Raw genomic sequence first — 193,797 nt, 5'->3', positions numbered from 1 at the left:
CTGGATATTGTCATTCGCGTGGCGGACAACGGGCCCGGAATTTCGGCTGACAATCTCGCGAAGATCCGCGAGCCGCTCTACACCACCAAGAGTTTTGGCACGGGCCTTGGCCTGCCTGCGGTGGAGAAAAAATCCTGGAACAGCACGGTGGCCACCTCGAAGTTTCCTCGGTCGCCGGCAAGGGATCGCAGTTCGACATTCATCTGCCTGTTGAAGGCGGGATGCAAAGCATGACGGAGGCCGCGTGATGACAGCCCTCAGCATCCTTGTTGTTGACGACGATATCGACAATGCCCACTCGCTGGGCGAGTTGTTCGAAATCGAAGGCCATAACGTGCGCGTGGTCCATTCAGGTGAGGATGCCATCTCGGCCTATTGCCGCGAGACATTCGACGTCGCCTTCATGGACGTGATGATGCCGGGCAAGAACGGCGTGGAAAGTTTTCTGGAAATCCGCCGACTCAAGCCCTCGGCGCGGGTGTTCATGATGACGGGCTACAGTGTGGAGGAACTGCTGCTGCAGGCGATCCGCGGTGGCGCGCTGGGCGTTCTTGATAAGCCGTTTGATGTGAACGAGATCCTCAGCATCACGGAGCAGGTGGGGCCGGGGGGCGTGGTGCTTGCACCGCCGCTGGCGCCTGGACAACTTGTGGGCGATTCCATTCATGCGGCCCTCAGCACGTCCGGCCGCAATTGCCAGATGGTGCGCCGCGCCGGCACGCGGCCGTGGCCCGTGAATGACGACATACTGGTGATCGACACGGGCCTGCCACTGATCGACGAGGTGTCCGTTCTGTCCGGATTCAAGGGCCTCGGGCACACCGGTCCCGCCTTCCTCATTCCGCCGCCGCAGATGATCCACAGCGATGATCTTCCCCTGCTGCGCGACATCGGCGTCACCGGTGTCCTGAACAAGCCGTTCGATCCGCTCGAACTGCTCAACCGACTTCCCCATCTTGCCGCGTGAAAGGACCCCCATGAGCCGCCAGTTGAATATCCTCGTTGTCGATGATGATGCCGCCAATGCGGAGTCGCTTGCCGAACTCTTCGCCATGGACAACCATCGCGTGATCGTGGCCTATGACGGTGAGCAGGCCATCGAAGCTTTCAGCCTGAACAAGGTGGATGTGGGCTTCTTCGACGGTGATGCCGAAGAGGAATGGCGTGGACAGCTTCATGCAGATCAAGCGTCTCAACCCGGATGCGCGCGTCTACTTCATGACCGGCTACAGCGCCGACGACCTCATCGATCAGGCGGTGAAGGGTGGTGCGCTCGGTGTCTTCAGCAAGCCCGTGGATGTGGGCCGCATCCTGGAGACCGTGGAACGCGAAGCGGCCTGACCGGACGCGGCGGAAGCCTGAACCTGGGAGAAAACCATGGTCAACGACAATACGCCGCCCAAGCGGCTTGAAGACCCGCAGGTGCTGCTCAGCATCCTCGACAATCTTCCGACGTCGATCTTCGTCAAGGATGAAGACCTGAACTTCGTCTATTCCAACGCGCTGCACTGCAAGCTCATCGAGCGCAGCGAAGCTGAACTGCTGGGAAAATCGGACAGGGAGTTCTGGCCTGCGGAGACAGTGAAGGGTTTCGAGGAACACGACCGCAGCGTGATCGACAGCGGGCAGGTGAACATCTCGGAGGAAACGGTACCGGGCGAGAATGGCGGAAGGCAACCGCTGCTGACGCGCAAGGCCCGGCTGGCAGGGCCGGATGGAAAGACCTATCTCATCGGCACGAACACGGATCTGGGGAGATCAAGACACGCGAGGACCAATATAAGGCACTGACGGAGACGGTACCCGTAGGCGTGCTGCAGCTTGATGAGGATGGCACGGTTGCCTTCGCCAATCCGCTGCTCAATGCCTATTGCGGCGGGGATGGTGCGGCGGAGTCAAAATCCGAACTGATCGAGCGCATCAAGGCGGAGCATCCGGAGTTTCCCGGTGCTTCCTGCAAATTTGAAATGGAGATCTCGGCGCTGGGCGTGCCGCGCCGCAGCGTGATCGTCATCAGTTCGGGATGGTTGTGGATCGGCGGCACGCAGCGCTCTGCCATCATCAGCATTGTCGACGTGAGCGAGATGACGGAATTGCGCCGCATCAACGACGAGGTCTTGCGCCTCAACCGTGAACTGGCCAGCAACATGAAGCGGCTGAAAGAAGCGCAAGACGAGTTGGTGAAGAAGGGGCCGCATGGAGCAGTTGGGGCAGCTGACCGCGACCGTGGCGCACGAACTGCGCAATCCGCTGGGCGCGGTGCGCACATCCGCCTTCCTCATGGAGCGCAAGCTCAAGGGCAAGGGCACGGACGTGGAGCCGCAGATCGAGCGCATCAACAAGGGCATCATCCGCTGCGACAATATCATCACGCAGCTTCTGGATTTCTCCCGCACCAAGCAGCTCAATTGCCAGTCCGGCGACCTCGACCAGTGGCTTGCACAGGTGCTGGACGAGGAGGCAAAGAAGTTGCCGGCGGCCGTCACCATCACGTGCAACCTGGGGCTGGAGGGGCGCAGCGTGCCGTTCGATCCCGCGCGCCTGCAGCGCGCTGTCGTCAACCTCATGGCGAATGCCTGCGAGGCGCTTGTGGGGCAGGGCGATGATCCGGCGAAATTCGCGCGGCCTGATCCCGCGATTATCGTGACAACATCACTCCGTGAAGGCGGCGCCGTGATTGCGGTGAGCGACAACGGCCCGGGCATCACGCCGGAGGTTCTTGAACGCATTCGCGAACCGCTGTTCACCACCAAGAGCTTCGGCACGGGGCTTGGCGTTCCGGCGATCGAGCAGATCACCATCCAGCATGGCGGACGCCTGGAGGTTTCATCGACGCCGGGCGAGGGCGCGCTGTTCTCCATGTGGCTGCCGCTCACGGTGCCTCAGCCCGAGGCCACGGACGCGGCGTAAGGCACGCAAGGCGGAGAAATTCTGAACGGAGTTTCGCCGCTAGTGCTTCAATTCCACCACGACATCGCCTGACACAGGATCGGTGAGGCCGAGGCCGTTGCCCTGGTCTTCCAGCATGTCGCGAATCTTGTCGAGCATGCCGATCATCTGCGGCCGGGCGGAGACAATGCTGTCGAACGAGTCCCACTTGGCCACGAGGCAATAGGCGCGGTCCCCCGTCTTCACCAGTGCACCTTCGCGCAGTCCCGCAATAGCCTGCGCTGTGCGATGGAATTCCACGAAGTCCTTTTCGCGGGCCGGCTTCACCTTGAAACGAACGATGTTGTAGGCGGTCATGACGTCCTCCATGGAGGTTGAACGCACCCGGGTGCCGGGGACGTTACTCCATGGCGCGCCGCATTTCCATGACCGTCCTGAAACGCGAATGGCCGGGCGCGGCCCGGCCATCAGGGTGTTTCACCTTGGCAACGGGATCAGCCGATCGCCTTCTCGAGGTTCTTGTCCACGGCCTGAATGAAGCCTTCCGTGGTGAGCCACTGCTGTTCCGGGCCGACAAGGACCGCAAGGTCCTTCGTCATCTTGCCTTCCTCGATGGTTGCAACCGTTACCTTCTCCAGCGTCTCGGCGAAGCGGAGGAGCTTGGCATTGTCATCGAGCTTGGCGCGGTGCTTCAGGCCGCCCGTCCAGGCGAAGATGGACGCGGTGGAGTTCGTCGAGGTGGCCTTGCCCTGCTGGTGCAGGCGGTAGTGGCGCGTCACCGTGCCGTGGGCGGCTTCCGATTCCACCGTCTTGCCATCGGGCGTGATGAGCACGGAGGTCATGAGGCCGAGCGAGCCGTAGCCCTGCGCCACGAGGTCGGATTGCACGTCGCCGTCGTAATTCTTGCAGGCCCAGATGTAGCCGCCGGTCCACTTCATGGCGGAGGCCACCATGTCGTCGATCAGGCGATGCTCGTAGGTGATGCCCAGCTTCTCGTAGTCGGCCTTGTATTCGGCTTCGTAGATGGCCTGGAAGATGTCCTTGAAGCGGCCGTCATAGGCCTTGAGGATTGTGTTCTTGGAGGAGAAATAGACCGGCAGCTTGCGCTGCTTGCCGTAGGTGAGCGAGGCGCGGGCGAACTCCTTGATGGAGTCATCGAGGTTGTACATGGCCATGGCGACGCCGCCGCCGGGGGCCTTGAACACTTCCTTCTCGATCACCGTGCCATCATCGCCCTTGAAGGTGATGGTGAGCGTGCCCTTGCCCGGATAGACGAAATCGGTGGCGCGGTACTGGTCGCCGAAGGCATGGCGGCCGATGATGATGGGCTGAGTCCAGCCGGGCACGAGGCGCGGCACGTTCTTGCAGATGATGGGTTCGCGGAAGATGACGCCACCCAGGATGTTGCGGATGGTGCCGTTGGGCGACTTCCACATCTGCTTCAGGTTGAATTCCTTCACGCGCGCTTCGTCCGGCGTGATGGTGGCGCACTTCACGCCCACGCCATATTTCTTGATGGCGTTGGCGGAGTCGACCGTCACCTTGTCCTCGGTCTTGTCGCGGTTTTCGACCGAGAGGTCATAATAGTGGAGGTCGACGTCGAGGTAGGGAAGGATGAGTTCCTTCTTGATCTGGTCCCAGATGATGCGGGTCATCTCGTCGCCATCGAGTTCGACGACCGGGTTGGCGACTTTGATCTTGTCCATTTTGACCTCGTTGTGCAGTGCGGAAAATCTGCAGCGCCTATAGCAGCGGCAAGGCCATCCCGCAAATGCGACGGAGGGATAAATTCAGGATCAAACCCGCTTGAGATACCGTCCCCGCAGCCGAAGCCGGGGCAGGGTTTCAATGGCCGTCAGAATCGGCGGTTCACGCCCAGGCGCACGAGGCTGAAATCGACATCGCCGGATTTCACGTCCACCGGATTGGTGAAGTCGGACCGGCCGAGATTGACGTAAAGGTATTCAGCCTTGGCTGTCCAGTTCTCGCCGAGTGCGGTTTCAAGGCCGGCTCCCAGCGTCCAGCCCAGCTTGACGTCATCAAACTTGCATTCCGTGCCGCGCGGATCACAGGCACCAATGTCGGCACTGCCGCTGATGTTGCCGATGGCAAGACCGCCGCTGACGAACGGCAGGATCTGGTCCATCGCATAGCCCAGCCGGACGCGGCCCGTGCCGAACCAGTCCACGTCCTCGGTACAGCCTTCGGCGATGCAGGGCCGTGTGGCGCTCAGGGTTTCGCCGGAAATGCCGGAATAGGAGATGTCGCCTTCAAGACCGAGCACGATGTTGCCGAACTGCCTGTTGGCACCGAGCGTGGCTCCGCCGACAAGGCCGCTGACGTCGACATTTTCCTGTGGCGGTCCCACACCGCCGACATAGGTGAAGGTGTTGTCACCCCAGCCATATCCGGCCTGGGCTCCGAGATAGAAGCCTGTCCAATCATAGGTGAGAGGTGTCACATCTGCGGCACTTGCGCAGGCACTGGCGGCAACAGCAAGTCCGGCTGCAAGGCCGAGGGCAAGGTTCAACGTCTTCATCATCATCCTCAAGTCACGAGCCCCCTCGCAGTTCTGACTGTATCAACAGCGCCACGAACCGACCTTTGTTTGAGTCAAGTTGCAACCGGGTTCAAGTGCTACGTCTGGTCGCATGGGTAATGTTCCCGGCCTGGCCTGATGGATGCCGCGTGTTCGAAAGCCGCACAACTCTTTGACACGCCGGGGGCCCCCATGGCACCACCTCGGCAATGACCGACACGGCCACGCCGCCCTCCACCAACGCCCTGCGTTACCCTGCTTACGTCAAGTATATCGTGGCGCTGCTGTGCCATTCCTTTGCGGCGCAGATCATGACCGTCGCCATTGGCTGGCAGGTCTACGACATCACCCGCGACCCCTGGATGCTGGGGCTCATTGGCTTGTCGCAGTTCATGCCGGCACTGGTGCTGGTGCTGGTGACGGGGCTGGTGGCGGACCGCTTCAACAGGCGCATGATCATGGGGCTTTGCCTTTCGCTGGAAATGCTGTGCGGCCTGGCATTCCTGTTCTTCACGCTGGCGCATCCCGGTGCGGTTTGGCCCATGTTCGTGATCCTTGCGGTGCTGGGGCTGGCGCGCGCCTTCCTTGCGCCCGCAGCGGATGCGCTCTCACCCAACCTCCTGTCGCGCGAGGCCATTCCGCATGGCATCTCGCTCAACTCGATGAGCTGGCAATTGGCGAACATCACCGGGCCTGTGGCGGGTGGCCTGCTTTATGGCATCGCCGGCGAGGCGGCCTATGGCACGGCGGCGTGCCTGTCAGCGCTGGCTGTGGCGCTTGTCATCGCCATGGGGCGGACGACGCAGGTCAACCGGGTGGAGGAAACCACGATCCACACGTTGCTGGCAGGCTTCCGCTTCATCAAGTCCGAGCCCGTGGTGCTGGGGGCGATTTCGCTTGATCTGTTCGCGGTGCTGCTCGGCGGTGCGACGGCGCTGATGCCGGTCTATGCGCGCGACATCCTGCAGGTGAATGAGTTGGGTCTTGGCCTGCTGCGCTCGGCGCCTGGGGTCGGCGCTGTTGCCATGGCGCTGTGGCTCGCCAAGTACGGCATCAAGGACCACGCAGGGCGCATCCTGTTTGCGTGCGTGGCGGCGTTCGGGGTGTTCACTGTTGTCTTCGGCGTGTCGGTGTGGCTGCCGTTGTCGATCTTCGCCCTCATGATGATGGGCGCCTTCGACATGGTTTCGGTTTATGTGCGCGAAACGCTGATGCAGCTGTGGACTCCGGACGACGTGCGCGGCCGCGTGAACGCCGTGAACCGCGTGTTCATCGGGGCCTCGAATGAACTGGGCGAGTTCCGGGCCGGCAGCGTTGCGGCACTTTTGTCCGCCAAGACGGCGGTGGTAATGGGCGGCGTCGGCACCATGGCGGTCGCAGTCCTGTGGAGCCGCATGTTCCCGGGCCTGCGCGAAGCGCGGAAGCTGGAAGCGCGTCCCTCGGCACGCGAGACCGCCACGGCCTGACACTTTGTCGTGCGACAGTGCGTGCAGCGCAAAATCCCCGGATCGCGATCCCGGATTGATTTAGATCAAAGGCTTATCCTTTTCTCTTCTTAGACTAATTCTAATCAGGGATGCCGAATTGCCAGTCCGACTCACCTGATCCTGCTGCGGAGCGGGGCAAGCTCAGGAACGCCGCTCCACTTTCGGAATGGTACAACCATGAAACTCAAGACATTCGCAATCGCCCTCATCGCGGGGGTGGCCATCTCTTCGGCTGCGCTGGCGGCCGACGATCTCCGGGCCAAGGCCACGGAAGCCTTCAAGCCGCTTCCCTCCACCATCCCCAGCGTGAAGGACAACCCGATCACGCCGGAAAAGATCGCGCTCGGCAAGGCTCTGTTCTTTGATACCCGCATGTCGAAATCGGGCGTGTTCTCGTGCAACTCCTGTCACAACCTCGCAACAGGTGGCGACGACAACCTCGAAACGTCCATCGGCCACGGCTGGCAGAAGGGCCCGCGCAACGCGCCGACGGCGCTCAACGCCGTGCTCAATGAAGCACAGTTCTGGGATGGCCGCGCCGAAGACCTGAAGGCCCAGGCCAAGGGTCCGGTGCAGGCCGGTGTTGAAATGGCCAACACCGCCGACCAGGTGGTCGCGACACTCAAGTCCATGCCCGCCTATGGCGAAGGCTTCAAGGCCGCTTTCCCCGGCGAAGCGGACCCTGTGAGCTTCGACAATTTCGCCAAGGCAATCGAGGCGTTCGAAGCGACGCTGATCACACCCGCGCCGTTCGACGCCTATCTGAACGGCGACGACGCCGCACTCTCGGACGAGCAGAAGGCCGGCATGGCCTTGTTCATCGACAAGGGGTGCTCGTCTTGCCACAACGGCGTGAACGTGGGTGGCCATGGCTACTATCCGTTCGGTGTCGTCGAGAAGCCCGGTGGTGATGTGCTGCCGGCCAAGGACAAGGGCCGTTTCCAGGTGACCAAGACGGCGGACGACTCCTACGTCTTCCGCGCCGCACCGCTGCGCAACATTGCGCTCACCGCGCCTTACTTCCACTCCGGCAAGGTGTGGGATCTGAAGCAGGCCGTGGGCATCATGGGTTCCTCGCAGCTTGGTGCTGAACTGAGCGACGACGAAGAAACCAAGATCGTGGCCTTCCTCGGCGCGCTTACCGGCAAGCTGCCGGACGTCACGCTGCCAGTGCTGCCGGCAGAAACGGCCGACACGCCGCGGCCCACCGGTGAAGTGAAGTAGTTCCACCACTGGCTTTCAGTACGGACGCCACCCCGCAAGATGCGGGGTGGCGTTTTTCGTTGTGCAGGCAGGCCGTTTCATGCGGCGTTCATGTTGTGATACGTATGTGCGGGGGCAGATTCTTCGGCGGAGATTATCCTGATGTTGCGACTGACCTTGGCAAGTGCGCTGGTGGCCCTTTCGTTTGCCATTCCGGCGTGGGCCGACAATGCGGAATTCGATGCGACGCTGGCAAAGGATGCGGCCAAATCCGCCGACAGTGCGCTGGTGGGGCGCTATGAGGGTGCCTTCATCGTCGGACAGACGAAAAAGGCCTTCGACGAACTGACCCTGCCGAACGGTCCGGCGCAGGGCGAAGAATATGCCGATGACAAGAAGTTCACATCAACGATGACCGTGCAGGGCCGCGTGACGCGCACCCTTTATGTGGCGCCCCAGGGCCGCTCGTCGCTGGAGGTCTTCGCCAACTATGTGGAGGACCTCAAGGCGAAGGGCTTCACGATCGCCTATGAATGCGCCAAGGAGGCCTGCGGGCCGAGCTTCAAGCTGCTCAGTTACAACTGGAACAACAAGGCTTCGCTCGTGGTCTCGGAAGAGGCTGATACGCTGCGCGGGATGGCCTCGCAGGCGATGTTCGATTCCGTGATCGACCCGCGCTATGCGCTGCTGAAATCGGGCGAGGCGGGCAACGAAACCTATGTCTCCGTCCTGGCGGCGCAGAACCAGGGGGGCAGTTTCGGTGACATGTCGCAGGCCCTGCAGGACCGCGTGGGCGTGCTGTTGCAGATCGTCGAGCCGAAAGCGCGCGAGCAGAAGATCGTGACACTGTCGGCCGATGAAATCGGTGCGGACCTCGCCAACGCCGGCCGCGTGGTGCTCTATGGCATCTTCTTCGATTTCGACAAGGCGGTCATCAAAGCCGAGAGCCAAGAGCAGATCGACCAGATGGTCGCCTATCTCGACGGCAATCCGGATGTAAAGGTCTACGTCACGGGCCACACCGACAACCAGGGTGGTCTCGACTACAATCTCAAGCTCTCCGGGGCGCGCGCCATTGCGCTCACCAAGGCGCTGGCGAAAGCGGGGGTGGATGCCAAGCGCATGACGCCCAAGGCCGTGGGGCCGTTGGCGCCGCTCGCCTCCAATGACGAGGAAGAGGGACGCGCCAAGAACCGCCGCGTGGAACTCGTGAAGCAGTAGGCTCGCCGGCGTTCTTCACTGGCATCGGCGGCTAATCCGGCGCAGGGTATGGGCGGCCGGCGGACACTGTTTCAAGCATTCATCCCAAAAGAGGGCGGGCCGATGACACAGACTCCTGCGATGCAATTCAATGATGGTGCGGCCTACGAACGGCTGATGGGCCGTTGGAGCCGCAAAGTGGGCGCGGATTTCCTCTCATGGATCGCCGTGCCGCCCGGCCAGTCGTGGCTCGATGTTGGCTGTGGCAACGGCGCTTTCACGGAGGAGATCGTGGCGCGCGCGGTGCCGTCCGCGGTGACGGGCGTTGATCCGTCGCCGGGGCAGATCGCCTATGCCAAGACCCGGGCCTGCGCCGCGCTGGCGCAATTCGACATCGGTGATGCCCAACAGCTTCCGTTCAAGGACGCCCTGTTTGATGCGGGCGTGATGGCGCTGGTCATTGCCTTCCTTGCCGATCCGCTGAAGGGGGCGAAGGAATTGAAACGCGTGGTGAAGCCGGGTGGGATCGCCGCCACCTACATGTGGGATTTGCCGGGAGGCGGGGTGCCCACCTCTCCATTCTACAAGACGCTGAAGGGCATGGGCCTGGACGTGCCGCATCCGCAAAGTGCCGAAATCTCCCGGCAGCAGGCACTTGAGCATTTGTGGAGAGACGCTGGTTTTCACGAGGTCGAGACAACGCCGCTCACCATCACCGTGCGTTTCACCGATTTTGACGACTTCTGGGAGTCCAACAACCAGCCCGTCGGCCCGCAAGCCGAGCGGTTGCGCAATCTCTCCGACGCGCAAAGGCAGGAATTGCAGAAGCGGCTGAAGGAAAGCCTTCTCCCTGGCCCGGATGGCAGCATCGCATATCAAGCCGTGGCGAACGCGGTGAAGGGGAAGGTGTGAGGCGTGGAGGAGCGTGAGGCGGGCGTGCTTTCGCCCGAATTTGCTTTTTCGGGGGGGAAACTGCCGCTATTCCACCGCCATGGCAGGCACAGACTCGACGCGCAAGATCGACTTCGGCCCGGCGCCTTCGGTGGTGCTGGTCAATCCGCAGTTGGGCGAGAACATCGGCATGGCAGCGAGGGCCATGGCGAATTTTGGGTTGTTCGACCTGAAGCTTGTGGACCCGCGCGAGGGCTGGGACCGGGAGAGGGCCGTCGCCGCCGCTTCCGGTGCCCATGAGACGGTCGAGAAATCGTCCATTTTCAATACCCTGGAAGAAGCGCTTCACGAAACACATTATGTTTATGCAACCACGGCCCGGCCGCGCGGCATGACCAAGGAGGTCATGACGCCGGAGCAGGCGGGGCTGGACATGCGCGCCCGCGTTGCCCGGGGCGAGAAGATTGCGCTGATGTTCGGGCGGGAACGCTACGGCCTCAATAACGAAGAAGTTTCGCTGGCGGATGTGATTGTGACGGCACCGGTGAACCCCGCTTACGCCTCCCTCAACATTGCGCAGGCCGTGCTGCTGATGGGCTATGAGTGGTTCAAGCATGAGGCAACCTCGCTGGGACAGGCGACACCGGAGCTTCCGGCGCTGGAAGGCCCCGGCCTGCAAATGCCGGACACGCGGCCCGCCACCAAGGAGGAACTCTACGGCTTCTACGATCATCTCGAGCGCGAACTGTGGACGGCGGGATTCTTCAAGACGGATGAGAAGCGCCCCGGCATGATGCGCAACATCCGGAATATCTTCGCGCGCACCGCAGTTTCGGCACAAGAGGTGAGCACATTGCGCGGCATCATCTCGTCGCTTACACGCGTGCACGAGCTGCGGAAGATGAAGAAGAACGAATAGCAGGTTCCCCATGCCGACCGCGAAGCCCCGCATCCTCCTCTTCGACTCCGGCATGGGCGGCTTGACCGTGGCGCGGGCCGTGGCGCGGCAGATGCCCGATGCCCATCTCGTCTATGCCGCCGACAACGCCGCCTTTCCCTATGGTGCGTGGAAGGAGAAGGAGCTTGCCCGCCGCATCGTGATGGTGATCGGCAAGCTCATCGACGAGGTTCATCCGGATGTGGTGGTGATTGCCTGCAACACGGCCTCCACCATCGCGCTCGCGGATTTGCGGGCGGCCTACAAGGTGCCTTTCGTCGGCACGGTGCCCGCCATCAAGCCCGCTGCGGCGCAGACGAAATCGGGTGTGATCGGCGTCCTCGCCACACCGGGCACGGTGAGCCGCGAATACACCCATTCGCTGATCCACACCTTCGCCTTTCACTGCAAGGTGATCCTCCATGGCGCGCCGCGCCTTGCTGAAATCGCCGAGCGCAAGCTCAAGGGCCATGGCATCGACCTTGAGGAACTGAAAGCGGAGATCGCGCCCGTCTTCCGCAAGCGCGACGGCAAGCAGACGGACGTGGTGGTATTGGGCTGTACGCATTATCCGCTGCTGACCGAAGACATGGAGAAGGTGGCGCCGTGGCCCGTGACCTACATTGATCCCGCACCGGCCATCGCACGCCGCACCGCGGACATCGTGGAGGAAACGCCGCTCAAGGGAGATGATGCCCATGCGCCCGCCCACGGCACCGTCATCCTCACCTCCGCGCGCGGCAGTGCCTCGGAAACACTCACCGCCTACGCCTCGATGGGTTTTCCGAAGCACATGGTGATTGACTTGCCGGCCTAGGGCAGACGGATTTTCGCCTACCGGTAGATCCCCAGCGTCAGCCCTCGCACCAGATGTTTCTGCACGATCAGGACGAAGATGAAGGCCGGGACGAGGGCCGTGGTGGTGAGGGCGGAGATGAGGCCCCACATGTTCATGATGAGGACGCCGGCCTGCACCGGCATCAACCGCATGTTCTGGGTGAGGAACAGCGACAGCAGGAACTCCGTCCAGGAGAAGATGAAGCACAGGATCGCCGTGGTGGCGAGGCCGCCCTTCATCAGCGGCAGCACCACATGGAAAAAGGTTTCGCCCCGCGAAGCGCCATCCAGCCGCGCGGCTTCCGACACTTCATGCGGCACGTCATCGAAGAAGGATTTCAGCAGCAGCACGGCAAAGGGCAGGTTGAGTGCGGCATGGGCCAGTGCCACGCCGAGGCGCGTATCGAGCAGGCCCCAGCCGTGATAGAGACCGACGAGCGGGAATACGATGGCGATGGGTGGCAGGAAGCGTTGCAGGATCACCGTGCGGCGGAGCGTGGTGCTGCCGCGGAAGGTCATCTGCGAGAGCGCGTAGGCCATGGGCGTAGCCGCCAGCAGCACGATGGCGCTGGAGAGCAGGGCGACAGAGGTGGAGTCGATCAGGCTCTGGCGGGAGTCGAAAATGGTGCCTTCCACGCCCAGTATGACAAGCGCGAAATTGGAAAACGTGGGTGTGAAGTCCAGCCGCAGCATGCGGCCGATCTCCAGCAGTGCATCGGCAGGCGTGAAAGCAGAAAGCCCCCACCACAGCAGGGGCATCACGTAAAGACTCACAAGGACGACGGCGGACACATCGCGGGCCCGGGATTTCAACTGGCGCATCGCGGCGCAAACTAGCGGGGCGGGGCGGCCCCGTCCACGCATGGCCCGTTCATGCTGCCATGCGCCGCAGAGCGGTCAGCGCTGGCGGCGGCCGGAAATGAAATCCCCCCGCACCCAGGCGCGGCGGCCCCAGTTGCGCAGGCGCATGCGGTAGGCCACGAAGCCAGCTGATGCTGGTGCCAGGATGAGAGACGCGAAAATCACGGCGGGGATCGTGCGCATCAGATCCGTGTGCAGGCCCGGAAGGGTCAGCACCGTGAGGAGAAGGGCGCCGAAGAACACGGAACTCAGCACCATGGCGCAGATGAGCCAGATCATCGCATCGGGCGAGAGGGCAAAGCGTTCGTCGTGCTCAAGGTCGTCATCATGGTCGGGCATGGCCTGTCTCCACGGTTGTCTTGACCGGAAAACGACGGGACCTTGCAGAATGTTCCAAAGGATCAGGTGCTTGTGACGGTTCTGGAGGGTAAGGAGACCGGGCAGTCCGGAACTGCCCAGGGATGGCGGTGCCATTCCTCCAGTGTATCGCCTGATTTGACAGCGTCCCCCAAATCCCCTAGTACCCCCACCAACGCCGGGTTTGCCCGGTGTTTTGCTTGCCCGTGGCGCCTCTTGCAGGTGCCTGTCGGCCGGGAGACCGGTGTCTGAGGAGGGTGGGCTCCAACCCAACTGGTTGGGGCCGTAAAGGAGGCCGGGTTCACCCCCGTTAGCCATTTTTACGTCTCTGCCGCATTTGAGAGAAGTGACATGACGAAGCGTTCAAACGCCAAGTACAAGATCGACCGCCGCATGGGCGAAAACATCTGGGGCCGTCCGAAGTCCCCGGTGAACAAGCGTGAATACGGCCCGGGCCAGCACGGCCAGCGCCGCAAGGGCAAGATGAGCGACTTCGGCACGCAGTTGCGCGCCAAGCAGAAGCTCAAGGGCTACTACGGCAACCTGTCGGAGCGCCAGTTCCACGGCCTCTACGTGGAAGCCATCCGCATGACGGGTGACTCGTCGGAAAACCTCATCGGTCTCCTCGAGCGCCGCCTCGCCACGGCCGTGTACCGTGCCAAGTGGGTGCCGACCGTGTTCGCCGCCCGCCAGTTCGTCAGCCACGGCCACGTGAAGGTGAACGGCAAGCGCGTCACCATCGCGTCGATCCGCCTCAAGGCCGGCGACGTGGTTGAACTCTCGGACAAGGCCAAGGAAATGGCTTCGGTGATGGATGCGCAGGCCTCGGCCGAGCGCGACACGCCGGACTATCTCGAAGTGACCGGCGCCCAGTTCCGCATGACGCGCATTCCCTCGCTCAGCGAAGTGCCGTATCCGGTGCAGATGGAACCGAACCTCGTCGTGGAATACTATTCGCGCTAAGCGAAACCGGACGATTGCAGATTGGAAAAGGGCGGGATTTTACCCGCCCTTTTTGTTTGGGGAAATCGTCAGTGCTTGTGGGTCATGCGCCTACGTCTGATGGGAAGCATACACCGTGGTGCTGCCATCGCGGCGGATGAGCAGGGTGTCGTAGGGCGGACCGCTGCCGTCCGGTCCCATGCCAGGTGATCCCTGGGGCATGCCGGGCACCGTGAGGCCGATCACATCGGCGGGGTTCTCGCTGATAAGCCGGATCACGTCGGCGGCGGGCACATGGCCTTCGATGGCGGCATTGCCGAACACTGCCGTGTGGCAGCTTGCGTTGTCATCGCTGATGCCGAGCGTGGCGCGGCGTGTGGCGCGCTCGGGATCGTCAACGATATCGGCGGTGAAACCTGCATCGCGCATGTGCTCCACCCAGCCTTCGCAGCAGCCACAGCCGGGATCACGGTAGACCGTGAGATGGGGCAGGGCGGCGGCATTGCTGGCGGGCGATTGCAAGGCCATTGAAGGCAGGGCGAGGAGGAAGAGGCGGCGCTTCATCGGTATTCTCCTTCAAGCAGCTTGAACAACCTATCACCCGCGCGGGCGCACGAGCATGGGGCCATAGAGCGCAACGAACAGCACGAAGCCTGCAACCCACAACGCCCCCGAGACATTGAGCAGCATCACCATGGCGTCCGGCAGCAAGGCAGCGGCGATGCGGAGAAGCGCTGCAAGGGCGATGGCGATGTAGAGGGTGACCGTTCCCGGCGGTGCGGTGAGGGGATAGCCCGTGTGGCCGCGGGTGGCGCGGGTCATGACAGCGAGTGTCATCAGGCCGATGGCGCCTGCCGTCCAGGCGTGCACGGCGGCCTGATGGGCACCCACATTGTCCCACATCACGGCATGACCGGCGAGGAGGAAGCCCAGTGGTATGAAGGCGTAGCCAAGGTGCAGCACCCACACCAGCGCTTCCGCGCCGGTGCGCTGCGGTGCCCAGCGAATCAACCGCCAACCCTGCATGAGTCCGGACAGCGCCAGAACGCCGCTCACGGCATCGGCCAGAACGGCGGGAAGTGCCGGCAGTGCGCCCCACAGCACGAGCGCAATGGCCGAGATGGCGAGTGTGGCGCCGTCATAGCGCGAGAACTGCTTGGGCATCACGCCTGCAGGCTGGCGCATCAGCCAGTTTGTCGTGAAACTCGGAATTATGCGTCCGCCGACAACGGAGATGAGAAGGATCACGGCGGCAATGCCGAAGCGTGGCGCGAAGACCGTCTGGCCCGTGATGGCGGCTTCCACATGGAATGCGATCTGCGCCACCGCCAGCAGCGACACGAGTACGACAATGCGGAGGTTGCGGTGGTTCTTGCCAGCAACAATCTCGCGCGCCGCCGTTGCGGCCAGTGCGACGAGGAAGGAAAGACTGGCCGCAGCGACGAGCCAGGAAGGCAGCAGCGCGGAGGAGGCCATGGCAAGGCGGCCCAGCATCCACAGCGAGAACAGCGCGATCAGGCGCCAGCCCACCACGGGCAGGCGTCCTGTCCAGTTCGGCACGGCGGTGAGGAGAAAGCCCGCGACCACTGCCGGCACATAACCAAACAGCAGTTCATGGATGTGCCAATCCAGCGGCGCAAAAGCGGAGGGCAAGCTGATATGCCCGAGATACCACGGCACCCACACTGCGATGGTGATGAGCGCCCACAGGCCAGCCGCGAGGAAGAAGGGCCGGAAGCCGTAGCTCCACAGCGCCGGGCCACGCCACGCCCGCACCTGTTCCATCGTTGTTGCCATGCCTTGCTCCTCATACTCTGTCACACGAGGCCTAGGGAAGGCGCTCCGTGGTAGCCTTGATGACGGTCAAGACGGCCGCGTTGAAACGCGCCTCCCGCTTCAACCTGCAGTGCGCCTTCAGACGATGGCGAGGACGCGCGCCGGGCCTCCGGTGCCGCCCCGGTGCGAGGGCGCGCCCACGAAAATGGTGGCACCCGTTGCCGGAAGTTGATCGAGGTTGGCAAGGCACTCCACGCCATAGCGGCCACTGCCCAGCCAGGCGAGATGCACGGCGAAGTCTTTCGTGTTGCCGGGGTCGAGCGACAGCGTATCGACCGCGATGGCTGCGGCACCGAGTGACATCAGCAGGTCCGCCGCGTCACGATTGAAACCGGGGAAGGCCAGCTTTCCATTGGGCGTGTTGCGGAAGGAGGGATCGTTCACTTTTGCCGCCCAGCCGGAGTCCAGCGCCACGCAGGCACCGTGGGGAATGCGCCCGTGCTGCATCATCCAGTTTTCCACATCGTCGGCGGAGAGCGTGGCATTCACATCATGGCGCGCCTTGTCGGCAATGGAGATCACACAGAGCGGGCAGACCAGTTGCTGCGGATCGAGTCCGCTCAGCGAAGCGCCGTTGCTGCTGAAGTGCAGCGGCGCATCCACGTGGGTGCCGGTATGTTCGTCGATCGTGAGGCGGAAGACGTTGGAGCCGTCGCGCTCGAAGGACGAGAGGCGCTGCATGGTGATGCCCGGTTCGCCATCAAAGGTGGGGAAGTGTTCGTCGTAGTCATGGGTGAGGTTGACGATGCGGCCCTTGGCGCGCGACAGGTTTTCACGGGCGGCGTTCGCTGCCGCACCGCGCGACGCATCTGCCGCGGCTGCCGAGTGCTCAAAGGCCGTGGGGTGGGCGCGCACACTGGCGCGAATGGCGTCCATGAGGCAGGCATTGCACATGCGTCACCCTCCCGGCCTTCTTCACTTGTAGGTGGCGAGCACCCGTTGCACGGCGGGCCGTTCGGCCACGCGGGCGCGGTGGTCCAGGACGCGCGGCAACTGCGAGACATCAGCGCCATCGCCTTCCAGCCAATTGGCGATGGTGAAGAGATAGGCGTCGGCAACGGAGAAGTATTCGCCCATCACCCACGGGCCCTGCAGGTAGTCCTGCTCGATCAGCAGGACATAGTCGGTCATGTTGCGCGGCACCTTGATCTTCAAGGCCTCGATCACGGCCGGGTCATCCGACCAGCGCGCGCCGCGCAGCTTGTGGGCATGGGCGGGGTGCACGGTGGAACAGAGGAAGCTGTTGAAGGCCTGCATCTGCGCGAGCGCCACGGGATCGCGTGGCGCGAGATTGGCGCGCGGGTGCGTCTGCGCGATGAAATAGAGGATCGCCGGATTCTCGGTGATGACGCCCTTGCCGGTATCGAGTGCGGGCACGCGAGCCTTGGGGTTGACCTTGAGGTACTCCGCCGTCTTCTGCTCGCCCTTGGCGAGGTCGAGGCGCGTGACCTTGTAGTCCGCGCCCGCCTCTTCCAGCGCGATGTGCGAGGCGAGCGAGCAGGTGGAGACGGATCCGGCGAAGAGGTTCAGCATCAGGCGGCGACGCCCTTGTCGGCGAGAAGCTGCTTCAGTTCGCCCGACTGGAACATCTCGTACATGATGTCGGCGCCGCCCACGAATTCGCCCTTCACGTAAAGCTGCGGTACGGTGGGCCAGTTGGTGTAGTCCTTGATGCCCTGGCGCAGCTCATCCGAAGCCAGCACGTTCACATCCTTGAACGGCACGCCGAGGTGCTGGAGGATCTGCACGGAACGGCCCGAGAAACCGCACATGGGCATCTCCGCATTGCCCTTCATGAAGAGCACAACGTCATTGGTCTTCACTTCATTGTCGATGGTGTCGTGGATGGTGGTCATTTGCATCAGTCCTGTGGTGTTGAAGTGGTGAGTGCCAGTGCGTGCAGCACGCCGCCCATGTTGCCCTTGAGTGCGGCATAGACCATCTGGTGCTGCTGCACGCGGGATTTGCCTTTGAACGCCGCGGAGATGACGGTGGCGGCGTAGTGGTTGCCGTCGCCGGCCAGATCCTTGATCTCCACCTGCGCGTCCGGCAGGCCGTCCTTGATGAATTTCTCGATGTCGTGGGCGGACATGGCCATGGCGAGGGAGCGTTCCTTGTTTCGGGCCGTAGATAGACCCTGCGGACAGTCTTTTCCAGTGGGGCGCTGCCATCATATTGAACAGATTCACGGGCAGCGATAAACCAGTGCAACTTCTCAGACCGGGTACCCTTTGTCATGCAGCTTTCCCGCCGCCGTCTCCTCGCCGCCAGTGCCGGCCTGTTCCTGCCGGCGGTTGCCCGCGCGCAGGAGCCCTATGCCGTCAACATGGACGAGTGGAAGAAGCTCGCCTTCAAGTATCAGCGCAAGCAGATGGCCTATGAGACGGACCTGCCGGAAGGTTCAGTGGTGGTCGATCCCGGCAAGTGCTTCCTCTACCTCGTCCTCGGCGGCGGGCAGGCGCTCCGTTATGGCGTTGCCGTGGGCAAGGGCGCCCATGCCTGGGAAGGCGAAGTCACCATCGCCAAGATGAAGGAATGGCCCAACTGGATTCCCGCTCCCTATCACCTGCAGAAGAAGCCGGACCTGGCGAAATGGCTGCCGGATGGCATGCCGGGCGGCATCGATAATCCGCTGGGCGCGCGCGCCATGTATCTGTTCAAGGGCGACGTCGACACCATCAACCGCATCCACGGCTCGGCCAAGCTCGGTGACATCGGCAAGAAGGCAACGGCCGGCTGCATCGGCATGCTCAACGGCGACGTGATCGACCTCTACAGCCGCGTGCAGGTGGGCACCCGCGTGGTGATGAAGAAGAGCGGATTTTTCGGATAATCCGTCCCTCACTTCGCAGTTGCGCGAGGCTTGTGGGAGCCGTCACCCGGCCATCAAGCCCGGGAACCAGCCTTCGTGGGCGGTGCGCAGGGCCTGCATTGGCACCGCTGTTGATCCCATGGTGAATGTCGCGGCGTCCGTCACGGTGCCGATGCGGATCACGTCGATGCCCTTGACGTGGGCTTGCGTGATGATCTTGGCGGCTTCCTTGGCGGGACAGGTGAGCACGTAGCGCGCCTGGTCTTCGGCATAGAGCTGGATGTGGTCCATGGCATCGAGCGTGGCGCCCGTGTTGCCCGCCAGCGCCATTTCGATCACGGCGGAAACGAGGCCGCCGTCGGAGATGTCGTGCACCGCCGTTACCGCTCCGCTCTTGATCAGTGAACGGACGAATTCGCCGTGGGCGCGTTCCTTCGCCAGGTCGACGGGCGGTGGCGCGCCGTCTTCCCGGCCATGCACTTCGCGCATGTAGATCGATTGTCCCATGTGGCCGCCATGACCGCCCAGGAGCAGGATGGCCTCTCCGTTGCTCTTGAACTTCACGGTCGCCATCCTGGTCCAGTCGCGGATCAGGCCGACGCCACCGATGGTCGGCGTGGGCAGGATCGCCTGGCCGTTGGTCTCGTTGTAGAGTGACACGTTGCCGGAGACGATGGGGAAGTCGAGTGCGCGGCAGGCCTCGCCGATGCCTTTGAGGGCAAAGACGAACTGGCCCATGATGTCCGGGCGTTCGGGATTGCCGAAATTCAGGTTGTCGGTGGCGGCGATGGGTTCGGCACCCACGGCACACAGGTTGCGCCAGCATTCGGCCACGGCCTGCTTGCCGCCTTCGAAGGGATCGGCTTCCACGTAGCGCGGCGTCACGTCGGAGGAGACGGCAATCGCCTTCTTCTCGGCGATGCGCACCACGCCGGCGTCGCCTCCCGGAATCTGCGCGGTGTTGGAGCCGATCAGCGAGTCGTATTGTTCCCACACCCAGCGGCGGGACGCCATGTCGGGCGAGCCCACGATCTTCACGATCACCGCGGCGAGATCGTTGGGCGCCGGCACATCGGCGGGCTTGAGCACCGCAGGCTTCTTCGGTTCCACCCAGGGGCGGTCGTATTCCGGGGCTTCGTCACCCATGGCCTTGATGGGCAGGTCGGCCTTCACCACGCCTTCATGCTTGATGACGAAGCGCAGCGTGTCAGTGGTCTTGCCGACGATGGCAAAATCGAGATCCCACTTGCGGAAAATCGCTTCCGCTTCCTTTTCCTTCTCGGGGCGCAGCACCATGAGCATGCGCTCCTGCGATTCCGAGAGCATCATCTCGTATGCCGTCATGTGGCTTTCGCGGCACGGCACCTTGTCGAGATCGAGTTCAATGCCGAGGTCACCCTTTGCGCCCATCTCGACAGCCGAACAGGTGAGGCCCGCGGCACCCATGTCCTGGATGGCGATGACGGCACCCGAGGCCATGAGTTCGAGGCAGGCTTCCAGCAGGCACTTCTCGGTGAAGGGGTCGCCCACCTGCACGGTGGGGCGCTTCTCCGCAGCCTTGTCGTCGAATTCGGCAGACGCCATGGTGGCGCCGTGAATGCCGTCGCGGCCCGTCTTGGCGCCGAGGTAGACCACGGGGAGGCCCACGCCTTCCGCCTTGGAATAGAATATCTTGCCGGCATCGGCGATCCCCACCGCCATGGCGTTCACAAGGATGTTGCCGTTGTAGCGGGCGTGGAAGTTCACTTCGCCTGCGACGGTCGGCACGCCGAAGGAATTGCCATAGCCGCCCACGCCCGCCACCACGCCACCGACGAGATGGCGCGTGCGGGGATGATCGGGCGCGCCGAAGCGCAGCGCATTCACCGCCGCGATGGGCCGTGCCCCCATGGTGAAGACATCGCGAAGGATGCCGCCCACGCCTGTCGTGGCACCCTGGTAGGGCTCGATGAAAGAGGGATGGTTGTGTGATTCCATCTTGAAGATGATGGCCTGGCCATCATCCACGTCGACCACGCCGGCATTTTCGCCCGGGCCCTGGATGACGCGCGGACCTGTGGTCGGCAGCTGTCGCAGCCATTTCTTGGAAGACTTGTAGGAGCAGTGCTCGTTCCACATGGCCGAACAGATGCCCAATTCGGTGAAGGTAGGTTCGCGGCCCAGCAGCTTGACGAAGTGCTCGTATTCATCCGGCTTGAGGCCGTGGGACTTCACGAGTTCGGGGGTGATCTTGGGTTCGGCTTTGGGGGCGGCAACGGTCATGCCGCGCCTTTAAAGCCGCAGCCCGCGAATCTCAAACGCAATGTTGGACGTGTGCACATGACGCAGGGACGGGGGGCCAGATCACGGTGGCCGGGTCAGGTCCGGCGATGGCGACAAGACGAAAAACGGGCGACGTTTCCGTCGCCCGATCAGGAACGTAGATTGAGGTATTCCGTCAGTTACTCGGCGGCGACGGCGGTGCGGTCGACGTTGCGGCTGACGAGGTTGGTGAAGGCCTGGAAGAAGCCTTTGAAGAACTCCCTGGAAGCCTCCACGATCTCGCCCTTGTCATCGACGGCGTTCTGGGCCGAGGCGATGTAGGCTTCAGGCTGGCCGAGCGTCGGCATGTTCAGGAAGGCGAGGGTCTGGCGGAGGTGATGGTTGGCGCCGAAGCCCGCAATGTTGCCCATGGAGGTGGAAATGATGGCGGCCGGCTTGCCGCCCCACTTGCTCTGGCCCCAGGGACGAGAACCCCAGTCGAGCGCGTTTTTCAGAGCTGACGGTACGGAGCGGTTGTGCTCCGGCGTGGCGAACAGGACGGCATCGGCGGCGCCGATCTTGTCACGGAACGTCTTCACGGCGGCGTCGCCGGCTTCGGTGTCCTGGTTGAACAGCGGCAGGTTGCCGATTTCGACCGTTTCAAACTTGAGGTTGGCGGGGGCCAGCTTTATGGCGGCATTCACCACCTTGCGGGTGAAGCTGTCCTTGCGCAGGCTGCCAACGATGATCGCGACTTTGTAGGGCATAATCGACTCCATTGAGTGTTTTTGTAATGGTGTCGGTTACGTATTGCGGCGTGCGCCGGATTTCAAGTGACAGGTTGGCGCGGGGTGCGTTTTTCACCAGGGGTTGCGGGAGTCGTCGCATCCTGCAACCGGTTCATGCTGGTCCAGGCCTGTTTCCAGGCCAGTGCGGAACTGGCGGGACCATCGTCCCGCCCGTCGCCTGAAGGTTCGATACACGCCCAGAGTGTGAGCATTTTCATGGTGTGACTCCGTCCTGTAGGCAGTTCGGGGGCTGTCCCGGCCTTGGCACGATACCGTCCGGGACGGCGACCACGCCAGCATCTGCGCCAAGGCCGTAACCCGGCACGGGCTAGGTGAACCCGCGCCGGATGTTGCAGCCAGTGATTTCAGCGGTAGTAGCTCGGGGTCCCGTCGAGCGTGGCGAAGCGGATGCTCCGCAGGGTTTCCTGCGTGGCCATGTCGCTCAGCATGTTTTCCATGCGGCCCATCAGGCGCACATTCGAGAGTTCGAGCGTTTCGTCGATCTCGGGTTCGTGGCGATTCTTCTTGAACAGGTTCTGCAACATTATCCTCTCCCAAACTTGCTGCGCCGTCCCACACCGGGTTTCGATGTGTGATTGCATTGGGCCGTATTTCGTTGCGTTAATCTACTGTTAACGCCGATTGCGGTTCAGAACCTGTTAACCGCGGCCCTTGAGTTTTCGGAAAGATTGGATCGAAACGAAGTGTTAACCAGCCTTGGCGGCAGCCCCGTCGAGATGCAGCACACGGTCCATGCGGGCCACCATGGCGGCCTGGCACGCGGCGGCCGCCTCGTTTGCAGCGGTATTTTCTTTTTTCTTCAGCAGCTTCGCAAGAAACTTGGTCATGGTGTTCGCTCCAGTATTGAACACGCACAAGTTGCCGCGATTTTCGCCGTAATTGGCTAAAATTCGCGATGAATCCGACGTTAAGAGATATCAGAGTTTCCGAAGTGTTGAGGTGACCTTGTCCCCGGCATCGGCGTCCTGCCGTCAGGGCGCAGGCCAGACCTTGCGGGCAATGGATTTGAACTGACTGATCCCCATGGAGCCCCGTTCATTGCGCGATTTTGAACCGGGCACGGTGAGGCGTGACCTGATGGCGCCGTAATCCGCCTCCCAGATTTCGATGGTATCGAGGTTGGAGCGGTCGAGCAGCACCAACACTGCAAAATCGAAAGCGGGTTCCAGTTTGATTTTCGGTACGCGGCCCACGTATTTCGATTTCGCATCGACGGCGCGGCCCTTGATCTGGATGAGCTCGGTCTTGCCGCCGTTCAACCGCCCGGCATCGGCGGAGGCGGCGCGTGCCGGAAAAAGGCTGAGGCCGAGGAGGCGGGCGGCCTCCTGTTCAGCTATTTCGCCGGAGATGCCCAGTGGCTTTCCCGTCAACTGATAATAGCGGCAGGCAATTTCCTTGGCCCGCGAAATGAGGGTCGCAACTTCGGCGTCGGAATGTTCCGTCACGACTCAGGCCGCCAGCAGGCCTTCGAACAGGGGGCGGCAGTCCTGCCGGCCATGGATGGGGTCGATCATGTTTTCCGGATGCGGCATCATGCCGATGACGTTGCCGGCCTCATTCGTGATTCCCGCGATGTCGTTCATGGCGCCGTTGGGGTTGGTGCCCTCGGCGTAGCGGAAGACGACGCGGTTTTCGCCTTCGAGGCGGGCCAGCGTTTCGGGGTCGCAGATGTAGTTTCCTTCGCCGTGGGCGATGGGGCAGGTGACGACCTGGCCCTTGGCCATGCGGTTGGTGAACCAGGTCGCGTTGTTCTCGATTGTCAGCTTCACCTCGCGGCAGACGAAATGGAGACTGGCGTTGCGCACCAGAGCACCCGGCAGCAGGCCTGCCTCGGTGATGATCTGGAAGCCGTTGCAGACACCCAGAACCTTCAAGCCTTTCAGCGCCTTGGCCTTCACATCTGCCATGATGGGTGAACGTGCCGCAATAGCCCCGCAACGGAGATAGTCGCCGTAGGAGAAGCCGCCGGGCACGACCACCAGGTCAACTTTCGGCAAGGCGGTTTCCGCATGCCACACCGCCACGGGTTTCACACCCGTCGTGGCTTCGAGTGCGTGCATCATGTCGCGCTCGCGGTTGATGCCGGGGAAGACGATGACAGCGGATTTCATGGGGCAGGGAGTCCGTTTGCAGCGTGAGAAAGATGCTGGTGGCCTTAGCGCAATGCGGGTAGATTCACAAACAGGCTTGTTCATAAACGCGACGAATCTCCGGGGGCAGGGCAGGAGATCATGCATGGCCGACCCATCCCGCGTCCGGCGCTCGCTCCTTGCGCGACTGTGGTCGTTGCGCGGCCAGCCGTTCACGCGTGCGCAGCGGATGGCGCTCGGACTCATGACGCTCGGGATTCTGTTTGCGGTGGCGCTGCCGCTCCTCCTGGTGATGCGGCAATGGCAGGTTGAACGCTTCCTGCAGGTGGATGCCACGGTGACGGCGCTGGAGCTTCCACCGCCCGTTCAGTCAGAAGGCTGGGAAGTCAGCCGTGCGGGCCGCGTGACGCTCACCTATGTCGCCAGCGGCTTGCCGCAAACCGTGACGCTGGAGGCCAACCGCTTTGATCCCGAGCGGCTGGTGCTGGGCAACACCGTGCCGCTGCACGTCGATCCCAATCATCTCGGGCAGGTGGAGACGGAAACGACGTGGCACACGTTCCTGGTCACGGTGATGCTTACCGTCGCGGCGGCGGGTGTGGCGGTGCTGGCGTGGCTGCTGTTCCGCTGGCTCACGCCCGAGGTGCAGGCGGACGAAGACGATGACGATGAGGCCGAGGATGACGACATCTTCGAGCCGATGCCCGAACGCCCCCGTTTCCGGCGCTGAGGATCAGCCCAGTTCGATCGCGTAGTTTTCGATCACCGTGTTGGCGATGAGCTTTTCGCACATGGCCTGCACCTGCGCTTCGGCCTTGGCGCGATCGGTTTCGGTGAGCTCGATCTCGAAATACTTGCCCTGCCGCACCTGGCCCACGCCAGCAAAACCAAGGTGGCCAAGGGCCCCTTCGATGGCCTTGCCCTGCGGGTCCAGCACGCCGTTCTTCAGGGTGACTTTGATCTTGGCTTTCATGGTCAGTCGTTCTTCACAAGTTTCAGGCTGCGCTCGACAACTTCACCCGGCTGGATGATGCCGAGGCGCTTGGCCACTTCCTGGTAGGCCTCGACGAGGCCGCCCATGTCGCGGCGGAAGCGGTCCTTGTCCAGCTTTTCGTTGGTCTTCATGTCCCAGAGGCGGCAGTTGTCGGGGCTGATCTCATCGGCCAGCACCACGCGCATCATGTCGTTCTCGTAGTAACGGCCGAATTCCAGCTTGAAGTCGACGAGGCGGATGCCGATGCCGAGGAAGAGGCCGGAGAGGAAATCATTGATGCGCACCGACATGTGCACGATGTCGTCCATCTCCTGCGGCGTGGCCCAGCCGAAGGCGGTGACGTGTTCTTCCGTCACCATGGGATCGCCCAGCTTGTCGTTCTTGTAGTAGAGCTCGATGATGGAGCGGGGCAGGGGCTTGCCTTCATCGATGCCAAGGCGCTTCGAGATGGAGCCCGCGGCCACATTGCGCACCACCACCTCAAGCGGAATGATCTCGACCTCGCGGACAAGCTGTTCGCGCATGTTGAGCGAGCGGATGAAATGGGTGGGCAGGCCCATCTCGTTGATCTTGGTGAAAAGGTATTCGGAGATCCGCTGGTTGAGCACGCCCTTGCCTTCGATCACGGCCTTTTTCTCGGCGTTGAAGGCGGTGGCGTCATCCTTGAAATGCACCACCACGGTGCCAGGCTCGGGACCCTCGTACAGGATCTTGGCCTTGCCCTCGTAGATGCGGGTGCGCTTGTTGTTCATTCTGTATATCCTCAAAGACGCCTCTCGTCGGCCCGGTTTAACATGACGGCGGGACCATTACACACGCTTATAGGTGGGGTTGGAAAACTGGCGTCCCTATAGGACAAGTTGCTGCGGCGCACAATTCTTTTGAATCCGTTGATTTGCGTCCGCCGCATAGCTATTTGGAAGCGCATATCCCGGGAGATTCATGATGACGACATTCGACAAGCGCGAAGAAAGCTTCGAAAAGAAGTTTGCCCATGACGAGGAGCTGCGCTTCAGGGCCACCGCCCGCCGCAACAAGCTGCTCGGCCTGTGGGCCGCTGAAAAGCTTGGACTTTCGGGAGCAGCCGCGGAAACCTACGCCAAGGAGGTTGTGGCCGCCGATTTCGAGGAAGCGGGCGACGACGACGTGGTTCGCAAGGTTCTCGCCGATTTCCAGGCCAGGAACGTCAGCCAGTCGGACCATCAGGTCCGCCGCACCATGGATGAACTGATGGCCGAGGCCATCGCCCAGATCAAGGCGGGCTGATCCGGTGTCGGGCGCCTCATTCGCACTCCGCAAGCGGCTCGCCAGTGGCGGGCCGCTCGTGTTTCCATGGGTCGGAACGCCCGGCGCGCAGCTTGCGGGCCAGGTGGCGCGGCTCGATTTCGATGCCGTGGCGCTGGACTTGCAGCACTCGACGATCGACATGGGCGAGGCGGCCCAGATGGTCGCCGCCATCAATGCCGTGGGCAAGCCCGCCATCCTGCGGGTGCGCTGGAATGATCCGGGCATCGTCAATTCGGCGCTCGACATGGGGGCGGCCTGCGTCATCGCGCCCATGACCAACTCGGTCGAGCAGGTGAAGGCGCTGGTGAAGGCGGCAAAATATCCGCCGGTGGGTCAGCGCTCCTGGGGCGGCTACACCATGCTGCAGTCGGCGGGTGTGGGGGCGGGCGACTACCTCAAGCAGGCCAACACCGAAACGCTGGTCATGGCCATGATCGAAACGCAGGAAGCGCTGGACAGCGTGGAGGCCATCGCGGCCGTTCCCGGCCTTGACGGCTTGTTCGTGGGGCCGAGCGACCTTTCGATTGCGCTCAGCAACGGCGCCAAGATCGACCGCCTCGGACAGGGCACGCTGGACGCGATGAAGAAGATCGCCGCCGCTGCCCATAAGAACAACCTCGTCGCTGCCGCCTTCGCCGGGACGGTCGACGGCGTCAAAGCCTACAGCAACATCGGCTACACCTTCCTCGCCGGCCCAACCGACACGGAACTGATGCGCTCAGGCGCGGAGAGCTTCTGGGGGAAGATGAAATAGGTGAAGCGCCGTCACCTGTATGGAATCGAAGACTGCCAGGTCGATACTTGAGACAGGGACTTCTTCAGCGCCTCTGCAATTGTCTCTCTGCTTCCCACCGTCGTTGATGGGCCGAATCCAATTGAGACTAGTGCTGATTCGCGCACGTCCTTTGTTGGCAACTCAAGATATGATGTTTCGCCGTATTTTCCGTTGCGATTTTTGATTGGAATCGATTTGAGTTCGTGACCTTTTGCGGTGTGCCCTATAGAATCTTGGTATTCATTGTCGCGCAGGCCCCTCAATACGATCCTAGAAACACGAATCTCTTTCTCAGCCCTAAACGCATGGTGTTTGAACGCAAACAGGTCGGCCGCTACAAACTGCGACAAAAGCCGAATTTCATCCAGTTTGTGCTGACCAAGACCATGAATGGGAACAAGAAATTCATTCTGCAACATAGCTAGACTGATCTCAGCAAACTGCTTGACTGCTGCTGCGCCGTAGCAAACTCGCCTCATTGCCACGCCACAATTTTGTTCAATGAAACCCGCATCAAATCCTAAAACGCAACCACTCCCACCGTCCCCATATGTAATCCATTGATTGAGATCGTCACTCTCAGTCGTAAAACTCCCGATCATCATTTTTGTGTGTCTGTTGATCGAACGTAGTGCATTCAGAACTAGAATTTTTGCCGCGAAAATATTACTGCCGGTGATCGAGCCAATGCAGTCAACAAAGGCGTCTCTTGCATACTTAAATTCAGTTGAGTCGTTAGTCTTCTCAAAATCAGACAACCAAATTTCTCCGCTTTCAATTATTGATTTTGCTGCGGAGACAGATGTGTAGTGATAGATTATCTCCTTTGGCTTTGGCGCAAAGATGTGAGGTAACATTAGTATTTGTCTCGTCGTCTTGCGAAAACTTTGCTCAGCTGGTTAGTCTGAAGTCCAATTCCAATTCCGGTGACAGTAGTCAGGTTGGTCGCTGTGATACTGCATTCAATTTATAACCCCTCACACCGCCTCCAGCGTCGGAATGCCTGAGACATCGATCTTCTGTTCCGCTTCCCACAAGTCGTGGGCGGTTTGCATGTTCAGCCAGAGGCGGGGGCCGTTGCCGCAGAGTTTGCCGAGTTTGACTGCGGTAGCGGGGGTCACCGGTTGCCGCCCCGCCAGAATGTCGTGCAGGGACTGACGCGAAAGGCCGAGCAGACGCGCGATTTCGGACTTGGGCCTGCCAAGCGCGGGCAGCACCTCAAGGGCCAGCAGCGTGCCGGGGTGGGCAGGGCGGCGGCGCGGATTGCGCCTGGCGGTCACCTCAATCATGTCTCACTCCCTGTCTCAATGGTTGCGTGTGTCAATGGTACTGTTCCAGATCAACCTTGATGGCGTCGCCATCGGCGAATTCGAATGTCAGGCACCAAGGCCCATTCACATGGACGGTGTAGCGCACTGGTTTTGGCCCGCGCAGCGCGTGGAAATCAAAGCCCGGCACGTTCATGTCGGCCGCCTCGGCTGCCGCTTCCAGCGCGTCGAGACGGAGCAGAATGCGGTCTTGCAGCTTGCGGTCAACCCTGGCGCTTGAGCCCTTCTCCCAAAGCTCTGCCAGACCCTTGTGCCGGAATGACCTGATCATGTGTGATGTGTAAGGTATTACCTTACGAATGTCAAGTCGTGGCTTACAGGTCAATGCCATCAAGCATGGCAATGTTGCGAGGCCAATCATCTTCCCCCGTCTCCTTGATGGGGAACAAGAGCGAATGAAATTGACTTTATTCCTGTTCTATGATTTATAGCGTGTGATGGGTTTGGCAAGGAGGGATCAGTGTCGCGAGCTTATCTGCACTGCCTCACCCATGAGCAGCGCCCGCGCTCTGTCAGCAAAGCACTGACAGCTCCCGGGAGCCGGAGGTCCGCCCCTTGGACACTAAGGTCCAAGCGCGGTTTACCGCAGTTCACCCACACCCCGTGTGTCTCTCCGGAGGCGCACGCAACGGGGCCGGGCTCAGTCCGTAAGTGCCCTGGTTGTGTGGATTGGCGAGTGCGGGCCTTGCGGGCCAAAACCGCTGCGTTTCTGGATGCCACTGCACGCTGTTCCGCTTTGCCTCACGGCAAAGCAGGCGTGAGTGGTCGGGCTTATCGCCGAATCCAATACCTTCCTTTGACCACCGCATGCAGGCGACAGGCCCGTACGGGAACAGTCCCTCCATTTTTCCCTCGACACCCCATGCCTCCGTGAAATGACTCGCCACCCGTCACGCGATGCCTCGAAGCATGTGCCCCGTGGCACGCTTCCAGCCCGATTCCGTGTCGCTGCCCCTACCGGCCTCGCGGCAGGCTCACCTCGCTTTCGTGAGGTTCGGGGCTTTGCACGGCATGACGGGTTGAATGACGTCACGGGAAGCAACATCCTTCTCCTTCCAGCATTTGACGGCCTGCCTCATTCGGGCCAAAACCCTTTCATGGACAAGCCTGAAACCTCGCTCGCGCCGGCGCATGCCGCGATTCTCGACAAGCTGATTGCCCTCGTACATGCGGCGGGGCCGCTGTCGGCGCAGACGGACAAGTATTTCACCAACACGGCGCGCATCGTCGGCGCCCACGGCGATACGGAAGTCACATTCGCGGTGTTCATGCGCCGCCGCGTGGTGGCCGCGCTTGAGCCCGCCATTCGCATGGCCCGCGCGCTGGTGCCGGATGTGAAGATCCGCCGGCTCGTGCAGGAAGGCGAAGTGGTGCCGTCCGAACGCAAGCTCATGGAAATCACCGGCTCCATGAAGAAGCTGTCGGAAGTGGAAACCGTGCTGCTGCAGAAGATCGGCTTTCCCTGCGTGTGCGCCAACAACGCCTACGAGATGTGCCTCGCCATGCCCGGCTCCGGCTTCATGGACATGCACGCACGCCATGCCTCCGGCGCGGAGATGAACATCCTCGCCGCCTATGGCGCCATGGTGGGCTCGAACGCGGCGAAGCGGCACAATGCCGAGGCCAGGGGCTTCATCGGCTCGTCGCAGGATCTGACCGCGCCCTTCTTCGGCACGGGCGGCGGCATGGGCACGATGCCCCATGCGCTTGTGGGTTACACGGGTGGCGACGTGCTGGCGGCGATGAAGTTGTTCCACGACACGCTGCCCGAGGCAAAGTCGCTCACGGCACTCACCGACTACACGGGCCATGAGGTCACGGATGCGTTGCGCTGCGCCCGCTGGTTCTACAAGGAGCAGAAGCTCGACCAGGCGGGCAAGAGTTTCGGTGTGCGTCTCGACACCCATGGCGGGCGCTTTGCCGAGGGGCTTGACTACGAGAAATCAGTGGACGTCGTGGGTCACTGGCTGAAGGTTTCGGGCGAATACAACATCGTGGAACAGGTTCTGGGGGGCAGGGCGTTCCAACTGGACCCGAGCAACATCCTCGTCGACAAGGTGCGCCGCATCCTGTTCGGCAAGGGCGTATCGGTGGCCTGCGCGATCCACACGCGGCTGGCGCTGGACAACGCGGGATTCACCTCGGCCCAGATCGTCGGCTCGTCCGGGTTCAATCCGGAGAAATGCCAGATCATGGGCGCGGCGCGGGCACCGCTCGACATGGTGGGCACGGGATCGTTCCTGCCGGCCACGCTCAGCGAAACCTATGCGACGGCGGACATCATATCCTACGGCGGGGAGCGTCGGGTGAAGGTGGGCCGGGAGTTCTTGTTTGATTAATCACGCGGAGGTGCGGCAACTGGTCAATTGTTAGAAATTCAGATACACATGGCGATTCTGTGGGGGTTACAATTGAGGGAACACGCATGAGCAAGCTCTTCAACATTTTTGTCAGCCTCGTCGCTGCGGTCGTCCTGACCTTCAGCGCCGCCGACGCCTCGACCCCCAAGCGGCTCAAGGCCCGCCAGCCGGCCGCGGTGCAGGTGCACATCGACATCGGCTCGCAGACCATGTCGGTGAGGGTGAACGGATTCCCCTACGCCTATTGGCGCGTTTCCACGGCGCGGCCGGGCTACTACACGCCGCGCGGTTCGTTCGGCGTCACGCGCACGGCGAAGGTCTACTACTCGAAGAAATACGACAACGCGCCCATGCCGAATTCCGTGTTCTTCCACGGTGGCTATGCCATCCACGGCACGGGCTATATCAAGAACCTCGGCCGCCCGGCGTCGCACGGCTGCGTGCGCCTGCATCCGTCCAACGCGGCGAAGCTCTATTCGCTGGTGCACAAGTACGGCCCGCGCCGCGTGCGTATCACTCTCAGCAACTGATTATCTGCCCTGCGCAGTTGAAAGGCTCTGGCGCTTGACGTGCCGGAGCCTTTTTCGCATCGTCACAAAAAAAGGGGCAGGGATGGCATGACACGCGTTGCATTGATCACCGGAGGCGCACAGGGCATTGGTGCGGCAGTTGCGCGGCAATTTCTTCGCGATGGCTTGAAGGTGGTCCTGCTCGACCGCAATGCGGAAAAGCTGGCGAGCCTGCAAAAGGAGTGTGGGGCGGACAAGGTGGAAACACTGGCCGCCGACCTCACGGATCTCGCCACCCCCAAAAAGGCTGTCGATCTCGCCGTCCAGCGCTTCGGCCGTCTCGACGTGCTGGTGAATGCCGCGGGCAATACCGAGCGCTGGTCGATCGATGATGTCACACCTGAGGCCTACCAGCGCATGTTCGATGTGAACGTGCGGGCACCCATCTTCCTGATGCATGAGGCAGGGAAAGTGATGGGGAAGGCAGACACGGGCGTCGTCATCAACATCACCTCCATGCTGGCCCATGGCGGCCCGCCCAACATCGGCATCTATGCCGCTTCGAAGGCAGCACTGGTGGGCATGACGAAGAACGCGGCCAACGCCTGGAAACGGAAAAACATCCGCGCCTACGCAATCAATCTCGGCTGGGTCAATTCCGATGGCGAGCACGCCCTGCAGACCAGGTTCCACAAGATGCCGGAGGACTGGGCGCAGCGCATCGGAAGCCGTGTGCCCTTCGGCCGCCTGCTGGTGCCTGAAGATGTGGCAGGCCTGTGCGCTTTCCTGCTCACACCGCCGGCGCTGATGATGACCGGCAATGTGATCGACTACGAACAGATGCCGATGGGCACCTACGACGAATATCCACCGCTGGCGCGCGAATAGGACTGGCGTTCAGCGCGGCGGACACGCCTTGCCGCCGCGCCGCGCCAGGGCGAAGGGCATCAGGTCGGCATTCATGCGCAGGAGGGCGGTCACGCCACTGCAATCGGGCCCGGCCAGCAGCAGGCCTTGCTGCGGCATCACCTTCATGCCGCCGCCGCCCGTCGCCAGGACAAAGATGTTGCCATCGCAATAGGCCGCGCAGGCATAGCCCGCGCCGGTGTCATTGCATTCGAAGGGTGTTGTGAGCCACGCATCGCCGGTTTCGCGGAAACGCGCCATCACGCGGCCAAATGTCTGTGGTCTGTTCGCGGGTGCCGGGCCGAGATTCGCCTCGATCCGCAGGGCGGTGACCTGTTGCAGCGGAAGTTTCTTGAGTTCGGCCTTGTTCCAGGATTTCTCGAAGCAGCCCTTGGGTGCCGTTCCCGCATTGGCCGTTGACACCGCCACCAGCAGTGCAAGCAAAAGTCCCCCGACACGCATTCCCAATTCCCCCGAAGCTGAATGCTATGCGCGCATGAAAGCACCAGCAGCGTGGATGGTCAATCAGAGGTTGATGGGAGATCGGAAAGCGACGAGGTCAGGCGGCGCTTTCTTCGGCGCCGCTGGAGGCTACCCGGTTTTCCGTGAGTTTCGCCTCTGCGAGGCACCACTCCCGGAAGGCCTCCACCAAGGGGGCATCGGCGGTGTCGGGCCGGCTGATGACATAATAGGCAAAGGTCTTGGGCGCGCGCAGCGACAACTCGAAGGGCTTGACCAGACGGCCCGCGGCAAGGTCGTCTGCGACCAGGTTGGAATCGCCCAAGGCCACGCCCATGCCGTCGATTGCCGCCTGCACGGCATAGGAGGTCTGGCCGAAATGCAGTCCGGCGCGATCATCGAAGTCGGTGATGCCGGCGGCGCGCATCCACATCTTCCAGTTCGGCCAGGGATTGCCCTGCGCCTCCCAATCAAGGTGGATGAGGGTGTAACGCAACAGGTCGCGCGGGGTCTTCAGAGGGCGTTCCTTGGTGATGATCTTGGGACTGCACACGGGGAAAACCTTGTCCTGGAAAAGGATGTCCGCACGCAGGCCCGGGTACTTGCCTTCGCCAAAGCGAATCGCCACGTCCACGTCCTCGCGGTCGAAATCCACGACGGAATGGGAGACGTCGACGCGCACATCTGCGCCGGGGTGAAGGGTAAGGAATCGATCAAGGCGGGGCACCAGCCATTTCGCGGCCAGGGAGGGCGAGGCCGAGACCCGGATCTGCTGGCGGTTTTCCAGTCGCTTGATCCGGAGCAGGGCGCGGCTCAGCACTTCCAGGCTCTCGTGAGCAGCCGTCTGGAGGATTTCGCCCTGCCGGGTGAGGCGCATGGAACGGCTGGTTCTGGTGAAGAGGGGAACTCCCATCAGACCCTCCAACTCCTTGATCTGATGGCTGATTGCGGCAGGCGTCACCCCCAGTGCATCAGCCGCGCGGGTGAAGCTCAGATGCTCTGCGGCGGCATCAAAAGCCCGCAAGGAGCGCAGACCGGGGAACAGCTCAATCATGGCGAAATCCTGGCGATCTTCAAATGAAATTTGACGATGAGAAAAGAATTAGTCGTTTCTCCTTTGAATCGCAACGCCCTATATTCCGATCATCAACAGAGATTAAAGAAAGTTAAGGCCATGAACAAGTTCCTCACCCGCGCCGCCCAGGTTCTCCGCACTGCCTTCACCGCCGATGCGGATGCCAAGCGCATGCTCGAAAAGACCTACGTTGAAGTGGCGCTGAATTCGCGTTTCGGCGGCAACTGAGCCCCGACGCCTTCTCCCGAATCAGGCGGTTCCACTCCCCGCCAACCTGAATGGCCGCAGTCCTCACGGACGCGGCCATTTTTTGTTGCGGTCCCGTGAGGGTTCAGCGGCCCTTCCAGACCGGCTTCCGCTTCTCGGCAAAGGCCTTCGCACCCTCAAGCTGGTCTTCCGAGGAATAGAGCACGTCCACGCTCTTGAGCTTACGCTTCGTTACCATGTGAAATGCCTCGTGGATCGGCAGGTGCGTGGTCTCGCGGGCGATCTCCTTGATGCAAGCATAGACCAGCGGCGGGCCATCAGCGAGTTGCGCCGCCACCTCACGGGCACGCACCATCAGGCGGTTGGCGGGCACGACTTCGTTGACGATGCCCCATTGCTTGGCTTCTGCCGTATCAATGCGGCGGCCGGTGAAGAGCATCTCCATGGCGACGTGATAGGGGATGAAGCGGGGCAGCTTGATCGTTGCGGCATCAGCGACGGTGCCCGAGTTGATCTCCGGCAGCGCGAAGGTCGCGTGATCAGCTGCAATGATAATATCGCAGGAGATCATGATCTCGAATCCACCGCCGAAGGCGAGGCCGTTCACGGCGCAGATCACCGGCTTGTTGAGGCCCTTGAGTTCCTGCAGTCCGCCGAAGCCACCCACGCCGTAATCCACATCGGGCGCTTCGCCTGCGGCCGCCGCCTTCAGGTCCCAGCCGGGGCAGAAGAACTTTTCGCCTGCCGCCGTCAGGATCGCCACGCGCAATTCCGGATCATCGCGGAAGCCCGCAAAGATGTCGCCCATGATGCGACTGGTGGCGGCATCGATGGCATTGGCCTTGGGGCGGTCGATCGTGACTTCGAGGACGGCGCCGCGGCGCTCGGTGCGGATGGGTGATGTCATGCGAGTGGCCTCATGCGGATCAAAGCGTCGACGGCACAAGCGCCGTCCGGCAGGACGAGGAGGGGGTTGACGTCCAGCTCCTCCAGCGAGCCAGCATAGCTGCCCGCGAAATTGGCAACAGTCTCGATCGCGTCCACGACGGCGCGGGCATCACCCGACTTGCCGCGGAAGCCTTCCACCAGCGTCCAGACGCGGAGACGTTTCACGGCGCGTTCAATCTCGGCCCGCGAGGTTGGCAGCAGCAGTGCCACCGAATCCCTGAGCAGTTCTGTGAGAACACCCCCTGCGCCAATCACCAAAGCGAGGCCGAACTGGGGATCGCGCTTCACCCCGATGATGAGTTCCGCAACGGCACCGCGCACCATGCGCTCCACCAGCACGGTGCTGGAGAGGTGGGCCACGGACTTTGCCGCAGCCGCAACCTCGTCTGCAGACAGCAGGTTGAGTTTCACGCCGCCTGCTTCCGTCTTGTGGGCGATGGCAGCGGACGAGACTTTGAGCGTCACCGGAAAGCCGATGCGCGCCGCCACGGCGGGCGCTTCGGCAATGCTGCATTCCTGTCCATCGGGCACGGGCAGTCCGCGCCGCTTGAGCAGCGCCTTGGCTTCCACTTCAGTGAGCGTTGCCGGTTCACCCGTTGAAAGGGTGGCTGTCACGGCTTCCGGGATTTGTTCGGCCCTGGCCCAGTTTTCCCCGATGCGGGCCGCGGCCTCGAAGGCGGTCAGGGCATCGTCGAGCCCGAACATCGGTGCGATGCCGGAGAGCGCCATGTCCTCTGCCAGTTTCAGCGGCAGGCATTCGGGAAGGGTCGCCACCACGGCGGCACGCGCCGTGTTCAACACCGCCGCCATGCGGAAGGCGCGCGCTGTCTTCAGCCACGCGGCAGGGTCCATGTGGTCCTGTGTCGGCGTGTCGAGAATGAGCATGCCCACATCAAAGCCACCCGACAGCACGGCGGTAAATGTGGCGGTGAGCTTCTCTTCCTGGTTCCAGATGAAGGTGTGGTAGTCGAGCGGATTGTCGATGGCGACAAACTCATTCAGCGTCGCCGCCACCTTGTCGCGGGTCTGCGGATTGAACGGCGGGAAGGACACGCCGCGTCCGACCGACATATCGGCGGCCAGCGCCGCCTCGCCGCCCGAGCAGGAGAGCGACACGAGGCGTCCACCCTGCAAGGCACCAAAGTGCAGGAACTTCAGCGTTTCGACAAAGGCCGTGATCGACGTCATGCGCGCCACGCCGAGGCGTTCGAACAGCGCATCATATAGCGTGTCTGCGCCAGCGAGCGACGATGTGTGGCTCAGTGCGACCTTGGCGCCCTGTTCGGACCGACCCGTCTTCAACACGACCACGGGCTTGCGCCGTTGGCGCGCCTTCAGACAGGCGCGGGCAAAGGCAGCGACATCCTTCAAGCCCTCGATGTGAAGACCGATGGCAGAGACGCGGGGGTCATCGGCCAGTTCCTCCACCATGTCTGCCATGTCGACATCGACCTGGTTGCCGATGGTGAACACGGCGGCCAAGGGCAGGGCGCGCTTGGTGAAAGTGAGGTTGCAGGCAATGTTGCCGGATTGCGTGATGATGGCCACGCCGCGCTGCACCACCTTGATGCCATGTTCATCCGGCCACAGAGCCGCGCGGGCAAGGCCGTTCACGTATCCATAACAGTTCGGCCCCATCAGGCGCATGCCGTCTGCGGCCTTGAGGAGTTCGTCCTGCAGGGCGGTGTCGCCGGCTTCAGCGAAACCTGCGGCGTAGATCACGGCGCCACCACAGCCCAGCGCGCGAAGCTGCCTGACAACATCAACCGTCGGCTCGCGCTTGACGGCGACGAAGGCGGCATCCACAGGTTCGCCGATCTCTTCCACGGAGCGCTTGGCGGGGACGCCACCGAGATGCTCACGCTTGGGATGGACGGCGTGGATCTTGCCCGAGAATCCAAGTTCACTGGTGCGGCGGATGGCGATGTCACACTCGTTGCCGCCGACGAAGGCAATTGAGCGCGGGAAGATCAGGCGTTTCAGGTCAGTCATGGAAGCTGATTACCCACCCAGCGGGCGCAACAGGGCGCGGCTGATGATGTGACGCTGAATTTCGCTCGTGCCTTCCCAGATGCGTTCGACGCGGGCATCGCGCCAGATGCGTTCCAGCGGCAGGTCGCTCATCAGGCCCATGCCTCCGTGAATCTGGATGGCCTCGTCAGCAACGAAGGCGAGCATCTCCGTGGCCTTCAGCTTTGCCATGGCCATGTCCATGTCGGTCACGGTCTTCTGGTCGAATTTCCAGGCGGCTTCCAGCGTGAGGAGTTCCGCCGCCTTCAGTTCCAGCGCCATGTCGGCGAGCTTGAAGGACACGCCCTGGAACTTGCCGATCTGCTGGCCGAACTGCACGCGGTCCACGGCATATTGCTTTGCCTGTTCGAGAGCGCGCTCGGCGCGGCCGATGGAGGTGGCGGCGACTTGCAGGCGTGTCGCGCCCAACCAGTCATTCGCCACTTCGAAACCCTTGTGAACCTCGCCCAGCACTTGCGACTTGTGAATGCGGCAATCGGTGAACTCGAGAATGCAATTGTTGTAGCCGCGGTGGCTTACATTCTTGTAGCCCATGCGCACCGTGAAACCAGGCGTGCCCTTGTCCACGAGGAAGGCGGTGATGAGTTTTTTCTTGCCGCGGGGTGTGTCTTCCTCGCCGGTGGCAGCGAAGAGGATGCAGAAGGTTGCTTCATCGGCGTGGCTGATGAAATGCTTGGTGCCGTTGATGACGAACCAGTCGCCGTCCTGCCGGGCGAAGGTTTTCATGCCACGAAGGTCGGAGCCGATGCCGGGTTCGGTGAGGGCGAGGCAGTCTCCGGCTTCGCCACGGATGGACGGAAACAGATAACGTTCGCGCTGTTCGGCGTTGCAGGCCATGAGGATGTTGGAGGGCCTCGCCACGCAGGTCCAATGCAGCGCGTAATTGGCGCGGCCCAGTTCCTTTTCGTAGAGCACCCAGGTCAGCGTATCGAGCCCCGCGCCGCCCACGTCGGCCGGCATGTTGGCGGCATAGAGACCGGCTGCGATGGCCTTCTTCTTCAGTTCGTCACGCAGACCGGGGCGCAGTACGCCTGTCTCCTCGACCTCGGCCTCGTGCGGATAGAGTTCATTGGCGACGAAATCGCGCGTCGTCTTGATGATCATCTGTTGTTCGTCGGTGAGGGAAAAATCCATGTGACTTACCTGATGTGGAACGTTTCGGTGTGGCCATCGACGGCGATGGCCTGGCCGTTGATCATGCGGGCGGCAGGGGAGGCGAGGAAGACGGCGAGCCCCGCCACTTCTTCGGGTTCGACGAAGCGCTCAATCGACTGTCCGCCGACCATCTGCTTTGCCACGGTTTCGAAGGGGACGCCGCGCACGTCTGCTTCGCCTTGGATGACGCGGTTGATGCGGTCTCCGCGCACAACGCCGGGGCAGATGGCATTGGCGGTGCAGTTGTAGGGACCAAACTCGATGGCGAGCGACTTGGTGAAGCCGATCACCGCCCATTTCGCGGCGGCATAGGGCGTGCGATTGCCAAATCCGAAAAGGCCTGCGGTGGAGGCGAGATTGATCAACGCACCATGCTTCTGGTCCTTGAAGAGCGGCGCGGCGCGTCGGGCGCAGAGGAAGTAGCTGTCGATGCCGACCGAGAGGCACTCCCGCCATTCGGAGAAGTCTATGTCGTCTACAGGGGCGGTGGGGCCCTTGATGCCGGCGTTGTTCACCATCACGTCGAGTCCGCCCAGATCATCCAGCGCCTCGTCGAACCAGTTCTCGATGTCGGCTTCCGAGGTGACATCCACATGCGTGGCGCCGATCTCGGGAAACTCGGCCCTGAATTGCTCCAGCGCGGCCTCGTTCACATCGCAGATGTGCACCTGCGCGCCACTTTCGTGGAATGCCTTGGCGATGCAGCGACCTATGCCGCTGGCTGCTGCCGTGATCATGACGCGTTGGGACATGGTTTCCTCCGGGCGCGGCCTACTTCTTCTTCGCCACCTTCCGTTTTGCCTTCATCTCGCGCTCCAGCACAAGGCCTGCGCCGATCTTGTGCTTCTTGAAGAGCTTCATCATGTCGACGAGGATGGCGTTGCGCTTGGCTTCTATTTCGCGCACGGCGCGGCCCGCCGCCTGCGCTTCGCAACCTTCCACAAGCCGCTGTTCCAGCGCTGCGTTCCATTTCGGGAACTTGAGGTCGGTCCAATCCAGTTCCAGCGTGGGATCGAACTGCTTGATGAAGTCGCGCATGCCGCCGGGGCCGCCGGCCACATGGTAGGTCAGGAATGAGCCCATGAAAGCCCAGCGCATGCCGGCGGAGTAGATGATGGAGTCATCAATGTCGCCGGTGGTGCCGATGTCCTTGTCGAGAATGTGCAGGGCCTCGCGCCAAAGAGCTTCCTGCAAGCGGTCGCAGACGTAGCCCATGATTTCCTTCTTGAGGCGCAGCACCTGCATGCCGATAGCCTCGAAGTATTCACCGGCGCGGTCCATGGCCTCGGCCGACGTCTTCGCGCCCGGCACAGTCTCCACCAGCGGCAGGAGATAGACGGGGTTGAAGGGGTGGCCGATGATCACGCGCTCAGGGTGCTTGCACTGGTTCTGCAGGTTGGTCGGCAGGAAGCCTGACGACGACGAAGCGATAATCACGTCGGGCCGGGCCGCTGCATCGATGTCGCGGAACAGCCTGATCTTGAGATCTTCGCGCTCGGGGGCCGCCTCGTGGATGAAGTCGGACTTCGATGCCATCTCGGCAAGATCGGTGGTGAAGGTGAGTTTGCCCTTCTTCTTGGGCTTTCCGAGCAAGGCCTCAAGCGAGGGCCACGCGGTCTTGATCTGGGCCTTCAGTTTCTCTTCAGCGGCGGGCGACACGTCGTAGGCGATGACGTTGTAGCCGCGAAAGAGGAGGCGGGCGGCCCAGCCTGCGCCAATGAGGCCCGTGCCCGCAATGCCGACGGTTTTCACGTTCATTTCTTCAATCCCAGGATTTCGCGGCCTTCGGCAGGTGTTGCCACCTTGGTGCCGAGGAGTTCGATGATCTTCACGGCCTTCTCCACGAGTTTGCCGTTGGTGGCGAGAACGCCTTTCTCCAGCCAGATGTTATCTTCCAGGCCGACGCGCACATGGCCGCCCAGCAGCACGGCCTGCGCCACGGCCTGCATCTGGTTGCGGCCAATGCCGAAGGAGGCCCAGATGGCATTGGGCGGAAGCTGGCTCTTTTGATAGGCCATGGTTTCCGTGTTGTAGGGCGCACCCCACGGAATGCCGAGGCAGAGTTGATACAGCGGGCGGTCAGCGATCAGGCCTTCGCTCACCAACTGGTTGGCGAACCAGAGATTGCCTGAATCGAAGATCTCCATTTCAGGCTTCACGCCGTAGGATTTGATCAACTCCGCCTGCTTGCGCAGTTGCGTCGGCGTCTGCACCACGATGGATTGTCCATCGCCGAAGTTCAGGGTGCCGCAATCGAGCGTGCAAATCTCGGGGCGCAGTTCCTTGACGTGGACGAGTCGTTCGAGCGGGCCGACGCAATCCGTGCCCGGACCAAATTCCAGCGGCTTCTCGCCGTCACCGACAACGACATCGCCCCCCATGCCAGCGGTGAGGTTGATGATCACGTCCTGATTCCTGGCGCGGATCTTTTCCATCACCTCACGATAGAGGCCGGTGTCGCGCGAACCCTTGCCGGTCTTCGGGTCACGCACATGACAATGCACAACGGTGGCGCCTGCGCTTGCTGCTTCCAGCGCGGCGTTGGCGATCTGCTCGGGCGTCACGGGCACGTGGGCGCTCTTGCCGACGGTGTCTCCGGCGCCTGTCACGGCGCATGTGATGATGACTTTTGACTGCATGGTGATCCTCCGGGATGACGGGAGAGTAACTTCGCCGCAAAATCGGATTTGACATAATTCGCCAAAATTTGTGAAATAGCGCCATGGCCGCACGCGCCGTCACGTTCCTGCTTGTTCCGCGATTCTCCATGATCGCCCTTTATGGTGCGATGGAGCCTTTGCGCGTTGCCAATCGCTTTGCGGAGAATGCCTTTTCCTGGCGTTTCGTTTCCGCCGATGGAAAGCCCGTCACGGCGTCGAATGGAATACCCGTGTCGGTCAGCGGAAGTCTGCCTGACATGGGCCGGCCGGACATGGCGATGGTGTGCGCATCCTATCAGCCCGGAGCTGCGGTGAGCCGGTCTCTGCTCACGGCCATTCGCAAGCTGGCGCGGGCCAAGGTGCTGCTGGCAGGCCTCGACACGGGTCCGTTCCTGCTGGCGGAGGCGGGCGTGCTCGACGGGTACCGCGCCACTTGCCACTGGGAAAGCCTTCCAGGTTTCCGCGAGAGCTTTCCGGCCGTGCAGGTGCGCGAAGCGTTGTTCGAACTCGACCGCGACCGGATGACATGCGCTGGTGGTGCTGCGGCGATCGACATGATGCTGGCGTGGATTGCAAGCGTGATGGGCGAAGCACTTTCCGTTGCCGTTGCGGATCAACTCGTGCACTTCCGGTCACGGCCAGACGAGGCGCAGGTCCGTGTGCCGGCACAGGCCAGGTACGGCACCCGTGATCCGCGCTTGCTGAGCATCATTTCGGCGATGGAGCGGCAACTTGAAGAGCCGCTGCAGGCATCATCTCTCGCGGGAATCGGCGGTGTTTCGGTGCGGCAGATGGAGCGCCTGTTCCAGGCGGAAATGGGCGTGCGGCCCATGGGTTTCTACCGGCGGCTCCGGCTGGAACGGGCGGAGCATCTCCTGACCTATTCGAAGATGACAGTGCGGGATGTTTCACTTGCGTCGGGTTTCTCCACGCTCTCTGATTTTTCGCGCGCCTTCCGCGATGCGGCGGGGACCAGTCCGACCCAGTTCCGGCGGGGTGCGAAAGTGCCGGACGGCGGTCTTGCAAAGACCCGATAATGGCGTTTAATCTGTTGCCGGGGCAAATCACCGTTCACGAGGCGGCTCAGTGGATAAATTTGCGGCAGTTTACATGATGGCAACGGCGGCCGCGGTGCCCCATGCCGATATCACGCCTCATATTCCTCCGAGTTCGAGCAACTGGTGTACCGTCGGTTACAAGGTGATGGTGCCGGATGGCCGCGAGGGCCGCGTCACTTCTGTGTCCGGGGACATCTGCCGCGTGATTGCCGATGGCGAAGCCTACGTGACGCTCATTCCCCACTATATTGTCGAACCCGTCTATCCGCAGGACCTGGCCCGCATCGAGATGGGGCACTGAGCCTCAGCGCGCATCCTGCAGGATGAGTTCGGCGCCTTTCCAGCCCACCAACATGGCTGGTGCATTGGTGTTTCCGGCGATGAGGTTCGGGAACACCGACGCATCGCAGACACGCAGTGACTGGATGCCGTGCACCCGCAGGCGCGAGTCGACCACGGACGTCTTCGGATTGGGGCCCATGCGGCAGGTGCAGGAGGGGTGATAGACCGTACCGCTGCGCTGCTTGAAGTCATGGATGAGATCAGCGTCGCTCTGCACAGCCGGGCCGGGGCGCAGTTCCTCCACGATCAGATCCCTCAGCGGTTGCTGGTCGGCAATTCGGCGGATGAACTTCACGGCGGCGAGCATCTCCTCGATATCGTTGTCCGTGCTGAACGCATTTCCGCAAATCAGCGGATGCTGGCGCGGGTCCGCCGAACGGATGTTGATCCAGCCCCGCGATGTCGGACGGCAATTCGACAGGCCAATGGACATGCCCGAAAACGGATCAGGCGAGAGAATGGGCCGCTCCCCCACCTTCGGCTTCAACGTGGAGAAGGCCTGGAAATAGAGTTGCATGTTCGGCTGCGCGTAAGCCGGATTGGTCTTGAAGAACCCGCCGCCATGATTGATCGAGAGGCTGAGGGGGCCGGTGCGGAACAGCAGGTATTGCAGGCCGACCTTCAACTTGCCCCACCAGGGGCGCAACTCGTCATTCAGCGTCGGCACCTTCATGCGGTAGGTGTAGTTGATGCCGAGATGGTCCTCGAGATGCTGGCCGACATTGGGATTGTCCACGCGCATGGCGATGCCATGCTGGCTGAGGAGGGCAGCGGGTCCAATGCCACTGAGTTGCAACAGTTGCGGAGAATTGACGGCGCCGCCCGCGAGGATCACTTCGCGTACCGCTGTTGTTTGCCGCGTCGCGCCATCGCGCAGGTATTCGACGCCGGTGCAACGGGTGCCATCGAACAGGAGCCGAGTCACGAGGCAATTGGTTCGTACACGGACATTTTTCCGCTTCATGGCGGGGCGCAGGAAGGCGCGGGCGGCGCTCAGGCGGATGCCGCCTTTCGTGGTGGTGTGATAGACGCCGGCGCCTTCCTGGGTTTCACCGTTGAAGTCGGCGTTGTATCTAAGGCCCACTCTTTCGCAGGCCTTGATGTAGTCCCTGGTCATTGGATGGACGGCGTTGCTGGGATCGGTCACGTGCAGCGGGCCGCCGCGCCCGTGCCAGGCGTCGCTGCCTGTTTCCACATCTTCCATGGCCTTGTAGGCGGGCAGTACGTCGTCCCATCCCCATCCGGGATTTCCCGCGTCGCGCCAACCGTCATAATCCGCCTTCTGGCCACGGATATAGACCATCGCGTTGATGGAGCTAGAGCCGCCCAGGACCTTGCCGCGGGGCCAGTTGTCCTGCTGGCCGTTCAGTCCGGGGTCCGCTTCCGTTGTATAAAGCCAGTTGACCGACTTGTCATAGAATGTCTTGCCGTAGCCCAGCGGCATCTGCACGTAAAAGCGCATGTCGCTGCCGCCGGCCTCCAGAACGAGGACAGAGTGCCGTCCGCTGGCGGAAAGACGTTCTGCCAGCACGCAGCCAGCCGATCCAGCGCCGACAATGATGTAGTCAAATGTGCTCATGGCGGCAGCGTAGCCGCAACAATGGGATGCGGCAAAGGGTTGTCGCGGTGAAAAAAACTGTTGCCACGGCGATGTGGGAGGGCATTCCCGAACGGGATTGATTTTGCCAATGTGGGGAAAATCGGGAAGCACAGCATGAAGATCAAGGACCTCCAGGTATTCATCGTCGGCAATCCGCCCCCGGGGTGGGGTGGGAGATATTTCACATTTGTGAAACTCACCACGGACACGGGGATCGTGGGGTACGGTGAATGCTACTGCGCCACCTTCGGCCCCAAGGCCATGACGGCCATGATCGAGGACACCTTCCACCGTTATGTGGAGGGCATGGACCCGTTCCACATCGAAAGCCTGTGGCGCAAGGTCTATGGCTCGGGCTTCACCCACCGGCCCGACGTGAGCCTGATGGGCGTGTTGTCAGGCATCGAGATCGCGCTTTGGGACATTCTCGGCAAGGCGCTCAACAAGCCCATCTACGAGTTGATCGGCGGGCGGGTGCATGAGAAGCTGCGCTCCTACACCTACATCTATCCGGACCTGGCGAAGAAGCAGGACGACTCGATCTACTGGAATGCGGAGCAATCCGCCGAGCGGGCCGCGCACTACGTGAAGCTCGGCTTCACGGGCATCAAGTTCGATCCGGCGGCGCCATATTCGTCCTTCGACCCGCGCCAGCCGTCGCTCGAATCCATGGAGCTTTGCACCAGGTTCTGCCGCCTGATCCGTGAGGCGGTGGGCAACAAGGCGGACTTGCTGTTCGGCACTCACGGGCAGTTCACCGCATCGGGCGCCATCCGTTTTGCCAAGCAGATCGAGCCCTACAATCCGCTCTGGTTCGAAGAGCCGACACCCCCGGACCGGCCGGAGGAAATGGCGCTGGTGGCGCGCGGCACTTCCATTCCCGTTGCAACAGGCGAGCGACTGACCACGAAATATGAATTCGGGCGGGTGCTGGAACTGCGCGCCGCCTCGATCTTGCAGATGGCGCTGGGGCGCGTCGGCGGCATTTGGGAAGCCAAGAAAATCGCCGGCATGGCGGAAGTGAATTACGCGCAGATCGCACCGCACCTCTATGCGGGTCCAATCGAAGCGGCGGCCAACATCCAGTATGGCACGTCGCTGCCGAACTTCCTCATTCTCGAAAGTATCGAAACCTTCGGCGGTTTCTACGCCAAGCTGCTGAAAAAGCCGATCCGCTGGGAGCAGGGTTATGTGATCCCTCCGACGGAGCCGGGCCTTGGCGTTGAACTGAACGAGGAGGTGGCGCTGGCCCACCCCTACACGGGCGACCGCCTGCATCTTGAAATGACCAACCATCCGGTGAATGTATGAAATACGGTTATATCGGCCTCGGAAATCTCGGCGGGCATCTGGCCATGAGCCTCATCCGCAACGGCTTCGACGTCGTGGTGCATGACATCGACAAGGGCCTGGCGGAACGTCACATCGCGGCCGGTGCCATCTGGGCAGAGAGTCCACAGGCGCTGGCGGGGCAGGTGGATCATGTCTTCACCTGCCTGCCATCTCCCGCCGTTTCGGAGAAGGTACTCCGGCAAATCCTTGCCACGCTGAAGCCGGGCTCCACCTGGCTTGAAAATTCCACCAACGGGCGGGACGAGATGGTGCGGCTCTCAGGCCTCGCGGCGGAGAAGGGTGTGCGCACGCTGGAATGTCCGGTGACGGGTGGCGTGCACCTTGCGGCGCGGGGCGAGATCACCGTGCTGGTCGGCGGCGATGCGGCACTTTTTGAAGCGCACCGCAAGGCGCTGCAATCGATCGGCAAGAAGATCTTCCACATGGGGCCCATCGGCTCGGCGGCGATCATCAAGGTGATCACCAACATGCTCGCCTTCATCCATCTGGTGGCGGACGCGGAGGCCCTCATGCTGGCCAAGCGCGGTGGCCTGGATCTGGGGCAGGCCTGGCAGGCCATCACCGCCTCCAGCGGATCGAGCTTCGTGCACGAGACGGAGGGGCAGCTTATCCTCAACGGCAGCTACGACATCGCCTTCTCCATGGACCTGGCGCTCAAGGACCTGGGCTTCGCCATGGCCTTCGGCAAGGAGTTCGGGGTGCCGCTCGATCTTGCCTCCATGACCAACCAGACCTTCATGAAGGGCAAGGCCGTCTATGGCGGGGCTGCGCAATCCACCCAGATCGCCAAGCTGCTGGAAGACGCTCTCGGCACCGATCTCCGCGCCCCCGGATTTCCGGCGCGGCTGGAATAGTTCCGGTTTATGTGCGAGCATGGTTTCTATCGGGGGTAGAGCCCAGGCCCTGCGAAGCTGAACGGGAGATGAACGCCGAGTTCATGTTTTCGCCAGAGTCGCAGTGCTAATTGGGTGCATCAACTGGATAAAACAGCGAGGAGCATATCCATGAAGAAGATCCTTTCCACAGTCATGAGCGCGGCCATGGTTGCATCGCTGGCGATGCCGGTGGCGATTGGCACGGCTGGTGTGGCCGAAGCCAAGAGCAAGCATTATTGCAAGAATTACGCGACGAACTACGCCAACAAGAAGACCAACAAGAAGGTCTTGCAGAACATGATCGTCGGCGGCGTCGTCGGCGGGCTCATCGGTTCGGCTGTGGGCGGCAAGAAATCCACCGTGTTCGGTGCGGCCGGCGGTGCGGGCCTCGGCATGGTGCACTCGGGCTCCAAGTGGGACAAGTACTACTGGGCAGCCTACGACGATTGCCGCAGCTGGTAAGTCCACGCGATCAGAATGAGAAAGGCCGGGATTTTTCCCGGCCTTTTTGTTTAAGTCCGTGCCCCCCGATCAGGAGACGATTTCGTATCCGGCGGCACCCAGCACGCGGTGCAGTTCCCTGGCGCCGATCTGCGCCATCTTGAGGGGCGGGGCCTTCTTTGGATCCTGCTCGGCTTCCACCACGAACCAGCCCTGGTAACCGTAGGCGGCGAGCTTCTTCACAATGGCTTCGAAGTCCAGCGAGCCATCGCCCGGCACGGTGAAGGCGCCCTTGTAGACGGCGTCGAGGAAGCTCTCCTTGCTGCGGTCGAGGCCCTTGATCACGTCCATACGCACGTCCTTCGTGTGAACGTGGGTGATGCGGCTGTGATAGTTGTCGATGACGCGCAACACATCGCCACCCGCGAAGGCCATGTGGCCGGCATCGAACAGCAGCGGGATGCCTGCGCCCGAGTGATGCATGAAGCTGTCCAGTTCCTGCTCGGTCTCGACGACGGCGGCCATGTGGTGGTGATAGGTGAGCGGCATGCCCTGTCCGGCGCACCATTCGCCGAACTCCGTCATGCGGCGGGCGTAGGATTTCATCTCGTCGCCGGAGAGTTTGGCCTTGGTGGCCAGCGGCTTTGAGCGGTCGCCCTGGATGGAACGGCCCACTTCGCCGTAGACGATGCAGGGCGCGTTCACGGCCTTGAACAGTTCGATCATCGGCATGATGCGGTCCTGGTTCGTCGCCAGGTCTTCGATGGTGAGGGTGCCGGAATACCAGCCGCCGCAGAGCGTCACGTCGGCCTTCTTGAGTACCGGCAGCATCTCGGCTGCGGTTTCGGGGAAGCGGCGGCCCTTTTCCATGCCGGTGAAGCCGGCGCTGCGCGACTGGCGCAGGCATTCCTCCAGCGACACGTCATCGCTGAGTTCGGGCAGGTCGTCGTTCCACCAGGCGATGGGCGACATGCCGAGTTTGGCTTTCAGTTTGGCGGACATGCGGGATTCTCCTTGGGCAATTTGCACTGCCAATAGGCGAGGGCAGGGGGCGCTTCAACTGCCGGTCAGCGCCTGGGCGCAATTTGTTGCATTTCGCCTCGGAGGCCCGCTGGCGGGAAAGAACTCTGCCCGCAACCACTTGCGCTCCCGGGCAGCAGTCCAGTCCGGTTGCTGACAGTTGCTGTCAGCACCATTGACCAAGGGTGTCGCCCATGAGTTACGCGCAGAACCTGTGGATCTATTTCATTCTGGTGCTTGGCATCATCATCGTGCCGGGCATGGACATGTTTTTCGTCATGGCAAACGGCCTCGCTGGTGGCCGGGCGCGGGCATTGGCGGCGACATGCGGTGTGGTGGCGGGAGGCGCCTTCCACACGCTGTTCGGGGCCTTCGCGCTCAGCGCCATTGTGGCGGCGGCACCACAGCTTCTCACCCTGATCCTAATGACGAGCGCGGTCTACATGGCGTGGATCGGATGGACGCTGCTGCGCAGCGCCATCACGGTGGACAGCATCGACGGCTCGACAGCGCGCGACAGCAGGAAGGCTTTTCATCTCGGCTTCATGACCTGTGTGCTCAATCCCAAAGCCTATCTGTTCACCTCTGCGGTCTATCCGCAGTTCATCAGGCCTGAGTTCGGCCCGGTGTGGGCCCAGGCCGTGCCCATGGGTCTGATCACGGCGCTATGTCAGCTCGTGGTTTATGGCAGTCTCGGGCTGGCAACGTCGGAAGGCACGGCAACGCTGGGGCGCCACAAGACGCTGACGATTTGGGTCGGGCGCGGCGCAGGCCTGCTGTTCCTCGCTGTGGCAGGCCTGACCGTGGTGCGGCTGGTCTAGTCCTTCAGGAAATACGTGATCGTCGTCACGACGCGGACTTTCTTGTTCACTTGTTTTTCGGGGCGATCGTTGGGGATTTCGATGGCGGGCGTGATTTCGATGACGCCCTGGTTGGCGCTCTGGATGTCGCCCACCTTGGCGCCCGATTCAGTGGCGAACTTGTCAGCTGCTTCCTTGGCGCGCTTGGTGGCTTCCGTCAGCATCTCGCCCTTCAGGTCATTGACCTGGGTGAAAACGAAGGAGGGCCCGGCGTTATAGGCGTCAGCCGAGAACACCACGCCCGACTTGAGCAGGTCGCCGATCATCTTGGCCGAGTTCTGCAGCTTGTCCACTTCGCCCGAGCGGACGAGGAAATCTTCCGTCAGCACGAAGCGGGAATCTTCCGGCGTCCCTTGCGCGTTGTAACCGGCGAGGCGGTCTTCCACCTGGATGTTCTGCACCTGCATGTCCTGGTCGGTGAAACCGTTGCCGCCGAGGAACGTCTTCACAGCCTGCTCGGAAACTTCCAGCTTGGCGCGGGCGGCTTCCAGCGTGGGGCCGGTGGTGACGAAGCGGATGGGCCAGAAGCCGAGGTTGGCCTTCACTTCCCGCTCCGAGAGGCCCTTGACCGTGACCACGCGATAGCCGAGGCGGCTTTCCACGAGGGACTGGCCGGCGAGAAGCCCGCCCGCAGCAACGCCCAGGCCGACGAGACCGCCGGCGATCACACGAGATATCGATGACATGATGTTTCCGTCCGAAGAAGATTGCGCCCCCGCGCGTGCCCACACTCATTGCGGGTGATTGTGGTGGCATGGTGGCGGTGGAGAGCCCCCGCTGGTTGGGCCGCGTCAGTCCCGGCCATGGATGTGGATATTAACCATCCTTAACACTTTACTAACGTCCTGTGCCATTGCAGGATGCTTCGCAGATGCGGCGTTTGTAATTGGGTGACTCACATGCGTAAGGTTTTCCTTGCGGGTTTTGCCGCGCCGCTGGCGATCCTTCTGTCCACCTCCGCCATGGCGGATACCGCAATCGGCGTTGCCTGCCGCGAATATGCCGCTGCCGTGGCCGACGAATACATGTCGGACCGGCTGGTGCGCCTCAATGGCAGCGAAACGGCTGGCGAAGGCTTCATTACCGTCCATTCCTATGGCCGCAAGTACCTGATGCCGCGGCATGTGCCGGGCCAGGGCGCCATCGCGCGCAATTCCATCCTGGGGGACACGCGGGAATGGGGCGTCGTCTATACGGAAGAGCGCCGCCGCTGCCTGCGTACCCGCCTGCTGGGCGAGCTCGACGCGGGCAATTGAGGTCCTGACGGGATGGCGAGACTGGCTGGGGGCAATCCATGCCTCTGGCCCGTTTTCGATTCGACCCCCGATCTGCTATGCGGGGGTATCTTCACCTGAGGCCCAAGGAGTCTCCGCTCATGAACAAGCCCGTTTCGCCGTCCACCTTCGAACCCACGCCCAACAACCTTGAGCCGTTCTGGATGGGCTTCACGCCCAACCGCGCCTTCAAGCAAAAGCCGCGCCTCATCGCCCGCGCCAAGGACATGCACTACTTCGACCTGAAGGGCCGGGCCATCCTCGACGGAAGCGCCGGCCTGTGGTGCTCGAACGCCGGCCATTGCCGCGACCCGATCGTGAAGGCGATCCAGCAGTCGGCAGCTGAACTCGATTTCGCGCCGACCTTCCAGTACGGCCATCCCAAGGTGTTCGAACTCGCGTCGCGCATCACCACCATGGCGCCGGACGACCTGAACTACGCCTTCTTCTGCAACTCGGGTTCGGAAGCGGCTGACTCCGCGCTCAAGATCGCGCTCGCCTATCACCGTGCACGGGGCGAGGGGACGCGCACGCGCCTCATCGGCCGCGAGCGTGGCTATCATGGCGTGAACTTCGGCGGCATCTCGGTCGGCGGCATGGTCGCCAATCGCAAATGGTTCGGCGCCATGCTGGCCGGTGTCGATCACCTGCCACACACCTATAACCGCAAGGAACAGGCCTTCACGCGTGGCGAGCCCACGTGGGGCGCCCACCTCGCGGAGGACCTGGAACGCCTGGTGGCACTGCATGACGCCTCCACCATCGCCGCCGTGATCGTGGAGCCGATGGCGGGCTCGACCGGCGTGCTGCCGCCGCCCAAGGGCTATCTCAAGAAGCTGCGCGAGATCTGCACCAAGCACGGCATCCTGCTGATTTTCGATGAAGTGATCACCGGCTTCGGCCGCCTCGGCCATGCCTATGCGGCGGAACGTTTCGGCGTGACGCCGGACCTTCTGACGTTCGCCAAGGGCGTCACCTCGGGAACTGTTCCCATGGGCGGCGTGCTGGCGCGCCAGGGCATCTACGATACCTTCATGAAGGGCGACGAGCACGTCATCGAGCTCTTCCATGGCTACACCTACACCGGCCACCCGATGGCGGCCGCTGCTGGCGTTGCAACCATGGATTTGTATCGCGACGAAAAGCTCTTCGAAAACGCGAAGGCGCTTGAAGAGACCTGGGCCGATGCGGCTTTCACGTTGCAGGGCAATCCGCTGGTGGAAGACATCCGCACCATGGGCCTCGTGGCGGCGATCGACCTTAAGCCGGTGGATGGAAAGCCGGGTCTAAGGGCTTACAGGGCCATGGAAAATGCCTTCCATGACATTGGCCTTCTGATCCGTATCACGGCCGACACCATTGCGCTGTCGCCGCCTCTGATGATCACCAAGAACCAGATTGAAGAAATCTTCATGGATAAGATGCCGAAAGTATTGGCGTCAGTGGCATCGCTGTAATACTCTCGACCGCGGGGGCGACAACGCAAGACGTGGGTGAAAACCCACGTCTGTGAGTTTAGCGAGCGCGTGATTTATGGGTTACGGACGCGAACTTCCCTGGTTCCTGGTGGTGGCGCTGTGTGCAGCCCTGCCTGTCTACGTCGGCGTACAATCCTACACATCTTCATCCACACCTGTGGTTCTGGTGATCGGCGCTTTGCTGTCACTGGCCGCAGGCTTGCTGGTGTTGTCCTGGGTGGTTGTTCACAACACGCATGTGGCACGGCGCGACATGCGCCGGCTGGCGTCCGAGATTTCCGCCCTGATGCGCGAGTCGCGCGAAGAAGAACGCGCCTCCGCCGAACTTGCAGCGCAGGTGAGCGTGCTCAGGTCGGAAGTGGAATCGATCGGCAACAGCCTCAATGTCGGCGTCAATGAAATGCGCCAGGGCCATGCGGCATTGGCGGAAGACATGCGTGCGCTGGCCGAGCGGCAGTATCACTATCAGGCACAGGTGCAGCAGCATCAGCTGGCACAGCAGACGCGGCGCCCTGTCGTTGTTCACCCCTCGCAGTGGGCACCCAGCGAGGGGGTTGCCATGGAAGAAGACGAGGTGCCTGTAGCCCTGCCGCCGCGCGTGGGCTCACTCGACGACATGTCATCCTTCGCGGATTCGGTGGTGATCTCGCTGGAACCGGTCATCGACCTGTTTTCCGGCAAGACGGCGCATTACCGCCTGCACCATGCCTTCGATGGCGCGGAAAAGACCAAGGTGGATCGCAACGAGCGCCGTCCGGCGCTGGACATCTATCTCTACCGCGAAGCCCTGGTGCTGTTGCGGCGGTTGCGCAAGCGCGACAACCAGCTCGGCATCCTGGTGCCGCTCAGTTCCATGACGCTTGCCATCCCGGAAGCGCTGTCGCGGATCGCGCAGCTTCACAATTCGGAACCGGGAATCAGTGACGGCCTGATCGTGGATATTCCGCACGCTGTTCTGGCCAGCCTGTCGGAAGCGAGCCTCGAAGGCCTCGCCTACATGGCGCGCTCCGGAATCGAGATGAGCCTTTCCAATGCCGCAGTGGCGGGCCTCGACCTTGCTGCTCTCGACAAGCTGAATGTGCGCTACGTCGGCATTTCCGCAGGCAGCGTTGGCAGCGAGCCCAAACAATCCGCGGGGATCGCCAATTTCGTGCAGGCCGCGCGCGCGCTTCATGTGCAGGTGATTGTGATGGGCGTCGCGAACGCCCAGCAGGCGACGCAGTTGATGCGGGTGGCGCGCTTTGCCTCCGGTCCGGCCTTTGCCGAACCGCGCCGCGTGCGCAAGGACGTGGTGGGCCAGCAGGCACCACCATCCGACGAGATCACCGCTGCCGCGGAATAGCAGAACTCGCCTGTTTCCATCAGCATCGCGGCGGACTATCACCCGTGGCCATGCGTGATCTTTCCTCTCTCTATCCCATCTGGTTCTGTGACATCTGGGGCGTGCTCCATGATGGCCACGCGCCCTATGCCATCACGGTCGATTGCTTGCAGCGGCATCGAAAGAACGGTGGCACTGTCGTGCTGGTGAGCAATTCGCCGCGCAGCACCATCGGCGTATCAAAGCAGTTGGACGAGATCGGCGTCGCCCGCGACTGCTACGATACGGCCGTCACGTCCGGCGACGTGACGCGCGACCTGATGCAACAGACCGACGGTCGGTTGTTCCATCTGGGACCTTCGCGCGATCTTTCCATCTTCGACGGACTGTCGGTCAACCGCGTGGCGCTGGAGGCCGCGTCCACCGTCATCTGCACGGGCCTTTTCCATGATGACCGGGAGACGCCCGCTGACTATGCAGCACTTCTGGCCGATATTCACGCCCGCAAGCTGCCGATGATCTGCGCCAATCCGGACAAGGTGGTGCGCAAGGGTGGGCGATTGCAGTATTGCGCCGGCGCGCTTGCCGAAGCCTATGCGGCATTGGGTGGCGAGGTGCGGATGGCGGGCAAGCCCTTCGCGCCGATTTATGACCTGGCCCGCCGGAGGGCGGCGACGATCCGCGATCACGACGTGCCGGTGTCTTCGATCCTCGCCATTGGCGACGGTCCGGAGACGGATATCCGGGGCGCTGCGGGGCAGGGCATCGCCTGCGTGTTCATGACCGGCCTGCACGATGGCGAAGGCTCGCTGGCGGACGATGACGCCGCGATCCGGAAGGCGGTGCCGGAGGCGAACATCCTGCGCACGGTGGAGCGGCTGGACTGGTGAGACGGCAGGAGGCTGAACGGACACCCTCCGGGCCTCCGGCAACCTCCCCCGGCGGAACAGGCTGCCGGAAGGACTGAAGGGCGAGCCCTTGCAACTTTGATCGCAGTTGCGCTGCGCTGCACAGGCGCTATGTTGCAGTGCAAAGTTCAGGTGCGGAATGACGGGTTATTTCATCGAGGATTTGTCGGTGGGGATGGAGGCCGGGTTGGACAAGACGGTGTCCGCCCAGGACATCACAGCATTTGCCGAAGTGACCGGCGACCGCAATCCGGTGCACCTCTCCGAGCACTACGCCGCCAAGACCTTCTTCAAGACGCGCATTGCCCACGGCATGCTGTCGGCGGGTTTCATTTCGGCCGTGCTCGGCACCAAGCTGCCGGGGCCCGGTGCCGTGTACATGTCGCAGACGCTGCGCTTTCTCGCACCCGTGCGGATCGGCGATACGGTCTCGACCTTCGCCAAGGTTACGGCCCTTGACTTGATCAAGAAGCGCGCCCAATTGCACTGCCGGTGTGAAGTGGCGGGAAAGACCGTCGTGGAGGGCGAGGCCATGGTGTTCGTTCCTTCGCGCGCGTAACCGGTCCCGCCTTCGCGTTTGAAGGTGATGATGCAATTCCTCCGGGCCGCAGAGGCCGTTCCCGCTTCGCTGAAGGGCGCCGTCGTCGCGATCGGCAATTTCGACGGGCTTCATCGCGGCCATCAGGAATTGATGCGGGTGGCGAAGGCGGAAGCCGCGCGGCGCGGCGTGCGCTGGGGCATGCTAACCTTTGAACCGCATCCTGCATCCTATTTCAGGCCGCACGAACCCGTGTTCCGCCTCACGCCGGAGCCGCTGAAGGCGCGCCTTGCGTCGGCCCTCGGTGCGGATCTTCTGGCCGTGGCACAATTCGACGAGGCGCTCGCCTCGCGCACGCCGGAAGAGTTTGTGCTGAGCCATCTGGTGTCGTGGCTGGGCGTGTCGCACGTTGTCACTGGCTATGATTTTCATTTTGGCAAGGGGCGCAAGGGCACGCCGGAAATCCTGGCGCAGTTGGGTGCGCAGTATGGTTTTGGCGTCACCGCCGTCGATCAGGTGACGGATGATGCCGATGGCAATGCGCCGTTCTCATCCAGTTCCATCCGTTCCGCCATCCGCCGGGGCCATGTGCGCGCCGCCGCGCATGACCTTGGCTATCGCTGGATCGTGATGGGCGAAGTGGTGCATGGCGACAAGCGCGGGCGCACCATCGGCTTTCCCACCGCCAACATCATCGTTGATCCGGGGGCTGAGCCGGCGCGCGGCATCTATGCCGTGGAAGTGCGCGATGCGGCGGCTTCGGCGGGCACGCGGGCTTGGCAAGGGGCCGCCTATTTCGGCGACCGCCCGACTTTCAACACCAACCGCACGTTTCTCGAAACCTATCTGCTTGATGTGGACGTCGATCTCTATGGGCGGACGTTGCTCGTGTCGTTCCACGATCTCATCCGCGGCGACAAGACCTTTGCCTCGGTGGGAGAACTCGTTGACCAGATGAAAGGCGACTGCACCCGCGCCCGGGAAATCCTCGCCCGAGATGCTGCCGATGACGAAGTGGCGGTATTTCCACTCGGGAAACTGCAGCGCGAGGGCCGGGTTTAAGGGCCTTCAAACGCAGTGATGGCCGAAAGTCTGGATGCCTCCTGTCGTCGGCATGACGACTGACCGGGAAAACATTTCCTCACGCGTCCGGGTCGAGGAGGCGGTGGAGGTGGACGATGAAGTAGCGCATCTGGGCGTGGTCGATTGTCTCGCGGGCCTTGCCGAGCCAGGCGCGGTGAGCTTCAGCGTAGTTGGGATAGAAGCCCACGACATCGAGTTTGGCGAGGTCACGGAAGGTCACTTCCGACACGTCTTCCAGTTCTCCGCCAAATACCAGATGGAGAAGCTGTCCCTCCGGTTCCACTTTCTTCTTCGCGGCCTTCTTTGCCGGGGCCTTGGCGGCGGGTTTGGCGTTCATGCGGTCCTCACAAGGTTCAGAATGGCGGCGTGGAGTTCGGGAGTCGCCGCAGCAAGGAGGCCGGGTTGCCACGGCTGCGGGCGGTTGTAAATCATCCCTCCGCCAGAGAGGTTCGTGACAACGCCACCTGCCTCCGTCACCAGCAGATGGCCTGCCGCGATGTCCCAGTCGTTCTTTTCGCCGAAGGAGATGGCACCACCGTGATGGCCGTGGGCGATGGAGGCGAGGCGGAGAAGGAGGGGAATGGGCGAGTCGATTTCCGGCGCGAAGTTCGCCTCGGAAAGCGCCGTGCGATAGCGCCGTGCCGTGATCACGTTGGGGCGGGATGTGGCGAAGATGCGGGCTCCGTTCAGAAACGCGCCGCCCCCCTTCACCGCATGGAACAACAATCCATCGGCAGGCTGGAAAACCGCCGAGAGCTGCGCCGCGCCCTCCACCGCCAGGGCCATGCCGATGCCCCAAGGCCCCGAGCCTTGCAGGAAGCCGCGGGTGCCATCAATGGGGTCGGCAATCCACAGGCGCGCCTTGCCGAGGCGCTGTGGCGTGTCGGGCGATTCCTCCGAGAGCCAGCCATCATCCGGCCGTGCCGCGGCGATCCGTGTGCGGAGCAGGTCGTCGACGGCCTGATCCACATCGGTGACGAAGGTGCCATCCTTCTTCTTGCGGTGGTTGAAGCCGGCCTTCTGCATCTCCAGTGCCAGGGCACCGGCCTCGCGCAGGCAATCGAGCAGCAAGGAAAGATCAGCGTCCGGCAAGGGTCATCTCGCCGAGGAAGCAGGAGGGCGCAACCGTCGAGGTGCGGAAGATCAGGTCGGTGGCAGGTTCGAGCGAAGCAAACATGGTGCGCAGGTTTCCGGCGACGGTGATTTCGCTCACCGGGTAGGCCAGCTCTCCGTTCTCGATCCAGTAGCCCGATGCACCACGGCTGTAGTCGCCTGTCACCATGTTGATCGACGAGCCGATGAATTCGGTGACGAGGAAGCCCTTGCCGATGGCCTTGATCATGTCTTCGGGGCTGCGCGTGCCGCGCTCCATGTGCAGGTTGCTGGTGGTGGGGCCGCCGCGGCTGCCTTGTCCGGTGGGTTGCAGGCCGAGTTGGCGGGCGGAGCGGAGGTCGAGGATCCAGTTGGTCAGCATGCCCTTGTCGATGATGGCCCGGCGCGAAACGGGCAGGCCCTCGCCATCGACGGAGCGCGAGGCGAGGCCGCGCTTGCGCAGCGGATCGTCGATGATGCTCACCTCCGGCCGGAACAGGCTCTTGCCGAGATCGCCCTTGAGGAAGCTCGTGCCGCGGGCGATCGCCGCACCATTGATGCCGCCGACAAGATGGCCGACCAGGCTCGTGGCGATGCGGCGGTCGAAGATCACCGGCACGGTTTGCGACGGCACCTTGCGCGGATTCAGGCGGCGCACGGCGCGCTCGCCCGCTGTCCGGCCGATCTTTTCCGCGCTTTCGAGATCGCTCCAGTAGACGGCGCCATGGCCATCATAGTCGCGCTCCATGGATGTGCCTTCGCCTGCGATGACGGAGACGCTGTTGCCGAAGCTGGTGCGCCGGGAGGTCCGTTCGAACCCGTTGCTGGCCGCCATGGCCGAGCGGCCGGCATAGGCCGAAGCTCCGGCGCCGTTGCTCTTGGTGACACCCGTCACGGCCATCGCCACGCGCTCTGCCTCCAGGGCGCGGTCGCGCAACTGGTCGGCGCTCACGCGTTCGTCCGACGCTACGTCAATCTCGGGAAAGGATGTGGCGAGTTGCGAAGGTTCCGCCAATCCCGCGTAGGGATCAGGTGGTGCGAGCTTCGCCATGGCGACGGCGCGCGCGACGAGGCGTTGCAACGCGTCGGGCGTCAACACGCTGCCGGACATGCTGGCCGAGGACTGCCCGACGAAGACCCGCACGGTTGCCTCGCGCGCTTCGGATTGTTCGAGGTTCTCGATTTCTCCGTTGCGCACGGAAACGGAGGTGTCCGCCACGTCGGCGACGATGGCGTCGGCGGCGGTTGCGCCTTCGCTGCGGGCGCGCCGCAGAATGTCTTTGGCAATGTCGAGAAGGTCAGTCATCAGATGAACAGGTCCACAATCAATCCGGCGAGAACAAGAAGCCCATATGTGCGGTTGGACTTGAAGAGTTGCAAGCACCGTGCGCTGTCCGAACCGTCGAAGCGGCGGCATTGCCAGATGGCATGAAGGGCGGCGGCGGCAATGCCGGCGTAGGTGACAGGCCCGGCGGACACGCCCCAGGCGGCCAATCCGAGGAGCAGGGTGGTGAGGGCGAAGAATCCCGCCAGCCAGGTCCGCGTGTTCTCGCCAAACTTCAGGGCCGTGGACTTCACCCCGATCAGGATGTCGTCATCCTTGTCCTGGTGGGCATAGATCGTGTCGTAGGCCAGCGTCCAGGCGACGCCGCCGGCGTAGAGGGCGAGGGCCGGCCAGGCGAATCCGTTGGTGACGGCGGTCCAGCCGACGAGCGCGCCCCAGTTGAAGGCCAGTCCCAGAACAGCCTGCGGCCAGTAGGTGATGCGCTTCATGAGCGGGTAGACGACAATGATGGCGACGGAGGCGAAGCCGGTCAGAATCGTGAGGCTGTTGAACTGCAGCAGGATCGCAAGGCCGATGAGGAGCAGTGCGGCGAGGAAGGCAAGCGCCTGCTTCACGCTGACCCGGCCCGAAGGGATGGGGCGCGAACGGGTGCGGGCGACCTGCGTATCGAAGTTGCGGTCGGCGATGTCGTTGATGACGCAACCAGCACCCCGCATGACGATGGAGCCTGCGAGAAACAGGAAGCCGTACCAGAGCTGAATCATCTGCGCGCCGGTGGTCTGGGCGGCAAGGCCAAGGCCCCACCAGCAGGGCAGCAGAAGCAGCCACCAGCCGATGGGACGGTCGAGGCGCATCAATTGCGCGTAGGGGAGTGCGGCAGGCGGCAGCATCCGCTCCACCCAGTTGCCGGGAGCAGCATCCGCCACGCGCATGCCGGGGGGCATCGGGGTCATGCCGCCCATCCCTTCTGGCCTGGGCCGGGTGACAATGAAAAGCTGCGTGGCGGTGAAGACATGATTGTCCGGTTGGATTCTGCTGCGCTGGCCGTGTAACACGCTGGCCATGGCAAAGACCACACCCCGCCTGCATCTCGATTCCGAACTGGCGCCCGGCCATGACATTCTGCTGTCGCGGGAGCAGGGGCACTATCTTGCCCATGTGCTGCGCCTCGTGGGAGGCGACGTGGTGGAGGTGTTCAACGCGCGTGATGGCGCGTGGCTGGCCTATCTCACGGATGTGACCAGGAAGGGCGTGAGTATCCGCTGCGAGCGGCGCGTCACCGAAGTCATGCCGCCGCCGGACATCGACTATCTGTTCGCGCCGTTGAAGCATGCGCGGCTGGACTACATGGTGCAGAAGGCGACGGAACTGGGCGTGCGCCGCCTGCGGCCGGTCATGACGGCGCGGACAATTGCCGAGCGGGTGAACCTCGAGCGCATGCGCGCCAACGCCGTGGAAGCCGCCGAACAGTGCAATCTTGTGTTTGTGCCTGAAGTTCTGGAACCGCAGCCGCTCGCCAAGGTGATCGGCTCATGGGATGCGCCCCGGCGGCTCATCTTCTGTGACGAAACAGCGATGCAGGCCAATCCCATCGCCGCGCTGGCGGAGGTTCGCCCGCCCGCGGCCGTTCTTGTGGGACCGGAAGGCGGCTTCACCGATGACGAACGGCGGCTCCTGAAAAGCCAACCCTATGTGACGGCGATCTCGCTTGGCCCGCGCATCCTGCGCGCCGACACTGTGGCAATCGCGGCCCTTGCCGTGGTGCAGGCCGCCATAGGAGACTGGGGCAGGCCTGCGGGCATTGAAAAACTGTGATGAGTTCCATCACATTTTATGGCTTGCCCGTTTGCGGCGGGGTGCCTATTTGACGGGCTCACTCAGAGGATACGACGCGTGAGCGGACCCACACCGGAAACGGCCGAAGGCAAGGCCATCATTGAATCCAAGGCGCAGCTTGTCGGCTATTTCGACAAGGGCCTGAAGCCCAAGTCCGAATGGCGCATTGGGACCGAGCACGAGAAGTTTCCGTTTCTCACCGACACATTGCAGCCCGTTCCCTATTTCGGGCCGCGCTCCATTCAGGCACTGCTGGAAGGGCTGAAGGCCCGCTTCGGCTGGGATGGCGTTTATGAAGGCGAGCACATCATCGCGCTGGCCGATCCCAAGGGCATGGCCAATATCTCGCTGGAGCCGGGCGGGCAGTTCGAATTGTCGGGCGCGCCACTGGCGAGCGTGCATGACACTTGCGCCGAAGTGAACGAGCACCTGCAGCAGGTGCGCGAGGTGGGCGACCAGCTTGGCATCGGCTTCCTCGGGCTCGGGGCCTCACCCACATGGACGCGGGCGCAGACACCGGTCATGCCGAAGGGCCGCTATGGCATTATGGCGCCCTACATGGACAAGGTGGGCACCATGGGCCGGGACATGATGTTCCGCACCTGCACGGTGCAGGTGAACCTCGATTTCGCCAGCGAGGCCGACATGGTGCAGAAGCTCCGCGTCTCACTTGCCCTCCAACCGATCGCGACGGCACTCTTCGCCAATTCGCCATTCCTCGAAGGCAAGCCGAACGGCTTCCTCTCGTTCCGCAGTCATGTGTGGACCGACACAGACAACGCCCGCGCCGGCATGCTGCCCTTTGCCTTTGAAGATGGCATGAGCTTCGAGCGTTATGTGGATTACGCCCTCGACGTGCCCATGTATTTCGTCATGCGCGATGGCAAGTTCGTCAACACGGCGGGCGAGAGCTTCCGCAAGTTCCTCGATGGCAAGCTGCCGCAGCTTCCCGGCGAGAAGCCGGTGATGAAGGACTGGGCCGATCACCTCACCACGATTTTCCCGGAGGTGCGTCTCAAGCGTTATCTCGAAATGCGCGGCGCCGATTCCGGTCCGTGGCGGCGGCTGTGCGCGCTGCCGGCATTCTGGGTGGGCATCCTCTATCACCAGCCGTCGCTTGATGCGGCGTGGGACCTGGTCAAGGGCTGGAACGCCGCCGACCGGCAGAGCTTGCGCGATGCCGTGCCGACGAACGGGCTTCGTGCGACCGTCGCCGGGCGCAGCGCCTCGTCCGTTGCGGCTGATGTGCTGAAGCTCGCCCGCGCCGGTCTAGACGCGCGTGGCCTCACGGGCTGCAAGGGCAAGCCTGAAAGCTCCTTCCTCGACGTGCTGGACGAGACGGTCGCAAGCGGCAAGACGGCGGCGGACAACCTGCTGGACCTCTATCAGGGCGCCTGGAAGGGCGACGTGTCGCGCGTCTTCCGGGATTTCGCCTACTGAACGAACTGTTCAGCGGCCATTCACGGGCCGGTTGATATTTCCCGCTCCATTCGCAACCGGAGCGCGGGATCACTTGACGCGTCTCCCCCGATCAAGCACCGTGTCCCCCTCGGGGGCACAGGAAACTGGGAGGTTTCACGTGTCATTGTCATCAGCCGTTCGCGGCTTTGTCTTGCTCGCAGCCACTGCGCTTACGTTCGCCGCGCCCGCCCTCGCGGAAGAGACGACCTTCGCCAAGCCGAAAATCAACGGCGTGCGCCTCGATTGGTGCAAAATCTGGGGCGACAAGTGCGGCAAGCCCGCGGCTGACGCTTTCTGCAAGCTGCATGAATTCGGAGGCGCCTCGGCCTATGCGCAGGACAAGTATCCGGGCGCCAAGACGAAGGTGTTCTCCGGCGGGCAGATTTGCGACAGCGACAGCTGCACCGGCTTCAAGTCCATCACCTGCAAGTCCGACAGCGTGCAGATCGATTCTGACGGCGGTGCAGGAGATGACGAGATTGCCCAGCAGGGTGGCGATGGCATGCCCGCGCAGAATCCGGACGGGGACAACACGCCGGGACAGGATGACGGCGACGACGAGGCACCGCCGAGCACCATGACGCAGGACCTGGGCGGCGTGGTGCAGGGTGAACTCAGCGCCGTGGCATTCAAGGACAATGGAAAGCCGCGCGTTGCCGTGTTCGGCAAGGGCGGCGATGGAAAACTGTGGTGGCAGGCGGGTGACGGGAACGGCAAGTGGTTTGGCTGGGTTCAGGCCGGCAGCAAGATCATGAGCGTGTCGCCGTCCTGTGCCAGTTCCAGCCATGGCGTGACCTGCAACTACATCGGTGCCGGCGACTACGTGTGGTCCATCTCCTTCGTCAACGGCAAATGGACACAGCACGAGAAGACCGACGGCCTCTCCAAGGCATCGCCTGCGGCGGCGTCCTACCTCGATGAAGACGGCAAGACGAATGTGATCGTCTTCGTAAAGGACCAGCTGGGCCGGCTCGTCGCCAACTGGAAGAACAAGGACCCGGATACGGATTTCTGGGTGTGGCACGGCTGGACCCCGACCAACGGCAAGATCGCGGGCACGCCTGCCTGCCGCCAGGCCGGACCCAACTCCGCCACCATCTATTGCGCGGCGAAATCCAGCGACGGCTCCACCGTCGTGCACAAGCTGGAAGGTGCGACCTATCAGTCGGCCAAGAACCTCGGCGGCACAACCTCGTTCCGCCCGCAGATCGTCGCTGGCTCCCTGTCGCCGGGCGTGCGCGTGCTGGTGCGCGGTGACGATGGCATGGTCTGGTCACGCGAAAACCTGAAGGGCGTGTGGACGCCATGGAAGGGCACGAGCATCAAGACGAACAAGGGCCCCGCCTGCGCCATCCAGCCGGGTTCGGCCACGGACTGGTGCTTCACTGCGGGCCCATCGGGCAATGTGATCGCCACCGGCTTCAAGTCGGAAAACGTTTTCCAGTAAGCAACGGCGGCGGGAGCTTCAGCCTCCCGCCTGCCATGTCTTGATCGCATCCAGCGGCCACAGCAGCATCACGATGTTAAGCGCGAGGTTGTCTCGGATCATGTAGCCGGTGAAGAGTTCGAAGAAAACGGCCAGCGCCACCGTGACCCAGACCGGCAGGCGGCGCGCCAGGAAGAAGCCAGCTACCATGGCGAGAATATCGCAGACGGAATTGAGAACGCTGTCGCCATAGTAGTCGAGCGAGATCGTCGCCTCGCGGTAGCGGTTGATGACGAAGTCAGTGTTCTCGAAGATCTCCCAACTGCCTTCGACGAGCGTGGCCACCGCCAGCCGCGCCGCGAGGCTCCAGCGCGGGAAGGCGAGGCGCGTCAGGCCGTAGAAGATGAAGCCGTGAATGATGTGCGAGAAGGTGTACCAGTCGCTGATATGCTGCGAGTTGTTGGCGCTCTGCACGACGCCGTTCCACAGCATGACGTAGCCGCACTTGCAGATGGGTTCGCGGCCCATGAACAGCAGGACCGTCGCCGCCGTGATGATGAGGATGCCTGCCACCAGCAAGGCCCGCACCACGGGGCGCTGCAAGACGGGAGCCACCGCGGTTTGCGCTTCACTCATGGCGCAGTCTTCGGCTTCTCGCCGCTTTCCACCGGAAGGTCCGCCTTTTTCCAGGCGGTAAAGCCACCGCCCATGTGCATGACGGGCGCGAGGCCCATGTCCTGCGCTGTCTTGGCGGCGAGGGCCGAACGCCAGCCACTGGCGCAGTGGAAAATGAAGCTCTTGGCTTCCGCGAAATAGGGCTTGTGATAGGGGCTTTCGGGATCGATCCAGAATTCCAGCATGCCGCGGGGGCAATGGTGGGCGCCGGCTATCCGTCCCTCGCGTTCCACTTCGCGCGGATCGCGGAGGTCGATGATGAGCGCCTCGCCTTTGGCCGCCAGTGCCTGTGTCTCTTCGGGCGACACGGTGCGGACTTGCGCGTTGGCCTCATCGAGAAGCTGCTTGTAACCCTTCGTCACCGCCATGGGACTCACCTGCCTTGCCATTTTCTCGCAAGTGTTGGCGGAAGTGGCGGAAGGGTGCAAGGCCGTGTTAGGCTTCCCGCCGACGGGGCGCCTGAACCTTCTTGCCGAGGTGCTGCATGAGCAGTGAAACACTCTCCCAGTTGTTCCGCGCCGCTGCCGACCGCGCCGCGATGTTCCGCTCGCGCACCAGCACGCTGCCCCAGGCGCCGCAGAAATCCTATCGCGAGATGCTGGCCCTGTTCGAGGAGGCACTGCCACAGGAGGGCGGAGTGCCGCGCGAAATTCTGGAGACGCTGGCCGACCGCGCCGAGCAGGGCTTGCAGATGGCGACGGGTCCGCGTTTCTTTGGCTGGGTGATCGGCAGTTCCCACCCCGCGGGCGTGGCGGTGGACATGCTGGCCAGCGCCTATGGGCAGAATACGGGCAATCATCAGGCATCGCCCGCTGCGGCCGCCTGCGAAGCCGTGGCCGCGCGCTGGTTGCTGGACCTTCTCGACCTGCCGCGGACGGCCTCGGTCGGTTTCGTGACAGGGGCGACCGTCGCCAATTTTGTCTGCCTTGCGGCGGCGCGGGGCGAGGTGTTGCGCCGGGCCGGATGGGATGCCGATGCGGAAGGCCTTTTCGGTGCTCCCGAAATCACGGTGCTGATTGGCGAGGATGCCCACACGACGGTGTTCTCCGCGCTGCAATACCTGGGCTTCGGGCGGGCGCGGGTGCGCCGCATTCCTACCGATGCGCAGGGGCGGATCATTGCGGCTGCGTTCGAGACGGAATGTGCAGCGATCACCGGCCCCGCCATTGCCGTGTTGCAGGCGGGGCAGATCAATACGGGCGATTTCGATCCGTTCCCGGTACTCATTGCCGCCGCGCATGCGAAGGGCTGCTGGGTGCATGTCGATGGCGCATTCGGGCTATGGGCGCGGGCGAGTGCAAAATATGCGTCACTGGCCACAGGTGTGGAGGAGGCGGATTCATGGGCGACGGATGGTCACAAGTGGTTGCAGACGCCCTACGACTGCGGTTTTGCCATCGTGCGCGACGAACTGGCCCACCGCCGCGCCATGACCATTGCGGCGAGCTATCTGCCGTCCACTGAAGGCGATGATCGTGATCCCTCGCATTACGTGCCGGAACTGTCGCGCCGGGCGCGGGGCTTCGGCACGTGGGCGGTTATCAAGGCGCTCGGCCGTGGGGGAATCAGTGGACTGGTGGAACGCCACTGCGAGGTCGCTTCCGCCATGGCGGCGCGGCTGGCCCGCGATCCCGGAATTTCAATCGTCAATGACGTTGTTCTGAATCAGTTCATGGTGCGCTTCGGCAGCAATCTGAACGATGAGGCGGGTGATGATCTGACGCGCGCCACGATCAGCCAGATCCAGCGGGATGGCGTGTGCTTTGCCGGTGGCGCCTTGTGGCGGGGACGGCAGGTGATGCGCGTGTCGGTCATCGGATTCGATACCGACATGGCTGAGGGTGCCCGCAGTGCCGAAGCCATGATCGCCGCCTATCAGGCGGCCCGTTCCGCGAGAAGCAGTCAATAAAAGAGGCAGGGCCACGTGTGGCCCTGCCCGCAGATCACGCGGATTACGGGTTGGTCGTGCCCGTCGTGTTCTTGTCCTTGTCGTTGGCCGTCTCGAGCTTGCGCTCAAGGTTCGTGCCGCCGAGCAACTTGTTCACGTTGGTCATGCGAACGGTGCACTCTTCCATGTTGCTGGACTTCATGGCGGCGCTGGCGAGGTCCCATTCCTTTGCCCCTTCTTCCTGCGATGCCTTGCTGTCGAGCTTGCCGACGTCCACCTTCATGGCGTCGAGGTCGGCCTGGTTGCACTGCCAGTCGACAGCGAATGCAGGCGCGGTGAAGGCAAGGCTCATTGCGGCCAATGCGATGGCAATCTTGGTCATGTCTTGAACTCCTGGTTGGGGATTGGATACGCGGATGTAACCCCATCGCGTCCGATTGGTTCCTGCAATTGCCCGATCACACTTCCGTGCCAGGCAGCACCCTGATGGAACACCCGGCGATCTTCCAGGTTCCATCGGGCTGCTGCTGCAAGGTGTAGAGCGCCTCGTAGGTCTTGCCGTCGGTGCCCTTGAGGATCACGGTCTGCGTGGGCCGTCCCGTGGCATCGCTTGCGTCGGCGCCGAAGCGGTAGCCATTGTTGCGATAGACCGGACTGTAGCCGCTGCGGACCATCGCCATGAAAGAGTCGAGCGTGGGGAAGGCAAGTTGCACCACCGGCGCGGCATAGGAATAGGCTTCGGCGTCGCGGTCGGCGGCGAAGGCCTGCAACTGGCTGGTGATCAGGCCGGTGATGGCCTGCTTGTCGTCCGTTCCCAGCGAATCAGAGCGGGAGGGCGCGGCGGCAACGAGGAGGGCGATGACGAGCATCAGCGGACGGGCCCAGAGCAGCATGGGGGTTTTCCTTTCCGGTGTGATTCAGTTTGACACGGACGTTATACGAAAGAGTCCTCTCAGAGGTTTCGTGTGCGGTGCAGCACAAAAAAAGTCGCTTTCTGATGGAACGAAACCGGGGCGAGCGCTTGACGGCCCACAACTTCAATGTTGATCATCGCGCCCGGCACAACGTGTCCGGCGTTGCGGCTTGGGGCAGTCTTGAACCCGCACGGACGGACAATGGGAGGAATTCAAAATGCCAACAGTTTCCATGACAGTGAATGGAAAGGCCGTGAAAGGTGAGGTCGAGGGACGCACGCTTCTGGTCGAGTTCATTCGCGAACATCTCGGACTCACGGGCACCCATGTCGGGTGCGATACCAGTCAGTGCGGCGCTTGCGTGGTGCATGTGGACGGCAAGGCGGTGAAGAGCTGCACCACATTGGCTGCAGCCTGCGACGGCGTCGCCGTTACCACCATCGAAGGCCTGGCCAAGGACGGCAAACTGCATCCGATGCAGGAAGCCTTCCGCGAACACCACGGCCTGCAGTGCGGCTTCTGCACGCCGGGCATGGTCATGTCCGCCATCGACCTCGTGAAGCGCGAGGGCAAGAAGCTGGATGAAGATACGATCCGCCATGGCCTCGATGGCAACATCTGCCGCTGCACCGGTTATCACAACATCGTCAAGGCCGTGCAGGCCGGCGCCGAGAACATGTAAGGGAGAACGCTGTCATGACCGGAACCGGAGTTGGCGCTTCAGTGAAGCGCAAGGAAGACCAGCGGTATCTCACGGGCAAGGGCCAGTATACCGACGACATCAACATGAAGGCGCAGAGCTACGCCTATTTCGTGCGCAGCCCCCACGCCCATGCCACCATCAAGTCGATCAACACGAAGAAAGCCGCGGCCATGCCCGGCGTGCTCGGCGTGTTCACTGGCGAACACGTGAAGGAAGACAAGATCGGCGGCCTCATCTGCGGCTGGGCGATCACCTCGAAGGATGGTTCCGCCATGAAGGCGGGCCCCCATCCCATCCTCGCGGACGGCAAGGTGCGTTACGTGGGCGACCACGTGGCCGTGGTCGTTGCCGAGACGAAAGAGCAGGCCAAGGCGGCCGCGGCTCTCGTTGACGTGAAATACGCCGTGCTGCCGCACAACGTGGACGCCGGCAAGGCGATGGCCGGCAAGGCGCAGGTCCACGACGTTGCCGCTGACAACCGCGTCTACAACTGGTCGATCGGTGATGAAGGCAACACTGCCGCGGCCTTCAAGAACGCCGCGCACATCACCACGCTCGACATCGTCAACAACCGCCTCATTCCCAACGCCATGGAGCCGCGCGCCGCGATTGGTTCCTATGACACGGGATCGGAGGCCTACACACTCTACACCACGAGCCAGAACCCGCATGTGGCACGCCTCGTCATTTCGGCGTTCCACGGCCTTTGCCCGGAGCACAAGCTGCGCGTGATCGCACCGGACGTGGGCGGCGGCTTCGGCTCCAAGATCTTCATCTATGCGGAAGAAGTGGTTTGCGTCTGGGTGTCGAAGCGCGTGGGTGGCCGCCCGGTGAAGTGGACGGCTGAACGCACCGAGAGCTTCCTTGCCGACGCGCATGGCCGCGACCATGTGACCAAGGCAGAGCTTGCAATGGACTCGTCCGGCAAGATCACGGGCCTTCGCGTGCATACCATCGCGTCGATGGGTGCCTATCTCTCCACCTTCTCCAGCTGCGTGCCGACCTATCTCTACGCCACGCTGCTTTCCGGCCAATACAACATCCCGAGCATCTATGCGGAAGTCGACGCGGTCTACACCAACACCGCGCCGGTGGATGCCTATCGCGGAGCAGGGCGTCCGGAGGCGACCTATGTCGTCGAACGGCTCGTTGAAACGGCAGCGCGCGAACTGAAGATGGACCCGGCCGAATTCCGCCGGAAGAACTTCGTCACGCAGTTCCCGCACCAGACGCCGGTGATCATGTGCTACGACGCGGGCGACTATGATGCCTCGCTGCGCAAGGCACAGGAAATGGCCGACGTGAAGGGCTTCGCAGCCCGCAAGGCGGCCTCGGCCAAGAATGGCAAGCTGCGCGGCCTCGGCTATTCCGCCTACATCGAAGCCTGCGGCATCGCCCCTTCGGCGGCCATCGGTTCGCTGGGTGCCGGTGTCGGCCTTTGGGAATCGGCGGAAGTCCGCGTCAACCCGGTCGGTACGGTCGAAATCCTCACCGGATCGCACAGCCACGGCCAGGGACACGAAACGACCTTCGCGCAGCTGGTCTCCGACCGTCTGGGCGTTGACATCAACAGCGTCTCGGTCGTGCATGGCGACACCGACAAGGTGCAATTCGGCATGGGCACCTATGGCTCCCGTTCGGGTGCGGTGGGCATGCATGCGATCTCCAAGGCCCTCGACAAGATCGAGGCCAAGGCCAAGAAGGTCGCGGCTGCCGTCATGGAGGCTTCCGTCGATGACGTGGAGTTCAAGGGCGGTTCCTTCGCCGTGAAGGGCACCGACAAGAAGATGGCGTTCGGCGAGGTGGCACTTGCGGCCTATGTGGCCCACAAGTTCAACTCCGCCGAAATCGAGCCCGGCCTCAAGGAAAGTGCGTTCCACGATCCGGCGAACTTCGTGTTCCCGGCCGGCGTGCACATCTGCGAAGTCGAAATCGATCCGGACACGGGCGTCACGGCCGTTGCCAACTACACGTGCGTCGATGACTTCGGCAACCTGATCAATCCCATGATCGTGGAAGGCCAGGTGCACGGTGGCATCGCGCAGGGCATCGGCCAGGCGCTGGCGGAGGCTTGCGTCTATGACGAGTCCTCGGGCCAGCTGCTGACGGGGTCCTACATGGACTACCGCATGCCGCGCGCGGCCGACGTGCCGACGTTCAACCTCGGCTTCACCTGCACGCCTTGCCCGACCAATCCCATGGGCATGAAGGGCTGCGGCGAGGCAGGTGCCATCGGTTCGCCGCCGGCGGTGATCAACGCCGTCACGGATGCCCTTGGCATTCGCGACATCGCCATGCCCGCCACGCCACAAGCAGTGTGGAATGCGGTGCAGGGTCTCAAGAAGGCTGCGGAATAAGGACGGGAAACAGAGACATGGAAAACTTCAACTATCACCGTCCCAGCAAGGTGGCAGACGCTGTCAAGCTGATGAAGAAGGCCAAAGACGGCAAGTTTCTCTCGGGAGGGCACACGCTTCTTCCGACGATGAAGCAGGGCCTGGCCGCCCCCACTGACATCATCGATCTTTCAGGCCTGAAGAACGCAGGCGTGAAGGTGGGTGCGAAGTCCGTGGTCATCCAGGCAGGCACCACACATGCCGCCGTTGCCTCCGACAAGGCGCTGAAGAAGGCCATTCCCGGCGTTGCGGCGCTGGCGGGGGGCATCGGCGACCCCCATGTGCGCCACCGCGGCACGATCGGCGGTTCCATCGCCAACAATGACCCGGCGGCGGATTATCCCGCGGCGTGCCTGGCGCTGGGTGCCACCATCCACACCAGCGCGCGGAAGATCCCGGCGGACAAGTTCTTCACCGGCATGTTCTCCACGGCCCTGAAGGATGATGAAGTCGTCACCGCGGTTGAATTCCCGCTCGTGGCCAAGTCCGGCTATGCCAAGTTTCCGAACCCGGCCTCGCTCTATGCGATGGTCGGCGTCTATGTGGCGCAGGGCAAGGACGGCAAGGCGCGGGTCGCCGTGACAGGTGCCGGCCCCGGCGTGTTCCGCCAGGCTGACATGGAGGCGGCGCTTTCGAAGTCGTTCAAGGCTGATGCACTGGCCGGAATCGCGGTGAAGCCGCGCGGCTTGAACAGCGACATGCACGGCTCCGCCGCGTACCGGGCCCACTTGATCTCTGTCATGGCCAAGCGCGCGCTGGCCGCGGCAAAGTAATTCGACCGACAGGAGCAACACCCGCTGACTCCGGTTGGCGGGTGTTTTTTGTTATATGCAGGCGACCGGAGTCCGGCGACGGACGTATCGGTGACAGGAGTCCGTGAACCGATGACGAAGCCCGTACCCGCAACCATCGACGACACCATCGATTTGTTGAAATCGCGTGACTATGTGGCGGGGCGTGATCTTGGCACGGTCGTTTTTCTCGCGCTGAAAATGGGGCGGCCCTTGTTCCTGGAAGGGGAGGCGGGGGTTGGCAAGACGGAGATTGCCAAGGTCCTGGCGGAAGGACTGGGCCGCAAGCTCATTCGCCTGCAATGCTATGAAGGGCTGGATGTGTCGTCCGCCGTCTACGAATGGAACTACCCTGCACAGATGATCGAAATCCGGCTGGCGGAGGCCTCGGGCGGGATCGACCGGGAGCGGCTGGGGTCGGATGTCTTTGCCGAGCGCTTCCTCATCAAGCGGCCGCTGCTGCAGGCACTCGAGTCGGGGGGTGGCGGCGCTCCGGTCCTGCTCATCGACGAACTGGACCGCACCGACGAGGCCTTCGAGGCCTTCCTGCTCGAAGTGCTGTCGGACTTCCAGGTCACCATTCCGGAGCTCGGCACGGTGAAGGCGCAGGAGCCGCCCATCGTCATCATCACCTCCAACCGCACGCGCGAAGTGCATGATGCCCTGAAGCGGCGCTGCCTCTATCACTGGGTCGGGTATCCGGATGCCCGCCGCGAGGTGGCGATCCTGCGGGCCAAGCGGCCCAAGGCCTCGGCGCAACTGGCGAAGGAAGTGGTGGGTTTCGTGCAGGCGCTGCGCAAGGGTGGCGATCTCTACAAGTCGCCTGGCGTTGCCGAAACCCTGGACTGGATTTCGGCCCTGCATGAACTGGATTGCGTGGCGCTCGACCCGCAAACGGTGAACGACACATTGGGTGTGTTGCTCAAATACCAGGACGACATCGCCCGGATGGAAGGTTCCGAAGCCAAGCGCATCCTCGATCAGGTGAAGGAAGAACTGCGGCTGATGGGTTCGGTGTGAGACAGGCATGTTTGTTGCCCCCGCCAACTCGAACCGCCAGCTGACTGGCAAACTCGCGGAGAACATCATGCATTTCGCGCGGGTGCTGCGCGAAGCCGGCATTCCGGTGGGGCCGGGGAGCGTGCTGGATGCGCTTGATGCCGCCATGGCGGGTCCGCTGCAGCGGCGCGAGGACTTCTACTGGATGCTGCATGCGGTGTTCGTGAAGCGTCGCGAACAGCGGGAGGTGTTCGACCAGGCCTTCCATGTGTTCTGGAAGAAGCCGAAGATGCTGCAGCAGCTCATGCAGCTCATGTACACGCAGATCGCCCGCAAGCCGCATGAGAACCGCAAGCAGGCGGGCTTCCGACGTTTGGCCGAAGCGATGTTCGACAAGGCGGAGATCACCAACCGGCAAGCGCCCAGGAAGGAAGAGCTGGAAGTCGAGGCGACGTTCACGTCCTCCGCCAATGAAATTCTGCGCGCCAAGGATTTCGAGCAGATGACAGTTGCCGAGCAGGCGCAGGCAAAGCAGGCCTTGCGCAAGATCAGGCTGACACGGATCGAAGTGCGCACGCGGCGCTTCAAGGCCTCGCATGCGGGACGGCGCATCGATATGCGGCGCACCCTGCGCGGGGCCATTCACGCCGGAGGACAGGTGGTCGATCTGGCGCGCAAGGAGCGGAAATGGCGCGAGCCGCCGCTCGTCATCCTCTGTGACATTTCAGGCTCGTGCTCCAACTACAGCCGCATGTTCCTGCATTTCCTGCACACGCTGATCAACGACCGCGACCGGGTGCAGGTGTTCCTTTTCGGCACGCGGCTCACCAACATCACGCGTGAACTGCGCCGCAAGGACATCGACGATGCCATGCTGAAGGTATCCGCCGCGGTGAAAGACTGGTCAGGCGGCACGCGCATCGGCACCGCTCTGCATGAGTTCAATTTCAAGTGGGGCCGCCGGGTGCTGGGTCAGGGTGCCCATGTGCTGCTGATGACGGACGGCCTGGACCGCGAGGACGTGGGCATGCTGAAGGAGGAGATGCAGCGCCTGCGCCGCGCCGCCAAGCGCATCGTCTGGCTCAACCCGCTGCTGCGCTATGATGGGTTCGAGGCGCGGGCCAGCGGCATTCGCACCATCATGCCATTCGTCGATGAATTCCGCCCGGTACACAGCCTGAACAGCCTGGCGGACCTGGCAGAGACGCTTGCGGATCCCCGCCGCGCCGCCCATGATCCGAAGCGTTGGATGAACGGGAAAGACTGACATGAATGCGCTTGAAACGGCAGGGGCCTGGCTGGCGGAAGGCCGCAAGGTGGCGATTGCCACGGTCATCGAAACCTGGGGTTCGGCGCCGCAACCGGTGGGCAGCCAGCTTGTGGTCGATGGCGATGGCAATTTCGAAGGCGCGGTGTCCGGCGGTTGCGTGGAAGGCGACGTGATCACCGCCGCGCAAGACGCCATTTCCACCGGCCAGCACAAGGTACTGAGCTACGGCGTCGCCGACGAAACAGCCTGGCAGGTGGGGCTCGCCTGCGGCGGCAAGATCCGGATTCTCGTGGAAGCCGTGAAATGACGCCGGACCTTCTCAGGCAGGTTCTCGAGGCCAAAGAGGCACGGCGACCTGTGGCCGTGGTGACGGACCTTGCCACGGGCGCACAGCGCATGGTGGCGCGGTCGGATGCAGGAGGGGATCCACTGGCCGGCATTCTCGATGCGGCCTTCCGCTTCGACAAGTCAGGCGTGGAACGCACCGAGGCAGGGCGAAGTTTTCGTCACCGTGCACAATCCGCCACTTCGTCTCGTCATCACGGGTGCGGTGCTTATTGCGCAGGCGCTGATCCCCATGGCCAAGGCCGCGGGCTATGACGTCTGGGTCGTCGATCCGCGCGGTGCCTTCGCCACGGGTGCGCGCTTCCCCGACATCCAACTGCATGCGCAATGGCCGGACGAAATCATTCCGCAGATCGGCCTTGATGCGCGCACCGCGTTCATGGCGCTCACCCATGATCCGAAGATTGATGATCCGGCGCTTGCGCTGGCGCTCACATCCGAGGTGTTCTACGTGGGTGCGCTGGGTTCGCGGAAGACGCAAGCGTCGCGCGTGGAACGCCTGAAGGCGCGCGGCCTGGGCGAGGCGGCCCTGGCCCGCATCCATGGGCCCATCGGCCTCAGCATCGGAGCCATGGGTGCTGCGGAAATCGCCATCTCCATCATGGCCGAGATGACCAAGTCGCTGAGGCTCGGATGATCTTCGGCGACACGCCCCTGGATGAGGCCGTGGGCGCCATCCTGGCCCATGGCGTGCGCCATGCGGATGGCATGTTCAAGAAGGGCCGCGTGCTGTCTCAGTCGGATGTTGCTGTTCTGAAGGCAGCGGGTCATCTCTCCGTCACCGCAGCGCGCCTCGGCGCGGACGATGTGCCGGAAGACGACGCGGCCCGGCAGATCGCATTGGCGCTCTGCGGTGAGGGCGCGAAGGCGCAAGAACCTTTCACGGGCCGGGCCAATCTCCATGCCGTGGTGAGCGGGCTTGTGGTATTCGACGAGGCGCGGCTCCGCGCCATCAATCATCTGCATGAAAGCCTCACCATTGCGACGCTGCCCAATCATGCGCGCGTAACGCCGCGTCAGATGGTGGCGACGGTGAAGGTTATTCCATTTGCCGTACCACGTCCGGTGCTGGTGAAGGCGCTCGCCATATTGTCGGGAGCGCCCGTGTTGCAGGTAAAGGCCTTTCAGCCGCACTACGCCGCGCTCATCCTCACCCGTTTGCCCCAGACAAAGGACAATCTCATCGGCAAGAGTGAGAGCGTGATGCGGGACAGGCTTGCGGCGATGGGCGCGGCGCTGGCTTCCACGGTTCTGGTTGATCACCACTCCGCTGAAGTGGCGCGGGAAATCGCACGCGCCGCTGGTGAGGGCCGCTCTCCCATTCTGGTGATGGGCGCCTCGGCCATCGTGGACCGGGGCGATGTCATTCCCGCTGGCGTCACGGAGGCTGGCGGTGAGGTGCTGCATCTTGGCATGCCGGTGGACCCCGGCAACCTGCTGATGCTTGCGCGGGTGGGCGACACGCCCGTGATTGGCGTTCCATCGTGCGCGCGTTCGCCGAAGGTGAACGGCTTCGACTGGGTGCTGGAGCGCGTGGTGGCGGGCCTCGCGGTCACGCCATCGGATGTCATGGACATGGGGGCCGGCGGGTTGCTTGCCGAAATTCCCTCGCGGCCCACACCGCGCGAAGGCAAGGGCCATATTCCCGAGGCGCCGAAGGTTACTGCGCTGGTGCTGGCGGCAGGGCTCTCGTCGCGCATGGGCGCCAACAAGTTGCTCGCGGATTATCATGGTGCGCCGCTGATCGCGGCGACATTGGCGCAGGTGGGTGCGGCGCAGGCTGATGATGTGATCGTGGTGCTGGGCCGGGACGCCGACGCCATCTCGCGGCTGCTGCCGCCGGGGGTGCGCGGCGTCTTCAACCCGGACTTTGCCGAAGGCCTCTCCACTTCCATCCGCGCAGGGATCGCCGCGGCGGGCAACAGCGATGCGGTGCTGATTTGCCTGGGGGACATGCCGCGGGTGCAGGCTTCCACGATCAACAAGATGATCGCAGCCTTCAATCCCACTGAACATCGCAGCATCATCGCGCCGACCTATCAGGGCCAGTTCGGCAACCCGGTGCTGTGGGGCCGGGAGCATTTCCCGCGGCTCATGGCGCTGAAGGGCGACAAGGGTGCACGCGCTTTGATCGGCGACCTGAAACCGGAGGCGGTCGAAATCGCGGTCGATGATCCCGGCGTGCTCATGGATGCGGATACGCCCGAGGCGCTGGACGCGTTGCGCAAGGGTGGATGAGGGGCGGCGGCCTTGCCCTCAGATCAACTGCAGCGAACGGAAGCTGACGTGGTCCTTCTTGCCGATGATGAGATGGTCATGCACGAGCACGCCGAGTTTCTCGCCGGCCTGAATGATCTTTTTCGTCATGTCGATGTCAGCCAGTGAGGGCGTCGGATCACCCGAGGGGTGGTTGTGCACCAGCACGATGGCCGTCGATGCCAGTTCCAGCGCACGCTTGATGACTTCGCGCGTGTAGACGGGCGTGTGGTCCACCGTACCCTGTTGCTGAACCTCATCGGCGATCAACTGGTTCTTCTTGTCGAGGAAAAGAATGCGGAACTGTTCGCGCGTCTCGAAGGCCATGGCGGCGCGGCAATAGTCGACGATGGCTTTCCATGACGCGAGGAGCGGACGGTGCATCACCTCACCTCGCGCGAGGCGGAGGGATGCGGCCTGGATCAGCTTCAGGTCCTGCGCCACGGCGGCGCCCACGCCTTCAACCTCCATCAGCCGTTCGGGCTCGGCGCCCAGAACCTCGGCAAATGTTCCAAAGCGGGCGATCAGGCCCTTGGCGATGGGCTTGGTGTTGCCACGGGCATTGGTGCGAAACAGCACGAGTTCAAGAAGTTCATAGTCGGGCAGGGCCGCCGCACCACCTGTGCGGAAACGTTCGCGCAGGCGCTCGCGGTGGCCGAGATGATCCGGCACTTCGCCCTGCGCCTCCCCGAAACCCTTCGCCATGGCTCAGAATTTATAAGGCGGGCAATGAAGCCCCTTGGGGGAGAGCGTGAAGATTTCGCATCCCGTCTCGGTGACGCCAATCGTATGCTCGAACTGGGCCGAGAGCGAGCGGTCACGCGTCACGGCGGTCCAGCCGTCTGAGAGCACCTTCACATGCGGCTTGCCGAGGTTGATCATCGGCTCAATCGTGAAGAACATGCCCGGCTTGAGCAGCACGCCCTCGCCGGGGCGGCCATAGTGCAGTACGTTGGGGTGGTCGTGGAATACCTGTCCAAGGCCGTGGCCGCAGAAGTCGCGCACCACGGAGCAGCGCTGCCCTTCGGCGTGGGACTGGATTGCATGTCCAACGTCGCCCAGGTGCGCGCCCGGCCGCACGGCGGTGATGCCGCGCATCAGGCACTCATAGGTGATCTCCACCAGCCGTTCGGCGGCGCGGGAGACGTTGCCGATGTTCACCATGCGGCTCGTGTCGCCATACCAGCCGTCGACGATCAGGGTGACGTCGATGTTGACGATGTCGCCCTCGATCAGCGGTTTGTCATTTGGCATGCCGTGGCAGACCACATGGTTGATGGAGGTGCAAAGCGCATATTTGTAGCCACGATAGCCAATGGTGGCGGGAATGGCGTTGTTGTCATGGGCGAACTCCACGCAAATCCGGTCCAGCGCCGCCGTGGTCACACCCGGCTTTGCTGCTTCGACGAGGATGTCGAGCAGTTGCGCCGTGAGATGACCCGCCTTGCGCATTTTTTCAAAATGCTCCGGCTTGTGGAGGCGGATGCGCGGTTGTTCTTCGGTGCGTGTATTCATGATGGATCGATGACCGGAACCTGTGCCTTGAGGCTGATGGAGTCAAGGCTCACATGGCAGGTGAAGGCCAGAGCTTCAACCCCTGCCTTTCGGGCGGCGCGGAAGGCATTGAAATAGATGGGATCAAGATCGGGCGTCAGGGCGAAGCGGTCGGGATTGGCGCACTGGATCACGTAGAGCATCACGGCCCGGTGGCCGGCGCGCACCATCTGAGACATTTCGGCGAGATGCTTCGTGCCGCGGGCGGTGGCGCAATCCGGGAACTCGGCGAGGCCGGACTGGCGGATCAGTGTTACGTTCTTGGCCTCGACATAGCAGGGCGCGCGACCTTCGCCCTCCAGCAGCAGGTCAATGCGGCTGTTGCTGCCGTAGCGCACCTCGCGGCGGAGCGAGGCGTAGCCGGCAAGTTCCGGAATGGCGCCCGCGGTGATGACTTCCTCCGCAATGCGGTTGGGGAGGCTTGTATCGATGCCGACGAGTCCGATGCCGGGCTTCTCGGCCAGGTGCCAGGTGTGGGCGTATTTTCGCGTGGGGCTGCTGGAGCGGGAGAGCCACACCTGCATGCCCGGCTCGTTCAGGCCCAGCATGGTGCCGGTGTTGGGGCAGGTGGCCGTCACGTGTTCACCCGTCGCCAGCCGTACATCGGCAAGGAAGCGCTTGTAGCGGCGCAACAGCGTGGCGGGAATGAGAGGCGTATTGAGCTTCATGTTTTGACAGCAATCATGCGTGGTGAGATATGTCCAGCCTATTCACGAGGTTTCCCGATGTCTGATGCCGCCCCCACCGCCGCTGTTCTGCTGATCGGCAATGAAGTGCTCTCGGGCCGCACCAAGGACAAGAACCTGGGCTTCATCGCGGATTACCTGACGGCACTGGGGATTGATCTGCTGGAGGCACGCGTGGTGGCGGATGACGAGGTGGCCATCGTGGAGGCGGTGAATGCCTTGCGGGCGCGCTACACCTACGTGTTCACAACCGGGGGCATTGGTCCCACCCATGACGACATCACGGCGGATTGCATCGCCAAGGCCTTCGGGGTGGGCATCTCGCACCATCCGGAAGCGGTGAATATCCTGGAGACCTTTTTCAAGGAGATCGGCCGCGAGGCGAACGAGGCCCGTATGCGCATGGCGCGTGTGCCCCATGGTGCGACGCTTATCATCAATCCTGTGTCGAAGGCGCCAGGCTTCCGCATGGAGAATGTGTTCGTGATGGCCGGCGTGCCCAAGGTGATGAACGCCATGATGGACGAAATCGCGCCCGCCCTTTCACGCGGTGCGCCGGTGCTCAGCCGCACCATCCGCTTCGAGGGCGGCGAAGGCGACGTCGCCAAGCCGCTGAAGGAGGTGCAGGACGCCTATCCGATGCTGTCGCTCGGCTCCTATCCGTTCGAAGGCGCAGGCGGCTTTGCCACGAACCTCGTCATCCGCGGCCGTGACGAAGCGGCACTCATGGCCGCCACCGAAGCGGTGAAAGCCGCCGCCGAGACGCTCTTCAAGGCTGGAAAGGCGCGGGGCTGGAGCGAGGCCTAACCCTCTCCCGGATTTTTCGAACCTGTCTGGCAAGCGGACACTTGGCTCACGCCACCAGCGCTTTGCGTACCTTTTCAGTGAGGTCGTTGCGGGTGAAGGGTTTGTTCACGAGTTCGATCGAGTCCGGCAGGTCCTGCATCTGGCGGACGGAGCCGGGGGCGTAGCCGGACATGAAGAGGATTTTCAACTTGGGCCTGACCTTCATGGCCTTTACCGCCAGTTCAGGGCCATTCATGCCGCCGGCCATGATGACGTCGGAAAGCACAAGGTCGATGTCACGGCGTTCGGTAATGAGTTTCAGACCCTCGTGACCATCGGATGCGGTGATCACGTCGAAGCCCATTTCCTCGATCATGGCTGCTGCCACGTCGCGTACTGAAGGATTGTCCTCGACCACCAGCACCAATTGCTTCTTGGCGCTGGCTGTCACCATTTCAGCAGGCTTGGCCCCAAAGGAGCCGAGTTCGCGTTGCAACTGGGCCTGCAGGTCGGTGGGCAGGCTCGGGGTGATGTCCTTGGCGGAACCGCTGAGGCGCGGCAGGTAGATCTTGACCGTGGTGCCGTGGCCCACTTCCGAATACATCTTGATGTGACCGTTGGACTGCTTGACGAAGCCGTAGATCATGGAGAGGCCGAGGCCCGAACCCTTTTCCGGGCCCTTGGTGGTGAAGAACGGCTGGAAGACCTTTTCCATGATGTCCGCCGTCATGCCGGAGCCGGTGTCCGTCACGGAAATCTCGACGTAGTCGCCGGGGATCACTTCCTCATGTTCGGCGCAGTAGGTGTTGTCGAGCTTGCGGTTGGAGGTTTCGATGATGAGGCTGCCGCCCTTCGGCTGCATGGCATCGCGGGCGTTGATGGCGAGGTTGAGGATTGCCGTTTCCAGCATGGTCTTGTCGACCTTGATGGACCACAGTTCGTCGCCCGGAATGATCTTGAGACTGACGATCGCCGTGAGCGCTTGTTGCAGCATGTCCTGCATGGAGAAAAGCAGGTCGTTGAGCGTCACTTCCTTGTTTTGCAGGGTCTGCTGGCGCGAGAAGGCGAGCATGCGGCGGGTGAGTTCGGAGCCCTTTTCCGAAGCGTCGATGGCGGCGCGGATGCGCTTCAGGGCGCGCTCGTCGTTGCGGACGAGTTGTTCCACGAGCTGCAAGTTGCCCATCACCACCATGAGAAGGTTGTTGAAGTCGTGGGCAATGCCACCCGTCAACTGGCCCACGGCTTCCATCTTCTGGGCCTGGTGGAAGCGCTTCTCCAGCGCCTTGCGCTCGGAGACACACTGGCAGCAGCCGAACACGCCTTCGACGTTCCCCTTGTCGTCGCGCTCCGGTTCCATGCTGACTTCGAAGTGCGCGATCTCGCCGTCCTTGTCCTTCACGGCGATTTCGAGATTCTTGATGGCAGTGCCGATCTTGGCGAGTTCCAATGCTTCGCAGAACTTCTCGCGGTCGCCCGGCTCGATCATGCCGATGAAGGTCTTGAGGTTGGGATGGATCATGGCGTCGGCCAGGCCGATCAGCGCCGCCATCTCCTGCGAGAGGCGGGACACGCCGGATTCATTGCGCAACGCGAAACTGCCGAGGCGCGCGGCGGACTGGGTGCGCTTGAAATTGCGCTCGGAGACCTTGAGACGCTCCAGCGCCACCATCTGCTCATCGATGTTGCGGCACAGGCCGATGCACTTCATCGGGCGGCCGTCGGCCGGATTGCGGATGACGCCGGCGAGGGATTCGATCCACACGTATTTCCCGGCGGATGTCTTCACCCGGTAGCGAGTCTGGAATACGTCGGCGCCGAAGGGGGCCTTGCGCACCTTGTCGTCGATGGTCTTGTCACGGTCTTCGGGGTGGATGAGGTCGTTGAAGCTCAGGAAGTTGAGGTTGTGCTCCCCCACCTTGTGACCAAAGATCTCGAACATCTCCGGCGAATTGTAAGTCTCGCCCGTTTCGTAGTTGTAGTCCCACACGGCATAGCCGCCAGACTTGAGGGCGAGCGAGAGGCGCTTCTCGTTTTGCAGGGCCAACTGGGCGGTGCTGGCATCCAGGGCCTTCGTCGTCAGCAGATAGAACTCGGTTCCGTTCTCTTCCCATTTCTGTGCGGAGAAGACCTTGCGGATGGCCGAGCCCAAGGGATGAAGATACGAGACCTCGATGTGCTGGACATCCTCGCCTGCAGCCTGGGGCAGGTGGCGGGCCGACAGCGTGCCGGCACCGGCCTTATGCAGGCCTTTGCCCACCACGTCCGTGCGCTTGCAGTTCCATGCGCGGAGCAGGGGCAGCGTGGCTTCCATGACGACAGCTTCGGGGAGGGTCACCGCAAGCGCCTCGACGCCCGCCGTTTCCATGGCCTTCATCAAATGTTCGATCATGTGCCGCCTGCCGGAAGGAGAATGAGTGACCGGTTGTACCCGCAAAAGAGTGAAACAAACCTTTCCCCAACCGTTGCCATTGAACAGGTTCCGGCGACAATGCATAAAGCCTGCCAGCAGGTGTCGTGAGGGAGCGAGGGGTGATCATGGACGAGAAGTGGCAGAAGAGTTTTCCGGTGTCCTGGGACCAGTTCCACCGCGATGCGCGGGCGCTTGCCTGGCGCCTGTCGGCTGCGGGTCCATTTCGGGCCGTGGTTGCAGTCACCCGGGGCGGACTTGTTCCGGCTGCCGTGGTGGCGCGCGAACTGGGCATCCGGGTGGTCGAGACCGTGTGCGTCGCGTCCTATGACTATGACAAGCAAGGCGAAATCAGCGTTTTGAAGAATGTCGCCAGCGACATCAGCGGCGACGACAAGGGCAAGGGCGTGCTCATCGTCGATGACCTGGTGGATACCGGGGCCACGGCCAAGATTGTCCGCGAAATGATGCCCCAGGCCCATTTTGCCACCGTCTATGCCAAGCCGTCGGGACGTCCGCTGGTGGATACCTTTGTCACCGAAGTGAGCCAGGACACCTGGATCTACCTGCCGTGGGACATGGACTTGCAGTTTGCGCCCCCGATCCGGGAGCGGGCGACGGCCTGACGTTCAATCGACGGAAGACGTGAAATCGTCCCGGCGGTGTACCAACCTGTCGAAATAGGGGGCCAGCGTGGGGTGCTGGGCGGCCAGTTCCTCGAACAGGGCAAGGCGGGCAGCCGGCAGTTTCTTGCCCCCTGATTTCACCATCAGATCAATGAGTTCGTTGTAGGTCTTGCGAAACTGCTGAAAGTGCGGGGCGGTGGCGTGTGCCTCGTCGCCGAGGACAATGTGCACAGGTTGGGGGCGGGACTTACCCTTCATCGGCAGGCTTCCGGCGTAGAGGGTGGCGAGCGAAGATGTGCGGCCCAGCAAATCTCCGGCAATCGCAACATCATGACCGATGGACTTGCAGGTGGCCTCGGTGCGCGCAGCCGTGTTGACCGTTTCGCCCAGCACGGAATAGTCGAACCGCTCCGCCGAGCCCATGTTGCCGACGCAGGCCGGGCCGCTGGCGATTCCCACCCGCACCGCGAGTCGTGGCGCGCCGCGTTCTTCCAGCAGGGCATGCATGGCGGGATCGTCGTTGAGGGCGGCGACCGCGCGGCGGATGGCAAGGGCGGCACGAGCCGCATGGTACTGGTGGTCTTCCAGCGGAATGGGCGCATTCCAGAAGGCCATGATGGCGTCGCCGATATACTTGTCGATGGTGCCCTGCTCGGCGAGGATGGCCTTGCTGCCCACGTCCAGCAGGCGGTTCACGACCGAGACGAGGCTCACGGGATCGAGCTTCTCCGAAAGCGGGGTGAAGTTCTCGATGTCGACGAACATCACGGTCACGTCGCGCATCTCGCCGCCGAGCTTCAGGCTTTCGGGATTGTTCTCGATCTCTGCGAGGACAGCAGGCGCCACGTATTGCGCGAAGGCGCCCCGCAACTGGCGGCCCTGACGGTCCGTCACCATCAGCTTGAAGGCGATGCTGGCGAGGAAGGCCAGCGTGAGGGCGAGCAGGGGATAGGTCGCATCGAAGAGCAGGCCACCCCAGCGGAAGGCGATCAGCACGCCCGCGATGATCGATGCTGCCAATGCCGCAAAGGTGAGGAGCGATTCACGTGGCCGCAACATGACCGTGAGGGCGGAAAGCGCCAGGCCGGCGGCGAGCACTCCCAGGAGCTCCGCCCCGGCCGCCCATTCTGGCCGTGTGAGGAAGGTGCCGCTCAACACCTGTTCGATCGCTTGCGCATGAACCGATACGCCGGGCACGGTTTCGCCCAGGGCGGAGGTGCGGACATCAAGGAGCCCGACGGCGGACGTGCCGACGAGGACCACATGGCCTTCGATCAACGGGCGCAGGTCTTCGCGCTGCTTGCCGGACAGCACTTTCGCAGCGGAGACGTAGAGGTCGCGCGGATCGGGCCGGTAGTAGAGATAGAAGGCGCCCGTCTCGGACAGGGGAATATCGAGGTCGCCCACCACCAGCGATTCGATTGCGTTCTCCGTGTCGTCGGAGGCGTGCAAGAGCAGCGTGTCGGCACCTTGCGCGATGCGCAGCGTTTCGGCAGCGAGCGATGGATAGATGCGTGTGCCGTCGCTGAGCAGGAATGGAATCTGCCGCGCCACGCCTTCATCAAGTCCCAGCGAGATGTTGATGCTGCCGATGCCGGCGGCAGCGGAATCCAGAACAGGGATATTGGTGGTGATGCCTGCGAGGCGGGGTGGCGCGCCGAGTGCATCGAGTCCGGTCTGCGCAAAACCTGCCTTCAGGGGCGCGGTGTGAGAAAGCCCCGCGCCCGACGACGCAAAGGATAGCACAATGGGGCGCCCCCGCACGGCCGTTGCGAAGATCTCGTCGTTGTCCGGCAGTTTCTGCGGATCGATGGTGGCGGCGGCATCGCGGACGGCAGGCAGTTCGGCGGCGGCAGCCAGCACGCGGCGCGGCGACATGCGGTCCGGTTCCGGGAAGACCATGTCGAAGGCCACGGCGGCTGCGCCCATGTCCATCAACTCATCGGTGAGGGTGGCGAGCGTTGTGCGGGGCCAGGGCCATTGCCCTATTTCGGCGAGTGATGCCTCGTCGATGTCGACGATGCGGACAGGCTGCGGTTCCGCCAGGCTTCGGGGCCAGAGACGCTGCAGCGAGTCAAAGCCGGAACCTCGCAACGAGGAGACGGGGCCGGGATCAGTGGCGCGAAGGGCGGTGCAGGCGGCCAGCACGGCCACGCCGATCATGACGGGCCATGTGGCCCTCCATCGTCCGCGCGTCCGTGCCACGTGCCTGTGTATCCTCAGTCGTTATTGCGTTCCGGCGGAGGATCGTTCTGCGTTCCATTGTTGCCGGGGTTCATGGCCTTGGCCATGGCATTGCGGCAGCGGTTGATCGGCAGGCGGAACTGCGACCGCAACGGCGACTGGTTCACGATATAGGGGAAGTTGTTGAAGATCGCGGCGCCTGCATCGGCACCGGTCAGTTCCTTTGCTGTGCCGCCACCGGCGCGGCCCACCTCGCACTGTTCATCAAGGATTGCGCAACGGCCGCCGCTGCACAGGCTCACGCGGCCGTTCATCACGGCAACGCCTGACTGGCGCTTGTCCCAGAAGTCGAAGCCCGTGCCGCGAATGCCGATCGTGGCGCTGGATGTGCTGATCTCGTAGGCGCTCTTGGCGCTGCGGCCGGTGATGAAGCGGAAGGTGCCGCGCAGGGTCTTGATCGACACCTTCTGGGCGCTATTGCCGCCCTTCATCAGGAAGCGGTCGAGGACCAGCGTGGAGCTTGGTCCGACCACAAGCCGGGTGTTGTCGTTCAGGATGATCTGGGCATTACCGCCGCCGCCCACGCTGATCTTGTCGTCCTCGAACACCGAGGAACCAGCGCTGAGCTTGCGATCGCCGCCGGGGCCAGAGGCCGAGGGAGCGCCCGCGACTGCCACGACCTTGCCGATCTGGCCCGCTGCATGTGCTGCTGTGAAGGAAAGGGTGATTACCGCCGCTGCCACAAGGGCATTCAACGCAAGACGCATGGTCATGTCACGTCATTCTGAACTAATGGTAGGCCCCGGAGTTCACCTTTAGCCGCAACCTCCGGGGTTGGCAACAGGCGGTGATGTGCCTAGATAAGGGGAAGAATGCCCGAAAACCTTGCACAAACCGTGATCCTTCTGCTCGTCCTGTTTCAGGTGAAGCATTTCATCTGCGATGGTCCGTTGCAGACGTCCGCGATGGTGCGCGACAAGGGGCACTATGGCCGTCCGTTGGGATTGGCACACGCCAGCATCCATGGCGTCGGCACATTGGTGACATTGCTGCTGTTTGGATTGGCGGCGCCCGCTGCCTTGGGCCTCGCTCTTCTCGATGGCGCGCTGCACTACCACATCGATTTCAGCAAGGAACAGATCGTGCGCCGGCAGGGATGGACGACTGTGGTGCCGCAGTTCTGGTGGTCACTGAGCGCAGACCAGATGCTGCATCAACTCACGTACCTGCTTCTGACCTATATTGCGCTGGTGCGCTGAGCATCAGAGACGGGTCGGATCATCATCATCGAGAACGCGGCGCGTGTTGGTGCGGCGCATCTTCATGGCAAGGTCGCGGCCAAGCAACTGGTACATGATGCCGGAGATCTGTTCGTCGGAGGCGACGACGCGCGCCATCTTCATCTTCGAGAACGCGAGAACGCGGCTGGGATCGTCGATGGTGACGGTCGCGGAAGCCGGGTTGCCTGTGAGATAGGCAATCTCGCCGATGAAGGTACCCTTTTCCAGATAGGTGACGAACTTGCCACTCACTTCCACATTGGCACGGCCACGGCAGAGAAAATAAAGCGCATCGACTGGCGCATCCTGCCGGGTCAGCACATCGCCTGGCATGTAGTCCTTCCAGTCGGCGGCGCGGAGCAGTTTGGCGATCTGGAAATCACTGAGGCCCGAGAGGGATTCGCGCAGCAACGGTGCATCGGCCTCGGGCAGGCGCAGGCTGAGCCGTTCCCGGGTGAGCAGGATGAGATGGAAGAGGTTGATGGCAATGAACACCGCGCTCCAGGTGATGCCCACCATCAGGTTTCCGCCAGTGTAGGAGAAATAGATGATCTCCAGCGTCAGGCCGATCACCGCCACGAGACGCAGCCAATAGATGCTGGTCAGCCAATAGGAGAGCGCGAGGAGCAGGTACGACAGATGCCCGAATGCATTGCCGAATGACAAGACCTCCATCATGACGCTCCTTTCCCCCAAGGAGATGCAGGTTCGCAACTTCCACAAGACCTTGTCAAGAAAGGACAAGCGCGCCTAGATGCGCCCAGCGGGCGGATGTGCTTTGCGGGCGTGGCGGAATGGTAGACGCAACGGACTTAAAATCCGTTGGGAGAAATCCCGTGTGGGTTCGAGTCCCACGGCCCGCACCAGTCTTCGCCCGTCGGGCTACGCCTGGCGCAACCAGGACAAGGCCAGGGGACGAAGACTGAGGGGGGTCATGATGAACCGCGTGGATGATGCATTGGCCGAGGCCGTGGCCCGGTTTGTTTCGAAGCGGCCGAAGACGGCGGCGATGCACGAGCGGGCCAAGGCGGTGATGCCCGGCGGCAACACGCGGACCGTGCTGTTCTCGCAACCCTTTCCCATCCGCATCGAGAAGGCGGAAGGCTCGCGCCTCAGCGACATCGACGGGCATTCCTACATCGACTACGTCGGGGAATATTCCGCCGGCATCTACGGGCACTCCCATCCGAAACTGGTGGCGGCGGTGCAGGATGCGCTGGCCATGGGCCTCAATATCGGCGCGCAGCATGTGCGCGAGGTGGCCTTCGCGGAGGCCGTGGCGGATCGTTTTGCGCTGGAGCGTTTGCGTTTCACCAATTCCGGCACGGAAGCCAACATGATGGCGCTCGCGGCGGCGCGCGCCTTCACGGCGCGTCCGGCGATCATGCCCATGTTCGGCGGCTACCATGGTGGCACGCTCTATTTCACTTCGGGTCCCTCGGCGGTGAATGCGCCGTTCGAGTGCGTGATGGGTCACTACAACAAGGTGGAAGAAACCCGCGCGCTGATCGCCGCGCATAGCGAAAGACTTGCCGCCGTGATCCTTGAACCCATGCTGGGCGGCGGTGGCTGCATTCCGGCGACTGCGGAATTTCTCTCCATGTTGCGCAGCGAATGCACGGCGCGCGGCATCGTGCTCATTTTCGACGAGGTGATGACATCGAGGCTTCATCCCGGCGGGCTTGCGGCGAAGACCGGCATCAGGCCGGACCTGGTGACGCTCGGCAAATATATCGGCGGCGGCATGAGTTTCGGCTGCTTCGGTGGGCGAGCCGACATCATGGCGCTGTTCGACCCAACGAGTGCAAGGCCGTTGCCCCATGCGGGGACGTTCAACAACAACACCCTGACCATGACGGCGGGGCGCGTGGGCCTGACAGAGGTTTATACCCGCGAGGCCTGCGTCGCTCACAACTCACGGGGCGAAGCGTTGAAGGCGCGGCTCAACGACATGTTCATGCGTTACCAGGCGCCCATGCAGGTGACAGGGGTGGGATCGCTGCTCACGCTCCATCCGCTCGGCGGCGCGATCAGCAGCGCCGAGGATGCGGCGAAGGCGGACATCCGCCTCAAGCGCCTGGCCTATTTCCATTTGCTCGACCACGGCATCTACGTGGCCGAACGTGGTTTCATGGCGCTGGCCCTGACGCTGTCGGACGCGGATTTCGATGCGCTTGAAACGGCGCTGGCAGGTTTTATCGAGCGCTATCGCGGGCTGCTCAACTGACCTTGCGGAGTGCTGCGGCGAGATTTCCGCTGCGGCCCACCTTCACCTCCGGCAGACCGAGCCACTGCGCCATCAGCCGCAGTTCGGGGGCGAGCACGCGAGCGGTTTCAGTGGCGTCGGCATCCTCTTCCCGATAGGCGGCGTTGACGAGAAGGGTGCCGTTGGCGCGATCCGCCTTCATGCAGAGTCGTCCCGCCAGCCTGTCACCGTGCAGGAACGGCAGCACATAGTAGCCGAATTTCCGTTTGTGTTCAGGTGTATAGAGTTCAATTCTGTAGTGAAATCCGAACAGGCGTTCAGCCCGGTCCCGGTTCCAGCACAGGGGATCGAAGGGAGAGAGCAGCGCTGTTCCGCCTGCGGTGCGCGGCACCCTTGCGTCGCGCGACATGTAGGCCGGGGCCTTCCATCCGGCGACGCCTGTTTCAACCAGCGAGCCGTCGGCGAGGCAATCCGCGAGGGCCGTTTTCGCATCAGCCACGGGCAGGCGGAAATAGTCGCGGAGGTCGATCTCCGTACCGATGCCGAGGGCGACCCCCGCCATCGACATGAGCTGGCGGAAGGCCTCCCGTTCCGGCGGTGTTTCGCGGGCCAGCGTTTCCGCGGGGATCACCCGTTCGGGGATGTCGTAGATGCGCTCGAAGCCATCGCGGCGGGCGGCGGTCACGAGGCCGTGGTCGAAGAGGGTCTCCAGCGCCAACTTGCCCTTGCTCCAGCCCCACCAACCGCCCTCGCCCTTGCCGCCCTCGGGCACGTCGCGCACGCGGGTCGGGCCGTTTCTTTCCACGAAGCCGAGGGTCGATTTCAGGAAGTCCGGCTCCTCGCGCGCGAAGCGGTCCATGGATACGTAGATGCCATCGCCGTTGCGGGCGCGGTGCATGCGCCAGCGCATGAGGGGGTGAAGTTCGAGGGGTACGAAGCTCGCTTCGTGGGCCCAGCATTCGAACAGGGCGCGGCCGCGGGCCTGCAGCGTCCTCTTGTCGAGGACCGCCCGGTCGTAGTCGCCGAGCCTGGAGTAGAGTGGCAGATAGTGGGAGCGCACCAGCACATTCACGCTGTCGATCTGCAGCAGATGCAGGCGTGCCAGCATGCGCGCAATCGCACCGGGGCCGGGCTTCAGGCTGCGGTGCTTGCGGTCAAAGCCCTGTGCGGCAAGGGCGATGCGGCGGGCTTCCGGCAGGGAGAGGGCCCGCGGCATGGCCGTCGCGATCAGGCGGCCTTGTCGTGCCAGGCGGCTTCGGCAGGCACCGCGGCGGCCAGCGCCAGGCGCGGGTTGTGGGTGTAGAGCGTAGAGCAATAGGGGCAGATGATCTCGCTCGCCGCGCCCATGTCGAGGAACACATGCGGGTGGTCAAAGGGGGGCAGGGAGCCAATGCACATGAACTCCTTGGCACCGATCTCGATCGACGCCAGGCCCATGCTGTTTTGGAAATGAGGTGTTGCGCCAGACGCCATGTCCGAACTCCGAGGCTTGTTTCGAGAAGCGCGGATAGCATATCTTCGCGCCCATGCAAAAATTCAATTCGGCGGGCGTGGATATCGCCTTCATCGACAGCCACCCCGCCCACGGCAGCGGGGAACCGGTCCTGCTCATCCATGGCTTTGCCTCGAACCATCAGGTCAACTGGGTGGCGACGGGCTGGGCACGGACGCTGCACGAGGCCGGCTATCGCGTGATCATGCTGGACAACCGTGGCCACGGCCACAGCCAGAAGCTCTATGCACAATCGGACTATTCCTCTCCCATCATGGCCGACGATGCCAAGCGCCTCCTCGACCATCTCAAGATCGAAAAGGCGGCAGTGATGGGTTATTCCATGGGGGCGCGCATCTCGGCCTTCCTCACGTTGCATCATCCTTCACGCGTTTCGCGGGTCGTCTTTGCGGGGCTTGCCGAAGGCATGGTGACGGGGGTGCCGGGAGCGGAGGCGATCGCAGAAGGGCTGGAGGCTCCCTCGCGCGCCGATGTCACCGACCCGGGTGCGCTGACATTCCGCATCTTTGCCGAGAACACGAAAAGTGACTTGCGGGCCTTGGCGGCCTGCATCCGGTCCACGCGGGTCAAGATCAAGCCGGAGGCGCTGGGCCAGATCCGCGTTCCGGTGCTGGTGGTGGCGGGCGATGCCGACGAGGTGGCCGGGCCCATCGCACCCCTTGTTGCCCTCATGCCAACGGCCCGGGGCGTTGCCCTGCCGGGGCGGAACCACATGAACGCCGTTGGCGACAAGGGATACAAGCAGGCGGTGCTCGCGTTCCTTGCGGAAAGCCAGACCACGCCGCGTTTTTCAGCGACGTGATGCCGGTCTTTACGCGGCCTTTTCCACCAGCCGCGCCAGATAGCTGACGCCGAACGGGATCACTGCATCGTTGAAGTCATAGGCCGGATTATGCACGCCCGCGCTGTCGCCATTGCCGAGGAAGATATAGGCGCCGGGCCGGGCATTCAGCATGTAGGCGAAATCCTCGGCACCCATGAGCGGCATGGTGGCGGTATCGACATTCGTCTCGCCCACGATCTCGCGCGCCACGCTGATCGCGTAGTCCGTTTCGCGGACATGGTTGGATGTCACGGGATAGCCGAACCTGTAGTCGATCGCCGCCGTGCAGTTGAATGTCTCAGCCAGGCCGCTGACGATTTCCTTGAAGCGTTGCGCGGCGAAGTGGCGGGTTTCCTCCTTCAGAGTGCGGACCGTGCCGCGGAACAGCGCTGTCGAGGGAATGACGTTTGAAGCCTTGCCCGCTTCGATGGCCGTCACTGACACCACGACTGAATCCAGCGGGTCGGCATTGCGGGAGGCGATTGTCTGCAGGGCCGTCACGATATGGCTGATCGTCACCACGGGATCGATGCAGGCATGGGGACGCGCCGCGTGTCCGCCACGTCCCTCGATGGTGACTTCGAACACATCCGATGCCGCCATCAGGGGGCCGGGGCGGATGGCAAACTGTCCAAGCCCGATCCCCGGCATGTTGTGCAGGCCATAGACCTCCTCGATACCGAAGCGGGCGATCAGGCCGTCCTTCAGCATCACGTCGGCGCCGCCGCCCCCTTCCTCGGCGGGCTGGAAGATCACAACAGCCGTGCCGGCGAAATTGCGCGTCTCCGCCAGGTATTTCGCCGCACCGAGCAGCATCGCGGTGTGGCCGTCATGACCGCAGGCATGCATCAGGCCCGGTGTTTTCGAGGCGTAGGGCGCATTGGTTGTTTCCGTGATCGGCAATGCGTCCATGTCGGCGCGGAGGCCAATGGTCTTGCCCGCGCCCGGCTTGCGGCCCTTGATCACGCCGACGACGCCGGTGCGGCCCATTCCCGTGACCACCTCATCGCAGCCGAAGGCTTTCAGCTTGTCGGCCACCAGGGCCGCAGTGCGGTGCACCTCGAACAGCAATTCGGGGTTTTCGTGGATGTCGTGGCGCCAGGCGGTGATTTCATCGTGCAGGTCGGCAACGCGGTTGATGATGGGCATGGGAACCTGAATTCGGGTTGGGGGGTGGACTGCGAGATAAAGCCGGGGCACAGGCCGGGGTCAACAGCCAGAGGCGCCGTTCCGGTCTGCGGGACGAGGAGCATGGCAGCCCTGCGCGGTGCAACTGCGTCTTGCCCGGCAAGCAAACAGAAGGTTCCACGGCTTAACCCTCATGCCCTTGTGCCGCCCAAGCCTTCTCCCCACATCAACCAATTCATGCTAGACTGGCGCTTCCGAGGAGCCCGACCATGGTCCGTGACGTCAATACCAAGCCTGTCGAAAAGATCGATCCCGTGTGGAACCGTGTGCGCACGGAAGCGGAAGATGCCGTGGCGCAGGAACCGGCGCTGGGGGCATTCATCTATTCCTCGCTGCTGGCCCACGACAGCTTCGAATCGGCCTTGATCCATCGTCTGGCGCAGCGCCTCGGCAGCGCCGACCTGGGCTCCGACACCATCGTCAATGCTTTCCAGGATGCCGTTGAAGCCGAACCCGACATCGGGCTTTCGGCGCGGGCCGACCTCACTGCCACCTTCGACCGCGACCCGGCCTGCCACCGCTACATTGATCCGTTTCTCTACTTCAAAGGCTACCAGGCCCTGCAGACGCACCGCATGGCGCACCGCCTCTGGGAAATGGGGCGCAAGGACTTCGCCTATTTCCTGCAGAGCCGCTCCTCGCTGATCTCAAGTCTCGACATTCATCCCGCCGCGCGCATCGGCAAGGGCATCATGATCGACCACGGCCATGACATCGTCATCGGCGAAACCTGCATCATCGAGGACAATGTCTCGATCATGCAGGGCGTGACGCTCGGCGGCACCGGCAAGGAATCCGGAGACCGCCATCCCAAGATCCGCCGCGGCGTCCTCGTTGGGGCGGGCGCCAAGGTGCTGGGCAACATCGAGATCGGCAATTGCTCACGCATCGCCGCCTGCTCGGTGGTGCTGCATGATGTGCCGCCCAACCGCACCGTCGCCGGGGTGCCCGCCAAGATCGTCGGCTATGCCGGCTGCGAGGAACCGTCGCGGGCCATGGATCATCAAGTTGATGCGGTTGCAGAAGGTGCGGATCAGGTCTAAGCCCGGCCCCCGCAACCTGTGGAGCACAGATCTTGAAGCCCGATGAAATTGCCAAGCTGACGAAATTCCTGCGTGCCAAATTCGACAACGCCGGCCTTTCCGTGCGCGCCCGTCCGCAGAAGAAGGACTCAGGTGAAGTCTATATCGGTGACGAGTTCATCGGCGTCATCTTCCGCGACGAGGAAGATGGTGAACTGTCGTACAACTTCTCCATGGCCATTCTCGATTTCGATCTCGAAGAGTAGGGCTTGGCGTGAGGCCAAGCCGTCTGCCGGTTTCTCCAGTTAACGTGAAAGCGCGGGGTCGCACCGGCACCGTTCACTCCGCTTGCCTTGCGGCCCTGATCTTGCAATCCTGAATCATGTGTAAATGCGCTGTCCCGTTGTGGGACAGTTGCGCGTGAGTGTGGGATTGCGTCATGGACGTTCAGCATGCGGCGTATCTGTTTGCCATTGCCGTGGGTTTCGTTTCGGCGGGCATCATTGGTTCGGTCTGGGCCATCGCCACGGACGAAGAGCCGCGGCTCGCCGGGCTATTCGATGCCAATCCCTCGCTGCTGACGCCGCTCCGCGTGCTGGCCATCGTCTTCGCCGCGCCCACCACCATCCTGCTCGATGCCTTTGATGACCTGATCGACCGGCCGCTCGTCGGCATTCCGGTGCTCGCTGCCGCTTTGGTCTGGAGCTTCATGCAGGGCGTGTTTATCCTCACCCAGGTGTTCGGACTCACCTGAGGGGCAAGATGGCACTTCACACACTGGATGGCATTTCGCCCGCGTTGCCGGGCGAGGGCCTGTACTGGATTGCGCCGAGTGCGGATGTGATCGGCAAGGTCCGCCTGCTGCGAGATGCAAGCGTGTGGTTTCACGCGGTGCTGCGCGGCGACAATGAATGGATCGAGGTCGGCGAAGGCAGCAATGTGCAGGATGGCTGCGTGCTGCACACGGACATGGGTTCACCGCTCACCATTGGACGCAATTGCACGATCGGTCACAAGGCGATCCTGCACGGCTGCACCATCGGCGACAATTCGCTGATCGGCATGGGAGCGACAATCTTGAACAACGCGGTGATCGGGCGCAATTGCCTGATCGGCGCCAATGCCCTCATCCCCGAGGGAAAGACGATCCCCGACAATTCCCTCGTGGTGGGGGCGCCGGGCAAGGTGATCCGCGTCCTTGATGCGGAAGGGGCAGCCCAACTCACGCGGTCGGCAGAAGGATACGTCCGCAACTGGAAGCGCTACGCCGCAGGTCTTGTCTGATAGAAAGTGCCGAGCGGCGCGTCAGGACAAGCGCGGACTCACCGCCGGCCAACTGCCGGACTGATGCGGCGGCGATACGCGAACGCTGCTGTTCACCCAGTTCACGATATCGATGATGGACCAGCGCTGTTCGAGACCCGGCAAGGGCAGCGGAAAGCCATTCGCTTCCAGCGTTGGCAGCTGTGACAGCAATTCTTCCACCGAAATCTGCAGGGCTTCCGCCACTTCCGTGGCGGTGAAAACCAACTTCATTTGCACTCTCCCCAGAGGCGATTGCGTATGCATATCACAATCAAGAATTGCGTAAAAGCAAAAAATCATGTGAAAAATGTGAAATAATTCTGGCGGTGTATCAGCGGCTGCGCAGCGTGTGCAGCACCACGCCCTTGATCACAACGCTCTCTTCGTCGGCGCCGTAGGGGCGGAGCAACTCCGCGTCGGCCGTCGCCGCCACGAGATAGGGCGGCTGGAAAATGCGGAACACGGTTTCAGTGCGCTGGGCATGCCAGTCGTAGATCTGCGCGCAGACCACGTCGCCCTTGAGGGCAGGCGTACCCAGCTGCACGAACAGAATATCGCCGGGCCGATAGCCGGCGAGTTCAAGCGCACGGCTCTTCAAGGTCCAGGCATCGACAGCGGGAATGGTGGCGCGCAAGTGTGCGAGCACATCGCCGGCCATCGATGATGGGGTGACATCGAGCGGCTGTGCTTCCGGCTCCGCAAGACCGGCGTAGGATGTAGCCGAATTGCCGGCATCGCCATTGAAGGGAATACCGGTGACCTGCGCGATGCGGCGCAAGGTGGACTGGCGCAGGGATTGTCCGGCCTGGGCGGGCGAGAGGAAGCGCGAGAGCGTCGATGGATCAAGCCCGGCACGCTTGGCCAGTTCCGTCTGGTTCCAGCCTGTCCGGTCAAGGACATTGATGATGTAGCCGCGCTGGTCCTGCTTTTCCTGCATGAAGTGCCCGCGCGGATGATCCCGTTCAGTTGCCGACGCTGCTGCCCAGCGAGGCGGTGGCGGTGGTCTTGGCGTCGTCGAGCGACACCCACTGCTTGGGATCGCGCTGCGTCTGGCGCTTCAGGAAGCGGTAATTGGTCTCGCTCCAGAGCAGGATGTCATCGCGGCGGTTGTCGAGCACATAGTCGCCGCCATCGGTGCTGACGGTGAGGACGGCATGACCTTCGCCGTTTTCATCCAGCACCACGGTGATCAAAAGGTCGGAAGAGGGGAAGCCGCGAGCTTCCAGTTCACGCTTCTTGAGGAGCAGGTAGTCCTCGCAATCGCCGGCGGTGACGGGGTAGGTCCAGAACTCCACTTCGCCGTAGAGTTCCTGGTCCGAGGCGGGCTTGATCGAGGTGTTGACCTTCATGTTGACCTGGAACAGGTCAGACCAGCGTTCCGGCGTCATCTTGAGGTGCGGGGTAAGCAGGGTGCCGCGGCTCTTGCATTCCGCCGGGCTCTGGGCACAGAACTTGACGTAGCCGATGGGCGGCTTGGTGCGGCCATGTTCCGTCACGAAGAGACTGGCATTGCCAGCCAGCGCCGCCGAACCGGACAAGGTTGCCAGGAGACCCGCGAGCACCATTCCCAACCGCATCTTCATCTTTACGCCCACCCACACCATTAACTCTTCATTAAGACTCTTACATCGCGGCCTCACGCGCAACACAAGTGTTACTGATTGGTTAATGGGGTCGGGAAATCTTTAGATTTCAACGGCGGGCGGCCCCGCGATAACCTTACCGGGCAGGGACCGGCGCGGTTCTCCTGCGGTGCGGGTCGCAAGCCTGCCTGATGTTCTGGAGGCCCCCAAAAGAAAGTGGAGCCGACACCGGGTGGGACGGTGCCGGCTCCGAGAAGCCCGGCGGTTTGGGGGATGGGGGGACGCCGGCCGGGCCTATCTCTGGTGCAACGGGATCAGTGCGTGCTGCTGCTCGCGACTGTGCCCGTGGCGATGGTTTTCTCTTTCACCAGCGCCACCCACTGGCGCGGGTTGGTCTGGGACTGGCGCTTCAGGAATGAATAGTGCGTGTCTTTCCAGCGCATGATGTCGTTGCGGCGGTTGTCGAGGATGAATTCGCCCTTGTCGGTGACAACTGTGAGCACGGCATGGCCCTGGCTCTGTTCGTCGAGCACCACGGTGATCAGCAGCGCCTCCTGGGGAAAGCCCAGGCCTTGCAGATATTTCTTCTTGAGCAGCAGGTAGTCTTCGCAATCGCCGGCATCGACCGGATAGGTCCAGCGCTCGGCTTCGCCGTAAAGCTCCATGTCACTTACGGGCGTGATCTTGCCGTTCACGTAGGTGTTGACCTGATAGAGAAGGTTCCAGCGGTCGGGATCCATGGCGATGCGCTTGGCGCGGCTGTTGCGGTCCTTGCAGTCTTTCGGGTTCTCGGCGCAGAAGCGCACGAAGCCGACAGGCGGACGGGCCGCGCCGAACTCGGCTGCAAAGGCAGGAGAAGATTCGGAAGGCGTATTGAGTGCGATTGCCTGCGGCGGCATCGCTATTGCCCCGAGAAGAAGGGCAGCCCCCACTGCGCTTGACCTCACCATTTGAAACGCCCCATTCGTTGTTCGTTGGAGCCAACATAGCGCTGCCACATTGCAGCCACGTTCAGGTGCGCGTGCCAAGTTAATGTAAATGCTCAGGAATCTGACTGCGATTTGTTAACCACGCCAACTCCGGAGGTGCTCTTTGCAAGGAAAACTGCAAACTCGTGCAATGTTGCAGCGCGGGGGTTGCGCTTCTGGCAATCGCCTGTTAATCACCCGCCCGCTTCGTGAGGTTTCGCGAATGCGGTCGTGGCGGAATTGGTAGACGCACTACCTTGAGGTGGTAGCGGGGAGACCCGTGAAGGTTCGAGTCCTTTCGACCGCACCATCCTGATCCAACCGGATCGGCGATGGTGCAACCGGGTCAGCAGGTGCCAGTGGCACCTGCGCCCAGCGGTGCACGGAGCACTTTCCCGTTTTCAGCTTTTCTGTCCAAACCAGCGGCGTGTACGTTGCCGGTAGATTTTCCAGTCATTGCCGAACTTCAGCGACAGGTGCTGTTCCTCCCGCTCCACCGCCAGTTTCTTCGTGGCGAGGAGGGCGACAGGGGCGGCGAGGACGAGGGCCCAGATGCCCGAGAGCAGGCCCGCACCTGCCACCAGCAAGAAATTGCCGAGGTAAACGGGATTGCGGCTCCAGGCGAAGATGCCCGTGGTGATCAGCCGGTTGGCGCCCTTGTTGGGGAGGATGGTGGTGTGGTGTCGGCGGAAGGCCAGTACCGCCAGCACGTCAATCAGGATGGCGCCCGCGATGAGGGCCACGCCAGCGGCCCGCAGGACCAGACCCGCCGTTCCGCCGGGGAACCTCACAGGCGAGGACAGATGCAGGAGCAGCGCCAGTGCCGCCGCCCCGGCAAAGAGCAGTGGTGGCCAGGGAACGCTGTTGGGGCGGGATTCGTAATCCATGGCCTATACTTGCATTTGCGGGCCGAAGTGGCTAGAAGCCCGCCAATTCCCATTCATCCAAGGAGTCCACGCTTCATGGCGCGCGTCACCATCGAAGACTGCATTGACAAGTTGCCGAACCGCTTCGAGCTGGTTCTTCTCGCCGCCCACCGCGCCCGCCTCGTGTCGCAGGGTTCACCGCTGACGGTGGACCGTGACCGCGACAAGGATCCGGTGGTGGCGCTGCGCGAAATTGCGGCCGAGACCATCAACAAGGATGACCTCCGCGAGGAATACATCCACGCCATGCAGAAGCATGTGGAAGTGGACGAGCCGGAAGAGACCGAAGTGCCGCTCATTGCCCAGTCGGGCGACATGTCGGTTGTCGACGACCAGGGCCAGAGCCAGGATCCGGCCGAGTTCGAGCAGATGACCGAAGAAGAACTTCTGCGCGGCCTCGAAGGCCTTCCGCCCGCCGAAAGTCCGGGCAGCCAGCGCAACGGCTACTGATCACGTCGCCGCAGTGCGATAAATTGACGAGGCCGGGGCTGGACCCCGGCCTTTGTTTTTGTATGGTCACATCATCATGATGCGCCAATACGAGTTGGTCGAGCGGGTAACGCGCTACGATCCCGATGCGAACGAGGACCTGCTCAATCGCGCCTACGTCTATGCCATGAAGGCCCACGGCAACCAGAAACGCGAATCGGGCGAGGCCTATTTCAATCATCCCCTCGAAGTCGCGGCCATCCTCGCCGACATGAAACTCGACGATGCCACCATCGCGGCGGCGCTGTTGCACGATACGGTCGAGGACACGGGCGCCACGACGGAAGAAATCGGCGAAAAGTTCGGCCCCGAGATCGCAGCCCTCGTGGATGGGCTCACCAAGATCAAGCAGCTGGATCGCGTGACGCGCGAGGCGACGCAGGCCGAAAACCTGCGCAAGCTCTTGATCGCCATGTCGCGCGACGTGCGGGTGCTGCTGGTCAAGCTCGCTGACCGCCTGCACAATTTGCGTACGCTTGAGCATGTGAAGCCGGAGAAGCGCACGCGCATCGCCCAGGAAACCATGGACATCTACGCCCCGCTGGCGGGCCGCATGGGCATGCAGTTGGTGCGCGACGAGATGGAGGACATCTGCTTCCGCATCCTTAATCCGGAAGCGAACCAGACGATCTGCGACCGTCTCGACCGCCTGCATGCGGAAAGCGGCGACGTGATCCGCGAGATCGAGCGGGCGCTGATGAAGCTGTTCGAGGACCGGGGCCTGAAGGCGCAGGTGTTCGGGCGCGAAAAACGTCCGTACTCGATCTGGCGCAAGATGGAGCGCAAGAACCTCTCGCTCGACCAGTTGTCGGACATCTTCGGCTTCCGCGTGATCGTCGAGACGCTGGACGATTGCTACAAGGCGCTGGGCATGGTGCACCGTGCCTGGCGCGCCGTGCCGGGGCGCTTCAAGGACTATATCTCGACGCCAAAGCAGAACGACTACCGCTCACTGCACACCACCGTTGTCGGTCCCCATCACATGCGCGTGGAAATGCAGATCCGCACCCGCATCATGCACGAGATCGCCGAGCGCGGCGTTGCCGCCCATGCGCTCTACAAGGACACCGCCGAAGTGAAGGTGGCCGAGACGGGTGCGCGCGAAGGCGCCGCCGAATCGAACGCCTATCGCTGGCTCCGTCACCTGATGGAGGTCTTGCAGGAGGGCGACAGCCCCAAGGAGTTCCTGGAACACACGCGACTCGAACTGTTCCACGACCAGGTGTTCTGCTTCACGCCAAAGGGGCAGCTCATCGCCTTGCCGCGCGGCGCCACGCCCATCGATTTTGCCTATGCGCTGCACACCTCGATTGGCGACAGTTGCGTGGGCTGCCGCATCAACGGCCGCCATGCGCCGCTGGTGACGACGCTGGCCAATGGAGACGAGGTGGAAATCATCCGCTCGGATGCGCAGGTGCCGCCGCCCGCCTGGGAGGCCATCGCCAAGACGGGCAAGGCAAAGGCCGCCATCCGCCGCGCCACGCGGGCTGCCATCCGCAAGCAGTTTGCGGGACTTGGCCGCGAGATCGTGACGAAGCTGCTGGAGCGTCACAAGGTTACCTTCACTGACAAGCAGCTCGCCGCCGCCGTGCCGCGCCTCGGCCACAAGAACCTTGATGATGCGCTGGCTGCCGTCGGCAAGGGTGATCTCTCCGGCACCGACGTGCTGAAGGCGCTGGGCATCGCCGTCGATGACGGGGACATCAAGGAAGCGCGGCGCAGGCTGGCGCAGAAGAAAACCGAGAAGGGCGGAGCGTCGGCCATTCCGGTGCGCGGCGCCAGTGCCGGTACGGTGCTCAAGTTCCATCCGGTGACGGGGGCCGTGCCGGGCGAGCGTATCGTCGGCATCGCCACGCCGGGCGAGGGCATCACCATCTATCCGATCTTCGCGCAGGCGCTGGAACAGTTCGACAGCCAGCCCGAACGCTGGGTGGACCTTGCCTGGGGTGTGGCCGAAGAAGGCCAGCGCTTCCCGGCGCGCATCCACCTCAACCTCATCAACGAGGTGGGCGCGCTGGCGCAGGTGACGCAGGTGATCGGTGAGCAGGGCGGCAACATTGATGAACTGCAACTGCTGAAGCGCCAGGGCGTGTCGGATTTCTTCGACCTCACCATTCTTGTGGAAGTCTTCGACAACCGGCATTTGATCGACATCATGAATGGCCTAAAAGCCAAGCCGAGCGTCACCCAGGTGGTGCGTGTCACGGGGTAGCGCGATGCTTTCACACGACGATGTATTGAACGAATTCCGCGCGGCGGGTGCGCTGCTGGAGGGGCATTTCATCTTGTCCTCGGGCTTGCGCAGTCCGCGCTATCTGCAATGCGCACGCGTGCTGATGGACCCCCGGCGCGCGGCGCGGCTATGCGCGGCGCTGGCGGAAAAGGTGAAGGCGGGCGGCATCGCCGGCATCGACATCGTCGCCTCTCCGGCCATGGGCGGCGTCGTCGTGGGCTACGAGATGGCGCGGCAACTGGGCGTGCCGTCGATCTTCTACGAGCGTGTCGATGGCAAGCTGGTGCTGCGGCGCGGCTTTGAGATTCCGGCGGGCGCGCGGGTGCTGATGGTGGAAGACATCGTCACCACCGGACTGTCGTCACGCGAATGCATCGAGGGCATCGCGGCGGATGGCGGCAATACCGTTGCCGCCGCCTGCCTCATCGACCGCTCCGGCGGAAAGGCCGACGTGGGCGTGCCACTCTTCGCCCTCACCCAGCTTGACGTCCCCACCTACGCCGCCGACGCCCTGCCACCGGAGCTGGCAGCCATCCCTGCGATCAAGCCGGGGAGCCGGGGGCTGGCGAAGTGATTTCATGATCATCGGCATCGGCAATGACATCATTGATATCCGGCGGATCGAAAAGACGCTGGAGCGGCACGGGACGCGGTTCACGGATCGGGTGTTCACCGAGGTCGAGCGGCGGAAGTCTGACCGCCGGGCGGAGCGGGCGGCGTCCTATGCCAAGCGTTTTGCCGCCAAGGAGGCTTGTTCCAAGGCGCTCGGGACAGGGTTGTCCCAAGGCGTTTATTGGCGCGACATGGGGGTGGTGAACGAGCCCTCGGGGAAGCCCACCATGCAGCTCACGGAAGGGGCAGGGCGCCGGCTCGCCAAGCTCACGCCGCAGGGCATGACCGCGAGGGTGCATCTGACCATGACGGATGAATATCCCTATGCCCAGGCCTTCGTCATCATTGAGGTGGTGTAGGAGTGAAGCCCGACGGTTCGCCCTCCGCGTGTGCGCAGGGCGACGGCACGCTGCCAAGGGACAGGTTCACGAACTGTTGCATTTTAGCAACAGCATTTCGGCTTGCTCTTGCCTCGATTGCGACCCATATCGCCCCACAGCTATACTTAACATTCCGAATTTCTCTGGGAAGCCGCGCGTTCGCGGCCATGGATTTTGATGCACAAGGACGACCATACGCTTGCGGCCCAGCGATCGGCGGGGCGGAAGCAGGAGGATGGACTCTGGGAGACTGCGAAGGTCATCATCCAGGCGCTGGCCATTGCCTTCTTTGTGCGCACCTTTTTCTACCAGCCCTTCAACATCCCGTCGTCATCCATGTACCCGACCCTCAAGGTGGGGGATTATCTCTTTGTTTCAAAGCTTTCCTACGGTTATGGCAAGTATTCGTTCAACTTCGCGCTGGGCGTCGGCGACAGGAATCTGATCTCCTGCTGCCCGGTTGATTTCCCCGGCCGCAAGGTTCTGGCGGATACGCCGAAGCGCGGCGACGTGGCCGTGTTCAAGCTGCCGACGGATACGAGCATCGACTACATCAAGCGCGTCATCGGCCTGCCGGGCGACCGCATCCAGATGAAGGACGGTGTTCTCTACATCAACGACGTGGCCGTGCCGAAGGAGCGAGTCGCGGATTACGTGGATCCCGATGGCGAAGGCCATGGCATGCCCGTGCCGCAATACCGCGAGACGCTGCCGAATGGCGTCACCTACAACGTGCTGGACCTCACGGAAAACGGCAGCGCCGACAACACCAGCGTGTATGAAGTGCCGGAAGGGCATTACTTCATGATGGGCGACAACCGCGACAACTCGCAGGATTCGCGCTACCTCGACGTCGTCGGCTACGTGCCGATCGAGAATTACGTGGGCCGGGCCGACATCATCTTCTTCTCCATCTCGCCCGATGCGGTGTTGTGGCGGCCGTGGGAATGGCCGTTCCTTACGCGCTGGATGCGCTTCTTCAACTTCATCTGATGCCGGCCGTATCCGCGAGCGCAAAGGCACCCCTTGCGCGGCTCAGCGACAGGATCGGCTACGTGTTCAGCGATTCAGACCTGCTGCATCAGGCGCTGACCCACGGTTCGTCGGGGCGCAAGGCGAAGGACTATGAGCGCCTGGAATTCCTCGGCGACCGGGTGTTGTCGCTGGTGATCGCCGACACGCTGTTCCACAGCCACCGCAAGGAGCAGGAGGGCCTGCTGGCCGCGCGGCACAGTGCCATCGTGCGCGGTGATGTCTGCGCCACAGTGGGCGAGGCGATGGGTCTCCACGATTTCATCAAGGTGGGCGACACCGAAAAGAGAACCGGCGTGCACCGCATGAAGTCGGTGCTGGGCGACGTGGCCGAAGCGGTGATCGGCGCCATCTATATCGACGGCGGACTGGAGGCGGCGCGCAAGGTCATCCTGCATTTCTGGAAGGATGCGCTGAAGCATCCCGACTCGGTGCAGAAGGATGCAAAGACCTTCGTGCAGGAATGGGCGCTGGCCAAGGCGCTGCCACTGCCGCGCTATGAAATCACCGGGCGTGAAGGCCCGGAACACAGGCCGCAGTTTTCCGTGCGGCTCACCATCGACAGGCACAAGGAGGCAGACGGCGTGGGGTCCACCAAGCAGGCAGCAGAAATGGCGGCAGCCACGGCATTCATTGCACGGGAGCAATTGCGGTGACGGACATCACTCCCGCGCTCCAGCAGCGTTTTGGCTTTGTCGCCATCATCGGCGCGCCCAACGCCGGCAAGTCCACGCTGGTGAACCAGCTTGCGGGCTCCAAGATTTCCATCGTCAGTCACAAGGTGCAGACCACGCGGGCGCGCATCCGCGCCATCCTGGTGGAGGGCGATGCGCAGGTGGTGCTGGTGGATACGCCCGGCATCTTCACGCCGAAGCGCAAGCTCGATACCGCCATGGTGGACAATGCCTGGGCCGGTGCCTCGGAGGCTGATGCGGTGATCGTGCTGATCGATGCGCGGCGCGGCATGGATGAGCAGGCGGAGCGCATTATTGCCCACATGAAGGAGCAAAACCGCAAGGCGATGCTTGTGATCAACAAGACGGACCTGGTGCGCCCTGAGCAGCTTCTGCCGCTGTCGCAGAAACTGAACGAAGCCTATTCCTTCACCGAGACCTTCATGGTGTCGGCGCTCACGGGGTCCGGCGTGGCCAAGCTGAAGGCGCGGCTTGCGGCGCTCATGCCGGAAGGTCCGTGGCACTATCCGGACGACCAGGTGGCGGATGTGAACCTCCGCTTCCTCGCCGCCGAAATCACCCGCGAGAAGATCTACGAGCGGCTGCACGAAGAGCTGCCCTATTCCTCCACCGTCGAGACCGAGACGTGGGAGGAAATGAAGGACGGTTCCGTCAAGATCAAGCAGGCGATCTTCGTGGCACGCGACGGGCAGAAGGCGATTGTCGTGGGCAAGGGTGGCCAGATGGCCAAGACGCTGGGGCAACTGGCGCGGGCAGACATGGAGTTGGCCTTCGGGCGGCGCGTGCATCTGTTCCTCTTCGTCAAGGTCCGCGAGAACTGGGCCGAAGACCCGGAGCGTTTGCGCATGATGGGGCTGACGCTGTAACCTCGCCCCATGGAATGGCGCGACGAGGGAATCATCCTGGCGGTGCGGCCGCATGGCGAGACCGCGGCCATCGCGGAAATCCTCACGCAGGGCCACGGCCGCTGTCTGGGACTTGTGCGGGGCGGGCGGGGCCGCAGGCTCAGGCCCCTGTTGCAGCCGGGCAATCATGTGGACTGCGTGTGGCATGCGCGGTTGGAAGAACATCTCGGGCATTTCGTGCTGGAACCGCTGCATCTCCAGGCCGGCCTCATCATTGATGAGCCGCTGCGGCTTCTGGGTGTCTCGTCGCTCACCGCGCTCGCACAATTGCTGCCGGAGCGCGAACCGCATCCCCGCCTGTTCTCGGCCCTGCAGGTGGTGCTGGAATCGATTGACCACGATGATGTGTGGCCGGCGCTTCTGGTGCGCTGGGAAATGGGCCTGCTTGATGAACTGGGCTTCGGCCTCGACCTCTCGAAATGTGCCGCCACGGGACAGAGCGATGACCTGCGCTACGTGTCACCGAAGTCGGGCCGCGCCGTGAGCCGCGAGGCGGGATTGCCCTATCACCAGCGCCTGTTCCAGTTGCCGCCCTTCCTGCGCGGCGGTGGCACCGGTGCTGAAGGCGACGTGATCGACGGCATGCGCCTCACCGGCTATTTCCTGGAACGGCATGTCTTCGGTCCGCGGGCGGTGGACATGCCGCAGGCCCGGCAGATGCTGCAGGAAAAACTGGGCCAAAGGACGCATTGAACGCAAGGACCGGCTGCCGCAAGGAGCAGTCCATCCCGCTGAACCGGAGTTGACCATGATCGGCCGCCTGAACCATGTCGCCATTGCCGTACCGGACCTCGCCGCAGCGGCGGAGCAGTATCGCACCATGCTGGGCGCCAAAGTCTCGGCACCACAACCCGAACCGGCGCACGGCGTCACGGTTGTTTTCGTGGAGTTGCCAAACACCAAGGTGGAACTGCTGGCGCCGCTCGGCGACAACTCGCCCATCGCCGCTTTCCTCGCCAGGAACACGAGCGGCGGCATTCATCACATGTGCTTCGAGGTCGCGGACATTCTCGCAGCACGGGATTCACTCAAGGCCACGGGGGCGCGCGTGCTGGGAGACGGAAACCCGAAGACGGGCGCGCACGGCAAGCCTGTGCTGTTTCTCCATCCCAAGGATTTCAACGGCACTCTCATTGAACTGGAGCAGGCATGAGCTGGGTTTCCGCCGCCGCCATCTTTTTCATCATCTGGTGGACAGTGTTGTTTGCCGTCCTGCCCTTCGGCGTGCGCAATGCGGCGGAAGCCGGCACGCAGGTGGAGGAGGGGCATGACTCCGGCGCGCCGGTGGCTCACGGCCTGCGTTGGAAACTGCTGGTCACGACGGCAATCACGGTGGTGATCTGCGTCGCCTTCCTCATCCTGTTCCACAACGGCTTCCTCGACGTCGTCAACAGCCTGTTCCCGGACCCGGCGAAGGGCTGACAATCCATCGCGCCGTCACGGTCCACGCATGTGGACCGCGAGTCTTTACCGCGCCCGCTTGTCCTCGATGTCGGGTGCCTGCGGGTAGCGGGACTGGAGATCGCGGTCGGTGACGCTCATATGGTTGCGGGTGTATTGCTCGGAGGCCTTGCGGAGCGGCTGGAAATCCCACGGGAAGAGCGACCCCTTCTTCATGGCTTCGAACATCATCAGGCGGGCCTGCTGGCTTTGCAGCACTTCGGCATGGATGCGGGGAATATCGAACTTGGCCTCGACTTCGGCGCGCATGGTCTTCGCCAGCGGGTGCGTGGCCGCGAGATTGGTGCGCTCCTCGGGATCATCCACAAGATTGAAGAGCTGGTCTGGATCGGTGGGGCTGTGGATGAACTTCCAAGGCCCGCGGCGCAGCATGTACATGGGTGCAATCGCACCCTCGGCCAGATATTCGCCCCAGGTGGCGGCGCTCGCATCTTCCTTTGCGCCGTCCAGCAACGGCTTCAGCGAGCGGCCATCCACAGTGCGCGCGAGCTTCAGAGAATCGCCCTGGCCGATGTGTGCAAGCGTGGGCAGGATGTCGGCCAGTGACACGGGCTCCGCCACGCGCCGCGGTTTGTAGCGTTTGGGCGACCAGATCAGCATCGGCACATGGGCCGACGGTTCAAGGTAGCTCATCTTGTACCAGAGGCCGCGCTCGCCCAGGAAATCGCCATGGTCTGAGGTGAAGACCACGACGGTGTTGTCGAGCATGTCGGTTGCTTCCAGCGTGTCGAGCAACTTGCCGACGAGGGAGTCCACATAGGAGATGTTGGCGTAGTAGCCGTGGCGCGCGGCGCGCAGGTCCTTCTCCGTCACGGTGTAGTCGTCCATTGCCGACACGTCGTAGAGGCGCTGGCTGTGGGCATCGAGATCGGCGCGGGCGAGGCGCGGCGTGGACGGAAGGTCGATGTCCTCGTCGCGATACATGTCCCAGAACTGTTGGCGCGCGGCATAGGGGTCGTGGGGGTGGGTGAAGGAGACCATCAGCGCCAGCGGCTTGTCGCGGTCGAAGCGGGCGTGATCGTAGATCTTGCGGGTGGCCTGAAAGGCCACGTCGTCATCGAACTCCAGCTGGTTGGTGATCTCGGCGATGCCGGGCTGCAGTACGCTGGTCATATTGTGGTACCACCAGTCGATGCGCTCCTGCCGCAGCCGCCAATCGGGCGTCCAGCCGAAGTCTGCGGGGTAGATGTCGGTGGTGAGGCGCTCCTCAAGGCCGTGCAACTGGTCTGGCCCCACGAAGTGCATCTTGCCGGAGAGGCAGGTCCGGTAGCCTTCCATGCGGAGGTAATGGGCCCACGTTGGAATGGCGGAGGGGAACTCGGCGGCATTGTCGTAGACGCCGGTGCGGGACGGCAGGAGGCCGTTCATCACCGTGGCGCGGGCGGGCGAGCAGAGGGGGCTCGTCGAGTAGCAGTTCTCGAAGACCACGCCTTCCGCCGCCAGCCGCGAGAGGGCGGGCGTCTTCACCAGGGGGTGACCGTGGAAGGGCAGGAAACGTGCCGCCAACTGGTCGGCCATGACGAAGAGAATGTTGGGTTTTGCCTGCTGTGCCATTATGTTGCCCTGATGAAATCCGCTGTGCTGCTGCTGATCCGCCTGTATCAGCTCACCTTATCCTCCCTGCTGGGACGGCAGTGCCGCTTTCTACCGACATGTTCGGACTATGCGCGGCAGGCCATCGAAAAACACGGCGTCATGTGCGGTGGCCGGCTGGCATTGCGCCGCATCGGGCGCTGCCACCCGTGGGGCGGGCAGGGCTACGATCCGGTGCCCGAGCACCCGGACTGTGCGCCGCACAAATGAAAAAGGGCCGGATTGCTCCGGCCCTTCGCAGGTCTTTGAACTGGATCAGAAGGCCCAGATGGCGCCCAGGCGCACTTCGTGATCGTCGAAGTCTTCGATCGTGAAGTCGCAAACGCCGGCGCAGGATGCGCTATAGTAGTCGTCGCTGTTGAAGCGGGTGTAGAGGTAGTCGAGGCGCAGGCGGAGGTTATCCGTGACAGCGTGTTCCACGCCGCCGCCGACTGTCCAGCCCCAATGGTTGCCGTTCAGGTGGTTCGGGTCGGCTGCGATGATGCCGTCCACGTCACCCTTGGCATAGGCCACGCCGGCTGTTGCGAAGAGCAGGGTGTCGTCGAAGGCGATGCCCCAACGGCCACGGAAGGTTGCGATGTGATCCATCGAGAAGGCGAAGTCGCCACCGGCTTCTTCGTTGGTGGCGATGTCACCCGACATGCCCCAGTCGGCTTCGAGACCGACAACCCAGTCGCTGAACTGGTGGTTATAGCCTGCGAGGGCGCCGCCCTTGAAACCGCAGCCCGAATTTTCCCAGATCACGTCAACCGGCGGCGGGCCGGCGCTGTGCTCGGTCAGTTCGCCATCGACGCAGGTTGCGCCGACCCAGGCACCCACATAGATGCCGGTCCAATCATAGGTCGCGGGGCGCAGCTCTTCCACCGGGGGCGGAGGAGGTACGTCGAGGTCGGCGGCGCGCACAGTGGCCGACGGCAGGAGCGCCGCAGTCGAGAAGGCAAGAGCAAGAAGAAGCTTTTTCATATTGGTACCCGGTTACAGTTAACGCAGTCAGTAGGGCCAAGATGACTTGTTAAGGTTAACAGCGGGTTTCGGAAATCTTGAGAAACCCTTAATTCATGGGGCTTTTTTGCGGCTGCTTGATTTTGCGGCGCGGCCTTGGCATGGCTCTCGCCGTTCAATTGATTTGCCTACCCGGATCTGTGGCCGGGAGTGGGCAGGAAGGAAAAGACCATGATTACCGTGACATTCCCCGATGGCGCCAAGCGCGATTTTGAAGCGGGAACCACGGCGGGGCAGGTTGCCGCCGCCATTTCCAAATCCCTCGAGAAGAAAGCCGTCGCCGCTGTCATCAACGGCACGCTGTCGGACCTCTCCGATCCGCTGACGGCGGATGCAGCACTTGAGATCGTGGTGCGGGACGATCCGCGCGCACTTGAACTCATCCGCCATGACGCGGCACATGTGCTGGCCGAGGCGGTGCAGGAACTGTTCCCCGGCACGCAGGTGACGATTGGTCCCGTAATCGAGAACGGTTTCTACTACGACTTCTTCCGCAACGAGCCATTCACGCCCGCGGACTTCCCCGCCATCGAGAAAAAGATGCGGGAGATCATCCAGCGCGACAAGCCATTTACCAAGAGCACGAAGTCGCGCGAAGCCGCCAAGGATTTCTTCCGCGCCAAGGGCGAGATGTTCAAAGTGGAACTGGTCGATGCCATTCCCGGCAACGAGGACATCAAGTTCTATGACCAGGGCGGCTGGACCGACCTGTGCCGCGGGCCCCACATGAATTCGACGGGCAAGATCGGCAGCGCCTTCAAGCTGATGAAGGTGGCGGGCGCCTATTGGCGCGGCGATTCCAAGAACCCGATGCTGACCCGTATCTACGGCACGGCCTGGCACAACGAGAAGGACCTCGCGGGCTATGTGACGGCGCTGGAGGAAGCGGAGAAGCGCGACCACCGCAAGCTCGGCCGCGAGATGGACCTGTTCCATTTCCAGGAGGAAGGCCCGGGCGTGGTGTTCTGGCACCCGAAGGGCTGGAGCATGTTCCAGCAACTCATCCAGTACATGCGCCGCCGCCTCAACCGGCTGGGCTATGACGAAGTGAATGCGCCGCAGCTGCTCGACAAGTCGCTGTGGGAAACGTCCGGCCACTGGGGCTGGTACAAGGAGGCCATGTTCGCCGCCAAGCCCGCGGGCGAGGAGGCCGAGGACAACGAGCGCATCTATGCCATCAAGCCGATGAACTGCCCGGGCCATGTGCAGATTTTCAAGCACGGCCTGCGCAGCTACCGGGAACTGCCGATGCGCCTCGCCGAATTCGGCAGCGTGCACCGTTACGAACCGTCGGGCGCGCTGCACGGTCTCATGCGCGTGCGCGGCTTCACGCAGGACGATGCGCATATCTTCTGCACCGACGAGCAGATGGCCAACGAGTGCCTGATGATCAACGATCTCATCCTCTCGACCTACCGGGACTTCGGCTTCGAGCAGATCGTGGTGAAGCTCTCGACGCGGCCCGAGAAGCGCGTCGGTTCCGATGCGGCATGGGACCGGGCAGAAGCCATCATGGGCAAGGTGCTGGAGCAGATCGCGGCGCAGAGTGGCGGCAAGATCAAGACCTCCATCAATCCGGGCGAGGGAGCCTTCTATGGCCCGAAGTTCGAATATGTGCTGCGCGATGCCATCGGCCGTGACTGGCAGTGCGGAACGACGCAGGTGGACTTCAACTTGCCGGAACGCTTCGGCGCCTTCTACATCGGCGAGGACGGCAACAAGCATGTCCCCGTCATGATCCACCGCGCCATCTGCGGCTCCATGGAGCGCTTTCTCGGCATTCTCATCGAGCACTTCGCGGGGCATTTCCCGCTGTGGCTGGCGCCCAAGCAGGTGGTGGTTTGCACCATCACCTCAGACGCTGATGCCTATGCCGAAGAGGTGGGCCGGCAGTTGCGGGATGCGGGGCTGCGCGTCGATGTCGATCTTCGCAACGAAAAGATCAACTACAAGGTCCGCGAACATTCCGTGGTGAAGGTTCCGGTGATCCTTGTGGTCGGAAAGCGCGAGATGGAAGAAAAAGCGGTCAACGTTCGCCGCCTCGGAAGCCAGGAGCAGAAGGCGATGACACTCGCCGAGGCGCTCACCTCGCTCACAACGGAAGCGACACCTCCCGATCTGAGGTGAACTGTGATGGGCATGACTGCGTAAGAGCAGATCATGCCCAAACACATCATCATCGGAACATCGGGAATCGGCGGGGCTTTGGCGCGGCGTTTGGCGGGGCGGGGAGATGCACTTCATCTCATCTCGCGGGACGGCGCGGCACTTGCTGAACTGGCAACGGAACTTGGGGCCACATTCACGGCGGCCGATGTCACTGAGCCTGGCGCCCTTGAAGCGGCCATTTTGCAGGCGGGAGGCCAGATCGACGGGCTTGCCTATTGCGTCGGCTCGATCAACCTCAAGCCCATCTCACGCCTCACCGAGCAAGACGGCCTTGCGGATTTTCAATTGAATGCGCTGGGCGCATTCCGCGCCGTGAAGGCGGCGCTGCCTGCCCTCAAGGCGAGTTCGCAGAACAATGCCGCCGTGCTGCTCTTTTCAACCGTGGCGGTGCAGCAGGGCTTTGCCTCCCATGCGTCGGTTGCCATGGCGAAGGGTGCGGTCGAGGGCCTGGCGCGGGCGCTGGCGGCGGAGCTTGCGCCGAAGGTGCGGGTGAATGCCATCGCGCCGTCGCTCACGCGCACGCCGCTCGCATCCGGTTTCACCGCAAGCGAACAGACGGCAGCCGCCATCGCGGCGCTTCATCCGCTGCTGCGCCTCGGCACACCTGACGACGCAGCGGCACTTGGCGCACTCCTCCTGTCACCAGAGGCGGGCTGGATCACGGGGCAGGTGATTGGCGTCGACGGCGGCCGGTCGTCATTAAGGGTGAAAGGCTGATCTCCCACTTGAAAAGTAACAAGACAAGTTCCAGATAAATCCGGTATAAGGACTCATCATGGAACTCGGACTCTATACTTTTGCGGACGTGGCTGCGGGCCACCCGGAACTGGCGGGGCAGCGCTTGCGCAATCTCGTCGAGGAAATGGAACTTGCAGATCAGGTCGGCCTCGATGTGTTTGCCGTGGGCGAGCACCACCGGCCCGACTACGCCGTCTCATCGCCCGCGGTGGCACTGGCGGCGGGGGCGGCGCGGACGAAGCGCATCCGCCTCTCCAGCGCCGTTACCGTGCTGTCGTCGGATGATCCGGTACGCGTGTTCCAGCAATATGCGACCGTGGACGGCATCTCCAATGGCCGGGCCGAGATCATGGCGGGGCGGGGCTCGTTCATCGAGTCCTATCCGCTCTTCGGTTATGACCTTGATGACTACGACGCACTGTTTGGCGAGAAGCTGGACCTGCTGATGAAGTTGCGCGAGAGCGAGCGCATCACCTGGGCCGGGCAGTTGCGGCCATCGATCAACAATCTCGGAATTTATCCGCGCCCCGAGCAGAAGAAGATGCCGATCTGGATTGCCGTCGGCGGCACCCCGCAGTCGGTGGTGCGCGCGGCAACGCTTGATCTTCCCATGGCACTTGCAATCATCGGCGGAGATCCGCGCCGCTTCGAGCCGTTCTTCGCCCTCTATCGCGAGGCGCACGGCAAGGCGGGGCATGACGCCAGGACGATCCAACTCAGCCTCAACATGCACGGCTTCGTGAGCGATACGGATGAGAAGGCGCGGGATATTTACTCCGCCGCCCATCTCGACGTGATGAACCGCATCGGCCGTGAACGTGGATGGCCGCCGCAAGGCCGCGCGCATTTCGATCAGTCCTGCAGCCCCACGGGCAATCTCATCGTGGGATCGCCTGATCGTGTGGCGGACCGGATCATCGAACTGCATGCGCTGTTCAAGAACACGCGCATTCTCGTGCAGATGGCGATCGGTACCGTGCCGCATGCCGAGCAGATGCGCGCGATTGAACTCATGGGAACAAAAGTGGCGCCCAAGGTGCGGGCCGCCGTCGGAGGTGCCTGATGTCTCTTCCCAACATTCCCGATCCCTTGCCCGGCGATGCGGCGGCGGCCGATGCGCTCGACCTTGTCATCGTGCCGCGGGCGCGTGACATCGGCGATTTCGAAGTGCGCCGCGCCTTGCCCTCGGCCCAGCGGCAGATGGTGGGGCCGTTCATCTTCTTCGACCAGTTCGGCCCGGTGCTGATGAAGGCGGGGCAGGGCATGGATGTGCGGCCGCATCCCCACATCGGCCTTTCCACCGTCACCTGGGTTTATGACGGCGTGATCCAGCACAAGGACAGCCTGGGCTTTGACCAGGCGATCAAGCCGGGCGAATTGAACTGGATGACGGCGGGCAAGGGCATCGTGCATTCCGAGCGCACGCCGCCGCGCGAGCGTGGCGCGGGGCAGAAGATCTACGGCATCCAGAGCTGGGTGGCACTGCCGAAGTCGCACGAAGACGTGGCTCCGGATTTCGAGCATGTGCAGGATGCGGCCCTGCCGTTGCTCACCGACAAGGGGCGGAGCGTGCGCGTGATTGCGGGCGAAATTTATGGCGCGCGATCACCGGTAAAAACCCATTCCGACCTGTTCTATGCCGACGTGACGCTTGAGGCCGGCGCACGCCTGCCGTTGCCGGCGGAGCATGAGGAGCGGGGCATCTACATCTCGGAAGGTTCGCTCACCGTTTCGGGCGAGCGCCACGAGGCGGGACGGCTTCTGGTGTTCAAGCCCGGCGATGCACTCACGCTCGCCACGGAAACGGGCGCGCGTTTCATGCTGCTCGGTGGCGAACCCATGGATGGCCCGCGCTTTATCTGGTGGAACTTCGTGTCGTCCTCAAAAGAAAAGCTGGAAGCCGCGAAGGACGACTGGAAACGGGCCCGCTTCGCCATCGTCCCCGGCGACGAAAAGGAGTTCATCCCTCTGCCGGAGTGAGCCGGGCTTTCAGTTCCCCAGCATGATGTCGCGGGCTTCGCCTTCCTTGATCTGGAAGGATGCCGTGAGGCGTTCGTTGCCGATGCGGGCGATGGCGACGTAGTCGCCGGGCTGGAGGGCGATGTTGGCGTTGAGGCCGATGATGTTGCTGAGTTCCGTTTCCGTGCCGCGGCGGATTTCCCATTCCACGCGGCTGTCGGGCGCACCCACATAGGAGAGGCGGGCGAGGCCGGCGCGGTGGTCGATCTCCACCGCACTCATGATGCCGGGCGTCACCTTCACGTCCATCACGGCCACGGCGTTGCCGGTGATGAGGCGGCTCTCGACGCGATACTGTCCGGCGGTGAGGTTGATGATTTCGCCGGGTGTGGCGGTTTCGCGGACCATCTTGCCCTTGGCCTTGCCGGTGAGCGCATAGACGCGGGTGCTGCTGCCAATGTCGGGCGAAATGAGCCCGCGGATGCGCGGCAGGACGCGGAGCGCACCGGCGTTCAGCACGAAGCGCATGTCCATGCGCGTGCCTTCCAGCAGGGTGAAGCTCTCTTCCAGTTCCACGGCGCCATAATGCGCCTCGACGGCGTAGTAGCCCGGTTGCAGCGCCACGGCGGCCGTGGTGGCTGCGCCATCGAATACCGTGTCACCGGCGGCGTTGGTCACATGCCACGTCACATTCTTCAAAAGCATTGCCGACTGGTCCGTCAGTCGGGCGGAGAGGGTTGCCATTTCCTGGCCGGGTGCGGCCTTGGCGACCGCCACCTCATGTTCGGCGGACGGGGAGATGGAGCCGGTTTCTTCATTCTCCGGCGCAAGTTCGGGCTGGGCTGCGGGCAGGGCACTGCCGGCGGTGAGCAGACATGAAATCGCAACGCACGAGAAAAGCGCCGCCAGACGGAAGTTTTGAACTTTTCTCGTCTGGCGGCGTGTGTGCGAAGGACGGGTGCAGGCGTCCATCGTCATCCCCTGTAACACTCTGTTGGCGCCGTCCCTGGCGCCGTTCTCCCCAAGCCTTCTCGGCCGGCAGGTGGACTGAACACCAAGCGCGGGCGGGGCGCAACGGAATGCCTAATGAATGGTTAATAACACGCATGCAATTGCAGCCATTGCGCAGGCAGGGGTTGCTTTGCCATATGGAGGCATGACCCAATTCAATGACACATCCTCGCTTCTCGCCTTCCTGAAGACACGCAAGTCTGCTTCCGCCAAGGCCATGTCCGGCCCCGGTCCCAGCGATGCTGAGCTGCGCCAGTTGCTGGCCCTGGCCACACGCGTGCCGGATCACGGCAAGCTCACGCCATGGCGCTTCATCACCTTCACGGGCGAGGCGCGGGCGAAGATCGGGGAGCGGTTTGCGGCGCGGTGGAAGGTGCTGCATCCGGAACACGGCGACGAAATCCTGGCCTTCATGCGCGGCTTCATGATGCGCGCGCCCACCGTCGTGGCGGTGGTGTCCAAGGCGGCGGCGCATCCGAAGATTCCCGTGTGGGAGCAGCAGATGTCGGCTGCGGCCGTGTGCTTCAACCTCGAACTTGCCGCCCAGGCCCATGGTTTCGATGCCACGTGGCTCACCGATTGGGTGGCCTATGACACGGAGGCGAAGGTGGCCATGGGCATCGGTGCGGAAGAGCAGGTGGCGGGCTTCATCTTCATCGGCACGGCGTCTGCCCCGCTGGAAGACCGTCCCCGGCCCGACGTCGAAACACTCGTCACGGCGTGGAGCGCATGATGGCCATCAAGGGCGTACTCTTCGACAAGGACGGCACACTCATTGAAGTGAACGGCACCTGGGTGCCGCTGTACCGGCAGATGCTGAAGCAGGATTTCAACGTTGCCGATAGTGACATCGAGGTGATGCTGGAGCGCGGCGGCTATGATCCGGCGACGGGCACGTTCCGCCCCGGCAGCACGCTTGCCGCGGGCACCACGGGGCAGATCGTGCAGCTCTGGTGGCCGGAACTGACGGCCGAACAGCAGAAGCAGCGCGTCTCGCTCATCGACAACGAAATCGCTCCGCAGGCGAAACAATTCATCAAGCCTCTCATGGAGTTATCCAACGTCTTTGATGAATTGCGCGAAATGGGGTTGCGCCTTGGCGTGGCCACCAACGACAGCTTCCGCTCGGCCATGGCGCAGATGAACCATCTCGATGTGCATCATTATTTCGACCACATCATCGGCTGGGATTCCGTCGTGGTTCCCAAGCCCTCGGGGCACATGATCGAGTATTTCTGCGGCAAGACCGGTCTCCGGCCGGAGGAGGTTGCCATGGTCGGTGACAACGGCCACGACATGGAAGAGGCGCGGGCAGGCGGCGCTGGCCTTGCCGTTGCCGTGCTCTCCGGCAATTCCGCCCACGGCGACATCGCCCACATGGCCGACCACACCCTCGACAGCGTGGCGGCCCTGCCGGCCCTTCTGCGGAGCCTCTGATGTTCTACGATGCCATCCGCAACGATCACGGCCTCGCGGTTGATCCGTTCAAGGCGATTGTGGTGCCGCGCCCCATCGGCTGGATTTCCACGATGTCGGAGCAGGGCATCAACAATCTCGCGCCCTACAGCTTCTTCAACGCCTTTGCCGATGCGCCCAACTATGTGGCCTTCGGGTCTGGCGGGCGAAAGGACTCGCTCACCAACATCGAAGCCACGGGCGTCTTCGCCGTGAATCTCGCTACCTTCGCCCTGCGCGAAGCGGTGAATGCAACATCGGCCAAGGTGGCTCCGCATGTCGATGAATTCCAGGTCTCCGGCCTCACGCCGGTGCCGTGCCGGCTCATCAACTGCGCCCGCGTCGGCGAAAGCCCGGCGGTGCTGGAATGCCGTCATTTCAAGACCGTTGAGCTTCCCGATGACGACGGCCACATCTCGGACTTCCTGGTGATCGGCCGGGTCGTCGGCGTCTATATCGACGACCGCTACATCATCGAGGGCCGCGTGCAGGTCGCCGACATGAAGCCCATCGCGCGGCTGGGTTATTCGGAATACGCCACGGTCGACAAGGTCTGGCGCATGCGCCGCCCGGACTAGGGCAAGCGCGCGTCCACAAGTCCCGTCATCCTTCACGTATGTCGGCGGGCCGCTTTCGCACCATCACTTGCCGCAGGCACTGGGCCACCAGCGTGCCGTCCTGCCTGAAGGCGCGGTGGTCGAATTCGACGATGCCGGCGTCGGGGCGGGACTTGCTTTCACGCTTTGCCGCGATGCGCGTGGTCACGCGGATGGTGTCGCCCTGGAACAGGGGGGCGGGAAATTTCACTTCCGTCATGCCGAGGTTGGCGACGATGGTGCCCGTCGTCAGGTCATTGACGGAGATTCCCACCATCAGCCCCAGCGTGAACAGCGAGTTCATCAGCGGCTGGCCCCATTCTGTGTCCTTGCAGAACTCACGGTCGATGTGCAGCGGCTGCGGATTGTAGGTAAGGGCGGAGAAGAAGATGTTGTCCGCCTCCGTCACGGTGCGGCGGATGGGATGGTCGTGGACGCTCCCTACTGTGCAATCCTCAAACCACAATGCCGGCATGTTGCCCCCTTCATCTTTCTGGCCCAAGCAAGCGCACTGGCGGACGTCATGCAAGGTGGCGAAGTGCGCGGGTAGGAACCGTCAAAATACAACTTTAAAGAGAGTCGATGCAGGGAATGAGTCGCGGTGCGAGTCGTGAACGGAGGCCGAACGCCACAATTCCGCCATTGTGGACAAATTTGTTGAAAAGTCAGCTTTATCTTGTTTTTTCAACACTATAGTCCCTGTGGAAAAGCTGTGGAAAAGCTGTTTAACGTGTCATTAACCAAGCGCGCGCAGGACTCGCCCCACGTGCAGGCGGTCCGCCCCCGGATCTCCGCACCACCGAGGCACTGGGGCCCCGGTCGTTGCACAGAGAGAGTCGCGTCACATGGTCAGTTGTCTCTTGATCGACAGAAACGCCGGCGAGCGCCTGAAGCTCTCCGACATCATGGCCGAGTTGGGCTTTGACTGCATTGCGCTGCCTGAGACGGCGGATGGAATCCGCTACTGCCAGACGCATCGGCCCGATGTCGTGGTGATGTCGGCGGCCGCGGCCGATGACGCCCGCGACTTCCTGCGTTTTGCGCCGGGAGCCGATGGCCGTGATGGCCGCCCCGTCGTCATCTTCTATGCCGACAAGCCCGACGTCGAGACCATGGGCGAGGCGATCCGCGAAGGCGCTGCCGAATTCCTCCTCAAACCCTTCGACCGCGATCTCCTGAAGTTCAAGCTGCGCCAGTCCGGCGTCATCACGGGCATGCGCGCCAACTGACGACAATTCCTACCCAATTCCTAACGGGCATAGTGAACCGATTGTTAAGCGTTGCACCGTAGCCTTCTCCCATTAGTTTGCATGGGTCTGGGAATGCAGGTCGAGTCAGTCACGGGTTTGGATGTCACGGTTCTGGAGGCGGTCATCGATACGGGTGGCGTCATGGCCCGCGTTGCGCTGGCCCGCCAGCTATGCACGCTGATTGCAGCAGACGACACGCCACAGCACGAACGGGACTCCGTTCTCCCTGTCATGTTGAAACTGGCGCTGGATGAAGAACGCGCCGTGCGCGCCGTCCTCGCCGAAGAACTGTCCTCCATCGCCACCGTTCCCGCCGATCTCCTGTTCTGCGTCATTGCAGGAGAGGATGATATTGCGCTGCCGTTTCTCAAGATCACGCCGGCGCTTGATCCGTGGCACATGCTGGCGGTGTTGCGCGTCGGCGACGAAGCGCGCCAATGCACGGTCGCCTCGCGCCACGACATCACGGCGGAGGCCGCAGCCTACATCATCAAGTCTTCGCCCGTGCCGGTCGTGCTCGCGCTGATGGACAACGAACTGGTGAAGCTCGAACTCGCGGACATGCACGCGCTCTATGCGCGGCTGGGCCAGTCCGGCGATCTCGTCGACAGGCTTCTGGCAATGCCCAATCTGCCGCTCGACATTCGCATCACGCAGGCCAAGCGCGCTGCCACGCGCATGCGCCAGATGATGGCCGAGAAGTCCTGGCTTCCGGCCAATGATGCCTCCGAACTCGTTTCCGATGCGGAAGACAGCGCCATCCTGCAGGTTCTTGCCACGGCGCCGGTTGAAGAACTTTTGCGCGGCATTGATTTCCTCGCGGCCAAGCACATGCTGACACCCGCACTCATCATCCGCGCGGCCTGCCTCGGTGAAATGCGCGTGGTCGAAGCCTCGCTCGCCCATCTCGGTGGTTCTTCACCCCAGCGTACGGCGGGGCTGATGTATGGCCGGGGGGCCATGAAGTCGCTCGTTTCGAAGTGCGGGCTTCCCGCATCCTGCGCCGGTGTCTTGCAGGCCTATGCCGATGTGGTGATGGAAGCGCGCGCCGAAGGGCTCAACCTCGGGCGCGAAAGTTTCGGACGCCGGCTGCTCGAGGCGCTCATGACGCGCTACGAATTGCTGGCACCCCATGACCGCGCCAAGCAGATTGAATTCGTAGGCCGCTTCGCCGAGGACCGCGTCCGCAAGATCGCCCGGCAACTGAAGGCCGACATCCAGCGCGCTGCGTAAGCGGCCATCCGCCTCAATACTTGAATTGTTCGTTCAACACCCGCTCGGCCAGGCTGTGGCCGGGGTCGAAGAGCATTTTCACCGAGCGCTTCTTGTCTTCGGCGATCTTGACGGTCTGGACGTGCCGCACTTCCAGATGATCGGCCACGGCAGCGACCGGGCGCTTTTCCGATTCCAGGATTGTGAACGTCACTTCCGCGGTTTGCGGCAGGATGGCGCCGCGCCAGCGCCGGGGGCGGAAAGCGCTGATCGGCGTGAGCGCCAGGAGCGGCGATCCCACCGGGAGGATGGGCCCATGGGCCGAGAGGTTGTAGGCCGTGCTGCCCACGGGCGTTGACAGCAGGATGCCATCGCAGGCCAGTTCCTCAAGCCGCACCTGACCATCGACCGAAACCCGGATCTTGGCGGCCTGGTGGCGCTGGCGGAGGAGCGAGACTTCATTGAAGGCGATGGCCGTCTGCGTGTCGCCGCCTTCGGAGGTCGCCTCCATGCGCAGCGGGTGGATGACGGTGAGTTCGGCGGCCTGCAGGCGGTCCGCCAGGTCCTTCTCGCCATAGTCGTTCATCAGGAACCCGACCGTGCCACGGTTCATGCCGTAGATGGGCAGGCCGGTGGAAACGAAGCGGTGCATGGTCTGGAGCATGTGGCCATCGCCGCCCAGCGCCACGATGACGTCGGCGCCATCGGGATCGCGCACCCCATGCGCTTTCTGCAGCTTGGTCAGCGCCCGCTTGGCTGCGGGAGAATCGGACGCCACGAAGGCGATGCGGTTGAGTTTCATGCGGGGGGCGGGTTGACGGGAGGGGCTGGGCGTTCCATGGATTGCCCGCAACCCTAACCTGCTTCCAAGCCATTGCATAGGCCACCCTTTTTCCCATGCGCGCGATTGTCATCTGCAACACCTGCAAACACGCCGACGGGCGCAAGCTCGACGATGATGGCCGCAGTGCCGGCAGCTATCTCATTGACGCCATGACAGACCTGCTGGCGGAGAAGGGCCGCGCCGATGTGACGGTGCAGACGCAAAGCTGCCTGTGGAACTGCACGCGGCCCTGCAGCGTGGTGATCCGCGACGACCAGCGCTTCTCCTATGTGACTGGCGGCAACGCGCCGACGCGCGAGCAGGCCGAGGCCATTCTCGCATGGTTCGATCTGCATGGGGCGACCGAGACCGGCGAGGTGCCTTTCCGCCAGTGGCCTGATTTGATGCGCGGCCATTTCATTGCGCGCATGCCGCCGCTGAAGTCCAGAAGCGATGTGCCATGACAGTCACCCTCGTGCTCGGTGGTGCCCGCTCGGGCAAGTCGCGCCATGCCGAGAGCCTGTGCGCGGGCGACCGCCACTACGTCGCGACGGCGCAACCCTTCGACGACGAGATGCGCACCCGCATCGGCAAGCATCGCCTTGATCGCGGCGATCAGTGGGTGACGCATGAGGCGCCGCATAATCTCATCGACACACTGCGCGTCATTGACGCGCCGAACCGGACCATCCTCGTCGATTGCCTGACGCTCTGGCTCAGCAACATCATGCTCGCGGACGATGACTGGCGGGGATTGGCGGAGATGCTGGCGGCATTGCTGCCCGCCATGCAGGCGGATGTGGTGCTGGTCTCCAATGAAGTCGGCATGGGGATCGTTCCCGAGACAGCCCTCGGTCGCGCCTTCCGCGACGCTCAGGGCGTCCTCAACCAGCGCATCGCGCAAGCGGCGGACAAGGTGGTGTTCGTCGCCGCGGGCCTCCCCCTGGTGCTGAAAGGGTAGCGAGGCGGAGGAGAGTCACGCCAGCAGGGCGAACAGCAGTGTGAGTGCGAACAGCACCAGCATGGCGCGGTCGAAGAGTTTCAGTCCGGTCTCGATGTCCTGGCGGAGGAAGTGGTCGCGGCCCTCCCCCATATAGGGCAGTTTCACGAATTCGCCGCCGTAGGTGCGGGGGCCGCCAAACTTCATGTTGAGGGCACCGGCCATGGCGGCTTCCGGCCAGCCGGCGTTGGGTGAGCGGTGGCGGCGGGCGTCGCGCCATGTCACCCGAGCCGATTTCAGTGCCTGCGCCTTGCCGCTGAAAGCCGCCGCAACGATGAACAGCAGTGCCGTGAGGCGCGAGGCGGGAAGGTTCACCAGATCATCGATCCGTGCCGCGGCCCAGCCGAAATGCAGGTACTGGGGCGTCTTGTGGCCGATCATGGAGTCGGCGGTGTTGATTGCCTTGTACAGCGCCACCGCCGGAAGCCCGCCAATCGTGAGGCAGCCGACGCAGTACCAGAACACGGGTGCCACCACGCCATCGGCGGTATTTTCGGCGAGGCTTTCCAGCGCGGCCTTGACCACATCCGAAACATCAAGCCCCCGCGTGTCGCGCCCGACGATCTGCGCCACCGCGGCGCGGCCCGCACTCAGCGATGAACTGAGCGCGCGGTTCACATCGCGGACATGATCGCGCAGCGACTTCTGGGCAATGAGGGTTGAGCCAAGCAGGGCGCTGATGATGAAACCATAAGGTACCGCCGCGCAGAGAGCCTCGATCACCGTGGCAATGAGCCAGACGGTCGTGCAGAGCAGCAGCATGGCGAGTACGCCGTTCAGCCGCGACAGCGACTTCACATGGGCCATCGTGTTCATGTGCTCATCCATGTAGTCGATGAGCCTTCCCATCCACGACACGGGATGGCCGATCACGCGGTAGAGCCAATTGGGATAGCCCACGACCCGCTCCACCACGAGCGACAGCGCAGGCTGAAGGCCTGTGTCGAGAAGTGCCATGAGAAATGGGGGAGGAGTCATCTGCCGGTCTTCGGTGCCATCGCCAGGTCCCATAGCAGCGAAAGGTTTACGTGGGATTCCAGATGACCGGCGAGGGCGTCGAGCGTGCTCTCCACAAGATGCCCGTAGGAGACCGCGCTGGCCGGGCCACCTGCCTCTGCCAGGAAGGCGTGGCGGAAGGCGTCGCTGGCAAAGCAGCCGTGCAGGTATGTCCCCATGGTGAGGCGGTCAACGCTGATCGCACCATCGGCGCCCCGGCCCGTGGTGGCAAAGGGGCGGGCGCAATCAGGACCTGCCGTGCTGCCGAGGTGGATCTCATAGGCACGAATGGCGGTCTGGGTGGGCACATGGGTGCCGCTGGTCTCACTTACGGTCTTGTCGGGGAGCAGGGTGGTCTCGACGGCGAGGAGGCCGAGGCCATCGATGCTCTGAGCCGGGCCTTCCAACCCTTGCGGATCATGGATGCGGCGGCCCAGCATCTGATAACCGCCGCACAATCCGAGTATGCGGCCGCCGCGCCGGTGGTGTGCCGCGAGGTCAATGTCCCAGCCGTTGCCGCGGAGGGCAGCAAGGTCGGCGATGGTGGACTTGCTGCCGGGTATGATCACGAGGCGGGTATCGCCCGGCAGGGCCTCGCCCTCGTTCACGAACCGGACCGACACGCCGGGTTCGGCGCGGAGCGGATCGAGGTCATCGAAGTTGGCGATGCGCGGCAGGCGGAGCACCGCCACCTTGTAACCGTCCGGCATGACAGGGGTGTCGTGCTCCAGCGCCACGGCGTCCTCGGCGGGGAGGTGGCGGGCGCCGGCAAAATGCGGAACCACGCCCAGGCAGGTTAGCCCGGTGCGGGTTTCGATGTCGCGCCGTCCTTCATCAAACAGGGAAGCATCGCCGTGGAACTTGTTGATGAGAAAGCCTTTCAGGAGTGTCCGGTCCGCTTCGTCCAGCACCGCTTGGGTGCCGACGATGGAGGCGATCACGCCGCCCCGGTGGATGTCGCCCACCAGCACGGCGGGGATGCCTGCGGCGGTGGCGAAGCCAAAATTGGCGAGGTCGCCATCGCGAAGGTTGGTTTCTGCGGGGCTTCCGGCGCCCTCCACCAGTACAAGGTCGTGGGTTTCACACAGGCGCGCAAAGCTGTCGGTGATGGAGGGCAGGAATTCCATGCGCCGCCTGAAGTAGTCCCGCGCTTTCAGGGTGTCGCGGCGCTGGCCCTGCACGATCACCTGCGCGCCCGTTTCGCTCTCGGGTTTGAGCAGCACCGGATTCATGTGGTGGGAGGGCCGCACGCCTGCCGCCAGCGCCTGCAAATGCTGGGCCCGGCCGATCTCGCCGCCGTCCACCGCCACGGCGGCATTGTTGGACATGTTCTGCGGTTTGAAGGGTGCCACCTTCAGGCCCCGGCGGGCGAAGGCGCGGCACAGGCCTGCCACGATCAGGGACTTCCCCACATCGCTGCCGGTACCCATGAACATGATGGCGCGCGCCGTCATGGAGCCTCCGCGATGATGTGGGCGTATGAGCCCATCACATTGCCCAGGCGCTGCCCCATGGCACCGAGGTCGTTGCCCGCAGCATCGCGGGCATGGAACAGGGGTGTGGCTCCGGTTTTCACGGTTGCGGTGGAGTAATGGAATTCATGGCCGCGCAGGTTCGCCGGAAAAGGACCGCCGGCGCAGGCCAGTTGCCGGTAGCCGAGATGGAGCTTGCGGGTGGCGAAACTTGTCTCCAGCGGCAACAGGCCCGCCATGGTGTGACGGTGGCCGTCCACGTCCGTCAGACCGTCCCCCAAGACCATGTAGCCGCCGCACTCGCCGTAAACGGTTCCCCCAAAGCGGCGGACCCCATCGAGGAAGCGGCTGTTTGCGGCGATGCGCGGGGCGTGGAGTTCCGGGTAGCCGCCGGGCAGGAACAGCGCGTCGGCGGTTTTGTCCGGGGCTTCGTCGTTGAGCGGTGAGAACGGAATGACGGTCGCACCGGCCCTTGTCCAACCTTCCTGCATGTGCGCGTAGGCGAATCCGAAAGCCTGGTCCCGCGCCACGGCGATGCGCTGGCCCAGTGGCTTCAGGCCGGTGGCGGGGGCGTGATTCGTGACGGGCGCACCAATTTGAAACAGGTTGTCAAGAATTGTTTCACGTGTGACTCCTGCGGCCGCACTTTCGATCAACGCTTCAAGCTGCTGATTCTCTTGCGCTTGCACCAATCCAAGGTGCCGCGACGGCATGTGGACAGAGTCACTCTGACGCAGTGTGCCGAGCAGAGGAGGCACTGCCCCAAGCGCCTCTCGCAGCAGCGCTGCATGTCGGTCGGACTTCACCCGGTTGAGGAAGAGGCCCGCGACCTTCACGTCCTTCCGGAAGTGCGTAAAGCCATGGACGAGGGCCGCCACGGATTGCGCCTGGTGGGCGCAGTCGATCACCAGCAGCACGGGAAGGCCCAGGGCCGCGGCAAGGTCCGCGGTCGAACCGGGTGCGCCCTGCGGTCCGTCAAACAGGCCCATCACACCTTCGACAATCACGAGGTCGGCGCCGCGGGCCTGCTGGGCGAGGAGGGCGCGGCAGTCATTCGTCCCCATGGCCCAGAGATCAAGGTTGAGGCAGGGCGCGCCACTGGCGGCGGCGTGGAAACCGGGGTCGATGTAATCGGGGCCTGCCTTGGCCGAGCGGACTGTGAGGCCGGCCTTGCGAAAGGCGCGGAGCAGCCCCAGCGTGACCAAGGTCTTGCCACTGCCCGACGAGGGCGCGGCAATGACGAAGCCCCGGCCCAGACGGACTTCAGCCAATGCCATTTTCCCGCTGCTCGGAACCGTACCAGTCGAGCACGCTGCGCCAGTCGCTGGCGTGGCCGACGACCACGATGGCGGGCGTGGGGGGATCATTCTCGGCCACGTAGCGGCCGGCATCCGCCAGCGTCGTGGACGCCACCTGCTGTTGCGGAAGGGAGGCGTTCGAGACGATGGTGACGGGATGGTCGGAGGGGCGGCCATGCTGCATCAGCACGGCGGCGATCTCGCCCAGGTTCTTGACCGCCATGTACATGACGATCACAGGCGCCGCCGTCGCAATGGCTGACCAGTTGACGTTGGCGGGCATTTTTCCGGTGGCGTCATGGCCCGTCAGGAAGATGACGGCGTGATTGGTGTCACGGTGCGTGGCCGGAATGCCGGCATAGGCCAAGCCGCCCACGCCCGCCGTGATGCCGGGCACGATGCGGAAGGGCACGCCGGCCTTGGCAAGCGTCTGGCTTTCCTCGCCGCCGCGCCCGAACATGAAGGGATCGCCGCCCTTGAGGCGAAGCACGCGCTTGCCGGCCTGCGCCAGTTCAATCAGCCGCTCTGAAATGTCGCGCTGGATGGGCGAGGGCTTGCCGCCGCGCTTGCCCGCATATTCCAGTTCCGCGCCGACGCGGACCCAGCGCAGGATATCCGGGTTCACCAGCGCATCGTAGACCACCACATCGCAGTTCTGCATGGCGTGATAACAGAGGAGCGACATGAGGCCGGGCGCACCGGGCCCGGCACCCACCAGCCAGACCCAGCCTGCGGCAAAGTCCGGGAAGGCTTCCTGGTCGAGACGGGCAAAGCCGGGGGCGTGTGTTTCGCCTTCCCAGGGCTTTGCGCTTTTCGTTGGCGTGTGGCTCATGGCCCCTTATACCCACGGCCCATGGTCCGGGAAAAGCCACAACAGACATTGCGTCGCGGTTGGACGACAGGTGCCTGTGCCACGGCGGCCACAAAGGCGGCCCTGACGGCCCTGGTGACAGGACGATTCCCCGATCCGGTCGAAATTACATTGCCCAAGGGTGAGCGGGTGGCTTTCGCTCTGGCGCGGGAAGAGATGGGCGACGGCTGGGCCCGGGCCGGAATCATCAAGGATGCGGGCGATGATCCGGATGTGACCCACGGCGCGCTTGTGGTCGCCACTGTGCGGCGGCTGCCCGCGGGTGTTGTCTTCAGGGCAGGCGAGGGCGTCGGGACGGTGACGAAGCCCGGCCTTCCCATTGCTGTCGGTGAAGCCGCCATCAACCCCGTGCCACGCCAGATGATGCAGCAGGTGGCGGCAGACTTCGGCGGCGGGGCGGAGATCGAGATTTCGATTCCGGGCGGCGAAGCGCTGGCGGAGAAAACCTGGAACCCCCGTCTCGGCATCGTCGGAGGTTTGTCGATCCTCGGCACCACGGGCATTGTGAATCCGTTTTCCTGCGCGGCGTGGATTGCCTCCATCCATCGTGGCATCGACGTGGCCCGTGCCGTTGGGCTCACCCATGTGGCGGGCTGCACAGGTTCGACGTCAGAAGATGCGGTGCGGGGCCATTACGGTCTGCCGCTGGAGGCGATGCTCGACATGGGGGATTTCGCGGGCGGCGTTCTCAAGTATCTGCGCCTGCATCCGGTTGCGCGTGTGACGATCGGCGGCGGCTTCGGCAAGATCACCAAGCTGGCGCAAGGGGCGATGGATCTGCATTCGGGGCGAAGCCAGGTGGACTTCGCATGGTTGGCGGATCGTGTTCCCGCCGAGATGCGCCCTGCGGTCTTGTCGGCGAACACGGCACAGCATGTGCTGGAGATTGCGGGCGAAGCCCTGGCACAGCGGGTTGCCGCCGATGCACTGATGGAGACGCGGGAGGTGCTGGGTGATGCGCCGGTTGCTGCCGACATCATCATTGTGGATCGCGCGGGGAAGATCATCGCCCATGCCCGGTGAACGCATCCTCATTCTCGCGGGCACCACTGAGGCGCGGGCGCTCGCCAACGGGCTGGTGGCGCTGGGCATTGATGTGATCTCATCGTTTGCTGGCGTGACGCAGGATCCGGTGCTGCCCGCAGGCCGCATTCATCGCGGCGGATTTGGCGGCGTGCCTGGATTGGCTGACTTCCTGCGGGCGGAGGGCATCAGCCGCGTTGTGGACGCCACGCACCCCTTTGCGGCGCAGATGTCGGCTCACGCCCATGCGGCTTGCGTGCAACTTGGCCTTCCGCTGGTGCGGCTTGAAAGGCCGGCGTGGGTCGCCGGACCTGGTGATCGCTGGATCGATGCCGCTTCGCTCGAAGAAGCAGTGGAGCGCATTCCGCCAGGGGCGCGGGTCCTCGTCACCACAGGACGGAAGGGGTTGCAGGGTCTGATCGCGCGGCCTGATCTCAGCGGCATCATCCGCACCATCGAGCCGCCGGATGAAGCCCTGCCGGAGGGATGGTCCGTGCTGCTCGACCGTCCACCCCATGATTTCACCTCGGAACACGCTTTGATGGAGCGGGAGCGCATCGGTTGTCTTCTCACCAAGAACGCCGGCGGAGACTCCACGTCAGCAAAACTGGCGGCGGCGCGGGCGCTTGGCATCCCCGTCGTCATGGTGTCCCGCCCTTCCAAGCCGACCTGCGCCACCGCTGCTTCCGTGTCGGAGGCCTTGCTTGGAATCACCGGGAAGGCGGGTTAGAGTTCCGGTTTCAACCAGAAGAGGATGTGTGATGCTGCGCAAAGTGCTGGGGGCCTTGGCTGCAACGGTCGTGTTCGCGGGTATTGCATCCGCTTCGACGCTGGAGGACGTGAAGGCGCGAGGCAAGCTCCTTTGCGGCGTCAATGCGGGCCTGCAGGGTTTTGCCGAGAAGCAGGCCGATGGCTCGTGGGCGGGCTTCGATGTGGATTACTGCAAGGCGCTGGCCGCCGCGACGCTGGGTGATGCGGCAAAGGTCGAGTTCGTGGGGCTTTCTGCGCAGGACCGCTTCGACAAGCTGAAGTCAGGTGCCGTCGATGTGCTGGCGCGCAACACGACATGGACGATGGAACGCGAGACCAAGTACCCGTTCCGTTTCGCCGGCATCAGCTATCACGACGGGCAGGGCTTCATGGTGGCGAAGCTCTCGGGCGTCACCTCCGTCTTCAACATGAGCCAGGCTTCCATCTGCACTGTCAGCGGCACAACGACCCAGGCCAACGTCGATGACTTCTTCCGCGAGAAGGAAATGGCCTACACCGCGCAGGCCTTTGGCACGATTGCCGAGGCTGTGGCCGCCTACGAAGCGGGCAAGTGCGATGCCTACACCACCGACCAGTCGCAGCTCTATGCCGTGCGGCTGAAGCTCGCGAAGCCGGAGGAGCACATCATTCTTCCGGAAGTGATTTCCAAGGAACCTCTTGGCCCGGCCGTGCGCGTGGGTGACGAGCAGTGGTTCAACATCGCGCGCTGGACCCTGTTTGCGCTCATCAACGCCGAGGAACTGGAAGTGCGCGGTCCCGGCGTGGCGGAGGCGAAGGAAAAGTCCAGGAAGCCGAATATTCGCCGCCTGCTGGGCGTCGAAGGCTCGTTCGGTGCGGATCTGGGACTTGATGCGGACTGGGCTGCGCGCGCCATTTCCGCCGTCGGCAACTACGGCGAAATCTTCGACCGCAATCTTGGCGCAGGATCGAAGCTGCAAATCGAACGCGGCCTCAATGCCCTGTGGGACAAGGGCGGCATCCTCTATGCGCCGCCGGTGCGGTAGGTCAGACCCTCACAAGTCTTTTCAGTTCAACCCGTCACCACCGGCTGCTCACTCGCGCCCCATTCGGTCCATGAGCCGTCGTAAAGGGCGTGGTCACGGGTACCGAGTTCGGTGAGGGCGAGGCTCAGGATGGCGGCGGTGACGCCGGATCCGCAGCTTGTGACCACTGGCTTTTCCAAGTCAACTCCGTTGCTTGCGAAGGTCTTCGCAAGCTCCGCCTGAGGTTTCAGCGTGCCGTCTGGGGCGAGGAGCGAGGCATAGTGCACGTTCCTGGCGCCCGGCATGTGGCCGGGGCGCACGCCGGCGCGGGGTTCAGCCTCCTCGCCACGGAAGCGCGTGCCGGAACGGGCATCCGCCACCTGCATCTGGCCTGACTGCAAGCCCTTCGCCACGTCGCCAATCCCGCGCACCATGCTGGCGCGGAAGCGGGGCGTGAAGTGGCGTTCCTGCGGTGCTGCCGGTTCGCCATCTTCCACGGGAAGGTTTTCGCGCAGCCACTTGGGCAGGCCGCCATCCAGCACTGCCACGTCGTCATGGCCGAAGACCTTGAACATCCACCAGCAACGCGCGGCGGAGAACAGGCCGGCGCTGTCATAGCAGATCACCTTCTTGCCATCGCCGACGCCGAGTTTCTTCACGCCGCTGGAGAACTGCGCGGGCGGCGGAAGCATGTGGGGCAGGGAAGAAGCGCGGTCCGACAGCGCATCGATGTCGAAAAAGCGCGCGCCCGGAATATGGCTGGCGCGGAATTCTGCCTTCGCGTCGCGCTTGGCTGCGGGCATGTGCCATGAGGCATCGAGGATGACGATGTCCGGGGCATGGAGATGCTGGGCGAGCCAGCCGGTGGAGACGAGGTTGGTCATGAGGATTTCAGTGTCGAATTTCAGGGGTTGGCCAGCACGAGGCGGATGCGGCGGTTGATCTTGCCCTTGTTCTGGATCTTGTCGACGGCGATGGGGCCGATCTCGCCAGTGGATTTCACATGGGTGCCGCCGCAGGGCTGAAGATCGAGCTTTCCACCGTCGCCGATCAGCACCAGCCGCACCTTGCCCGTGCCGCGCGGCGGCTTCACGAACATGGTGCGCACGAGTTCAGGATTGGCATCCAGTTCCTCGTCGGTGATCCAGCGTGTCGTCACGAGATGGTCCTCGGCAATCCAGGCGTTGATCTTGGCAGCGAGTTCTGTCCGGTCCGGTATCTGGCCTTCGGGAATGTCAAAGTCGATGCGCCCGCCATCTTCCGTGATGGCAGAACCCGTGACCGCAAAAGGCACCGCCGCGCAGAGCAAGTGCATCATGGTGTGGCAGCGCATGATGCGATGGCGGTTTTCCCAGTTCAGGTCGAGGGTGCCCGTGTCACCAACTGCGGGCGGTTGCTGGCCTTCGCTGGGCACATGCACCACCGCCTTGTTCTCATCGTAGACGGTTGTGGCAATGGCAATGTCGCGGCCATGGAGACGGAGCGTGGCCTTGTCGCCGGGCTGTCCGCCCGCCGTCGCGTAACAGATGGTCTGGTCGAGGATAATGCCGCCGCGCTCATTCACGCCGAGCACCTTCACGGCACAGGACTTCGCATAGGCATCGTCGCGGAAGAGGAGGGCGGTCATGCCGGCACCTCTTCAAACACTTTCGGCGCTGTTGATTCTGCTTCCAGCCAGCGCGGCACTGGCAGGTTCTTGGAGCGCAGGAACGCCGGGTTGAAGATCTTGGAGGCGTAGCGCGTGCCGTAGTCACAGAGCACGGTCACGATGGTGTGGCCGGGGCCCATCTGTTTGGCGAGGCGGATGGCGCCGGCCACGTTGATGCCGGTGGAGCCGCCCATGCACAGTCCCTCGTGTTCCAGCAGATCAAACGCCACCGTCAGCGCTTCCGCATCCGGAATCTGGAAGGCGTCATCCACAACCACTCCTTCGAGGTTCTTGGTGATGCGCCCCTGACCGATTCCCTCGGTGATGGACGATCCTTCGGACTTCAATTCGCCCGTCTTGTAATAACTGAAAAGGGCGGCACCCATGGGATCGGCAAGGGCAATGCGCACGGCCTTGTTGCGCTCCTTCAGCGCAAGACTTACCCCGCCCAGCGTGCCGCCTGACCCGACGGCTGCCACGAAGCCATCGATCTTGCCGTCCGTCTGCGCCCAGATCTCCGGCGCGGTGGTTTCGATGTGGGCCTGACGGTTGGCCACGTTATCGAACTGATTGGCCCAGACTCCGCCCATGGCTTTGGCGAGGCGGCCGGAATACTTCACGTAGTTGTTGGGGTTCTTGTAGGGAACGGCAGGCACCTCCACCAGTTCCGCGCCAAGCTGGCGCAGGGCGTCCTTCTTCTCCTGGGATTGCGTGTCGGGGATGACGATCACGCTGCGGATGCCGAGCGCGTTCGCAACCACCGTAAGGCCGATTCCCGTGTTGCCGGCAGTGCCCTCCACAATCGTGCCGCCCGGTTTCAACTCGCCGCGGGTCATTGCGTCGCGGATGATGAAGAGGGCAGCGCGGTCCTTCACGGACTGGCCCGGATTCATGAATTCCGCCTTGCCCAGAATGGTGCAGCCGGTGAGCTCAGACGCCTTGCGCAGCTTGATCAGCGGCGTGTTGCCGATCGCGGCCGTCACATCGTTTCGAATGGTCATGAAGTGTTCCTTTGGCGGATACAATGGCGTGTGCTTGCAGTGCCGTCAAATCCGCGCGGCGCAAATGAAAAACGCCGGCCACGTGGACCGGCGTTCTCGAAACTGGCTCCCCGAGCTGGACTCGAACCAGCGACCATTCGATTAACAGTCGAATGCTCTACCAACTGAGCTATCGGGGAATGTCGCCGGGGCTTTAGCAGAGCGGAATTGTCTGTAAAAGTCTTTTTTCACAACCTGCCGCTCAGGCCCCGCCGCGGGATGAAACTTCACAAATCATCCCTATATTCCGGCGTTGGAAAAGGAGATTGGGTTTGAAGTCGGTGCAATTTCTCGGAAAGCGCGTTCCGGTGCCTGGACACCCGGTCTTGCGGGCGCTGCTGGGCGTGGTGTTCGTGATCGGCGGCCTGCTGGGCTTTCTGCCGGTGCTCGGCTTCTGGATGATTCCACTCGGCCTCCTGATTCTGTCGATCGACTTTCCGCCCGTTCGTCGCTTCCGCCGTCACCTGACGGTGCGTATCAGCACGTGGCTGCACCGCCGCTGGCCGGGACTCTCGGGAAAACTCGGCATGGGCACCCGCCGTGCCAGCCGCCGGTTCTGAGGTCTTTTGCGTGAGGGAGGGGCTGCTGCGCCCGGTTTTGGAGGCCTCGGAGGGAATCGAACCCCCGTACAAGGATTTGCAGTCCTCTGCGTAGCCACTCCGCCACGAGGCCCCAAACTGGTGTCACCCGACTAACAGCGCCGGGTTAACAATCCGGTGGCGCCTATAGACGATGGTCTTGCGCTGCACAACATTCCTGTGGCCGCACTGCAAACCATGCGCAAGGATTGTGCCAGACCTGCACAGATGATTAACAGCGGCTTTGCACAGGCGTACGAAATCACTTGAAACTGAGGGCCAGCTATATTCTAAAGCATATATCAATTTGATATGGTGGACGCTCGTTCCGGGCGTTCAAGGTGTGGGCTCAATCATGGTGAAACTGTTGCAAGGCCGCTTGTTGCGGCGCGTTGCACTCATTGGCATCGCAACCGCGGCCTTGGGCCTCGGTGCGGCGGCGCATGCCGAATCATTCAAGCAGGCACTGGTGAGTGCCTACCGCAGCAACCCCATCCTTCAGGGCGAGCGCGCGCGCCAGCGCGGCACGGACGAACTGGTTCCCACTGCCAAGTCTGGCTGGCGGCCGGTGATCAACGCGCAGGGCGACGTGACTTATGGCTGGAGCGATACCGACGTCACCACCGACAAGGACTCGACTTCAAAGTCCGTGAACATCCAGTTGGCCCAGCCGCTGTTCCGCGGCTTCAAGACCGTCGAAGGCGTGGCACAGGCGAAGGAAACCGTGCGCGCGGGACGCCAGCAATTGCTCGCGACCGAGCAGGACGTGCTGCTCAGTGCGGCGACGGCCTACATGAATGTCATCCGTGATCGCCGCATTCTGGCGCTGCGCGAGCAGAACGTGGTCAACCTGCAACGGCAGGCCAGCGCCGCACGGGCGCGCTTTGATGCGGGCGAAGTCACGCGCACCGACGTGTCGCAGGCGCGGGCCCGCGTCAGCGGCGCACGGGCGCAGGTCGCCTCGGCACGCGCCACGCTGGCCGAAAGTTCGGCGCGCTACGTGGCGGTGATCGGCCACAAGCCGGACAAGCTGGCCTCGCCGGGCTTTGCCAAGAACCCGAAGACACTGGATGGAGCACTCGACATCGCGCGCTCCGTCAATCCCAATATTCTTGTCGCCACGCATGTGCAGCTTGCGCAGGAGCATGCCGTTGAAGTCACCAAGGGTGACTTGCTGCCGGAAGCGCGGCTGGAAGCTGCCGCCGGCGTGACCGCCGATCCGCAGGATGGGGTGGACCGTCAGGACTTCGCGCAGATTTCCGGCGTGGTGGATGTGCCGCTCTATGAAGCAGGGCGGGTCTATTCCGCCGTCCGCCAGGCCAAGCAGCTTGAAAGCCAGCGCCGCATCGAGATCGTCCAGGCGGGCCGCTCGGTCACCCAGGGCGTCACGACGCAGTGGAATTTCTTCACGGCATCGTTTGAAGCCATCGTGTCGGCGCGGGCACAGGTGTCGGCGGCCGCCGAGGCGCTGAACGGCATTCGCCAGGAATATCTCGTGGGCTCGCGCTCAACGATCGATGTGCTGAACGCCGAGCAGGAGGTGATCAATGCGCGGATCAACCTCGTCATTGCCGAGCACGATCAGGTGCTGGCCTCGTATGAACTCAAGGCGGCCATCGGCAAGCTGACGGCCCGCAATCTCGACCTGCCCGGTCCCTATTACGACGCCGAGGAAAACTATCGGCGCGTGAAGAACAAGTGGATCGGCACCGACGTCGAGACCGTGGAGTGACGGCCAAAGGTTAACGCCTCGGCGCGTGACAAAGCCGCACAAGTTGCTAAAGGTAGTGTGACGGTGATCGGGGCTGCAGGATTCGTGACTGCCGCTTGCTAAGGGGCTTGAGTTGTCGATCGAACCAAAAATGGAAGACCTGCTGGCCTCCATCCGCAAGGCTATCGACAGTGATGAGGACGGGCAGGGCACTTCGACCGCCGGAGAAGCGCGTGGCACGCTGATGCGTGGAGCGTTGCGCGAATTGCGCGTCAACCTCAACGAAACCAAGACCCGCAACAAGGAAGCGCGCGAAGAGATCGCCGAACTGCGTGGCCGCATCCTGCGCAACACAACGGAAGTGCCGCCCATTCCTGCGCCGCCACGGCGCTCGGCACGGCCCATGATCGAGCCGCAACGGGTGCCGCCGCCGCCCCGCAATGACTTCAAGACCATCATGTCCGGGCCGGTCCGCGCCCATCCGCAGCACACCGCCGCGCCGCAGGGACGCCCGGAACCGGTGCAGCAGAATCGCCGGCTGATTTCGCCGCGTGCCTTGCCCCCGCCGGAGATGCCGCCGCCCGCCATGCGCGCCCGCACGCTGCAGGATGAATTCGACGACATCACCTACGGTGAAGAGGCGCAGCATGGAGAGGCACAGGGCTATGAAGCGCCCTATGGCGAAGACCATGTGCATGGCGCCCATGGCTACGAGGCGCATGTGACACCACGCTACGAGGATCCGCGCGGCTACTACCAGCCTCAGGCGGATCAGGCGGCGATGCTCTCGCATCACGCGGAAGCCACGACCCAGGCGGCCTTCCGCCATCTTTCGGAATCGCTGTTCACGCAAGGCATGGGCGGACGTTCGCTGGAAGACGTGACGCGTGAGCTGCTGCGGGGCATGCTGAAGCAATGGCTGGACGACAATCTGCCGCCATTGGTGGAGCGCCTGGTGCGCGAGGAAATCGCCCGCGTCGCCCGCAACCAGGCTAATCCACAGTCCCGTTAAGGCTAAGGCCGTCATGTTCAATGCACCCTCTCTCGACTCCGCATCCTTCGCGTTGCGCCACCCCGCCCGCCCGCAAGGTCTGGATCGGGACCGATGAACTGGGTGCGGCCTTCACCTGAAGACCTGCCTGATCTGTTGATCGGGGCGGGGTGGGCCTCTATACGCTGGCGCGAAACAACAGTGATTTTGCGCCATCATGCTCGACAAGACCTTCGTTCCCGCCGACATCGAAACCCGCCTGTATGAGGGCTGGGAGAAGGCCGGTTCCTTCAAGCCGGGCCGCAAGCCCAAGGCCGAACCCTATACCATCGTGATCCCGCCGCCCAACGTCACGGGTTCGCTGCACATGGGGCATGCGCTCAACAACACGATCCAGGACATCCTCGTGCGCTTCGAGCGCATGCGCGGCCGCGACGTGCTCTGGCAGCCGGGCACCGACCATGCCGGCATCGCCACGCAGATGGTGGTGGAGCGCCTGCTGGCGAAGGAGAACAACACCGACCGCCGCAGCATGGGCCGCGAGGCGTTCCTCAAGCGCGTGTGGGAGTGGAAGGCCGAGAGCGGCGGCATCATCACCCAGCAGCTGCGCCGCCTCGGGGCGTCGTGCGATTGGTCGCGCGAGCGCTTCACCATGGATGAAGGCCTGTCGGCCGCCGTGCGCAAGGTCTTCGTGCAGCTCTACAAGGATGGCCTCATCTACAAGGACAAGCGCCTTGTGAACTGGGACCCGAAGCTCCTCACCGCCATCTCCGATCTCGAAGTGGTGCAGAAGGAAATCAAGGGCAGTCTCTGGCACATCAAGTATCCGGTGATCGATGGTGCCCCCGGCGAGGAAATCATCGTCGCCACCACGCGGCCCGAGACGATGCTGGGTGATAGCGGCATTGCCGTCCATCCCGAGAATGAAAAGCTGAAGCACCTCATCGGCAAGCACGCGCGCTTGCCGCTGGTGGGCCGCATCATCCCCATCGTTGGAGATGATTATGCCGATCCGGAAAAAGGCACAGGCGCCGTCAAGATCACACCGGCGCATGACTTCAACGACTTTGAAGTGGGCAAGCGCCACAATCTGGCGCAGATCAACATGCTCGACCAGTTCGGCAAGATCGAAGTCGGGCCGCGCGCGGATTTCTGGGAAAACACGGATTTTGTAAAGGCCTATTCGTCAGCCGAAGACATGGTCAAGGCGCTGGGCGGCTGGATTGCCGAAGATGGCGGCCATGCGTGAAAGGGAAAGCCCGAACTTGCGGCGCGCAGCCCTTAGGACATCGCTTGGCGCGCGCGTGGTGGTGGCAAAACTTGAAGAGCTGGGTCTTCTCGACAAGATCGAGCCGCATACCCATCAGGTGCCGCATGGCGACCGTTCGGATGTGGTGATCGAGCCGTGGCTCACCGAGCAATGGTATGTGAACGCTGCCGAACTCGCCAAGCCGTGCATTGCGGCGGTGGAGAAGGGCGACACCATCTTCGTGCCGAAGAATTGGGAGAAGACCTACTTCGAGTGGATGCGCAACATTCAACCGTGGTGCGTGTCGCGCCAGCTCTGGTGGGGTCACCAGATTCCGGCGTGGTATGGGCCGGGAGACAAGATTTTTGTGGCCGAGAACCAGAAAGATGCGTTGGCGCAGGCCGCGGCCTTCTACGGATGCCCCGCTGAGGAAATCAAATGGGATGATGGTACCGGAAACCTGGTTCCCTCGATGCAGGAGGTGAATTACCGCGCCGGAAAGACGCTGGATAAGGTTTTCCTGCGTCGTGACTCTGATGTCCTCGACACCTGGTTCTCCTCCGCGCTGTGGCCGTTCTCCACGCTGGGCTGGCCGGAGCAGACGCCGGAACTGGCGCGGCACTACAAGACAGATGTGCTCGTCACCGGCTTCGACATCATCTTCTTCTGGGTGGCGCGCATGATGATGATGGGCCTGCACTTCATGAAGGAAGTGCCGTTCCACACGGTCTACATCCACGCCCTGGTCCGTGACGAGAAGGGCCAGAAGATGTCCAAGTCCAAGGGCAACGTCATGGACCCCCTGGAACTGGTGGACCAGTATGGCGCCGATGCGCTGCGCTTCACACTGGCCGCCATGGCCGCGCAGGGCCGCGACATCAAGCTCTCGACCACGCGCGTCGAAGGTTATCGCAATTTTGCAACGAAGCTGTGGAACGCCACGCGCTTTGCCGAGATGAACGGCGTTGCCCATGTGGCGGGCTTTGATCCGGTGGCGGCGCGCGTCACCGTCAACCGCTGGATCGCGGGCGAGGTGTCCCGTGCCCATGCCGCCATCACCAAAGCGATCGAGGACTACAAGTTCAACGAGGCCGCCGCTGCCGCCTATCAGTTCGTGTGGAACGTGTTCTGCGACTGGTACGTGGAACTGATCAAGCCGCTCCTCACGGGCAGCGACGAAGCCGGGAAGGCCGAGACGCAAGCGACCTGCGCCTGGGTGCTGGACCAGATCTTCCTCATGCTGCACCCCTTCATGCCTTTCATCACGGAAGAACTGTGGCAGAAGACGGCGGCGCGCGACGGCATGCTCATCGACGCGGCCTGGGCCAGCTATGCGGGCCTCGGTGATGCCGCGGCGGATGCCGAGATGGATTGGGTCATTCGCCTCATTTCGGAAGTGCGTTCGGTGCGCGCTGAAATGAACGTCAACGCGGGCGCGAAGATTCCGCTGGTGCTGGTGGGGGCAGGGCAGGACGCCCGCCGCCGCGCCGCCACCTGGGAAGCCGAGATCATGCGTCTCGCCCGCCTCTCGGCCATCTCCTTCGAAGATCAGGTGCCCAAGGCAAGCGCCCAGATGGTGCTGGACGAAGCGACGATCGCACTGCCGCTGGAGGGCGTCATCGATTTCGCCGCCGAGCGCGCCCGCCTCAGCAAGGAACTGGAGAAGATCGCCAAGGACATGGGCGTGATCGACGGCCGCCTGAACAACGCCGCCTTCGTGGCAAAAGCCCCCGCCGAAGTGCTGGAAGAATCCCGTGAACTGCGCGCCGGCCTGGTCGATCGCAAGGCCAAGGTGGACGAGGCGCTGAAGCGGTTGGGGTGACACGGGGCAGGTCCCAGCCCTTGCACGCATGCATGGGCCGGGACCTCATCGATGTGAGACGGAGATGGTAGGGAGAGGGGTGGTTACCCCTGCCGTCAACCCGGACCTCACGTCGAAGCTCTTGTCGCGTCCGTCGTAATTCTGTGAAATCTACCAGAACGCGCATTCCTGTCATTGATGCACGTCAACGTCGATTGACGGGTAGGGCTCGTAAAATAGGGGGTTTTGGGCATTGCCAAACCCTTTGCACTTGCCGGCCGTGATACAGACCTTGAGCAGGGATCGCTATTGACTTTATTCCTGTTCTGTGATTTATAACTTGCGATGGGTTTGGCAAGGAGGGATCAGTGTCGCGAGCTTATCTGCACTGCCTCACCCATGAGCAGCGCCCGCGCTCTGTCAGCAAAGCACTGACAGCTCCCGGGAGCCGGAGGTCCGCCCCTTGGACACTAAGGTCCAAGCGCGGTTTACCGCAGTTCACCCACACCCCGCGTTCCTCTTTGGAGGAATGCGCAACGGGGCCGGGCTCAGTCCGTAAGTGCCCTGGTTGTGTGGATTGGCGAGTGCGGGCCTTGCGGGCCAAAACCGCTGCGTTTCAAGGTTGGGCTTATCGCCGAATCCAATACCCTCTTTTCACCACCGCATGCAGGCGACAGGCCCGTACGGGAACAGTCCCTCCATTTTTCCCTCGACACCCCATGCCACCGTGAACGCCCAACCACTCCCCCATTTCTGTCCTTCCGAACGCGCGCCTTGATCGCGTCACCGGCGCGATGACGCACGCGATCCGGACTCCCGTTTCCGCGAGGGGCAGGCTCGCGGCCGGGGCAGGGCCTTGAACCAGAAGCACCATGTTGCATCCGTCACCCCATCCGCCGATACTCGCGCCATGCACTGCTTCCAGACAGACCGCATAGCCACGCCCATCGGCGACATGGTGCTGCTCGCGCGCGATGGGGTGTTGCTGCTGCTGGAGTTCGACGACGCGACGGACCGGGTGGCGCGCGAGATGAGGGTGCGCTTCGGCCATGCCGATCTTCAGCCCACGGACAATCCCTTTGGCATCACCTCGCGTGTGCGCGAATATTTCGCCGGGGATCTGCATGCCCTTGATGATGTGCTGTGTGACGGCGGGGGCACGGAGTTCGAACGCAAGGTGTGGGCGGCGTTGCGGCGCATCCCGGTGGGCACGACCACAAGCTATGGCGCCATCGCGCGGCAGCTTGGCGATGCCAACCTCTCGCGCGCGGTCGGACTGGCCAATGGGCGTAACCCCATCGCCATCGTGGTGCCCTGTCACCGCGTCATCGGCGCCGATGGATCAATGACGGGTTACGGCGGGGGATTGCAGCGCAAGGAATGGCTGCTCCGTCATGAAGGGGCGCTGCTGCTTTGACGGCGAGAGCCTTCAGCAATCCTCGTGGCTGCCGCCGAATGTCTGGTCGGCGAAGTGATAGCCAAAGCTGCAGGTGTAGGTGCCGTCATCATATTTGAAACACGCGAGGCCGGACTTGCTGAGCTTCTCCATGCCACCGGTGCATTCTTCGCGCTCGGCCTTGTCGGGCATGCCGTCAAACAGCGTCTTCGCCGCCTTGCCATGGATGAAGAACGAGAGAATGCAGTCGGGCGTATTCAAACCCTTGGCGCAGACCTCGTCGTCCTTGTAGGCCGAACCATCAAGCTTGTCGGCGGCATCCTGGGCAAAGACAGGACTCGTTGCGACGATGAGGGCGAAACAGGCGCATGCAAACTGGCGCATGAGGTGATCTCCGGAAACCGATTGGCGTTGCCGGAGACAACGTAAACTTGCGCGCGCTGCAATCAAGCTATTTCCGGGCGATGAGCAAGTATCCGCGGGTCTGGTTATTGTTGTCCGAGTCCTGGGTATTCATGGCGCCATAAAGATCAGCCGTCTTCACCCACACGGGAGGATATTTGTAACGGGCCACATCAAGGATGAGAAAGCGGTCTTCATCGGCATCATAGGCCGCAAGAGGGGAAATATGCCCGCCTTTCTCCTGGCCGATCGCCTTGCGCAGGTAATTGATGATCACAAAATTTCCAGGCGTATTCAGCGCCGCACTGGCCTCCTTGCGGAATGAATCGGCGCTTGAATCAGCGGCATGGCGCACATTCACGGTGAGAGGATAGGTTGAAAGCATGCCACCCAGCTGGTCCAGGGTAATGCCCATCTTCTTGATCGTATCAACGGGCAAAACGGATTCCGTCGCGGGCGTCAGGACATTGTCCTGCGTGAACGTGCGATAGGGATCAAATTCCGGCACTGCGGGCGCGGGGAGGCCGCTTGCGTTGAGCACCATGGTCATGGAGGCCACGCCACAGAACGCCTGGTTCAGTTGGGTCACAAAATGGTCGGCGAGCGGGAAATAGGCTTTGCGGGATTCCGCTCCGATCAGCAGCGACTGCCCCTGATCGGATGCTGAACTGACCAGCGCGGGTGGCAGTGGAAGGGTGTCGGCGCGCAGGTACGAAGGGGAAAAGGACAGCCAGGCAAGAGCAACGGCCAACAGGAGGGGCTTGCGGTTCATGGCAGAGTCTCCGAGCGAACGCCCCCACAAGATCGATAGCAAGATTTCCGGCAGACTTCAGCAAAAAACCCCGGCGTCTCCGCCGGGGTTTGTTGTTCGTGCCGCGGCTGACCTCAGCAGCTGTAGTACATGTCGTATTCGACCGGATGCGGGGTCATGCGGTAGCGGTCCTGTTCCTCCTGCTTCAGTTCCAGATACGAGTCGATCTGGTCCTTGGAGAACACGCCGCCCTTGAGCAGGAAGTCGTGGTCGGCCTGGAGGCTGTCGATGGCTTCCTGGAGGGAGCCACAAACCGTCGGAACCTGGGCGAGTTCTGCCGGCGGCAGGTCGTACAGATTCTTGTCCATCGCCGGACCAGGGTGGATCTTGTTCATGATGCCATCAAGGCCCGCCATGATGATCGACGAGAAGCAGAGGTAGGGGTTCGCCGTCGGATCGGGGAAGCGGACTTCGACGCGCTTGGCCTTCGGATTGCTGGTGAAGGGAATGCGGCAGGAAGCCGAGCGGTTGCGGCTGGAGTAGGCCAGCAGCACCGGCGCTTCATAGCCCGGCACGAGACGCTTGTAGGAGTTCGTGGACGGGTTGGTGAAGGCGTTCAGCGCCTTGGCATGCTTGATCACGCCGCCGATGAAGTAGAGGCAGGTTTCGGAGAGGTCGGCATACTGGTTGCCGGCCATCTGCGGCTTGCCATCCTTCCAGATGGAGAAGTGGCAGTGCATGCCCGATCCGTTGTCGCCGAACACCGGCTTCGGCATGAAGGTCGCCGTCTTGCCGTAGGAATGGGCGACGTTGTGGATCACATACTTGTAGATCTGCATGTGGTCGGCGGCCATCACGAGCGGCTGGTAGCGGGTGCCGAGTTCGTGCTGGGCCGAGGCCACTTCGTGGTGGTGCTTCTCAACAACGAGGCCCATCTCCTGCATGACCGACAGCATCTCGCCGCGCATATCCTGGGCCGAGTCCATGGGGTTCACGGGGAAGTAGCCGCCCTTGATCCGCATGCGGTGGCCCATGTTGCCGGTTTCATAGTTGCGGTCCGAGTTGGTGGGGAGTTCGATGCCGTCAACTTCAAAGCCCACCTTGTAAGGCGAGGTGGAGAACTTCACGTCGTCGAACACGAAGAACTCGGCTTCCGGACCGACGAACACCGTGTCGCCGATCTTGGTGGACTTGAGATAGGCTTCCGTGCGGCGCGCAATCGAGCGCGGATCGCGGTTGTAGCCCTCGCCGGTGCCCGGATCAGCAATGTCGCAAAACACGGCCATGGTTGTCTGGGCGTAGAAGGGATCAAGGTGGGCCGAGGCTGCGTCCGGACGCAGGATCATGTCGGACTCGTTGATGGCCTTCCAGCCGGCGATCGACGAACCGTCGAACATCAGGCCCTCTTCCCAGGCCTCTTCGTGCATCTGCGACACGTCCATCGTCAGATGCTGCATCTTGCCGCGCGGATCGGTGAAGCGAAGGTCGACGAACTTCACATCCTTGTCCTTGATCATCTTCAAGGCATTTTCAACCGGGTTGTCCTTGGCCATGTTTGTCCTCTCGTATCTGGCTAAAGTGAAATGTGGTGGGGGAAACGCTTACAGGGCTTCCGTGCCGGACTCGCCGGTGCGGATGCGGATGGCTTGCTCGATGGTGGAAATGAAAATCTTGCCATCACCGATGCGGCCCGTGCGGGCGGCATTCTGAATTGCTTCGACGGCCTTCTCGACGAGGTCGTCGGCGATGACCACTTCGATCTTGACTTTAGGAAGAAAATCCACTACGTACTCGGCTCCACGGTAGAGTTCCGTGTGGCCTTTCTGGCGGCCGAAACCCTTGGCTTCGGTTACGGTGATACCTTGGAGCCCCACTTCCTGGAGGGCCTCCTTCACCTCATCAAGCTTGAAGGGCTTGATGATCGCTTCGATCTTTTTCATGAATGGACCACGCCTCGTTGTTCTACACGCGGGGTTGCAGGCGGCGTGCCAGATTCAACATCTCGATATTTCAACGCGTTAGGAGAATTCGAGGGGTTTCCCCAAGGATGTGGTGCGTGATTATTGGGCGGTTTGCCTAATTATCGGGCGGCGAAACAAAACACCCCGGCACAGTGGCCGGGGTGTCGCAATCATTCGAAGTGCCGGAATCTCAAGCTTCGGACGGCTTGGGTGCATTGCGCTCGGCCATGAAGCGATCGAACTCATCCTGATCCTTGGCCTTGCGGAGCTTCACGAGGTGGTCCGCAAAGGCCCGCTGCTCTTCGTCAAGTTTGCGCCGTTCGGCCTCAAGGCGAGCGAGTTGTTCAGCCTTGTAGGCATCGAATGCGGCATTGCCCGTTGCGGTGGGGCCAGTCCAGGTGCGGCCGGTGGCGCTGAACGGCGTGGAAAAGGATGAGCCCGGATTGCGGTCGCGCCATGCCTTATAGGCGGTCCAGGGCGACGTGGACTCCGCAGCCCCCGGCCACATTTCCCCGCGGATCAGCTTCAGGGCCAAGGCCACAAGGCCGATGGGCCAGAAAACCACGAAGCCGCCAATCATGACGGCGAGTTCAACCGCCGACCATTTGCGCTTGTGGGATTTGCCGCAGCAACTGGCATGAGTTTCGCCGCCATCTGCCGTAGCCGTGGAAGACATGTTCATGGGTGACCTCCGGTTTGTGAACGGGACTTACGTGGCCCCGCGTGCCGGGAATTCAAGTAAATTGCGACAGAGACACTTGGCTTCAGTCATTTCTCTGGAGATGCCGTAGGAGTTCCGCGAGATCCTTGTTGCGCATCTCGTCCAGCTTTTCGTGCAAGGCCATGATTTCGATTTCCGCCTTGAGGTTCACTTCATAATCGTGGGTCGCTTCAATGCGGTCACGGGCCGCGTGGCGGTTCTGCGACATCATGATGATGGGAGCCTGCACGGACGCCAGCATTGAGAGAAAAAGATTGAGCAGGATGTAGGGGTAGGGATCGAAGCCGGTCACAAGCAGCACGGTGTTGAGTATCACCCAGCCCGCCAGTGCGAAGGCAAAGAGACCGAGGAACGTCCAGGAGCCGCCGAAGGCCGCCACCTTGTCCGCGACCCTTTCACCGAAGGAGAGGCTGGCCACATGTTCAGTATCCGTGTGGCGGCTGACCACCAACCGCTTTGCCACGCGTTCGATGATGCGCCGTTCACGCTCGGGAATGTGCTCGTACTCCGTATTCAGGAGCCTTTGGGCGAGCAACTTGACCGGATCTGCAGGCACATGTGGAGAAACGTGCGACATTAATGCCTCCGTGGCGTTCTGCAGACCAACATGCGCCCGCTTCACTGGAAATTGCAATGTGAACGGCGTAGGAAGGCGAAATCCAACCTTCCACCAGACGGAGTCGAATCGTGGCCCAGCCCAAGCACAAGATCGCATTGTTGACCGCCGGCGGCCTGGCGCCGTGCCTTTCGGCCTCGGTGGGTTTCCTGATCGACATGTATACGAAGAAGTTGCCGAAGGCCGAAATCATTGGCTACCGCAACGGCTACATGGGCCTGCTGAAGGGCTGGTCGTTGCCCGTGACCAAGGCGGTGCGCACGAATGCCCTGGCGCTCACCCAGCATGGCGGCAGCCCCATCGGCAACTCCCGCGTCAAACTCACTAACGTGAAGGATTGCGTAAAGCGCGGCCTGGTGAAGGAAGGCCAGAACCCGTTGCACGTGGCGGCGGAACAACTGGTGAAGGACGGGATCACGATCCTTCACACCATCGGCGGCGATGACACCAATACGACAGCCGCAGATCTCGCGGCCTATCTTGCGGACAACAACTACAAGCTCACCGTGGTCGGCCTGCCGAAGACAATCGACAATGACGTCATTCCCATTGCACAGACGCTGGGAGCCGTGACGGCGGCGGAGCAGGGGGCGATTTTCTGGGAAAATTCTGTGAACGAACAGAGCACCAACCCGCGCATGTTGCTCATCCATGAAGTGATGGGCCGCAACTGCGGCTGGCTGACGGCGGCCACGGCGGAAACCTATCGCAAGCGGCTGAAAAAGCAGAAGTTCGTGCCGGGCTTCGGACTTCCCATGGCCTACAAGGATATTGACGCCGTCTACGTGCCGGAAATTGCCATCGATCTCGAGGCGGAAGCCAAGCGGCTTCGCAAGGTCATGGACGAAGAAGACTGCGTGACCATCTTCCTGTCGGAGGGTGCGGGTGTTGACGACATCGTGGCCGAGATGCAGGCGCGGGGCGAGGAGCCGGAACGCGACGCCTTCGGCCATGTGAAGATTGACAAGATCAATCCAGGCGCCTGGTTCGCGAAGCGCTTTGCCGACATGGTGGGAGCGGAAAAGACGCTGGTGCAGAAATCAGGCTATTTCGCCCGCTCCGCCAAGGCCAACAAGGAAGATCTCGCTCTGATCAAGATGATGTGCACCGAGGCCGTGAAGAGTGCGCTCAAGGGCGTGCCAGGCGTTATCGGGCATGATGAGGAAAGGCGCGGCAAGCCGCTGCGTGCCATCGAGTTCCCGCGCATCAAGGGCGGAAAGTCGTTTGACGTGACACAGAAGTGGTTCTCGGCGCTGCTGAAGGACGTCGGTCAGCCGATGGGCAAGCGGATAGAGAGGAGCGGGCACTAGCCGGAGCAGAGCCAATCGTGCTCACCGGGGATTGACGCCGGTTGAGACCAAGTGTTCGCGCAAAGCAGGCCTGATGCTTTGGGCGTGGCGTGTGGGCGGGATCGTGGGCTAAAGGCACGTCCTTTCCACAGGACGCTTCCATGCCCCCAGGCGAGAATCGAGATACCAAGCAAGGCTTCATCTATGCGGGGGCAGCCTACTTCTTGTGGGGGTTCCTGCCGCTCTACATGAAGGCCATGGCACATATTCCGGCGCTGGAAATCGTGCCGCACCGGATTCTGTGGTCGCTGCCCGTCGCGGGATTGATCGTGTGGTGGCAGGGATTGCTGCCCGCCTTGGGCCGCGCCCTGCGCAATCCGCGCATTATGGCCATGGCGCTGCTCACCGCGAGCCTCATCACCGTGAATTGGCTGACCTATGTCTGGGCTATCGGTGCGGGACGAGCGCTGGAGACGGCGCTGGGGTATTACATCAATCCTCTGTTCTCCATCTTTCTCGCGGCGGTGCTGATTGGCGAACGGCTGCGTCCGGCGCAACTCGTGGCCATCGGTCTTGCTGTCATCGGCGTCGCGATCATGACGTGGGAGGTGGGTGGCCTGCCGTGGGTCTCGATCTCCCTCATGGTGACGTGGGGCTTTTACGCCTATTTTAAACGGACGCTGCCGGTCGGCGCGTCGGAAGGATTCCTCCTCGAAGTTGTCATCCTTGCAATTCCTGCGGCAGCGCTCTGGCTGTGGTTCGCGCAGCAGGGAACATCACATTTCGGACCGACGGGCTGGGGAGATATTGGGTTGCTAGCCGGAACCGGCGTCGTCACCGCGGTGCCGCTTGTGCTGTATGCCAACGGCGCAAAGGGACTGCGCCTTTCAACTATTGCCCTCATGCAATATTCCGCACCGACCCTCATATTTCTGACCGCGATCTTCATTTTCCACGAACCGTTCAGCAGCGAGAGGCTGATCGCGTTTGGCTTCATCTGGGCAGCGCTCGCTGTCTACACTTGGTCCTTGTTGCGCGGACGGAAGGACAGCGCGGCAAAATAACGAAACGGCCGATGAGACCGCTCCATTGAACAGCGGCGAAGTCCGGCGCACACTGCAACGATGGATCATGCCCTGCTGACGCCTGCCGAAATGTATCGCGCCGATGCGCTCGCCCTTGCGGCAGGCTTGACGGAAGGCGTACTGATCGCACGCGCGGGACGGGCCGTTGCGGAAGAGATTGTGCGCCGCTACGGAGCGCGGCGCACGGTGGTGCTGGCGGGGCCGGGGAACAACGGCAAGGACGGACTGGTCACCGCTCAGTGCTTGCAGGCATGGGGGTGGCCCGTGATGGTGAGCAACGATATCTCGGAAGCCGAGTTAATCGTTGATGCCCTCTACGGTGCGGGCTTGAACCGAACATTTCCAAACGAGATTGCAGAGCGGGTCAAAGCTGCCGGTGTCCCCGTCGTGAGCATTGATGTGCCTTCTGGCCTTGATGGCCTCACCGGTCAGCCGCGCGGTGCTGCCATTAAGGCAAATCTCACAGTCACCTTTTTCCGCAAGAAGCCCGCACATCTCCTGTACCCGGGCCGGGATCTTTGCGGTGAAGTCGTGGTCGCCGATATCGGAATTCCCTTTGCCTTGCTTGCTGAGATCAAGCCGCAGTTATGGGAGAATGCAAAGCCCGCGTTGCCCGAAGCGCAGCCGACAGTCCACAAATTCTTGCGTGGACATGCCGTCATCTGGAGCGGTGGAACTTTGCATACAGGAGCGGCGCGGCTTGCTGCCATGGCGGCCGCGCGCAGTGGTGCTGGCGTCGTCTCCATCGCTGGACCCCCGGAAGCCCTCGCGATGCATGCTGCTCAGGTCTCGTCCATCATGTTGAAACCCGTCAGCACCATGGATGCCTTGCGCGATCTCCTTGAGGATACACGCATCAGATCATTCTGCATCGGACCTGCGGCCGGACTGGGTGTCAGCACGCGGAAGGCCGTGATGCGGGTGTTGCGGTCGCAGGCACCTGCGGTGCTGGATGCTGATGCCCTCAGCGTGTTTGAAGATGATCCACAATCGCTGTTCTCGGCCATCAGCAAGCGCAATGCCCCAACGGTGCTGACGCCGCATGAGGGCGAGTTCCAGCGGTTGTTCGGATCAATCGGGCTGAAGGCTGATAACAAGGTTGAGCGCGCGAGGGCTGCCGCACGGGCCTCTGGAGCCATCTTGCTCTACAAGGGGCCGGATACGGTCATTGCCCATCCCGGGGGACGGGCGGTTATCAACGGCAATGGCAGTCCCAGGCTTGCAGTTGCAGGCTCCGGCGATGCGCTTGCGGGGGTCATTACAGGGCTGTTGGCACAGGGTATGGATGGTTTTGCGGCGGCGTGTGCCGGGGCGTGGCTTCATGCCGAGGCTGGCAACCGCTGTGTCCGTCCGGTCGCCGAAGACCTTGTCGAGGCCTTATAGACCAAATGCATCTGCCGCCTTGGCGTCGACCACAGCCACACAACCCGCGATCACGGGACTGATGGGCAATTCACGGTAGGCCCCCAATGCGCCTTCGTTCATCAGTTTGCCAGCTTCGCCGTTGACCACCCAGATGAAGCCATAAGTGGTTTCGCGAATGGGTCTCGCGCCTGCGCGGGTGATCGCTGCAAAAGCGACGTCTTGCGGCGTGCCCGGATCGAACACGACCAGCATGTTGCCCGTCGCCTCCCGAGGCAAGGCGGCGTCGCGCATCACAACCAACATCACGCCCAGCCAAATGACTATGACGGCAGCGAAAAAACCAAGGGCGAAGCGGTGACCTGGGAATGCCAAGATTACGCTGCGGCGAACGTGGTTGCGCGTTTTTCGATGATGGGCAGATGCACGATTGCTGCAAACAAGCCGAGGACAACGCCCATCCACCAGACGATGTCGTAGTTGCCATAGATGTCATAGAGCTTGCCCCCCAGCCATACGCCAAGGAACGAACCGACCTGATGGCTGAGGAAGACGAAGCCATAGAGCGTTGCCATGTAGCGTGTGCCGAACATGACAGTGACCAGTCCCATGGTTAGGGGCACGGTGGACAACCACAAGAAACCCATGCTGGCGGTGAAGATCAGCGTTGTCACCGGCGTGATCGGCATGGTGATGAATGCGACCACGGCCACGGAGCGGGCAACGTAGATCAGGCTCAGAGGGACGCGCTTTTCGCCGCGGCCACCGATGATGCCCGAAAGATAAGATCCTGCGACATTGAAGAGACCGATCAGGCCCATGGCGAGGCCCGCCAATTCCTTGCTGATGCCATGTTCGGCCAGATAGGGCGGCAGGTGAACAGTAACGAAAGCGAGCTGGAAACCGCAGACGAAGAAGCCGGAGACGAGCAGTACATAGGAACGTTCGCCGAATGCCTTGCTGATTGCCGTCCCCATGGAGAGGTCCGTCTCACCGGCTACCGCCGCGCTGCCCTTGGTGTTCTGTACCATGAGCGGCGCTGCAAACAGGATGATCAGGAGAGCTGAAGCAGCCAGGACGATCAACGCATTTTGCCAGCCGTAGGCAGAAAGGAGAGAGGCCGCGAAGGGCGCGAAAATGAACTGTCCGAGCGAGCCGGACGCCGTCGCGAGGCCGAAAGCCCATGAGCGCTTCTCCGGCGGCACAATGCGGCCGAGTGCTGCCATGACTATACTGAACGATGACAGCGCAATGCCGACGCCGAGCAGCAGACCGCCGCCAAGGTGAAAAACCAGGGCGTTCTGGGAGACTGCCATGACCACCACGCCGATTGCATAGATGACTGCTCCTGCCATGATGACACGGGCCGATCCGTAGCGGTCTGCCAGCATGCCGGCGATGGGCGTGAAAATGCCCCAGGCCAGGTTCTGGATGGCGACGGCGAGCGAGAAGATTTCACGGGGCCATTGGTGGGCCTCCGAAATCGGCACAGTGAACAAGCCAAACGTGGAGCGCACACCGAAATTGATGATGGCGACGACACAGCCCGCCACGAGCACCGTCATCGGCAGGAAGTACCAGGGGGTAGAACGTGAATCGGCTGATGCGTTGGTCATGCGGGGCCTCTTAGCCTCCCGGGACGAGGAGCGTAAGCCTCCCGCTCGGCTGGCTGCTCTTCGTTCCGCGCGGGGCGAAGTTGGCTTACCGCAACGCCACCGAGAATGAGGGCGCCGCCTGCCATCAGCCAAACCGACAGTTCCTCGCCCAGCAGCAGAATTCCCCCCACCGCTGCGACCACGGGCTGTACGTAGAGGAACATCCCCGCCCGGGAACTCGACATGTGCCCCAGGGCCACATTCCAGGCCCCCGTGGCCAGAACGGTTGCGAAAATACTGAGAAATGCCACCGTTCCCCATTGCCCCAACGTGAGGGTGGCGATTTCGCCGACGACCTTGGGGGAGACGACCAAGACCGTCGGCATGGCCGATACGGCCAGTGCCAGACAGGCGGTGGGAAAGGCACCGTAGGTCTGCGAAACCGGGCGGATCAGGATCGTGTAGACGGCCCAGCCCATGGTGCTGATGGTAACCAGAATCACGCCGAGCACGCTGACATTTCGGGCACTCCCGGCCGCGCCACCCAGAACCAGGACCGCCGTTCCCGCGAGTGCCAGGACCAGTCCCACGGCAAAGGCGGTGCTGATCCGCTCCGATGCAAACAGCGATGCACCAAGCGCGATGAAGACAGGTTCCAACCCAAACAGCATTCCGGTCCAACTGGCGGGGATCAATTGGATGCCCACCGCCGCCAGCGCCTGATATCCCATATTGCCGATCAGGGCTGCTGCGAGCAGCCTGATCCATGCACTTCGCGACAAGCGCCGCATGGGCAGGAACGCAACGATTGTCGCGGCCAGCACCCCAGCCGGAAAGATGCGGAGGAGCAAGGCCGTCTGGGGCGAAACGTCAAGCAGCAGGAAGCGCATTCCCACCGGCACCATGCCCCACATCGTGACGGCATAGAGGATGAGGGACAGGCCGAAGACTCCTTCCGCCCGCATGCTGAACTGCGAGATGGCCACGCCCGCCAGAATGACAGCCGCAGCGGCCAGGATACGGAATGTAATCACTTCATCCAACATGGTCCAACCGGCCACCACGGCAAGAACGGGTATGACGTACAGGGCCGCGCCCAGCATGGTCGGCCGCAGAAGGGCCGCAGCATAGTTCCAGGTAATGACGCTGAGGGTGGCGCCCAGTGTGGAAAGGAATGCCAGTGAGGCCAGGGCCCTCGCATCAAGTGACATAAGCTTGGCGACCGGGTGTGCTCCCGCCTGCGGTATCAAGAGAAGGATCAATATGGGCGGAACGATCAGAATGTTCGACAGCCCCGTGATCTTGACTGCACCATAGGTCTGGATGAGTGAGCGACTGAACACCACGAAGATGGCCCAGGCAATGCCTGCCAGAAAAATCATTACGCAGCCCATCGTCACCTGTGCCGTTGTCGATGTCGTGGTGGCGAGGTCGTTGCCCCATACCAGCAGGACGGATCCCGCGAATGACACGAGCAATCCGATGATCGTCGCCAGGGTCATGCGCTCCGTGCCTGCAAAGCGCGCGAAAATCGCGATCAACAGCGGCTGCGTGGACATGATCAGTGTGCCGATGCCCGCTGGCGCGTGGACAAAGCCGAAGACGGAAAATGCAAAGTAACCGAGAACGCCGGCAAGCGAGACGAACAGGAGGCGTGGCCAATCCGCCCGGGCGATGGAAAAGCCGACGGTGAAGAAGAGATAGACGGCAAAGATCAACCCGACGATCACAGTTCGGATCAACAACGCATCGACAGGACCTGCGGCAACCGAGAAGGCTCGCACGAACACTGGTGTCACGCCCCACACAAGTGTCGTGAAAAGCAGCGCCAGGTAGGCCTTCCCGTTGGATTCGCCGTGTTCGTGGTCGCTTGCCGTCATGGTGAATGGGTGCCCGGTTTCAGTACAAGCGTCAATTCGCCAGAGACACTTGCCTGCCATGCCAGCGCTGGCTAGCATCCGGCTCATGCACAAGTTCTTTCATATCTTTTCGTTCATCCTGTTTGCACTCTTGGCCATTCCAGCCGGAGCGGCCCCGGCCGATGATGCCGTCACCCGCGGGCGTGAAGCGCTGAAGACCATGGATATGGCTGGCGCCATGTCGGCCTTCGATGCTGCCCTCAAGATCGATCCCGCTCATGCCGAGGCGGCCTATGAACGCGGGCTGCTTTTCATGCGGATGGGCAAGCCCAATGAGGCCATTGCCGACTTCACCACGGCGGTGGTGAGCAATCCGACCCATGGTCGTGCCTTTGCGCACAGGGGGGAGGTCAAGATCACGGTCAACAACTGGGGCAGCGCGTTTGAGGATTTCGACAAGGCTGTTGAGGTCGCGCCCAAGGATTACCAGGTCCTCGTGATCCGCGCGTCCTATCTCCTTGCGAAGGACAAAGCGAAAGCCCGGGCCGACATGGACGCGGCTATCGCAGTTGCGGATCCTCATGCGGCTGAGGTGCTGACGCGCATGCGCAAGGAAATGGGACTGGAGCAATAATCCCGGGATGAAGCCGTTCAGGGACCATCCGCTTCTCCTGTTATTGACGACGGGACTACTGCTCGGGTTCTATTTTCCCGTAGGGCGGCTGTCGGCGGACGCCGGTATTGATCCGCTCTTGTGGGCCCTGCTGATCTCGCTGGGGCCGGGTTTACTGCTTTCCATTGCAAGCCTGGCATCCGACCGTTCCATGTTGCGGGTGGGTCACTTGGCCTTTGCACTTGTCTCCGGTTTGCTTGCCTATGTTGTGCCCAACGCCTTGACCTTTGGTGCCCTGCCGCATGTCGGCAGTGGATACATGTCTTTGATGTTTGCCTTCTCTCCCGTGGTGACGGCGGCGCTGTCGATGCTGGTGGGAGTTCGCCCGCCGAATGGCCGGCTTCTGGCTGGTGTGGGGCTTGGGTTTGCGGGAGCTGTTTTCATAGCGCTGTCGCGGTTCGGCCTTCCGGCGGATGCAAATGGTCAATGGCACTGGCTTGCATTCCTTGTGCCGCTGTCGCTGGGCATCGGCAATGTCTTCCGGACGGCCTTCTGGCCGGCAGGCATGGCACCTCTGCGCATGGCGGCGGTCACAAACCTTGTCGCTTCTTTGCCGCTCATCGTGTTGTTGATCCTGTGGGGCAGGGACGGTGCGGTGGCGACCGCGCTTCACTCCCCGTTGATTTTGCTTCTGCAGGTGGCGATCTCCGCTGCGATGTTCACCGTGTTCTTCCGTCTGCAATGGGTCGGAGGCCCGACCTACCTGAGCCAGATCGGCTATGTAGCGGCGGCTGTGGGCCTTTTGTGCGGAGTCGTGTTCTTGCAGGAGCTCTATCCGCCACTCGTCTGGGCTGGTGCGGCGACCATTGCTGCCGGTGTGGTGGTTTCGAATTGGCCCAGCAGGCGCCGCAATTCGGGTTTCTGATCCGTAACCTCAGTTTCCCAGGGCACGCGGAGGGGCATCATGGATGCAATAGCACAGACGGCTTACTATTGTTGTGGCGTTCGGGCCCGTGATGCAGCGTCGGCCCAGCCCATTTGCGGTGACCGACTGGCTCAGCGCTTCATGACACCTGAGGCGGAGTTGGCCTTTGCCCACTTCAAGGCACTCGCACGGCCCAATTTGTCCAATGCTGTTCGGGCCCGCATCATAGATGACATGCTGAGGGAGAAGATCGCGGCCGAACCCGGCCAGATTGTCTTTCTGGTTGGCGCAGGCTTCGACACCCGCGCCTATCGCCTGGGTGGTGGTGCCTGGGTCGAAATGGACCAGGCGGATCTGTTGGCGCGAAAGAATGAACTCTTGCACCTCGCGGAATGCCCCACGCCGCTGATGCGGATCAGTATCGACTTCGTCAGCGAGTCGCTCGCCGACAAACTTCTTCCCTGGGCGGGCACGCGCGATGCTGTCGTGGTGTTGGAAGGAGTGTGCATGTACCTCACGCAAGCACAACAGAAACAATTGTTCGCCACGCTTCGCGCGGAGCTTCCCGGACACACCTTGATCTGCGACCTGATGACCAGACGTTTCTCCGAGCGCATCGCAAGGCCTTTCCGGGATTTGCTGAAACAACTCGGCACCGATTTTGCACCTCAGATCGATACGCCTGAACGGACGGTGGTCGAAGAGGGCTACAACATCGTCTCCCGTACCTCTATTGTCGCACGGGCACGGGAACTGGGTGCTTTCGCCATACCGGGGTTCCTTCTCAACACCATCCTCCGTTCCTTGCGGGATGGTTTCGGTGTCTATGTCTTCAAGGCTGACGAGTTGCACTTGAGTTCCCGGAGCAAAGGTGGGGAGTAGGCTTTGAGTATAGATTTATGATCCCGCAGTCTCTCGATTTGCCCTGCTTAGACTGCGCCAGACAGTTTGGCAAGCAAAAAAATCCTATTAAAGGATTTATTGGGCCGGGCTAACGTGTTAGACGTCCATCCCTCGCGCCATTTCCTGCTGGCACGGTCTGAAACGCTCTGCTATAGGCGCGCCGACCTAATCGCCCCTTGGCTTTCGGGCCGCTGGCATCTCGCGGGCGTGGTGAAATTGGCAGACACGCAGGATTTAGGTTCCTGTGGGGAAACCCGTGGGGGTTCAAGTCCCTCCGCCCGCACCAGACCCGCTTGCCCAGCAGCCGCACGATGAGGGGCCGCGAACGAAAGATGAGACCAATGAACGTGACCGAGACCGCAAGCCAAGGCCTGAAGCGTGAATTCAAGGTGGTGGTGAACGCCGCCGAACTGGCCAAGCAGGCTGAGGCCCGCCTTTCTGAGATGGCGCCCAAGGCCCAGATCAAGGGCTTCCGCCCGGGCAAGGTGCCGGTTGCGCATCTCAAGCGCCTGTATGGCAAGTCGGTGATGGCCGAAGTCGTGCAGAAAGCGATTGACGATGGTGCTCGTTCCGTCTTCGCCGACCGCAATCTCAAACCCGCCTACCAGCCCGAAGTGAAGCTGCCGGAAGCCTCTGACGAGGTGGAGCAGATCATGGACGGCAAGAAGGATCTGTCTTTCGACGTTTCGGGTGAGGTGATCCCCGAATTCCAGATCAAGGACCACGCCGGCCTTGCCCTGACCAAGCATGTGGTTGCCGTCACCGACGCGCACCTCGATGAAGCCGTGAACCGCCTCGCGTCCGGCTCCAAGTCCTGGGAAGCAAAGGCCGAGGGCGCCAAGTCCGAGAATGGCGACCGTGTGACGATCTCCTTCGTCGGCAAGATCGACGGCAAGCCGTTTGACGGCGGCGCAGGCGAGAACATCCCGCTGGAAATCGGATCCAACCAGTTCATCCCCGGCTTCGAGGAACAGCTCACGGGCAAAAAGGCCGGTGATGACGTCCTCGTCAAGGTGACGTTCCCCGAAACCTACGGGGTTGCAGACCTTGCCGGCAAGGCCGCCGAGTTCGATACACGCATCGCTTCCATCGAATCTCCGAAGGCTGCCGTTGTTGATGACGAGTTCGCCAAGCGCATGGGCTTCGAGTCGGTCACGGCGCTCCGCGACATGCTCAAGTCTGGCATTGAACGCGAGTTCGGCCGCATGACGGCGATGAAGCTGAAGCGCGACGTGCTTGACGCGCTGGACAAGGAATACACCTTCGAACTGCCCGAGCGCCTGGTGGAAGCCGAATTCAACGGCATCTGGAATGCGCTGCAGAACGAGATGAAGCGGGCCAACAAGTCCTTCGCCGACGAGAACACGACGGAAGAGGAAGCGCGCAAGGAATACCGGGCCATTGCCGAGCGCCGCGTGCGCCTTGGCCTTGTGCTCGGGACGCTGGGCGAAAAGGAACAGATCCAGGTGAACGAGCAGGAATTGCAGCAGGCGCTGATCGCCCGCGTGCGCCAGTTCCCCGGCCAGGAAAAGCAGGTCTATGACTACTATCGCAAGAATCCCTCGGCGCTGATCGAACTGCGCGGGCCGATCTTCGAGCAGAAGGTGGTGGACCTGATTGTGGGCAAGGCGACGGTGACCGACAAGGATACCAGCCGCGAGGACCTGCAGAAGATGGTCGAGGACGACATGGACGGCGAGGAATAAGCCCACAGGGCCCATTCCCAGACATTTGGACCCTCTTCCGGCGACGGAGGAGGGTTTTTTGTTGTCGTCTGCCGGGTGGATGGGCGGTTGCACAATTATTGGGCTATTTCCAACCACCCGAATCGGGGGCATCATTCCGGGGTGGCCGCATGGCCACGGGGAAATGTGGGAACCGACCAAATGAAAATCAGCAATCCGTCACCCTCGTTATATAACGAGGATCTGGCGCCTGCGACCGAGAGGAAGTGGGGCGCGTTCAGCATCTTCAACGTATGGACGTCCGACGTTCACAGCCTGTGGGGTTATTACCTCGCGGCGAGCCTTTTCCTGCTGTGCGGGAATTTCATCAATTTCGTGCTGGCGATCGGACTGGGGTCGCTGGTGATCTATTTCCTGATGTCGCTCGTCGGCACCGCCGGTGTGCGCACGGGCGTGCCTTATCCGGTTCTGGCGCGCGCCTCCTTCGGCACGGTGGGTGCGAACCTGCCGGCGCTGGTGCGGGCCATCGTTGCCTGCTTCTGGTACGGGGCGCAGACCTCGGCGGCTTCGGGGGCGATCGTGGCGCTTCTGGTGCGCAACGAAGGCATGCTGGCCTTCCACCAGAACAATCACATGCTCGGGCACTCCACGCTGGAGGTGATCTGCTACGTGATCGTGTGGGCCTTGCAGCTGCTCATCATCCAGCGCGGCATGGAGACGGTGCGCAAGTTCCAGGATTGGGCCGGACCTGCGGTGTGGATCATGATGCTGCTGCTGGCGGTCTACCTCGTGGTCAAGTCGGGCACCTTCTCGTTCGGCAGTGAAATTCCGCAGGATGTGCTGCTGAAGGCAACGGCTGATGCCGGCGTGCCGGGTGCGCCGGGCTCGATGGCCGCGCTGTTTGCGGTGGCGGCGACATGGATCACCTACTTCGCGGCGCTCTACCTGAACTTCTGCGACTTCTCGCGCTATGCGACGAGCGAGGCGGAATTGCGCAAGGGCAACCTGTGGGGCCTGCCGATCAACCTTCTGGCCTTCTGCCTTGTGGCGGGTGTGACGACGACGGCGGCCTTCACGGTCTACAATGAAGTGCTGCTGCACCCCGACCAGATCTCGGCCAAGTTCGACTCGTGGTTCCTGGCGGCGCTGGCGGCGCTCACCTTCGCGGTGGCAACGCTCGGCATCAACGTCGTGGCGAACTTCGTGTCGCCGGCGTTCGACTTCGCCAACATCTATCCCAGCAAGATCAACTTCAAGCGGGGTGGTTATATTGCCGCCGCGATTGCGCTGATCCTCTATCCCTGGGCGCCGTGGCAAACGGGTGCGGCGCACTTCGTCAACTTCATCGGCTCCACCATGGGCCCGATCTTCGGCATCATGATGGTGGACTACTATCTCCTGCGGAAGGGCAAGCTCGATGTGGCGGCGCTGTACCAGGAGAACGGCGAGTTCCGCTTCCAGAGCGGCTGGCACGTGAAGGCGCTGATCGCGCTCGCCGTGGGCGCGCTGTTCTCATCGGTGCTGCCGACCTTCACGACCATCCTGCCCGTGTGGTGGGGAACCTACGGCTGGTTCTTCGGTGTCGCCATCGGCGGCGGGGTGTATTACCTGCTGCGGATGGGATCGAAGTAACTCCCGGCCTTTTTCAAGCGACAGCCGCCCTTCGGGGCGGCTGTTCTGTTTGTGGGGGAACGTGGAGCCGCTCCGCATCACTTCGCCAGCGCCACCAGCGTGGCGGCGAGTTCCATGGTGTCCTTGCCGGAAGCCTTGCCGATCTCGACGAGGGACTGTTCCGCACCCGTCACCGTAAAGCCCTTGGCCTTGAGGCCCGCCAGCAGATCCTCCGCCGTCACGTTGAGAACGGGGGCGACCTCGGCCACGGGGGCCTTCATCACGGCGTTGGAGAGGGCGAAGGGCGGCGGTCCACCGGCCCCTCCGGCGGCAGTGCCGGTGAGGGCGGGCCAGGCGAAGGCGATGGCCGCTGCAAGCGATACGGCGGAGCCGATCCAGAAGGGCGCGCGGCGGAAATAATTCAGCAACGGCCGCCAGTTTTTCCAGACGTGCAGGCCGAAGGGCAGGATCAGCACCAGCGAGAGGATTTCGTGCATCTCGCGGAAGGCCGCGGTGCCCACATGGAAGAACAGGGCGACGCCCGAGACGAGCGAGATGAGGAAGAAGCCCGTGACGAAGGGCGTGGCGTAGCGGTTCAGAAGGTCCGGCATGATGGTGTCCCGTTGTTGGTCTTGCCGATGAGACGGGCGAGGGCGCCGGGTTCCGTCGCTGCATCGCAACATTATTTTGGGCTTGGCCCTCATCCCCACATCGGGGAGGGGGACGGCAACGCCCTTCGCCCTCTCCCGCCTGCGGGAGAGGGTTGAGGCCCGGGCCACAGGCGTCGGGAGCGAGGGTCACGGCGGCATGGGGGGCCTGGGAAGGAATCGGGGAAGGAATCGGGGAAGGAAAGGAGGAGGGACGGTTTCCGTCCGGGCTCTGCACCTGCATGCATGGAGTGGGAAAGGGGGAAGTGGGCGCAAAGCCCGGCCACGCCGGCGCCCGTCACCCGAGGGTGAAGGGCGGGCCGTCATGGCACCAGGAAACGCAGCGATTTTGGCCCGCAAGCCCCGCACTCGCCACGTCCACGCGCTGCGGCACGCCAGGGCACTGAAGCCAGGCCGCGCGCCATCCGTTCCACCCGGGGTCTGAGCCCGGGCGAGGTGAAGGGGTGGCGGATTTGCGTGGGTGTACTGCGGTAAACCGCGCTTGGACCATAGTATCCAAGGGGCGGAACTCCGGCTCCCGGGTGGCGGCGTGGTGTCGGCACATCCGCCCCGCAGGCGCTGCACACGGTTCTGGCAATGTAGAGACACAACCGACATTGGCCCTCCTTTCCAGAACCGTCAGGAGGGTATATAATCCTATTATGGGAAAAAGTAAAGATGTGGAAGGAGGAAAAATGTTCTTGAGACGTCTGGAGAACAGATGTATCTGCATCGGTTCACTACCTAATGTTGAATATTGTATCGTAAGTTAGGTTTTTGTTGGCATGAGTGATTTGGTTCATTTGCGAAAAGAATTTGCAGGGACGCAAGCTCGGGAAAGTGTTCTCAGTGCACTCCTTGAATCTAGGCTGGCGTGTCAGGACAAGAAAGCTGCAGCTTGGTTGTTTGATAATGGCCGAGTGCAAATCTTTGAACGCGGATCAATGTTAATAAAGCAGGGCGAAAGAGACTCCGCCGTCTACATCGTTCTCAGCGGACGCATCCAAATACACACTAATGGCAATTGGCACGGATTACGTGGCAACGGTGAGCACGTCGGAGAAATGGCTGCACTCGATCGAATGCCGAGGAGTGCAACTTGCATAGCTGATTTGTCCACAGCGGTGCTCGTCTTAAGTCGAGCCGCTTTCACAGTTTTTTTGACTAGTTTTCCGCTGGCCGCATTAGAGGTGGCAAAGAGTTTGTCGGCCAGGCTGAGAGATCGTGACAAGTACTTCAGAGTAGTGAATGCCAAGCCGAAACTATTCATTATATGCGCAAAGGAGAGCAAGAAGCTCGCGACGAAATTGAAAGGGAAATTAAAAGCAGCTAACATTGAAGTGAAAGTGTGGTGGGCAGACACGATTAAGCCGGGCGACTACACGTTGCCGAATTTAGTTGAAGAGCTAAATTCGTGCGACTTTGCGGTTGCGCTAGCTGAACCTCTTGACGAAGTCAGTTCTAGGGATCGGAGCCAGTATTGATGGCCAGAGACAATGTGCTTTTAGAGTATGGCCTAGCCGTTAGTGCCCCTGATTTTGAGACGCTCATTTCTTGTGGCTTCGTCAACTGGGAAGAAAAGGCTCAAGGACGGCCGAACCGTGAAATTCGAGCAGGTTAGTTCTAAGAGAACGACCGATTTGGATGGTGTGACTTACATTCCATATCCCTATCACAAACCCGCTATCATTGATTCCAGATGTTGCTAAATTGGCAAAGTAATCTTGCGGTCTGTTCGTGAGCTTGACGTTTTTGAAACGGTTAAACCCATCAACTCAATCAAGGGCTAACATGGCTTGGGATAGAAATCGATCAATTGGTAGAATAGAGCGGTATCTTGCTGGGGCGCCAGAACTCGACAATGGAATTTCGTTGGCTAGTCAGAGACCGAATTCCAGTCTGGTCATCAAGAGTTCCCTCGAAGAGTACTCGCCACGCAAGGCGTTTGTGGTTGAGGGAGCTCATCTCTATGGTCATTTGATAGACTATGATAGGTTGGTTTTTGACTCCTCTGGCCGAGAGACCGAGCAAACTCATGAAGCCTTGTTGCGCTTCTTGGATGCTCAATATCGGCTGTGGGATGCTGTCGTTGAGTATGGAGACGCTGAACGAGTTGACTACCATGGAACACGTCTCCATGCGGTTGTGTCAGATTCCGAAGGGAGTCCTGAAGGGCAAATTCAAAAGGCAGTCGCGCTTGCTCAGGTGTTGTCTGAAGCCACAAGAAGCATTGCGCAGACTCTCGGTGTCCCAGGCAGGGTGCGTTTTGGAGTTGACCAAGGCAAGTGTTTGGCCCTGACCACGGGTCGAAATCATGATCGGGATATCCTTTTTCTCGGTAAACCAGCAAACTATGCTGCTAAGCTTGCTGCTGCAGCGCAGACGGAAGGCGTGTTCATTTCTCCCCGCGCTTCGTCAAACATGCGAAGGCCAGCAACGTTTGACAGAAAACTGGAACTTGACGAAATTCGATCAGCCTCGAACATCTATCGCTTCGATAGTTTGTCCAAGTCGGCCTTGGCCATTGCAAGGGAACAGCAATTTCCAAAGCGCTTTCAGTTCTTTGAGCCGACTTTACCGCTAGCTGACATGAAGTTTGAAGAAGTATTCCCAAGCCATACAGCAAGACTGCGTGCATGTTCAATTTTTGCCGATGTCGATAAATTCACAGCGTTCGTTGATGCTGCGATAGAGAAGGGTAGTAATGCAATCAGGGAAGCGGCGATAGGCATACATGTCATTCGAGAGGAGTTAAACTCGGTTCTCAAGACTGATTTTTCGGGTAAGCGAATTCGGTTTATTGGTGATTGCATTCATGGTGTATTGGCTAAAGGAGATGGTGAGTCTCGGACGGCCAGCACTTTACATCATGCCGCCATGTGCGCCTCTGCAATGCAATCGTCCTTCGATCTTTGTAAGACTCTAGTTCCCGGAGTGTCGAGCCTCGGTTTAGCTATCGGTATCGAGTTTGGGCAGGTTCCAATCACACGATTTTGAAGACGATGAACCAGCTTAATAAAACGATCGTCGATCTCGCCGTGTCGCTGCGAGGCCGAAAGTTTCAGACAGTGTTGGCTGATCCACCGTGGCGTTTCATCAACCGGACCGGAAAGATCGCGCCAGAACATCGCCGCCTCACCCGGTATGATACTATGAAAACGGCGGATATCTGCACGCTGCCTGTTGCCGAAGTAGTGAATCAACCGGCACATTCGTTATATGTGGGACCAATGCGTTGCTCGCCTGATTGATTTGAGGGAGCAATTGCCGGGTTTCGACTACAAGAGTAATATCGTCTGGCATAAGATCAGAAAGGACGGCGGCTCCGATGGACGAGGCGTTGGATTCTACTTTCGTAATGTCACTGAAATACTGTTATTCGGCATACGCGGCAAGAATGCTCGCACATTGGCACCTGGACGACGGCAAGTGAATATGATCGAAACCCGAAAGCGCGAACACTCACGCAAACCTGACGAGCAGTATGAATTAATCGAAAGCTGCTCAAGGGGACCGTTTCTCGAGTTGTTTGCCAGGGGGACAAGGCCTGGCTGGACCTATTGGGGAAACCAAGCAAATGACGAGTATGCGCCGACTTGGAATACATATGCCAACCACTCGCAAGCAAGTCGAATTGCCGCGGAATAACTCTGTCGAGCGCTAAGGTGTCTTTGAGAACCTAGGTGGTTCCTTTGACTTTAGGCTAGGAGCACTTCCGACCGTTTTGGAACCAAATATTTTTTTACATCCACCAAACAAGCGGCGACAATGAAGACAAAGCCGCCGCGATCTTGGTGTTTGAATATCTCATCGTACAGCTGCAATTGATGGGCAATTTTGGCTGGGACGCGCTTTTTTCTTCTAGTTACTCATCCCCTTTGGTCACCATTTCCACGCGCGAAGTGTAGAAAATGGTCGGTTGGAGTTGTGGTTTTTGCATAGCGCTCGCCTCTTTCTTTTGACGTCTTGTCGGTGTTAAAGCGCCTTTGAATTTAAGCCCGGTGGAACTACCATTTTGGATTCCTGCTTTCGCAGGTATGATAGTTGGGAGGGAAGATGGGCGAGTGACAGTTTTAGAGGACACCCTCCCATGCCCCACTACCGTTCCCGCACCTCCACCCATGGCCGCAACATGGCGGGCGCGCGTGGGCTTTGGCGCGCCACGGGCATGAAGGACAATGACTTCGGCAAGCCCATCATCGCCGTGGTCAATTCCTTCACCCAGTTCGTGCCGGGCCACGTGCACCTGAAGGACCTCGGCCAGCTGGTGGCGCGCGGAGATCGAGGCAGCCGGTGGCGTGGCCAAGGAGTTCAACACCATCGCCGTCGACGACGGCATCGCCATGGGCCACGACGGGATGCTCTACTCGCTGCCGTCCCGCGAGATCATTGCCGACAGCGTGGAATACATGGTCAACGCCCATTGCGCCGATGCCATGGTGTGCATCTCCAACTGCGACAAGATCACCCCCGGCATGCTGATGGCGGCCATGCGGCTGAACATCCCGCCGTGTTCGTCTCGGGCGGGCCGATGGAGGCCGGCAAGGTGCTGCTCGGCGGCAAGATGCAGGCGCTTGACCTGGTGGACGCCATGGTGGCGGCGGCCGACGACAAGTATTCCGACGCCGAGGTGGCGACCATCGAACGCTCGGCGTGCCCCACCTGCGGCTCGTGCTCCGGCATGTTCACGGCCAATTCCATGAACTGCCTGACCGAGGCGCTGGGCCTCTCGCTCCCGGGCAATGGCTCGACACTCGCCACCCACGCCGACCGCAAGCGGCTGTTCCTGGAGGCGGGGCATCTGATCGTCGATCTCGCCAAGCGCTATTACGAGCAGAACGACGAGAGCGTGCTGCCGCGCAAGATTGCGACGAAGCAGGCGTTCGAGAATGCCATGACGCTCGACATCGCCATGGGCGGCTCCACCAACACGGTGCTTCACATCCTCGCCGCCGCCCATGAGGGGGGCGTCGATTTCACCATGGACGATATCGACCGCCTGTCGCGCCGCGTGCCGGTGCTGTGCAAGGTGGCGCCCGCCAAGTCCGACGTGCACATGGAAGACGTGCACCGCGCCGGCGGCATCTTCTCGATCCTCGGCGAACTGGAGCGGGGAGGGCTGCTGCACACGAACCTTCCCACCGTGCATGCCAAGACCATGGGCGAGGCGATCAACCGCTGGGATATCCGCCGCACCAACTCCAAGACGGTGCGCGATTTCTTCCTCGCGGCACCGGGCGGCGTGCCCTCGCAGGTGGCCTTCAGCCAGGATCGGCGCTGGGACGATCTCGACCTCGACCGCACGACGGGCGTGATCCGCTCCGCCGAGACGCCGTTCTCGAAGGATGGCGGGCTGGCCGTGCTCTCCGGCAACATCGCGGCGCAGGGCTGCATCGTGAAGACGGCGGGCGTGGATGAGAGCATCCTCAAGTTCGCCGGTCCCGCCATCGTGTTCGAAAGCCAGGATTCGGCGGTGCTCGGCATCCTCAACGGCGAGGTGAAGGCGGGCGATGTGGTGGTGATCCGCTACGAAGGCCCGATCGGCGGACCCGGCATGCAGGAGATGCTGTATCCGACGAGCTACATCAAGTCGAAGGGCCTGGGGAAGGCCTGCGCGCTGTTGACCGACGGCCGCTTCTCCGGTGGCACGTCAGGATTGTCGATCGGCCATGTCTCGCCGGAAGCGGCCGAGGGTGGCGTGATCGCGCTGGTGCAGACGGGCGACCGCATCGAGATCGACATTCCGGCGCGGACGATCACGCTGGCCGTGGCCGATGACGTGCTGGCGGCGCGGCGCAAGGTGCAGGAAGCCAAGGGTTTCAAGCCCGCCGAGAAGCGCAAGCGCAACGTCACCAACGCGCTCAAGGCCTACGCGGCGCTCACCACATCCGCCGCCAAGGGTGCCGTACGGCGCGTGCTGGACTGACGCTTCCCGCTAAGCGGCTGAGAAGCGGATCGGGTTTCGAAACATTCGGTAAACACGAGACCGAGATTTGCAGCTTTCCGGGAAAGGGATCCTTGGCCCGTTGGTGCCACAATCCTGGCCATGGGGCAGTATCCTTGTGTCGATGCAACCGGTGGCCTTGAACTGGCACGGCAATACAGAACGGCGGCCTTCGCCTTGGCGGGGGCGGCGGCCGTGGGCGTGCTGCCACTGCCGCCCTTCCGGCTGTTGTCCATTCACGCGGTGGAGTTGGCGATGAATGCGGTGCTGCTGCATGGCGGGAACGGACCCGCTGCGGTGAGAGGCCTGCAACACAACCTTGCGGCGAGGCTGGAACCCTGCCGCGCCCTCGGTCTGGTGCTGAAGAAGCGGACGGAAGACCATATCCGGGACCTGAGCGAAAACCGTGACTATCTCATCGCCCGCTATGCCCCGCATGAGGCCATGGGAAACCTCAGCGTCAACCGCATGACCGCGACCGTCGTCGAAGTCTGCAGCAAGGCGGAGAAGCTGATCGCGTCTCCGAAAGCCACCACCTGAACCCCCTTTCTCCGCCAATTTGCGATTTGTTAGGGGGTCACCTATCTATGGTGCCGACGACCCCAATCTGATTCCCCCATCCGGAGTTCCCATGCCCGCATTTGATCCCACTGCCGCCTTCTGGCCTTCCGTCATTCAGCAGGAAGCCCGTGGCGAGCGCGTCTATGACCTGCCGTCGCGCCTGCTGCGCGAGCGCATCATCTTCGTGACGGGGCAGGTGGAAGACACCATGGCGGCCTCGATCTGCATGCAGTTGCTGTTCCTTGAGGCTGAAAACCCCAAGAAGGAAATCGCCATGTACATCAACTCGCCGGGTGGCGTGGTGACGTCGGGCCTTTCCATCTACGACACGATGCAGTTCATCCGGTGCCCGGTTTCCACGATCGTCATGGGGCAGGCGGCGTCCATGGGCTCCGCTGCTCTCGACGGCGGGACAGAAGGGCATGCGTTTTGCCCCTGCCGCACTCCTCCATCATGGTTCACCAGCCCTCGGGCGGCTTCCAGGGCCAGGTGACGGACATTCTCATCCATGCGCGCAACGTGGAAAACCTGCGCAAGCGCCTCAATGAGATCTACGTGAAGCACACGGGCCGCTCGGTAAAGGAAATCGAGGACGCGCTGGAGCGGGACAACTTCATGTCGGCTGACGAGGCGGTGAAGTTCGGCCTGATCGACGAGGTGAAGAGCGTGCGTCAACTCCCGGAAGATGCGAAGTAATCCGCTGATGGCGGAATTTCCCCGGGAATATTTGCGGCCACTCCCGCCGGGGTGGCCCCGGGATTGCATCCACAACCGGGCTTTGTCCGTTTTCCACAAGGTCCAGCCATCGCAATGGTGCATGGCAGGCGGCGGCAAGGATTGGTTAACCTCCGGGGCCTCATGCTGGATTTGAGTCGGGCATTTGGTCTATTGTGAGACACTTTAGGGCCACTTTCTGCGTATCTAGAAAGTGCCGACAGGCGACCGGAGAACCCGGCGCCAAGACAAGGATGAAGACATGAGCAAGGCAGCCTCAGGCGACAACAAGAACACTCTGTACTGTTCTTTCTGCGGAAAGAGCCAGCACGAGGTGCGCAAACTGATCGCCGGGCCCACCGTTTTCATTTGCGACGAATGTGTCGAGCTCTGCATGGACATCATCCGTGAAGAGAACAAGTCGGCGCTGGTGAAGTCGAAGGACGGGGTGCCGACGCCGCAAGAAATCCGCAAGGTGCTGGACGACTACGTGATCGGCCAGGACCACGCGAAGCGCGTGCTCTCTGTTGCCGTGCATAACCACTACAAGCGCCTGAATCATGGCCAGAAGGGCAACGACGTGGAGTTGGCGAAGTCCAACATCCTGCTCGTGGGCCCCACCGGTTCCGGCAAGACGCTGCTGGCTCAAACGCTGGCGCGCATTCTCGACGTGCCCTTCACCATGGCTGACGCCACGACGCTGACGGAAGCGGGCTATGTGGGCGAGGACGTGGAGAACATCATCCTCAAGCTGCTGCAGGCCTCTGACTACAATGTGGAGCGGGCGCAGCGGGGCATCGTCTACATCGACGAGATCGACAAGATCAGCCGCAAGTCTGACAACCCCTCGATCACCCGCGACGTGTCGGGTGAGGGTGTGCAGCAGGCCCTGCTCAAGATCATGGAAGGCACGGTTGCCTCGGTGCCGCCTCAGGGTGGCCGCAAGCATCCGCAACAGGAATTCCTGCAGGTGGATACGACCAACATCCTGTTCATCTGTGGCGGCGCATTCGCCGGACTTGAGCGTATCATCAACCAGCGTTCCAAGGGGACGGGTATCGGCTTTGCCGCGACGGTTCGGGCGCCCGATGACCGCCGCACCGGTGCGGTGCTCCGCGAACTGGAGCCGGAAGACCTTCTGCGCTTCGGCCTCATTCCGGAATTCGTGGGCCGACTGCCGGTGACCGCGACGCTGGAAGACCTGGACGAGGCAGCCCTGGTGCAGATCCTCTCCGAGCCGAAGAACGCACTGATCAAGCAGTACCAGCGCCTGTTCGAGATGGAAGGCGTGAAGCTCACCATTCCGGAGGAAGCACTGCGCGCCATTGCCCGCCGCGCCATCGAGCGCAAGACGGGTGCGCGTGGTCTCCGCTCGATCATGGAAGGCATTCTGCTCGACACCATGTACGACCTGCCGGGCATGACCGGGGTCGAAGAGGTGGTGATCTCGCGTGACGTTGTGGATGGCGATGCCAAGCCGCTGCTGATCTATTCCGACCGCGAGAAGCAGGCGCCACCCAAGGTGGCCAGCGCCTCCGCCTGACGCAGGGACGATGCGGTGGCTCTTGAAGAAGGGCTGCCGCAACGCCACATCCGCTGACGATTGTGAGTGCCACGCGAATGCGTCGCGTGGCCGAGTGAGCAGGTGTCCTGCCTGCAACAGGGAATGAAAATGGCAAAGAAGACCACAGAAAAGACGGTCACCGAAACTCCGGCGGAAGTGCTTCCGGTTCTTCCGCTGCGCGACATCGTCGTGTTTCCGCACATGATCGTGCCGCTGTTCGTGGGCCGCGAGAAATCCATCAAGGCGCTGGAAGAGGTGATGCGTGAAGAAAAGCGCATCGTGCTCGTGGCGCAGCGCAACCCGGCGGATGATGATCCGGCGCAGGATGCGATCTATGAAGTGGGCACGCTGGCCCAAGTGATGCAGCTGCTGAAGTTGCCTGACGGCACCGTGAAGGTGCTGGTGGAAGGCCTTGAGCGCGCGCGCATCCAGAAGTTCACCGACCGCGCCGATTTCTTTGAAGCGGAAGTTTCCGTGATGGAAACGCCTGTTTCGGCCGACAAGGAAACGGAAGGCCTGGCGCGTTCCACCTCGTCGCAGTTCGAGAGCTATGTGAAGTTGAACAAGAAGGTGCCGCAGGAGGTTCTTGCGAACCTTTCCAGCATCACCGACTTCGGCAAGCTGGCCGACACCATTGCCGCACATCTTGCCGTGAAGATTCCCGACAAGCAGGCGCTGCTTGAACTCGACACCGTCGAAGCACGGCTTGAGAAAGCCTATGCGCTGATGGAAGGCGAGATTTCGGTGCTGCAGGTCGAGAAGCGCATCCGCAGCCGCGTGAAGCGGCAGATGGAGAAGACGCAGCGCGAGTACTATCTGAATGAGCAGATGAAGGCCATCCAGAAGGAACTCGGCGACGGCGAAGAAGGCAAGGACGAACTCGGCGAACTCGACAAGCGCATCAAGGAGACGAAGCTCTCCAAGGAAGCGCGTGAGCGGGCCGATGCCGAAATGAAGAAGCTGCGCCAGATGTCTCCGATGTCGGCGGAAGCGACTGTTGTCCGCAATTACCTCGACTGGCTGCTGTCGATCCCGTGGGGCGTGAAGAGCAAGGTGAAGGCAGACCTGGAGTTTGCCCAGAACGTGCTCGACACCGACCACTACGGCCTCGACAAGGTGAAGGAACGCATCGTCGAATACCTCGCGGTGCAGGCGCGCACCAACAAGCTGAAGGGTCCGATCCTGTGTCTCGTCGGCCCGCCCGGCGTGGGCAAGACGTCGCTTGGCAAGTCGATTGCCAAGGCCACGGGCCGCGAGTTCATCCGCATGTCGCTGGGCGGCGTGCGTGATGAAGCCGAGATCCGCGGCCACCGCCGCACCTACATCGGTTCGATGCCCGGCAAGGTCATCCAGTCGATGAAGAAAGCCAAGAAGTCCAACCCGCTCTTCCTGCTCGACGAGATCGACAAGATGGGCATGGATTTCCGCGGCGATCCGTCGGCGGCGTTGCTGGAGGTGCTTGATCCCGAGCAGAACGGCACGTTCATGGACCACTATCTTGAGGTGGAATACGACCTCTCGAACGTGATGTTCGTGACGACCTCGAACACGCTGAACATTCCGCCGGCGTTGCTCGACCGCATGGAGATCATCCGCATCGCCGGTTACACGGAAGATGAGAAGGCCGAAATCGCCCGGCGCCACCTCGTTCCCAAGGCCATGGAACACCACGGCCTCGACAAGAAGGAATTCGAGGTGACGGCAGAGGCGGTGCACGAAATCATCCGCCGCTATACCCGTGAGGCGGGCGTGCGCAACCTTGAGCGCGAGATGAATACGCTCGCCCGCAAGGCGGTGAAGGACCTGATGATCTCCAAGAAGAAGAAGATCAAGGTCACGGCCGAAGTGGTTCACGATTATCTCGGCGTGCCGAAGTTCCGCTTCGGCGAGGCCGAGCGCGAGGACCAGGTGGGTGTTGTCACCGGCCTGGCGTGGACAGAAGTGGGTGGCGAGTTGCTGACCATCGAAGCCCTCATGATGCCCGGCAAGGGCAAGATGACGGTGACGGGCAACCTGCGCGACGTGATGAAGGAGTCGATCTCGGCGGCTTCATCCTACGTGCGCAGCCGCGCGCCTTCGATCGGCGTGAAGCCGCCCGTGTTCGACCGGAAGGACATCCACGTGCACGTGCCGGAAGGCGCGACACCGAAGGACGGTCCGTCGGCGGGCATCGCCATGGCGACGGCCATCGTCTCGGTGCTGACGGGTATCCCCGTGCGCAAGGACGTGGCCATGACCGGCGAAGTGACGCTGCGTGGCCGGGTTCTGCCCATCGGCGGCTTGAAGGAAAAGCTGCTCGCTGCACTGCGCGCCGGCATCACCAAGGTGCTGATCCCGCAGGAGAACGTGAAGGACCTCGCTGAAATCCCGGACAACGTGAAGTCCGGCATGGAGCTGGTACCCGTGTCTCATGTGGACGATGTGCTGAAGCACGCGCTGGTTCGCCAGCCGACGCCCATCGTGTGGGACGAGGAGGCGGAAGAAGCCGCCGCCGCCGCCCGCGCCAAGGGCCCCGCTTCCGCGCCGGACGGCGAGGGTGCGGTGACACACTAAGACGCTTCTCAAGCAATGACGTTCCGAGGGAGTGGCCGCAAGGCCGCTCCCTTTTTGGTTGTGCCGGGGTTTTCCCCGTGCCAGCTTTCTGCCAGGGCAACAGGGAGGGCTGCGATGGGCAAGCTTTGGGGACTGCTGTTGGTTTTGTGTCTGGCGACGCCCGCCAGTGCGGATGGCGTGCCAGAAGATCGGGGCGCGGCGGAGTGGTCGACGATCGGAGGGGCCGGGAACCGCATCTCGATTGCCCGTGTGGGACCGAACGCCGGCGACGCAGCATCGGCACCTGCGGACTACAATGTGTGCAACACCACGCCCATGAACGGGGATGGGACGCAGCAGACCGTAGTTGTTTACGGTGGCCCAGGTTCAAGCGTGCATGTCAGACCCGGCGAGTGCCACTGCGCAAAGCGCCCCAACGGTCTCACGGTCTACAACGGGTATGAGGCCGTCAATCCCCTGCAAGGCCGTTTCCAGAGGTTCAAGTCTGGCTTCAAGTGCCAGTCTCACCGTCTGTCGGCGGGCAAGCTTCAAGAAATCACTCGGCGCCCCTGCACAGCGCTGCCTCCGGTTGTTGGCAAAGGCACATATGCTGCGTGGTCATGCGACATCTTTCAGGGCTTGCCAAAGAAGAAGCGCAACGTGCGCTTTCTGCAGCGAGGGCGATGACAGTGTGGTGAAGAAGGACGGCAATATCCTGAATACGGGAAACTATGTCGTCGCCAGCCGGAAACTGATAACCGAAAGCATTGTGAAATCCGAGGCGGGCATCTGAGGCCAGAGTTCGCGGTGATGGTGAAAGGCTGCATCGACTACTATGGGGTTGAGGAACTGTTCGTGGTGGCAGCCAGTGGCGGCATCCCGTCTGCCAGGATTTTTCTCACCGATGCATCGTGGCAGGCTTTGTCTGACCGCTGAACCGCAACCATCACGCCTTCGGTTTCAATTGCTCATAGGCTTCCAGCGCGTGGGTGGCGTACATGACGGAGGGTCCGGCGCCCATGTAGATGGCCATGCCGAGCGTTTCCATGATCTCCTCGCGGGTGGCGCCGTGGGCGAGGGCGGCCTTGACGTGGAAGCCGATGCAATCGTCGCAGCGGACGGCGACGGAGATGCCGAGTGCGATCAGTTCCTTGACCTTTCCATCCAGCGCCTGGGGCTTGAGGGCCGATTGGGCGAGGGCGGAAAAGCCTTTCATTACGTCCGGGTGCTCGGTCCGCATTTCCCTCATGCGCGCGGAAACGCCCGCCAGATAGCCTGCCCAATCGTCCTGCATATTCGTATCTCCTAATATACGCAGGGTTTGGCCGATGTGCGGGGCAACGTCCTTGATCTAGAGCAAGGCCATTGCCTATTCGACGGCGAGTGCAATTTCAGGCTGGGCCGAGGTGTTGGCGGCGAAGTCCTGGAGAACCTTGCGCGTGCGGTCGAGGCGCACATTGTCCGCCTCGACATCGAAGGTGCAGCCGACGGCGATCAGCCAGTCGTTGTGCCAGTCAAACACCGGAACGGCAATCGACTGGAGATGCGCTTCCAGCTCTCCCACCGTGGTGGAGTAGCGCTGGGTGCGGACGGTGTCGACACGGGCGATGAGCCGGCGGGCATATTCGCCGTCCTTGCCGATGGCGGTGATCTCCTTCTGGATCAGGCGCGCGGTCTTGATCTCCGGAAGGAAGGCCGCAAAAATCTGACCGGAGCTGCTGCGCAACACGGACATGAGTTGGCCCGGCATGGTGTTCACGCCGATCCCGTCATCTGAATAGGACCAGCGCACGACGATTGGCCCGGCTGCTGTCCAGATCGACATGAAGGAATGACAACCGGTGCGCCTGGCGATGTCATCGAGGCCGGCGTTGACGCGCTCGTAGAGATCCACATGACGCATGGCGCGCAGGCCGAGACTTATGCTGCCGCGGCCCAGGCTGTAGCGCCCGGTCTGGCGGCTCTGCTCCACGTAGCCGTGGGAGAGCAGCGTGGCGAGATAGCGATGCAGCTTGCTGGGCGAGACGCGGGCATCGCGCGCGATCTCCGAGAGGGCGGCGGGACCGCGCATCTTTCCCAACGCATCCAGAATGCGCAAGGCGACGACGAGGGACTGGATGGGGACCAACGGCTTCAAGGACTTGTCGTTCATGGCTTCACGACTCGTTCAATCAGGCGCCCCCGTTGTTGCAACCACGCATAACCGCATTCAGTTCCCATGTCCCGCGAACGGGAGTTGGAGCGCGCGGGATTTGCAGCCCTGACGTGAAGAATTTTCCGTATTTTCCGCAACGCGTTTCACAAAACGTGAATCCCGGCGCGAAAAAGAAATCCGTTTCTTCCGTATTTTCCTCTTCCCGCCAAGGCTTGGGTGAGAGGCGGCACCTTACCCTGAGGTCATTGCCGGGATGGCTGTGACCGCGAACGTGACAAACGGGAGCCCACAGCCACCTGGTGCAACACGAAGGAGACCATGTCATGAAAACTTTGTCTTACATTGTTCCGGCGGCATTTGTGATTGCTCTTGCCGCAACCTCCCCAGCGGGTGCCGGCGGGTTGAAAGACACACTGGGTGGCGTGAAGGGGATCGTGGATCACACAGTCTCCGGCGTGACCGGTGCGGTGGGTGGCGTCACGGGTGCCGTGGGCGGCACAGTTGGCGGTACGGTGGGCGGCCTCACCAAGACCGTGTCGACCACAACGACGTCGCTCACCGGCGGGCTCGTCAGCACCAATATCAAGATCGACAAGCTGACGCTCAACAACATCGATGCGCGGCTCTCCGTGCTGAGCGACAAGAAGCTGTTGAAGCTCTGCCTCTCGACCGGCGCCAGCGGCTGTGGTGATGCGTCGCGCGCCAAGCGCATCAGCCTCATCGATGCGCGGCTCAAGCTGCTCTCGGGCAAGAAGTTGCTGGCCCTGTGCGTGTCGATCGGCGGCTCGTGCGGCGGTGGCGGCAAGGGAACCGTGCCCGGCGGCAATCCGCATACGCCCCGCTCCCACACGATTGCGTCCAGCAGCACGGATCGCTGCCGCGTGCATGTGAACTGGGATACGGGCTGCCCCGTGTTCCGGCAGGACTGACCTGACGGACTCCCGGGAGGTGCGCCCACCCAGAGGTGCGCATCTCCCGGGTCATTCGTTGCGGGGGCTCAGCGCCCCTGTGTCATGGCGATCTTGAGGGCGAAGAAGGCAAAGACGCCTGCGAAAGAATAATCGATGCCGCGCAGAACCCTGGGCCGCGCCTTCAGCCACACCACCACCTTTTCCGCTCCCCAGATGAGCAGCGCAGCCAGCGGCGTGTTGATGACGACGAAGTAGAGCCCGAGGAAGAGCAATTTTCCCGCCACGTGGGGATCTGTGGCGGAGACGAACTGCGGCAGGAAGGTGATGAAGAACAGCACGACCTTCGGGTTGGTGAGGTTCACGGTGGTGCCGAGGATGAAGCTGGAGAGGGCGCTTGCTGGTGGCAGCGCATCCGTCTTCACATTGAGGGACGAGCCATTGCGGATGGCATCCACCGCCAGCCACAGCAGGTATAGCGCGCCCACGATCTTGAGGACGGTGAAGGCGGTGACAGAGGCCGCAATCAGCGCCGAGACGCCGAAGGCGGCGAGCAGCGTGTGGACGACGCAGCCCATCTGTGTTCCGGCCATGGCGGCGATCCCCGCCCGGCGGCCCGAGACCACCGTGCGGGAGAGCCAGAGACTCATGTCCGGCCCCGGGGTGATGAAGAGCAGCATGGAGGCCAGGGTGTAGGTGATGAAGGTGGTGAAATCCGGCAGGAATGTCATGGATTTACAGTTGGTTGCAGTTGGTTGTTGAAGGCCTGCGGGAAGGCCACGGAATACTTGCGAATCTCCCGCGTTCCGATTCAAGGTGGGGTACGGCAGGTGTGTTCGCGTTCCCTTTCCTTACCGGAGTGCTGCGCTCATGAACAAGAGCGAACTCATTGCCAAGGTTGCCCATGACACGAAGCTGACGCGCGGCGAGGCTGAGGAGGTCGTGGAGTCGACCATCGAGAACATCATTGAAGCGCTGAAGGGCGGCGACGACGTACGCCTCATGGGGTTCGGCGTCTTTACCGTGACCCGCCGCAAGGGCGGCGAGGCGCGCAACCCGAAGACGGGCAAGGTCATCAAGATGCCGGCCTCCAAAAGGGCCCGGTTCAAACCTGGGAAACTTTTGAAGGAGGCCGTGAACAGCTAGCGCGACGGTCATGGAGTCGGGCGGTCACTTCCGCCGGGGCCAGACATGCGCAGGGGACCAATCGAAGCAACAACTGCACACATACATCAGCCCCGCACGCCCTCAGAAACGTGTGGGGCATTTTGTTGGGCGGAGTGATGATGATGGTCCATCGCGCCCATGCGAAACGTTCGCTGCGCAGGCTGCGCCGGGATGCCGGCACCGGCGTGGTGGGCGATGAGAGACTCGAACTCCCGACATCTTCGGTGTAAACGAAGCGCTCTACCAACTGAGCTAATCGCCCGCCCTGCGCGGTGCTTACTGAGTGTGTTGCCGGAAGGCAAGCGGGCTCAGGTGTACCTCACGCCATAGTCCTCATCTGCCTGTAGGTCGGCGTTGCCGGTGACGGCGGCTTCGAAGGTGCGCAGGCGCTTGTAGATCGAGATCAGGTCGATGATCGATGTCCACGAGTTCACGAGGAACTGGAAGGACGTGCGCACCTGGTCGAAGGCGTTCTGGATCTGGTTGAGCGGACCGAGCGTGATCTTGCCTGCGACGATGGTGGGCAGCATCACCAGATAGGGGAAGATGTTGTCGGTCTGCAGGTACACGATGCGGCCGACGTTGAAATACATGTAGTGGAAATAGAGACGGAAATAATTCTTGCGGACATTCTCGAACAGTCCCGCCAGCGTGGGCGGCTGGGCGCGGTTGGCATCATCCTCGCCGTAGACGAGTTCCTTGCGGTAGGCGGCTTCCACGCGCTGGTTGGCAAAGTTGAGGCCCGGCAGCTTCACCCCGATGAGGGCCAGGAAACCCGTGCCGAAGAGTGACCACAGGATGGAGGCGGTGACCAGCGGATAGGGTATGGCGCCAAGGATCGGCACTTCCGAAACAACGCCCTCCAGCTTGTGCAGCACGGGGAGGAAGGCGATGAGCGTCATGACGGCATCGAGCAGGCTGACGCCGAGGCTCTCCATGGAGGTGGCGAAGCGCATGGTGTCTTCCTGCACGCGCTGCGAAGCGCCTTCCACCTTGCGCAGGCGCTGCCAGTTGTCGGTGTAGAAACCGTTCATGGCCATGCGCCAGCGGAAGACATAGTGGCTGACGAAGAAGCGCGTGAGCACCGACATGATGACGGCGACCAGCGCGATCTGCATGAACACCAGAAGCTGCGCACCGAATTCGCCAACAGTCACGGGCCTCGTCTTGGCAAGGGCCGCCTGCAGGAGATCGTAGAAGGGGCCGTACCAATCGTTGATGGCGACGCTCACTTCCACCTGGAAGTAGGTCACGAAAATGATGAGGGCGCTGCCCAGCACGGACCAGGCAAACCAGGGCTGGGGCGAGAGGGCGCGCCACACGGCGGCGAAGATCGCGACGACAATCGCATAGTAGAGATAGAACCAGATGAACGGCTTGGACCAGAAGACGCTGACGCCAATCACTGCCTGTTCGCCAGGTTGCAGCCCGTAGCCGATGCTGGCGCCGACGCCTTTCCAGACGAAGAACCAGAAGAGGACGGCGGCGAGGCCATAGAGTGCAGCCGACCAAAAGAAGGCCCTCGGGTTGGGGAAGAAGGACGTGAACATCAGGCGAATCTTTCTGTTGCCGGGCAAACGACGCCGGACCATAGGCGGGGGGCGGGGCGAGCGGCAACTGACAAGATTTTTAGCGTGGAGCGAAGCGGAATGCGATTTCCGGGGGAATTGGATGCAGCGGTGGACAGCTGGCTTGAGGGGCGGCGGCAGGGCCTTGGGGCGCGGACTGCCGCACTGAGCGCTACATATCACAAGGGGAAAGGCTCCGGAGGCGTCGACCTTGCGGCTTATCTTACGGCGCGGCTTCCGGCGACCTATGCCGTCAATGCGCGGGTGATGGAGGAGGTGGCGGCGTTGCGGCCGGGCTTTGCGCCCGTCTCTCTTGCGGACATCGGAGCGGGTCCGGGCACGGCGGGGTGGGCGGCGCTGGCGCAATGGCCATCGCTCTCGGCCGTTGAGCAGGTCGAGTCTTCGGCCGCCTTTGCCGACGTGTTGCAGGCGATGAATGCGGCGAGTGGAATGCCGGCGCTGGAAGGGGCGACGGTGCGGCGTGAAAACGTGACGCAGTGGGCGGGGCCTTCGCGCGATGTGGTTCTTGCATCCTATGTGCTTGTGGAATTGCCGGTTGCGGCTGTGCGCGATGTGGTGGTGCGGCTTTGGGCGGCGGCGGGACAGATGCTGGTGCTGATCGAGCCGGGCACGCCGGAGGGCTTCGCGCGCATGCGTGTGGCGCGTGAACTGCTGCTGGGGCAGGGCGGCGTGATCGTGGCACCATGCACACATCACGCGGCCTGCCCGATGACAGGGAGCGACTGGTGCCACTTCAAGGAGCGCGTGCAGCGGAGCCGCGCCCACATGCATGCCAAGGGCGCCACCGTGCCGTTCGAGGATGAGCCGTACAGCTACCTTGTGGTGGCGCGGGAGGCAGAGAGCGCACGCGCGGTTGCCCGGGTGCTGGCGCCGCCGGAGGTGAGCAAGATTGGCGTCGGGATGAAGCTGTGTTCGGCGGAAGGGCTCACGCGTCCCGTCGTGCCGGCGCGGGACAAGGCTGCGTACAAGCGGGCGAAGAAGGTGGCGTGGGGGGATGTTGTGTAGCGCCCTCATGCAGGCCGTCTCCCGCGGATTTCCGTGAGCTGCTCGCTTAAAAACGGGTGACGGAACAGGAGCGGGCGCGTGTGTGCAGAGTGTGCTTGCCCCCTTGGCGAGCAAATGACATGACATCCGCCATGACCATCGACATCATTCAGGCCAAGGCCCTGGCGTGGCTGGCCATCCTGCAGGGGTGGCTCGCGTCGCCGCAGTTCTATGCGCAGGTGATCGCCATCGTGGCGGCGTGGATTGCGGCCAAGATCGTGGCGCGCGCGGTGATACGCCGGGTGGCGCTGTTGCGCGAGGAGCCGACGGAGGGGCGGTTCCTGCGCTACCAGCGGCTCGCCTTCTCGTGCCGCAGCCTGATCGAACCCGCGCTGTTCGTGGTGGTGTTGATGGTGGCGGCATCGGTTGCCGATGCGGCGCTCGGATCATCGTGGCTGATCCGCATCGCGCAGAGCCTGGCGCTCATCCGCCTGCTGCATGCGGTGATCATGCGCTTCCTCACCCATCCGGTGATCAACGCCGCGGCGCGGTGGATCGGGCTTCCGGTCGCGGCGATCTACGCGCTGGGCTACTTCGACCAGTTCACCGCGGCGCTGGATTCGGTGGCCTTCGCGGCTGGCAATATCCGCATCTCGCTGCTGGCGCTCTCGAAGGCCGCGCTGTTCGGCGGCATTCTGTTCTGGCTGGGACGGGCATCGTCCACCGCCGGACAGAAGGTGATCCGCGACCAGCAATCGGTCGACGTGCAGACGCGCGAACTGGCGGCGAAGGCGCTGGAACTGATGGTCTTCGCGATCGTCGGGCTGCTGCTGCTCAACATTCTCGGCCTTGATCTTACGGCCCTTGCGGTGTTCGGCGGTGCGCTTGGCGTGGGGTTGGGCTTCGGCTTGCAGCAGATTGCCGCCGCCTTCATTTCCGGCATCATCCTGCTGCTGGAGCGGTCGCTGAAAATCGGCGATTATATCGAACTGGAGAACGGAAAGCAGGGCACGCTGACGCAGATCAACATGCGGGCGTCGATCCTCTCGACCTTCGACGGCAAGGACATCAACGTCCCCAACGACAAGTTCATCACCACGCAGTTCATCAACTGGACGCATGCGGATACGCGGCAGCGTTATGAGGTGGCCTTTGCGGTGGCCTATGATACCGACCTGCACGAAGTGCCGCCGGTCATCATCAAGGCCGTATCGGCGCATCCGCAGGTGCTGAAGGAGCCCGAGGCGCCGGACGTGGAGTTGCGCGACTTCGGTGCGGCAGGGGTCAATTTCGCCGTGGAGTTCTGGGTGGACGGGATAGATGACGGCAAGAACAAGTTCACCTCGGAAATCCGTTTCATGATCTGGGATGCCCTGAAGAAGGCCGGAATTTCCATGCCGTCCACCGTGCAGGAAGTACGGATGGTGACAGGCGGGACTGGCGCGGGCACACACAAGCGCAAGACGTGACGGCATTCGTGGCCGGCAGCTGCACCCCGGTGCGAGGAATGAATGAAAGTGAGGAACGACACATGACACGCAGATTGATTTCATCCGGATCCAAGTTCGAAGGCGAGATCGGGTATTCGCGAGCGGTGGTGCAGGGAGACTGGTGCTTCGTGTCGGGGACGACGGGTTTCGACTATGGGACCATGACGATTTCCGACGACGTGGCCGAGCAGGCGGAGCAGACGTTCAAGAACATTTCCGCGGCGCTGGCGCAGGCGGGGTTCTCGCTCTCCGAGACGGTGCGGGTGCATTACCTGCTGCCCGACATCGCGGACTTCGAAAAGACATTCCCCGTGCTGAAGAAGTGGCTGGGCGACATTCGCCCTGCCGCCACGGCCTATCAGGCGGCGCTTGCCGACAAGCGGATGAAAATCGAAATCGAAGTGACGCTGTTCAAGGGCTGAGTTAGCAGCAGGCCTTGCCGCCGGGGGCGGGGGTGCAGCAGGCGCTTGTGCGCTTCTGTTCCTCCAGCCAGCGGTCGCGGGGCTTGCAGCTGGCGGGGCGGGGCACGAGCTGGCAGTGAAGGTCTTCGCCCGAACGTTCGGGCGTGCCGGCGAAATACAATTGCATGGGGCGAATGGCATCGCTCACTTCAAAGGTGAGCCGGGCCGTCAGGTCGAGTGCCACATGGTCCGTGACCTTGCGGAGGATGGCGGCAAATTTCGCGGCCTTCATGTGGGCGCGGTCTTCATGGCCATCCAGCAGCTGCACGAAAATTTCCGTCCATGCTTCCGGATTTCCGCCGCAGTCGAGCGCGGCGAACTGACCGCTCTTGACCTCGGTGATGTGGTAGCCGGGACGGATGGCGTTTCCGTCATAGTGGAACACCAGTGGGCATTCGCCGTGGGCCGCGAGTGTGGCCAGCAGGCCGCCGATGGTCATCTCGGCTTGGGCCGGGTGAAGGAGCACTGGCGGGGGATTGGCGTGACACTGTTCATCAACTGGGGTGTCAAGCCGTTCTCCATGGCACTTCTCGGCTGGTACTTCGTGGGCCATCTCTTCCGGCCGCTGCTGCCGGCGGACCAGATCGAATCCTATATCGCCGGATTGATCCTGCTTGCCGCTGCGCCGTGCACGGCCATGGTGTTCGTGTGGAGCAACCTGACGAAAGGCGAGCCGCATTTCACGCTGTCTCAGGTGGCGCTGAACGATACCATCATGGTGTTTGCCTTTGCGCCGATCGTGGCACTTCTGCTGGGGTTGTCGGCCATCACGGTGCCGTGGGCGACGCTGGTTCTTTCCGTGGTGCTCTACATCGTGGTGCCGGTGCTGGTGGCGCAAGCGGCACGGATGGCGCTGCTGGCGCGGGGAGGAATCGTTGCAGCGTCTGCTTGCGCGATTGGCGCCCCTGTCACTGGTGGCGCTCTTGGCGACGCTGGTCCTGCTGTTCGGGTTTCAGGGGCAACAGATCCTGGCGCAGCCATTGGTCATTGCGCTGCTCGCGGTGCCTATTTTCATTCAAGTCCATTTCAATGCCGGGCTTGCCTATGTGCTGACCGGATGGTGGGCGAACAGCATTGCGTGGCGGGGCCATCGGCACTGATCGGGGCCAGCAACTTCTTTGAACTGGCCGTTGCGGCGGCGATCAGCCTGTTCGGTTTCAATTCGGGTGCTGCGCTTGCGACTGTGGTGGGCGTGCTGATTGAAGTGCCGGTGATGCTGAGCGTGGTCGGCATCGTGAACGGCTCGCGCCACTGGTATGAGCGCCGCGCGCTGGCGCGCTGACAAGAAAAAGGGGGCTTTCGCCCCCGTCAGTCCCGTTCTTATGAATTGCGCCTTTGCGACGCTTGTCCGGATTTCACGAAAACCATTCCTGGCTTCCGGCGACCCGCCCTCCCCAGACCTGGGACATGCCATTGGCATGCGGCCCTTTTTTCATTGCATGGCAGACTAGCCATATTTGCGTGGCTCCGCCAAGGGGAATATTTATGCAGGGTGAGCTGAGCTGTCCATCCCCGCCCGGCAGGGCTGTGCTTGAGTTCATGCTGCAATTGCGTAAAAGGGCGCGGAACCAAGATTTTTCAGTGGATTCTCCGACATGCGCCTGTCCCGCTATTTCATGCCAATCCTTCGCGACGACCCGAAGGAAGCCGAAATTGTCTCCCACAAGCTGATGCTCCGGTCCGGAATGATCCGGCAGGAAGCGGCGGGCAGCTATTCGTGGCTGCCGTTGGGATTCCGGGTGCTCAAGAAGATCGAGCAAATCGTCCGCGAGGAACAGAACCGGGCCGGTGCCATCGAGGTGCTGATGCCGACGATCCAGTCCGCCGACCTGTGGCGCAAGTCCGGGCGTTATGACGCCTACGGCAAGGAAATGCTGCGCATCAAGGATCGTGGCGACCGCGAGATGCTGTTCGGCCCCACCAACGAGGAGATGATTACCGACATCTTCCGGCAGGGCGTGCAGAGCTACAAGGACGTGCCGCGTAACCTGTATCACATCCAGTGGAAGTTCCGCGACGAGGTGCGCCCGCGTTTCGGCGTAATGCGCGGGCGTGAATTCCTGATGAAGGATGCCTATTCTTTCGACCTGACGCGGGAAGCCGGCCAGCACAGCTACAACAAGATGTTCGTGAGCTACCTCAAGACCTTCGCGCGCCTGGGGTTGAAGGCCGTGCCGATGCGCGCCGAGACAGGCCCCATCGGCGGCGATGACAGCCACGAGTTCCTGATCCTCGCCGAGACGGGCGAGAGCGAGGTGTTCTTCGACAAGGGCTTCCACGACATGGACTGGGGCGCCTTCGAAATCGACTACGACAATGTGGAATCGGTCTCCAAGGTGGTGGACGAGTTCACCTCGAAGTACGCCGCGACCTCCGAGATGCACGATGCAGCCGACTACGAACAGCGCGTGCCAACCGACCGCCGCGTGACGGGGCGCGGCATCGAGGTGGGTCACATCTTCTTCTTCGGCACCAAGTATTCCGAACCGCTGGGCTGCCAGGTGCAGGGCCCGGACGGCAAGATGGTGGTATTGCAGTCGGGCTCCTATGGCATCGGCGTGTCACGACTGGTGGGCGGCATCATCGAGGCGAGCCACGACAAGGACGGCATCATCTGGCCGGAGAGCGTGGCGCCGTTCGACATCGGCCTCATCAATGTCAAGTCGGGCGACGCCGAAGCGGATGCTGCCTGCGACAAGCTCTATGCGGGGCTTACCGCCAAGGGCAAGGACGTGCTCTACGACGATCGCGGCCAGCCGGGCGGCGCCAAGTTCGCCACCATGGACCTGATCGGCCTGCCCTGGCAGGTGATCGTCGGCCCGCGCGGGCTGAAGGACGGCGTGGCAGAAATCAAGAACCGCAAGACGGGCGCGCGCGAGAGCGTGGCGCTCGACAAGGTGGTGGAGAGGTTGGCGGGGTGACCCAGCCACTGCCCGATACCCGGCCCTTTGCCGCCTTCGAGTGGAAGCTGGCGTTGCGCTATTTGCGGGCGCGGCGGAAGGAGGGGTTCATCAGCGTGATTTCGCTGTTCTCCTTCCTCGGCATCATGCTGGGCGTGGCGACGCTGATTGTCGTCATGTCGATCTTCAACGGCTTCCACAATGAATTGCTGAGCCGCGTGCTGGGTTTCTCTGGGCATGCCTCCATCTACAAGCCGGACCTGACGCCGATCGAGGATTTCGTTGTGGTGCGCGACAACATCGTGGCGCTGCCCTTCGTGAAATCCGTGGTGCCGCTGGTCGAGGGGCAGGTGATGGTGTCGTCGATCAAGACGGCGTCGGGGGCGCTCATCCGTGGCATCAGCGAGGATGACATTGCCCACCTGGCGAGCATCAACAATGACAAGCTCTCGACGGCGCTGGGGCAGGTGGGTGTGCTGGATGCGGTGCCGAGCTGGAAGGGCTTCGACAAATCGGAAGGTATCGCCATCGGACAGCGCATGGCGTGGAAACATCAGGTGGGCCTCGGCGGCACGATCACGCTGATCGCGCCCAACGGACCGGAAACGGTGATCGGATCGACGCCGCGCATCCGCGACTATACGGTTGTGGCGATCTTCAACATGGGCATGTCCGACTATGATGAGGGCGTGGCCTATCTGCCGCTCAACGAGGCGCAGGATTTCTTCTCCACCGACACGGGCGTGACCGGCATCGAAATAAACGTGGACAAGCCCGACAACATCGCGGCGATGGTGGGCGACCTGGCGAAGGCGGCGGGCTCTGGCCTGATAGTGCAGACGTGGCGCGACCGGAACCAGGCGTTCTTCACGGCGCTCACGGTGGAACGCAACATGCTGTTCATGGTGCTGACCATGATCATCCTCGTGGCGGCGCTGAACATCATTTCGGGCCTCATCATGCTGGTGAAAGACAAGGGGCGCGACATCGCCATCCTGCGCACCATGGGTGCGACGGCCGGTGCGATCCAGCGTATCTTCTTCATCACTGGCGCCGCCATTGGCGTGATCGGCACGCTGGCGGGCGTGGTGCTGGGCATGGTGATCTCATACTATGCCGAGCCGATCCGCCGCGGCTTCCAGTGGATCTCGGGCGTCGATCCTTTCAATCCCGAACTCTATTACCTCAGCCGCCTGCCGAGCGAGATTGACGTGAACCAGACCTTCTGGATCGTGCTCATGTCCATCGGCCTGTCGTTCCTGGCGACTCTTTATCCGTCGTGGAAGGCAGCAAGGCTCGATCCTGTCGAGGCGCTGCGTTACGAATGAGCCTGAAACCTGCCCTTGAACTGCGCAACGTGACCCGCACCTTCGGCGTGGGCGAAACAGCGCTGACCATTTTCCGCAACCAGTCGCTGACCATCCGGGCCGGCGAGGTGGTGGCGCTCATCGGGCAATCAGGCTCCGGCAAGTCGTCGCTGCTGCACATGGCGGGCCTGCTGGAACGGCCCACCACGGGTGAGGTCCTGATCGCCGGGCAGAATTGCACGCAGATGAACGATGCGGCCCGCACGCGCGTGCGCCGGATCGGCATCGGCTTTGTCTATCAGTTCCATCACCTGCTGCCGGAATTCTCGGCGCTGGAAAACGTCATCATGCCGCAACTCATCGCAGGCGCGAGCGAGAAGGCGGCGACCTTGCGGGCCAATGATCTGCTGGGGCGATTGGGCCTGAGCAAGCGGGCGACGCACCGGCCTGCGGAAATGTCCGGCGGCGAACAGCAGCGCGTGGCCATTGCGCGGGCACTCGCCAACCGCCCGCTGCTGCTGCTGGCGGACGAGCCCACGGGCAATCTCGATCCCGGCACGGCGGAACTGGTGCATCACGAATTCATGCGGCTCATCCACGATGAAGGACTGGGGGCGCTGATCGCCACCCACAACATCGAGCTTGGCCGGCGCATGACACGCCTCGTCCATCTTGAGGGCGGGCAATTGGTCGAAAGCTGAGATGGCCTGGCGCGTTGCCACCGCCGCCACGCTTCTGGCCGCTCTGCTGGTGGATCAGGCCGCAACCGCCGCCACGCCCAAGCCGAGCCGCGAAGAATTCGCCAAGACGGTTTGCACCGCGGCCGAACAGCGGGCCGGGCAATATGCACTGTCGCCGCAGTTTCTGGTTCGTCTCCTGTGGAAGGAAAGCATGTTCGACCCCAATGCCGTGAGCCCGAAGGGGGCGCAAGGGCTGGCGCAGTTCATGCCGGCCACCGCCGACCGCCGGGGATTGGCCGACCCGTTTGATCCGATTGCCGCCGTGGGAGCGTCGGCCAGTTATCTGGCGGACCTCAAAAAGAATTTGGAAACCTCGGCTTAGCGGCAGCTGCTTACAATGCGGGTGAAGAGCGGGTGCGGCGCTGGAAGGCGGGCACCGGGGGCATGCCGCTGGAGACACAGGATTATGTGGCCTTCATCACCGGCAAGGACGTGGACGCCTGGAAGGAGGCTTCCGCCGCCCATGCCATTCCCGCCGTGGGCGAGGGCAAGGACGTGGTGGATGACTGCGTGAAGCTGGCGCTGCGCCTCAAGACACCCAATGGCAGCGGCGTTCGCCTTGCCAAGCGGCGGCCCTGGGGCGTGCTGCTGGCCCAGCATTTCAACCAGGGACAGGCTCTGGCCATGTACAGCCGCCTGAAGGTGCGGGCACCGCAGGTGCTTTCGGCCACGGAACCCATGGTGATCCGCAAACGCAACCTGTCACGCGGCAGCCGGGCCATGGCGCTGGTGATGGTGGGGGCCGATAGCCGGGGTGCCGCCGACGGCATCTGCAGCCGCCTGGGGTCGCTGGGCGTGCCATGCCGGGTGATGAAAACCCGTTGATAGCGGGGTGAGGGGGAGGTGGCCCTTTCCGCGCTGTGCTAGACTGGCGGCCTGTTGAACCCGGACTCAATTCCACGCCATGCCCGCGCCCCGCTTCATCCATCTTCGTGCCCATTCGGCCTATTCGCTTTCGGAAGGCGCGTTGCCGATCAAGCAGATGGCGGCGCTGGCGGTGCGGAACCACATGCCGGCGCTGGCCATTGCCGACACGGGCAACCTGTTCGGGGCGCTGGAATTCTCCGAGGCATTGGCCGAGAAGGGCGTGCAGCCCATCATCGGCATCACGCTGAAGGTTGATTTCGGCGGAGCAGAGCCGAACCGGGCGGGCCTCAAGAGCCATCCCTCCATCGTGCTGCTGGTGAAGGACGAGGCGGGCTATACCAACCTGATGCGCCTCGCCAGCCGCTACTACCTCGATGTGGCGGCGACGGATGAGCCGCATGTGACGTGGGCGCTGCTGGAACAATCAGCGGACGGCCTGATCTGCCTGTCGGGCGGGCCACAGGGTCCGCTGAACCAGGAACTGGTGCAAGGGCAGATGCACCACGCGGAAGACATCGCGGCGCGGCTCAAGGGGCTGTTCGGCGACCGCTTCTACATCGAACTGCAGCGCCACAGCCTGCCTGAGGAGCGCGCCGCGGAGACGGGGCTGATCGAGATCGCATATGCGGAGGGTATTCCGCTGGTGGCGACGAACCAGCCTTACTTCGCCACGCCTGATGACTTCGCGGCGCATGATGCGCTGATCTGCATTTCCGAGGGCGAAGTGATTGCGACGGAAGACCGCCGCCGCCTGACGCCCGAGCATTACTTCAAATCGCAGGACGAAATGGCGGCGCTGTTTGCCGACATTCCGGAGGCGGTCGAGAATACCGTGGAGGTGGCCCAGCGCTGTGCCTACCGCGTGAAGGGTCGCAAGCCCATCCTGCCGCGCTTCGGGGATGGTGACGAGCCCGAGGAATTGCGCCGGCAGGCCTTTGCAGGGCTTGAGGTGCGGCTGGAGACGGGCGGCCTTGCGCCCGGCATGACGCGGACGGACTACCAGCAGCGGCTGGAATTCGAACTCGGCGTCATCATCAAGATGCAATACGCCGGTTACTTCCTGATCGTGGCCGATTTCATCAAGTGGGCAAAGGCACAATCGATTCCGGTGGGACCGGGCCGCGGCTCGGGTGCAGGTTCGCTCGTCGCCTATTGCCTCACCATCACCGACCTTGATCCGCTGCGCTTCAACCTTCTGTTCGAGCGCTTCCTCAACCCGGACCGCGTGTCCATGCCCGACTTCGACGTGGACTTCTGCCAGGACCGCCGCGACGAAGTGATCACCTACGTGCAGAAGCGTTACGGCACGGAAAACGTGGCGCAGATCATCACCTTCGGCAAATTGCAGGCGCGCATGGTGACGCGCGACGTGGGACGCGTGTTGCAGATGCCGTATGGCCAGGTGGACCGCCTGTCCAAGATGATTCCGAACAACCCGGCCAATCCCATCCCGCTGGGCAAGGCGATCGAGAGCGAGCCGCGGCTTCAGGAGGAGCGCGACAAGGACCCGCTGGTGGCGCAGCTCTTCGGCATCGCGCTGAAGCTGGAAGGGCTCTACCGCAACGCCTCCACCCATGCCGCCGGTGTGGTGATCGGCGACAGGCCGCTGGAACAGCTTGTGGCGCTCTACCGCGATCCGCGTTCGGGGTTGCCGGCGACGCAGTTCAACATGAAGTATGTCGAGAAGGCCGGACTGGTGAAGTTCGACTTCCTCGGCCTCAAGACACTGACGGTCATCGACAAGGCACAGAAGCTCATCCGCCACCGGCTGCCGGATTTCGACGTGGGCAAAATCCCGCTCGACGACAAGGCGACCTTCGACATGCTGGCGCAGGGCGAGACGGTGGGCGTGTTCCAGCTGGAAAGTGCGGGCATGCGCGACGCCGTGCGGGCCATGCGTGCGGACCGCTTCGAAGACCTGATCGCGCTGGTGGCGCTCTACCGGCCGGGCCCCATGGCGAACATCCCCACCTATTGCGCGCGCAAACTGGGCAAGGAACCGGTGGAATACATGCACCCCGTGCTGGAGCCGATCCTGAAGGAGACCTTCGGCATCATCACCTACCAGGAACAGGTGCAGCAGACGGCGCGCGACATGGCGGGCTACAGCCTGGCGCAGGCCGACCTCCTGCGCCGCGCCATGGGCAAGAAGATCAAGTCGGAGATGGACGCGCAACGCGCCGTCTTCATCCAGGGTGCAACGGAGCGCGGGCATTCCGAGGAGCTGGCGAACGCGGTGTTCGATGCCTGCGCGAAGTTCGCCGAATACGGCTTCAACAAGTCGCACTCCGCGCCTTACGCCTACATCAGCTATCAGACGGCCTACTTGAAAGCGAACCATCCAGTCGAGTTCATCGCGGCATCGATGACGCTCGACATGGGCAACACCGACAAGCTGATGATCTTCCGCGAGGAGGCGATCCGCAACGGCATCCGCGTGATGTCGCCGTCGGTCAACGACAGCGGCGTGGATTTCGCGGTCAGGGGACGGGATATCCTCTATTCCCTGTCGGCATTGAAGAACGTGGGCGCGGGCGCCATCGAGCAGCTTGTGGCGGTGCGGCGCGAGGGTGGGCCGTTCCGCTCGCTCAGCGATTTTGCCAAGCGGCTGGATTCGAAAGTGCTGAACAAGCGGGCGCTGGAAAGCCTTGTGAAGGCGGGGGCGCTAGATTGCATCAACCCGCACCGGGCGCAGGTTTTCAACGCCATCGACGGCATCATCTCGCTCTCCAACCGCTCGGCCACGGAACAGGCGGCGGGGCAGAATGATCTCTTTGGCGGCGGTGCCGCGAAGGGCGCGGAAGAACTGATCCTGCCCGCGCGCGACGGCTGGCTGCCCATGGAGCGGCTGGCACAGGAATTCGAAGCGGTCGGCTTCTATCTGTCGGGGCATCCTCTGGACGAATATGCCAAGGTACTGAACCGCATGGGCGTGGAAAGCTACGCGAGCTTCGTGGAGAAGGTGCAGACTCGCGGTACGTCCGCGGCCAAGCTCGCGGGCACGATCACCCACAAGCAGGAGCGCCGCTCCAAGGCGGGAAACCGCTTTGCCTTCATCGGCTTCTCCGATCCCACGGGACAGTTCGAGGCAATCTGCTTCTCCGATACGCTGCAGGCGGCGCGTGACCTGCTTGAACCCGGCACCTCCGTCATTGCCCGCATCGAAGCGGACGTGGATGGCGAGGAGATCAAGCTCCGGCTGCAAAGTGTGGAAAACCTGGAAAAGGCGGCGGCTTCAGCCGTGTCCGGCATCCAGATCTTCATCCGCGATGAGAAGCCCGTGGAGTCCATCGCCAAGCGTTTGCAGCCCGGCGGCAAGGCGCCGGTCCGCATTACGCTCATTGGCGACACGGGCCGTGAGATCAATATCTCGCTCGGCAACAAATTCGTGGTCACGCCACAGGTGCGCGGGGCGTTGAAGGCCGTGCAGGGCGTGATTGACGTGCAGGAGCTCTAAGGGCTCAGGCGACCGAACTGGCGATGTCGTTGCGGTCGAGCTGCTTGATGAATTCGATGGCCACGCCCGTATCGAGATAGCGGACGACGCGGCCCTTCATCTTGCCCAGCATGACATAGGTGCCGATCGAGGGCAGCACATCGGTCTTGATGGCAGCACCGGAAATCGAGATGTCGATGACTTCGCAATTGTAGACGCGGCCATCCGGCAGGGTGATGGAGGAGTGCTTGTCCTTGGGCTCGAAGCGTGGATGGCGGCGGGCCTCGACGGCACCGTCGTTCTTCTGCTTCAGCCATTCGATGCGCTGCTGCAGGCGCTCAAGGCGCGAGCCTGTTGCGGCGTAGCGGACCTTGAAGCCGCCGGCGACCTGTTCACCGGCAATGACTTCGACGCGGCCCAGCTCTTCGAGATAGGCCACGATGCTGGAATTGGGCGCCGGCACGGTGGCCGTGATGAAGACAGCGCCATGGGCGGTCACATCAAGGACCTGGCAGGCATGTTCCGTCATGTCAGGCAGCATGAAGCGCCCGAAAATGATGTTGGAGCCGGACTTGTTGGTTATGTGGTCGACGTTCGTTTCGATGGCCAGAGCACTCACGATAGTTACCTCAACTCCTGTTGCCGTCCGCGACTCTTCCCACAGGCGTACCCGTTGCCAGAAGCAGCGGGTCTGTGGACGTTAAGGACGTGACGGTAAAAGGCGGGTTAACGGGTGGCGTGGTGTGCGGGCCGTGATTAACCGAAAGCTAAGCCGACAGGCCGCCGGCGATGACCTTGAAGCGGCGATCCGGCGAGGCTGCGGCCGGACGCCCGGCCATGACGTTCTGGTACTCGGTCCAGACGGAGCGGATGGCCAACAGTTCCCGCCCGGTGATGGCGGTGTGGCAGATGCCGTGGGGCGGGCGGAAGGAAAAATACCCGCCGATCAGCTGGACGCGTTCCGAGCCGCGCATGCGGATCGGAAGGGCGATGAATTCTGCCGCGACCTGCTGGCGGATATCGGTGGAGAGGCGCGTGCGGAACAGGGTGGGCTGGTAGTTGCTGATCGACTGGATGAGGTGCTTGTTGATCACGTCGGCTTCGAAGCTGTCCCAGCCGGCGAGCACGTCGCAGCCCGTGAGGTTGGCCTTGAACAGTTCACACACATTGGTACCGGCGAGACGGAAGCGGAAGCTCTTGCGGATGTGATCCCGTTCCAGAACAAACATGTCCGGCATGTACATGCGGATGTCCGAAAGCGAGAATTCCTCGCGGGTGGGGCAGGGGCGTTCGGCGCGCAGCGCTTCCCAGTAGCAGAAGAGCTTGCGGCTGCCGGGATGAAGAATCTGGCTTCCGGAACTGTCGTTTCCGGTGAATTCGGCGATACCCATCATGGCGGCTCCTGCAATCGTTAATGCAGGAGAGACAAAGCCTTGTCCCAATCCTGCACGAATTGGTGTAGAAGCTGCATCCACCGTGCCAGATACAGTCCAAAATCGCGAAACTCCCCGCAATCCACAGGCGGATGCAACCCCGGTTCCTCCCATGTTCAACGCGCCGATTCTGGTGCTTGTGCTGGCGGGGCTTCTCATCGCCATTTACGCGGCCATCGCCTGGGAGGGCGAAGACGTTCAGATCTGGACGCTCTATGCCTTCTCGTTCATTCCGCAGCGTCTGGCGGGCGAAGGCGTGGCGACGCCGCAAGGGGCGCAGGTGTGGAGCTTCCTCACCTATGCCTTCCTCCATGGGAGCTGGATGCATGTGCTGGCGAACTCCGTGTGGCTGGTGGTGTTTGCAACGCCCGTGGTGCGGGTTCTCGGCAATGTGCGGAGCCTGGTGCTGATGGCCGTTGCCGCAATTGCTGGTGCCACCGCCATGCTGGCTCTGCACTGGGGTCAGTTCATCATCATGGTCGGTGCCTCGGCGGCGGTTTCCGGCGTCATGGCGGCTGCAATGCCCATCATGTACGCGCCGGGATTTTCGCGGGTGGCGAATGGTGGCCCCCCAGTGGCGCCGCTCACTTTCCAGGCCCTGTTGCACAGCCGCAATGCGCTGATCTTCGCGGCGCTGTTCTTTGTCCTGCAACTTGTCACTGGCGCCAGCGAAGCGACAACGGGAACGGCATTGCTGGATGAGGGCGTGGTTGCCTGGGAAGCCCATCTCGGCGGCTTCGTTGCAGGCCTCGTGATGTTTTACCTGCTGCTGCGCAAGGACGCTTCACAAGCCGCGCAGATGTGATAGCCTCAAGCTGTTGTCAGCGCAGGGAGGTGACGCATGACTGTCTCCCACATTCTCAAGGCCAAGGGGCGTGACGTGATCACGGCCGCCGCGACTGCCAAGGTTTCCGATATCGCCCGTACGCTCTCCGAGAAGCGCATCGGTGCCGTCGTGATCACCGGAGCCGGCGGAAAGATCGAGGGAATTGTGTCCGAGCGTGACGTGGTGCGCCATATCGGCCGCGACGGCGCCAAGGCGCTGGACCTCGAAGTCTCCGCCATCATGACGCGCAACGTGCGCACGGCGCGCGAGAACGACAGCGAATCAGAATTGATGGCGCTGATGACGGAACATCGCATCCGCCATCTTCCTGTCGTGCATGAGGGCAAGCTCTCAGGCATGGTCTCGATCGGCGACGTGGTGAAGAACCGCATCGAAGCGATCGAACGCGAGGCCGAGGACATGAAGGCCTATATCGCGACGGCGGGATGAGGCTCAGACTGGCGTGAATGCCAGTTGCCCGTCTTTTTCCACGGTGCGGTAGAAACAACTGCGGCGGCCCGTGTGGCAGGCGTTGCCTTTGCCCTGCGGGGTGACGCGGATGAGCAGGCAGTCCTGGTCGCAATCGATACGCAGGTTGACCACCTTGAAGGTCTCGCCCGAGGTTTCGCCCTTCAGCCAAAGTTTCTTGCGCGAGCGGCTCCAGAAATGGATGAGACCTGTCTTGCGGGTGAGGTCCAGCGCGTCAGCGTTCATGTGGGCGAACATCAGCACGGTGCCATCCGTGGCATCCTGCACGATGGCGCCGATGAGGCCGTGATCATCGAATTTGGGCGTAAAAGCAGTGGTTTCGTCGAGGGCGTGGGACATGGAACCCTTCTCCCACCATTGGCAGGAGAAGGCAATCGGCTCAGCCCTTTACCTGCTGCATGAAGCGGGCTTGCAGGACGGGGTTTGACTTGAACTCGCCCGCGAACTGCGTGGTGACGGTGGTCACATCAGGCTTGCCGACGCCGCGTGACGACATGCAGGTGTGCACGGCCTCAATCATGACGGCGACACCGCGGGCGGCGAGGTGTTCATGCACGGCCTTGGTGATCTGGGCCGTCATGGTTTCCTGCGTCTGCAGGCGGCGGGCATAGACTTCCACCACGCGGGCGAGCTTGGAAATACCCACGACGCCACCGTTGGGCAGGTAGGCGATATGCACATGGCCGTGGAAGGGCGCGATGTGGTGTTCGCAGTGGGACGTGAAGGGAATGCCGCGCAGCATGACCATGTCGTCGTAACCGGCCACGTCCTCGAAGACGCGGTTGAGGATGTCTGCCGGGTCTTGCTCATAGCCCGAGAAATACTCGCGATAGGCCTTGGCGACGCGGCGTGGCGTATCCTGCAGGCCTTCACGGTTGGGATTGTCGCCGGCCCAGGCAAGGAGCGTGCGAACAGCGGCTTCCGCCTCCTCCTGGGTGGGGCGGGTGACGGGCTTGGCGATGGGCTTCTGGAGAACCTTGACGTCCATGGTGCGGGAATTCCTTGCGTGTATTGTTTCCGGAATATCCACACTACGGCTTCGCGCCGCCCGTGGATCAGGGGGGCCTGTTTCAGAAAGCATTCTCGCTTCCCATATCATGGTCTAAGGTGACGGTTTAAGGACCATGAGGGCAGGCTGCCCGCGTGGGGTGATATGCGCATGATCAATGACGTTTACAACAAAAAGATTCTGGGATTGGCGGCTGATATTCCACTGCTGCGGCGCCTGCCGGACGCAGACGCAACCGCCGTTGCACACTCCAAATTGTGTGGTTCCAAGGTGACGGTGGACCTGAAGATGCAGGACGGGGTCGTTACCGATTTCGGCCATGACGTGAAGGCGTGCGCGCTGGGGCAGGCGTCTTCGTCCATCATGGCGCGGCATGTGGTGGGATCGCGTGCGGATGATCTCAAGGCCTTGCGCGACACCATGCACAAGATGCTGAAAGAGGAGGGGCCTCCGCCCACCGGGCGCTGGGCAGATTGCGAAGCGCTGCTGCCGGTGCGCGACTTCAAGGCGCGCCATGCCTCCACGCTGCTGACGTTTGATGCGGTTGTGGATGCCGTGAACCAGATCGAGGCGAAGGAAAAGGAGCCTGCATGACGAAAACGCCATCCACCGCCGTCGCCATGTCGGGGGAACCGCGGCGGGGGTCGCGTTATCCGGCGCCGCACAATGCGCCGTGCATCGGACGGGCCAAGTATGTGCTGGGGGACCAGTTCGGCCTGGACCAGTTTGGCGTGAACCTGGCGGTGATCGAGCCTGGCTCATGGTCGGCGCAACGGCACTGGCACGAGCAGGAAGACGAGTTCGTCTACGTGCTGGAAGGGGAACTGGTTCTGGTGGATGATTCCGGCGAACACGTGCTCACGCCCGGCATGTGCGCGGGCTTCAAGGCCGGAAACGGCAACGGTCATTGCCTGCAGAACCGCACGTCGAAACGGGCGCTGTATCTTGAGGTGGGATCGCGGAAAGAGGGTGAAATCGCCCACTACAGCGACATCGACATGAAGGCCCTGCCGGACGGCGGAAAATACAAGTTCGTCAAAAAGGACGGTTCATCGTTCTAATTTTCGGAACCCGCTTGACAGGGTGGGGATGCCCCTCTATTCGGCGCCCACCCAAGCGGGTGTAGCTCAGTTGGTTAGAGCGTCGGCCTGTCACGCCGAAGGTCGCGGGTTCGAGCCCCGTCACTCGCGCCATTTACTGGTTGCAATCAAGAGGCTGCCTTCGGGCAGCCTTTTGCTTTTCCGGACCGTGCAGGACGGGCGCAGGGTTCTGATACAGTTGCATTTTGCCGCGCACAAAACGGCCATAAAACCTTGCAGGCACCTGTGCGCTGCGCTACCAACGCGGCAGATTGGGGGCGAGTCCAACGACCCCCGGTGCCGAGGGGTCATGCCGGAACTTCTGCAATCTTATCTGCCCATTGCGATCTTCATGGGAATCGCAACATTCATCGCGCTGGCGCTGATGATCGCGCCCATGCTGATTGCCTATCGCAAGCCCGATCCCGAGAAACTCTCGGCCTATGAATGCGGGTTCAATGCCTTCGACGATGCGCGCATGAAGTTCGACGTGCGCTTCTATCTCGTCTCCATCCTCTTCATCATCTTCGACCTGGAAGTGGCCTTCCTGTTCCCGTGGGCGGTGAGCCTCGGCAAGATCGGCGTGTTCGGCTTCTGGTCGATGATGATCTTCCTCGCCGTGCTGACCATCGGCTTCATCTATGAATGGCGGAAAGGTGCGCTCGAATGGGATTGATCGAAACCGCAACACCCGAGCAGCGTGAGTATTTTACCGAGATCAACGCGGAGCTCGCCGACAAGGGGTTCCTCGTCACGACGTCGGATGACCTGATCAACTGGGCCCGCACGGGTTCACTGATGTGGATGACCTTCGGCCTCGCCTGCTGCGCGGTTGAAATGATGCACACCTCCATGCCGCGTTATGACGTGGAACGCTTCGGCTTCGCGCCGCGCGCATCGCCCCGCCAGTCGGACGTGATGATCGTCGCCGGCACGCTGACCAACAAGATGGCCCCGGCGCTGCGCAAGGTCTACGACCAGATGCCGGAGCCGCGCTATGTGATCTCCATGGGTTCCTGTGCCAATGGTGGCGGCTACTATCACTATTCGTATTCGGTGGTGCGCGGCTGCGACCGCATCGTGCCGGTCGATATCTACATTCCGGGCTGCCCGCCCACGGCCGAGGCGCTGCTCTACGGCGTGCTGATGCTGCAGAAGAAGATCCGCCGCACCGGAACGATCGAGCGCTGACATGTCTGAAAAACTCTCCGCCCTCTCAGATCATGCCAAGGCCCGGTTGGGCGATGCCCTCGTCTCCGGCACCATCGCCTATGGCGAGTTGACGCTCATTGCCGAGCGGAGCCGCATTCTCGATGTGCTGACCTTCCTTCGCGACGATGCGGAGTGCCTCTTCGTGAGTTTCATCGACATCACGGCGGCGGATTATCCTGAGCGCGAGAAGCGCTTCGACGTCGTCTATCACCTGCTCAGCCCCTACAAGAACCTGCGCGTACGGGTGAAGGTGGAAGCAGGCGAGGCCGACGACGTGCCGTCGGCAGTTTCGATTTTCCCGGGTGCCAACTGGTTCGAGCGCGAGGCCTACGACATGTACGGCATTGTGTTCGCGGGCCACCCGGATTTGCGCCGCATGCTCACCGACTACGGGTTTCAGGGTCATCCGCTGCGAAAGGATTTCCCGACCACAGGCTATGTCGAGGTGCGTTACGACGACGAACAGAAGCGCGTTGTCTACGAGCCCGTGAAGCTGGTGCAGGAGTTCCGGCAGTTTGACTATCTCTCGCCCTGGGAAGGCACGACCTATGTGCTGCCGGGCGATGAAAAGGCGAAGTGATGAGCGAAGTTTCCACCCGCAGTTTCTCGATCAACTTCGGCCCGCAGCATCCCGCGGCGCACGGCGTGTTGCGCATGGTGCTGGACCTTGATGGCGAGGTGGTCACCCGCGTTGATCCGCATATCGGCCTCTTGCATCGCGGCACGGAAAAGCTGATCGAGCAGAAGACGTATTTGCAGGCGGTGCCGTATTTCGACCGGCTGGATTATTGCGCACCGATGAACCAGGAGCATGCCTTCGCCTTGGCGACGGAGAAATTGCTTGGTATTTCAGTGCCCAAGCGGGGGCAGTTGATCCGGGTTCTTTACTCCGAAATCGGCCGGTTGCTGTCACATCTCCTCAACGTCACCACGCAGGCCATGGACGTCGGCGCCCTCACGCCGCCGTTGTGGGGCTTTGAAGAGCGCGAAAAGCTGATGGTGTTCTATGAGCGCGCGAGCGGCAGCCGCATGCATGCGGCCTATGTGCGCCCCGGCGGCGTGCACCAGGACCTGCCGCAGAAGCTGATCGACGACATCGGCCATTTCTGTGACACGCATCCCAAGGTGCTGGACGATATCGAAAGCCTGCTGACAGGCAACCGCATCTTCAAACAGCGCAACGTCGACATCGGCGTTGTCTCGCTGGAGGAAGCCTTCGCCTGGGGCTTCTCTGGCGTGATGGTGCGCGGCAGCGGTGCCGCCTGGGACCTGCGCAAGTCGCAGCCCTACGAGTGCTATTCGGAACTCGATTTCGACATTCCCATTGGCAAGAACGGCGACAACTTCGACCGTTACCTGATCCGCGTGCAGGAAATGCGCGAGTCGGTGAAGATCATGAAGCAGTGCGTGAACAAGCTGTCGTCCGCCGAGGGGCAGGGCGCGGTGTCATCCACGGACGGCAAGGTGGTGCCACCCAAGCGTGGCGAGATGAAGCGTTCGATGGAAGCGCTGATCCATCACTTCAAGCTCTACACCGAAGGCTACAAGGTTCCGGCAGGCGAAGTCTATGCCGCCGTCGAAGCGCCCAAGGGCGAGTTCGGCGTCTATCTGGTGAGCGACGGCACGAACAAGCCGTACCGCTGCCGTTTGCGCGCCCCGGGCTTTGCCCATTTGCAGGCCATGGACCATCTTTGCCGGGGGCACATGCTCGCCGACATTTCCGCCGTACTTGGCTCCCTTGATATTGTTTTTGGTGAGGTGGACCGGTGAGCGTCCGTCGTCTCGATCCCATTCAACCCGACAGCTTTGCGTTCTCGCCGGACAATCTGGCCTGGGCGAAGCAGACCATTTCCAAATACCCCGCAGGCAAACAGGCCTCCGCCGTGATCCCGTTGTTGTGGCGGGCACAGGAGCAGGAAGGCTGGACCACGCGCGCGGCCATCGAATACGTGGCCGACATGCTGGGCATGGCCTATATCCGCGTGCTGGAGGTGGCGACCTTCTACACGATGTTCCAGCTTTCTCCCGTCGGACGGCGCGCCCATGTGCAGGTGTGCGGCACGATTGCCTGCCAGTTGCGCGGTGCGGAAGAGCTCATCAAGGTCTGCAAGAACAAGATCCATTCCGAGCCGCATCACGTCACGGCGGACGGCAATCTGTCGTGGGAAGAGGTGGAATGCCTCGGCTCCTGCGTGAATGCACCGATGGTGCAGGTGTTCAAGGACACCTACGAAGACCTGACGCCGGATTCTCTTGCGCAGCTGATCGACGACCTGTCGGCAGGCAAGAAGGTGAAATCGGGCACGCAGATCGACCGGCAGCATTCGGCGCCTGAAGGTGGTGCGATCGCGCTGACCGACACGGCGCTCTACAAGGGGCAACGCACGTTCAAGCGCGTGGAAGCTCCACCGCCTCCGCCTCCGGCAGCGCCACCGCCTGCCGCCGCTCCGGCTGCACCTGCGGCTCCGGCTGCACCTGCACCTGCGGCGGTTGCTCCTGCCTCCGTGACGCCCGTTGCTGCTCCGGCACCGCAGACGAAGATTCCCATGCCGGCGCCTGCCGAGGCCAAGCCGCTCAAGGAAGACATCCGTCCCGTGACGCTTGCCGCCAAGGTGACGGAAGCGCAGCGCGAGGAAACCGTGCAGCGCGAGATCAAGTCCGCCGCCCCTGGCACGGTGACGACGGAAAAGGCCCAGGCCGAAACGGGCATCGTTCGCACCACCAACGACAAAGTGGTGAAGGCGGCGACCAGGGCTCCGAAGGACGAGCAGCCCGCCAGGGGCGTGATCAAGTCCGCCGCCAAGGACATCGAAGGCCGCCCCGAGTTGCTCTCAAAGGCGCGTGGCAAGGCGGACGATCTCAAGATCATCTGGGGCGTTGGCCCGGCACTGGAAAAGCTGCTCAACAAGATGGGCATCTGGCATTTCGAGCAGATCGCCTCGTGGTCGGCCAAGGAGCTGGCCTGGGTGGACGAACGCCTGGAAGGTTTCAAGGGCCGCGCCAAGCGCGACGAATGGATCAAGCAAGCCAAGAAGCTGGCGAAGGGCTGGCGGCCGGATTCGGCTGTCGGCGAGAAGCCGGGGAAGAAGTAAGCCATGCTCGCTGACAAGGACCGCATCTTCACGAACCTCTACGGCCTCCATGACTGGGGCCTGGAAGGGGCCAAGCAGCGCGGCTGCTGGGTGGACACCAAGTCGTTCATCGACAAGGGCCGCGACTGGATCGTCAACGAGGTGAAGGCGAGCGGCCTGCGTGGCCGTGGCGGCGCCGGCTTCCCCACGGGCCTCAAATGGTCGTTCATGCCGAAGGTGGTGGGCGAGCGCCCGCACTACCTTGTGGTCAACGCCGATGAATCCGAGCCCGGCACCTGCAAGGACCGCGAGATCATGCGCCATGATCCGCATCTCCTCGTGGAAGGATGCCTGCTGGCCGGCATGGCGATGGCCTGCAACACGGCCTACATCTATGTGCGCGGCGAATACATCCGCGAGCGCGAGCGCCTGCAGGCGGCGGTGGACCAGGCCTATGAAGCCCGCCTGATCGGCAAGAACAACATCCATGGCTGGGACATGGACATCGTGGTGCATCACGGTGCGGGCGCCTATATCTGCGGCGAAGAAACGGCGATGCTCGAAAGCCTGGAAGGCAAGAAGGGCCAGCCGCGCATGAAGCCGCCGTTCCCGGCAAACGTCGGACTTTACGGCGCGCCGACGACGGTGAACAACGTCGAGTCGATTGCCGTTGCGGGCACGATCCTGCGGCGCGGCGCGACGTGGTTCAATTCCATCGGAAATCCGAACAACGTGGGCACCAAGCTGTTCTGCATCTCGGGGCATGTGAACAAGCCTTGCAACGTGGAAGAGGCCATGGGCATTCCCTTCCGCGAACTGATCGACAAGTATTGCGGCGGTGTGCGCGGCGGCTGGGACAATCTCCTTGCCGTCATCCCCGGTGGCTCTTCGGTGCGCATGGTGCCGGCGGCGCAGATCATCGACACGCCGATGGATTTTGACTCGCTGATGAAGCTGAAGTCGGGCCTCGGCACGGCGGCGGTGATCGTCATGGACAAGTCCACCGACCTCATCCGCACGATTGCGCGGCTCTCCTATTTCTACAAGCACGAGTCCTGCGGGCAGTGCACGCCCTGCCGCGAAGGCACGGGCTGGATGTGGCGCGTCCTCACCCGCATGAGCGAAGGCCGCGCCGAAAAGCGCGAGATCGACATGCTGTTCGACGTGACCAAGCAGATCGAAGGTCACACCATCTGCGCGCTCGGCGATGCCGCGGCGTGGCCGGTGCAGGGCCTGATCAATCATTTCCGCCCGGTCATCGAACAGCGGCTGGAAGCCTATACCTACCGATCCGACAAGGATGGCGCGGTGCGCCATGCTGCAGAGTAAGACAGATGCCAAAGATCAAGATTGACGGCGTAGAAGGCGATTTCGAGAACGGCACCACGCTGCTGCAGGCCTGTGAGCAGCTGGGCAAGGAAGTGCCGCGCTTCTGCTATCACGAGCGCCTCTCGGTGGCGGGCAACTGCCGCATGTGCCTTGTGGAAGTGAAGGGCGGTCCGCCCAAGCCGCAGGCCTCCTGTGCCATGTCGGTGAATGACCTGCGCCCCGGCCCCAATGGCGAGCCGCCGGAAGTGTTCACCAACACGCCGATGGTGAAGAAGGCCCGCGAGGGCGTGATGGAATTCCTGCTCATCAACCACCCGCTGGATTGCCCCATCTGCGACCAGGGCGGCGAGTGCGACCTGCAGGACCAGGCCGTGGCCTATGGCATTTCCAAG

At 62.5% G+C, this 193,797-nt stretch carries 204 protein-coding genes, 7 tRNA genes and 7 pseudogenes (1 of these 218 cut by a window edge); 126 read left to right on the top strand and 92 right to left on the bottom strand.

Going from position 1 to position 193,797, the window contains the following annotated elements; genetic code table 11:
• Together IPM06_16765 and IPM06_16760 are read left to right on the top strand one after the other, a co-directional pair.
• The coding region (locus tag IPM06_16765; GenBank protein ID MBK8772064.1) for a hypothetical protein at window positions 1–234 on the top strand (234 nt) is incomplete at its 5' end.
• 13 nt (window positions 235–247) lie between these two features.
• Window positions 248–967, top strand: a complete 720-nt coding sequence (locus IPM06_16760) for a response regulator (GenBank protein ID MBK8772063.1) — start codon at window positions 248–250, stop codon at window positions 965–967.
• Here the strand turns inward: IPM06_16760 and IPM06_16755 are convergent.
• Complete coding sequence (locus IPM06_16755; protein ID MBK8772062.1) at window positions 939–1,178, bottom strand: hypothetical protein; 240 nt, start codon at window positions 1,176–1,178, stop codon at window positions 939–941. The two genes, IPM06_16760 and IPM06_16755, sit on opposite strands and share 29 nt — an antisense overlap.
• Here IPM06_16755 and IPM06_16750 point away from each other — a divergent pair.
• Together IPM06_16750 and IPM06_16745 are read left to right on the top strand one after the other, a co-directional pair.
• Window positions 1,177–1,341: a hypothetical protein gene (locus IPM06_16750; protein ID MBK8772061.1), complete on the top strand. Its 165-nt coding sequence runs from the start codon at window positions 1,177–1,179 to the stop codon at window positions 1,339–1,341. The genes IPM06_16755 and IPM06_16750 overlap by 2 nt on opposite strands.
• A gap of 36 nt (window positions 1,342–1,377) precedes the next feature.
• Entirely contained in the window at window positions 1,378–1,791 is a 414-nt protein-coding gene (locus tag IPM06_16745; GenBank protein ID MBK8772060.1) for a PAS domain-containing protein, read from the top strand.
• A 76-nt stretch (window positions 1,792–1,867) separates the two neighbouring features.
• Here the strand turns inward: IPM06_16745 and IPM06_16740 are convergent, their stop codons facing one another.
• Complete coding sequence (locus IPM06_16740; GenBank protein MBK8772059.1) at window positions 1,868–2,149, bottom strand: hypothetical protein; 282 nt, start codon at window positions 2,147–2,149, stop codon at window positions 1,868–1,870.
• A 47-nt stretch (window positions 2,150–2,196) separates the two neighbouring features.
• On the opposite strand from IPM06_16740, the gene IPM06_16735 reads away from it, so the two are divergent.
• Complete coding sequence (locus tag IPM06_16735) at window positions 2,197–2,910, top strand: HAMP domain-containing histidine kinase (protein MBK8772058.1); 714 nt, start codon at window positions 2,197–2,199, stop codon at window positions 2,908–2,910.
• 39 nt (window positions 2,911–2,949) lie between these two features.
• Here IPM06_16735 and IPM06_16730 read toward each other — a convergent pair whose 3' ends face one another.
• The 3 genes from IPM06_16730 to IPM06_16720 form a co-directional block, all read right to left on the bottom strand.
• The gene (locus IPM06_16730; GenBank protein MBK8772057.1) at window positions 2,950–3,246 is read right to left on the bottom strand and encodes a DUF718 domain-containing protein; all 297 of its coding nucleotides are present in this window, start codon (window positions 3,244–3,246) and stop codon (window positions 2,950–2,952) included.
• Between the two features lie 137 nt (window positions 3,247–3,383).
• Entirely contained in the window at window positions 3,384–4,595 is a 1,212-nt protein-coding gene (locus IPM06_16725; GenBank protein MBK8772056.1) for an NADP-dependent isocitrate dehydrogenase, read from the bottom strand.
• A 149-nt stretch (window positions 4,596–4,744) separates the two neighbouring features.
• Complete coding sequence (locus tag IPM06_16720; GenBank protein ID MBK8772055.1) at window positions 4,745–5,434, bottom strand: porin family protein; 690 nt, start codon at window positions 5,432–5,434, stop codon at window positions 4,745–4,747.
• A gap of 203 nt (window positions 5,435–5,637) precedes the next feature.
• On the opposite strand from IPM06_16720, the gene IPM06_16715 reads away from it, so the two are divergent.
• The 6 genes from IPM06_16715 to IPM06_16690 all read left to right on the top strand — a co-directional run bounded on the left by IPM06_16715 (window position 5,638) and on the right by IPM06_16690 (window position 11,963).
• Window positions 5,638–6,894, top strand: coding sequence for an MFS transporter (locus IPM06_16715; GenBank protein MBK8772054.1), 1,257 nt, complete (start codon window positions 5,638–5,640; stop codon window positions 6,892–6,894).
• 198 nt (window positions 6,895–7,092) lie between these two features.
• Complete coding sequence (locus tag IPM06_16710; protein ID MBK8772053.1) at window positions 7,093–8,139, top strand: cytochrome-c peroxidase; 1,047 nt, start codon at window positions 7,093–7,095, stop codon at window positions 8,137–8,139.
• A 141-nt stretch (window positions 8,140–8,280) separates the two neighbouring features.
• The gene (locus IPM06_16705) at window positions 8,281–9,339 is read left to right on the top strand and encodes a DUF4892 domain-containing protein (GenBank protein MBK8772052.1); all 1,059 of its coding nucleotides are present in this window, start codon (window positions 8,281–8,283) and stop codon (window positions 9,337–9,339) included.
• Window positions 9,340–9,441: 102 nt separating this feature from the next.
• On the top strand, window positions 9,442–10,230 hold the full coding sequence (locus IPM06_16700) for a methyltransferase domain-containing protein (GenBank protein MBK8772051.1): 789 nt from the start codon (window positions 9,442–9,444) through the stop codon (window positions 10,228–10,230).
• Between the two features lie 79 nt (window positions 10,231–10,309).
• Window positions 10,310–11,128 carry an RNA methyltransferase gene (locus IPM06_16695; protein MBK8772050.1) on the top strand — a complete coding sequence of 273 codons (819 nt, stop codon included), beginning with the start codon at window positions 10,310–10,312 and terminating at the stop codon, window positions 11,126–11,128.
• 10 nt (window positions 11,129–11,138) lie between these two features.
• The gene (locus tag IPM06_16690) at window positions 11,139–11,963 is read left to right on the top strand and encodes a glutamate racemase (protein ID MBK8772049.1); all 825 of its coding nucleotides are present in this window, start codon (window positions 11,139–11,141) and stop codon (window positions 11,961–11,963) included.
• Window positions 11,964–11,980: 17 nt separating this feature from the next.
• On the opposite strand, the gene IPM06_16685 is transcribed toward IPM06_16690, so the two are convergent.
• A complete protein-coding gene (locus tag IPM06_16685; GenBank protein ID MBK8772048.1) occupies window positions 11,981–12,775 on the bottom strand; it encodes a carbohydrate ABC transporter permease in 795 nt (264 codons plus the stop codon).
• Between the two features lie 105 nt (window positions 12,776–12,880).
• A complete protein-coding gene (locus tag IPM06_16680; protein MBK8772047.1) occupies window positions 12,881–13,183 on the bottom strand; it encodes a hypothetical protein in 303 nt (100 codons plus the stop codon).
• A 369-nt stretch (window positions 13,184–13,552) separates the two neighbouring features.
• On the opposite strand from IPM06_16680, the gene rpsD reads away from it, so the two are divergent.
• Window positions 13,553–14,164: a 30S ribosomal protein S4 gene (gene rpsD / locus IPM06_16675; GenBank protein ID MBK8772046.1), complete on the top strand. Its 612-nt coding sequence runs from the start codon at window positions 13,553–13,555 to the stop codon at window positions 14,162–14,164.
• Between the two features lie 90 nt (window positions 14,165–14,254).
• Here rpsD and IPM06_16670 read toward each other — a convergent pair whose 3' ends face one another.
• From IPM06_16670 to IPM06_16645, 6 genes are all read right to left on the bottom strand, one after another.
• Entirely contained in the window at window positions 14,255–14,707 is a 453-nt protein-coding gene (locus IPM06_16670; GenBank protein MBK8772045.1) for a DUF411 domain-containing protein, read from the bottom strand.
• A 33-nt stretch (window positions 14,708–14,740) separates the two neighbouring features.
• Complete coding sequence (locus IPM06_16665; protein ID MBK8772044.1) at window positions 14,741–15,940, bottom strand: NnrS family protein; 1,200 nt, start codon at window positions 15,938–15,940, stop codon at window positions 14,741–14,743.
• A 117-nt stretch (window positions 15,941–16,057) separates the two neighbouring features.
• Entirely contained in the window at window positions 16,058–16,873 is an 816-nt protein-coding gene (locus IPM06_16660) for a cyclase family protein (protein MBK8772043.1), read from the bottom strand.
• A 21-nt stretch (window positions 16,874–16,894) separates the two neighbouring features.
• Window positions 16,895–17,512 carry a glutathione S-transferase family protein gene (locus IPM06_16655; GenBank protein ID MBK8772042.1) on the bottom strand — a complete coding sequence of 206 codons (618 nt, stop codon included), beginning with the start codon at window positions 17,510–17,512 and terminating at the stop codon, window positions 16,895–16,897.
• On the bottom strand, window positions 17,512–17,835 hold the full coding sequence (gene grxD / locus IPM06_16650) for a Grx4 family monothiol glutaredoxin (protein ID MBK8772041.1): 324 nt from the start codon (window positions 17,833–17,835) through the stop codon (window positions 17,512–17,514). The genes IPM06_16655 and grxD overlap by 1 nt, the downstream gene beginning before the upstream one ends.
• A gap of 5 nt (window positions 17,836–17,840) precedes the next feature.
• Window positions 17,841–18,077: a BolA family transcriptional regulator gene (locus IPM06_16645; GenBank protein ID MBK8772040.1), complete on the bottom strand. Its 237-nt coding sequence runs from the start codon at window positions 18,075–18,077 to the stop codon at window positions 17,841–17,843.
• Between the two features lie 138 nt (window positions 18,078–18,215).
• On the opposite strand from IPM06_16645, the gene IPM06_16640 reads away from it, so the two are divergent.
• Complete coding sequence (locus tag IPM06_16640) at window positions 18,216–18,812, top strand: L,D-transpeptidase (protein ID MBK8772039.1); 597 nt, start codon at window positions 18,216–18,218, stop codon at window positions 18,810–18,812.
• Window positions 18,813–18,854: 42 nt separating this feature from the next.
• Here IPM06_16640 and purL read toward each other — a convergent pair whose 3' ends face one another.
• The 6 genes from purL to purQ form a co-directional block, all read right to left on the bottom strand.
• Window positions 18,855–21,053, bottom strand: coding sequence for a phosphoribosylformylglycinamidine synthase subunit PurL (gene purL, locus IPM06_16635; GenBank protein ID MBK8772038.1), 2,199 nt, complete (start codon window positions 21,051–21,053; stop codon window positions 18,855–18,857).
• A gap of 179 nt (window positions 21,054–21,232) precedes the next feature.
• Window positions 21,233–21,811, bottom strand: a complete 579-nt coding sequence (locus tag IPM06_16630) for an NAD(P)H-dependent oxidoreductase (protein MBK8772037.1) — start codon at window positions 21,809–21,811, stop codon at window positions 21,233–21,235.
• 374 nt (window positions 21,812–22,185) lie between these two features.
• Window positions 22,186–22,365 carry a hypothetical protein gene (locus IPM06_16625; protein ID MBK8772036.1) on the bottom strand — a complete coding sequence of 60 codons (180 nt, stop codon included), beginning with the start codon at window positions 22,363–22,365 and terminating at the stop codon, window positions 22,186–22,188.
• A gap of 162 nt (window positions 22,366–22,527) precedes the next feature.
• Entirely contained in the window at window positions 22,528–22,668 is a 141-nt protein-coding gene (locus IPM06_16620) for a hypothetical protein (GenBank protein ID MBK8772035.1), read from the bottom strand.
• A gap of 144 nt (window positions 22,669–22,812) precedes the next feature.
• A complete protein-coding gene (locus tag IPM06_16615; GenBank protein MBK8772034.1) occupies window positions 22,813–23,286 on the bottom strand; it encodes a hypothetical protein in 474 nt (157 codons plus the stop codon).
• 3 nt (window positions 23,287–23,289) lie between these two features.
• Window positions 23,290–23,952, bottom strand: a complete 663-nt coding sequence (gene purQ, locus IPM06_16610) for a phosphoribosylformylglycinamidine synthase subunit PurQ (protein MBK8772033.1) — start codon at window positions 23,950–23,952, stop codon at window positions 23,290–23,292.
• Window positions 23,953–24,076: 124 nt separating this feature from the next.
• Between purQ and IPM06_16605 the strand changes: the two genes are divergently transcribed.
• On the top strand, window positions 24,077–24,661 hold the full coding sequence (locus tag IPM06_16605; GenBank protein ID MBK8772032.1) for a hypothetical protein: 585 nt from the start codon (window positions 24,077–24,079) through the stop codon (window positions 24,659–24,661).
• 3 nt (window positions 24,662–24,664) lie between these two features.
• Here the strand turns inward: IPM06_16605 and purS are convergent, their stop codons facing one another.
• Window positions 24,665–24,904 (bottom strand): phosphoribosylformylglycinamidine synthase subunit PurS, encoded by a 240-nt coding sequence (purS, locus tag IPM06_16600; protein MBK8772031.1) that lies wholly within the window; start codon window positions 24,902–24,904, stop codon window positions 24,665–24,667.
• Window positions 24,905–24,906: 2 nt separating this feature from the next.
• Entirely contained in the window at window positions 24,907–25,677 is a 771-nt protein-coding gene (locus IPM06_16595) for a phosphoribosylaminoimidazolesuccinocarboxamide synthase (protein ID MBK8772030.1), read from the bottom strand.
• 193 nt (window positions 25,678–25,870) lie between these two features.
• Between IPM06_16595 and IPM06_16590 the strand changes: the two genes are divergently transcribed.
• Complete coding sequence (locus tag IPM06_16590; protein MBK8772029.1) at window positions 25,871–26,191, top strand: DUF1476 domain-containing protein; 321 nt, start codon at window positions 25,871–25,873, stop codon at window positions 26,189–26,191.
• 4 nt (window positions 26,192–26,195) lie between these two features.
• Window positions 26,196–26,966: a hypothetical protein gene (locus IPM06_16585; protein MBK8772028.1), complete on the top strand. Its 771-nt coding sequence runs from the start codon at window positions 26,196–26,198 to the stop codon at window positions 26,964–26,966.
• 11 nt (window positions 26,967–26,977) lie between these two features.
• On the opposite strand, the gene IPM06_16580 is transcribed toward IPM06_16585, so the two are convergent.
• From IPM06_16580 to IPM06_16570, 3 genes are all read right to left on the bottom strand, one after another.
• Window positions 26,978–27,844, bottom strand: coding sequence for a DUF2971 domain-containing protein (locus tag IPM06_16580; protein ID MBK8772027.1), 867 nt, complete (start codon window positions 27,842–27,844; stop codon window positions 26,978–26,980).
• Window positions 27,845–27,964: 120 nt separating this feature from the next.
• Entirely contained in the window at window positions 27,965–28,276 is a 312-nt protein-coding gene (locus IPM06_16575; GenBank protein ID MBK8772026.1) for a HigA family addiction module antidote protein, read from the bottom strand.
• A 31-nt stretch (window positions 28,277–28,307) separates the two neighbouring features.
• Window positions 28,308–28,586 carry a type II toxin-antitoxin system RelE/ParE family toxin gene (locus tag IPM06_16570; GenBank protein MBK8772025.1) on the bottom strand — a complete coding sequence of 93 codons (279 nt, stop codon included), beginning with the start codon at window positions 28,584–28,586 and terminating at the stop codon, window positions 28,308–28,310.
• An 826-nt stretch (window positions 28,587–29,412) separates the two neighbouring features.
• Between IPM06_16570 and IPM06_16565 the strand changes: the two genes are divergently transcribed.
• From IPM06_16565 to IPM06_16555, 3 genes are all read left to right on the top strand, one after another.
• Entirely contained in the window at window positions 29,413–30,654 is a 1,242-nt protein-coding gene (locus IPM06_16565; GenBank protein MBK8772024.1) for a nicotinate phosphoribosyltransferase, read from the top strand.
• Window positions 30,655–30,740: 86 nt separating this feature from the next.
• Window positions 30,741–31,205 (top strand): L,D-transpeptidase, encoded by a 465-nt coding sequence (locus IPM06_16560; protein MBK8772023.1) that lies wholly within the window; start codon window positions 30,741–30,743, stop codon window positions 31,203–31,205.
• 87 nt (window positions 31,206–31,292) lie between these two features.
• Window positions 31,293–32,072, top strand: a complete 780-nt coding sequence (locus IPM06_16555) for an SDR family oxidoreductase (GenBank protein ID MBK8772022.1) — start codon at window positions 31,293–31,295, stop codon at window positions 32,070–32,072.
• A gap of 9 nt (window positions 32,073–32,081) precedes the next feature.
• Here IPM06_16555 and IPM06_16550 read toward each other — a convergent pair whose 3' ends face one another.
• From IPM06_16550 to IPM06_16515, 8 genes are all read right to left on the bottom strand, one after another.
• Entirely contained in the window at window positions 32,082–32,552 is a 471-nt protein-coding gene (locus IPM06_16550; GenBank protein ID MBK8772021.1) for a hypothetical protein, read from the bottom strand.
• Between the two features lie 97 nt (window positions 32,553–32,649).
• The gene (gene gcvA / locus IPM06_16545) at window positions 32,650–33,603 is read right to left on the bottom strand and encodes a transcriptional regulator GcvA (GenBank protein ID MBK8772020.1); all 954 of its coding nucleotides are present in this window, start codon (window positions 33,601–33,603) and stop codon (window positions 32,650–32,652) included.
• A 352-nt stretch (window positions 33,604–33,955) separates the two neighbouring features.
• On the bottom strand, window positions 33,956–34,738 hold the full coding sequence (gene caiD, locus IPM06_16540; GenBank protein ID MBK8772019.1) for a crotonobetainyl-CoA hydratase: 783 nt from the start codon (window positions 34,736–34,738) through the stop codon (window positions 33,956–33,958).
• Complete coding sequence (locus IPM06_16535) at window positions 34,735–36,771, bottom strand: acetate--CoA ligase family protein (protein MBK8772018.1); 2,037 nt, start codon at window positions 36,769–36,771, stop codon at window positions 34,735–34,737. Before IPM06_16535 ends, caiD begins: the two co-directional genes overlap by 4 nt.
• Before the next feature lie 9 nt (window positions 36,772–36,780).
• A complete protein-coding gene (locus tag IPM06_16530) occupies window positions 36,781–37,944 on the bottom strand; it encodes an acyl-CoA dehydrogenase family protein (protein MBK8772017.1) in 1,164 nt (387 codons plus the stop codon).
• A gap of 5 nt (window positions 37,945–37,949) precedes the next feature.
• Complete coding sequence (locus IPM06_16525; GenBank protein ID MBK8772016.1) at window positions 37,950–38,702, bottom strand: SDR family oxidoreductase; 753 nt, start codon at window positions 38,700–38,702, stop codon at window positions 37,950–37,952.
• 34 nt (window positions 38,703–38,736) lie between these two features.
• On the bottom strand, window positions 38,737–39,723 hold the full coding sequence (locus tag IPM06_16520; GenBank protein ID MBK8772015.1) for an L-carnitine dehydrogenase: 987 nt from the start codon (window positions 39,721–39,723) through the stop codon (window positions 38,737–38,739).
• Window positions 39,720–40,604, bottom strand: a complete 885-nt coding sequence (locus tag IPM06_16515; GenBank protein MBK8772014.1) for a 3-keto-5-aminohexanoate cleavage protein — start codon at window positions 40,602–40,604, stop codon at window positions 39,720–39,722. Before IPM06_16515 ends, IPM06_16520 begins: the two co-directional genes overlap by 4 nt.
• Before the next feature lie 83 nt (window positions 40,605–40,687).
• Here IPM06_16515 and IPM06_16510 point away from each other — a divergent pair, with 83 nt between their 5' ends.
• Entirely contained in the window at window positions 40,688–41,662 is a 975-nt protein-coding gene (locus tag IPM06_16510; GenBank protein MBK8772013.1) for a GlxA family transcriptional regulator, read from the top strand.
• A gap of 73 nt (window positions 41,663–41,735) precedes the next feature.
• Window positions 41,736–41,984 carry a hypothetical protein gene (locus IPM06_16505; protein ID MBK8772012.1) on the top strand — a complete coding sequence of 83 codons (249 nt, stop codon included), beginning with the start codon at window positions 41,736–41,738 and terminating at the stop codon, window positions 41,982–41,984.
• Between the two features lie 3 nt (window positions 41,985–41,987).
• Here the strand turns inward: IPM06_16505 and IPM06_16500 are convergent, their stop codons facing one another.
• Window positions 41,988–43,604 carry a GMC family oxidoreductase N-terminal domain-containing protein gene (locus tag IPM06_16500; GenBank protein ID MBK8772011.1) on the bottom strand — a complete coding sequence of 539 codons (1,617 nt, stop codon included), beginning with the start codon at window positions 43,602–43,604 and terminating at the stop codon, window positions 41,988–41,990.
• A gap of 135 nt (window positions 43,605–43,739) precedes the next feature.
• Between IPM06_16500 and IPM06_16495 the strand changes: the two genes are divergently transcribed.
• The 3 genes from IPM06_16495 (at window position 43,740) to IPM06_16485 (ending at window position 46,315) form a co-directional block, all read left to right on the top strand.
• Complete coding sequence (locus IPM06_16495; GenBank protein ID MBK8772010.1) at window positions 43,740–44,936, top strand: mandelate racemase/muconate lactonizing enzyme family protein; 1,197 nt, start codon at window positions 43,740–43,742, stop codon at window positions 44,934–44,936.
• Window positions 44,933–45,832, top strand: a complete 900-nt coding sequence (locus tag IPM06_16490) for an NAD(P)-dependent oxidoreductase (protein ID MBK8772009.1) — start codon at window positions 44,933–44,935, stop codon at window positions 45,830–45,832. Before IPM06_16495 ends, IPM06_16490 begins: the two co-directional genes overlap by 4 nt.
• 150 nt (window positions 45,833–45,982) lie before the next feature.
• A complete protein-coding gene (locus IPM06_16485; protein MBK8772008.1) occupies window positions 45,983–46,315 on the top strand; it encodes a hypothetical protein in 333 nt (110 codons plus the stop codon).
• Window positions 46,316–46,384: 69 nt separating this feature from the next.
• On the opposite strand, the gene iolE is transcribed toward IPM06_16485, so the two are convergent.
• Window positions 46,385–47,284 (bottom strand): myo-inosose-2 dehydratase, encoded by a 900-nt coding sequence (gene iolE / locus IPM06_16480; protein MBK8772007.1) that lies wholly within the window; start codon window positions 47,282–47,284, stop codon window positions 46,385–46,387.
• A 224-nt stretch (window positions 47,285–47,508) separates the two neighbouring features.
• Between iolE and IPM06_16475 the strand changes: the two genes are divergently transcribed.
• Window positions 47,509–48,135, top strand: a complete 627-nt coding sequence (locus tag IPM06_16475) for a LysE family translocator (protein ID MBK8772006.1) — start codon at window positions 47,509–47,511, stop codon at window positions 48,133–48,135.
• Here the strand turns inward: IPM06_16475 and IPM06_16470 are convergent.
• The gene (locus tag IPM06_16470) at window positions 48,132–48,860 is read right to left on the bottom strand and encodes an SIMPL domain-containing protein (GenBank protein ID MBK8772005.1); all 729 of its coding nucleotides are present in this window, start codon (window positions 48,858–48,860) and stop codon (window positions 48,132–48,134) included. The two genes, IPM06_16475 and IPM06_16470, sit on opposite strands and share 4 nt — an antisense overlap.
• Before the next feature lie 213 nt (window positions 48,861–49,073).
• Here IPM06_16470 and IPM06_16465 point away from each other — a divergent pair, with 213 nt between their 5' ends.
• The 6 genes from IPM06_16465 to IPM06_16440 all read left to right on the top strand — a co-directional run bounded on the left by IPM06_16465 (window position 49,074) and on the right by IPM06_16440 (window position 54,755).
• On the top strand, window positions 49,074–49,430 hold the full coding sequence (locus tag IPM06_16465) for a hypothetical protein (protein ID MBK8772004.1): 357 nt from the start codon (window positions 49,074–49,076) through the stop codon (window positions 49,428–49,430).
• A 119-nt stretch (window positions 49,431–49,549) separates the two neighbouring features.
• The gene (locus IPM06_16460) at window positions 49,550–50,905 is read left to right on the top strand and encodes an aspartate aminotransferase family protein (protein MBK8772003.1); all 1,356 of its coding nucleotides are present in this window, start codon (window positions 49,550–49,552) and stop codon (window positions 50,903–50,905) included.
• 76 nt (window positions 50,906–50,981) lie between these two features.
• Complete coding sequence (locus tag IPM06_16455) at window positions 50,982–52,268, top strand: EAL domain-containing protein (protein ID MBK8772002.1); 1,287 nt, start codon at window positions 50,982–50,984, stop codon at window positions 52,266–52,268.
• A gap of 50 nt (window positions 52,269–52,318) precedes the next feature.
• Window positions 52,319–53,137: a TIGR01459 family HAD-type hydrolase gene (locus IPM06_16450; protein ID MBK8772001.1), complete on the top strand. Its 819-nt coding sequence runs from the start codon at window positions 52,319–52,321 to the stop codon at window positions 53,135–53,137.
• 157 nt (window positions 53,138–53,294) lie between these two features.
• On the top strand, window positions 53,295–53,714 hold the full coding sequence (locus IPM06_16445; protein ID MBK8772000.1) for a MaoC family dehydratase: 420 nt from the start codon (window positions 53,295–53,297) through the stop codon (window positions 53,712–53,714).
• Window positions 53,715–53,744: 30 nt separating this feature from the next.
• Complete coding sequence (locus tag IPM06_16440) at window positions 53,745–54,755, top strand: bifunctional riboflavin kinase/FAD synthetase (GenBank protein ID MBK8771999.1); 1,011 nt, start codon at window positions 53,745–53,747, stop codon at window positions 54,753–54,755.
• Window positions 54,756–54,834: 79 nt separating this feature from the next.
• Here the strand turns inward: IPM06_16440 and IPM06_16435 are convergent, their stop codons facing one another.
• The 4 genes from IPM06_16435 to IPM06_16420 are packed head-to-tail and all read right to left on the bottom strand — an operon-like array spanning window position 54,835 to window position 58,097.
• The gene (locus IPM06_16435) at window positions 54,835–55,113 is read right to left on the bottom strand and encodes a DUF4170 domain-containing protein (GenBank protein ID MBK8771998.1); all 279 of its coding nucleotides are present in this window, start codon (window positions 55,111–55,113) and stop codon (window positions 54,835–54,837) included.
• The gene (locus IPM06_16430) at window positions 55,110–55,868 is read right to left on the bottom strand and encodes a 3'(2'),5'-bisphosphate nucleotidase CysQ (GenBank protein MBK8771997.1); all 759 of its coding nucleotides are present in this window, start codon (window positions 55,866–55,868) and stop codon (window positions 55,110–55,112) included. Before IPM06_16430 ends, IPM06_16435 begins: the two co-directional genes overlap by 4 nt.
• Complete coding sequence (locus tag IPM06_16425; protein ID MBK8771996.1) at window positions 55,855–57,174, bottom strand: TldD/PmbA family protein; 1,320 nt, start codon at window positions 57,172–57,174, stop codon at window positions 55,855–55,857. Before IPM06_16425 ends, IPM06_16430 begins: the two co-directional genes overlap by 14 nt.
• On the bottom strand, window positions 57,174–58,097 hold the full coding sequence (locus IPM06_16420) for a 4-hydroxybenzoate octaprenyltransferase (GenBank protein MBK8771995.1): 924 nt from the start codon (window positions 58,095–58,097) through the stop codon (window positions 57,174–57,176). Before IPM06_16420 ends, IPM06_16425 begins: the two co-directional genes overlap by 1 nt.
• A gap of 118 nt (window positions 58,098–58,215) precedes the next feature.
• On the opposite strand from IPM06_16420, the gene IPM06_16415 reads away from it, so the two are divergent.
• The 3 genes from IPM06_16415 to IPM06_16405 all read left to right on the top strand — a co-directional run bounded on the left by IPM06_16415 (window position 58,216) and on the right by IPM06_16405 (window position 61,897).
• Window positions 58,216–58,968 (top strand): 16S rRNA (uracil(1498)-N(3))-methyltransferase, encoded by a 753-nt coding sequence (locus IPM06_16415; protein ID MBK8771994.1) that lies wholly within the window; start codon window positions 58,216–58,218, stop codon window positions 58,966–58,968.
• Between the two features lie 18 nt (window positions 58,969–58,986).
• Window positions 58,987–60,429 (top strand): glutamate--cysteine ligase, encoded by a 1,443-nt coding sequence (locus IPM06_16410; protein ID MBK8771993.1) that lies wholly within the window; start codon window positions 58,987–58,989, stop codon window positions 60,427–60,429.
• A 139-nt stretch (window positions 60,430–60,568) separates the two neighbouring features.
• Window positions 60,569–61,897 carry a hypothetical protein gene (locus IPM06_16405; protein ID MBK8771992.1) on the top strand — a complete coding sequence of 443 codons (1,329 nt, stop codon included), beginning with the start codon at window positions 60,569–60,571 and terminating at the stop codon, window positions 61,895–61,897.
• A gap of 18 nt (window positions 61,898–61,915) precedes the next feature.
• Here IPM06_16405 and IPM06_16400 read toward each other — a convergent pair whose 3' ends face one another.
• Both IPM06_16400 and IPM06_16395 read right to left on the bottom strand, forming a co-directional pair.
• Window positions 61,916–62,512, bottom strand: coding sequence for a DUF2585 domain-containing protein (locus IPM06_16400; protein MBK8771991.1), 597 nt, complete (start codon window positions 62,510–62,512; stop codon window positions 61,916–61,918).
• Complete coding sequence (locus tag IPM06_16395) at window positions 62,509–62,919, bottom strand: rhodanese-like domain-containing protein (GenBank protein ID MBK8771990.1); 411 nt, start codon at window positions 62,917–62,919, stop codon at window positions 62,509–62,511. Before IPM06_16395 ends, IPM06_16400 begins: the two co-directional genes overlap by 4 nt.
• Before the next feature lie 116 nt (window positions 62,920–63,035).
• Between IPM06_16395 and IPM06_16390 the strand changes: the two genes are divergently transcribed.
• A complete protein-coding gene (locus IPM06_16390; protein ID MBK8771989.1) occupies window positions 63,036–64,460 on the top strand; it encodes an aspartate aminotransferase family protein in 1,425 nt (474 codons plus the stop codon).
• Between the two features lie 43 nt (window positions 64,461–64,503).
• On the opposite strand, the gene IPM06_16385 is transcribed toward IPM06_16390, so the two are convergent.
• Both IPM06_16385 and IPM06_16380 read right to left on the bottom strand, forming a co-directional pair.
• On the bottom strand, window positions 64,504–64,821 hold the full coding sequence (locus tag IPM06_16385; GenBank protein MBK8771988.1) for a hypothetical protein: 318 nt from the start codon (window positions 64,819–64,821) through the stop codon (window positions 64,504–64,506).
• A gap of 76 nt (window positions 64,822–64,897) precedes the next feature.
• Entirely contained in the window at window positions 64,898–65,332 is a 435-nt protein-coding gene (locus IPM06_16380) for a DUF4864 domain-containing protein (protein ID MBK8771987.1), read from the bottom strand.
• Between the two features lie 238 nt (window positions 65,333–65,570).
• Between IPM06_16380 and IPM06_16375 the strand changes: the two genes are divergently transcribed.
• The 8 genes and pseudogenes from IPM06_16375 to IPM06_16340 all read left to right on the top strand — a co-directional run bounded on the left by IPM06_16375 (window position 65,571) and on the right by IPM06_16340 (window position 74,095).
• Complete coding sequence (locus IPM06_16375; protein ID MBK8771986.1) at window positions 65,571–66,035, top strand: (2Fe-2S)-binding protein; 465 nt, start codon at window positions 65,571–65,573, stop codon at window positions 66,033–66,035.
• A gap of 14 nt (window positions 66,036–66,049) precedes the next feature.
• Entirely contained in the window at window positions 66,050–68,413 is a 2,364-nt protein-coding gene (locus IPM06_16370; GenBank protein MBK8771985.1) for a xanthine dehydrogenase family protein molybdopterin-binding subunit, read from the top strand.
• Window positions 68,414–68,430: 17 nt separating this feature from the next.
• The gene (locus IPM06_16365) at window positions 68,431–69,225 is read left to right on the top strand and encodes a xanthine dehydrogenase family protein subunit M (GenBank protein MBK8771984.1); all 795 of its coding nucleotides are present in this window, start codon (window positions 68,431–68,433) and stop codon (window positions 69,223–69,225) included.
• Window positions 69,226–69,336: 111 nt separating this feature from the next.
• A complete protein-coding gene (locus IPM06_16360) occupies window positions 69,337–70,263 on the top strand; it encodes a MoxR family ATPase (protein ID MBK8771983.1) in 927 nt (308 codons plus the stop codon).
• Window positions 70,264–70,270: 7 nt separating this feature from the next.
• Entirely contained in the window at window positions 70,271–71,509 is a 1,239-nt protein-coding gene (locus IPM06_16355) for a VWA domain-containing protein (protein MBK8771982.1), read from the top strand.
• A 1-nt stretch (window position 71,510) separates the two neighbouring features.
• Window positions 71,511–71,819 (top strand): XdhC family protein, encoded by a 309-nt coding sequence (locus tag IPM06_16350; protein ID MBK8771981.1) that lies wholly within the window; start codon window positions 71,511–71,513, stop codon window positions 71,817–71,819.
• Window positions 71,816–72,494, top strand: a pseudogene (locus tag IPM06_16345) (XdhC family protein). The gene IPM06_16350 and the pseudogene IPM06_16345 overlap by 4 nt, the downstream one beginning before the upstream one ends.
• Window positions 72,491–74,095 (top strand): molybdopterin-binding/glycosyltransferase family 2 protein, encoded by a 1,605-nt coding sequence (locus tag IPM06_16340; protein ID MBK8771980.1) that lies wholly within the window; start codon window positions 72,491–72,493, stop codon window positions 74,093–74,095. The pseudogene IPM06_16345 and the gene IPM06_16340 overlap by 4 nt, the downstream one beginning before the upstream one ends.
• Window positions 74,096–74,113: 18 nt before the next feature.
• Here the strand turns inward: IPM06_16340 and radC are convergent, their stop codons facing one another.
• From radC to sfsA, 3 genes are read right to left on the bottom strand one after another with little or no spacing between them, the layout of a single operon-like run.
• Window positions 74,114–74,818 (bottom strand): DNA repair protein RadC, encoded by a 705-nt coding sequence (radC, locus tag IPM06_16335; GenBank protein MBK8771979.1) that lies wholly within the window; start codon window positions 74,816–74,818, stop codon window positions 74,114–74,116.
• 3 nt (window positions 74,819–74,821) lie between these two features.
• On the bottom strand, window positions 74,822–75,628 hold the full coding sequence (gene map, locus IPM06_16330) for a type I methionyl aminopeptidase (GenBank protein ID MBK8771978.1): 807 nt from the start codon (window positions 75,626–75,628) through the stop codon (window positions 74,822–74,824).
• Window positions 75,625–76,335: a DNA/RNA nuclease SfsA gene (sfsA, locus tag IPM06_16325; protein ID MBK8771977.1), complete on the bottom strand. Its 711-nt coding sequence runs from the start codon at window positions 76,333–76,335 to the stop codon at window positions 75,625–75,627. The genes map and sfsA overlap by 4 nt, the downstream gene beginning before the upstream one ends.
• A 57-nt stretch (window positions 76,336–76,392) precedes the next feature.
• Between sfsA and IPM06_16320 the strand changes: the two genes are divergently transcribed.
• A complete protein-coding gene (locus IPM06_16320) occupies window positions 76,393–77,160 on the top strand; it encodes a competence/damage-inducible protein A (GenBank protein ID MBK8771976.1) in 768 nt (255 codons plus the stop codon).
• Between the two features lie 46 nt (window positions 77,161–77,206).
• Here the strand turns inward: IPM06_16320 and IPM06_16315 are convergent, their stop codons facing one another.
• Window positions 77,207–79,528 carry a PAS domain-containing protein gene (locus tag IPM06_16315; GenBank protein MBK8771975.1) on the bottom strand — a complete coding sequence of 774 codons (2,322 nt, stop codon included), beginning with the start codon at window positions 79,526–79,528 and terminating at the stop codon, window positions 77,207–77,209.
• 146 nt (window positions 79,529–79,674) lie between these two features.
• Here IPM06_16315 and gpt point away from each other — a divergent pair, with 146 nt between their 5' ends.
• Window positions 79,675–80,172 (top strand): xanthine phosphoribosyltransferase, encoded by a 498-nt coding sequence (gene gpt / locus IPM06_16310; GenBank protein MBK8771974.1) that lies wholly within the window; start codon window positions 79,675–79,677, stop codon window positions 80,170–80,172.
• 3 nt (window positions 80,173–80,175) lie between these two features.
• On the opposite strand, the gene IPM06_16305 is transcribed toward gpt, so the two are convergent.
• Together IPM06_16305 and IPM06_16300 are read right to left on the bottom strand one after the other, a co-directional pair.
• Window positions 80,176–82,377, bottom strand: a complete 2,202-nt coding sequence (locus tag IPM06_16305; GenBank protein ID MBK8771973.1) for an adenylate/guanylate cyclase domain-containing protein — start codon at window positions 82,375–82,377, stop codon at window positions 80,176–80,178.
• A 14-nt stretch (window positions 82,378–82,391) separates the two neighbouring features.
• Complete coding sequence (locus tag IPM06_16300; protein ID MBK8771972.1) at window positions 82,392–83,129, bottom strand: FecR domain-containing protein; 738 nt, start codon at window positions 83,127–83,129, stop codon at window positions 82,392–82,394.
• 99 nt (window positions 83,130–83,228) lie between these two features.
• Between IPM06_16300 and IPM06_16295 the strand changes: the two genes are divergently transcribed.
• Window positions 83,229–83,615 (top strand): DUF3307 domain-containing protein, encoded by a 387-nt coding sequence (locus tag IPM06_16295; protein ID MBK8771971.1) that lies wholly within the window; start codon window positions 83,229–83,231, stop codon window positions 83,613–83,615.
• A 3-nt stretch (window positions 83,616–83,618) separates the two neighbouring features.
• On the opposite strand, the gene IPM06_16290 is transcribed toward IPM06_16295, so the two are convergent.
• The gene (locus tag IPM06_16290) at window positions 83,619–84,314 is read right to left on the bottom strand and encodes a cyclic nucleotide-binding domain-containing protein (protein ID MBK8771970.1); all 696 of its coding nucleotides are present in this window, start codon (window positions 84,312–84,314) and stop codon (window positions 83,619–83,621) included.
• A gap of 102 nt (window positions 84,315–84,416) precedes the next feature.
• On the opposite strand from IPM06_16290, the gene IPM06_16285 reads away from it, so the two are divergent.
• Window positions 84,417–84,502: transfer RNA gene (locus IPM06_16285), tRNA-Leu, on the top strand.
• Window positions 84,503–84,570: 68 nt separating this feature from the next.
• Window positions 84,571–85,863: an aminotransferase class III-fold pyridoxal phosphate-dependent enzyme gene (locus IPM06_16280; GenBank protein MBK8771969.1), complete on the top strand. Its 1,293-nt coding sequence runs from the start codon at window positions 84,571–84,573 to the stop codon at window positions 85,861–85,863.
• On the opposite strand, the gene IPM06_16275 is transcribed toward IPM06_16280, so the two are convergent.
• Together IPM06_16275 and IPM06_16270 are read right to left on the bottom strand one after the other, a co-directional pair.
• The gene (locus IPM06_16275; GenBank protein ID MBK8771968.1) at window positions 85,856–87,058 is read right to left on the bottom strand and encodes a YcaQ family DNA glycosylase; all 1,203 of its coding nucleotides are present in this window, start codon (window positions 87,056–87,058) and stop codon (window positions 85,856–85,858) included. The two genes, IPM06_16280 and IPM06_16275, sit on opposite strands and share 8 nt — an antisense overlap.
• A gap of 11 nt (window positions 87,059–87,069) precedes the next feature.
• On the bottom strand, window positions 87,070–87,315 hold the full coding sequence (locus IPM06_16270) for a zinc-finger domain-containing protein (protein ID MBK8771967.1): 246 nt from the start codon (window positions 87,313–87,315) through the stop codon (window positions 87,070–87,072).
• 53 nt (window positions 87,316–87,368) lie between these two features.
• On the opposite strand from IPM06_16270, the gene IPM06_16265 reads away from it, so the two are divergent.
• Window positions 87,369–88,157, top strand: a complete 789-nt coding sequence (locus tag IPM06_16265) for an alpha/beta hydrolase (GenBank protein ID MBK8771966.1) — start codon at window positions 87,369–87,371, stop codon at window positions 88,155–88,157.
• A 9-nt stretch (window positions 88,158–88,166) separates the two neighbouring features.
• Here IPM06_16265 and IPM06_16260 read toward each other — a convergent pair whose 3' ends face one another.
• On the bottom strand, window positions 88,167–89,327 hold the full coding sequence (locus tag IPM06_16260) for an amidohydrolase (protein ID MBK8771965.1): 1,161 nt from the start codon (window positions 89,325–89,327) through the stop codon (window positions 88,167–88,169).
• 248 nt (window positions 89,328–89,575) lie between these two features.
• Between IPM06_16260 and cysE the strand changes: the two genes are divergently transcribed.
• The 4 genes from cysE to IPM06_16240 all read left to right on the top strand — a co-directional run bounded on the left by cysE (window position 89,576) and on the right by IPM06_16240 (window position 91,672).
• Window positions 89,576–90,409, top strand: a complete 834-nt coding sequence (cysE, locus tag IPM06_16255) for a serine O-acetyltransferase (GenBank protein MBK8771964.1) — start codon at window positions 89,576–89,578, stop codon at window positions 90,407–90,409.
• A gap of 32 nt (window positions 90,410–90,441) precedes the next feature.
• Window positions 90,442–90,654 carry a DUF3126 family protein gene (locus IPM06_16250; GenBank protein MBK8771963.1) on the top strand — a complete coding sequence of 71 codons (213 nt, stop codon included), beginning with the start codon at window positions 90,442–90,444 and terminating at the stop codon, window positions 90,652–90,654.
• Between the two features lie 173 nt (window positions 90,655–90,827).
• Window positions 90,828–91,142, top strand: a complete 315-nt coding sequence (locus tag IPM06_16245) for a hypothetical protein (protein ID MBK8771962.1) — start codon at window positions 90,828–90,830, stop codon at window positions 91,140–91,142.
• A gap of 8 nt (window positions 91,143–91,150) precedes the next feature.
• Entirely contained in the window at window positions 91,151–91,672 is a 522-nt protein-coding gene (locus IPM06_16240; GenBank protein MBK8771961.1) for a gamma carbonic anhydrase family protein, read from the top strand.
• A 21-nt stretch (window positions 91,673–91,693) separates the two neighbouring features.
• On the opposite strand, the gene IPM06_16235 is transcribed toward IPM06_16240, so the two are convergent.
• From IPM06_16235 to IPM06_16220, 4 genes are all read right to left on the bottom strand, one after another.
• Window positions 91,694–91,924 (bottom strand): hypothetical protein, encoded by a 231-nt coding sequence (locus IPM06_16235; protein ID MBK8771960.1) that lies wholly within the window; start codon window positions 91,922–91,924, stop codon window positions 91,694–91,696.
• Window positions 91,925–92,024: 100 nt separating this feature from the next.
• Entirely contained in the window at window positions 92,025–92,630 is a 606-nt protein-coding gene (locus IPM06_16230) for a helix-turn-helix transcriptional regulator (GenBank protein ID MBK8771959.1), read from the bottom strand.
• Window positions 92,631–92,655: 25 nt separating this feature from the next.
• Window positions 92,656–93,276: a transglutaminase-like cysteine peptidase gene (locus IPM06_16225; protein MBK8771958.1), complete on the bottom strand. Its 621-nt coding sequence runs from the start codon at window positions 93,274–93,276 to the stop codon at window positions 92,656–92,658.
• Between the two features lie 314 nt (window positions 93,277–93,590).
• The gene (locus tag IPM06_16220) at window positions 93,591–94,175 is read right to left on the bottom strand and encodes a transglutaminase-like cysteine peptidase (protein MBK8771957.1); all 585 of its coding nucleotides are present in this window, start codon (window positions 94,173–94,175) and stop codon (window positions 93,591–93,593) included.
• Window positions 94,176–94,469: 294 nt separating this feature from the next.
• On the opposite strand from IPM06_16220, the gene IPM06_16215 reads away from it, so the two are divergent.
• A tRNA-Leu gene (locus tag IPM06_16215) sits at window positions 94,470–94,554 on the top strand.
• Window positions 94,555–94,645: 91 nt separating this feature from the next.
• Here IPM06_16215 and IPM06_16210 read toward each other — a convergent pair.
• Complete coding sequence (locus tag IPM06_16210; protein MBK8771956.1) at window positions 94,646–95,131, bottom strand: isoprenylcysteine carboxylmethyltransferase family protein; 486 nt, start codon at window positions 95,129–95,131, stop codon at window positions 94,646–94,648.
• Window positions 95,132–95,206: 75 nt separating this feature from the next.
• Between IPM06_16210 and IPM06_16205 the strand changes: the two genes are divergently transcribed.
• The 10 genes from IPM06_16205 to IPM06_16160 all read left to right on the top strand — a co-directional run bounded on the left by IPM06_16205 (window position 95,207) and on the right by IPM06_16160 (window position 102,938).
• On the top strand, window positions 95,207–95,620 hold the full coding sequence (locus IPM06_16205) for a DNA-directed RNA polymerase subunit omega (protein ID MBK8771955.1): 414 nt from the start codon (window positions 95,207–95,209) through the stop codon (window positions 95,618–95,620).
• A gap of 76 nt (window positions 95,621–95,696) precedes the next feature.
• A complete protein-coding gene (locus IPM06_16200; protein MBK8771954.1) occupies window positions 95,697–97,871 on the top strand; it encodes a bifunctional (p)ppGpp synthetase/guanosine-3',5'-bis(diphosphate) 3'-pyrophosphohydrolase in 2,175 nt (724 codons plus the stop codon).
• Between the two features lie 4 nt (window positions 97,872–97,875).
• Complete coding sequence (locus IPM06_16195; GenBank protein MBK8771953.1) at window positions 97,876–98,466, top strand: orotate phosphoribosyltransferase; 591 nt, start codon at window positions 97,876–97,878, stop codon at window positions 98,464–98,466.
• 4 nt (window positions 98,467–98,470) lie between these two features.
• Window positions 98,471–98,863 carry a holo-ACP synthase gene (locus tag IPM06_16190; protein ID MBK8771952.1) on the top strand — a complete coding sequence of 131 codons (393 nt, stop codon included), beginning with the start codon at window positions 98,471–98,473 and terminating at the stop codon, window positions 98,861–98,863.
• 198 nt (window positions 98,864–99,061) lie between these two features.
• Window positions 99,062–99,877, top strand: a complete 816-nt coding sequence (gene lepB, locus IPM06_16185; GenBank protein MBK8771951.1) for a signal peptidase I — start codon at window positions 99,062–99,064, stop codon at window positions 99,875–99,877.
• Between the two features lie 62 nt (window positions 99,878–99,939).
• Window positions 99,940–100,572 (top strand): ribonuclease III, encoded by a 633-nt coding sequence (gene rnc, locus IPM06_16180; GenBank protein ID MBK8771950.1) that lies wholly within the window; start codon window positions 99,940–99,942, stop codon window positions 100,570–100,572.
• Window positions 100,563–101,477, top strand: coding sequence for a GTPase Era (era, locus tag IPM06_16175; GenBank protein MBK8771949.1), 915 nt, complete (start codon window positions 100,563–100,565; stop codon window positions 101,475–101,477). Before rnc ends, era begins: the two co-directional genes overlap by 10 nt.
• Before the next feature lie 9 nt (window positions 101,478–101,486).
• Window positions 101,487–102,209, top strand: a complete 723-nt coding sequence (gene recO, locus IPM06_16170; GenBank protein ID MBK8771948.1) for a DNA repair protein RecO — start codon at window positions 101,487–101,489, stop codon at window positions 102,207–102,209.
• Window positions 102,210–102,264: 55 nt separating this feature from the next.
• Complete coding sequence (gene mce, locus IPM06_16165) at window positions 102,265–102,669, top strand: methylmalonyl-CoA epimerase (GenBank protein ID MBK8771947.1); 405 nt, start codon at window positions 102,265–102,267, stop codon at window positions 102,667–102,669.
• Entirely contained in the window at window positions 102,666–102,938 is a 273-nt protein-coding gene (locus tag IPM06_16160; GenBank protein MBK8771946.1) for a DUF1467 family protein, read from the top strand. The genes mce and IPM06_16160 overlap by 4 nt, the downstream gene beginning before the upstream one ends.
• Before the next feature lie 45 nt (window positions 102,939–102,983).
• On the opposite strand, the gene betC is transcribed toward IPM06_16160, so the two are convergent.
• Window positions 102,984–104,531, bottom strand: a complete 1,548-nt coding sequence (gene betC, locus IPM06_16155; protein MBK8771945.1) for a choline-sulfatase — start codon at window positions 104,529–104,531, stop codon at window positions 102,984–102,986.
• A 12-nt stretch (window positions 104,532–104,543) separates the two neighbouring features.
• Between betC and yidD the strand changes: the two genes are divergently transcribed.
• Window positions 104,544–104,780, top strand: coding sequence for a membrane protein insertion efficiency factor YidD (gene yidD / locus IPM06_16150; GenBank protein ID MBK8771944.1), 237 nt, complete (start codon window positions 104,544–104,546; stop codon window positions 104,778–104,780).
• 45 nt (window positions 104,781–104,825) lie between these two features.
• On the opposite strand, the gene IPM06_16145 is transcribed toward yidD, so the two are convergent.
• Complete coding sequence (locus IPM06_16145; protein ID MBK8771943.1) at window positions 104,826–105,533, bottom strand: porin family protein; 708 nt, start codon at window positions 105,531–105,533, stop codon at window positions 104,826–104,828.
• Window positions 105,534–105,743: 210 nt separating this feature from the next.
• On the opposite strand from IPM06_16145, the gene thrS reads away from it, so the two are divergent.
• From thrS to IPM06_16125, 4 genes are read left to right on the top strand one after another with little or no spacing between them, the layout of a single operon-like run.
• Window positions 105,744–107,699, top strand: coding sequence for a threonine--tRNA ligase (gene thrS / locus IPM06_16140; GenBank protein MBK8771942.1), 1,956 nt, complete (start codon window positions 105,744–105,746; stop codon window positions 107,697–107,699).
• Window positions 107,700–107,732: 33 nt separating this feature from the next.
• Window positions 107,733–108,458, top strand: a complete 726-nt coding sequence (locus IPM06_16135) for an SDR family oxidoreductase (GenBank protein MBK8771941.1) — start codon at window positions 107,733–107,735, stop codon at window positions 108,456–108,458.
• A 58-nt stretch (window positions 108,459–108,516) separates the two neighbouring features.
• Window positions 108,517–109,542 (top strand): LLM class flavin-dependent oxidoreductase, encoded by a 1,026-nt coding sequence (locus IPM06_16130; GenBank protein ID MBK8771940.1) that lies wholly within the window; start codon window positions 108,517–108,519, stop codon window positions 109,540–109,542.
• Window positions 109,542–110,459, top strand: a complete 918-nt coding sequence (locus IPM06_16125; protein ID MBK8771939.1) for a pirin family protein — start codon at window positions 109,542–109,544, stop codon at window positions 110,457–110,459. The genes IPM06_16130 and IPM06_16125 overlap by 1 nt, the downstream gene beginning before the upstream one ends.
• Window positions 110,460–110,468: 9 nt before the next feature.
• On the opposite strand, the gene IPM06_16120 is transcribed toward IPM06_16125, so the two are convergent.
• The gene (locus IPM06_16120; protein MBK8771938.1) at window positions 110,469–111,410 is read right to left on the bottom strand and encodes a hypothetical protein; all 942 of its coding nucleotides are present in this window, start codon (window positions 111,408–111,410) and stop codon (window positions 110,469–110,471) included.
• A 184-nt stretch (window positions 111,411–111,594) separates the two neighbouring features.
• Between IPM06_16120 and IPM06_16115 the strand changes: the two genes are divergently transcribed.
• Genes IPM06_16115 through IPM06_16105 form a run of 3 tightly spaced genes read left to right on the top strand, consistent with a single transcriptional unit; the run spans window position 111,595 to window position 113,482 of the window.
• Window positions 111,595–112,182, top strand: a complete 588-nt coding sequence (locus IPM06_16115; protein ID MBK8771937.1) for a nitroreductase — start codon at window positions 111,595–111,597, stop codon at window positions 112,180–112,182.
• Window positions 112,179–112,886, top strand: coding sequence for an HAD family hydrolase (locus IPM06_16110; protein ID MBK8771936.1), 708 nt, complete (start codon window positions 112,179–112,181; stop codon window positions 112,884–112,886). Before IPM06_16115 ends, IPM06_16110 begins: the two co-directional genes overlap by 4 nt.
• On the top strand, window positions 112,886–113,482 hold the full coding sequence (locus tag IPM06_16105) for a flavin reductase family protein (protein MBK8771935.1): 597 nt from the start codon (window positions 112,886–112,888) through the stop codon (window positions 113,480–113,482). The genes IPM06_16110 and IPM06_16105 overlap by 1 nt, the downstream gene beginning before the upstream one ends.
• A 25-nt stretch (window positions 113,483–113,507) precedes the next feature.
• On the opposite strand, the gene IPM06_16100 is transcribed toward IPM06_16105, so the two are convergent.
• The gene (locus IPM06_16100) at window positions 113,508–113,975 is read right to left on the bottom strand and encodes a MaoC family dehydratase (GenBank protein MBK8771934.1); all 468 of its coding nucleotides are present in this window, start codon (window positions 113,973–113,975) and stop codon (window positions 113,508–113,510) included.
• Between the two features lie 385 nt (window positions 113,976–114,360).
• Between IPM06_16100 and IPM06_16095 the strand changes: the two genes are divergently transcribed.
• Entirely contained in the window at window positions 114,361–114,729 is a 369-nt protein-coding gene (locus IPM06_16095) for a hypothetical protein (GenBank protein ID MBK8771933.1), read from the top strand.
• Between the two features lie 93 nt (window positions 114,730–114,822).
• Window positions 114,823–115,983 carry a DUF2336 domain-containing protein gene (locus IPM06_16090; protein MBK8771932.1) on the top strand — a complete coding sequence of 387 codons (1,161 nt, stop codon included), beginning with the start codon at window positions 114,823–114,825 and terminating at the stop codon, window positions 115,981–115,983.
• A 13-nt stretch (window positions 115,984–115,996) separates the two neighbouring features.
• Here the strand turns inward: IPM06_16090 and IPM06_16085 are convergent, their stop codons facing one another.
• A complete protein-coding gene (locus IPM06_16085; GenBank protein MBK8771931.1) occupies window positions 115,997–116,764 on the bottom strand; it encodes an NAD kinase in 768 nt (255 codons plus the stop codon).
• 95 nt (window positions 116,765–116,859) lie between these two features.
• On the opposite strand from IPM06_16085, the gene IPM06_16080 reads away from it, so the two are divergent.
• Both IPM06_16080 and cobU read left to right on the top strand, forming a co-directional pair.
• Window positions 116,860–117,249 (top strand): DUF1636 domain-containing protein, encoded by a 390-nt coding sequence (locus IPM06_16080; GenBank protein MBK8771930.1) that lies wholly within the window; start codon window positions 116,860–116,862, stop codon window positions 117,247–117,249.
• The gene (cobU, locus tag IPM06_16075) at window positions 117,246–117,746 is read left to right on the top strand and encodes a bifunctional adenosylcobinamide kinase/adenosylcobinamide-phosphate guanylyltransferase (protein ID MBK8771929.1); all 501 of its coding nucleotides are present in this window, start codon (window positions 117,246–117,248) and stop codon (window positions 117,744–117,746) included. Before IPM06_16080 ends, cobU begins: the two co-directional genes overlap by 4 nt.
• A gap of 15 nt (window positions 117,747–117,761) precedes the next feature.
• Here the strand turns inward: cobU and cobD are convergent, their stop codons facing one another.
• The 4 genes from cobD to cobA are packed head-to-tail and all read right to left on the bottom strand — an operon-like array spanning window position 117,762 to window position 122,383.
• A complete protein-coding gene (cobD, locus tag IPM06_16070) occupies window positions 117,762–118,742 on the bottom strand; it encodes a cobalamin biosynthesis protein CobD (GenBank protein ID MBK8771928.1) in 981 nt (326 codons plus the stop codon).
• A 17-nt stretch (window positions 118,743–118,759) separates the two neighbouring features.
• Window positions 118,760–120,235: a cobyric acid synthase gene (locus tag IPM06_16065; protein MBK8771927.1), complete on the bottom strand. Its 1,476-nt coding sequence runs from the start codon at window positions 120,233–120,235 to the stop codon at window positions 118,760–118,762.
• On the bottom strand, window positions 120,232–121,530 hold the full coding sequence (locus IPM06_16060; protein MBK8771926.1) for a cobyrinate a,c-diamide synthase: 1,299 nt from the start codon (window positions 121,528–121,530) through the stop codon (window positions 120,232–120,234). Before IPM06_16060 ends, IPM06_16065 begins: the two co-directional genes overlap by 4 nt.
• A complete protein-coding gene (gene cobA, locus IPM06_16055) occupies window positions 121,517–122,383 on the bottom strand; it encodes a uroporphyrinogen-III C-methyltransferase (GenBank protein ID MBK8771925.1) in 867 nt (288 codons plus the stop codon). Before cobA ends, IPM06_16060 begins: the two co-directional genes overlap by 14 nt.
• Window positions 122,384–122,404: 21 nt before the next feature.
• Here cobA and IPM06_16050 point away from each other — a divergent pair, with 21 nt between their 5' ends.
• Genes IPM06_16050 through IPM06_16040 form a run of 3 tightly spaced genes read left to right on the top strand, consistent with a single transcriptional unit; the run spans window position 122,405 to window position 125,220 of the window.
• Window positions 122,405–123,445 (top strand): cobalt-precorrin-5B (C(1))-methyltransferase, encoded by a 1,041-nt coding sequence (locus IPM06_16050; protein MBK8771924.1) that lies wholly within the window; start codon window positions 122,405–122,407, stop codon window positions 123,443–123,445.
• On the top strand, window positions 123,435–124,175 hold the full coding sequence (locus IPM06_16045; GenBank protein ID MBK8771923.1) for a cobalt-precorrin-6A reductase: 741 nt from the start codon (window positions 123,435–123,437) through the stop codon (window positions 124,173–124,175). The genes IPM06_16050 and IPM06_16045 overlap by 11 nt, the downstream gene beginning before the upstream one ends.
• A gap of 31 nt (window positions 124,176–124,206) precedes the next feature.
• Window positions 124,207–125,220 (top strand): amino acid ABC transporter substrate-binding protein, encoded by a 1,014-nt coding sequence (locus IPM06_16040; GenBank protein MBK8771922.1) that lies wholly within the window; start codon window positions 124,207–124,209, stop codon window positions 125,218–125,220.
• Window positions 125,221–125,246: 26 nt separating this feature from the next.
• Here IPM06_16040 and sseA read toward each other — a convergent pair whose 3' ends face one another.
• The 4 genes from sseA to IPM06_16020 form a co-directional block, all read right to left on the bottom strand.
• Complete coding sequence (sseA, locus tag IPM06_16035; GenBank protein ID MBK8771921.1) at window positions 125,247–126,083, bottom strand: 3-mercaptopyruvate sulfurtransferase; 837 nt, start codon at window positions 126,081–126,083, stop codon at window positions 125,247–125,249.
• Window positions 126,084–126,103: 20 nt separating this feature from the next.
• Window positions 126,104–126,826, bottom strand: coding sequence for an alanyl-tRNA editing protein (locus tag IPM06_16030; protein ID MBK8771920.1), 723 nt, complete (start codon window positions 126,824–126,826; stop codon window positions 126,104–126,106).
• A complete protein-coding gene (locus IPM06_16025; protein ID MBK8771919.1) occupies window positions 126,823–127,848 on the bottom strand; it encodes a cysteine synthase A in 1,026 nt (341 codons plus the stop codon). The genes IPM06_16030 and IPM06_16025 overlap by 4 nt, the downstream gene beginning before the upstream one ends.
• A 103-nt stretch (window positions 127,849–127,951) precedes the next feature.
• Window positions 127,952–128,027 (bottom strand) — tRNA-Asn (locus tag IPM06_16020).
• A gap of 102 nt (window positions 128,028–128,129) precedes the next feature.
• On the opposite strand from IPM06_16020, the pseudogene IPM06_16015 reads away from it, so the two are divergent.
• Window positions 128,130–128,360 (top strand): annotated as a pseudogene (locus IPM06_16015) (hypothetical protein).
• A gap of 125 nt (window positions 128,361–128,485) precedes the next feature.
• Here the strand turns inward: IPM06_16015 and IPM06_16010 are convergent.
• Window positions 128,486–128,559, bottom strand: a tRNA-Cys gene (locus IPM06_16010).
• 261 nt (window positions 128,560–128,820) lie between these two features.
• On the opposite strand from IPM06_16010, the gene IPM06_16005 reads away from it, so the two are divergent.
• From IPM06_16005 to IPM06_15985, 5 genes are all read left to right on the top strand, one after another.
• Entirely contained in the window at window positions 128,821–130,197 is a 1,377-nt protein-coding gene (locus IPM06_16005; GenBank protein ID MBK8771918.1) for a TolC family outer membrane protein, read from the top strand.
• A gap of 550 nt (window positions 130,198–130,747) precedes the next feature.
• A complete protein-coding gene (locus IPM06_16000; protein MBK8771917.1) occupies window positions 130,748–131,188 on the top strand; it encodes a DUF2497 domain-containing protein in 441 nt (146 codons plus the stop codon).
• 196 nt (window positions 131,189–131,384) lie between these two features.
• The gene (locus IPM06_15995) at window positions 131,385–132,416 is read left to right on the top strand and encodes a class I tRNA ligase family protein (GenBank protein ID MBK8771916.1); all 1,032 of its coding nucleotides are present in this window, start codon (window positions 131,385–131,387) and stop codon (window positions 132,414–132,416) included.
• Entirely contained in the window at window positions 132,409–134,238 is a 1,830-nt protein-coding gene (locus IPM06_15990; GenBank protein MBK8771915.1) for a valine--tRNA ligase, read from the top strand. Before IPM06_15995 ends, IPM06_15990 begins: the two co-directional genes overlap by 8 nt.
• An 889-nt stretch (window positions 134,239–135,127) precedes the next feature.
• On the top strand, window positions 135,128–135,634 hold the full coding sequence (locus IPM06_15985; GenBank protein MBK8771914.1) for a methylated-DNA--[protein]-cysteine S-methyltransferase: 507 nt from the start codon (window positions 135,128–135,130) through the stop codon (window positions 135,632–135,634).
• 12 nt (window positions 135,635–135,646) lie between these two features.
• Here IPM06_15985 and IPM06_15980 read toward each other — a convergent pair whose 3' ends face one another.
• From IPM06_15980 to IPM06_15955, 6 genes are all read right to left on the bottom strand, one after another.
• Window positions 135,647–135,997 (bottom strand): hypothetical protein, encoded by a 351-nt coding sequence (locus IPM06_15980; protein ID MBK8771913.1) that lies wholly within the window; start codon window positions 135,995–135,997, stop codon window positions 135,647–135,649.
• Window positions 135,998–136,064: 67 nt separating this feature from the next.
• Window positions 136,065–136,787, bottom strand: a complete 723-nt coding sequence (locus IPM06_15975; protein MBK8771912.1) for a phytochelatin synthase family protein — start codon at window positions 136,785–136,787, stop codon at window positions 136,065–136,067.
• 113 nt (window positions 136,788–136,900) lie between these two features.
• Complete coding sequence (gene glnA, locus IPM06_15970) at window positions 136,901–138,319, bottom strand: type I glutamate--ammonia ligase (protein ID MBK8771911.1); 1,419 nt, start codon at window positions 138,317–138,319, stop codon at window positions 136,901–136,903.
• Window positions 138,320–138,367: 48 nt separating this feature from the next.
• Window positions 138,368–138,706: a P-II family nitrogen regulator gene (locus tag IPM06_15965; GenBank protein MBK8771910.1), complete on the bottom strand. Its 339-nt coding sequence runs from the start codon at window positions 138,704–138,706 to the stop codon at window positions 138,368–138,370.
• A 211-nt stretch (window positions 138,707–138,917) separates the two neighbouring features.
• On the bottom strand, window positions 138,918–139,403 hold the full coding sequence (locus IPM06_15960) for a DUF2852 domain-containing protein (GenBank protein ID MBK8771909.1): 486 nt from the start codon (window positions 139,401–139,403) through the stop codon (window positions 138,918–138,920).
• Between the two features lie 88 nt (window positions 139,404–139,491).
• Entirely contained in the window at window positions 139,492–140,025 is a 534-nt protein-coding gene (locus IPM06_15955) for a DUF1003 domain-containing protein (GenBank protein MBK8771908.1), read from the bottom strand.
• A 110-nt stretch (window positions 140,026–140,135) separates the two neighbouring features.
• Here IPM06_15955 and IPM06_15950 point away from each other — a divergent pair, with 110 nt between their 5' ends.
• The 3 genes from IPM06_15950 (at window position 140,136) to IPM06_15940 (ending at window position 143,821) form a co-directional block, all read left to right on the top strand.
• Window positions 140,136–141,374: a pyrophosphate--fructose-6-phosphate 1-phosphotransferase gene (locus tag IPM06_15950; protein MBK8771907.1), complete on the top strand. Its 1,239-nt coding sequence runs from the start codon at window positions 140,136–140,138 to the stop codon at window positions 141,372–141,374.
• Window positions 141,375–141,514: 140 nt separating this feature from the next.
• The gene (gene rarD / locus IPM06_15945) at window positions 141,515–142,417 is read left to right on the top strand and encodes an EamA family transporter RarD (GenBank protein MBK8771906.1); all 903 of its coding nucleotides are present in this window, start codon (window positions 141,515–141,517) and stop codon (window positions 142,415–142,417) included.
• A gap of 60 nt (window positions 142,418–142,477) precedes the next feature.
• The gene (locus IPM06_15940; GenBank protein MBK8771905.1) at window positions 142,478–143,821 is read left to right on the top strand and encodes an NAD(P)H-hydrate dehydratase; all 1,344 of its coding nucleotides are present in this window, start codon (window positions 142,478–142,480) and stop codon (window positions 143,819–143,821) included.
• Here IPM06_15940 and IPM06_15935 read toward each other — a convergent pair.
• Genes IPM06_15935 through IPM06_15925 form a run of 3 tightly spaced genes read right to left on the bottom strand, consistent with a single transcriptional unit; the run spans window position 143,816 to window position 147,275 of the window.
• Window positions 143,816–144,175: a hypothetical protein gene (locus IPM06_15935; protein MBK8771904.1), complete on the bottom strand. Its 360-nt coding sequence runs from the start codon at window positions 144,173–144,175 to the stop codon at window positions 143,816–143,818. The genes IPM06_15940 and IPM06_15935 overlap by 6 nt on opposite strands.
• A gap of 2 nt (window positions 144,176–144,177) precedes the next feature.
• Window positions 144,178–145,416 carry an MFS transporter gene (locus IPM06_15930; GenBank protein MBK8771903.1) on the bottom strand — a complete coding sequence of 413 codons (1,239 nt, stop codon included), beginning with the start codon at window positions 145,414–145,416 and terminating at the stop codon, window positions 144,178–144,180.
• Window positions 145,413–147,275, bottom strand: coding sequence for an EamA family transporter (locus IPM06_15925; protein MBK8771902.1), 1,863 nt, complete (start codon window positions 147,273–147,275; stop codon window positions 145,413–145,415). The genes IPM06_15930 and IPM06_15925 overlap by 4 nt, the downstream gene beginning before the upstream one ends.
• 85 nt (window positions 147,276–147,360) lie before the next feature.
• Between IPM06_15925 and IPM06_15920 the strand changes: the two genes are divergently transcribed.
• From IPM06_15920 to IPM06_15895, 6 genes are all read left to right on the top strand, one after another.
• The gene (locus IPM06_15920) at window positions 147,361–147,888 is read left to right on the top strand and encodes a tetratricopeptide repeat protein (protein ID MBK8771901.1); all 528 of its coding nucleotides are present in this window, start codon (window positions 147,361–147,363) and stop codon (window positions 147,886–147,888) included.
• Window positions 147,889–147,895: 7 nt separating this feature from the next.
• Window positions 147,896–148,792, top strand: coding sequence for a DMT family transporter (locus tag IPM06_15915; protein ID MBK8771900.1), 897 nt, complete (start codon window positions 147,896–147,898; stop codon window positions 148,790–148,792).
• 39 nt (window positions 148,793–148,831) lie between these two features.
• A complete protein-coding gene (locus IPM06_15910; GenBank protein ID MBK8771899.1) occupies window positions 148,832–149,674 on the top strand; it encodes a class I SAM-dependent methyltransferase in 843 nt (280 codons plus the stop codon).
• A 222-nt stretch (window positions 149,675–149,896) separates the two neighbouring features.
• Window positions 149,897–149,981 (top strand) — tRNA-Leu (locus tag IPM06_15905).
• A 55-nt stretch (window positions 149,982–150,036) separates the two neighbouring features.
• Window positions 150,037–151,401: a trigger factor gene (locus IPM06_15900; protein ID MBK8771898.1), complete on the top strand. Its 1,365-nt coding sequence runs from the start codon at window positions 150,037–150,039 to the stop codon at window positions 151,399–151,401.
• Between the two features lie 180 nt (window positions 151,402–151,581).
• Entirely contained in the window at window positions 151,582–153,012 is a 1,431-nt protein-coding gene (locus tag IPM06_15895; protein MBK8771897.1) for an NCS1 family nucleobase:cation symporter-1, read from the top strand.
• A 77-nt stretch (window positions 153,013–153,089) separates the two neighbouring features.
• Here the strand turns inward: IPM06_15895 and IPM06_15890 are convergent, their stop codons facing one another.
• On the bottom strand, window positions 153,090–153,602 hold the full coding sequence (locus IPM06_15890; GenBank protein MBK8771896.1) for a DUF4405 domain-containing protein: 513 nt from the start codon (window positions 153,600–153,602) through the stop codon (window positions 153,090–153,092).
• 821 nt (window positions 153,603–154,423) lie between these two features.
• Between IPM06_15890 and IPM06_15885 the strand changes: the two genes are divergently transcribed.
• From IPM06_15885 to lon, 8 genes and pseudogenes are all read left to right on the top strand, one after another.
• Window positions 154,424–155,122 carry a cyclic nucleotide-binding domain-containing protein gene (locus IPM06_15885; GenBank protein ID MBK8771895.1) on the top strand — a complete coding sequence of 233 codons (699 nt, stop codon included), beginning with the start codon at window positions 154,424–154,426 and terminating at the stop codon, window positions 155,120–155,122.
• Between the two features lie 307 nt (window positions 155,123–155,429).
• Window positions 155,430–156,635 carry a hypothetical protein gene (locus IPM06_15880; GenBank protein MBK8771894.1) on the top strand — a complete coding sequence of 402 codons (1,206 nt, stop codon included), beginning with the start codon at window positions 155,430–155,432 and terminating at the stop codon, window positions 156,633–156,635.
• Window positions 156,636–156,640: 5 nt separating this feature from the next.
• Window positions 156,641–157,286 (top strand): annotated as a pseudogene (locus IPM06_15875) (S-adenosylmethionine-binding protein).
• A 442-nt stretch (window positions 157,287–157,728) separates the two neighbouring features.
• Window positions 157,729–159,564: pseudogene (gene ilvD, locus IPM06_15870) on the top strand (dihydroxy-acid dehydratase).
• Between the two features lie 120 nt (window positions 159,565–159,684).
• The gene (locus IPM06_15865) at window positions 159,685–160,122 is read left to right on the top strand and encodes a hypothetical protein (protein MBK8771893.1); all 438 of its coding nucleotides are present in this window, start codon (window positions 159,685–159,687) and stop codon (window positions 160,120–160,122) included.
• Between the two features lie 91 nt (window positions 160,123–160,213).
• A pseudogene (locus IPM06_15860) lies at window positions 160,214–160,839 on the top strand (ATP-dependent Clp protease proteolytic subunit).
• A gap of 280 nt (window positions 160,840–161,119) precedes the next feature.
• Window positions 161,120–162,400, top strand: a complete 1,281-nt coding sequence (gene clpX, locus IPM06_15855; protein ID MBK8771892.1) for an ATP-dependent Clp protease ATP-binding subunit ClpX — start codon at window positions 161,120–161,122, stop codon at window positions 162,398–162,400.
• Window positions 162,401–162,523: 123 nt separating this feature from the next.
• Window positions 162,524–164,974 (top strand): endopeptidase La, encoded by a 2,451-nt coding sequence (lon, locus tag IPM06_15850; protein MBK8771891.1) that lies wholly within the window; start codon window positions 162,524–162,526, stop codon window positions 164,972–164,974.
• Window positions 164,975–165,899: 925 nt separating this feature from the next.
• Here the strand turns inward: lon and IPM06_15845 are convergent.
• Together IPM06_15845 and IPM06_15840 are read right to left on the bottom strand one after the other, a co-directional pair.
• Window positions 165,900–166,247, bottom strand: coding sequence for a carboxymuconolactone decarboxylase family protein (locus IPM06_15845; protein MBK8771890.1), 348 nt, complete (start codon window positions 166,245–166,247; stop codon window positions 165,900–165,902).
• Between the two features lie 75 nt (window positions 166,248–166,322).
• Window positions 166,323–167,105 (bottom strand): IclR family transcriptional regulator, encoded by a 783-nt coding sequence (locus IPM06_15840; protein ID MBK8771889.1) that lies wholly within the window; start codon window positions 167,103–167,105, stop codon window positions 166,323–166,325.
• Window positions 167,106–167,554: 449 nt separating this feature from the next.
• Between IPM06_15840 and IPM06_15835 the strand changes: the two are divergent.
• Window positions 167,555–167,635, top strand: a pseudogene (locus IPM06_15835) (adhesin).
• Between the two features lie 470 nt (window positions 167,636–168,105).
• Here the strand turns inward: IPM06_15835 and IPM06_15830 are convergent.
• Window positions 168,106–168,747, bottom strand: a complete 642-nt coding sequence (locus IPM06_15830; protein MBK8771888.1) for a LysE family translocator — start codon at window positions 168,745–168,747, stop codon at window positions 168,106–168,108.
• 139 nt (window positions 168,748–168,886) lie between these two features.
• Here IPM06_15830 and IPM06_15825 point away from each other — a divergent pair, with 139 nt between their 5' ends.
• A complete protein-coding gene (locus IPM06_15825; GenBank protein MBK8771887.1) occupies window positions 168,887–169,162 on the top strand; it encodes an HU family DNA-binding protein in 276 nt (91 codons plus the stop codon).
• A gap of 207 nt (window positions 169,163–169,369) precedes the next feature.
• Here IPM06_15825 and IPM06_15820 read toward each other — a convergent pair.
• A tRNA-Val gene (locus tag IPM06_15820) sits at window positions 169,370–169,445 on the bottom strand.
• Window positions 169,446–169,491: 46 nt separating this feature from the next.
• On the bottom strand, window positions 169,492–170,733 hold the full coding sequence (gene sbmA / locus IPM06_15815) for a peptide antibiotic transporter SbmA (GenBank protein MBK8771886.1): 1,242 nt from the start codon (window positions 170,731–170,733) through the stop codon (window positions 169,492–169,494).
• A 129-nt stretch (window positions 170,734–170,862) separates the two neighbouring features.
• On the opposite strand from sbmA, the gene IPM06_15810 reads away from it, so the two are divergent.
• From IPM06_15810 to IPM06_15800, 3 genes are all read left to right on the top strand, one after another.
• Entirely contained in the window at window positions 170,863–171,777 is a 915-nt protein-coding gene (locus IPM06_15810) for an SAM-dependent methyltransferase (GenBank protein MBK8771885.1), read from the top strand.
• A 119-nt stretch (window positions 171,778–171,896) separates the two neighbouring features.
• Window positions 171,897–173,225, top strand: a complete 1,329-nt coding sequence (locus IPM06_15805) for a mechanosensitive ion channel (protein MBK8771884.1) — start codon at window positions 171,897–171,899, stop codon at window positions 173,223–173,225.
• Between the two features lie 62 nt (window positions 173,226–173,287).
• Window positions 173,288–173,668, top strand: a complete 381-nt coding sequence (locus IPM06_15800) for a RidA family protein (GenBank protein ID MBK8771883.1) — start codon at window positions 173,288–173,290, stop codon at window positions 173,666–173,668.
• 1 nt (window position 173,669) lies between these two features.
• On the opposite strand, the gene IPM06_15795 is transcribed toward IPM06_15800, so the two are convergent.
• On the bottom strand, window positions 173,670–174,146 hold the full coding sequence (locus IPM06_15795) for a hypothetical protein (protein ID MBK8771882.1): 477 nt from the start codon (window positions 174,144–174,146) through the stop codon (window positions 173,670–173,672).
• A 24-nt stretch (window positions 174,147–174,170) separates the two neighbouring features.
• Here IPM06_15795 and IPM06_15790 point away from each other — a divergent pair.
• The 7 genes and pseudogenes from IPM06_15790 (at window position 174,171) to dnaE (ending at window position 182,978) form a co-directional block, all read left to right on the top strand.
• A pseudogene (locus IPM06_15790) lies at window positions 174,171–174,989 on the top strand (arsenical-resistance protein).
• A 313-nt stretch (window positions 174,990–175,302) separates the two neighbouring features.
• Complete coding sequence (locus IPM06_15785) at window positions 175,303–176,628, top strand: proline--tRNA ligase (protein ID MBK8771881.1); 1,326 nt, start codon at window positions 175,303–175,305, stop codon at window positions 176,626–176,628.
• Window positions 176,625–177,935, top strand: coding sequence for a lipoprotein-releasing ABC transporter permease subunit (locus IPM06_15780; GenBank protein ID MBK8771880.1), 1,311 nt, complete (start codon window positions 176,625–176,627; stop codon window positions 177,933–177,935). Before IPM06_15785 ends, IPM06_15780 begins: the two co-directional genes overlap by 4 nt.
• Window positions 177,932–178,615, top strand: a complete 684-nt coding sequence (locus tag IPM06_15775; GenBank protein MBK8771879.1) for an ABC transporter ATP-binding protein — start codon at window positions 177,932–177,934, stop codon at window positions 178,613–178,615. Before IPM06_15780 ends, IPM06_15775 begins: the two co-directional genes overlap by 4 nt.
• A gap of 1 nt (window position 178,616) precedes the next feature.
• Window positions 178,617–178,976 (top strand): lytic transglycosylase domain-containing protein, encoded by a 360-nt coding sequence (locus IPM06_15770; protein MBK8771878.1) that lies wholly within the window; start codon window positions 178,617–178,619, stop codon window positions 178,974–178,976.
• A 62-nt stretch (window positions 178,977–179,038) separates the two neighbouring features.
• A complete protein-coding gene (locus IPM06_15765; protein ID MBK8771877.1) occupies window positions 179,039–179,479 on the top strand; it encodes a hypothetical protein in 441 nt (146 codons plus the stop codon).
• Between the two features lie 79 nt (window positions 179,480–179,558).
• Window positions 179,559–182,978 (top strand): DNA polymerase III subunit alpha, encoded by a 3,420-nt coding sequence (gene dnaE / locus IPM06_15760; protein ID MBK8771876.1) that lies wholly within the window; start codon window positions 179,559–179,561, stop codon window positions 182,976–182,978.
• 4 nt (window positions 182,979–182,982) lie between these two features.
• Here the strand turns inward: dnaE and IPM06_15755 are convergent, their stop codons facing one another.
• Window positions 182,983–183,576, bottom strand: coding sequence for a PilZ domain-containing protein (locus tag IPM06_15755; GenBank protein MBK8771875.1), 594 nt, complete (start codon window positions 183,574–183,576; stop codon window positions 182,983–182,985).
• A gap of 148 nt (window positions 183,577–183,724) precedes the next feature.
• Window positions 183,725–184,351: a PAS domain-containing protein gene (locus IPM06_15750; GenBank protein MBK8771874.1), complete on the bottom strand. Its 627-nt coding sequence runs from the start codon at window positions 184,349–184,351 to the stop codon at window positions 183,725–183,727.
• Between the two features lie 151 nt (window positions 184,352–184,502).
• Here IPM06_15750 and IPM06_15745 point away from each other — a divergent pair, with 151 nt between their 5' ends.
• Window positions 184,503–185,195: a rhomboid family intramembrane serine protease gene (locus tag IPM06_15745; protein ID MBK8771873.1), complete on the top strand. Its 693-nt coding sequence runs from the start codon at window positions 184,503–184,505 to the stop codon at window positions 185,193–185,195.
• Between the two features lie 36 nt (window positions 185,196–185,231).
• Window positions 185,232–185,666, top strand: a complete 435-nt coding sequence (locus tag IPM06_15740) for a CBS domain-containing protein (protein MBK8771872.1) — start codon at window positions 185,232–185,234, stop codon at window positions 185,664–185,666.
• Window positions 185,667–185,669: 3 nt separating this feature from the next.
• Here IPM06_15740 and hisI read toward each other — a convergent pair whose 3' ends face one another.
• Together hisI and folE are read right to left on the bottom strand one after the other, a co-directional pair.
• Complete coding sequence (hisI, locus tag IPM06_15735) at window positions 185,670–186,044, bottom strand: phosphoribosyl-AMP cyclohydrolase (GenBank protein ID MBK8771871.1); 375 nt, start codon at window positions 186,042–186,044, stop codon at window positions 185,670–185,672.
• Window positions 186,045–186,084: 40 nt separating this feature from the next.
• Window positions 186,085–186,693 carry a GTP cyclohydrolase I FolE gene (gene folE, locus IPM06_15730; GenBank protein ID MBK8771870.1) on the bottom strand — a complete coding sequence of 203 codons (609 nt, stop codon included), beginning with the start codon at window positions 186,691–186,693 and terminating at the stop codon, window positions 186,085–186,087.
• 171 nt (window positions 186,694–186,864) lie between these two features.
• Between folE and IPM06_15725 the strand changes: the two genes are divergently transcribed.
• The 10 genes from IPM06_15725 to IPM06_15680 all read left to right on the top strand — a co-directional run.
• A complete protein-coding gene (locus IPM06_15725) occupies window positions 186,865–187,308 on the top strand; it encodes an iron-sulfur cluster assembly scaffold protein (GenBank protein ID MBK8771869.1) in 444 nt (147 codons plus the stop codon).
• Window positions 187,305–187,775: a cupin domain-containing protein gene (locus tag IPM06_15720; GenBank protein MBK8771868.1), complete on the top strand. Its 471-nt coding sequence runs from the start codon at window positions 187,305–187,307 to the stop codon at window positions 187,773–187,775. Before IPM06_15725 ends, IPM06_15720 begins: the two co-directional genes overlap by 4 nt.
• A 55-nt stretch (window positions 187,776–187,830) precedes the next feature.
• Window positions 187,831–187,907, top strand: a tRNA-Asp gene (locus tag IPM06_15715).
• Between the two features lie 238 nt (window positions 187,908–188,145).
• A complete protein-coding gene (locus tag IPM06_15710; protein MBK8771867.1) occupies window positions 188,146–188,469 on the top strand; it encodes an NADH-quinone oxidoreductase subunit A in 324 nt (107 codons plus the stop codon).
• Window positions 188,460–188,984: an NADH-quinone oxidoreductase subunit B gene (locus tag IPM06_15705; GenBank protein MBK8771866.1), complete on the top strand. Its 525-nt coding sequence runs from the start codon at window positions 188,460–188,462 to the stop codon at window positions 188,982–188,984. Before IPM06_15710 ends, IPM06_15705 begins: the two co-directional genes overlap by 10 nt.
• A gap of 1 nt (window position 188,985) precedes the next feature.
• Complete coding sequence (locus IPM06_15700) at window positions 188,986–189,585, top strand: NADH-quinone oxidoreductase subunit C (protein MBK8771865.1); 600 nt, start codon at window positions 188,986–188,988, stop codon at window positions 189,583–189,585.
• Window positions 189,585–190,775, top strand: a complete 1,191-nt coding sequence (locus tag IPM06_15695) for an NADH-quinone oxidoreductase subunit D (protein MBK8771864.1) — start codon at window positions 189,585–189,587, stop codon at window positions 190,773–190,775. The genes IPM06_15700 and IPM06_15695 overlap by 1 nt, the downstream gene beginning before the upstream one ends.
• Window positions 190,772–192,097 (top strand): NADH-quinone oxidoreductase subunit NuoE, encoded by a 1,326-nt coding sequence (nuoE, locus tag IPM06_15690; GenBank protein ID MBK8771863.1) that lies wholly within the window; start codon window positions 190,772–190,774, stop codon window positions 192,095–192,097. The genes IPM06_15695 and nuoE overlap by 4 nt, the downstream gene beginning before the upstream one ends.
• Window positions 192,098–192,100: 3 nt before the next feature.
• Complete coding sequence (gene nuoF / locus IPM06_15685) at window positions 192,101–193,405, top strand: NADH-quinone oxidoreductase subunit NuoF (GenBank protein ID MBK8771862.1); 1,305 nt, start codon at window positions 192,101–192,103, stop codon at window positions 193,403–193,405.
• A 5-nt stretch (window positions 193,406–193,410) separates the two neighbouring features.
• On the top strand, window positions 193,411–193,797 hold the start of the coding sequence (locus IPM06_15680; GenBank protein ID MBK8771861.1) for an NADH-quinone oxidoreductase subunit G. It continues 1,692 nt past the right edge of the window; the window shows 387 of its 2,079 coding nt (coding positions 1–387); its start codon is at window positions 193,411–193,413; the stop codon falls past the right edge of the window.

Source organism: Hyphomicrobiales bacterium, assembly GCA_016710435.1.
Classification (GTDB): domain Bacteria; phylum Pseudomonadota; class Alphaproteobacteria; order Rhizobiales; family Aestuariivirgaceae; genus Aestuariivirga.
The sequence above is the reverse complement of the archived record's forward strand: the minus strand, read 5'-3'. Positions and strand labels throughout refer to the sequence as shown.

Bases quoted from the DNA above. Each gene is read 5' to 3' on its own strand.
- IPM06_16760 (MBK8772063.1), top strand. From the start codon at position 248: ATGACAGCCCTCAGCATCCTTGTTGTTGACGACGATATCGACAATGCC.
- IPM06_16750 (MBK8772061.1), top strand. From the start codon at position 1,177: ATGCAGATCAAGCGTCTCAACCCGGATGCGCGCGTCTACTTCATGACC.
- IPM06_16755 (MBK8772062.1), bottom strand. From the start codon at position 1,178: ATGAAGCTGTCCACGCCATTCCTCTTCGGCATCACCGTCGAAGAAGCC.
- IPM06_16745 (MBK8772060.1), top strand. From the start codon at position 1,378: ATGGTCAACGACAATACGCCGCCCAAGCGGCTTGAAGACCCGCAGGTG.
- IPM06_16740 (MBK8772059.1), bottom strand. From the start codon at position 2,149: ATGTTGCTGGCCAGTTCACGGTTGAGGCGCAAGACCTCGTCGTTGATG.
- IPM06_16735 (MBK8772058.1), top strand. From the start codon at position 2,197: ATGGAGCAGTTGGGGCAGCTGACCGCGACCGTGGCGCACGAACTGCGC.
- IPM06_16730 (MBK8772057.1), bottom strand. From the start codon at position 3,246: ATGACCGCCTACAACATCGTTCGTTTCAAGGTGAAGCCGGCCCGCGAA.
- IPM06_16725 (MBK8772056.1), bottom strand. From the start codon at position 4,595: ATGGACAAGATCAAAGTCGCCAACCCGGTCGTCGAACTCGATGGCGAC.
- IPM06_16720 (MBK8772055.1), bottom strand. From the start codon at position 5,434: ATGATGATGAAGACGTTGAACCTTGCCCTCGGCCTTGCAGCCGGACTT.
- IPM06_16715 (MBK8772054.1), top strand. From the start codon at position 5,638: ATGACCGACACGGCCACGCCGCCCTCCACCAACGCCCTGCGTTACCCT.
- IPM06_16710 (MBK8772053.1), top strand. From the start codon at position 7,093: ATGAAACTCAAGACATTCGCAATCGCCCTCATCGCGGGGGTGGCCATC.
- IPM06_16705 (MBK8772052.1), top strand. From the start codon at position 8,281: ATGTTGCGACTGACCTTGGCAAGTGCGCTGGTGGCCCTTTCGTTTGCC.
- IPM06_16700 (MBK8772051.1), top strand. From the start codon at position 9,442: ATGACACAGACTCCTGCGATGCAATTCAATGATGGTGCGGCCTACGAA.
- IPM06_16695 (MBK8772050.1), top strand. From the start codon at position 10,310: ATGGCAGGCACAGACTCGACGCGCAAGATCGACTTCGGCCCGGCGCCT.
- IPM06_16690 (MBK8772049.1), top strand. From the start codon at position 11,139: ATGCCGACCGCGAAGCCCCGCATCCTCCTCTTCGACTCCGGCATGGGC.
- IPM06_16680 (MBK8772047.1), bottom strand. From the start codon at position 13,183: ATGCCCGACCATGATGACGACCTTGAGCACGACGAACGCTTTGCCCTC.
- rpsD (MBK8772046.1), top strand. From the start codon at position 13,553: ATGACGAAGCGTTCAAACGCCAAGTACAAGATCGACCGCCGCATGGGC.
- IPM06_16670 (MBK8772045.1), bottom strand. From the start codon at position 14,707: ATGAAGCGCCGCCTCTTCCTCCTCGCCCTGCCTTCAATGGCCTTGCAA.
- IPM06_16665 (MBK8772044.1), bottom strand. From the start codon at position 15,940: ATGGCAACAACGATGGAACAGGTGCGGGCGTGGCGTGGCCCGGCGCTG.
- IPM06_16660 (MBK8772043.1), bottom strand. From the start codon at position 16,873: ATGTGCAATGCCTGCCTCATGGACGCCATTCGCGCCAGTGTGCGCGCC.
- IPM06_16655 (MBK8772042.1), bottom strand. From the start codon at position 17,512: ATGCTGAACCTCTTCGCCGGATCCGTCTCCACCTGCTCGCTCGCCTCG.
- grxD (MBK8772041.1), bottom strand. From the start codon at position 17,835: ATGACCACCATCCACGACACCATCGACAATGAAGTGAAGACCAATGAC.
- IPM06_16645 (MBK8772040.1), bottom strand. From the start codon at position 18,077: ATGGCCATGTCCGCCCACGACATCGAGAAATTCATCAAGGACGGCCTG.
- IPM06_16640 (MBK8772039.1), top strand. From the start codon at position 18,216: ATGCAGCTTTCCCGCCGCCGTCTCCTCGCCGCCAGTGCCGGCCTGTTC.
- purL (MBK8772038.1), bottom strand. From the start codon at position 21,053: ATGACCGTTGCCGCCCCCAAAGCCGAACCCAAGATCACCCCCGAACTC.
- IPM06_16630 (MBK8772037.1), bottom strand. From the start codon at position 21,811: ATGGAGTCGATTATGCCCTACAAAGTCGCGATCATCGTTGGCAGCCTG.
- IPM06_16625 (MBK8772036.1), bottom strand. From the start codon at position 22,365: ATGTTGCAGAACCTGTTCAAGAAGAATCGCCACGAACCCGAGATCGAC.
- IPM06_16620 (MBK8772035.1), bottom strand. From the start codon at position 22,668: ATGACCAAGTTTCTTGCGAAGCTGCTGAAGAAAAAAGAAAATACCGCT.
- purQ (MBK8772033.1), bottom strand. From the start codon at position 23,952: ATGAAATCCGCTGTCATCGTCTTCCCCGGCATCAACCGCGAGCGCGAC.
- IPM06_16605 (MBK8772032.1), top strand. From the start codon at position 24,077: ATGGCCGACCCATCCCGCGTCCGGCGCTCGCTCCTTGCGCGACTGTGG.
- purS (MBK8772031.1), bottom strand. From the start codon at position 24,904: ATGAAAGCCAAGATCAAAGTCACCCTGAAGAACGGCGTGCTGGACCCG.
- IPM06_16595 (MBK8772030.1), bottom strand. From the start codon at position 25,677: ATGAACAACAAGCGCACCCGCATCTACGAGGGCAAGGCCAAGATCCTG.
- IPM06_16590 (MBK8772029.1), top strand. From the start codon at position 25,871: ATGACGACATTCGACAAGCGCGAAGAAAGCTTCGAAAAGAAGTTTGCC.
- IPM06_16580 (MBK8772027.1), bottom strand. From the start codon at position 27,844: ATGTTACCTCACATCTTTGCGCCAAAGCCAAAGGAGATAATCTATCAC.
- IPM06_16575 (MBK8772026.1), bottom strand. From the start codon at position 28,276: ATGATTGAGGTGACCGCCAGGCGCAATCCGCGCCGCCGCCCTGCCCAC.
- IPM06_16570 (MBK8772025.1), bottom strand. From the start codon at position 28,586: ATGATCAGGTCATTCCGGCACAAGGGTCTGGCAGAGCTTTGGGAGAAG.
- IPM06_16565 (MBK8772024.1), top strand. From the start codon at position 29,413: ATGGACAAGCCTGAAACCTCGCTCGCGCCGGCGCATGCCGCGATTCTC.
- IPM06_16560 (MBK8772023.1), top strand. From the start codon at position 30,741: ATGAGCAAGCTCTTCAACATTTTTGTCAGCCTCGTCGCTGCGGTCGTC.
- IPM06_16555 (MBK8772022.1), top strand. From the start codon at position 31,293: ATGACACGCGTTGCATTGATCACCGGAGGCGCACAGGGCATTGGTGCG.
- IPM06_16550 (MBK8772021.1), bottom strand. From the start codon at position 32,552: ATGCGTGTCGGGGGACTTTTGCTTGCACTGCTGGTGGCGGTGTCAACG.
- gcvA (MBK8772020.1), bottom strand. From the start codon at position 33,603: ATGATTGAGCTGTTCCCCGGTCTGCGCTCCTTGCGGGCTTTTGATGCC.
- caiD (MBK8772019.1), bottom strand. From the start codon at position 34,738: ATGACATCACCCATCCGCACCGAGCGCCGCGGCGCCGTCCTCGAAGTC.
- IPM06_16535 (MBK8772018.1), bottom strand. From the start codon at position 36,771: ATGACTGACCTGAAACGCCTGATCTTCCCGCGCTCAATTGCCTTCGTC.
- IPM06_16530 (MBK8772017.1), bottom strand. From the start codon at position 37,944: ATGGATTTTTCCCTCACCGACGAACAACAGATGATCATCAAGACGACG.
- IPM06_16525 (MBK8772016.1), bottom strand. From the start codon at position 38,702: ATGATCACGGCAGCAGCCAGCGGCATAGGTCGCTGCATCGCCAAGGCA.
- IPM06_16520 (MBK8772015.1), bottom strand. From the start codon at position 39,723: ATGAACGTGAAAACCGTCGGCATTGCGGGCACGGGCCTCATTGGCGCA.
- IPM06_16515 (MBK8772014.1), bottom strand. From the start codon at position 40,604: ATGCAGTCAAAAGTCATCATCACATGCGCCGTGACAGGCGCCGGAGAC.
- IPM06_16510 (MBK8772013.1), top strand. From the start codon at position 40,688: ATGGCCGCACGCGCCGTCACGTTCCTGCTTGTTCCGCGATTCTCCATG.
- IPM06_16505 (MBK8772012.1), top strand. From the start codon at position 41,736: ATGATGGCAACGGCGGCCGCGGTGCCCCATGCCGATATCACGCCTCAT.
- IPM06_16500 (MBK8772011.1), bottom strand. From the start codon at position 43,604: ATGAGCACATTTGACTACATCATTGTCGGCGCTGGATCGGCTGGCTGC.
- IPM06_16495 (MBK8772010.1), top strand. From the start codon at position 43,740: ATGAAGATCAAGGACCTCCAGGTATTCATCGTCGGCAATCCGCCCCCG.
- IPM06_16490 (MBK8772009.1), top strand. From the start codon at position 44,933: ATGAAATACGGTTATATCGGCCTCGGAAATCTCGGCGGGCATCTGGCC.
- IPM06_16485 (MBK8772008.1), top strand. From the start codon at position 45,983: ATGAAGAAGATCCTTTCCACAGTCATGAGCGCGGCCATGGTTGCATCG.
- IPM06_16475 (MBK8772006.1), top strand. From the start codon at position 47,509: ATGAGTTACGCGCAGAACCTGTGGATCTATTTCATTCTGGTGCTTGGC.
- IPM06_16470 (MBK8772005.1), bottom strand. From the start codon at position 48,860: ATGTCATCGATATCTCGTGTGATCGCCGGCGGTCTCGTCGGCCTGGGC.
- IPM06_16465 (MBK8772004.1), top strand. From the start codon at position 49,074: ATGCGTAAGGTTTTCCTTGCGGGTTTTGCCGCGCCGCTGGCGATCCTT.
- IPM06_16460 (MBK8772003.1), top strand. From the start codon at position 49,550: ATGAACAAGCCCGTTTCGCCGTCCACCTTCGAACCCACGCCCAACAAC.
- IPM06_16455 (MBK8772002.1), top strand. From the start codon at position 50,982: ATGGGTTACGGACGCGAACTTCCCTGGTTCCTGGTGGTGGCGCTGTGT.
- IPM06_16450 (MBK8772001.1), top strand. From the start codon at position 52,319: ATGCGTGATCTTTCCTCTCTCTATCCCATCTGGTTCTGTGACATCTGG.
- IPM06_16445 (MBK8772000.1), top strand. From the start codon at position 53,295: ATGACGGGTTATTTCATCGAGGATTTGTCGGTGGGGATGGAGGCCGGG.
- IPM06_16440 (MBK8771999.1), top strand. From the start codon at position 53,745: ATGCAATTCCTCCGGGCCGCAGAGGCCGTTCCCGCTTCGCTGAAGGGC.
- IPM06_16435 (MBK8771998.1), bottom strand. From the start codon at position 55,113: ATGAACGCCAAACCCGCCGCCAAGGCCCCGGCAAAGAAGGCCGCGAAG.
- IPM06_16425 (MBK8771996.1), bottom strand. From the start codon at position 57,174: ATGACTGACCTTCTCGACATTGCCAAAGACATTCTGCGGCGCGCCCGC.
- IPM06_16420 (MBK8771995.1), bottom strand. From the start codon at position 58,097: ATGCCCCCCGGCATGCGCGTGGCGGATGCTGCTCCCGGCAACTGGGTG.
- IPM06_16415 (MBK8771994.1), top strand. From the start codon at position 58,216: ATGGCAAAGACCACACCCCGCCTGCATCTCGATTCCGAACTGGCGCCC.
- IPM06_16410 (MBK8771993.1), top strand. From the start codon at position 58,987: ATGGCTTGCCCGTTTGCGGCGGGGTGCCTATTTGACGGGCTCACTCAG.
- IPM06_16400 (MBK8771991.1), bottom strand. From the start codon at position 62,512: ATGAGTGAAGCGCAAACCGCGGTGGCTCCCGTCTTGCAGCGCCCCGTG.
- IPM06_16395 (MBK8771990.1), bottom strand. From the start codon at position 62,919: ATGGCGGTGACGAAGGGTTACAAGCAGCTTCTCGATGAGGCCAACGCG.
- IPM06_16390 (MBK8771989.1), top strand. From the start codon at position 63,036: ATGAGCAGTGAAACACTCTCCCAGTTGTTCCGCGCCGCTGCCGACCGC.
- IPM06_16385 (MBK8771988.1), bottom strand. From the start codon at position 64,821: ATGACCAAGATTGCCATCGCATTGGCCGCAATGAGCCTTGCCTTCACC.
- IPM06_16380 (MBK8771987.1), bottom strand. From the start codon at position 65,332: ATGCTGCTCTGGGCCCGTCCGCTGATGCTCGTCATCGCCCTCCTCGTT.
- IPM06_16375 (MBK8771986.1), top strand. From the start codon at position 65,571: ATGCCAACAGTTTCCATGACAGTGAATGGAAAGGCCGTGAAAGGTGAG.
- IPM06_16370 (MBK8771985.1), top strand. From the start codon at position 66,050: ATGACCGGAACCGGAGTTGGCGCTTCAGTGAAGCGCAAGGAAGACCAG.
- IPM06_16365 (MBK8771984.1), top strand. From the start codon at position 68,431: ATGGAAAACTTCAACTATCACCGTCCCAGCAAGGTGGCAGACGCTGTC.
- IPM06_16360 (MBK8771983.1), top strand. From the start codon at position 69,337: ATGACGAAGCCCGTACCCGCAACCATCGACGACACCATCGATTTGTTG.
- IPM06_16355 (MBK8771982.1), top strand. From the start codon at position 70,271: ATGTTTGTTGCCCCCGCCAACTCGAACCGCCAGCTGACTGGCAAACTC.
- IPM06_16350 (MBK8771981.1), top strand. From the start codon at position 71,511: ATGAATGCGCTTGAAACGGCAGGGGCCTGGCTGGCGGAAGGCCGCAAG.
- IPM06_16340 (MBK8771980.1), top strand. From the start codon at position 72,491: ATGATCTTCGGCGACACGCCCCTGGATGAGGCCGTGGGCGCCATCCTG.
- radC (MBK8771979.1), bottom strand. From the start codon at position 74,818: ATGGCGAAGGGTTTCGGGGAGGCGCAGGGCGAAGTGCCGGATCATCTC.
- map (MBK8771978.1), bottom strand. From the start codon at position 75,628: ATGAATACACGCACCGAAGAACAACCGCGCATCCGCCTCCACAAGCCG.
- sfsA (MBK8771977.1), bottom strand. From the start codon at position 76,335: ATGAAGCTCAATACGCCTCTCATTCCCGCCACGCTGTTGCGCCGCTAC.
- IPM06_16320 (MBK8771976.1), top strand. From the start codon at position 76,393: ATGTCTGATGCCGCCCCCACCGCCGCTGTTCTGCTGATCGGCAATGAA.
- IPM06_16315 (MBK8771975.1), bottom strand. From the start codon at position 79,528: ATGATCGAACATTTGATGAAGGCCATGGAAACGGCGGGCGTCGAGGCG.
- gpt (MBK8771974.1), top strand. From the start codon at position 79,675: ATGGACGAGAAGTGGCAGAAGAGTTTTCCGGTGTCCTGGGACCAGTTC.
- IPM06_16300 (MBK8771972.1), bottom strand. From the start codon at position 83,129: ATGACCATGCGTCTTGCGTTGAATGCCCTTGTGGCAGCGGCGGTAATC.
- IPM06_16295 (MBK8771971.1), top strand. From the start codon at position 83,229: ATGCCCGAAAACCTTGCACAAACCGTGATCCTTCTGCTCGTCCTGTTT.
- IPM06_16290 (MBK8771970.1), bottom strand. From the start codon at position 84,314: ATGATGGAGGTCTTGTCATTCGGCAATGCATTCGGGCATCTGTCGTAC.
- IPM06_16280 (MBK8771969.1), top strand. From the start codon at position 84,571: ATGATGAACCGCGTGGATGATGCATTGGCCGAGGCCGTGGCCCGGTTT.
- IPM06_16275 (MBK8771968.1), bottom strand. From the start codon at position 87,058: ATGCCGCGGGCCCTCTCCCTGCCGGAAGCCCGCCGCATCGCCCTTGCC.
- IPM06_16270 (MBK8771967.1), bottom strand. From the start codon at position 87,315: ATGGCGTCTGGCGCAACACCTCATTTCCAAAACAGCATGGGCCTGGCG.
- IPM06_16265 (MBK8771966.1), top strand. From the start codon at position 87,369: ATGCAAAAATTCAATTCGGCGGGCGTGGATATCGCCTTCATCGACAGC.
- IPM06_16260 (MBK8771965.1), bottom strand. From the start codon at position 89,327: ATGCCCATCATCAACCGCGTTGCCGACCTGCACGATGAAATCACCGCC.
- cysE (MBK8771964.1), top strand. From the start codon at position 89,576: ATGGTCCGTGACGTCAATACCAAGCCTGTCGAAAAGATCGATCCCGTG.
- IPM06_16245 (MBK8771962.1), top strand. From the start codon at position 90,828: ATGGACGTTCAGCATGCGGCGTATCTGTTTGCCATTGCCGTGGGTTTC.
- IPM06_16240 (MBK8771961.1), top strand. From the start codon at position 91,151: ATGGCACTTCACACACTGGATGGCATTTCGCCCGCGTTGCCGGGCGAG.
- IPM06_16235 (MBK8771960.1), bottom strand. From the start codon at position 91,924: ATGAAGTTGGTTTTCACCGCCACGGAAGTGGCGGAAGCCCTGCAGATT.
- IPM06_16230 (MBK8771959.1), bottom strand. From the start codon at position 92,630: ATGCAGGAAAAGCAGGACCAGCGCGGCTACATCATCAATGTCCTTGAC.
- IPM06_16225 (MBK8771958.1), bottom strand. From the start codon at position 93,276: ATGAAGATGCGGTTGGGAATGGTGCTCGCGGGTCTCCTGGCAACCTTG.
- IPM06_16220 (MBK8771957.1), bottom strand. From the start codon at position 94,175: ATGCCGCCGCAGGCAATCGCACTCAATACGCCTTCCGAATCTTCTCCT.
- IPM06_16210 (MBK8771956.1), bottom strand. From the start codon at position 95,131: ATGGATTACGAATCCCGCCCCAACAGCGTTCCCTGGCCACCACTGCTC.
- IPM06_16205 (MBK8771955.1), top strand. From the start codon at position 95,207: ATGGCGCGCGTCACCATCGAAGACTGCATTGACAAGTTGCCGAACCGC.
- IPM06_16200 (MBK8771954.1), top strand. From the start codon at position 95,697: ATGATGCGCCAATACGAGTTGGTCGAGCGGGTAACGCGCTACGATCCC.
- IPM06_16195 (MBK8771953.1), top strand. From the start codon at position 97,876: ATGCTTTCACACGACGATGTATTGAACGAATTCCGCGCGGCGGGTGCG.
- IPM06_16190 (MBK8771952.1), top strand. From the start codon at position 98,471: ATGATCATCGGCATCGGCAATGACATCATTGATATCCGGCGGATCGAA.
- lepB (MBK8771951.1), top strand. From the start codon at position 99,062: ATGCACAAGGACGACCATACGCTTGCGGCCCAGCGATCGGCGGGGCGG.
- recO (MBK8771948.1), top strand. From the start codon at position 101,487: ATGGAATGGCGCGACGAGGGAATCATCCTGGCGGTGCGGCCGCATGGC.
- mce (MBK8771947.1), top strand. From the start codon at position 102,265: ATGATCGGCCGCCTGAACCATGTCGCCATTGCCGTACCGGACCTCGCC.
- IPM06_16160 (MBK8771946.1), top strand. From the start codon at position 102,666: ATGAGCTGGGTTTCCGCCGCCGCCATCTTTTTCATCATCTGGTGGACA.
- betC (MBK8771945.1), bottom strand. From the start codon at position 104,531: ATGGCACAGCAGGCAAAACCCAACATTCTCTTCGTCATGGCCGACCAG.
- yidD (MBK8771944.1), top strand. From the start codon at position 104,544: ATGAAATCCGCTGTGCTGCTGCTGATCCGCCTGTATCAGCTCACCTTA.
- IPM06_16145 (MBK8771943.1), bottom strand. From the start codon at position 105,533: ATGAAAAAGCTTCTTCTTGCTCTTGCCTTCTCGACTGCGGCGCTCCTG.
- thrS (MBK8771942.1), top strand. From the start codon at position 105,744: ATGATTACCGTGACATTCCCCGATGGCGCCAAGCGCGATTTTGAAGCG.
- IPM06_16135 (MBK8771941.1), top strand. From the start codon at position 107,733: ATGCCCAAACACATCATCATCGGAACATCGGGAATCGGCGGGGCTTTG.
- IPM06_16130 (MBK8771940.1), top strand. From the start codon at position 108,517: ATGGAACTCGGACTCTATACTTTTGCGGACGTGGCTGCGGGCCACCCG.
- IPM06_16125 (MBK8771939.1), top strand. From the start codon at position 109,542: ATGTCTCTTCCCAACATTCCCGATCCCTTGCCCGGCGATGCGGCGGCG.
- IPM06_16120 (MBK8771938.1), bottom strand. From the start codon at position 111,410: ATGGACGCCTGCACCCGTCCTTCGCACACACGCCGCCAGACGAGAAAA.
- IPM06_16115 (MBK8771937.1), top strand. From the start codon at position 111,595: ATGACCCAATTCAATGACACATCCTCGCTTCTCGCCTTCCTGAAGACA.
- IPM06_16110 (MBK8771936.1), top strand. From the start codon at position 112,179: ATGATGGCCATCAAGGGCGTACTCTTCGACAAGGACGGCACACTCATT.
- IPM06_16105 (MBK8771935.1), top strand. From the start codon at position 112,886: ATGTTCTACGATGCCATCCGCAACGATCACGGCCTCGCGGTTGATCCG.
- IPM06_16100 (MBK8771934.1), bottom strand. From the start codon at position 113,975: ATGCCGGCATTGTGGTTTGAGGATTGCACAGTAGGGAGCGTCCACGAC.
- IPM06_16090 (MBK8771932.1), top strand. From the start codon at position 114,823: ATGCAGGTCGAGTCAGTCACGGGTTTGGATGTCACGGTTCTGGAGGCG.
- IPM06_16085 (MBK8771931.1), bottom strand. From the start codon at position 116,764: ATGAAACTCAACCGCATCGCCTTCGTGGCGTCCGATTCTCCCGCAGCC.
- IPM06_16080 (MBK8771930.1), top strand. From the start codon at position 116,860: ATGCGCGCGATTGTCATCTGCAACACCTGCAAACACGCCGACGGGCGC.
- cobU (MBK8771929.1), top strand. From the start codon at position 117,246: ATGACAGTCACCCTCGTGCTCGGTGGTGCCCGCTCGGGCAAGTCGCGC.
- cobD (MBK8771928.1), bottom strand. From the start codon at position 118,742: ATGGCACTTCTCGACACAGGCCTTCAGCCTGCGCTGTCGCTCGTGGTG.
- IPM06_16065 (MBK8771927.1), bottom strand. From the start codon at position 120,235: ATGACGGCGCGCGCCATCATGTTCATGGGTACCGGCAGCGATGTGGGG.
- IPM06_16060 (MBK8771926.1), bottom strand. From the start codon at position 121,530: ATGGCATTGGCTGAAGTCCGTCTGGGCCGGGGCTTCGTCATTGCCGCG.
- cobA (MBK8771925.1), bottom strand. From the start codon at position 122,383: ATGAGCCACACGCCAACGAAAAGCGCAAAGCCCTGGGAAGGCGAAACA.
- IPM06_16050 (MBK8771924.1), top strand. From the start codon at position 122,405: ATGGTCCGGGAAAAGCCACAACAGACATTGCGTCGCGGTTGGACGACA.
- IPM06_16045 (MBK8771923.1), top strand. From the start codon at position 123,435: ATGCCCGGTGAACGCATCCTCATTCTCGCGGGCACCACTGAGGCGCGG.
- IPM06_16040 (MBK8771922.1), top strand. From the start codon at position 124,207: ATGCTGCGCAAAGTGCTGGGGGCCTTGGCTGCAACGGTCGTGTTCGCG.
- sseA (MBK8771921.1), bottom strand. From the start codon at position 126,083: ATGACCAACCTCGTCTCCACCGGCTGGCTCGCCCAGCATCTCCATGCC.
- IPM06_16030 (MBK8771920.1), bottom strand. From the start codon at position 126,826: ATGACCGCCCTCCTCTTCCGCGACGATGCCTATGCGAAGTCCTGTGCC.
- IPM06_16025 (MBK8771919.1), bottom strand. From the start codon at position 127,848: ATGACCATTCGAAACGATGTGACGGCCGCGATCGGCAACACGCCGCTG.
- IPM06_16005 (MBK8771918.1), top strand. From the start codon at position 128,821: ATGGTGAAACTGTTGCAAGGCCGCTTGTTGCGGCGCGTTGCACTCATT.
- IPM06_16000 (MBK8771917.1), top strand. From the start codon at position 130,748: ATGCCGCCGCCCGCCATGCGCGCCCGCACGCTGCAGGATGAATTCGAC.
- IPM06_15995 (MBK8771916.1), top strand. From the start codon at position 131,385: ATGCTCGACAAGACCTTCGTTCCCGCCGACATCGAAACCCGCCTGTAT.
- IPM06_15990 (MBK8771915.1), top strand. From the start codon at position 132,409: ATGCGTGAAAGGGAAAGCCCGAACTTGCGGCGCGCAGCCCTTAGGACA.
- IPM06_15985 (MBK8771914.1), top strand. From the start codon at position 135,128: ATGCACTGCTTCCAGACAGACCGCATAGCCACGCCCATCGGCGACATG.
- IPM06_15980 (MBK8771913.1), bottom strand. From the start codon at position 135,997: ATGCGCCAGTTTGCATGCGCCTGTTTCGCCCTCATCGTCGCAACGAGT.
- IPM06_15975 (MBK8771912.1), bottom strand. From the start codon at position 136,787: ATGAACCGCAAGCCCCTCCTGTTGGCCGTTGCTCTTGCCTGGCTGTCC.
- glnA (MBK8771911.1), bottom strand. From the start codon at position 138,319: ATGGCCAAGGACAACCCGGTTGAAAATGCCTTGAAGATGATCAAGGAC.
- IPM06_15965 (MBK8771910.1), bottom strand. From the start codon at position 138,706: ATGAAAAAGATCGAAGCGATCATCAAGCCCTTCAAGCTTGATGAGGTG.
- IPM06_15960 (MBK8771909.1), bottom strand. From the start codon at position 139,403: ATGTCTTCCACGGCTACGGCAGATGGCGGCGAAACTCATGCCAGTTGC.
- IPM06_15955 (MBK8771908.1), bottom strand. From the start codon at position 140,025: ATGTCGCACGTTTCTCCACATGTGCCTGCAGATCCGGTCAAGTTGCTC.
- rarD (MBK8771906.1), top strand. From the start codon at position 141,515: ATGCCCCCAGGCGAGAATCGAGATACCAAGCAAGGCTTCATCTATGCG.
- IPM06_15940 (MBK8771905.1), top strand. From the start codon at position 142,478: ATGGATCATGCCCTGCTGACGCCTGCCGAAATGTATCGCGCCGATGCG.
- IPM06_15930 (MBK8771903.1), bottom strand. From the start codon at position 145,416: ATGACCAACGCATCAGCCGATTCACGTTCTACCCCCTGGTACTTCCTG.
- IPM06_15925 (MBK8771902.1), bottom strand. From the start codon at position 147,275: ATGACGGCAAGCGACCACGAACACGGCGAATCCAACGGGAAGGCCTAC.
- IPM06_15920 (MBK8771901.1), top strand. From the start codon at position 147,361: ATGCACAAGTTCTTTCATATCTTTTCGTTCATCCTGTTTGCACTCTTG.
- IPM06_15915 (MBK8771900.1), top strand. From the start codon at position 147,896: ATGAAGCCGTTCAGGGACCATCCGCTTCTCCTGTTATTGACGACGGGA.
- IPM06_15910 (MBK8771899.1), top strand. From the start codon at position 148,832: ATGGATGCAATAGCACAGACGGCTTACTATTGTTGTGGCGTTCGGGCC.
- IPM06_15900 (MBK8771898.1), top strand. From the start codon at position 150,037: ATGAACGTGACCGAGACCGCAAGCCAAGGCCTGAAGCGTGAATTCAAG.
- IPM06_15895 (MBK8771897.1), top strand. From the start codon at position 151,582: ATGAAAATCAGCAATCCGTCACCCTCGTTATATAACGAGGATCTGGCG.
- IPM06_15890 (MBK8771896.1), bottom strand. From the start codon at position 153,602: ATGCCGGACCTTCTGAACCGCTACGCCACGCCCTTCGTCACGGGCTTC.
- IPM06_15885 (MBK8771895.1), top strand. From the start codon at position 154,424: ATGAGTGATTTGGTTCATTTGCGAAAAGAATTTGCAGGGACGCAAGCT.
- IPM06_15880 (MBK8771894.1), top strand. From the start codon at position 155,430: ATGGCTTGGGATAGAAATCGATCAATTGGTAGAATAGAGCGGTATCTT.
- IPM06_15865 (MBK8771893.1), top strand. From the start codon at position 159,685: ATGGGGCAGTATCCTTGTGTCGATGCAACCGGTGGCCTTGAACTGGCA.
- clpX (MBK8771892.1), top strand. From the start codon at position 161,120: ATGAGCAAGGCAGCCTCAGGCGACAACAAGAACACTCTGTACTGTTCT.
- lon (MBK8771891.1), top strand. From the start codon at position 162,524: ATGAAAATGGCAAAGAAGACCACAGAAAAGACGGTCACCGAAACTCCG.
- IPM06_15845 (MBK8771890.1), bottom strand. From the start codon at position 166,247: ATGCAGGACGATTGGGCAGGCTATCTGGCGGGCGTTTCCGCGCGCATG.
- IPM06_15840 (MBK8771889.1), bottom strand. From the start codon at position 167,105: ATGAACGACAAGTCCTTGAAGCCGTTGGTCCCCATCCAGTCCCTCGTC.
- IPM06_15830 (MBK8771888.1), bottom strand. From the start codon at position 168,747: ATGACATTCCTGCCGGATTTCACCACCTTCATCACCTACACCCTGGCC.
- IPM06_15825 (MBK8771887.1), top strand. From the start codon at position 168,887: ATGAACAAGAGCGAACTCATTGCCAAGGTTGCCCATGACACGAAGCTG.
- sbmA (MBK8771886.1), bottom strand. From the start codon at position 170,733: ATGTTCACGTCCTTCTTCCCCAACCCGAGGGCCTTCTTTTGGTCGGCT.
- IPM06_15805 (MBK8771884.1), top strand. From the start codon at position 171,897: ATGACATCCGCCATGACCATCGACATCATTCAGGCCAAGGCCCTGGCG.
- IPM06_15800 (MBK8771883.1), top strand. From the start codon at position 173,288: ATGACACGCAGATTGATTTCATCCGGATCCAAGTTCGAAGGCGAGATC.
- IPM06_15795 (MBK8771882.1), bottom strand. From the start codon at position 174,146: ATGACCATCGGCGGCCTGCTGGCCACACTCGCGGCCCACGGCGAATGC.
- IPM06_15785 (MBK8771881.1), top strand. From the start codon at position 175,303: ATGCGCCTGTCCCGCTATTTCATGCCAATCCTTCGCGACGACCCGAAG.
- IPM06_15775 (MBK8771879.1), top strand. From the start codon at position 177,932: ATGAGCCTGAAACCTGCCCTTGAACTGCGCAACGTGACCCGCACCTTC.
- IPM06_15770 (MBK8771878.1), top strand. From the start codon at position 178,617: ATGGCCTGGCGCGTTGCCACCGCCGCCACGCTTCTGGCCGCTCTGCTG.
- IPM06_15765 (MBK8771877.1), top strand. From the start codon at position 179,039: ATGCCGCTGGAGACACAGGATTATGTGGCCTTCATCACCGGCAAGGAC.
- dnaE (MBK8771876.1), top strand. From the start codon at position 179,559: ATGCCCGCGCCCCGCTTCATCCATCTTCGTGCCCATTCGGCCTATTCG.
- IPM06_15750 (MBK8771874.1), bottom strand. From the start codon at position 184,351: ATGATGGGTATCGCCGAATTCACCGGAAACGACAGTTCCGGAAGCCAG.
- IPM06_15745 (MBK8771873.1), top strand. From the start codon at position 184,503: ATGTTCAACGCGCCGATTCTGGTGCTTGTGCTGGCGGGGCTTCTCATC.
- IPM06_15740 (MBK8771872.1), top strand. From the start codon at position 185,232: ATGACTGTCTCCCACATTCTCAAGGCCAAGGGGCGTGACGTGATCACG.
- hisI (MBK8771871.1), bottom strand. From the start codon at position 186,044: ATGTCCCACGCCCTCGACGAAACCACTGCTTTTACGCCCAAATTCGAT.
- folE (MBK8771870.1), bottom strand. From the start codon at position 186,693: ATGGACGTCAAGGTTCTCCAGAAGCCCATCGCCAAGCCCGTCACCCGC.
- IPM06_15725 (MBK8771869.1), top strand. From the start codon at position 186,865: ATGATCAATGACGTTTACAACAAAAAGATTCTGGGATTGGCGGCTGAT.
- IPM06_15720 (MBK8771868.1), top strand. From the start codon at position 187,305: ATGACGAAAACGCCATCCACCGCCGTCGCCATGTCGGGGGAACCGCGG.
- IPM06_15710 (MBK8771867.1), top strand. From the start codon at position 188,146: ATGGGAATCGCAACATTCATCGCGCTGGCGCTGATGATCGCGCCCATG.
- IPM06_15705 (MBK8771866.1), top strand. From the start codon at position 188,460: ATGGGATTGATCGAAACCGCAACACCCGAGCAGCGTGAGTATTTTACC.
- IPM06_15700 (MBK8771865.1), top strand. From the start codon at position 188,986: ATGTCTGAAAAACTCTCCGCCCTCTCAGATCATGCCAAGGCCCGGTTG.
- IPM06_15695 (MBK8771864.1), top strand. From the start codon at position 189,585: ATGAGCGAAGTTTCCACCCGCAGTTTCTCGATCAACTTCGGCCCGCAG.
- nuoF (MBK8771862.1), top strand. From the start codon at position 192,101: ATGCTCGCTGACAAGGACCGCATCTTCACGAACCTCTACGGCCTCCAT.